This window comes from Xanthomonas sp. 1678, from assembly GCF_031455575.1.
GTDB lineage: Bacteria > Pseudomonadota > Gammaproteobacteria > Xanthomonadales > Xanthomonadaceae > Xanthomonas_A.
In genome coordinates, this window is sequence record NZ_JAVDSZ010000006.1 from 1 (window position 1) to 230686 (window position 230686).

Genomic DNA, 230686 nt, shown 5'->3' on the forward strand with positions numbered 1-230686 from the left:
AGTGGCCGACGCCGTGGCAGTTCCGAACTTCGCTCGTCGCGACTGAAGTCGCTCCCACAAGAGGCTCGCGGCCAGCGTGCTGGGTGCACTGTAGGGGGGGCTCAAGTCAGGGCAGTGGCCGACGCCGTGGCAGTTCCGAACTTCGCTCGTCGCGACTGAAGTCGCTCCCACAAGAGGCTCGCGGCCAGCGTGCTGGGTGCACTGTAGGAAGAGCTCAGCCCCGGCAGTGGTCGCAGCTGTCGTAGTTTCCGGCTTCGTTCGTCGCGGCTGAAGCCGCTCCTGCACGGGCTTGCGGCGAGCTTGCCGGGTGCACTGTAAAAGGGCTTAGCCCTGACAGTAGGCGAGGCCTTGGTAGTTTTCGGCTTCGCTCATCGCGGCTGAAGCCGCTCCTACAGGGGACTTGCGGCGAGCTTGTCGAGTGCACTGTGGGAGGGGCTTCAGCCCCGACGCGATACGGCTGGGCGGCGATCGGTCATTCGGGCCGCTCCGAGCCGCTGCATCTGCGCTGCCGGCAGCGGCCGCCAACTCCACAAAGCCCTAGTCGAGAAACACCTGTCGCACCGTGGCGCGTGCGGCATCCAGCGAGAAGTGGGTGGCGATGTTGCGCAGGCCATTGCCCGCCAGCGTGTTCCACAGCGCCTCGTCGGTGTACAACTGCGCCAGCGCGGCGACGAACTGCGGTGCGGTTTCGGCGATCAGCACGTCTTCGCCGTGGCGCAGGTGCATGCCTTCCACCGCGCACGGGGTGGCCACCACCGGCTGGCCGTGGGCCATGCTCAGGTTGACCTTGCCCTTGACCCCGGCGCCGAAGCGCAGCGGCGCCACCGCGATGCGGATGTCGTCCATGTACGGGACGATGTCCGGTACGTGGCCGAGCAGCTCCACCCCGGGCGTGGCCGCGCCGAGGCGGCGGATGTCCTCGGGCATGTCGGCGCCGATGCAGTGGAAGCGCAGTTCCGGCAGCAGCGCGCGCAGCGGCGGAAACACCTCCTGCAGGAACCAGCGCATCGCGTCGACGTTGGGCGCATGGCGGAAGCCGCCGACGAACACCAGGTCGCGGCGCTGCGCCCACGGCAGGCCCGGTCCGGCGACCTCGTGCAGGTTGGAGATCAGCGCGGTGCGCACCTGCGGCGCTTCGCGCTGCAACTGCGCGCGTTCGACCTCGCTGACCAGCACGGTGACATCGACCTGGGCCATCACCTCCAGTTCGCGCGCGCGGGTGCGTTCGGCCTCGCGCAGCAGGCGCGCGTCGCCGGCCAGCTCGGCGCCGCGGCGCTCGCGCAGGTAGTGCAGGTCGACGGTGTCGAACAGCCGCCGCGCCTGCGGCGCGAAGCGGCGCAGCAGCGGCAGGCAGGCGTGGGCGACGTGATGACGCACCAGCAGCACGGCGTGGAAGCGCGCGCCATGCTCCTGCAGGAATCCGCTCAGGCTCTTCAGGTACGGCGCGTACCACACCTCCACGCCGAGCCGCTGCAGCGCCTCGCTGTGGCGGCTGGCGTATTCGCGGCCGCTGGGCACCAGCACCACGTGCGCGCCTTCCTGCAGCAGCAGACGGATCAGGTTGAGCTGGCGCAGCGAGGCCGAGTCGCGGTCCGGTTGCGGCAGCGCCTCGTCGATGATCAGTACCTGGCGCTGGTGCCGGTGCAACAGCGCCGGTGTCGGCGTGGTACCCGGCGCCGGCTGCTGCGCCAGCACGCCGGCCCATTTGTCGGCGAACACGCCGCGGTTGCGCACCTGGTAGGCCTTGATCCCGCTGCCGGTATCGGTGCCGTTGCTGGTGCCTTCGTCGTGCACCACCTGGCTCGCCGGCTGCAGCAGGGTGCGCAGTCCAGCGTCGCGCACGGCGAAGGCGAGGTCGGTGTCTTCGTAGTAGGCCGGCATGTAGCGCGTGTCGAAGCCGCCCAGCGCCAGGAAGCGTGCGCGTTCGATCGCCAGCGCCGCGCCGGCGCCGTAGTCGATGTCGCGCAGGTAGGCGTAGCGCGGGTCGTCCGGCGATTCGAAGCGGCCGTAGCTCCAGGCGCTGCCGTCGGCGAAGACCACGCCGCCGGCTTCCTGCAGGCGCCCGTCCGGGTACAGCAGTTGCGCGGTGACCAGGCCGGCCTGCGGCACCTGCGCGAAGGTGTCCAGCAGGGCGTCCAGCCAGCCCGGCTGCGGCACCGTGTCGTTGTTGAGGAACACCAGGTACTTGCCGCGCGCGCGCGCCGCGCCGTCGTTGCAGGTGGCGATGAAGCCGCCGTTCTGGCTGCGCACGTGGTAGTGCAGGCCCTGGATCTGCGGTAGCCACTGCACGGTCTCGTCGCTGCTGCCGTCGTCGATCACCAGGATCTCGCAGGCCGCCGCCGGCGGGTGCGCGGCCAGCGCGCGCAGGCAGGCCAGGGTGTGCGCGATGTGGTTGTAGACCGGGATCACGATGCTCGCCAGCGGCGCGTCGCTGGCCGGCACCGCGAATGGCGCGAACGGCCGCGGCGCGACCGCGAACAGCGCGCGCCGCGGCGGCGGCAACGGCTGCGCATGCACACGCAGGCGCTGCCAGGTGCTGCGCCAGCCGCGCGTGCGCAGGCTGGCCAGGCCGCGCCGGAGCAGGCCGGTCAGGCGGTTCAGGGCGTAGCGCAGGTTCGCCCAGGACATCGACATCCGTTGCAACTCCAGCTTAAACAAAAGGGGACCCGCGCCGCGCTGCCTGCTGGCCTGCGCTAGACTCGCCGGAATTTACATTCTCGCATCCCCGTGCCACGACGCTACGACGACAACGACACCGACGATCAGGACACCGACGATCTCGACAGCGGCGCCTCGCCCTGGCGCCGGCGCCTGCTCACCTGGGGGCTGGCCGCGGCCGCGCTGGGCCTGGGCTTCCTGATCCCGTACACGGTCTATCTGAACAAGCAGGTGACGCAGCGCTTCGGCGAACTGCGCTGGCAGATTCCGACCCGGGTCTACGCACGGCCGCTGGCGCTGGCGCCGGACACGGCGATGGACGCGCAGACGCTGAAGACCGAACTGGACGCGGCCAGCTACCGCGAGGACGCCGGCGCGCAGCGCCCCGGCAGCTACCAGCAGGACGGCAACCGCTTCGTCATCGCCAGCCGCGGCTACGTCGACGTGGACGGCCGGGTCGCGCCCAAGCGGGTGGAAGTGAGCCTGTCCGGCGGCCGCGTGGCGGCGCTGCGCGATGCGCAGACGCGCAAGTCGCTGACCGCCGCACGGCTGGATCCGGCGCGCATCGCCACGTTGTACGGGCAGAAGCAGGAAGAGCGGCGGCTGGTGCGGGTGGACGAAGTGCCCGAGCTGCTGGTCACCGGATTGCAGGCGGTGGAAGACCGCGACTTCAACTACCACCACGGCATCGACCTCAGCGGCATGGTGCGCGCGGCATGGGTGATGGTGCGCTCCGGCGGCAAGAGCCGGCAGGGCGCCAGCACCCTGACCCAGCAGCTGGCGCGCAGCGGCCTGCTCGGCATCGGCAAGGAGCAGACGCTCACCCGCAAGTTCAACGAGATCCTGTACGCGCTGATCATGGAGGCGCGCTACGACAAGCGCACCATCCTGGAGGCCTATCTGAACCAGGTGTACCTGGGCCAGCGCGGCAGCCAGGCGATCCACGGCGTGGCCTCGGGCGCGGAATTCTGGTTCGGGCGCGAGCTGGACGCGCTGCCGCCGGAACAGGTGGCGCTGCTGATCGGCCTGGTCAAGGGACCGTCCTACTACGATCCGCGCCGCTATCCCGAGCGCGCGCTGGACCGGCGCAATTTCGTGCTCGGCAAGCTGCGCCAGAGCGAACTGATCGACGAGCCCACCTACCGCCAGGCGCTGGCCGCGCCGCTGGGCGTGCCGGCCAATCCGGGGCTGGTCGCGGCCAACCGCTTCCCGGCGTACGTGGACCTGGTGCGCCGCCAGCTGGCGCGCGACTACCCGGAAAGCGCGCTGCAGGGCGCCGGGCTGAGCGTGCTGACCGGCATGTCGCCGTCGGCGCAGGCCTATGCCGAAGGCGCGGTGACCCGCACCCTCAAATCGCTGGAGAGCAACAAGAAGCGGCCGCCGCTGCAGGCCGGCCTGGTGCTGACCGATACCCACAACGGCGACGTGCTGGCGGTGGTCGGCAGCCGCGACGTGTCGCAGCCCGGCTTCAACCGCGCGATCGAAGCGCAGCGCCAGGTCGGCTCGCTGCTCAAGCCGTTCGTGTACCTGCTGGCGCTGGCGCAGCCGGACCGCTATTCGCTGGCCAGTTGGGTCGACGATTCGCCGGTGACGGTGCAGCTCAGCCGCGGCAAGCGCTGGACCCCGGGCAATTCGGACAACCGCAGCCACGGCACGGTGCGCCTGGTCGATGCGCTGGCGCATTCGTACAACCAGGCCACGGTGCGGATCGGCATGCAGGTCGGGCCGGAGCGGGTGGCGCAGCTGGTCAAGGTGCTGGCCGGGCTCGAGGCCGAGGTCAATCCCTCGCTGATCCTGGGCGCGACCGACCAGAGCCCGTACGCGATGACCCAGCTGTACCAGTTCCTCGCTTCCGGCGGCGAGATCCAGCCGCTGCACGCGGTGCGCGGTGTGCTCGATCCGCAGGGCAAGCTGCTCAAGCGTTACGACAAGGCGCCGGCGCCGGCGCAGGAAGGCGATTCGGTCGCCGCCAACCTGGTCGGGCTGGCGCTGCAGCAGGTGGTCAGCAACGGCACTGCGCGGCAGCTGCTCGGCGACGGCCTGGGCAAGCTGTCCCCGGCCGGCAAGACCGGCACCAGCAACGATGGGGTGGACAGCTGGTACGCCGGCTACACCGGCGATCACCTGGCGGTGATCTGGATCGGCAATGACCAGAACAAGCAGACCGGCCTGTACGGCGCCACCGGCGCGATGCGGGTGTGGTCGGGCATCTTCGCGCGGCTGCCGAGCTCGCCGCTGAAGGTGCAGGGCAAGGGCATCGACTGGCAGTGGATGGACCCGGCCGGCAGCAACAGCACCGACCCCGGTTGCCCCGGCGCGCGCCAGTTCCCGTTCGTGGTCGGCTTCGCCCCGGCGTACGCGCCATGCGCGCCGCCGCAGGCGCTGCCCGAGGAGGGGCAACCGGCCGACGGCGAGAGCCAGGGCCAGGGCCAGGGCGGCGGCTGGCGCAGCTGGTTCGGCCTGGACAAGAAGAAGGAAACGCCGCCCGCCGACGCGGCGTCCACACCGCCAGCGCAATGATCCACGGATGCCTGCCATGACCCGATACGCCCCCGCCATCGCCGCCCTCAGCCTGCTGCTGGCCTCCTGCGTCAGCGCGCCGCCACCGCCGCCACCGCCGCCGGTGGACACCACCACGCCGGCACAGCGCGTCGCCGCGATCGAAGCCAGCGGCGGCGTCGACGACACCGAACTGAGCGTGCAGCCGCTGCGCGATCCGCAGGTCGAGGACCTGCGCGACGGCGCCAAGCGCAAACGCGCGGCCGGCGACCTGGCCGGCGCCGCGGCGGCACTGGACCAGGCCCTGCAACTGGTGCCGGAAGACCCGGCGCTGCTGCAGGACCGCGCCGAACTGGCCTTGCTGCTGAAGGACGACGCACAGGCCGAGGCCTTCGCCAAGCGCGCCATCGACCTGGGCTCGCAGACCGGCCCGCTGTGCCGCCGGCACTGGGCCACGATCGAGCAATCGCGCCTGGCCCGCGGGCAGAAGGAGAACGCGGCGTCCGCGCATGCGCAGATCGAACGTTGCACGGTGGCGGGGGTGAAGCGGTATTGATCCAGAGCCGGGATTTGGGATTCGGGATTGGGGATTCGGTAAAAGCCGCGGCTGACCAGTTGTTGCGGATGATCCGTATCGCTGTGGTGCCCTCCATCTTCGGCGCGCACGCGTAGTTAGCGAACCGACGCGCCGCTTTTGCGAATCCCCAATCCCGAATCCCCAATCCCGCCCCCCAATGTCCCTCAGCCACGCCAGCACCGAAGCGCTCAGCGAAGGCGGTGCGCTTGCCCGCCAGCTCGATGCGTTCGTGCCGCGCGCGGCGCAGTTGCGCTTGACCGCGGCCATCGCCGAGGCGTTCGAGCAGCGCGACGTGTTGCTGGCCGAGGCCGGGACCGGCACCGGCAAGACCTATGCCTACCTGGTGCCGGCGCTGCTGTCGGGATTGAAGACCATCGTCTCCACCGGCACCCGCGCGCTGCAGGACCAGCTCTACCACCGCGACCTGCCGCGGGTGCGCGCGGCGCTGGGTGTGGGCCTCAACAGCGCGCTGCTGAAGGGCCGCGCCAACTATCTGTGCAAGTACCGGCTGGAGCAGGCCAAGGGCGAGCCGCGCTTCACCGCGCGCGAGCAGATCGCGCAGTTCCAGCGCATCGTCGCCTGGGGCGGGCGCACCCGTTTCGGCGACATCGCCGAACTGGAGGCGCTGCCCGACGATTCGCCGTTGCTGCCGATGGTCACCTCGACGATGGACAACTGCCTCGGCACCGAATGCCCGTTCTGGAGCGAGTGCTTCGTGGTGCAGGCGCGGCAGCGCGCGCAGGCCGCCGACGTGGTGGTGGTCAACCACCATCTGCTGCTGGCCGACCTGGCGCTGAAGCAGGAGGGCTTCGGCGAGATCCTGCCCGGCGCGCAGGCCTTCGTCATCGACGAGGCGCACCAGCTGCCGGAACTGGCGGCGAACTTCTTCGGCGAGAGCTTCGGCATGCGCCCGCTGCAGGAACTGGCGCGCGACTGCCTGGCCGAGAGCCGCCACGTCGCCGGCGCGCTGGCCAGCCTGCAGGCGCCGGTGCAGGCGCTGGAACAGGCCTTGCGCGAACTGCGCGCCGCGATGGAAGGGCTGCCCACCCGCGGCACGCAATGGCGCTTGCTGGCCAAGCCGCAGGTGCGCGACGGCTTCGACGCGCTGCTGGCGGAACTGGCGCGGCTGCAGGAGAGCCTGGCGGTGCTGCGCGAGGCCTCGCCCGGCTTCGACGCCTGCGCCGCGCGCGCGCAGGAGATGCGCGCGCGGCTGGGCCACTGGCTCGGCGACGATGCGCCGATCCCGGATTTCGAGGCCGAGCCGGCGCCGCCGTCCAACGACGTGCTGTGGTACGAACTGAGCGCGCGCGGCTTCCGCTGCCAGCGCACGCCGCTGGACGTGTCCGGCCCGCTGCGCATGCATCGCGAGAAATCGCACGCGGCCTGGGTGTTCACCTCGGCGACACTGGCGGTGAAGGGCGATTTCGAGCACATCGCCACGCGCCTGGGGCTGAGCGATCCGATGACCTTGCTGCAGCCCAGTCCGTTCGACTGGGCGCGGCAGGCGCTGTGCTACCTGCCGGCGCTGCCGGACCCGAACGCGCGCGGCTTCGGCACCGCGCTGATCGCCGCGCTGCATCCGGTGTTGCAGGCTTCGCAGGGCCGTGCCTTCCTGCTCTTCGCCTCGCACCGCGCGCTGCGCGAGGCCGCCGAGGCGCTGCGCGACGTGCCGTGGCCGCTGTTCGTGCAGGGCGAGGCGCCGCGCGCGACCTTGCTGCAACGCTTCCGCGAGTCCGGCAACGGCGTGCTGCTCGGCTCGGCCAGCTTCCGCGAAGGCGTGGACGTGGTCGGCGACGCGCTGAGCGTGGTGGTGATCGACAAGCTGCCGTTCGCCGCCCCGGACGATCCGGTGTTCGAAGCGCGGCTGGACGCGATCCGCCGCGACGGCGGCAACCCGTTCCGCGACGAACAGCTGCCGCAGGCGGTGATCGCGCTGAAGCAGGGCGTGGGCCGGCTGATCCGCAGCGAGACCGACCGCGGCGTGCTGGTGCTGTGCGACCCGCGGCTGCTGTCCAAGTCCTACGGCCGTACCTTCCTGGAGTCGCTGCCGCCGTTCGCGCGGACCCGCGATGTGGAGGAGGTGCGGGCGTTTTTTGCCTCGGGACTCGGGACTGGGGACTCGGGACTCGAAGCGTCGGGACTCGGGACCGGGGACTCGGGACTCGAAGAAGCGGAGGCGCGCTGATGTTCGCTCGCCGCCACGGCCTTCGGTCTGGGAGCCTCCGGATGTGCGCTCGTCCAGGTGCCGATGAGGCGATGGATGCTAGGCTTTCCGCCTTTCCGGGTCCCCAGTCCCGAGTCCCCAGTCCCGGCCCCCAATGAACATCCTCGCCTTCGAAACCGCCACAGAAGCCCTCTCCGTCGCCGTGCATGTCGATGGCAAGGTCCTGGAGCGTTTCGAACTCGCGCCGCGCCGGCATGCCGAGCTGGCGCTGCCGTGGGCCGAGCAGTTGCTGGCCGAGGCCGGCATCGCCCGCAGCCAACTCGATGCGATCGCCTTCGGCCGCGGCCCCGGCGCGTTCACCGGCGTGCGCCTGGCGATCGCGCTGGCGCAGGGCATCGCGCTGGCGCTGGACCTGCCGGTGCTGCCGGTGTCCACCCTGCACGCGCTGGCCTTGCGCGCGCCGGCCGACGCACCGCACGTGCTGGCCGCGATCGATGCGCGCATGGGCGAAATCTACGCGGCGACCTTCGTGCGCGACGCCGACGGCCTGCACGCGCTGACGCCGGAGCAGGTGCTGGTGCCGGACGCGTTCGTGCTGCCCGATGCAGACGCGCACTGGCACGGCGTCGGCACCGGGCTGGCGGCGATCGACGGCACGTTGCAGCGGCGCCTGGGCGCGCAGTTGCGCAGCGTCGATGCGCAGGCGCTGCCGCATGCCGCCGACGTGCTGACCCTGGCGCTGGCCGCCTATGCGCGCAGCGAAGCGATCGCCCCGGAACGCGCCGAACCGGCCTACCTGCGCGACAACGTCGCGCTGACCCTGGCCGAGCAGCAGGCGCAGCGCGCCGCGCGATGACCACGGCCGAAGACGAGCGCGCGCGTTTCCGCGGCTGCCTGCTGGGCCTGGCCGTGGGCGATGCGCTGGGGACCACGCTGGAATTCAAGGCGCCGGGCAGCTTTGTGCCGATCGACGACATGATCGGCGGCGGTCCGTTCGATCTGCAGCCGGGGCAGTGGACCGACGACACCTCGATGGCGCTGTGCCTGGCGCACAGCCTGCTGTACCGCGAAGGCTTCGATGCCGCGGACCAGATGAACCGCTATTGCAACTGGTACCGCCATGGCTACCTCAGCAGCACCGGCGCCTGCTTCGACATCGGCAACACCGTGCGCCAGGCGCTGGAGCGCTACCTGGAAGGGGAAGGGGCCTTTAGCGGCAGCGACGATCCGCGCTCGGCCGGCAACGGCTCGCTGATGCGGCTGGCGCCGGTGGCGATGTACTACGCGCATCGCCCCGAAGTGCTGGCCGAACGCGCGGCGGACAGTTCGCGCACCACGCATGCCGCCGCCGAGGCGCTGGATGCCTGCCGGCTGTTTGCCTTGCAGTTGCGCACCGCGCTTGTTGGCGGCAATCGGACGCAGGTGCTGCACGCGCAGGATGTGGCGTTGGAGACGCCGGCGCTGCGCGCACTGGCGGTGCGCGACCACGCTACGGTGCCGGCGGCGCACATCCGCGGCACCGGCTATGTGGTCGACGCCCTGTCGGCGGCGCTGTGGTGTTTCGCGACGACCGACAGTTTCGCCGATGCGGTCTTGCGTGCAGCCAATCTCGGCGACGACGCCGATACCACCGCGGCGATCTGCGGCCAGCTTGCCGGCGCGTTCTACGGCATCGACGGCATCCCCGCCGCCTGGCGCGCGCGCGTGCAGGATGCGGCGGAGATCGTCGCGCTGGCCGATCGCCTGCACCAGGCCAGCGCAGCGGAATAGCAGCGGGCAGGGAAGGCCGGCCGTCCCTGGCCGGCCCTCCCGCACACCGCCAGCGCGGTCAGTAGTCGTAGCTGACGCTCAACCGCATCGAGCGCGGTGCCTGGCGCAGCAACGCCGCGCCGTACACGGGATCGCTGTTGCCCGGGTCCGTTTCCGAATACGGGTACTTCCACAGCGTGGCCTGGCCGTTGAAGGCGTTGAACACGTCCAGGTTGAAGGCCAGCTTGTGATCCGCGTACGCCGGCCGCCACGACACGCCTAGATCGAGCTGCTTCAGCCACGGCAGGCGGCCCTGGCTGCCCGGAGGGGCCGCTTCGCCCTGGTAGTAGTGGTAGGCGATGCCGTAGCCGGACGGATCGCTCTGGTCGGCGCCGTACGAGCCGAGCGCACTGAACGGCGTGCCGGACATCAGTTTGAGGTTGGCCGACACCAGCCATTCGGGCGTGAACTGGTAATAGCCGTAGAACTTGAACTGGTGGGTGTGGTCGTTGCTCTGCGGGCCGTTGGTGTGTTCCATCAGCTGCGCGTAGTCCCAGGCCTGGGTGGTGGAGACGGCGGTCTGGCCGATGCCCGACAGCAGCTGGCCCTCGGTGGTGCCGTAGCTGCGCGACCAGGTGTAGTCGACGCGGCCGTACCAGCGCTGGTCGAACGGGTGCTCCAGCGACAGGTTGAGCCCGTAGTAGTTGCGCTTGAACTTGGGAAAGCCGAGTTCGGCATTGCTCAGCGGCACGCTGACGTAGTTGCCCGAGGTGTCGACCAGGGTGAAGGTGTTGGACTTGCCCGGATTGATCAGCCAGCAGCTGACCGGGTTGCTGGCCAGGGTCACCGCATGCCCTTGCGCCGCCGCGGCGGCGAACACGGTGTCGCTGTCGCAGTAGTCGTCCACGCCGCTGCGCAGCACGCGGTAGGTGGCCTTGGCGCCGTACACCCAGCTATCGCCCCAGGCCTTGGTGAAGCCTAGGATGAACTCGTCCTGGAACGAGGGCTTGATGCCCTGCGTGGCCACGGTCTTCGGATCGGGCAGGATGCCGTAGTTGTTGTTGGAGGACACCGCGTCGGAGATCTGGGTCAGGTCGGTCGGATAGCCGTTGCCGTCGATGCCGCCGTAGGTGTAGTAGGTCGAGGTCGCCAGCGTCGCGCCGGCGGCATTGAACGCCGGGTTGAGCGGCAGCGCCAGGTAATAGCGGCCGGCGTTGCCGTACACCTTGAAGCGCGCGTCGCCGTCGACGTCCCAGCTGAAGCCCAGGCGCGGCGCCCACTGCCCGCTGGTCTGCTTGATGTAGGCGTCGCCGTCGCGGTTGTAGTTGGTGAACTGGTCCAGGCGCAGGCCGAGGCTGAGCAGGAAGCGCTCGCTCACCTGCCAGTTGTCCTCGATGTATTGCGCGCGCTGCGCCGCGCGGACCGAGGCCAGCGCGCTGTAGACGTACCTGCGCACGTAGTAGCCGTCTTCGCCGTTGGCGTAGCCGCCGGTGGCCGGCACGCCGAGGCCGGTGTTGATCGGTACGTTCGGATTGGACTGGCCGTAGATCCACTGGTAGCCATCGGCCGAGGCCACCGAGCCGCGGTTGAGCGCGCGCGCGTTCTGGTTGTCGATGCCGATGGTGATGCTGTGTTCGCCGATGACGTAGTTCAGGTCCAGGCGCAGGTTGTCGGTGCGGTTGCCGCGGTCCGGATCGACCAGCAGCGCGGTGGTCTGTGCGTTGGTGATCGGGGTGCCGCCGGTGTAGGCCGGGTTCTGGAACGCGGCGTCGTCGACGTAGGTCAGCGCGCCGCTGTAGTTGGGGTTGCCGACGTAGTCGTCGGTGCGCTGCTTGCCGTACTGGGCGCTGAAGGTCAGGCGGTCGGTGAGGTAGCCGGTGTACTTGGCGGTCCACAGGTCGCCGCCGGTCTTGGTGGTGTCGGCGCTGCCGCGGCGCGCGCCGATGTCGTAGCCGCTGTAGTCGTAGTAGCTGCCGCGGGTGATGTAGCGGCTGGAGGCGCCGGTGATCTCCAGCAACTGGTTGTCGCTGATGTTCCAGTCGAGCTTGGCGTACCAGCTCGGCCGCCGGTAGTCGTAGTCGTAGTAGCCGGTGTTGTTCTCCCGGGAACCGTAGAACCTGTCTCCGTCCTGCCGCTGCAGTTCGTAGGAACCGAAGAAGAACAGCTTGTCCTGGAGCAACGGGCCGCCCGCGTACACGCTCTGCGTGCTGAGCGTGGCGCTGCTCTTGCTGTCCGGCCGGTACAGGGTGCCGTCGCCGGGCGCGTAGACGTCCTTCTGCGAAGTGCGCAGGCCGTCGGGTTCCCAGGTCGCCTGGCCGCCGAAATGCCATTCGTTGCTGCCGCGCTTGCCGACCGCGTTGATCACGCCGCCATCGGAGCGGCCGTACTTGGCGCTGTAGCCGCCGGTGTAGACCTCCAACTGGTCGATGCTGCCGTAGGGCAGGGTCAGCCCGCCCAGTCCGCGTAGCGGGTCGGTGGTGTTGAAGCCGTTGATGTAATAGGCGTTCTCGGCGGCCGACGAGCCGCCGAAGCTGAGCAGCTGCGCGCCGGTCGGGCCGATGTAGGTGCCGCTGCCGCTGTTGCCGGACACGCCGGGCGCCAGCTGCGCGATCGCCTCGGCCGAGCGCCCCAGCGGCAGCCGCTGCAGCTGTTCGGCGTCGATCACGGTGCGCGAGTCGACGCTGCTGACGTCGATCGCCGCGGCGGCGCGGTCGGCGCTGACGTTGACCCCGGTCAGGCTGGTGACCGCGGCGAAGGAGACGTCGGTGACCGCGCCGACGGTCAGGCCCACGCCCTCGCGGCTGCCGAGCACGGCGTCGTCGGCGCCCTTGGCGACGATGGTGTAGGTGCCCAGCGGCAACTGGCCGATGCTGTAGCGGCCGCGCGCATCGACCGCGACTTCGCGGCTGAGGCCGCTGTCGCTGCGCACCTGCACGCGTTGCGCGTTGGCCGGCGCCTGACCGGCGACGGCGCCGGTGGTGGACTGGGCCAGGGCGGGCGGCGCAGCGAGGGCGGCGCCCAGCGCCAGCGCGAGCAGGGCGGGCCTGCGAAGAAGGGAATGCTTTTTCATGGAGGAGGCGGCTCGGGTGGTGGGGGCGGGGACGCACCACGCCGGCTTCCGATCCACTCATCCTTGGTGATGCGGTGTACGCGGTAACGTTCCCCGCCACCATTAACCTTAATGCGACGCCTATTCAGAAATGCCGCGTGGTTATGTCGGCGGCACCAATCGTTATCTCTGCGGTTGCTGCGGCGCCTGCCGACACACGGCGCGCCCTGCGTCTCCCTTCTCCCTGCGGGAGAAGGTGCCCCGCAGGGGCGGATGAGGGTACGGGCGAAGCCTGGGGAGTTTGGCGACGCCAGGCTGTCGGTGCCGACGTACCCTCACCCCAACCCCTCTCCCAGCGGGAGAGGGGCTCGATCTGTCCCTTCTCCCTGCGGGAGAAGGTGCCCCGAAGGGGCGGATGAGGGTATGGGCGAAGCCTTGGAAGTTCGGTTGCATCAGGTGATCGGTGCCGACGTACCCTCACCCCAACCCCTCTCCCGGTGGGAGAGGGGCTCGACTTGTCCTTCTCCCGTCGGGAGAAGGTGCCCCGAAGGGGCGGATGAGGGTACGGGGGAAGGCTGGGAAGTTCGGTTGCGTCAGGCGATCGGTGCCGACGTACCCTCACCCCAACCCCTCTCCTGGCGGGAGAGGGGCTCGATCTGTTCCTTCTCCCGTCGGGAGAAGGTGCCCCGAAGGGGCGGATGAGGGTACGGGCGAAGCCTGGAAATGTTCGGTGCCGCCAGGCGGTCCGTGGCGGCCGGACCCTCACCCCAACCCCTCTCCCGGTGGGAGAGGGGCTTGTCGCAGTCTCGGCGCGTGCGCGTCCGATGCGAAGCGCGCCGCTCAACGATCGTCGCGCAGTGTGCCGCCGGGCAGGAACACCCAGGTGCGGGTCACCTGCAGGATGTCGATGTTGTCTTCGGTGTGCGGCAGCGGCGGGAACGGTTGCGCCAGCTGCACCACCCGCAGCGCCGCGGCATCGAGCATCGGCACGCCGCTGGAGCGCAGCACGCGGCTGCTCTCGATGCTGCCGTCGCGACGGACCCCGACGCTGATCACCACCTGGCCGCCCAGCCGCTGACGGCGCGCCTCGTCGGGGTAGTTGAGGTTGCCGACCCGCTCGGCACGGTCGACCCAGGCGCGCAGGTAGTTGGCGTAGGCGTATTCGCGGGTGCTGGCGGACACGAACTTGCGGTTCGGGCGCTTGGCGTACTGCTCCGAGCGCAGGTGCACCTCGGCGGCCAGGCGCGCCATCTCCGCGTCGCGCTGCTCGCGTTGCGCGTCCACCGGCTGGGTCGGGGCGTCGGTGCGCGGCTGGGTCTGCGGCGCCGGCAGCGGCTGTTCGCCGCGCGCGCTGCTGACTACGCGCGGGGTCGGCTCCGGCGCCGCCGCCGCGGTCTGCGCGCGCAGCGCCTGCGGCGCCAGGCCGTCGTGCTGCTGCGGCACCACCCCGGGCTGGCTGTCGCGCGGGCGTTGGGGGGTGTCGTGGTCGCCGCCGCCCTGCTGGTTGGCCTGGGCCAGGAAGTCGGCCTGCTTGGGCGTCAGCGGGGTGCTGGTCTGGCTGAAGATCACGTCCAGGGTCGGTACCAGCGGCGCGTCGTCGTCGATCGCGAAGCCGACCCCCAGGATCAGCAGGCCGTGCACGATCAACGACAGCACCAGCGTGGCGCTGAGCCGTTCGCGCTCGCCGATGCGCGGCGCGGGCGTCGCGGCGGCCGCGCTCATCGCGCCGGGTAGGCCTCGATCGCGTCGAACAGCAGCCCGGCGATGTTCAGCCCGTACTGCGCGTCCAGTTCACGGACGCAGGTGGGGCTGGTGACGTTGACCTCGGTCAGGTAGTCGCCGATCACGTCAAGGCCGACGAAGCGCATGCCACGCCGCTGCATCTCCGGGCCGACCTGGCCGGCGATCCAGCGGTCGCGCTCGCTCAGCGGGCGACCTTCGCCGCGGCCGCCGGCGGCCAGGTTGCCGCGGAACTCGTCGCCCTGCGGGATCCGCGCCAGGCAGTAGTCCACCGGTACGCCGTCGACCAGCAGGATGCGCTTGTCGCCGGCGCTGATGTCGGGGATGAAGCGCTGCGCCAGGGCCAGCTTGCGGCCGCCGTCGGTCAGCGTCTCCAGGATCACGTTGAGATTGGGGTCGCCGGTGCCGCTGCGGAAGATCGAACGCCCGCCCATGCCGTCCAGCGGCTTCAGCACCGCCTGGCCGTGCTCGAGCACGAACGCCTTCAGCGCCGCCGCGTCGCGGCTGACCAGGGTCGGCGGGCAGCACTGCGGGAACAGCAGCGCGGCCAGCTTCTCGTTGAAGTCGCGCAGGCCCTGCGGGTCGTTGATGACCTGGGCGCCGGCGCGCTGGGCCACGCTCAGCACATGGGTGTCGTACAGGAATTCCGAGTCGAACGGCGGGTCCTTGCGCATCAGCACCACCTGGCCGGTGCCGAACGCCAGCTCGGCGAACGCACCCAGCTCGAACCAGCCGGCCTTGTCGTCGCGCACCTGCAGCGGCGCGGCCTGCGCCAGCGCGCGGCCCTCGCGCAGCGACAGCCCGCCGGGGCGCACGTAGTGCAGCCGGTGGCCGCGGCGCTGCGCTTCCAGCAACATCGCGAAGGTAGTGTCTTTGGCAATCTTGATGCTGGCGATGGGATCCATCACCACGATGACATCGAACGACATGGCGGCACCTGGGGGACTGAGCGGAGGATGGTAGCGGGTCGGCGCCGGGCGCGCGCAAGGTCACCGCCGCCGGGCCGCGCGGCACCCTGCGGCGGCAGCCAAACTGTGACATAGTTGGCTCCGGAAAGTGGTCCAACGCAGCGCCGTGGCGACGGCCTTGACAGTCTGAGCGGGTCTTGGGATACATGTCGTTTCGCAGCGACGTCGGATCCGATGAAGCGTCGCGCGCCTGGGGGGCAAGTGAATGAGTGAAAACACGACTGCGGGTGGGGAACTCGCAGGACTGAGAGTCATGGTGATCGATGACTCGAAGACGATCCGCCGTACCGCCGAAACGCTGTTGAAGCGCGAGGGGTGCGAGGTGGTCACCGCCACCGACGGGTTCGAGGCCTTGGCCAAGATCGCCGATCAGCAGCCGCAGATCATCTTCGTGGACATCATGATGCCGCGGCTGGACGGCTATCAGACCTGCGCGCTGATCAAGGGCAACCAGCTGTTCAAGGCGACGCCGGTGATCATGCTGTCCTCCAAGGACGGCCTGTTCGACAAGGCGCGCGGGCGCATCGTCGGCTCCGAGCAGTACCTCACCAAACCCTTCACACGCGAAGAACTGCTGGGCGCGATCCGTACGTACGTCAACGCCTGACCAGGGGGAAAGGCACCATGGCTCGAATCTTGTTGATCGAGGACTCACCGACCGACCGGGCGGTGTTTACGCAATGGCTGGAAAAGGCCGGGCACGAGGTGCTCGCCACCGACAACGCCGAGGACGGGCTGAAGATCGTCCGCGAGCAGGCGCCCAGCCTGGTGCTGATGGACGTGGTGCTGCCGGGGATGAGCGGCTTCCAGGCCACCCGCGCGCTGTCGCGCGACGAGGCCACCCGGCACATCCCGGTGCTGATCATCAGCACCAAGAGCATGGAGACCGACAAGGTCTGGGGCATGCGCCAGGGCGCCACCGACTACATCGTCAAGCCGCCGCGCGAAGACGACCTGATCGCCCGCATCAACCAATTGGTCGGCTGACGTGCGTTCGCCCTTCGACATCCTCGAGGCCTACGAGCGGCGCAGCCTGGCGCACGCGGTGCAGATGCCCGAGCGCGAGTTCGACGAGAACATCTGGCGCGGGGTCGGCTTCCGCGTCGGCAACCGCCATCTGGTGTCCGATTTCCGCGAGGTGGTGGAAATCGTGCGCATGCCGCCGATCACCCCGGTGCCGGGCGCGCAGCCGTGGCTGCTGGGCGTGGGCAACCTGCGCGGCAACCTGTTCCCGGTGGTCGATTTGAAGCAGTTCATGGAAGGCCAGCGCACCTCGCTGCTGGAAGGCCAGCGCGTGCTGATCATGCGCCAGAGTGGCGGCGACGTGGCGCTGACCATCGACGAACTGTTCGGCCAGCGCAGCTTCGCCGAGTCGCAGGCGGTGGAACCCGGCGAGCTGGCCCACGGCCGCTACGCGCACTTCGTCGACCGCGCGTTCCGCGGCGACAGCAACGACTGGGGCGTGTTCTCGCTGTCGCTGCTGTCGCGTACACCCGAATTCCGTCAAGCCGCCGCCTGAGCGCGCGGCCTGCCTTCGCATCGAAGATCGAGGTCGAATCATGAGTACTGCAGCGGACGCCCCCAAGGCCAACAAGCTTGGCAGCATGGGGACGAGTTTCTGGCTGGGCCTGCTGGCACTGTCGCTGATCGTGTTCGGCGCCAACACCGGCGTGGCCACCTGGCAGGGCAATCGCCTGGCCGGCGCCAGCACCGGCGCGGCCGACCTGCAGGTGCTGTCGCAGCAGCTGGCCAACCAGGGCCGCGACGCGGTGTCCGGCAACGCCGCCACCTATAAGCAGTTCAAGCAGACCAAGGCGCGGGTGGAGAGCACGGTCGCCGAACTCAATGCGCGCTATGCCAACGAGACCGGCATCGCCGGCCCGCTGGCCGAGCTCAACCGCACCTGGACCCCGCTGGGCAAGAACGCGCAGCAGGTGGTGGACAGCGAGCCGGCGGTGCTGGCGCTGGCCGGCAACGCCGAGCGCTTCGTCGGCGGCGTGCCGCAGCTGCAGGCGCAGCTCAACGAAGTGGTGCGCGCGATGACCGTCGGCGGCGCCCCCGCCGCGCAGATCTACAACACCCTGCAGCAGGTGGTGGTGGCCGGCACCATGGCCCGCCGCGTCACCGAGATGCGCGCGGGCGGCAGCGGCGCGGCCAGCGCTGGCGACGCGCTGGCGCGCGACTCGGTGGTGTTCGGGCAGATGCTCGAAGGCCTGCGCAACGGCAACGAGGAACTGGGCATCGCGCCGGTGCGCAACGCCGCCGCGCTGGGCGCGCTGGAGCAGTCGCAGGCGCAGTGGGCGGAAATGAAGAAGGACCTGGACGCGCTGCTGGCCAGCTCGCGCAGTTTGTTCGCCGCGCAGTCCTCGGCCGCGGCGCTGACCGCCGGCTCGGACAAGATGCTCGACGACAGCAAGAAGCTGTTCGACGCGTTCTCCGCGTTCGGCTCGGTGCGCGACACCCGCCTGTTCCCGAATTTCTGGCTGGGCGTGGTGTCCGGCCTGCTGGCGCTGCTGTCGATCATCGGCTTCGTCTGGACTTCGGTGCGCAGCCGCACCCGCGACCAGGAAATCCGCTACCAGACCCAGGTCGAATTCAACAGCCGCAACCAGCAGGCGATCATGCGCCTGCTCGACGAAATCAGTTCGCTCGGCGAAGGCGACCTGACCGTCAAGGCCTCGGTCACCGAGGACATGACCGGTGCCATCGCCGACGCGATCAACTACGCGGTCGACGAGCTGCGTCACCTGGTCACCACCATCAACGACACCTCGGCCAAGGTCGCCATCTCCACCGAGGAAACCCAGGCCACCGCGCTGCAGTTGGCCGAGGCCGCCGGCCACCAGGCCGAGCAGATCGGTTCGGCGTCCGAGCGCATCAACGAAATTGCCGCCAGCATCGAACAGGTCTCGCGCAACTCCAGCGAGTCGGCCGAGGTGGCGCAGCGCTCGGTGGTGATCGCCGCCGAGGGCGCCGGCGTGGTCCGCGAGACCATCCAGGGCATGGACCAGATCCGCGACCAGATCCAGGAAACCTCCAAGCGCATCAAGCGCCTGGGCGAATCGACCCAGGAGATCGGCTCGATCGTCGAACTGATCAACGACATTTCCGAACAGACCAACATCCTGGCGCTCAACGCCGCGGTGCAGGCCGCCTCGGCGGGCGAGGCCGGCCGCGGTTTCGCGCTGGTCGCCGACGAAGTGCAGCGCCTGGCCGAACGCACCTCCGGCGCCACGCGCCGGATCGAAGGCCTGGTGCAGACGATTCAGGCCGATACCAACGAAGCGGTCAGCTCGATGGAGCAGACCACCTCCGAAGTGGTGTCCGGCGCGCGCCTGGCCGAGGACGCCGGCACCGCGCTGACCGAGATCGAGCGCGTCTCCAACGCCTTGAACAACCTCATCAAGAACATCTCCATCGCCGCGCACCAGCAGTCCGCGGCGGCGACGGACATCACCCAGACGATGGACGTGATCCGTCGCATCACCGGCCAGACCTCGCAAGGCGCCGGCCAGACCGCCGACTCGATCGGGCGCCTGGCGGAACTGGCAGCGGACCTGCGGCGCTCGGTCGCCGACTTCAAGCTGCCAGCGTGAGCGGATCGGAACAGGGTGGAAGGAAGCGCACATGACGTACCGTGAAAAATCCCTGCACTCCGCTGCCGCGCCGACGCGGCGCGGCGCGTGGCCGTCCGCCGGGGCGCTGCGATGAGCGCGCTGCGCGACGCGATGAGCCATGCCGCCCTGGGCTGGGTCAAGCCGGAGCTGGACGAGACCCTGCGCCAGGTACGCGGTGAGATCGAATACTTCGTCGAAGATCCGGCCGACACCAGCCGCATGCGCTTCTGCGCCGGCTACCTGCACCAGGTGCAGGGCACCTTGCGCATGGTCGAGCTGTACGCGCCGGCGATGGTCGCCGAGGAACTGGAACTGCTGGCCATCGCGGTGCAGAACGGCCAGGTGCCCGATCGCGACGAAGCCTGCGCGACGCTGATGCGCGGCACCGTGCTGCTGCCCGATTACCTGGAGCGCCTGCAGGACGGCCATCGCGACATCCCGATCGTGCTGCTGCCGCTGCTCAACGAGATCCGCGCCTCGCGCGGCGAGCCGGGCCTGAGCGAAGGCGCGCTGTTCGCGCTGTCGCCGGACGCCAGCGCGGTCACCGAGGCCGAACTGGACCACGCCCGCGGCAGCCTCAGCGGCCGCAACCGCGAACTGCTCGACACCGTCGGCACCGCGATCAAGGAAGAACTGCTGCGGGTCAAGGATGCGCTCGACCTGCACCTGCGCACCGGCGGCGACGTCGCCGCGCTGCAGACCCAGGTGGACGAACTCGGCAACGTCGCCGACACCCTCGGGGTGATGGGCCTGGGCGTGGCCCGCGGCGTGGTGGTGCAGCAGCGCGATTCGCTGCGCAGCATCGTCGAAGGCGAGCGCGAGGCCGACGAAGGCGTGTTGCTGGATATCGCCGGCGCGCTGCTGTACGTGGACGCCTCGCTCGACGACCAGGTCGCCTATCTCGGCGCCAGCGCCGGCATCCACGACGATGCCAGCGCCGCCGAAGCGCGGCGCACGGTGGAGGTGCTGGCGCACGAAGCGATCGCCAATTTCGCTGCGGCGCGCGAGCATTTCGTCGCCTTCATCGAGACCAACTGGGAACACGAGCGCCTGGGCGACGTGCCGCGCCTGCTCGGCGAGGTCGCCGGTGCGCTGCGCATGCTGGAACTGCCGCAGCCGGCCGACTACCTGGAAGGCGTGCGCCGCTACGTCGCCGTCGAACTGATCGGCAAGCGCCGCGTGCCCAGCGGGCGCCAACTCGACACGCTGGCCGATGCGATGGCCAGCCTGGAGTACTACCTGGAAGCGCTGCGCGAGCGCCGCCCGGGCCGCGAGGAAATCCTCGACATCACCCGCACCAGCCTGGAAACGCTGCGCTACTGGCCGCTGCCGAGCGACGCGCCGACGCCGCAGGGCGTGGTGCCGATCGCAGCCGATGCGTCGGCGCTCGCGCCGATGCCCGAGTTGGGCCTTGCATCGACCGATGCCATTGCCGAAGCGCCGCGCGCGGTGTCCGCGCCGCCGCCGGTGCCGTCCTGGGATCTGGCGCCGGCCACGGACGCGCCGGTTGCCGCGAGCTTGCCGCCGCCGCTGCCCGGCGAGGTACCGCAAGCGCCGCAGTGGACTTTGGACGAAGCCGCCGATGTCGCAGGGAACGCCGCTGGCGCCGAGACCATCGGCGGCGTCGCCGACGAAGGCATGCCGTCCGACGCGGACGTGAGCGCTGCGGACAGCGACGGCAGTTCCATCGTCGCGCCGGCGTCGACCAGTTTCGATCCGGTCGCCGCCGAGCAGGACGAATGGTCGGCGGCCTCCGCGCCGCTGCATATCAGCGTCGACACGCTGGCGTTGGAAGGCGATGCGTTCCGTCCGGAGATCGCGGACGCATCGCCCGACCAGCCCGCCGCGCATGACGACGCCGCGGCCGACGCCACGACGCCGGCCGGCTACGGCTTCGACCCGGTGGCCGCCGAGTACGCCGAATCCGAACCCGCGGCCGACGACGCCAGCCTGGTCATCGTCGACACGCCCGCCCCTGCATTCAGCGGCAGCGCCGACGACGATGTGCTGGTGATCGAACTGGAGGATGCGCCGGCCTTCGCTGACGCACCGCTGGCCGCATCCGACGACGTCCACAGCATCGCCTGGAGCGACGCGCCGGCGACCCTGGCCGACGACGACAGCGCTGCTGCCGAACACGACACGCCCACCATCGACCTGTCGGCGCGCGATACCGTGTTCTCGACCGAGGCCGAGGCCGAGGCCGCCAGCGACACAACGCAGCACCCATACGCAGGCGAGGCGGAGCAGGCCGACGCCGAACCGAGCCCGTTCGTCGACCTGGCCTGGCCGGAGCCGACCCCGGAACCGGAAGCACCGGCGCCCGGCGTGCACAAGGCCAGCATCCAGCCGATCGAACTGGACGACGCGTCGGCGGCGTTCCTCGCCGAGCTCGACGCTGCCGCCGCGCAGTTCGACGTCGGCGCAGCGACCACGGCCGGCGCCGCCGGCGCATCCGCTACCGATGAACCCCCGCAATCGGCCACCGACGCGGTGCAGGCCGCTGCGCCCGCCACCATCGACGGCGGGTTCGTGGACGACGGCGGCGAGATCGATGCCGACATCCGCGAAGTGTTCCTCGAGGAATTCGACGAGGAACTGGTCAACCTCGGTAACCTGCTGCCGGCATGGCGCGCCTCGCCCGGCCACATGGAAAGCCTGCGCCCGATCCGCCGCGTGTTCCACACCCTGAAGGGCAGTGGCCGCCTGGTCGGCGCGCGCGTGCTCGGCGAGTTCAGTTGGAAGATCGAGAGCATGCTCAACCGCGTGCTCGACGGCACCCGCGCGGCCAGTCCGGCGGTAGTGACGATGGTCGAACTGGCCTACGAAGTCTTGCCGCAACTCAATGCCGCGCTGCGTGGGCATGGCGTCATCCATGCCGATCTGGACGCGATACAGGCGGTCGCCGAGCGCATCGCCGCCGGCGAGGACGCCTACTACTTCGCCGCTGCGCCGACGCCGGCCGCCGCCGCGCCGCGCGCCGGCACCCCCGCCTCGGTGGACAGCGTGCTGCGCGAGATCCTCGAGGCCGAGGTCGGCACCCACCTGGAGACGGTCCGCGACTGGCTGCAGCATGCGCCGCAGCCGGCCACCGAAGCGCTGCTGCGCGCAGTGCACACGATGAGCGGCGCGTTCGCGATGACCGACGTGCCGGAGATCACCGAAGTCACCGGCCCGGCGGAGAGCTACGTCAAGCGCCTGCTGGCCGCCGACATGCTGCCCAGCGCCGACGGCGTCCGCGCGCTCGACGATGCCGCGCACGCGATCGCCGGCACCATCGAGGAACTGCAGGCGCCGTCGCCGGTGATTCCGCCGTTCACCGAACTGGCGCAGCGCCTGCAGGCGCTGGTCGCCACGTTGCCTGAAGCGCAGTGGCCCGCAGCCGCGCACGACGAGGACGACGAAGACGCGGCACCGGCGCACGCCGACGCGGCGCTGGACCCGACCTTGCTGCAGGCGGTGGAACTCACCGCCGCCGACGACCTGTCGGCCTACCTGGGCGACGCCAGGCACCTCGATGCGGCTGGCACGGACGCGGAGCGTGCGCCTGTCGCTGACGCCGACGCCGATGCATCCGCGGCGCAGGCCGATGCGCCACTGGCATGGCAGCCGGCGTCCGACGATACCGACGTGCCCGCGCCGAGCGACGCCTCTGCCGAAGACCTTGCCTCGGCGAGGCCTGTTTCGGACGACGCCAATGCCTCGTTCGGCGAGCGAGACGACGCCACCGTCGCTGACGTTGCGCCGGCCGATGGCGACGCGGGGGAATCGAGCGCGATCTCCGAGCCGCCGGCCGACAGCGGCAGCGCGCCTACCGCGATCGACGCCGACGAACAAGCGCTGCTGGCCCAGGACGGAAAGCTCGACGAATTGACCGTCGACGCGCCGCTGGCCGACGAGCGCGTGCCGGCGGATAGCGAGCTGCCGCCGCCGGAAGGCGCGATCGAACCGCAGGAGCAGGACGCGACCGCCGACGACACCACGGTGCATGACGCATCGCTTCATGGCGAGCGCCCGGGCGAATCGGACCAGGACACGCACGACCAGGATCAGGACCAGGACGCACGTGCCGAGCACGAGCACGACCAGGAACGCGATCCGCAGGGCTATGCGTTCAGCGCCGAGTCCGCGCAGCCGTCCACGCATTGGCACGGCACCGAACCCGCCTCGGCGAACGACGATGCCGAACTGCCGGCGGCCGACGACGCTGCGGCGCATGCTGATGCCGATGCCGCGGCGCATGCCGAGAGCGACCTGGAGGCTGCAGCCGGATCGCTGTCGGACGGCGCTGCCGACGAGACCGATCGCCACGCCGCGCAGGCCGACGCCGATGCGCATCCGGCCGATGCGGGCGATCACGTGCAGGCCTCGGATGCCGACGCTGCGTCGCACGGGCAGGACGGCGCGGACGCTGCAGCCGAATCGCAGCTGGACGCCGCAGCCGGCGATGTCGGTAGCGACGCCGCACAAACCAATATCCAGAAGCATCCGGCCGACGCCGCTGCGACCGACGCGGGCGACCACGTGCTGGCGCCGCATGCAGACGACGCCACGCCTGCCGTGCCCGACGCCGCCGACACCGCGCTTGTCGCAACGGCCGATGCCGAAGCGACGCATCCCACCGACACACACGACGCGGCAACGCACGATGCCGTGCACGAAGGCGATGCCGGCCTCGACGCACCGTCGTATGCCGATGACGCGCACATCGACCAGACGCAGCCGACCGACCTGTCCGACGCCGAGCATCCGACGGACGTCGAGCCTGCAGACGCAGAAGCGCCGGAAGCCATCGAACACCCGACGGACGCCGATCGCGAACTTGCACTTGCAGACACCGCCGTCCATGCCGACGCCGCAACCAGCGACGAACACCACGCGCCCGCCGACGCAGCCGACGCAGCATCGTTCGCCGAAGCCGCCCACCACGACGCCGCGCCGGCCGACCTGGCCGCCGTCGACATGGGGCCGCTGGACTTCGCCGACCTGGATCGCGAACTCGTCGATATCTTCGTCGAGGAAGGCAAGGACCTGCTCGACCATTGCGATCGCCTGATCGCCGAACTGCGCGCGGCGCCGCAGGACCGCGACGCGCTCGCCGGCCTGCAGCGCGACCTGCACACGCTGAAGGGCGGCGCGCGCATGGCCGGGGTCAACCCGATCGGCGACCTCGGCCACGGCATCGAATCGCTGCTGGAGGCGGTGGCGGCCAACCGCACCGAACTCGATCGCAGCGACGTGCAACTGCTCGAGCGCGGCTTCGACCGCCTGCACCAGTTGCTCACCCTCACCGGCAACCACCGCGCGGTGGCGATGCCGATCGACCTGATCGGCCGTTTCGACGCGCGCACCCACGGCCGCAGCGTGCCGGCCGATGCCGGCGTCGACGTCCACGCCGACGATGCCGACGTCGCGGCGATGATCCAGGCCGCGGTCGATCCGGAATCGGTGCCCGCACCGGAGCCGGCGCCGTTGTCGGCACCGCTGCCGGTGGACGGCACGCTCGACGAGGAGTCGATGATCGCGCGGCCGATGCAGGAACAGGTGCGCGTGCGCGCCGACCTGCTCGATCGCCTGGTCAACCACGCCGGCGAAGTGGCGATCTACCGCTCGCGGCTGGAACAGCAGCTCGGCGCGTTCCGTGGCGCGATGTCCGAACTGGACCGCACCAACGCGCGTCTGCGCGACCAGCTGCGCCGCCTCGACCTGGAAACCGAAGCGCAGATCGTCGCCCGCTACCAGCGCGAGCAGGACCAGACCGAACAGAGCTTCGATCCGCTGGAACTGGACCGCTTCTCCACGCTGCAACAGCTCAGCCGCGCGCTGAACGAATCGGCGGCCGACCTGGGCGGCCTGCAAGGCGTGCTCGACGACCTGGCGCGGCAGTACGACGGCCTGCTGCAACAGCAGTCGCGGGTCAGCTCGGAACTGCAGGACGGGCTGATGCGCGCGCGCATGGTGCCGTTCGATGGACTGGTGCCGCGGCTGCGCCGCGTGGTGCGCCAGGCCGCCAGCGAGACCGGCAAGCAGGTGCACCTGACCCTGGAAGGCACCCACGGCGAACTCGACCGCAACGTGCTCGACCGCATGATCGCGCCGCTGGAGCACATGCTGCGCAACTCGGTCGCGCACGGCCTGGAAACGCCGGAGCAACGCCGCGCCGCCGGCAAGCCGGAGGAGGGCAGCATCGCCATCCGCCTGCGCCGCGAAGGTTCGGAAATCGTGCTGGAAGTGGCCGACGACGGCGCCGGCCTCAACCGCGACGCGATCCGCCACCGCGCCGAACAGCGCGGGCTGATCGCGATCGGCGCCGCGCTGTCCGAGGAAGAACTGGATTCGCTGATCTTCGCCCCCGGCTTCAGCACCTACGACCAGGTCAGCCAGCTGGCCGGCCGCGGCGTGGGCATGGACGTGGTGCGCAACGAAGTGCGCCAGCTCGGCGGCTCGGTGGACATCCACTCGGTGTGGGGCCAGGGCGTCACCTTCACCCTGCGCCTGCCGCAGACGCTGGCGGTCACCCAGGCGGTGTTCGTGCAGATCGGCGAGACCACCTTCGCCGTGCCGGTGGCCTCGGTCAGCGGCATCGGCCGCATCAGCCGCGAGCGTTTCGAGGCGGCCGACGGCGGCTACCACTACAGCGGCGAGGAATTCGCGCTGCACGACCTCGGCTCGCTGGTCGGCCAGGCCCCGGCACGCGCTGAAGGCCAGGTGCAGGTGCCGCTGCTGCTGGTACGCGCCGGCGACCTGCGCGCGGCGGTGGCGATCGACCAGGTGCTCGGCAACCGCGAAATCGTGGTCAAGCCGGTCGGCTTGCAGATCGCCTCGGTGCCCGGCATCTACGGCGCCACCATCACCGGCGATGGCCGCGTGGTAGTGATCCTGGACGTCGCCCCGCTGGTGCGCCGCTACTTGGCGCAGCCGGCAAGGCCGGTGGTGGAAGCGGCACCGACCGAACAGCGGCGCGTGCCGCTGGTGATGGTGGTCGACGACTCGCTGACCATGCGCAAGGTCACCGGCCGCGTGCTGGAACGCCACAACTTCGACGTGATCGCCGCGCGCGACGGCATCGAGGCGCTGGAGCGCCTCGAAGAGCGCGTTCCCGACCTGATGCTGCTGGATATCGAGATGCCGCGCATGGATGGCTACGAACTGGCGACCGCGATGCGCGCCGACCCCCGCTACAAAGCGGTGCCGATCGTGATGATCACCTCGCGCAGCGGCGACAAGCACCGCCAGCGCGCCTTCGAGATCGGCGTGCAGCGCTATCTCGGCAAGCCTTACCAAGAGTTGGATCTGATGCGCAACGTGTACGACCTGCTGGGGATTGCCCGTGTTCGCGAATGACGGCGAAGGCAACGGCACCCCGGTCGCGCTGCTGGCGCGCCCCGGCCAGGCGCGCGAGCGCCTGCGCGAGGCGCTGCACCAGGTCGGCGCGGCGATCGTGCTCGAGGACGACCCGGGCGCGATCGACGCGCAGACCCTGGCCGATGCCGCGCCCAGCGCCGTGCTGATCGCGCTGGAACCGGCGATCGAGGACGCGCTGGAACGGCTCGACGCGGCACTGGACCTGCCCGGCCTCACCGTGATCTTCGACGAGGCCGAACTGGCCGCGCGCCGCGAAGGCTGGGAAGCGCAGCGCTGGGCGCGGCACCTGGCGGCCAAGCTGCAAGGCCACCAGGACGTGCTGCCGCCGGGACGCGAGAACGACACCGGCCTGCAGCCCGAACCCGGCCTGCCGGCCACGCCGGCGCAATTGCACGAAGGCGCGCCGATCGGCTTCCACGTCGAGGAGGCGGCCAGCTTCGCCACCACCGTACCCGGCGACAGCTTCTACACTTGGCAACCGCCCGCCGATGCCGCGCCCGGATTCGAGGACCTGCAGTTCTCGCGCGATCAGATCGCCGCCGGCGACGCGGCCGCGCCCGTCACGACGCCAGAGCCGGAGAGCGCGGTTGCCGTAGCCGCCGCCGCGCCTGTCAGCACGCCGCCGCCGTTGCCGGCCAGCGCCTGGTCGCTGGTGGACGACGACGCACCGCTGGTCGTGCAGGCGCGCGCGCCGCTGAGCCAGATGCAGATTTCCACCGAAGGCCTGTCGCTGGTCGCGCTGGATTCGGAGGCGGACGCCGCCACCGATCCCGCCGCTGCCGCCTCCACGGCAGTGGCCATCGCGCAGGGCGCGGTGCTGGTGATGGCCGGCATCGGCGGCCCCGATGCCATCCGCCGTCTGCTCGCCGCATTGCCGTCGGACTTCCCGCAGCCGCTGCTGGTGCAACTGCGCCTGGACGGCGGCCGCTACGGCAATCTGGTCAAGCAGATCGCGCGCGTGTCCGCGCTGCCGGTACTGCTGGCCGAAGCCGGCGCGCCGGTCGCCGCCGGCAACGTCTACATCCTGCCCGACGACGTCGGCGTGCGCAGCGGCGAAGGCCCTGGCCTGCGCTTCGTCGCCCAGGACGCCGGCGCCTCGGTGGTCGGCGGCTTGCCGGCCGCGCACAGCGCCGTGCTGCTGCTCAGCGGCAGCGACCCGCACCAGGTCGACGACGTGCTGGCCCTGGCCGCGCAAGGCGCCTGGGTCGCCGGCCAGACCGGCGACGGCTGCTACGACCCGGCCGCCGGCGCGCAACTGACCGGCCGCGGCCATCCCGGCGGCGACCCCGTGCAGCTGGCGCAAGCCCTGTCCGCGCGATGGGGCGGCTGAGCCGCCGCCCGCGCGTTTTTCCCGGTTCCAGGACGACGTAACCCATGAGCAGCAGCTACGCCAGCAACGACGAAATCCGCGGTGTCCTGATCCAGGCCGGCAGCGAGCGCGTCCTGCTGCCCAACGCCACCGTCGCCGAAGTGATGTCGCGCATCCCGGTCGAACCGCTGCCCGACGCCCCGCACTGGCTGCTCGGCCAGATCGCCTGGTACGGCTGGAAAGTGCCGCTGTTCTCCTTCGCCCGCCTGACCGGCCTGGGGAGCGAGACCGTCGCCTCCAACAACAAGATCGTGGTGCTGAAGGCGCTGGGCGGCAATCCCGACCTGCCGTACTTCGCGCTACTGACCCAATCCTTCCCGCAACTGATCTCGGTCCCGCGCGACGGTTTGCTTGCCGATGCTTCCGAGGAAACCCTGCCTGCTGGCGTGCATATGCGCGTGCTGCTGGGCGAGCAGAGCGCGCTGCTGCCGGATATGGAGGCGATCGAAGGGATGATTGGGGAGCGGTTTTCGGCTGTTGGTTGAGGTTAAATTCATTTTAGCGTAACCAATTTAAATTTTCGATTGTTTATTCAACTAATTATTTATTTGATTGAGCTTCATCAGGGAGGATGGGATGGAATTTCTGGTTGACTTCGTCTTTAGTGCGCGTAAACGTCGACTGTCATTTTTGGTTAAGGCCCTTATTGGGTTGCTGGTTATGTTTTTAGTGGCGGCCCCGATTTCTGTATTGGCTGCGCCGGACAATCCGTGTGGTAGTCGGTCTGCCAATTGTACGAAGGCACAAGCTCTAGCTGACGCGCAAAGTGCGCTTGAATTTTATCAGAATCCTAATAATTATCCTCCTTCTATTGGAGCCTATCTGGTAGACGTCCCGGCAGTTCCTGGGGATGAGTATGGCAATTATTGTGTTCGTTGGACGAATCCTTCAGGTTGTTATTGGGTTGCATTCTATAGGCAGCGCGTATTTCCTCCCATGCCTGAAAATCCCTGTAGCGCCTATCCATACAGGAAAAATTGTACTCAGGGGATGGCGTTGGCAATAGCTAATGCCGCGCTCGATTATTACCAACAAAGGCAACCTGCGCAGGGTCCATATATTGCGGAGTATGAAAAAGGCGCTGATTATGGATCATATTGTGTGCGCTGGACGAATCCAAGTGGCTGTTATTTCCTGGTTTATTATTATTTTCCGATGATTGAATATGAAGTTGGTAAAAATCAGGGGCCGCCTAGTTGCCATACTCCGGAGGCGTCATGCGGTAATCCGATAAATGTCGCCACAGGAAATAAATATCAGGTTGAACAGGATTGGGGTGGCGGGGGTGGAGTCCCTGAGTTCTCTCGCTATTATAATAGTGGCGTAAATACGTCCGCTCTAAGTGAATTCGGCGGGCACTGGACGCACACATATTCTCGCCGAATTGAATTAATTCAGGCTGATGGTATCTATTCCGTGAAGGTTTACAGACCTGCTGGCGGTTTTGAGAGGTTTAATTCCTCAGGTGCTGGTTGGTCCGCTGGTGTTGGCGTAACTGCTACACTTGAAAGCGTGCAGGATTCGTCGGGCGCTGATGCGGGTTGGATATACACTTCCTTGAGTAACAGGGATGTTGAAAGGTATGATCAATTGGGGCGATTGAGGGAAATAACTAAAATAACGGGCGAAAATTTTAAGCTGGAATACCTTAGTAATTCTGAGGCTGAAGGTGTAAGGAGTCGTCAGTTGGTACGAGTGATCATGCCTACTGGGAGGTTCTTAAGTTTTGGCTATGACACCTCAAATAAGCTTGTTTCTGTTGAGGATTCATCAGGGGGTTTGGTTAGCTATAGCTACACCGGGTATGGTTTGCTTTCGAGCGCATCTCGTGCAGGTGGGACTCGAGGCTATGTCTATGGCGAGTCGCAATATACTGCGGGGGGCGGGTTCCCTTGGGCGCTGACTGGGATTATAGATGAAGCTGGTCAGCGGTTTGCGACTTATTCATATGATCAAAATGCCAAGGCAATATCCACAGTTCATGCGGGTGATGTCGAAAAATTTCAAGTTGCTTATGCGTCGCAAACGTCTCTGGAAGTAACTCTGCCTTCAGGTCTAATAGAGCGCAAGGCAATTACTTTGGTTAACGGGGTTGAGAAAGTTGCCGCGGTAAACAGGTATTGCAATGGGTGTCCATCTCAGGATCGGAATTTCAGTTATGATGCAAATGGTTTTATTGATAGGGTGATGGACGAGAATGGTGTGGTTGACGATTATGATTATGACGATCGGGGTGGTTTGATTTTTATACGGGAAGGTATCGCTGCGGATGGTGTCGCTCGCCGCACAGTTTCCTATTCACGGGATAGTGAATCAGGTCTTCCTTTGGTTGAAGAGATTGGCTCTGACTCTGGCGCGTTAAAAAGAACCTCTTGGACTTATAATGAGCGATCACAAATTATGGGTAAGGAATTTTCCGATCCCATTACTGGAGTCGCGCGAGCAATGGTAATGAGCTATTGCGAGCAAGTAGACATCAATGCCGGTCGTTGTCCTCTTTTGGGTTTGGTAACGTCCATTGATGGCGCACGTAGTGATGTGGCAGATCTGGTGTCTTTCACCTATTATCAATCCGACGAAGCGACCTGTGCGACAACGCCGACCGCCTGCCCGCACCGCAAGGGCGACCTCTGGAAAGTCACCAGCGCCTTGGGCCAGGTGACTGAGTACCTGGCCTACGACGGAGCCGGCCGCGTGCTGTCGGCGAAGGACGCCAACGGCCTCATCACCGACTACACCTATCATCCACGCGGCTGGCTCACCGCCAGCAAGGTCCGCGGTGCCGACGACACCAGCGAGAGCGACGACCGCATCACCCTTATCGATTACTGGCCGACCGGCTTGGTCAAGCAGGTGACGCAGCCGGACGGCGCGTTCACCACCTTCACCTACGACACGGCGCACCGCCTGACCGATATCGCTGACAACGCTGGAAACACCTTGCACTACACGTTGGACAACGCCGGCAACCGGGTCAAGGAAGACACCAAGGACGCAGCGGGCACGCTCAAGCGCACGCTGTCGCGGGTCTACAACCAGCTCGGCCAGTTGGCCACGCAGGCCACCGCCAGCGGTGACCCGACCGACTTCGGCTACGACGCCAACGGCAACACCAAGACGGTGACCGACGCACTCGGCCACGTTACCCAGAACGACTACGATCCGCTCAACCGGCTGGCGCGCACGCTGCAGGACGTGGGCGGCATCGCGGCCGAGACCAAGTTCGGCTACGACGCGCTTGACAACCTGACCAAGGTCACCGACCCCAAGGGGCTGGACACTACCTATGCCTACAACGGCCTGGGCGACCTGACCAAATTCACCAGCCCGGATACCGGCGTCACCACATACACCTACGACAGCGCCGGCAACCGCGCCACACAGATCGATGCGCGCAACATCAAGACGACCTACAGCTATGACGCGCTGAACCGGCTGACCAAGGTCGCCTATCCGACCAGCGGCCTCAACGTCACCTACTCCTACGACATCAGCCAGACCGTCTGCGCCAGCGGTGAGACCTATGCCACCGGTCGCCTGGCCCGCATGCAGGACGCCAGCGGCACCACCGACTACTGCTACGACCGCTTCGGCGACTTGGTGCGCAAGGTGCAGACCACCAACGGCAAGGTGTTCGTGTTGCGCTACGCCTACACCAAGGCCGGCCAGCTGAGCCGGCTGACCTATCCTGACGGCGCAGCGGTGGACTACGTGCGCAACGCCCAGGGCCAGACTACGGAGGTCGGTGTGACCCCGGCCGGCGGGACTCGGCATGTGCTGCTTGGCAACGCCACCTATTCTCCGTTCGGCCCGCTGGCCAGTTGGTCCTACGGCAACGGCCGCCCGATGCAGCGCGTGTTGGATCAAGACTACCGCCCGCTGGCAGTCAGCGACACGCGCAGCGACGGCCTGAGCAGCGGCTTCGCTTTCGACCCCGCGGGTAACCTCAGCGCCTTGACCGCCGCCGGCAACACCGCCCCGGTGGTCAGCCTGGACTACGACGCGCTGGGCCGATTGACCGCCTTCAAGGACGGCCCGACGGGCGCGGTGATCGACGGCTACAGCTACGACGCCACCGGCAACCGGCTCAGCGCCAAGGTCAACACCACCACGCAGAGCTACACCTATCCGACCACCAGCCATCGGCTGAGCGCCGTGGCCGGCACCGCCCGCACCTACGACGCGATCGGCAACACCCTCTCCATTGGCGGCACCGCGCAAGAGTTCGCCTACGACGCAACGGGCCGGATGAGCCAGGCCAAGCGCGCCGGCGCGGTCGTGATGAAGTACGGCTACAACGGCCGCGGCGAACAGGTGCGGCGGGTTAGCAAGACCAATACCTACACGCTGTACGACGAGAGCGGCCACTGGCTGGGCGACTACGACATCAACGGCGCGCCGCTACAGCAGGCGATCTGGCTGGACGACCTGCCGGTGGGCGTACTGGCCAAGAACAGCCTGCGTTACGTGCAATCGGACCACCTGGGTACCCCGCGCGCAGTGATCGATCCGGTCCGCGACGTCGCGATCTGGAAGTGGGATCTGAAGGGCGAAGCCTTCGGTAACACTCCGCCGAATCAGGACCCGGACGGCGACGGCACCACGTTCGTGTTCGACATGCGCTTCCCGGGGCAACGCTACGATTCGGCGACGGGGTTCAACCAGAACTACTTCCGTGACTACGAGCCGGGCACTGGGCGGTATGGGCAGAGTGACCCTATTGGGTTAAATGGGGGTTATTCAACTTATGCTTATGTCGGCGGAAGCTCGATGGGTCGCATCGATCCATTGGGGCTTCGTTCTCCAAATGAGCAAGAGGCCGCATTTATATCAAGCTTGTTTGGTGATTGTTTTGATTTTGCCTCAATAGATATCAGTGGGACTTCACGTGAACGCGCTTCGTCATTAAGTGGTGGGAGCGTTTCAATCCCCGCTTCGCTGTTTAATGGTGGTGACGTAAATAAGGGTTTGGATCTCTATAGCGTTAATGCCAGGTCCACATTGGCGCATGAAGTTTTTCATGTCTGGCAAAGGAGGCAAGGTGCGAGAGTTACTTCTTCGCTTGTTGTACCTCAAATTGCGAATTACTTTGGATTCGGCGACCCATATGTCTATGGTGCTTCAACAAGTGCAGGTGGTGCAGCCTTGTATTTTAATGATTTGTTTAACAGAGGGCGCTACGAGGGGCAAGCCCAGATGTGGGAGGATTCTTATCTGCGAGCAGATCAAGGCGGGCTTGCTAGTGAGATTCATGAGGCGTTGAAAGCGGTGGTTGCTGCAAAATCAAGTTGCGGGTGTAAATGATGAAGCTCCCTCGCTGTGCCTTTTTTTTACTGTTCTTTTCCATTTTTATTGTTGCATGCGTGGCTCCCGGCCAAGGTGGAAAATTTAGCGCTGGTAAGAAACGCGGTGACGCAATTGTCACTGCGTTGAATGCATACCATTTAAAGAATGGTCAATACCCAGTTTCGCTGAAACAATTGGGTGGCCAATTTGCAGCGATCGAAAATGGCGCTGGTGGCGATCAATTAACCTTCATCTATGCCTCTAATGCAGGAGGAGGTTATACTTTGGTTTTTAAGTATTTTGGCCCTGGTAGCAATCTGTGTGTTCACGAATCTGTGGATGCCTCTGGGGAATGGGAGTGTTCTGGGTCTCACTGACTAAATTAGGTGCTGTCGCGTGGCGTCGCGGCGCTGGATACAGTGGAGGCCGGGTGCGGGTGTCGGAGGCCGACCTCAATAATCCGACGGTAGGGCTGGGCGGCTCCCGATCGTGGTAAGGGCTTGAATAAAATTCGTCGTATTTGCGGGGGGCGGGCTGATGACTACTCTAATTAGTATAGTAGGGAAGTCATTTGATGAATTGATGGGTCTTTTTTTCTGCGAAGTCCTTGATGACGATGATTTCTACGACGTCGTCGCCGCTGAGCTGGCGAAAGACCACCGGCATGCGTTGGAGGCGATGTTGGGAAGTCTCTCCAATAAACGTCTACGTGCAGCTATCTGTGGCTTGGGAATGGCTTCTTCTAGTGAGAGTGAGTCGGCGATCAAGAACTTCCTTCATCATGATGAAGCGTTGGTTGTCGCCGCTGCTATTGATGGGCTGAGGCGGGTCGGTTCGGCGGAATGGCCGATCATTTCATCGCAACGGCACCATGCTTCCCCCTATGTCCGGGGCGCGGCTCTCAGATATGCAAAAGAAGCGCTCGGTAAGGACGCACTGCCGCTGTTGCTGACGGGCCTGGATGACGAGGATCCAATTGTTCGAGAAAACGCGATCGATGAACTGGACGGGCTTATCTCCGCTGATGACGCTTATCTGATAACGCCTTACTTGGACGATCCGGCTGCCCATGTAAGGCAGGCAGCTCAGACGCTGTTGGATTCCGTTCGCTAATTTCGGCGCCTGGCTACTTTGGGAATTGTCGTGTTCGCCTTTCTAGGGCATGGCAACACGTCCCATCTGAATTGGCATGCGTTTGCGACCGATGCCGCGCCAGCTTCAGCATAAATAAATGACAGGTGATTCGGCGAGACTGCCTGGCCGTACTGAGTCAATAGACTTCAGGGCGATTTTAATTAACATCAAGAAGATGCATGCGGTCAGTCTTGGGTGGTTAAGTGTTATTTTTATTATGACTTCAAGAGCTCATTTGCCAATGCAACATCGAAATTCTTGTTTCCGAATACGGCCTTGGTGCTGAGAACTTCATGGAATAGATCTGAGCTCAGGTCGAGTCCGTTTTTATGCGCCACATACAGCGAGGTTAGGAATGGGTAGGCGTAGTTGCTCGGCTCGACCAGGATGTCTTCGATCAGAGAGGTGGTGCCAAGAATGCAGTTCTCTGCCTTCGGGAGATAAAATTTCACTATGCGATCATTTATCTTCGTTGCTGTTGATGCTGCTTCCTGAAAAGGTGGGATTCTGATGATGCCGCCCAGCTCGTCGCCAAAACTTTTTGCTTCTTCAGAGAGGGAGGTTTTTGACATGCAAGAAGCGTTCGTCAGTCGACTTGGATAAGGCGGCGATTGGCTCTTGCAGAAGTTCAGCGCTTCGCATGCATGGATTTCCAGTCCTGCGTAATAGCCGTCCGCGTTGCGCAAGTGCTGGATATATATCTCGCCGAGCTTCTCTTTTGCGGCAACCAGGCTGAGCTTGTTCTTGCCTGCCTTCAGGTGTGGGCGCGAAGACGCGGTTTGTTCGAACCTTGCCAGCAGTTCCTTCTCCAATGCTTTGCGGATTTCCGTGCTCATGTGTCTGTAAATTGGAAGCTTGAAGGCATTGTGCTGCACTCTTCGCTAGTCGGCATCTCCATTTTTCGTTCTGCGCCTGAGGAGGCGGCTGTAGGTATTGGCCTCGGCATGCTCTTCTCCGCCTTGTGGACTTCATGACCTGCTCGTCTGTCACCGCGCTGCAGATCTTGCTGAGCAGCGGCTAGTAGGCGTGTGCTATCGCGGTGGCCGCTGGCGGGCCGTGTCGACGCGTTGGTCTTGGCCTCAGCTGGCGCCGTCGTCACAGCCCCCCATTCAATCCACTCCCACTCTGCCGCATGATGCAAGGCTAGCCGCGTGCGATCTTCTCGCTGCGCCCTTCCTTCCCGCGCCGGAGCCACCCAATGCACGAACGCCGCCACTTCCTGAAGACCGCCGCCTTCGGCGCCCTCGCCACCGGCCTGGCCGCCGCGTTGCCGCGCGCGTGGGCGAGCTCCAAGGGCAGCGTCGCGCCGCTGCCGCGTGGTGCGGCGCGGGTGATCTCGACCTGGGACTTCGGGATCGCGGCGAACCAGGCGGCGTGGCAGGTGCTGTCGCGCGGTGGCGCGGCGTTGGATGCGGTGGAGGCCGGGGTGAAGGTGCCGGAGGCCGATCCGAACAATCCCACCGTGGGGCTGGGCGGCTATCCCGACCGCGATGGGCGGGTCACGCTCGATGCCTGCATCATGGACCACACCGGCGGCTGCGGGTCGGTCGCGGCGCTGGAGGACATCGTGCATGCGATCTCGGTGGCGCGGCGGGTGATGGAGAAGACGCCGCACGTGATGCTGGTCGGCGACGGGGCGCTGCAGTTCGCGCTGGCGCAAGGCTTCGAGCGCACCAAGTTGCTGACGCCGTCTTCGGAGAAGGTGTGGAAGGAGTGGCTGAAGACCTCCAAGTACGCGCCGGAAGCGAACATCGAGAACCGCGCGTACCAGAAGGGCACGCTGCCTGGCGGCAAGGACAACCACGACACCATCGGCATGCTGGCGCTGGACGCGCACGGCAATCTGTCAGGGGCCTGCACCACCAGCGGCATGGCGTGGAAGATGCACGGGCGGGTCGGCGACAGTCCGATCATCGGCGCCGGGTTGTATGTCGACAACGAGGTCGGCGGTGCCACGTCCACCGGCGTCGGCGAAGAGGTGATCCGCAATGTCGGCAGTTTCGCGGTGGTGGAGATGATGCGCCAGGGCAAGAGCCCGGCCGAGGCCTGCCGCGAGGTGGTGATGCGCATTGTGCGGCGCAAGCCGCAGCTGACCCGCGATCTGCAGGTCGGGTTCCTGGCGATGAACAAGCGCGGCGAGGTCGGTGCGTTCGCGATCCAACCCGGTTTCAGCTACGCGGTCTGCGATGCGCAGCGGCAGGATCTGCTGCTGCCCGGACAGAGCCATTTCGCGGAGCCGGCCGCATGAGCGAGGTGGTGAAGATGGGGCTGGAGGTGGCCGCCGATTCGATCGGCTCTGCGCTGGCGGCGCAGGCTGGCGGGGCGATGCGGGTGGAATTGTGCGGCGGCCTGGACGGCGGCGGGCTGACGCCGTCGTTCGGCACGCTGGCGGTGTTGCGCGATCAATTGCGCATTCCGCTGTATGTGCTGATCCGTCCGCGGGTCGGCGATTTCGTGTTCGACGAAGCGGAAGTGGAGGCGATGCGCCGCGACGTGGAGCAGTGCGTGCGCCTGGGCTGCGACGGGGTGGTGCTGGGGGCGCTGGATCCGGCCGGCGAGGTCGACATGGCGACGATGCGGGTGTTGGTCGCGGCGGCGGGATCGCTCGGGGTCACGTTCCATCGCGCCATCGACGTCAGTGCCGATCCGCGGCGTGCGCTGGAGGATGCGATCGCGTTGGGTTGCGAGCGGGTGCTGACGTCCGGCGCGCGCGAGACGGCGGAGGAGGGCGCGGCCCTGATCGCGGAGTTGGTGCAGCAGGCGGGTGCGCGTTTGAGCGTGATGCCCGGGTCGGGGGTGTCCGATACCAATCTGGCGCGATTGAGGGCGCTGACCGGTGCGCGCGAATTCCATGGCTCGGCGCGCGGGCCGCTGGCATCGCGGGCGCTGGCGCCGCATCCGCATGTGCGCAGTCTGGGCGGCGATCGCATGCAGACCGATGTGGAGCGGGTGCGGCGGATGGCGGCGCTGTTGGCGGAGTAGGGCGCTGGTGGTTGGTGCGTGAATGATTCGCTTACAGCGATGGCATAGGCGAGGTGCTCGTGGTTGCGGCGATGATGCGGATTGATGCCAGCGTCCGCGACATTGCAGGAGGAGCTTCGGCCTTGGCAGGTCACCAGATCGATGTGGTGACAGGCTCCGTTCGTCGCGACTGAAGTCGCTCCCACAGGGGCTTGCGGTCGGGCTTCCTTGGGCACTGTGGGAGGGCGCCAGCCCCGCCGGTTGCCGAAGTTTGCTGCTTCGTGGTGGTGTGTGTCGCGGTTGAAACCGCTCCTACAAGGGGCGTGCGGTTAGTTGGCTGGGTGCACTGTGGGAGGGACTTCAGTCCCGACGCTTGCCGAAGTCCGCGATCGCGTTGTGGTCTGTGTCGCGGTTGAAACCGCTCCTACAAAGGGGCGTGCGGTTAGTCGGCTGGGTGCACTGTGGCAGGGACTTCAGTCCCGACGCTGCCGAGGTCCGCGATCGCGTTGTGGTCTGTGTCGCGGTTGAAACCGCCCCTACAAAGGGGCGCGCGGTTAGTCGGCTGGGTGCACTGTGGAAGGGACTTCAGTCCCGACTGCCGGAGTCCGCGATCGCGCTGTAGCCTGTGTCGCGGTTGAAACCGCTCCTACAGGGGAAAGCCCACGCTGCGTTCGCTGATAGCTGCGGTACCGGATCGCTATTCGCGCACGGCGCGAATGCCGCTTCACGCAGCCCCGAGCGCGGTGACGCCGCCGACATCGCCAGGGCGCCTCATGCCGGCGCGCGATCTCATCTCATTGCTTGCCATCAAGCTTCGCTGCAGCAGCAAGCAGCCGCTTCGGATCCAGCACCACGTGCTTGATGCGTGTCCGCTTCCAGGTGTAGCTGATGTGCACCAGGCCATCGCGGGTCTGGATCACCGCCGGATAGGAGAATTCGTCCTTGGCGCTGTCTTCCAGCGTCAGGACGCGGGTCCAGTGGGTGCCGTCGTCGGACAGGGCCACCGCCAGCGTGCCGCGGCCGTCCCACCAGTCCTTGCCCGCTTCGGTGGGGTTGTAGACCAGCAGCGAGCGGCCGTCGGCCAGCACCACGGCATCGGTGCCGGAGTTGGGGTTGGCCAGGTCGAGCAAGGTCATCGGTTCCCAGCTGCGGCCGTGGTCGCGCGACCAGGTGCTGAACACGTGGTTCTGTTGGCTGCGGCCGATCGCCTGCACGCGGCCGTCGGCATGCACCAGCACGCTGGGCTGGATCGCGCCGATCCGCGCCGGGTCGTTCAGTGCCGGGCCGCGGGTCCAGTGCGCGCCGTCGTCGTCGGACCACTCCACGTGCGCGACCCAGCCGGCGTCCTCGCTGCTGCTGGGGCTGAGGATGCGCCCCGTCGCCAGTTGCACCGGCTTGTTCTTGATCGGGCCGAGGATGCCGTCGGGCAGGCGCACGGGCGCGGACCAGTGCGCGCCGCCATCGGCGGAGGTGATCTGCATGCCCCACCAGCGCTTCGGGTCGGGGCCGATCTTGTAGAACAGCCGCAGCGGTCCGCGCGCCGGCTGGAACAGCACCGGGTTCCATGCCGGCAGCGGGGCGCCCTGCGGCTGCGCGCCGTCGGCCACACGCTGCGCCGGCTGCCAGCCCCGGGCGTCGCGGCGCGCGACCCAGATGCCGACGTCGTCGGCGCCTTCGTGGCGCCCGCCGAACCACGCGGCGAGCAGGCCGTCGCGGGTTTCCAGCAGGGTGGAGGCGTGGCATTGCGCGGTCGGCGCCTCGGCGTTGACGAATTCGCTGTAGACGATGGGCGAGGGCGGGGCCGACGACGGCGCGGCCGGCGCAGGGGCGGCCATCGCGCGGACGGCGAACAGCGACAGCAGCGGGAACAGCAAGGAACGCAGCATGGTGGTCCGGTCCTGGCCGGGTTTTGACGATACCTCTCTATTATCAATTAAATACCACATGCCGCGGTTGGCGCCAGCAACCGGCTGCCCGATGACCGGGGTGGAGGTGTTCCGCGACGGCGCCTGGGCACCGGTGGCGCAGGCGATCGGGCGCATGAAGATCGATCACTTCCCGGCAATCAGCGCCTCGCGCGTGAGCCTGCTCTTGTCCGGCGCGGATGCAGCGCAGATCCGCGAGTTCCAACTGTTCGACGTGGGCGCTGCCGCTACGCGCTGAACCGCCCATCCGCACCTACGCCGCCAACCAGCGCCGCGAGAGCCAGGGCCGGCTGACCCTGACCACCACCCACAGCCAGGCGCGCTTCGTGCTGCCGCCGGCGGTGGCGCAGATCAAGCAGGCCTATCCGTAGGTCAACGTGCACCTGCAGCAGGCGGCCGAGAGCGCGGCGCAGGGCCAAGGCCGCGACATGCACAGGCCGCGCCCGATCATCCGGGCGCGGGCTTTTCGTATGGCGATGGGCCTGGTTCGGAGGCTCGGGTGCGATGAGCGAGCTTGGCGCCGTTGTCGTGCAGCCGCCCACGATGGGTTGATCCTCGGTCGGCCGGCTACTGGAAGCGCATCACGCGAACAATTCCACGGCGGCATCGCTCCACGCATGGCCGTGCATACCCCACGGGCTGTCTTCCGCAGCCGGCGGGAACCCGGTCCGGCAGTAACCGCGCTTTGCCTCGAAATCGAATACCGCATGCGGATAGCCGTTGATCAGCAGCACCACCTTCCTGCTGTCCTGGGACCAGCCGATCTGCACTTCGGAAGGTTCTTCTTTGTCGGCGACGTCGGCCGCGTTGTAGATGTGCAGGGCGTCCTGGATGGGGTTGTCGTGCGCCGACGTGTCGAGCGCATAGAAATAGCCGGTATCGCCGTCGTCTTCGAAGACGGCAACGAAGGCGTCCTGGGGCGCTTGCGCCTCGACGACCAGGGCGGTGCCGACGATCAATTCGCTTTCGGCAGTGACGGTGATGGGCATGTTGGTTCGCGCTCGGGTGCTGGATAAAACGCGCCGCTGCTCGGCGCGGCCTGGTCGTCAGACGGTCGGTCCGCCACGACCAAGGCTGTCCTGATGTCGCTGCGTCGCGTCCTGCGCAAGCTGCTGCTCCTGCGCTCGGTTGAAGGCCAGCGATTGCTGCGACGTTTCCTGCAGCGGGGGCGCAGGTTCGTTGGTATTGACCGACACCCTGAATCCCGGCGTGGTCCCGGTCACCCACAGCGTGTCGCCCGCCATCCGCACGCCACCGATGGTGCTGGCGTCCGTCATGCCCTCCTGTTTGCTCAGCAGCATGGCGCGGGCCACGTGATCGTCCGAGACCTGTGGCGGCGTATCGCTGCGGAGTTTCGCGAAGAGCGCCTGATCGTGCGGGGGAAGTTGTCCCAGGGCCGGTGCCTGTTTGTCGGTGTGCTCGGCAGCGGCGGCCGTCGGCGAGCCGCCCGCCGGCAGGGAGGCATGCGGCTTGGGTTCCGCTGGCTTGGCCTCGCCCTTGATCGCCGGGCTCTGGCCGTCCAGCGCCGGTTGTTGCGCTTGCTTGATCTCTGCGGCGGTCGTGATGGCCTTGGGCACCATCTTGCTGTCGGACAGCAAGCCGTCGCGGCCATCGTCCATCATCGTCACGATCGCGCTGTTCGGGCCCGGACGGTCGGTCTTGGGATCGGGCTGCAGCATCAGGGAGTACGGCTTGCCGGCATCCAGGCCGTCGTGGGCGTGCGTGCGGGCGACGGCGGCCGTGGCGGCGTCGATCTCCGCGTCGGTTCGCGCGATACCGGCGGCGGCATAGGTGCCGGCCACCATGCCGCGCATCGTCGTGGCTTTCGGCAGCGTCGGATTGGCCTGCGCTTCGGCTGCCATGGCCGCGTACTCCTGCAACCCGGCCTGCTGGCTGCGGTGCACTTCGTTCAATTCGTCGCGGATGTTGCCCTGCGCCTGGTTGGTGCCGTAGATCATGCCCGGCGTCGCCCACTCGCCATTGGCGCCGCGGGTGTAGGTGTGGCCATCGGATGCCTGCAGGGAGTCCGTCTGCGCGCTGGCGTGCTTCACTGCGGCTGGCATGTCGCCGTGCTGGTGCCAGCCGAACTGGTTGTAGGCCACTTCGTAGCGGCCCGCGATCGCGGCCGGCGTGTTGGCCGCGTTCTGGGCGATGATCAGCTTCGAGGCCTGGTCCAGCTCGGCCGCGCGTTGCGGGGTGGCGATTTCGGCATGGGTGACCTTCATGCCGTGCTCGATGTATTGGTCCACGACCGTCCGCGACCAGGCGTGGGTCTGCGGGTCGCGGTTCCAGTTTCCTTCCCCGTCCAGGCTGCGGGCTTCGCCTTTGCCGGATGGGATGGAATACGGGTTCTGCGGCTGCGACAGATTCGCCAGCCCCAATTCGTAGGACGCGTTGGCGGATTTGTAGTTCAGTTGGTTGGCCAGCACGTCTCCGGCCACGTATCTGACCTTGCTGTAGGTGGCGCTTCCGCTGTCCGGCGATGCCGCGGTGGTCGTGGCCTTGATCTGCTGCGTCTCGGCCACCCGCGACCAGGTGCCTTTCGCATCGTTGGGATCGCGGCTCCATTCGTTGCCGTCCCGGTCCTTCTGGGTGAAGACGCTATCGATGTCCTTCTGCTGAGCCCATTTCTCGCCCAGGAACGCACCGCCGACGCCGCCAGCCACGCCGCCGATCGCCGACGTGACGAGCGCGCCCGGGCCGCTCGGCGAGCCGCCCGCCAGGCCATAGCCGGCACCGGCCAGGAAGCCGACGGCGATGCCGCCGCCGATACCGCCGACATTGCGGCCGATGAAATGGGTCTTGGCCGACTCCGCCCCTGTCGTATTGCCCTGCGCTTCCAGCTTCACCACTTGATGGCCGGTGGTGGAGAAGTCGTACGCCAGCGCGGCCACCGCGATCACGGTCCCGCCTTTCGCCAGCATGCCGGGACGCAGGCCCTTGGACGCCGCCACCGCTTCACCGGTGATGGCCGCTTCTCCCACCGACGCCGCAGGCGCACTGAATCCGGTGGGCGCACGGGTCAAGCCCGCGTTTGCCAGTTCGGCAGCGGGCGGGAACTTGGCGGCATCTGCGCCGAGGGTCGCGGCAACCTCCTGCGACAGCGAGACCTTGGTGACCTTCGCTCCCACATTGTCGGGCGCCACGAAAATGCCCTTGGACGCCGCCTCGATGAACTGCGCCTGCACCTTGGGCAGCACCGCATCGGCGCCGCCTTGGGCGTAGAGCGCTTTCAGTTCACTTACTGGCTGCCCGCCCAGGGTTCTGACGTTGGGGTTCTCCAGCACGGCAGGCAGTTCCACCTTGCCGAAAACCCGTTCTACGTTGGCGTTGGTGGCGACCACCTTGATGTCGCCGCGCAGCGAACCTGCGAACTCGTTGGAGGCTTCGCCCCAAAGGGAGCCTTCCAGTGAAGTGGCGCTTCGAGCAGCGGCCTTCGGGTTGCCATACAGGAAGTCTGCCACGGACTTCTCGACTTGATCGAGATCTTGTCCTTGCACCGTGAATATGCGCTCAGCTGCGTCGGCGATCGCCATTTCGACATCCTTGTTCCCAAGGAATCGTGCGCGCGCAGTATTGTTGATGATGGGCTCGCCGGTTTTACTCGCGAGTTCCTTGGCGATCACCTCGGATGACACGTCGCCGATTGGGCGACTGTAGAGAATGCCACCTTCGCCTATGGCTTTGGCAGGATACTGGCGCGCGATCGCTTGAATTTCTTCAAGAGAAGCTGCCTTCTTTATCTGCTCGATCTGTTTGGAGTAGTCGTCACTCATGGCGTACCCCGTCATCCATGACTAAGGCCCAGCCGTCCCTGAAGAAAACTTCACCCATGAAGTGGGCATTCGGATACTCGTTCAGCAGCGTGGGTCTATTCGAAAAATGTGTACCGGCAGTGATCAGTCGAACGATTAGTGTATGAACAGCGTGGATCTCCGCTGTAGTGAAGACACGGCATGCGCCTGGCATCGGCATTCCGATGTCACCGTCACGGCCATAGCCAAATGAGACGACTTCAATATTGTAGTCATTGTGGTTCGGCAGGAAGGCTCTTCTAATTTCGCCGAAGTATTCTTCGCCATCCACCTCGACGGCGAACGTCTCATGACGCTGTTCATCCATGATGCCGCGCACGCCGCCTGAAAATCTGGCGCGTCCCTCTGGGAACTGCAGCCAATCGAAAGTGGGGTGGTTGGACAAGTCCATGCTTAGTCTTCCATGTTGGGTCATCGGAAATTACAACCTTGCAAGCGGGCTTCCAGTTGCCAGGTCCGATCAGGCGATTCGCTTGGTGCCCGACCTGCGAGCTCCTACTCTACGACTCGATGATAGCTTCTGCCATCACAGCGGGGATTTCAAGAAAGACGCGATGGTTGCGAAGTGGTCTCATCACCCGTAACTAAAGCCCAGCCCTTCCTGAAGGTCACGTGGCCCATGAAGTGCGCATCCGGATATTCCCTCAGCAAAGAAGGCCTGCCCGAAAATTGAATGCCAGCAGCGATCAATTGGACTGTCAGGGACTGAATGGTGCTTGCTTGTGCTGCCGTGAAGACCCGACATGTCCTTCCCTGCATCGGCATTCCGATGTCGCCGTCGCGGCCATAGCCAAATGAGACGACCTCGATGTTGTAGTCATTGCCATTCGGCAGGAATGCATTCTGGATCTCGCCGAAGTATTCTTCGCCATCCACTTCGACGGCAAACGTCTCATGGCCCTGCTCATCCATGATGCCGCGTACGCCGCCTGAAAACCTGGCGCGCCCCTCCGGGAATTGCAGCCAATCGAAGGTGGGGTGGTCATGTAAGTCCATGCTCATCGCTCCCTGTCGGACGATCGGAAATTCTGACGTCATGCACCCATTGAAGGCAAGTAGCCTATCGGGGAAGGCCCATTGCTCAAAGCCAGACAGCTGCTCAAACGATCCTCGTCCATTCAGTTCCATCGAAAGACATAAGATCGGACTCGCCATTCGACCACATCACGTCACTGGTGGCGCTCAACTGGTAACAGGACGCTGGACGATCATCGCCGAAGTTCACAGGCTCTAATTGCGATTGTTTCAGCCGATAGACATCCGACATGGTAGAGGCGTAAAGGGTGTCGATAAACCATTCAAGATCCAAGATATCATCGGAGACTGCTATTTGATCGATGACGCTCCACATATCCTTGCGCCCTTGCAGCAGCACCCCGCGGTGGCCCGCTATGTACACCGTTCCATCAGGCGCGCACTTGATCGATGTGAGCGTCACCGCCGTTGGCGATTCGCAAGGGTGCCAGTCATGTCCGTCGAATCGCCATATCGCGCCATCCCGGCCGACTGCATAGATTTCTGTATTTGAAAAGCCATGAATCGCCTGCGCATCGAACGTTTCCGGTAGGCCATCATCGATCCGTATCCAGCGTTTGGGGCCGTCAAAGCGGTAAACCATGCCCCTCAGGCCAACCGCAAAGGCTTGTCCGTCGATCGCCGCCACGCTGCGAATACCGCCCGTTCTTGGCGCTTTGGGTGCAGGTGTGCTGTCGTCGAATATGTCGCCGGCAGTGGTGCCGCTTGCCATGATGGCTGAGTAATAGCCGGCGCCAGATACGGCAATGAGTCCTAGCTCAGGCTGAGAAACAATGGCTAACGAATGGGCGTCATAGTTGGCCTCGCCTCTGGTAAAAGTACCGTCCTTGTATCTGAACGTAATAGCATGTGGAATCTCATCGGCTTCTTTTTTAGGGTCTGCGGCATAGATATAACCAAGGCCGGGTAGACGTACTACTGCAGTGCGCATGATGAGGCCATTCAACGGTGTTTCAGGCATGTGGAGCTTCCTCGAAAATAGATCTTATAGGGCGGTGGTTCACGCTGTTGTCGCTTGCGCTGCACCGGCACGGGCGTACAGTCGCCTGCTGCGAGCCGATCTTCCCGCGGGGGCCAAGATCGCGGCCCTAGGCTCAGGCGGAGCCCTTGACCGAAGTCACGCATATCCAGGGACGTGCGGTGGGCGGTGGGCGCGCCGATCTTGATGGCGCTGCCACAGTGGAAAGCGGGCCTTCGACCTTGGCGTGGTCCAGCCTTGAGCTTGCTCGCATCGTCCATCGGCAGCGGAAGAGTTTTGTATGCCGGTCAGCGGCTTGCCGTCGAGCAGCGAGGGATCGAGCAGCTTAGCGCACCGTCGGTCATAAGCGTAGTTGAGTACACTTCAAGGCAAACGCGCCAATAGATCCGAAGCCCTAGCGATGCGCACCACTACTTACCAGCACCCCCAGAGGCCGACATTTCTTCAGGGCTGCTTCTATTGGAAAGGGCATGGGTACCACTATTCCAACTCCGCACCTGAAGGGATGGTGTCGCCAGACGGATGCTTGAGCGACAATCCCTGGATCGCGCTTGCGTCGATCATGGAGTGTGCGACGCATGGTGATTACAGTCACGTATCCCAGCTGAGAAAGTGGATAGTGGACAAGGACAACGATCCGACCCTGGTGTCGGCCTGCCTGGGTTTGATCGCCGATTCAGGGCTTGATGCGGACCTGGAGTTCCTCGCCGAACTCATGATCGACGGGCCCCGCTATCTGCGCATCGAGGCCAGCCTGGCGGCGCAATGGTCAGGGGTGCTCTGGTTGATCCCCTTCATGGTCGAAGCCTGGTGTTCGCTTGATCGGCGCGCCGACCGGGACGCCATCGAGGCGAACATATCCAACCTGCTCGATGTCCGTGAAGGCGAGCCAGCGTTCTTCGATACGGGCTTGGGCAAGGCCGACTACAGGCGGGCTGTCGAGGCGCGACTTGCCGCGTTGAGCGATACCCATGGCAGCGACCGAGTTGCAGTCCTGGCGGGCGAGCCCGTCGATATGGAGAAGCAGGTTTGGTTGATGAGAAAGGCGCTTGTTCCCAAAGCCACCGACGAGTGGATCGATTGGAGTGATTTCCTGCTCTGGCGGCGCAAGTTCGAGGTGTATTCGGGCGTCGATTGTTCGGGATTCTACGGGGAAAACGCCGAGTTCCTGCCGCGCAATGCCGCCACCATCCTGGACAAGTACATGTCCTCGCCCATGCGTTTCGATGTAGGGAAGCGCTACTTCTTTGGGAACCTGGTGCAATAGCAGGCAGCAAGCGCGCTCTGGATGCCTACTAGCGCTAGGTGCCCTGCGGTGGGCACACCTGTGCAAGTGAAGTTTGTGGCCGGGTCGCTGAGCCGCGGCGAGCGCGTGTTCTGTCGCCCTGCGGATGCGCTGTGTGCGGGATGGCAGCCGGCAAAGTGCTGAGTCCTTTGGACGTGGTAGCAGAAGCAGCAGCACAATGGCGAGTTCGTGTGTCGGCTGTTTGCCTGCCCAAGCCGGCGATCGGCAACCCTATGCCCAACGCTCAAACGAGTGCTCTAATGCCGCAGCCGCCACCGGCTTTACCGTACTGGAGCAAACACCTTGAACGCCCATCGATTTTTTGTCGCCGCGTTGTCCGCTTGCCTGACCACGTTGCCCGCGCTCGCCGCCGCCGCGACGCAGGCGCCCGTCGCGCCGGCGACTGTGATGATGCTTGGCTCGTTCCACTTCGAGAATCCGGGCCGGGACATGGTGAAGTTCAAGGTCTCCGACGTGATGTCGAAAGACAACCAGGCCTACCTTGCGGGCCTTGCCGCACGGATCGCGGCGTTTCGCCCCACCGACGTACTGGTGGAGTGCGAGCCGTCCGAGCAGGCGAACTACGACGCCGCGTTTGCCCGCTACCGCGACGGTCAGTCGACCCTGCCAGCTAACGAAGTCCACCAGATCGGCTTCCGCGTCGCCAAAGCCTCGGGGATTGCGGGAGTGACGTGCTTCGACGAGGGCCAGGTCGGCTGGGACGCCGATCCGATGTTCGATTACATCAAGGCGAACGACCCGGCCATGCAGGCGACGATGGATGCCACGTTCAAGGATCTTTCCGCGCGCGCCGATCGCGAGCAATCGACGTTGCCGCTGCACGAGCTGCTGCGCCTGACGAACGATCCCGCGCGCGACCGCGAAAACAAGAATCTCTACATCCGCACCAATGCCGTGGATGCCGGTGGCAGCTTTGCCGGTGCCGACGCTGCGGCCAGTTGGTGGCACCGCAACTTCCGCATGTATGCCAACGTGCAGAAGGCCGCCCAACCCGGCCACCGCGTGCTGGTGATTGCTGGATCCGGCCACACCGCGATCCTCAAGGACCTGCTGGCGATCGACATGCAGCGCACTGCCGAGGACGTGAGCGGGTATCTGGCGCCGTAAGTCGACCTGGCGTTAAGGGCAATGGTGGGGCTCGACAGTGGGGCCAGAGGAATATGTGCTTGAAACTGATATTTCCTCTGGCCGTTGTTGGCGATCCTCATCGGTGTGGTAACCGTGAAGATCGCGCCATGCGCGCGTTTTGCAGACCAACGCCGCTGCACGATGTTGATTGCCAAGAACTAAAGCTGGGGAAACCTCAAAATCTGCGCCCTGTTTTCCCAATTTAATCCCCCGACGCCAACCACCGACCTCCAGCCATGACCAAAGTTCTGATCCTCAGTGTAAGCGCCGGCAATGGCCACGTGCGCGCAGCGCAGGCGCTCGCTGCCGCCGCACACTCTCTCGCTCCCTCGTGCACGGCTGTACATATCGACGCCATGGCCAATGTGTCAGGGGCGTTCCGCAGTGTCTACGCCGATTGGTACATCCAGCTCGTGAATCGCGCGCCCGAACTCTGGTCGTATCTGCATCAGCGCAGCGACGTCACGCCGCACCACGCGGCGTCGCAGCGCTTGCGCCGCGGCATCGAGCGACTGAGCACCGGCGCGCTGCTGCGCGAGATTCGAAACGCGAAGCCCGATGCCGTGATCTGCACCCATTTCCTGCCGGCCGAGTTGCTGATGCGCGAACGCAGGAACGGTCGCCTCGACTACCCCGTCTGGTTGCAGATCACCGACTACGACCTGCACAACATGTGGCTCGTTCCCGAGATGACCGGCTACCTGGCGGCGAACGAAGAGGTCGCGTTCCGGCTTCGCGCACGCGGCATTCCGGCCGACCGTGTGCACGTCACAGGAATTCCGGTGATGCCGGCATTCTCGAAGCCCGACGCCCCTGCGCTGGAGCGCGACGCTTGCGCGGCCGCCCTGGGGCTGGAGCCATCGCATGCCACGCTTTTGATGGCGTCAGGCGGCGCTGGCGTTGGCGATCTTGCGAGCATGGTCGAACGTGCATTGGGCATGGCAAGCGATTTCCAGGTAATCGCCGTGGCGGGCCGCAATGCCGAAACGCACGCCAGACTGGCGGCGCTGGCGCTTCGCCATCCGGGCCGGATGATTGCGGTGGGCTTCACCGACGAGATGCACAAGCTCATGGCCGCTGCCGATCTGGTCGTCACCAAGCCCGGCGGCCTCACCGTGTCCGAATGCCTGGCGCTGGGCAAGCCGATGCTGCTGATCTCGCCGATCCCTGGCCAAGAAGAACACAACGCAGGCTTCCTGATGGAAGAAGGCGCGGCATGGCTGGCCTACGATGACATTGGCCTCGACTACAAGATCGAACGGTTGATGGCCGATCGGCCGAAATTGCGAACCATGGCCGCGTGCAGCCTTGCGCTCGGCAAGCCCCAGGCCGCAGCGACGGTGCTTCAACGTGTGCTGCAGAGCGTGCCCGCATGATGCGGGCTGCAGATAGAGCGCCCATCCGCCGCACACTGGTCTACCTGGCCTCCGAGGGGGCTGCCATCCCAAGAGAGTTCATCGACACTGGTTGTATCTCAGCCTAGCCGTTGAACCGCCGTATGCCCTCTAGCGCCTGAGTTAAGCCGGCCTGCGAAGCGGGTTCGGCTTGACTGAATTGTTAGGCAGCAGCAGCCCGAAAGCGCCGAGCTGCCCGCTCGAATGCAAACGCCAAACCTGGTTGAAGGTATGGCTTGCTCTCCGCAAACAGCCAAGATGCCAGCAGGTCAGGGGCAAAATCCGGCTCGCCACGTGATGTCAGAGAGAATAGCTGCCTGTGAACGCGATGTTGTATCTCATTGAGGTCGCGGAGCAACCTGGGGTTGGTGACGCCAGGGCCTTGGAACTCGTATGAGGAACGTCCAAGGATGGTGAGTTCGTGACCCAATAGCGTAAGGAATTGGGCTTGCTCTGCAGGCGAGAGGTTCGAAAGAAGCTTTTCACAGGCTTGCTGGGTCATTGCCGATTCTGCCTAACTACTGTTCGACGAAAAAATGTGTGTAAAACGGGCGTGTAATACTTCAACGAATTGTCAGGCACCAAATCCACCCACGAGAGGAGCGGGGAATGGGCCACGGTAGTCGGTGCCCGCAACGGGCTCAGCACGCCACCCGACGAAACCGCTAAGTGCCACGTGCTGAAGTTGAGCGACACATCCTAGGATGGTGCCAGGCTCGTCTGTGTCGTACAGAAACACCAGCATTCGGTCATGGGCATCGATGGCAGCCAGCTTGTCCCGATCCAGTGCGTAGTAGCTCCTGTCTCCGTTGCCCGCCCAGCCACAGGCATTGAAGTCGCACCAGACGAATGGCATTTGCTGGGTTGGTAACTGACCTTCCATTTAGGGCCTACTATTTGACGATAAAATGGTGTGAATCCAGCGGGTCGGGTTCACTTAGGAAATCCACCTGACCCCGTTTCTGCAGTAGCGATGCCAGATCATGCAATCTTAGAGATTGCAGAGCGCATCGTGTGTAGCCTGGCGCCGCCTCTCTAAAAGCCGCGGCATATGCTGGGAGGGTATGTGGCCACACACAACGGGTGCCTCGGCGGGCGGCGGGCGATTCAATCCTTGCCGGCTGCCGTGACCACCAATTGGCCATCGCGCACTGTGATGCGCAGCGTGCTGCCGATGGTGAAGCCCAGTTCCTCCATCCAGCGGCCGCCCAGGCGCAGCGCCGGCGTGCGCTTGCCGTTGACGGAGTGGCCGCAGCCGACGGTGCACTGCTGCGGCGGGCGTGGGCGGCGGGGTGCGCGCGATGCGCGGGCACGATCGGCGGCCTCGGCGGCGGCGACCTGTTCGGGCGTCAGCATGGGGATGAGCGCCGATTCGGCGATCGTCCACTGTGGGCAGTGGCGATGCTTGTGCGACTTGCGCTTGCGGGGAGCGGCGGGGCGGGATGACGGTTGGCGCATGGCACAGCCTCCTTGGCAGACAGGAACCCGCGCCGAACGGCGACGGGATGTCGGGAGGTTAGAAACCGCAGAGAGCCGGCGGGCTTATTTCCCCGAAGGGTGTTGTATTCACCGCCCTCCCGACGCAGACAGCGCGTCGGAGTGTGCCTGCGAACAGGCACAAAAAACCCACCGGTTTGACGGAGGTGGGTGCCGCTACGTGAGGAGTTTCTACGCTCCTTGGAGGAATGGTGCTATTGGATTTTGGGGATGTCAACTGGTTTGGGCTGTAAAGCGAAGATTGGCTTTCAAGTAGCCTGACTCCGTTGTACTACTCCGAATCCCTGTCTCGTCTATTTTTCTAGGCCAATCCACTTAGAGGTGCCGGCGACGTCATCGATGATCTTAGACAGTAGATCGATTTTCGGGGCGAGAATGAAGCCGCGGCATCCGTAATAATACGACACATGTTTTTTGCCTTTTTTCCCCGTTACTGTGATGTCTACTGTTGGATTGTCCGTCCACACAGATTTGCAGCCGTCTTCTTTGTATATATATTGGCCTTTCCAAGTTGAAAATTGAAGTCGATCGATCGAGCTAACAAGGTAGTCGTAATCGGATTTGGCGACGAAACTTTTGGACTTGCCTGGAATTAGGACGTGCTGATCGCCATTGAATTCAACAGTGCCATCCGCTTTGATGGTAACTGTGTAGACAGGGCATGTTCCATAACAGGCTGAGCGATGCATGGTGACTGATGTAACTTCTTCTTGAGTCACTGGCGCAGAATTTTGATATGTAGGAGGCTGTGCTGTTGTCTTGGAACAGGCGGCAAGTAGTGAGAAGGCTGCAATTAAAGTGAATATTGTGCTTGAGAGCTTCATAAGTCTGATCGCTGAAGTAAGCAGGCCCGCGAAGCGGTTCGGCTTAAACAAATTTAGGCCTCACTCCGCGATATGCGATGAAAGAACCTCCTGTACGGTGGACGATACTACGCCTTGACGTGAAATCGTGTCCAGAAGGCTGCGGGATAGCGTGTAATCGCCCTGAAAAAACAAAAACGGGGGTCAGAGTGCACTTCTCTGCCAAGTTCACGAGGCTGCCAGATGGGATGGTTTGTTTGGATGCGCAATGCTGTTCCTGACCGCAGAGCGAACGATCTCACATGCCACGCCACCCCCGGCTGGATCTCCCAGTTGTTGCCCAGCGTCCTGGAGGAAAGTAAATCCTGTGCCTTGCTTTCACTTGATGAGTTGGAACGCGCATTTGGTTCCATCTGCATCAAGTGCATGTAGGAGCGCAGAGTTTGCCGACGCTGCATACTCGCTTGTTTGTTTAGCTGTTGGCGGAGTGGAGTGTTGATGGGTGTCGTAGATCGGATGCACCGGAATTGTGAAATTTCCGCACTTCACTGTCGTGCCGAAGTAACTGCCGTAGATTTTCCCGATGCCCCAGATGGTGTGAACCGTCCAGCCGTTGTACCAAGACAGGAATTCTCTATGCTCCTGAGCAGAGGCAGGCATGGATGAGATTAATAAGAGAGCCGCTAGCAGCAGAGCTTTCATGAGTCCTAACATTTGACTTGAGGGCGTGCCGAAGAAAGCTGGGGTCAGAGCGAAGAAAGCGGGTCAGAGTGCACTTTCCCTACACAGGCTCTCGATGTTACCCGATGGGGCGGCTCGTTTGGATGCGCGACGCTGATCCCGCCTCAGAGCGAAGGATCGCACATGCCACGCCGTCCCCGACTGGATCTACCCGGTGTCGCTCAGCATGTCGTGCAGCGGGGTAATGACCGGCAGCCATGTTTCTTTACCGACATCGACCGTATACGCTACCTGCAAGATCTGCACGAGCTATCGTTCAAGCTTGGGATCGCCGTACATGCTTATGTGTTGATGACCAACCATGTGCACTTGCTGCTCACCAGTCAGCAGACCGGTGCGGCGTCAACGCTGATGCAGTCGCTTGGACGCCGCTATGTGCGCTATATCAACACTCAATACCGTCGCACCGGCACCCTCTGGGAAGGCCGCTACAAATCGTGCCCCGTACAGGAGGAGATCTACTTGCTCCGCTGCTACCGCTACATTGAACTCAACCCGGTACGGGCTGGAATGGTTGCCGATCCGGCGGACTATCGTTGGTCGAGCCATTCCTGCAACGGACTCGGTCAAGCCAATGCGCTGGTGCAACCGCATGGGGGCTATCTAGCCATTGCCCCGGTCGCCGACCGCGTACACCACTATCGTCGCTTCGTTCTGGATGCCATCGACCCGGACGAGACAGCTGGCATCCGTCTCAATCTGCAGCGCCAACACGCGCTGGGCAACGACCGCTTCTGTGCGGCCATCGAGCGCCAGCTTGGCCGTCGTGTCGGGCCCGCTGCGCGAATGGGTAGGCCGCCGAAGGCCCGGGTGACAGGAGAGGAAAGTGCACTCTGACCCCTGTTTTCGTTTTCCGTTGAGTTGGATGCTTCATGCGGGCCTGATGCTTGCGAAGCGCTGTGTCTTGGCTCGGATCGTGTAACGAGTTGGGTTCACTTAGGAAGTCAACCTGACCCCGCTTCTGGCATAGCACTGACTTCACCCCATATTGCTGTTCCGGAGCCTCGTAGCGATTTCATCCGTTTCGGCCACCGAGATCTCCCTCACCTTCCCCCACTCTGTGCCCCCCTCATCAAGCGTTCCAGCAACGTGGAAATGAAGGTGGCTAATGGCTTGGTTCGCGTCCTTCCCGTTGTTCTGCCAAACCGCGATACCAGGCCTCTCATATGCTTTGTCAATAAGACGAGCTGCATCCCGAACAGCGGTCATCAACGCGAGGCTCTCACTGTCTCGCAGCTCCAATAGCGTTGGTCGATGGGCAATCGGAATGACCAGCAGATGTGGGACGCCTCTTTGTTCGCGCGTCACCAGCGTTGCGGTGAAGTCATCTCGCCCCAAGATCGTGTAGGGACGATCTCCCCTGAGATATGCACAGAAGGCACACGCGCCGTCGTCAGGAAGCTCAATGCTGGTCTCGCCCATTACGAGTTCCTCAGAGAAGACAAGAAGGCTTGCAACTCCAATCGGTCCAGTTGTTTAAATTCCTCATCAGGAACGACTATAGTAAGCTCATCGGATACTTTTTCCTTTCTTGAACAAAACATATAGGAAAGAATGATGAGCCTAATTGAGTCCTGTGCTGGAAGCACGCCTGAAATTCTCGAGAGCCCTCCACCCCAGGGCGAAATAGATACAGGCTGACCATTTCCCTTCGTTGTAACCTCAGCCCACAAGTCGAATAGGCTCTTTGTCAGTGTTTCGATCTGCGAACTCGCTTTATTGTCCTTGTCCATATCAGCGTATGCTGACAGATAGATTTTCTTCCCGCCCTGCCTGACCGTTAAAGTGGTCCCTATTTCATATTTCTCTTTCTTCCCTTCCTTTTCAATATGGGAGACTGGAACCTTAGCCACCAGAGCCTCACCGATCTGTTTATCCAGCTCTTTCCATGAGCCTTCATAAAGCTTGTCGATGGCTTGACCCAAAAGGCTTTTGCGCTCAATGATATGTGGAGTTTCAGTATCGAACGTGTTGCAGACGCCGATGACTATACTTCCACTTTGGCTGAAAATATCACCCTTGATTATTTTTATCTTGGTTTTTGGGGAGGAGTATTCAGCCTGGATTGGATTTGGCCAATTCAAATACAGGCCGACTGCTAGTGATAAAAGGAGTGTGGCTACAAACGATATGCCGTCAAGTAGCTCAGCCCGTGCGGGAAAGAATAGCACCATTATTCTAATGGCAGCAACAATTGTGCCCAATACAGCGAACGACTTTATAATATAGTTCTTCCAGAAGCGTCGCGTCTTCATGTCTTGGCGCAGCTCTCCCATTATTAATTACCCCTACAGGCCAAGATTTGTATAAATTGCTGACTCATAGTAGTGCGGGCCTTGACCTTTTTTAGATGGGTAGAAATCGACGTAATTATCCAAAGCAAATTTTATGATTTTCATCTGGAACGACACCGACATGGTGTAATAGTTGGCGTCCAAGAGCGGCTTGGGAATGAATTGAGTGGCGATATTTCGAGATTGGTTCAAATTTGCAACCACAACCGGGAGATCGAACTCTTTTATGACTTCAATCTCGTGTGCGAGGAATGATTTACCGTCGCCACCCTTTGTTTTTGCGTGATCGCTACCAAGCAACACAACCTGCTTCGCATTTTTCAGGCGCTCTCTCAGGTTTCGCTTGATGGTCTCTGGTTTACTTGTGTCCCTAGCCTCAAAAAGATCGTGCGCGTCATAGAAATTGAAGTCAATCTTATCATTGTCTCTCCATGCCTCCATCAAACGATAGGACCTGATGTCTTCACTTGCGAAGGCGATATAAGTTTTATTTCGATAGCTCATTTCAAAATCCATTTTTCAGAAGGGGGTACTTTCTGTTCGGTATTTGCTCATAGAGGGCATCAAGCGGATTGTCCCGAGGAGGGGCACTGTTTTTAATTGACCAGACAAGCAGTTGCATCTCGCTTATTCGCGACAGATGCGCCACATCCAATTCATGGATCAATGGAATTGATCCGTCCGACTCATTTGACACCGAGTCCATGGCTGCGAACTCTACGATCCTCCGGGAAGTGGGCAATTGCCTCTTCTGGATCGTCTTTGAAATGGCTATCTCTGCATAAATCCAGGGCGATGAAGTCTTAGCTTCGTTGATCGTCTTCCCCGGCGTAATAGATGCAGGTGTATTTAAGAAGAACAAGCATTCACAGCGGTCAATCATTTCTGTGATTGCCATCGCCAACATCATGTGCACATGGCTCGTCGAAAGGTTTCTCTTCTCGTAATCATAGCTCGTGCCATTTTTGTGTATACAATATTTATCATCGATTTTTTTTAGCAGCGCATCTGCGCTACTCCACACCGTCGAGTCAATAAATGAATTTAGGCCGAAATTTTCCTCGAGCCAGCCTGCCAGCCGAAGTGCTTTGGCCTCGTCATTGTGAGAGTGAGATATAAAGACGTCAGCTTTGATGGCGGGGAACCAAGCCTTGCTGAGTGCTTTTGCGTCCAAAATTCCGTCTTCCGTGAGGTAAGCATCCAGAGTGCTTCTCACGACTGAGCTTTGGTGATCGTGGATCGCGCGCCCACGCATGCTACTCGAAGACCCAAAGGACTCGGAAAGACCTTCAATCTGAAAACCTCTATGCATCGTTCCCCCTGTGGAACTTGGTTGCGCCGTTGCAACAGCTTGCTTTTCCAAATCTTAGCTGAACGATCTTCGAGCAGTGATGGATTCCCTACCCTAGGGTCTCTCATCAATTGCTCAGATAGGCGATGCTTATCGCCCTTCCTGCATCTCCCTGCAATGGCACGTCGCTACGCCCCGCGAGACGATCAATGGGATCGCATCCGCGATCTACTTCCCGACTGAGCCTTTGCTGGAACGAAGTAATTTTGGCTTGAACAGTTTTTTAGGTGTTGTTTGAAGTGGCAATAGCTATTTTGATTGCATAATCTGCAGCTGCTGGACTCGCGACTTTTCAGTATCTGCCTCGCTTTTCGCTTTGTTGGCCTGCGCCACTGCAATCTCTGTTACCTGTTTGAAAACATCTTGGAACAATGCTTTGACATCCGATGGGGGTATGGCCCCATTTATGTTTGCTTCGCAAATTCGAAACAGTGCCTCTCTTGCAAGAAGCACTACATTATCTCGGCCTGCAAGTGCCATCGCCGTTGCTTTGAGCGCTGCTTCAACGCCAGTTGCAGAAGTCTCTCCGGGAAACTTAAAGTCGCCCTTTAGGGTGTTAATAAAAGACATTCCCACGTCCGGCCCGGGTTCCGCGCAGGTTTTTATCTTGGAATCTTCGGGAACAATTATCGCGCCTCTTCGTGAGGCATCGTAACTCATCCAGTAACTCTGGCCTGCCTTAAGCTCTTTTCTGGATGATGGTGCGTGAAAGTTTGCGCAGCCCGAAACGAGAATGGTGATCACAACGGTGGCTAGCTTTACAAGCTTCATGCTTTCTCTCCCAGGTTATTAACTTGGTTCCATGCAAGATCTGACTACTATTTGTGAAAAATAATTTGTAAAGCAGGTGTGTAGCGCGCCGATATCACTACCTTTCGGAACAGCGCGCATCCCAAGTTCGATCTTCGCCAGCGCGCTGTCGCATAATCCCTGCGCCTAACCCCGTGTCCATTCCCCAGTGCATCCCCGCACAAGGCCGACGCTATCACTTGTTGACGGCCGTCACAAGTTAAAGGCCGCTCGGCGTAACCGCCGGCGGCCTTAATTCGTAGACAAGTTGTTTGATGCCGCGCCATCCAGATTTACCGGACGGCGCGTTCTCCGGATAACTCAATTACCCGGCGCACTCCAAACCTGCCCCTTAACCCCACGCACACTCGCCTCCGCCGCGCTATCCAGATCAAACACGATCACGCTGTTTTCGCCCTTGCGCTGCATCGGCGCCGGGAAATACAACGCCCGCTGCGGCCCGATGTTCCAATGCCGGCCTAGATTATGGCCGTTGGCCCAGGCGAAGCCTTTGCCGAAGGCCTGCATGTCCAGGAAGGTGTCGGTGGGCGTGCCGATCTTGACGGTGCCGCGGTGGAAGGCGGGGCCGTCGACCTTGGCGGTGGTCCAGCCGGTGAGCTTGCTCGGGGCGTCCATCGGCAGCGGGAAGGTCTGCCAGCCGGTCAGCGGCTTGCCGTCGAGCAGGACGGGGTCGATCAGGCCGGCGCGGCCGTCGGCCAAGTGGGCGCCGTAGTTGATGCGGCCGCCGTTTTCCACCAGGACGTCGATGGTGTGGGTGCTGGCGGGGATGTCCACGTCCACGGCGACCTGCTGCAGGCGACGCTCGGCGCTGCCGGCCAACTGACGATCCACGTAGACGCGGGCGTAGTCGCGCACGTCGCCCAGGTACAGGCTGCCCTTGCGCGGGCCGGTGACGGTGGTGCGGTAGAGGATGTAGCCGTAGGCCTGGCCGAAGCGCTCCATCGGTTGCGGGCTGTCGGTGGTGGCGGCTGGCGCGGGCAGGTTGTCCCACAGCGAGGCCGATTCGCGCAGCGGGGTGGCCGGCAGTTCGGCGAAGCGGATCGGTTTGGGCAGGGCGGGCGGTTGTACGCCGGTGACGCGCGTGATGGCGTCGCGGAACAGGGCGAACTTGGGGGTGGGGCGGCCGGCTTCGTCCAGCACGGCATCGTAGTCGTAGCTGGTGGTCTGCGGGGCGTAGTGGTCGCTGGCGTTCTTCTGGAAGTTGGCGCCGTTCATGAAGCCGAAGCTGGTGCCGCCGACGAACATGTAGAGGTTGGCGGAATGGCCCTGGCGCAGGATCCATTCGAATTCGCTGGCCTGTTTGGCGCCGTCGGTGGCGGCGTGCTTGGCGCCCCATTGGTCGAACCAGCCGGCCCAGTATTCGCCCACCATCTGCGGTTGGCCGGGACGGAACTTGGCCAGGGTGTCGAAGGCGCTCTTGGCTTCGCCCGGGGCGAAGTTCACGACGGCGAGGGTGTCGGGCAGGGTGCCGTTGGCGAGCACGTCGGCGCCGTCGGAGGTGAACAGCAGGGCCTGGTCGAAGCCGGCCTTGACGAACATGGCGCGGTTGGCCTGCATGTAGGCGTGGTCGTCGTTGTAGGAGCCGTATTCGTTCTCCACCTGCACGGCGATGATGGGGCCGCCGTTGCGGTTGAGCTGCGGCTTGACCTGGGCGGCGACGGCGTCGAGGTAGGCCTGGCTGGCGGCGAGGAAGCGCGGGTCCTGGCTGCGCACGCGCATGCCCGGTTCGGCGAACAGCCAGGCGGGGTAGCCGCCGGCTTCCCATTCGGCGCACACATACGGACCGGGGCGCAGGATCACGTTGAGGCCCTGCGCGGCGGCTTCGTCGATGAAGGCGGCGACGTCGTTGTTGCCGGTGAAGTCGAACTGGCCTTGGCGCGGTTCGACCAGGTTCCAGAACACGTAGGTCTCCACGGTGTTCAGGCCCATGGCGCGCGCTTTCTGCAGGCGGTCCTTCCAGTAGGCGCGCGGGATGCGCTGGAAGTGGATGGCGCCGGAGATGATCTGGTAGGGCTTGCCGTCGCGGGTGAAGTGTTCGCCTTGGGTGGAGAAGGCGGGCCAGGAGGTTGATGCGTGCGTCGGCTGTGCGGATGCCGGTAGGGTGAGCAGGAGCGACAGGGCAAGGGCGGACAGGGAGTGACGCAGCATGTGGGGGTCTCTGGCGGGGGCGTTGGGTTTTTGTAGGAGCGGCTCTGGGTGGCCTCGGGCCATTAGCCGCGACAGAGAGTGCTACCGGAGAGTCTCGGTCGCGGCTGAAGCCGCTCCTACAGGGGCGAGGAGGGTGCGCTTCAAACGAACGACGGCGGCAGGTCTTCCTTGGCGGCGCCGAAGGCGGGATTCGGCTTCGGGCCCATCTCCAGTTCCAGGGTGCCGCCGGCGGCGAGGTCGGCGTGGCGCAGCCAGCTGCGGGTGTACGGCTTGCCGTTCCAGCGGGCGCGCTGGATGTAGACGTTGGCGGCGCTGTTGCCGTGGGCGACGACGCTGAGGGTGCGGCCGTTGCCGACGTCGACGTCGGCGCGCTTGAACAGCGGGCTGCCGAGCACGTAGGTGGCGCTGACCGGGTCCACGGCGTAGAAGCCCAGGGCGCTGAGCACGAACCAGGCGCTCATCTGCCCGCAGTCCTCGTTGCCGGACAGGCCGTTGCGCGCGTCGTGGTATTGCTCGCGCAGCAGCCGCCGCACCATCGCCTGGGTCTTGTACGGTTGCCCGGCGTAGGCGAACAGGTAAGCGACGTGGTGGCTAGGCTCGTTGCCGTGCGCGTACTGGCCGACCAGGCCGTCGATGTCCGGCGGTGCGTCGGCCGGCAGTTCGGAGCTGGTGGAGAACAGTTCGTCGAGCTTGGCGACGAAACCGTCGCGGCCGCCGAACAGCTCCATGTAGCCGTACAGGTCGTGCTGGTTGAGGAAGGTGGCCTGCCAGGCGTTGGACTCGGTGAAGTCGCGCCATTTGGCGATGTGGCCCATCGCGCGCGGATCGAACGGGGCGGCCCAGTCGCCGTTGCTCAGCCGTGGCTGCACGAAGCCGCTTTTGCGATTGAACACGTTGCGGTAGTTGCGCGAGCGTTCGCGCAAGGCGCTTGCGTCCTTGGCGGCGCCGGCGGCCTGCGCCAGGTGCGCCACCGCCCAGTCGTCGTAGGCGTATTCGAGGGTGCGGCTGACCGCTTCGTCCACCGTGTCGCTGGGGATGTAGCCGAGTTTGCGGTACTCGCCCAGGCCGTGCGTGGTGTCGTCCATCGCGCGCTTGCGGTAGGCCGGCCAGGCGGCGGCGTAGTCGATGCCGGTGAAGCCCTTGGCGTGCGCTTCGGCCAGCACCACGGCGGAGTGGTAGCCGATCATGCAGCCGGTCTCCACGCCCTGCAGCGGCCAGATGCCGACGCCGTCCGGGCATTCGTTGGCGCCGCGCACCAGGCACTGCACCAGGTCGGGCACGCGTTCGGGTTGCACCAGGGTCAACAAGGGATGCAGCGCGCGGTAGGTGTCCCACAGCGAGTAGGTGCTGTAGTTGTGGTAGCCGGCGGGCGCCTGGTGCACCTGCAGGTCCATGCCGCGGTAGCGGCCGTCGGTGTCGCTGAACAGGGTCGGCGCGAGCAGGCTGTGGTACAGGCCGGTGTAGAAGATGCGGCGTTGCGTGTCGTCGTCGGTGTCGATGCGTACGCGCGCCAGTTCCTTCTCCCACGCGGCCACCGCGGCGGCATGCACGCGCGCGAAATCGAAGTCGGGCAGTTCGGCGTCGAGATTGGCCAGGGCGTTCTCGGCGCTGACCGCGGAAATGCCGACCTTGACCAGCAGCGGCGCGTCGGCCGCATCGGGATAGTGCAGCGCCACCTTCAGGTGGGTACCGTCGGCCTGGCGCGCGCCGGCGGCCAGCGGCTGGTCTTCGGAGTAGAGCTGCGCGTTGGCGAACGGACGCGACAGGCGCATCGCGAAGTAAATATAGCGGCCCTTCGCCCATTGGTACACGCGGCGCCCGCCGGTGAGGGTGCTGGCGTCGACGATGCGCAGTTGCGCGTCGCTGACCCGGGTGGCGATCTCGGGCTTGTCCTGCATGCCGTGGCACAGGTCCAGCAGCAGGTGCGCCGGCTTGCCCGTGGGGAAGTGGTAGCGGTGCAGGCCGGCGCGCGCGGTGGCGGTCAGCTCGGCGTGCACGCCGCTGTCCTTCAGACGCACGCGGTAGTAGCCGGGCGAGGCGGCTTCGTCGGCATGGTCGTAGCGCGAGCGGTAGCCGGCGTCGGGATCTTCCAGCGTGCCTGGCACCAGTTTCACGTCGCCGGTGGCGGGCACCACCAGGAAATCGAGCATGTCGCCGATGCCGGTGCCGGACAGGTGGGTGTGCGAGAAGCCCATGATCGAGCCGTCGGACTCGTGGTAGCCGGAGCACGAATCCCACACCGCGTTGTAGGTGTCCGGGCTCAACTGCACCATGCCGAACGGCAGCGTGGCGCCGGGAAAGGTGTGGCCGTGGCCGCCGGTGCCGATGAACACGTCGACGTGGCGGGTGAGCGCGGCCTTGGCGCGCGCGTCGGCGGGCAGCGCGTAGCTGCCGGCGCGCGCCTGCGCCAGCCGGGCGATACCGCTGCTGCCGAACAGGGCCAGGGCGATGGCGCCCTGCAGGAAACCGCGTCGTGTGGCCATGGTGCTGTCCTCGGGGTGTGCAGCGGAGAGGGATGGTTTTCTGTAGGAGCGGCTTCAGCCGCGACCGGGCGTTACCGGTGAGTTTCGGTCGCGGCTGAAGCCGCTCCTACAGGGGGCGGTGGTGGTCAGGCTTTCAGCAGATGCGGTTTGCGCTGATGCAGGTCGATGATCAGTTCGCCGAACAAGGTGTTGGCCCAGGCGAACCAGTCGCGGGTGAATTTGCTCGGGTCGTCCTTGTCGAAGGCTTCGTGCATGAAGCCGGTGCCGGCGTCGGTGGTTTTCAGCCAGGCCAGGCACTGGCGGATCTGCGCGTCGTCGTCGCTGGCCAGCGCGTACTGCATGATCGCCATCGGCCAGATCGTGCCCATGCCGCTGTGCGGACTGCCTACGCCGGTGGCGGCGCGGCCCTGGTAGAAATACGGATTGCGCTCGCTCCACGCCAGTTGGCGGGTGCGCAGGAACAGCGGATCGCGGCGATCGCAGCAGCCCAGGTAGGCCAGGCTCAGCAGGCCCGGCGCGTTGGCGTCGTCGATGAACAGCTGGTTGCCGTAGCCGTCCACTTCGTAGGCCCAGAATGCTTGGCCGTCGGTATCGCGCATCTGCCCGAACTTGCGCGTGGCGGTCTCCACTTCGTCGGCCAGCGCGCGGCACTCGGCGGCGAAGGAGGTATCGCGGTGCAGCGTCTCGCTCATCGTCGCCAGCTGGCGCAGCGAGGCCACCGCGAACAGATTGGCCGGCACGAACAGCGGATACACGCAGGCATCGTCGGACGGGCGGAACATCGAATGGATCATGCCGTTGGGCTTGGTCGGCTGGCCGTAGCCTTCCAGCACCAGGGTCTCGGTGGCCAGCGGCGAGGGGCGTTGGAAGCTGTAGGGGCCGCGGTCGTGCAGGCGCTGCTGTTCGCGGAAGGTCCTGACCACCACGTGCATCGCCGCGCGCCAGTCGTCGTCGAACGGCGCGGTGTCGCCGCTGGCGCGCCAGTACTCGTGCGCGAGCCGGATCGGATAGCACAGCGAATCGATTTCCCACTTGCGCTCGCCGACGCCGGGCTTCATCTCGGTGATGTCGGCCACCGACCACTTCAGGCGCTGGCTGGTGCCGTCGGGCAGGAAGGCATTGGCGTAGGGGTCGAGCTGGATGCAGGCGGCCTGGCGCTGGATCAGGCCATGGAACATGCGCCGCAGCGCCGGATCGCGCTTGGCGAGCGGGATGTACGGATGCACCTGTGCGGAGGAATCGCGCAGCCACAGCGCCTCGATGTCGCCGGTGATGACGAAGGTATCCGGCTTGCCGTTGCGGGTGCCGGTGCGCACGGTGGTGTCGAGGGTGTTCGGGTAGCAGTTCTCGAACAGCCAGGCCAGGCGCGGATCGCCGATGTCGGCCTTGATCGTGCGCAGGTGCTTTTCCACCGCGGCGCTGACGAAGTGGCGTTTCGCCGGCGGCGGGCGCTTGCTGGGCAGCGTGGCCGCCGCCGCGCTGGACGCGGCGGCGAAGCCGGGCACGGCGGTGGCGAGCAGGCCGGCGCCGGCGGTGGTGCCGAGCAACTGGAGGACATCGCGGCGGGAGGGCATGTGGAGCTCCTGGTCTGTCGTTGTACGTGGCGGCGCGAGGCGGTCTGTGCGTTGCTTTGCTTTCTGTAGGAGCGGCTTCAGCCGCGACCGGGTGTTACCGGGAAGGCCTGGTCGCGGCTGAAGCCGCTCCTACAGAAAAGCGAGCGACGGCGCATGTCCCTTGATCAGCGCGGCAGTGGCACGCTGCCTTGGATCGAGAACGCAGCCTCGCCGCCGGGGGCGTCGGTGCCGGGCTGGCCGCCGCCGACGAACACGCGGTAGTCGCCCGGCTGCACCGCGCGTTGGCCGGCACGGTCGACGTCGCTCAGCTGCCGCGGGTCGAGCGTGAACTGCACCTCGCGCGTTTCGCCCGGCTGCAGGTGCACGCGCTGGAAGCCGACCAGTGAGCGCAGCGGCGATTGCGGGCGTTGCGGATATTGCAGGTACACCTGCACGACCTCGTCGCCGGCGCGCGTGCCGCTGTTGCGAACCTGCGCGCTTACCTGCAGGTTCGCGCCGGCCTGCAACGCCGTGGTGGACAGTTGCGGCGCGGTGTAGGCGAAGCTGGTGTAGCTCAGCCCGCTGCCGAACGCGAACAGCGGTTCGCCCTTGAAGTAGCGGTAGGTGCGGCCCTTCATGTCGTAGCTGACGTACGCCGGCAGGTCCTTGGTGGAGCGGTAGAAGGTCACCGGCAGGCGGCCGCCGGGGTTGACGTCGCCGGCCAGCACCTGCGCGATCGCGGTGCCGCCGGACTGCCCCGGGTACCACGCCGCGACGATCGCGTCGGCGTGCTGCTTGGCCCAGTTCAGCGCCACCGCGCTGCCGCTCATCAGCACCACCACGAGCGGCTTGCCGCTGGCCTTGGCGCGTTCCAGCAGCGCCTGCTGCGCCGCGGGCAGGGCGAGGTCGTTGCGGTCGCCGCCGTCGAACCCGGGCACGTCGATGCGCAGTTCCTCGCCTTCCACGTCCGGCGACAGGCCGACGAAGGCGACCACCGCATCGGCCTGCGCCACCGCGCGTTCGGCCTCGGCCAGTTGCGGCGCGGCCGGCGCCAGCCATTCCAGGCGCAGGCCCTGGTCCTGGCCGCGGTGCTCCAGTTCCAGGCGGATGCGGCGCGGACGCGTGTCGTCGAAATGCAGCACGGTCTCGACGTTGCGGCCGTCGGCGTTGTGCATGCCGGGCGGCAGGTGCTTGTCTTCGGCGTTGCCGGCGACGACCAGCTTGTCGTCGATGTACAGCCGCACCGGATCGTGGCCGGTGCAGTCGAAGCAGCGTGCCACGCGCACCGCCAGGGTGTAGTCGCCCGGCCCGGGCGGCAGCAGTTCGCCGCTCCAGCGCACCGAGTAGCGGTCCTTGTCCACGCCCTTGGCCGGCGCCACGTGGTCCCAGTTGAAACTGACCACGCGGTCCTGGCGCTGCGTGCGCGGAGTGCCGGCCAGATCGACGTTGTCGAAATACTCGCCACGCAGGCCGGGCTTGCCGTCGCTGCGCAAGGCGGTCTCGGGGATCATGCCGGGCACGCCGGCGGCGAGCGGCGCGCCTTGCGCGTAGCTCACGTTCGCGGCGCCGAAGCGCTCGCGCAGGCCCAGCAGCGGCGTCACCGGCGCGGCCGAGGTGCCCTGGTAGTTGGCTTCCAGCGCGGCCAGCGCGTCGGCGTTGGGGCCGAGCACCGCCAGCCGCACGCCCGGCTTCAGCGGCAGCGTGGCGTTGCGGTTCTGCAGCAGCACGATCGACTGCTGCGCGGCCTGCAGCGCCAGCGCGCGGTGCGCGGCGTTGTCCACGTCCTTGGCGCCGAGCCGCGCGTACGGGTCCTTGCGCTGCGGCTGCAGTTCGCCGAGCCGGTAGCGCGCGGCGAACAGGCGCACCAGCGACTGGTCGAGCAAGGCTTCGTCGGCGTCGCCGCGTTCGATCGCCGTACCCAGTTCGCTGTAGGCATGGCCGCAGTTGAGGTCGTGGCCGGCCTTGAGCGCGGCGGCGGACGAGCCGGCGTTGTCGGCGCGGAAATAGTGGAACTGGGTCATGTCGTCGACCGCGTCGCAGTCGGAGACGACGAAGCCCTTGAAGCCCCAGTCGCCGCGCAGGCGGCCGTTGAGCAGCCAGTCGGCGGCGCAGGCCGGGGTGCCGTGCAGCGAGTTGTAGGCGCACATCACCGAGCCGGCGCGGCCGTCGACGATGGCGGCGCGGAACGCGGGGGTGTAGGTCGCTTCCAGGTCGCGCGGCGATACGTCCACGTCGAAGCCATGGCGGCCGGGTTCCGGGCCGCTGTGCACGGCCAGGTGCTTGGGCGTGGCGATGGTGCGCGGGTGGCTGAGGTCGTCGCCTTGCAGGCCGTGGATGAAGCCCACCGCCAGTTGCCCGGTGAGGTAGGGATCCTCGCCGTAGGTCTCCATGCCGCGGCCCCAGCGCGGGTCGCGGAAGATGTTGATGTTCGGCGACCAGATGGTCAGCCCGGCGTAGCGCGGGTGGTCCTTGCCGGGGCGGCCGGCGAGGTTGAACTTGGCGCGCGCCTCGGTCGAGGTGACGGTGCCGACCTGCTCGAGCAGGGCGGTGTTCCAGGTCGCGGCCAGGCCGATCGCCTGCGGGAACACGGTGGCGTAGCCGTTGCGGGCGATGCCGTGCAGGCCCTCGCTCCACCATTCGTAGGCCGGTATGTCCAGGCGCGGAATCGCCGGCGCATCGTTCATCGCCTGTGCGACTTTTTCCTCGCGGGTCATCTTCGCCACCAGCGCGGCGGCGCGGTCCTCGGCGTCGTCGGCATGGGCGAGCGGCGCAGCGGCCAACCCAAGCAGACACAGCCCCTGCGAAATCCCCTGTAGGAGCGGCTTCAGCCGCGACCACCCACTATCCGCATCGCGCCGCACGCAACCGCTCGCATTCCCACGGATTTCATTGCGCAGCGACGCAGGCCGGCCGATCTTCGCAACCCGCATCACTTCGCCTCCGCCGGTTCGGCCGGCGCGCCGGCCAGCGTGGCGGCCAGGTCGCGGACCTGCAGTGCCGCACGCAACTGCTCCAGCGATGCGCTGCTGCGCACGTGCACGGTCAACGGTTCGCCCGGCAGCAGGTCGAAGGCGTTGTCGGACAGCATGGCGTCCAGGTCGCCGAACGCCAGCCACACCTCGCGCGCCAGCGTGGCGCTGGTCAGGGTCAGCGCATAGCCGTCGCCGTCGGCGCGCAGCTCGCTGCGGATGTCGGGGCTGGGCAGCTGCAGGCGCTTGGCCGCGTCGAAGAACACCAGGTTGCGCGACAGCACGCGCGCGCCATCGAGCAGTTCGAACACCGCGAAACTGCGCTTGGGATCGGCGCGGCGCAGCAGCTGCGCATCGCTGAAGCTGCCCACGCGCACGCTGGACAGCGGCGCCAGGGTCACCGGCTTCTCGCTCTTGCTCAGCACCTTGCCGGACACGTCCATCACCCGCATGCGCCAGCGCGCGGCCAGCGGCACGGTGCGGTCGGACACCAGTGAAACCTCGGTCTGGCCCTTGTCGTTGCGCAGCGCGGCAATCAGTTCCGGCGCGTAGAAGCGCTTGGCGTGGTAGTGCAGCGCCTTCCAGCGGCCGAAGTAGTCCAGGCTCGACCACGAGGCGCCCGGCCATACGTCGTTGAGCTGCCAGTACAGCGAACCCATCGACTGCGGCCGCGACGCGCGCAGGTGCTCGGCGGCCAGGGCGATGCCTTCGGCCTGCATCAGCTGGCTCAGGTAGACGAAGCTCTCGAAGTCCTTGGGTTCGCCGAACTCGCGGCGGATGTACAGCAGCAGGCGCTGGTTGCCGTTGCCCTTGTCGAACTTCTGGTGTGCGCGCATCACCGGCGATTCCGGCTGCAGGTCGCCGGGTTCGGCGAAGGCGCGGATGGTGCGCATTTCCGGGAACGACTGCAGGCCGTATTCGGACATGAAGCGCGGGGTCACGTTAAGGTATTCGGTGACCGGCAGCGCCGGGCCGCCCCACACCCTCCAGTAGTGCATGTCGCCGTCGTCGGGCTGGTCGGCGCCGCCGTCGAAGTCGGTGCCGGGCGAGGTCGCCCAGTACGGCGTGTCGCTGTCGTACTTGCTCACCGCCTCGCGCAGCACGGTGCCGAACAGCGTGGTCATGCCGCGTTCGATGCGGCTGCGTTCTTCCGGATCGATCGACTGCTTGAACTTGACCCGGTCGCCCCAGTTTTCCCAGCCGGTCTGCACTTCGTTGTTGCCGCACCAGATCACGATGCTGGGGTGGTCGCCCAGACGCTTGACCTGCGCCTCGGCCTCGGCGCGGGTGTTCTCGCGGAACGCCACGTCGTAGGGCGGGATCGCGCCGCCGAACATGAAGTCCTGCCAGATCATGATGCCCAGGCGATCGGCGTCTTCGTAGAAGCTGTCCGGCTGGTAGTGGCCGCCGCCCCACATGCGCAGCATGTTCATGTTGGCGTCGCGGGTGGACTGCAGGATGCCGCGCATGCGCGCCGCATCGACGCGGCTGGGGAAGCTGTCGAACGGAATCAGGTTGGCGCCCTTGGCGAACACCGGGATGCCGTTGACCACGATCGCCAGGCCCTTGCCCCACTTGTCCTTCTCGCGGCGCAGCTCGACGCTGCGCAGGCCGGTGACGCGCTGGGCGGCGTAGCTGTCGCCGGCGGCGTCGCGGATGCGCGCCTTGAACGTGTACAGGTCCTGCTTGCCGTAGCCGGCGGGAAACCAGCGCTGCGGCTTGGCGATGCGCACCGGCACGGTGAGCGTATTGCTGCCGGGGTCGAGCACCGCTTTCTGGCTCAGCTGCGCCACGCGCTGGCCGTCGGGGCCGAGCACGTCCAGATCCAGCTGCACTTCGCCGCTGCGGCCGGCCTGCACGTCGAGCTGCGCCAGCAGCTGCGCGGTGTCGGCATCGACGCGCTGCTGGGCGATGTGCAGGCCGTCCACGCGCAACGCGTCCCACGCTTCCACGCGCACGTCCTGCCAGATGCCGGCGGTGACGATGCGCGGGCCCCAGTCCCAGCCGAAGGTGTACGGCGCCTTGCGCACGTAGGTGGAGCTGTGCCGCGCCAGCGGCTCGTCGCCGAACGCCGAGTCGTAGGCGCCGGGCAGCGCGTACGGCTGCTTGGCCAGCCACGGCTGGATCTTCTTGATCGGCGAGAACAGCCGCACCTCCAGCACGTTGTCGCCGCGCTTGAGCAGCGGCTTGGCGTCCACGCGCCACTGCCGGAACATGTTGTCGGCGGTCAGCAGCTTCTTGCCGTTGAGGTAGACCTCGGCGTAGGTGTCCAGGCCGTCGAACACCAACTCCACGTGCTCGCGCGCGAGCAGCGCGGCATCGGCCTTGAAGCGCGTCTGGTACTGCCAATCGCTCAAGCCCGCCCACTGGATCTTGGCCTCGTTGTCGCGATAGAACGGATCGGGCACCACGCCGGCGGCGATCAGGTCGGTCTGCACCGTGCCCGGCACCTGCGCCGGCAGCCACTTCGCCGCCTTCGGAAATTCCTTGGCGCGCGCCTCGCCGGGCGCCAGCCGCACCTGCCAGCCTTGCTGCAAGGACAGCGAGGACGGCGGCGCGGCCTGGCCCAGCAGCGGCAGCCCCAGCGCCAGCAACAGCCCGAGCCGGGCGGGGAAGCGCGAGCGCGGCGCGGAACGGGGACGGCGGTGGGGCTGGGTCATGCGGAGGTCTCCAGGGTCAGCGCGTGGCGGCGGGGGGCGCCTGCGCGGTGGTTTCGATCAGGTGGACGGCACCGATGGCGTAGTACGGGCCGTCGATGCGTGCGGTGGAGCGCAGGCACAGGTCGTGCGTGCCGCTGTGTTTCGGCAGCGGCGCTTCCAGCGAGAACTGCTCGCCGAGCGCCTTGCCGCCCGGCAGCGGGATCCGTGCCAGCAGCTTGCCCTTGCAGTCGCCCAGGCGCACTTCCAGTTCGCCGTGCGCGGTCTTGGCCGGGTAGCGCTTGACCTTGACCTGGTCATGCGCCAGCCCGTAGTTGCGCGCCAGCCGCGCCGCATCGATGCGGATGCTGCCGATGCCCTCCAGGCGTGCGTCGGCATAGCGCCAGCAGCTGCTGAACAGGTCGATGTTGAACACCGGCGCGTCCTTGCCCGGCAGGTCCGGCAGCAGCGGCACGCGCAGGCCCAGGCTGCCGTCGGCGCAGGAACTCAGGCCCTGGGTGTCGCGGCTGAGCAGGCCGGGGCGGTCGAGGATGCGGGTGCGCGGGGCAGCCAGCAGGCTGCCGTCGTCGGCGAAGGTGGCCACGCGCACGGTGGCCGGCAGCGCGACCTCGAACGGCGCCGTATAGCGCGGCGAATCGGCCTTGGGCTCACTGCCGTCGGTGGTGTAGCGGAAGCTGCCGAACTTGGCCTGGTTGCCGAGCGCGATGCTGGCCTTGCCGCTGTCCAGCGCGGCGTTGTCGCCGCCCTGGATGGCGATGTCCGGCGCGAACGCGCCGTCGCCGTAGTCGATGCCGAGCGCGCGGTAGCGGTTGAGCTGCGCCGGCAGGCGCTGCAGGAAGCCGTCCCAGCTGCGCACCGCCATCGGCGACCACGCCGCCTCGGCCAGCGCGCCCAGGCGCGGGAACAGCGCATGGTCGATGTGCCAGGCCGAGGGGATGTATTCGGCCCACAGCGCGGCCTGCGCGCCGAGCACGTGCTTGGCTTCCTCGGCGCTGAGCGCGGCCGGCACCGGATCGAACTCGTAGACCTTCTGCAGCGGCAGCACCGCCAGGCGGCCGTTCGGCTCGTCGCTGCGCGCGCTCTGCAGGTTGTCCAGGTACAGCCAGCCGGCCGGCACCAGCACCACGTCGTGGCCCTGCTTGGCCGCGGTCACCGCGCCGTCGACGCCGCGCCAGGACATCACCGACGCGCTCGCCGGCAAGCCGCCTTCCAGGATCTCGTCCCAGCCGATCAGGCGCCGGTCGTGCTTGGTCAGGTAATCGGACAGCTGCTGGTTGAACCAGCCCTGCATCGCGTGCGCATCCTTGACCCCGAGCTTGCGCATCTGCGCGCGCACCGCCGGCGACCGCTCCCACTGGTCCTTGACCGCCTCGTCGCCGCCGATGTGGATGTATTGCGAGGGGAACAGCGCCAGCACTTCGTCGAGCACGCCCTGGATGAAGGTCATGCTCTTTTCGTCGGTGTCGAACAGGTAGGGATTGACGCCCCAGTCGACCGACACCTTCGGCCGCTGCTTGGTCACGCCGACCAGTTCCGGATACGCCGCCACCGCCGCCTGCGCATGCCCGGGCATGTCCAGTTCCGGCACGATGGTGATGTGCCGCGCGGCGGCGTAGGCCACCAGGTCGCGGATCTGGTCCTGGGTGTAGAAGCCGCCGTAGCGTTCGGGCACGCCCTGCGTGCCGGCGCCGGGCGGGGTGCGCCAGGCGCCGATCTCGGTGAGCTTGGGATAGCGCTTGATCTCGATGCGCCAGCCCTGGTCGTCGGTCAGGTGCAGGTGCAGCACGTTGAGCTTGTGCTCGGCCATCGCGTCGATGACGTGCTTGACCGTGTCCGGGCCGTGGAAGTGGCGGGCCACGTCGAGCAGCAGGCCGCGCCAGCCGAAGCGCGGCCAGTCGCGGATCTTGACCTCCGGCACCTCCACCTCGCCCTTGCCGGCGTCGGGCGTGAGCAGCTGCCAGGCGCTCATCGCGCCGTAGAACAGGCCGCGCTCGTCGCGCGCCTGGATCAGCATGGTGTTGCCGTCCACGTCCAGCGCATAGCCTTCCGGCGCATCCACCCCGGTGTTGGGGTTCATCTGCAGGCGGATGCTGCCGTTGGGCGGAATGGTCTCGGCGCGCACTTCCAGCGCCAGGCCGCGGGTGCTTTCCAGCAGCGCGGCCAGCTGCCGGGCCACGCGCATCGCCGCTTCGTCGTCGGTGGGCACCGACAGCGTGCTGCCGGTGCCGATGGTCAGCGTGGCGTCGCCGCGCTTGACCTGCGCCGGCGCCGGGATCAGCGGCAGCGGCGCGCTGTTGGCCGGCTTCGGCGCTGCGGGGGCCGGCGCCGCGGCCGGCTTGGCCGTGTCCGCGGTGGCGGGGGCCTCGCGGCCGCAGCCGCTCAGGACGGCAGTGAGTGCGAACAGGGCAAGCCCCAGCCACGTGGTGCGAAAGGCCGCCGCGGCGCCTGCCGGGGCGGTCGTCGGGCGGTGTGGCGTGCGCGGGGGTGCACTTGCTGCAGTCATTCGGTCTATCTCGTGCTGGGGGCCTCTATCGTAGTGGATCAGCGTGCGGCGGTCGGCAGCTCGTCCCACACCTTCGGGTCTTCGGCGCCGAGCACCCAGCAGCTGAAGCCTTCCAGGCCGTACTGCTTGACCATGTCATAGCGCGCCTTGAAGCTGCGCGCGTCCGGGCGGAACACCCACTCGCGCATGTCGTCGCGGTAGAAATAGAACCACGACTCCTGCTCCATCGGATCCCACTGCACGGTGGCGTTCTGCTCGATCGCCAGCGGGAAGGATTCGTCGGCGTCGATGTAGGTCGCCGAGATGTTCGACGCTTCGGTGCCGTCTTCCTTCACCGGGTTGCCGGTGTACCAGCGGTAGCCGTAGGTGGCGATGCCCAGCGACAGCTTCTCCTTCGGCACCTGGGTCAGCGCGTAGTCCAGGTGCTTCTTCATCCACACCATGCCGTCGACCGGGCCGGGCGTGGTCCAGCGGGTGTGCTGGTCGTAGGTCATGATGCTGACGAGATCCACCGCCTGGCCCAGCGCCTTCAGGTCGTAGGCGCCGCGCCAATATTCCCACATCCACTTGGAGAACTGGCCGCCCTCGCCATAACCCGGCGCGTTCGGTACCACCGCCACCGACATCTTGAAGCCGGCCTTGTGCAGCGCATCGGCGGTCTGCTTGACCATCAGCGTATAGGCGTCGCGGTCGGTCCAGGCGATGTTCTCGAAATCGAACTGGAAGCCGTAGTAGCCGTGCTTTTTGCCGTGGATCAGCAGCGAGGCGATCATGCGCTTCTTCGCATCTTCATCGTGCATCAGCTTGTGGAAGCCGTCGCGGCCGGTGGTCATCGACAGGATCGGCATCACCCGCAGCTTTTTCTGCTTGGCGATGTCGTAGATGTACGCGTTGGGGGTGCCGTTGACCAGGCCGTTCTGGTCCACGCCGTACCATGTCGGCACCACCACGTCGATCTTGTCGACGTTGGCCAGGAACGAATTGGTCGATTTCTGCGTGCTCATCAGATAGAACAGCGCGGTCGGGTTCTTGGCCATGGCCGGGGTGCAGACCATGGCCAGGGCAAGCAGCAGCCCTGCGAATCGCTTCATCATCGGGGGGATATCCGTCAGCGGGTGGAAGTGGGGGAGGGCAGGTCGATGCGGAACACGTAGGCGTGTTCGCCGGCCGGCTTGGCCGGCAGGGTCAGGTGCAGGCCGTCGGCGCGCTGTACGAACGGCACCTTCTTGCCGGTGGCCAGCAGGGTCACGCCGCGCACGCCGTCGGCGGGGGTGAGCGAGCGGATCACTGCCTTGCCGCCGGCCGGCCAGCCCAACTCGATCGCGTACAGCGCGCCGTGGCCGGTGGTGAAGCGGAAGTCCTCGGCGGTGTAGGGCTTGGTCTTGGTGTCCTGGAAAGTGCCGCCGACCACTTCGGTCGGGCCTTCGCCGTAGGTGCGCCACGGCTGGCTGTCGTAGATCGCCTCGCCGTTGGTCTTCAGCCACTTGCCGATCGACAGCAGGATGTCGCGCTCGGTGTCGGGAATCGAGCCGTCGGCGCGCGGGCCGATGTTGAGCATCAGGTTGCCGTTCTTGCTGACCACGTCCACCAGCATGTGCACGATGAAGGTCGGGGTCTTGTAGGTGTCGTTCTCGACATAGCCCCACGAGGCGTTGCTGACCGAGGTGTCGGTCTGCCAGTGGGTCGGGTGGATGCCGGTGAGCTGGCCGCGCTCGATGTCCAGCGTGCCGGCGCCTTCCGGGAACGCGCCCAGCTTGTAGTTCACCACCACCCCGTCGCCGTGCGCGGCGCCGTGGTTGTAGTAGTACGCCAGCATGGTCGGCAAGGTGCTGCGGAAGGTCGGGTGGGCGATCCACCAGTCGAAATAGATCAGTTCCGGGTCGTAGCGGTCGACCAGTTCGGTGGTGCGCGCCAGCCAGTCGTCCAGCCATGCCTGCGACACCGGCGTCCAGTCGTTGGCGACGTCGGCGTCGTCCTTGCCGCGCAGGCGGATCTGCGCCGGGCCGTACAGGCCGGCGTAGCGCGGGTCGTTGACGTCGGATTCGAACGTGCGGCCGCCGTCGAAGAACCAGTTGTGCTCGGCACGGTGCGAGGACAGGCCGAAATGCAGGCCTTCGGCGCGGATCGCCTTGGACAGTTCGCCGATCACGTCGCGCTTGGGGCCCATCTTGGTCGCGGTCCACTCCGACAGCTGCGAGTCGTACATCGCGAAGCCGTCGTGATGCTCGGCCACCGGCACCACGTAGCGGGCGCCGGCGTCGCGGAACAGCCTGGCCCAGCCCTGCGGGTCGAATTTGGGCGCGGTGAACAGCGGGATCAGGTCCTTGTAGCCGAAGGTGGACTGCGGACCGTATTTCTCGCGGTGGTGCGCGTAGTCCTTGCTGTCCTTGGCGTCGGGTTGGTACATGTTGCGCGAGTACCACTCGTTGCCGAACGCCGGCACCGAGAACACGCCCCAGTGGATGAAGATGCCGAACTTGGCGTTGTCGTACCAGCCGGGCGAACGGTAGTTCTTCAGCGACGTCCAGTCCGGGCGGAACGGCCCCTTGCGCGCGCCGGCAGCGGCTTCGCGGACCAGGCGCGCGCGCTCGGGCGCGTACTTGGCGGTGGCCTGCAGCCACTGTTGGTCGATCTGTTCGGGACTGAGCGTGGTGGCGGTGGGCGCGGTCGGCGACGGCGCATCCGCAGCGCAGGCGGGCACGGCCGCCAGCGCGAGAATCAGGGAGAGGGTACTGGCCAGAGTCTTGCGTACAGCTCCGGCGTGGCGGGATCGGTCCGCGCGCGGGCGGGTCTCGGACGTCATGGAACTGCACTCCTGGGTCGAAGTCGGTACCGGCGCATGGACGCCGGCTCCGGGGATTGCAGGAGAGCGAATCTGCCGCGTCCGGATCATTGGACGCGTTACGCGCGGCTGCGCTCCTGCATGTAGCGGCGTAGCGTTACATCGGACAAAAAAAGGGCGCGCCACCGTGGAGGGTCGGTGGCGCGCCAGTCCTACATCAGAACTTGAAGTTCAGCTGCGCCTGGTAGCCGCGGCCGTTCTTGTACATGCCGATCGGCGCGTACTTGACCTCGTTGTACCAGTAGTACGTGGAGTCGAGCAGGTTGGTGGCGCTGACGCTGACGCTCATCCAGTCGTTGATCTCGTACGAGGCGGTCAGGTCCAGCTGCTTGTACTCGTCGGTGAACACGTTCGAGTCCAGGCGGCCGATCTGGGTGAAGTACTTGGAGCGGTAGCTGTAGTTCACCCGCACCATCCACGGACCGTTTTCCCAGTAGGGGATCACGTTGTAGGTGTTGCGCGACAGGTACGGCAGGTTCAGGCCGTCCTGCGAGCTGGACTCGGCGTAGGTGTAGTTCGCCTGCAGGCCGAAGCCGTAGCCGAACGCCTGCTGGTAGTTCAGCGACGCACCCTTGACCTTGGCGCCGGTGGCGTTGACCGGGCGGGTCACGCTGTACGGCTGGTTGACGATGCCGTTGGTCGGGTCGCTGAGGATCTCGGTGGTCGTGGTGCTGACGATGTAGGAACCGATGTCGCGGTAGAACAGTTCCGCCGACAGCATGCTGGACGGAGCGAAGTACCACTCGGCGGCCAGATCGTAGTTGGTCGACTCGTACGGCTTCAGGTCCGGGTTGCCGCCGCTGGCGGTCAGGTCGCCGCTGGTGCTGTTGAGCGAGAACGAACCGGCCAGGTCGCCGTAACGCGGACGCGCGATCACCTTCGCGGCCGAGAAGCGCAGCACCTTGGTGTCGTCCAGGTCGTAGGCGATGTTGAAGCTCGGCAGCGGCTTCTTGTATTCGTTGCTGACCTGCTGGAACGCGTACGTCGTGCCGCCATCATTGGTCTGGTAATACTGCGACTTGTCCTTGGTGTCGGCATAGCGCAGGCCCACGTTGCCGCGGAACTTGCCGGCCTCGAAGTTCATCTGCGCGTACAGGTCGCTGGTGATTTCCTTGACGTCGTAGATCTGGCCGAACTTGGGCGTCAGCGCCGCCTGCGGCAGCCCCTTCAGATAGTCCAGCACCGAGTTGAGGTTGGCGGTCGGCCAGGTGACCAGGTCGCCGCTGGCGCCCAGGCCGTCGTACAGGCCGCCCGGCGTGGTGCCCGGGTTGAAGCCGGTCAGCAGCACATCCTGATTGGCGAAGATCGCATTGCCGCGCGAGTTCTGGCCGTTGTTGTGGTTGATGTACTTGTAGCCCACCAGCACCTTGTTGAACGGGCCCCATTCCAGATCGCGGGCCGCATCGAACTGGAAGTACTTCTCCTTGTCCTCGGTGGTGGTGTACTCGACGCCGCCGGCCTGCTGGCCGGACGCCAGGCCCCAGTTGGAGGCGCTGTTGTTGTCGTAGGTGACGCCGGTGTGCGAGCCGTCGTAGTTGAAGTTGTAGCCGCCATCCTGCAGCAGGAACTTCATCAGGTATTCCGGATTCTTGCCGCCGGTCGCCTTGGTGGTGCCGACCTGGGTGGTGAACACCCAGTTGTCGCCGTACCAGTCGTGACGCAGGTTCAGGCTCTGCGTGGTGACCTCGCTCTCGCGATAGTTGGTGTCGAGCTGGGCGTAGGGCTGGCCGGCGGCGCCGTCGGTGACGGTGCCGGAGGTGATGTAGCCGTTCTGGACGTTGGCGCTGGTGACCTTCTGCAGATCGCTGTTGCACGCCGGACAGACGTAGCGCGATTCGCTGAAGTTGTTGTACTTGCCCTTGATGTAGATGCCGGTCAGGTTGAACTCGTTCTGCTCGTTCGGCTTCCACTGCAGCGCGCCCTGCAGGCCGTTGCGCTCGCGGGTCTGCTGGAAGTAGGCGCTGTTGATGCCGGCCGGAATCTTGGCAGTAGCAACGTTACCTCCGTCGCCCGAAATGGCAGCAGTGGGGGGGATACCGGCGCCGGTGGTGTAGCCGAAGAACTCGATGCCGGCGCGCGCGATGTCCTGCTTGTCGTGGGTGGCGGAGATCAACGCGCCGAAGGTCTCGTCGTCGTTCTTCCAGCTCCACAGCGCCGAGCCGCGCGGATTGCCTTCTTCCGAACGGTCATTGTAGTTGTAGCCGACCGAGCCGCGGATGGTGTTCTTCGGCAGGTCCAGCGGCTTGCGGGTGTGCACGATCACGGTGCCGCCGATCGAGCCTTCGTCGATGCGCGCCTCGGGGGTCTTGTAGACCTCCATCAGGCCGATGATTTCCGGCGACAGCAGGGTGTAGTTGAAGGTGCGGCCGCTGGTGTCGGACGGGTTGCCGCCCCAGTCGCCGGAGGCGATGGTCTGGCCGTTGAGCAGCACGCGGTTCAGCGCCGGGTCGGTGCCGTTGATGCTGACCTTCTCGCCTTCGCCGAACTGGCGGTCCACGCTGATGCCGGGCAGGTGCGCCAGCGACTCGGCGGCATTGGTGTCCGGGAACTTGCCGATGTCCTCGGCGCTGATCGCGTCGACGATGGAGTTGGCCGAGCGCTTGACCGCCTGGCTCTTCTCCAGCGAGGCGCGGTAGCCGGTGACGGTGATCGTGTCCAGCTCCTGGACGTTCTTCGATTCCGCGCCGGAAGCGGGTGCTTCCTGCGCCATTGCGTTACCGGACAGGTACAGCGCGGCCATGATGCTGATGGCTAACGTGGTGGTGCGGCTATTCATTGGCTAAACCTCTGGGTTAGTACATGGGCATGAGGTGCCAACCGATGTTCCGGCGTGCTGGCCGCTGCCCGGCCTGTTGACTGCGCGGCACCTTGCGGTGGCTGCGCGTATCGCGTTTCGGTGCGCGTCGTCCGGTCGTTGACGCGGAAGTAGCCGGCCGGCGGCACCGCGGCGCCGGTCCTTCCTTTGTGTCCTGTTGCAAAACCAAATACAGCAAACAGTGCATGTCCCGATATTTCGTGCTCGCCGGGACGGCCTGGCGGGCAGTGGCGCAAGCGATCCGCTTTCCATTGCGGGCGCGCGCCGTAGGACGGCTTCGGTACGCGCTTGCCATGACGCTGGAACTGCAGTCGGTGCTGGTTCCAGGCCCTGAACATGCCATGTCGCGAAGCTGTAAAAATTTGTGTGATCCGAGTCTGTAATAGCGCTGACAGCGTTGTCAACACATGCTTCACATAATTTTGACAAATCTCGGTGCGATTGCGGCCAAGCGTGGCGCGATAGTTTGGAAGTGGGCACTGCCGCTGAACGTAGGTATTTGTCTACGAAGGAAATTATGCCGCGGGCAGAATTGCGGGGTTCATTTGCTGACGCATCTGCAATGACGCGCTAATTGTGGTCGTCAGCACACTTTCCATGTAAATTTGTGCATTGCGGCGAACTTTTTGCGACAACTGTTTACTGGTGCACAGCCCTGAATGGCATGGTTGTGACCCATTCGAACAGGACGACGAAGACGCCACGATGCCGTGGTGAAGGAATGAGGAAGAGCGAGACTGGACGAATTCATCTTGACAACGTTGTCAAGGTGGTCTGAAACTCGATCGGTCAACAGGCCCATCGGCGTGCGCCCAGTCGGGCGCAACGGGAGAATACGTGTCTGCAAGCAGTTCACCAGTGGTAGCGGCCGCGTCGCGCGCCGAACCTTTCATTGCCGCCGACGTCGGCGGCACGCATGTCCGCATCGGCCTGGTGGCGCGCGGGGATGCGACCGATGCCGCGCCGGTCAAGGTGCTGGACTATCGCAAGTACCGCTGTGCCGACTACCCGGGGCTGACCGAGATCATCGGCGAGTTCCTGTCCGGCGTGAGCGGCCCGGCGCCGACCCGTGGCGTGATCGCCAGCGCCGGTTACGCGCTGGAGGACGGCAGGGTGATCACCACCAATTTGCCGTGGAGCCTGTCGCCGCCGGAGATCCGCGAGCGGCTGGGCCTGCAGGCGCTGCACCTGGTCAACGATTTCGAGGCGGTGGCGTACGCGGCCTCGTCGATGGATGCCAGCGAAGTGCTGCACCTGACCGGCCCGCGCAAGGCGCAGCGCGGACCGGCGCTGGTGATCGGGCCGGGCACCGGGCTTGGCGCGGCGGTGTGGATTCCGGCCAACGGCGGCGCCGTCGTGCTGGCCACCGAGGCCGGCCATGCCGCCTTGCCGGTCGGCAGCGAACTGGAAATGGCCATGGCGCAGCGGCTGCTGCGCACGCGCAGCTACGTGCCGGTCGAACACCTGCTGTCCGGCCCTGGCCTGCTCAATCTCTATAAGGTGTTGTGCGAGTTGCGCGATGCCGCGCCGGCGCACGCCACGCCCAGCGAGGTCACCGCGGCGGCGTTGGCCGGGCACGATCCGCTGGCGGGCGAGGCGCTGTCGGCGTTCTGCGGCCTGCTCGGCAGCGTGGTCGGCGACATGGCGCTGCTGTACGGCATCCAGAGCGGAATCTACCTGGCCGGCGGCTTCCTGCCGCAGATCGGCGAGTTCCTGGCCGCCAGCGACTTCGTCGCGCGCTACTTGAACAAGGGCGCGATGCGTCCGGCGCTGGAACAGATCCCGGTGAAGCTGGTCGAGCATGGCCAGCTCGGGGTGATCGGCGCGGCGAACTGGTTCCTGCAGCAGCAGCGATAGCGCGTTCGCGACGCGGACGTTTGCGCGGGCGGCGCAGTGGCGTCGGGCGCGACAGCGGTGTCGGCAAGGCCCGTCGCGACTGAAGTCGCTCCCACAGGTCGCCGTGTCGGATGCAGCGGGGGACTGGGTGGTCCCTCGCGACAGGCTCCATCTCCGTCGCGACAGGCTTTGCCTATGTAGCGGCGTCTATCCGACCGCAACCACTTTTGCAGCGACGCCTTGCACGCCGGTGGCGACGCGGTCGCGCCTGCGATGCGGCGGCCTGCGCGGCCGCCGCCGTTGCCGCGGCTACAGGGTGAAGTGCACGCTGAGCATGTAGCCGCGCCCGTTCTTGTACAGATAGTAGGGCTGGCTCTCCTGGCCGACGTAGCTGTAGTAGGTCTCGTCGAGCAGGTTGCTGCCTTCCAGCTGCAGCTTGACCTTGTCGGTGATCGCATACGACACCGACGCATCGAGCTGGGTGAAGGCGTCGGTCATCTGGTTCGCGCCCAGGCGCCCGATCTGGGTGAAGTAGGCCGAGCGCCAGCCCAGGGTCAGCCGCGCCTCCCACGGCCCCTTCTCGAAGTAGGGGCTGAGGTTGTAGCTGTTCTTGGAGTTGTAGGGCAGGTTGTAGTCGCCCTGGGTGTCGGCCTTGGAGTAGGTGTAGTTCGCCGCCACGCCGAAGCCGCCGCCCAATTCCTGCTGGTAGCTCAGCGACACGCCCTTGACCTTGGCCGCGCCGGAGTTCTGCGGCAGGGTCACCTCGTAGATGTCCTCGCGGTCGTAGGTGTTGTTGTGCAGCGGCCGCTGCACCAGGGTCTGCAGGATGTAGTTGGAGATGTCGCGGTAGAACAGTTCGCCGGCCAACACGCTGTTGGGCGCGAAATACCATTCCAGCGATGCGCCGTAGTTGGTGGAGCGGTACGGATCCAGCGCCGGATTGCCGCTGCTGGCGGTGAGCTTGTTGTCGTCGGCGTTGACGTAGGGCGTAAGGTCCGCATAGCGCGGCCGCGCGATCACCTTAGCCGCGGCCACGCGCAGGATCAGCGCGTCGGACAGGTCGTAGGCGAAGTTCAGCGACGGCAGCCACTCGCCGTAGGACTTGTTGTAGCGCACCGGCGCATAGGCGCTGCCGTCGTACTGGTAGCCGCCGATCGCGTCGCGGGTGTTGACGTAGCGCACGCCGATATTGCCGCGGTAGTTGTAGCCGGAGAAATCCGCCTGCAGGTAGGCGGCGCGGTTGCGCTCGACCACGTCGAAGGTGCTGCCGTAGCTCGGCGCGAGCGTATCGCTGCCGGGCAGGCCGCTGACGTAGTCGATCAGCGCGCCCGGGCTCTGCCGCGGCCAATGGCGCATGTCGTCGCTGACCGACAGGCCGTCCAGGTAGCCGCCGGGCGTGTCGCCGCCGTAGACCGCGCCCAACGTCGTGTTCGGATCGGCCGGGAAGCTGTCGTAGTACATGTCCTGCGCGGTGCTGTGGCGGGTGGCCTTGACCCCGAGCCGCAGCTTGGTGATCGGCCCCCAGGCCACGTCGTGGTCGAAGTCCAGCTGCGCGTAGCGCTCCTTGTCCAGGTTCGGATAGCGGTTCACGGTGGCGCCGATCACCGACATCGTGTCCAGCGCCGACGGCGGCACCGCATAGTCCACGCCGACCCTGCGATGGTCGATGGCGTAGTCGTAGCCGCCGTTACCGCGGAAGGTGAGGCCATAGATGCGGTCGGCGCCGCCGGCCGAGCGGGTCGCGCCGACCTGGCCGGAGACGTTCCAGCCGTCGCCGTGCCAGTCGCCGCGCAAGGTGTTGCTGCTGGTCTTGACCGTGGTGTTGCGCACGTACGAATCGAGGATGGTTTCGGCGTTGCCGCCGTAGGCGCCGGAGGTGGCGACGCCGTCGACCACGTCCAGCGCGGTGGCGTTGGCCGGGACGAAGTTGGCGTAGCGGCTCTGGTTGACGTTGTCGAACGTCTCCTCGACGTACAGGCCGGTGTAGGTCAGTTCGAACGCGTCGTTGGGCTTCCACTGCAGCGAGCCGGTGACGCCGTCGCGCTTGCGCGTCTGCGTGAACAGCGCACTGTTGATCGCGGTGGGGTAGACGCCCTGCTTGCCGGCGGCGACCGCGTCGGGAAACCCGGCGCCCTGGATGTCGCTGTAGCCGAAAATTTCCACGCCGTCGCGGCGCAGCGAGCGCTCCGAATGCATCACCGAGCCGAGCACGCCGAGCGTGCCGGCATCGTTCTTCCAGTTGTACAGCAGCGAGGCGTTGGGCTTGCCGTCCTCGGAGCGGTCGTTGTAGCCGTAGCTGACGCTGCCGGTCAGCAGGTTCTTGTCCAGCTCCAGCGGCTTGCGCGTGTGCAGGATCACGGTGCCGCCGAGGCTGCCTTCGTCGATGCTGGGCTGCGGGCTCTTGTACACCTCGGCGCTGCCGATCACTTCCGGCGCCAGCAGCGAATAGTTGAACGAGCGGCTGTCCGGATTGTTCGGATCGCCGCCCCAACTGGTGGAGGCGATGCTCTGGCCGTTGAGCAGGACCCGGTTCAAGGCCGGGTCGGTGCCCAGGATCGAGACCTTCTCGCCTTCGCCGAACTGGCGGTCGACGCTGACCCCGGGCAGGTGCGACAGCGATTCGGCGACGTTGGCGGCGGGAAACTTGCCCACGTCTTCGGCCGAGATCGCATCGACGATCGCATCGGCGTTGCGCTTGATGTTGAGCGATTTCTGCAGGCTGGCGCGGTAGCCGGTGACCTTGACCGCGTCCAGTTCCTGCACCGCTGGCGAGGCCTGGGCGCTGTCCGTGGCGGCCGCACCGTCGGTCGTGGGCGGCGCTGCGGCGTCGCGCGGTTGTTCGGGAAGTTGCTGGGCGAAGGCGCTGGCGGGCGTTGCCAGGACGCCGGCGACGGCGAAGGCCAGGGGAGCGAGGCGGATGCGATTCACGTGGGCGGTCTCCGAAAGTGGCACAGGGCACGAAAGGCCCGCCGGCGTGGCGGCGGGCAAGCGACGCCATCGGCCCGGATGCGGCGCGATGAGCGAATCGAAAAGGGCGGCAATGCGCGCATGCCGCCGAGCGGCGGATGCGGGGTGTGGGGTGCGGCGGCGCTGCGTGTCGGCAAGCGCACGCGATGCATGGGCGCGCTGGTTGCGGAGATCGCGCGTCGCGCTGCATGCGGACGTCGTCGGGTTAGGCGACCGCACGCCGACGATGCTGCGTCGCGTGGTTTTGATCGATCCAAACCGGAGGTATCCGTGTTGGCTCAGGAGCGCCGACTGTGTCGCGCTTGTCCTTCGTTGTCAACGAGTGTGCGGCTGGCGATTCCCTTCAAAAACCGCTGTTTTTCAGGGCAATGCGCCGGCACGAGGCGCTCTGCGGCGCCGTCGGGGCGGTCTCTTCCGTAGCCGATGTCTACGCGATTGTGTGCATCAGTTCACAGGTCGCCGCCATGCGCCTGCAATGCCGCGATCGCGGCCAGGCCCGCGGTCTCGGTGCGCAGGATGCGCGGCCCCAGGCGCAGGCCGGCGAAGCCGGCGGCCTGCAGGGTGGCGCGGTCGCGCGGCGACCAGCCGCCTTCCGGGCCGATCGCGATCGTCGCGGCATCGCCGGCGATCTGCAGCGTGCGCAGCCGGTGCTCGCCCTGCGGGTCGAGCGTGAGCTTGAGTTGTGTGGCGGCGACGGCGCGCGCGGCATCGGCCAGCGCCAGCGGCGCGGCCAGGTCGGGCACGCGCGCGCGGCCGGACTGCTCGCAGGCCGCGATCACGACGCTGCGCCAGTGCGCCACGCGCTTGTCCACGCGCGCGGCATCCAGCTTCACTTCGGTGCGCTCGGCCCACACCGGCACGATCGCGGCCACGCCCAGTTCGGTCGCCTTCTGCAGGATCAGGTCCATCTTCTCGCCGCGCGCCACGCCCTGCAGCAGGGTGATCGCCAGCGGCGATTCGTTGTCCGCCGGCCGCGCCGCGCCGATCCGCGCGCTGGCGCCGCGCTTGCCGACCTGCAGCAGTTCGGCGTCGTAGTCGCAGCCGTCGCCGTTGAACAGCACGCAGCGGTCGCCCTCGCGCAGCCGCAGCACGCGCAGCAGGTGCCCGGCGACGTCCTCGGGCAGCATCAGATCGTCACCTTCGCGCAGCGGCACATCGACATGGCAACGGGTCAGGCGCATGCGACGGCCTCGTCGATCGCGGCCAGGGTGGTCTCGGCCAGCAGCGCCAACTGCTCGTTGTCCACGCAGTACGGCGGCATCCAGTACAGCACGTCGCCCAGCGGGCGCAGCACCACGCCGCGCTGCAGGGCGGCGCGATACGCGCACAGGCCGACCCGCGCACCGGCCGCGAACGGCGTGCGCTTGTCGCCGTCGCGGCTCAGTTCGAATGCGACCACCATCCCGGCCTGGCGCACGTCGGCCACGTGCGGGTGGTCGTTGAACGGCGCCGACAGCGCGCGCATGGTCTCGGCGGTGCCGCGATTGCGCACGATCACGTCGTCCTGCTGGAAGATCCGCAGGCAGGCCAGCGCGGCGGCGCAGGCCAGCGGATTGCCGGTGTAGCTGTGCGAGTGCAGGAAGGCGCGCTCGCGGCTGTCGTCGAGGAAGGCGTCATATAAGTGTTGCGTGGCCAGCACCGCCGACAACGGCAGGAAGCCGCCGGTCAGGCCCTTGGACAGGCACAGCAGGTCCGGCATCACCCCGGCCTGCTCGCAGGCGAACAGGGTGCCGGTGCGGCCGAAGCCGGTGGCGATCTCGTCGGCGATCAGGAACGCGCCGTTGGCGTCGCACAGTTCGCGCGCGCGGCGCAGGTAGGCCGGGTCGTGCATGCGCATGCCGCCGGCGCACTGCAGGCGCGGCTCCAGGATCACCGCGCAGATCTCGCCCGGATGGCGGTCGAACAGGTCGGCCAGCGCATCGGCGGCGGCATCGGCGCGCTCGCGCGCGGTCTGCCCGGGCGCGGCCAGGTAGGCGTCGGGCGAGGGCGCGAACAGCGCCTCGGCCAGCAGCGGCGCATACACCCGCCGGTACAGCGGGATGTCGCCGACCGCCAACGCGCCGATGGTCTCGCCGTGGTAGCCGTTCTCCAGCGCGACGAAGCGGGTGCGCCGGGTCTCGCCGCGGTTGTGGAAATAGTGGAAGGCCATCTTCAGCGCCACTTCGACCCCGGCCGAGCCGTTGTCGGCGTAGAACACCTTGGCCAGCGGCGCGCGCCCGTCCTGGCGCGGCGCCAGCGCCAGCAGCTGCTCGGCCAGTTCCACCGCCGGGGCGTGACTGAAGCCGGCCAGCATCACCTGTTCCAGCTGCGTGGCCTGCGCGGCGATGGCCGCGGCGATGCGCGGCTCGCTGTGGCCGAACAGATTGGTCCACCAACTGCTCACCGCGTCCAGGTAGCGGTTGCCCTCGTGATCGATCAGCCAGGCGCCTTCGCCGCGCGCGATCGGCAGCAGCGGCAGGGTGTCCGGGTGCTCGCGCATCTGCGTGCAGGGATGCCACAGCACCGCCAGGTCGCGTTGCCGCCAGGTTGCGGCAGTCTGTGATGCGGTCAGGTCTGTTAGCATTTCGCGCTCATGAACAGGTTCTTCGCTCCGTGCATTCTATCGGCCGACGCCGCGCCGCGCCGCGGGGCGGCAGCGTGAGCCGTCCGTTGCCGATCATCCACGCGCTGCGCGAGCGCAGCGAGTCCGCCGCCGAGCGCAAGGTCGAGGAGCTGGACCTGGAGTTCAGCAACGGCGAACGGCGCGTGTTCCACCGGCTCAAATCCCCCGGCCACGGCGCGGTGGTGGTGGTGCCGATGCTGGACGCGCAGACCGTGCTGCTGGTGCGCGAGTACGCCGCCGGCGTGCACCGCTACGAGCTGGGCCTGGTCAAGGGCCGCATCGATGCCGGCGAGACGCCGCTGCAGGCGGCCGACCGCGAACTCAAGGAAGAGGCCGGCTACGGCGCCCGGCAGCTGCAGGTGCTGCGCGCGATGACCCTGGCGCCGACCTACATGAGCCACCAGTCGTGGCTGGTGCTGGCGCAAGACCTCTATCCCGAAAAACTGGCCGGCGACGAGCCGGAGGAACTTGAAGTGGTGCCCTGGAAACTGGCTGAACTGGATCAACTGATGTTGCGTGAGGATTTTTCCGAAGGGCGTTCGCTGGCGGCGCTGTTCATCGCCCGCGAGTGGCTGGGTCGCGCCGGATGATCCGCATCACCGCAGACCTGCGCGAAACCGTCATTGCCATCGCCATCGACGCCGCCGCGGCGATCATGGCCGTCTACGCCACCGGCTTCGAGGTCGAGCACAAGGCCGACGCCAGCCCGCTGACCCAGGCCGACCTGGCCGCGCACCGGATCATCGTCGAAGGCCTGGAGCGGCTGACCCCGGACCTGCCGGTGCTGTCCGAGGAGTCGGCGCACATTCCGTGGGACGTGCGCGAGCACTGGACCAGCTACTGGCTGGTGGACCCGCTCGACGGCACCCGCGAATTCGTCAAGCGCAACGGCGAGTTCAGCGTCAACATCGCGCTGATCCACCAGGGCGCACCGGTGTTCGGCGTGGTCCAGGCGCCGGTCGACGGCCGCGTCTGGCACGCGGTGCGCGGCGAGCAGGCGTACCGCCGCGAAGGCTTCCGCGACACCGCCCTGGCCACGCGGCGCCCGGCCAGCGCGCCGCTGCGGGTGGCCGCCAGCCGCTCGCACCGCGATCCGCGCACCGATGCGTTGCTGCTGCGCATGGGCGAGATCGAGACGGTCGCGCAGGGCTCGTCGCTGAAGTTCTGCCGCATCGCCGACGGCGAGCTGGACGTGTACCCGCGCTTCGGCCCGACCTCCGAATGGGACACCGCGGCCGGCCAGTGCGTGCTGCAGTCCGCCGGCGGCGCGCTGCTCGCCGCCGCCACCGGCAAGCCGTTCCGCTACAACCGCCGCGAATCGCTGCTCAACGGCGACTTCATGGCGCTGGGCGATCCGGCGCTGCCGTGGCGCAACTGGCTGGGCTGAGCGGGCGCTGCCGCCGCAGGCGGTCGCGGTACGGACGTCGCCGCTGCGGCTGGCGCGCGGCGACGCGCGCCAGCGGCCGGCAAACGCCATGACGAAGATGCGCGGACAACGGCGCCGGGCCTCGCGTGCGGCGAACGCCGCGCGCCGCCAGGTGCCGTGCCGCGTGGCGCCCGCCGCGCCGGCCGCTCTGCCAAACTAACCGCCTGGCGGCGCCGTGGCCGTCGCATTGGAACGACCCTGTGACCGCAGCCCGCTACGACCTTCCCGCCCTGCTCGAGATCATGGCGCGCCTGCGCGACCGCGAGCACGGCTGCCCCTGGGACCTGGAGCAGGATTTTGCCAGCATCGCCGCGTACACGATCGAAGAAGCGTACGAGGTGGCCGACGCGATTGACCGCAACGACCTGGGCGAACTGAAGGACGAACTCGGCGACCTGCTGCTGCAGGTGGTGTTCCATGCGCAGATGGCGCGCGAGCAGGGCGCCTTCGGCTTCGACGACGTGGTCGCGGCGATCTGCGACAAGATGGTGCGCCGGCATCCGCACGTGTTCGGCGACAGCCAGGTCGCCGACGCCGAGCAGCAGACGCTGAACTGGGAACAGATCAAGCGCGACGAGCGCGCCGCGGCCGGCAAGACCGACGGTTCGGCGCTGGCCGGGATCGCGCGCGGCCTGCCGGAATGGCAGCGTGCGGTGAAGCTGCAGGCGCGCGCGGCGCGGGTCGGCTTCGACTGGCCTGGCCCCGACCCGGTGCTGGACAAGCTGCAGGAAGAACTGGAAGAGGTACGCGTGGAGTTCGCGCGCGGCGCGGTGCAGGACAACCAGGCGCGGCTGCAGGACGAGATCGGCGACCTGCTGTTCGTCTGCGCCAATCTGGCGCGCCACGCGCAGGTCGATGTCGGTGCTGCGCTGCGCCATGCCAACCAGAAGTTCGAACGCCGCTTCCGCGCGATGGAACGGCTGGCGCAGCACGACGGCGGCGCGCTGGACGGGCTGTCGCTGGAGCAGCAGGAAGCGTACTGGCAACGCGCCAAGCGCCAGGAACGCGACGCGGCGCAGTGAAAACGCTGCTGCTGTTCGTGCTGACCGCGCTGGCCGAGATCGTCGGCTGCTATCTGCCGTACCTGTGGCTGCGCGAGCAGCGCAGCGCGTGGCTGTTGCTGCCGGCGGCCGCCAGCCTGGCAGCGTTCGTCTGGCTGCTGAGCGTGCATCCGCAAGCCAGCGGTCGCGTCTATGCCGCCTACGGCGGCGTCTACATCGCGGTGGCGCTGCTGTGGCTGTGGGCGGTGGAATCGATCCGGCCCACGCGCTGGGACCTGCTCGGCGCCGGCCTGTGCCTGCTCGGCATGGCGGTGATCATGTTCGCGCCGCGGCAGGGCTGACGCACGCGCGGCGCGCGGGATCGGCGCCTGCCGTGCGCCGCGATCTTCAGCGCGATGGCGGTGGGCTGTGGCGAGGCGGCGCTCCATATTCGCAGGCGCGCTCGACGCTGCTGCGTGCGTGACCGCACGGGGGGGGGGGCGCTGCCGGCGGTGGCCGGCTACGCCGGGCGCCGATACTCTCTTCTTTAATGTAGGCGCCAGCGCGGCGTATGCTGGCTGCCTGCGTTGCCTCGGGAGGGCCACCGCATGCGGCGTTTCGCCAGCTTCCGCGAGTTCTATCCGTTCTATTTGAGCGAGCACCGGCATCCGCTGTCGCGCCGCCTGCATTTCGTCGGCAGCGCCGCGGTGCTGCTGGCGGTGCTCTTGGCGATCTGCACCGGGCGGCCGCGTTGGCTGTGGGCCGCGCCGCTGTGCGGCTACGGCTGCGCCTGGATCGGGCATGTCTTCTTCGAGAAGAACCGCCCGGCCACCTTCCGCCACCCGCTGTACTCGTTCGCCGGCGACTGGGTCATGTTCAAGGACATGCTGCTCGGGCGCATCCGCTGGTAGCCGGTGCGTCCTGGGCGCTCGCTATACTCGCCGGATAGACCCTTTCGGTTACATGGAGCAAATCGATGCCGTCCACCTATTTCCTCGCGCTGGTGATCCTGGTCGCGGGCGTGATCGTGCTGTTCAAGACCGTGCGCATGGTGCCGCAGGGTTTCCAGTGGACGGTGGAGCGCTTCGGCCGCTACACCCATACCTTGTCGCCGGGCCTGCACTTCCTGATCCCGGTGGTCTACGGCGTGGGCCGCAAGGTCAACATGATGGAGCAGGTGCTGGACGTGCCCAGCCAGGACGTGATCACCAAGGACAACGCGGTGGTCCGCGTGGACGGGGTGGTGTTCTTCCAGGTGCTGGACGCGGCCAAGGCCGCCTATGAAGTGTCGAACCTGGAGATCGCCACCATCGCGCTGGTGCAGACCAACATCCGCACCGTGATCGGCTCGATGGACCTGGACGAATCGCTGAGCCAGCGCGAGACCATCAACGCGCAGCTGCTCAGCGTGGTCGACCATGCGACCAACCCGTGGGGGATCAAGGTCACCCGCATCGAGATCCGCGACATCCAGCCGCCGCGCGACCTGATCGATTCGATGGCGCGGCAGATGAAGGCCGAGCGCGAGAAGCGCGCGCAGATCCTCGAAGCGGAGGGTTCGCGGCAGTCGGAGATCCTGCGCGCCGAGGGCGAGAAGCAGGCGGCGGTGCTGGAGGCCGAAGGTCGCAAGGAGGCTGCGTTCCGCGACGCCGAGGCGCGCGAGCGCCTGGCCGAGGCCGAAGCGCGCGCCACCACGATGGTGTCCAAGGCGATCGCCGAGGGCGACGTGCAGGCGATCAACTACTTCATCGCGCAGAAGTACGTGGAGGCGTTCAAGGAACTGGCCACCGCGCCGAACCAGAAGTTCGTGCTGATGCCGATGGAGTCCAGCGGCATCATCGGCTCGATCGCCGGCATCGGCGAACTGGCGCGCGAGGCGCTGAGCAAGCAGCAGTCCGCGCCGCCGGCGATGCCGCGCGGCATGCCGCCACGCAGCGGAGCCTGAGCCATGCGCGCGGAGGTGGTGGCGTGGGGCGCGCTGACCTTGCTGCTGTTCGCGGCCGAGGCGCTGGCGCCGGGCGCGTTCATGCTGTGGATGGGCTTCGCCGCCGCGGCGGTATTCGTCGCCGTGCTGGTCCTGCCGGATGTCTCGCTGCTGCTGCAGATCGGCGCGTTCGTGGTGCTCAGCTTCGTCTCGATCCAGGTGTACCGCACCTGGTTCCGCGGCCGCGACCGGGCCAGCGACCGGCCGTTGCTCAACCGCCGCGCCGAGCAGCTGATCGGCCGCGTGGTGACCCTGGATCAGCCGATCCAGGCCGGCCGCGGCCGCGCCAAGGTCGACGACGCGTTCTGGGTGGTCGGCGGCCCCGACCTGCCGGCCGGCAGCGCGGTACGCATCGTCGGGGTGGATGGGATGACGTTGTTGGTGCAGGCGGAGTGAGACTCGGGACTCGGGACTCGGGACTCGGGACTCGGGACTCGGGACTCGGGATTTTCGCAAGTTCGCAGCTTTTGCGCTGTTCTGTAGAAGGGGCTTCAGCACCGACGCGTTACCGGTAAGGCGTCGGGGCTGAAGCCCCTCCTACAGAAAGCGGTTTGCGCCGGAGCCGCAAGGAAGGGTCGCTTTTCTAAAAAAGCGGCCCTTTTCGCATCAGATCGCTTGACAGCGATTTACCCTCGGACAGCATCCTGCCGTCCCGAGTCCCGAGTCCCGAGTCCCGAGTCCCGAGTCCCGAGTCCCGAGTCCCGAGTCCCGAGTCCCATTCCTTATCCCCCGCACGGCCGGCGATAATGGGCGACTTTACTCACGGACCCGCGCCATGACCCAGAAGACCATCCTCAACGACAGCCATCGCGCCCTCGGCGCCAAGATGGTCGACTTCGGCGGCTGGGACATGCCGATCCACTACGGCTCGCAGATCGACGAACACCACCAGGTGCGCAGCGACGCGGGCATGTTCGACGTCAGCCACATGACCGTGGTCGACCTGCACGGCAGCCAGGTGCGCGGCTTCCTGCGCCACCTGCTGGCCAACTCGGTGGACAAGCTGAAGCAGCCGGGCAAGGCGTTGTACACCTGCATGCTCAACCCGCAGGGCGGGGTGATCGACGACCTGATCGTCTATTACATGTCCGACACGTTCTTCCGCCTGGTGGTCAACGCCGCCACCCGGGTCAAGGACCTGGCCTGGATCGGCGAGCAGGCGCAGGCGTTCGGCGTGGAGGTGCGCGAGCGCGAGGACTTCGCGATGATCGCGGTGCAGGGTCCCAACGCGCGCGCCAAGGTGATCGGCCTGCTGCGCGAGGACGATCGCGCCGCGGTGCAGAAGCTGGGCCGCTTCGCCGCGTTCGAGGCGACCTCGGCCGACGGCGTGGCGCTGTTCGTCGCGCGCACCGGCTACACCGGCGAGGACGGCTTCGAGATCGTGCTGCCGCAGCAGCAGGCCGTGGCGTTCTGGGACGCGCTGCTGCAGGCGGGGGTCAAGCCGGCCGGCCTGGGCGCGCGCGACACGCTGCGCCTGGAGGCCGGCATGAACCTGTATGGGCAGGACATGGACGAGACCGTGTCGCCGTACGAAGCGGCGCTGGCCTGGACCGTGACGCTGGACGAGGGCCGTGTGTTCATCGGCCGCGACGTGCTCGAAGCGCACAAGGCCAACGGTGCGCCGCGGCAGATGATCGGCCTGGTGATGGACGACAAGGGCGTGTTGCGCCACGCCCAGAAGGTGCTCACCGCGCAGGGCGAGGGCGAGATCCTGTCCGGCACGTTCTCGCCGACGCTGGGCAAGGCGATCGCGTTCGCGCGCGTGCCGGCCGGTGCGCCGGGCGAGGTGCGGGTGGACATCCGCGGCAAGGAGGTGCCGGTGCGCGTGGTCAAGTTCCCGTTCGTGCGCGAAGGCCAGGTCCAGCCCGGCATTCTCGGCTGAGCCGCCGGTCGCCGCGATGCGCCCGCGACGTCGTTGCGGGGCATCCGGTTCGCTACACTAGCCACCCATCCCCGACATCGTCTTTTCCGGAGCAGCCCCATGAGCGAGATCCCTGGCGACCTCAAATTCCTCAAGTCCCATGAATGGGCGCGCGTCGAAGGCAACGGTCGCGTCACCATCGGCATTTCCGACCATGCCCAGGGCCTGCTCGGCGACCTGGTCTACGTCGAGCTGCCCAACGTCGGCGACGACGTCGTCGCCGGCAACGGCGTGGCCGTGGTCGAGTCGGTCAAGGCCGCGTCGGACGTGTACAGCCCGCTCACCGGCAAGGTGGTCGAGGTCAACGCCGCGCTCAGCGACAAGCCGGAGACGATCAACGAGGACGCCTACGGCGAAGGCTGGATCTTCGTGCTGGAGATCGCCGACCAGGAGCAGTTGAACGAGCTGTTGACCCCCGACGACTACGCCGAACTGCTCGAGGAAGACGGCCACTGAGCCGAGCCGCCTCGTCGCGACAGCCGAACCGGCCGCCTTGTGCGGCCGGTTTTCGTTTGGGGCGTCGGAGCAGGGTGGTGGCGTATCACGGAGCGTGATGCTCTCGGCAGCCGGCGGATCGGCGCGGTCGCGAACGACGCATGCGGCGCACCGTGGGAGATCGACCTGGCGCAGGCGACGGCAGCGCGCCGCGCACTTCGCCCTTGCCACCGGTCGAGGCGATGCCGCGGGACGGACGCTGCGACGCGAGCGGATGTCGCGTCGGATTTTTGGCGGTGATGCGCGTCGCAGCGCATCGCACTCGGGCGGCGCGTGCAGCGCATCTCCCGACGGCGACGGCGATCAAGTCCGCTGCAGTGCGAGCGCGGACGGCAGAGATGCCGCGTTCGTCTGATCGGAACGTGTTCGCCGCGGCCACGCGCATGCGACATGCAGCAGTGCCGGCGCTGCGACCGCGCGCTCGGCAGCGGACGCGATGGCGCGATGGAACACGACGCGCCGGCCGCGTGCGCGTGACGCGATGGTGAGGAACGCAGCGCGGCGAGCGGACGTCGCAGCGGCATCGCGCGCCGCCGCGCTGCGCTGCGTGGCGACGCACGCAACGCGCCGACAAGCGCCGAACAGCGCGAAAAAGTTTGCGCAGTTTTGCGCATTTGCTCTTGTGCGATGCCGGAACGGCGCATGCCGCGAAAAGTTTTTTTCAGCTTGCGGACAGGCTCGCGCGCTCGCGCTTCGCTGCCGCCCACGCTCGGCATGGCCGCGCGGCAAACTGCCGCTCGCGTTGGCCTGTTGCAAAAAAGCACGGGAATTACCGCTGTTTTTGTTTGCGTCGAAGATTCGTCGCGGGTTTGGCGGCTGCGGTTGTCGAGGTCGGAGGGCTGCCGATCGCGGCGATCGGCATGGTCGCGGCACGCGACGCCTGAAAAAAAATTGCGTAGAACTGTTGACAGTAAAAAAAAGCGTGATTAGGTTTCGCCCAGCAGACGTTGCTGCGAAAGCGAGTGAATCGGATCGACATCAAACCGCGAAGCACAACTTGGACATCCGCCAGGAACCCGATGATGGTGGATCAGGTGTCGCTTCCCTCCGAGAAACGCAACGTCTCCCCTGGCACGGCACCCGTATCGAGTTTCGGTACGGGTGTTTCTGTATCCGACCCGGCCCGCACGACGCGCCGGCGGATCCTGCAGGCGGACCATCGCCGCGGGTTTGCTTTAACTGGGCGTTTTCAATCCATAGTTCACTGACGAGGAGCCATCCCATGGCCACGAAAAAAGCTGCGAAAAAGAAGCCGGCCGCTAAGAAAGCGGTCAAGAAGACTGCCGCCAAGAAGCCGGCAGCGAAGAAGATCTCGGTAAAGAAGGCGGTCAAGAAGGCTGCCAAGAAAGTCGCCAAGAAGGTCGCCAAGGTGAAGAAGGCCGTCAAGAAGGCCACCACCAAGAAGACCACCGCCAAGAAGGCGGTAAAGAAGACCGCGAAGAAGGCAGCGACCAAGAAGACCGCCGCCAAGAAGACCGCGAAGAAGGCTACCGCCAAGAAGGCGGTAAAGAAGACCGCGAAGAAGGCCACGGCGAAGAAGGCGGTCAAGAAGTCGGCTGCCAAGAAGCCGGCCGCGAAGAAGGCTGTCGCCAAGAAGGCCGTCGCGAAGAAGAAGCCGGCTGCCCGCAAGAAGAAGACCGCTCCGGTCGCACTGCCGGCAACGCCCGCGCCGCTGATCTGATCTGATCCATCCCGATAGCCGTACCTAAGCTCTCTCCCCGGTGCCCAGCGGGGAGGGAGCTTTTTTATGGGCGACCGGTTGCCGTCGCCGCGGCGAGTGTTTGCCGGGACGCCGATGCGCCGCTGACGTGCCATCCGCCTACCTGCCACCGACGCGTTGCCTGCACCGTGGCCAGTCCCGAGCCGACGCTGTTGGCCGCCGTCGCGTTCCGTCGCCGCCTGATGCGTGCCCGAACTGCACCGAATTCGGACTTCGTTCCCCGGCAGTGACAATGCCGCGCGTCCGCCAAGCGGCTGCTTCGCTGTCGCAGGCGAGGTTTGCCGGCTCGTTCGGCTTCTCCTTCGTTTGCGCAATGGCATTCCGACAGTGCTGCCATGCCGACGCTGGCAGCCTTGGCATTTTCGGACCATCCGCGCCATGCTCCATACGCCGCTTGCCGCGCTTGCCGCGCTCGATGCGCTCGATGCGCGGAGCGTGCGAGCGTGGAAAAGCCGGCGCTGGCGTGCGGGCAACACCATCGCGGGAGTGTCGACCTGTTGCCTTGCCTGGCTGCTGATCTCCATTCGTGGCGACCTGGGTCGGAATCGAACCGGCGTCCCCGGATTGCAGTCGCTGCATAATCATTCTGCCACCTTCGCCCACCGGGACCAGCACCCATATTCGGGGGACGGTGGCGCGAAGCTCCGGATGAGGGGCGTGCATAGGGTTATGCAGCGAGGCGATGTGCATCGCCAGGCGCACTCGCTGACGGGAGGCTTCACCCCGACCCTCACAGCAACCTCTTGCCGCGAGGCTTCGCCCGGACCCTCACCCCAACCCCTCTCCCGGCGGGAGAGGGGCTTTATTCGCTTGATGGATGTGTGTGCGAGTGTCCGCAGCTGATCCGGTGGCCGGTCGTTGTAGTGACAGACGACGGCCGAAGCCGGAAGTGACTTTTCGGTCGATGGCTTCAAGCAGCGTTTCGGCGTGGGCCGAGCCGGTGCCGTTACCGCACGCCGCTCCCCTGTAGGAGCGGCTTCAGCCGCGGCCATATCGCCTGGATTCCATCAACGTCGGATCAGGCGCAGTTGCTGGCTTGTGCAGCGCCACCTGATCTTGTCGCGTTGAAGCTGCAGCTCCCGCGAAGGCAGCGCGCAGACAGCAGAAAGGCGGCTCGCGCCGCCTTCCACCGAATCCATCAGGAGACCGCCTGCGTCAGTGCGGCGAGGCGACCGACTTGGACGCGGACGCGCCCTTCTTGTCCTTCGGATCCGGGCGCTCGGCCATCATGTTGTCGCTGCCGAAGTCGGTATCCACGTCCAGCCAGCGCTGCGTCGGCAGGCCGATCGCGCGGTCGAGGATGGTCGGCAGCAGGCCGGAAGGCAGGCCACTCTCGCCGTTCCACAGGATCGCCACGCCCAGGTCGCGTTCGGGCACCAGCGCGACCAGGCCGCGATAGCCCTGCACCGCGCCGGCATGGAACACCACCTGGTGGCCCGAGTAATCGAACACGCGCCAGCCCAGCGCGTAGCTGGCCGAGTTGACCCGCTCGCGGCGCCAGCCCGAGCGCATCTCGCCGGGGGTGAGGATCAGCGGCGCGTGCAGCGTCGCCAGCAGCGGCGCAGGCAGCACGTCCGGACGATGCCCGGTCTGCGCGATCAGCCACTGCGCCATGTCGCTGATGCTGGCGTTGACGCCGGCGGCCGGGGCCAGCCGGTAGTAGGTGGGCTTGGGCATCAGCGACACCCAGCCGTTGCGGCTGCGCACGTGCGGGCGCGCCCAGCGCGGGCTGGCCTGGATGCCGGCCAGGCCCATGCTGGCGTCGTTCATGCCCAGCGGCTTGAAGATGCGGCGCTCCACCGACTGCTCGTAGAAGCTGCCGGAGGCGGCGAACACCACGTCGCCGATCAGGCTGAAGGCGACGTTCTGGTAGGCGTAGCACTCGCCCGGCGCGCACTTGAGCGGGGCGTAGGCGAGCTTGTGGCTGAGCGTGTAGTAGTCGGCGTTGGATTCGACGTCGCGATCGTAGGCGTTGTAGGTCAGGCCGACGCGATGGCTGAGTAGGTCGGCCACGTTCAACTGGCGGGTGGCGACCGGATCGCTGAGCTGGAAGCCGGGCACGTAGTCGGTGACCTTGCTGTCCCAGCGCAGGGTGCCGTCGTTGACCAGCAGGCCGGCCATGGTGCCGGCGAAGGCCTTGGACAGCGACGCCAGGCGGAACACGGTGTGCGCATCGACCGGCTCGGGGCGGTTGACGTCGGTGACGCCGTAGCCGCGCGCGCTGACCACCTGGCCGTTGTGCACGATCGCCACCGCCAGGCCGGGCACGCGCTCGCCGTAGGTGAGCTGCTCGGCCATCGCTTCCAGGCTGGCGACATCGAAGTCCGTGGCCAGCGGCATCACCTTGCTGTCCGGCAGCGAGGCGCGGTACGGCAGCGGCTGGGTCGGCGAGGTGTAGCGCGTGGCTTCGGTGTAGATCGGCGGCGGCAGCGGCTGCGACGGCGCCGGCGTTTGCGCGGTGGAGGACATCGCAAAGGGCAGCAATGCCCCGAGCAACCCGGTTGCCACCGGTCGAAGGAGCCGGTGCCTGCTGTTCTGTTTCATCGCGCGTGTGGCCTGTGAGGTACTGCCGAAACCGATTCTAGCGCCGCTTTTCGCCATTGCACAAACCGGGAGAAGATGAATGGGCATCGTCTTGATCCTGCTGGTGATTTTGCCGGGCCGACACGGCCGGCAGTGCGCCGTCCGCAGCGGCTGCCGCGACGGCGTAACGTATGCCTGGAAACGCATGCAACCGATGTGCCGAAGCCGCCGCGACCCCCGCGGGACTGGCTGAACCGTTGCCCACAGTGACGTCGCCACGCGGCTGCGGGATCATGCCGCATGCCCGATCCCGACCTTCCCCCGATCCCCGCCGCGCGTACGGCGCCCGCCGCCGCGACCTGGCTGGGCCTGGCCTTCGTGCTGGTCTGGTGTACCGGCTACATCGCCGGCAAGCAGGTAGTGGCGCATGCCGCGCCGTTCACCGCGCTGCTGTGGCGCTTCGGCCTGACCGCGGTGTGCTTCGCGCTGGCCGCCGGCCGCGCGCGCCTGCGGGCGCTGCCGCGGCAGGAATTGGCACGCAGCGCGGTGGCCGGGGTGTTGATGCTGGCCTTGCAGTTCGGCGGGGTGTACGCGGCGTTCGCGCTGGGCACCGGCTCGGGCGTGGCCGCGCTGGTGATCGGGGCGATGCCGTTGCTGGTGGCCTGGGCCAGCCCGTGGTGGGGCGGCCAGCGGCTGCGCGCCGCGCAGTGGCTGGGCATGGCGCTGGGTTTCGCCGGCGTCGCCACCGTCGCCGCCGACCGCATCGATGGCGCCACCCCGTGGGGCGGCTGGCTGGCGTTGCTGGTGGGCCTGTTCGGAATCGCGGCCGGCACCCTATACCAGAAGCGGCATGCCGCGCAGCTCGACCTGCGCGTCGGGCTGGCGGTGCAGAACGCGGCCGCGACGCTGGTGCTGCTGCCGCTGGCGGCGTGGGAAGGCTTCCGCTTCCAGGCCAGCGACGGCTTCGTCGCGGCGATGGCATGGCTGGTGCTGGTCAATTCGATCGGCGGCTTCGCGCTGCTGTTCCTGCTGCTGCGGCGCGGTGCGGCCACGCAGGTGGCGAGCCTGTTCTTCCTGATGCCGCCGGTGACCGCGGTGTTCGGCCATGTGCTGCTCGGCGAGCACCTGACCGCGCTGAAGCTGTGCGGCTTCGCGCTGGCGGCGCTGGGCGTGTGGCTGGCCGGGCGCGCGCGCTGAAACGCGGCCGGCGGCCGCGCGCGCCGGCGCGGCGGCTCAGTCGCGCAGCGCGCTGCGGCCGCGGATCAGGTCCGCGGCGCGTTCGGCGATCATCATCGTCGGGCCGTTGGTGTTGCCGCTGACCAGGCGCGGCATCACCGACGCGTCGACCACGCGCACGCCTTCCAGCCCGCGCAGGCGCAGCTGCGGATCGACCACCGCCTGCGCATCGTTGCCCATCCGGCAGGTGCCGATCGGGTGGTAGATGGTCTCGGCCTTGGCGCGGATGTAGGCGATCAGGCCGGCCTCGTCCAGGTCCTCGCGCGCCGGCAGCAGCGGCGCGCCGCGCCAGGGAGCGAACGCCGGCTGCTGCAGGATGCGCCGCGCCAGCCGCGCGCATTCCACCAGCATGCGCAGGTCGAAGCCGTCGGGATCGCTGAGGTAGTTCGCCTGCAGCCGTGCCGGCGTGCGCGGGTCGGCGTCGTTGAGCGACAGGCGGCCGCGGCTGCGCGGCTGCAGGTGGCAGGCATGCAGGGTGAAGCCGTCGCCGGGCAGGCGGTTGCGGCCGTGGTCGTCGAGCATCGCCGGCACGAAATGCAGCTGGATGTCGGCGCGCGCGTCCGGCGCCAGCGGCGAGCGGATGAAGCCGCCGGCCTCGGCGATGTTACTGCTGCCGGCGCCGCGGTGGCCGCGCAGGAAATAGTCGAAGGCGATCTTCAGCTGGTTGCGGCGGTCGTAGCTGATGCCCGGGCGGGTGCGGTACAGCGTGCACACGTCCAGGTGGTCCTGCAGGTTGGCGCCGACCTGCGGCTGGTCCAGGCGCACCGCGATGCCGTGGCGCCGCAGCTCGTCGGCCGGGCCGATGCCCGACAGCATCAGCAGCTGCGGCGAGTTCACCGCGCCGGCGCTGAGCAGTACCTCGCGCGCGGCGCGCGCATGCACCTCGCTGCCGCGCTGCGCGTAGGCCACGCCGACCACGCGCTCGCCCTCGACCAGCAGGCGCAACACCAGCGCATCGGTGATCACCTGCAGGTTGTCGCGCGCCTGCGCCGGCGCCAGGTAGGCGACCGCCGCCGAGCAGCGCGCGCCGTCCTTCTGGGTGACCTGGTACAGGCCCACGCCCTGTTGCTGCGGTCCGTTGAAATCGGGGTTGTGGGCGAAGCCGGCCTGCTGCCCGGCGGCGATGAACACGTCCGAGAGCGGGTTGTGGTAGCGCAGATCGGACACGTGCAGCGGCCCGTCGCCGCCGTGCAGCGTATCGCCGCCGCGGCTGTTGCGTTCGCTGCGCCGGAAATAGGGCAGCACGCCGCGCCAGTCCCAGCCCTCGGCACCGTCGGCGGCCCAGTCGTCGTAGTCGGCCGCCACGCCGCGCACGTAGCACATTGCGTTGATCGAACTGGAGCCGCCCAGCACCTTGCCGCGCGGCCACCACAGGCGCCGGTCGTTCAAGGCCGGCTCCGGCGCGGTGAGATAGTTCCAGTTGATGCGGCGATTGCCGGCCAGCCGCGCCAGGCCCGCCGGCATGTGGATGAAGGGATTGCGGTCGCGCGGACCGGCCTCGATCAGCAGTACCTTGCAATCGGGATCCTCGCTGAGCCGGTTGGCCAGCACGCAGCCCGCCGAGCCTGCGCCGATGATGATGTAGTCGTACACCCGCGGTTCCCCTGTTTCGTGGCGTCGACGCTAGACGCCGCGGATAGAGCATATGCTCGGCGCGCCGCAGCGTGCATGCGGCGCCGGGCCTGCGCGCGGGCGGCGGCGCTGGCGATGTTGCAGTGCATCGGCTACCGTGCGCGCAACCACACGGCGAACGGCGAGCCGATGCAAGCGGAAAACAAGCGCGTCCAGACCGGCGAGCTGCGCGCGGTGCTGCTGTCCTTCGTCTATTTCTTCTGCGTGCTGTCGGCGTACTACGTGATCCGGCCGGTACGCGAACAGCTGTCCGCGGCGGTCGGCTCGACCCAGCTGCCCTGGTTCTTCATGGCCACCTTCGTCGCCACGCTGCTGCTGACCCCGCTGTTCGCGTGGATGGCGGCGCGCTGGCCGCGGCGGATCGTGGTGCCGGCGGTGTACGTGTTCTTCGCGCTGTGCCTGCTCGGCTTCGTGCCGCTGTTCAGCGGCCATGGCGGGCTCAGCCCGCGCGCGCTGGGCATCGTGTTCTTCGTCTGGGTCAGCGTGTTCAACCTGTTCGTGGTGTCGGTGTTCTGGAGCTTCATGGCCGACATCTGGAGCAACGAGCAGGCGCGGCGGCTGTTCCCGCTGATCGGACTGGGCGGCACCGCCGGCGCGGTGGCCGGCCCGCTGCTGACCCGCGGGCTGGTCGGGGTGATCGGCGTGGCGCCATTGCTGGTGGTGTCGGCGGCGCTGCTCGGGGTGGCGCTGGTGTGCGTGATCCTGCTCGGACGCTGGGCGCGGGTGCATGGCGCGCGCCGCCACGACGCCGGCCACGAGGCGGCGGTCGGCGGCGGCATGTTCGACGGCCTCAAGCAGATCCTGGCCAATCCGTTCATGCGCGGCATGGCGCTGCTGATGCTGCTGGGCGATTGCATCGGCACGGTCGGCTACGCGCTGATGACCGATTATTCCGGCGCCACCTTCCACAACGCGGTCGAGCGCACCCAGTTCGCCGCCAACATCGACATGCTGACCAACGCGCTGCAGATCGTCGTGCAGATCACCCTGACCCGCTGGCTGCTGGTGAAGAAGGGCGCCGGCGCGGTGATCGCGCTATGGGCGCTGATCAGCGTGGGCACGCTGGTCGCGACCGCGTTGTCGCCCGATCCCTATGCCCTTGCGGTGTGGATCGTGCCCTGGGTGGTGCTGCCGCTGGTGATCACCCGTTCGCTGGCCTACGGCATGGTCGGCCCGGCGCGCGAATCGCTGTACACGCGCGTGCCGCGGCAACTGCGCTACCAGGGCAAGAACGCGGTGGACACCGCGGTCTGGCGTGCCGGCGACGTGGCGGTCGCCTCGGCGATGAACGGCCTGCGCGCGCTGGGCATGGGCGTACCCGGTTTCGCCGCGCTGGCCGCGATTGCGGCCACGCTCTCGGGCGTCATCGGCTGGCGCCTGGCGCGTGCCGTCGAAAGCGCGGCGCCCACCCCGGCAGAGACGCCGCCGCCAGCACGCTGATCCGCGCCGACGTGCGTTGCTGGGCCGCGATGCCCGCCGCAGCGCCAGCGGCTATGCTGTGCGTCTTCTCTTTCGCCGACGGACGCGCGCATGACCCTGCTGGCCTCGATCCTGGTGTGCCTGGTGGCGCTGCTGCACCTGTATTTCCTGGTGCTGGAGATGTTCCTGTGGACGCGCCCGCTGGGCATGAAAGTGTTCCGCAACACGCCGGAAAAGGCGCAGCTGACCAAGGTGCTGGCGGCCAACCAGGGCCTGTACAACGGCTTTCTCGCTGCGGGCCTGGGCTGGGGCGTGGCGGCGCAGCGGGTGGACGTGATGCTGTTCTTCCTCGGCTGCGTGGTCGTGGCCGGCGTGTACGGCGCGTGGAGCGTCAGCCGCCGGATCCTCTACGTGCAGGCGCTGCCGGCGGCGCTGGCGATCGCGGCGCTGTTGCTCGCGTACTGAGCGCCGCGCAGCTGCCTAGCCCTTCGCCGGCGCGCGCGGCGACACCCACATGGCGATGCTGGCGAAGAACACGACCTGATCGCGTGCGTCGCGGATCTCCACGCTGACCGGCAGCTCGTAGCCGCTGTTGGCGGCCACGATCGCCACGTCCGGCGTCGCCACCGCGTGCATCGTGCCGCGGGCCTTGCTGCGGTATTCCACGCGCATGCCTTTCGGGATCCAGCGCATCGACGGCGGCAGGCTGGCATCGACCATGACACCGCCGGCCAGTTCGGCCAGGTTGCACAGCGCGATCGCATGCACCGTGCCCAGGTGGTTGCTGACCCGCCGCCGATGCGCGAAGCGCGCCTCGCAGCGGCCCGGCTGCAGCACGGTGATGCGCGGGGCGATGCTGGCGAAATAGGGTGCCTTGAAGCACACCGCGCGCGAGAACAGCCATTGCCCAGCCGGCCAGCGTTGCATGCGTTGATAGAGCGACAGCAGTTGGCTCATGGTGTGCGTCTCCAAATGACGACGGCGGACCGAAGTCCGCCGTCGTGGTGAGCGTGTCGCCCGCGTGGAGCATGCCGGTATGGATCAGGCCGCTTCGCGCGAATGGTCGTCGCCGGCCGTGGCGCCGTGGTAGTAGCTGGCCGAGCGCAGTTCGTCGGCGTCGAAGTCGTCCACGCTGATCGTGTCCATGGTGATCTCGCGCAGTTCCTCCAGCTGGCGGCGCTCGTCGGCCGACAGCACGCCTTCGCGCACCGCCTCGTCCAGCTGCGAGGCGAAGTCCAGCGCCTCGATGCCCTTGCTCTTGAGCGCTTTCAGGAACTTGCGCTCGACCGGCTCGGCCAGCACCGCCTTGGTCAGATAGCTGGCGATGCGCCCGCCCGGGTTGTTCTCGCACGGGGTCAGGAACACGCCCTGGCCCAACCGGTCGCGGGCTTCGTTCGGGGTCATCAGCAGCGCGGCGACGCGGTGGCCCAGGCGGTCGCCCGGCGCTTCGGCGCGGCGGCCCCACGGGAAGATCAGCGCCCACATCAGCCAGCCCACCGGGCGGATCGGGAAGTTGCGCAGCGCAGCCGACAGCGCCAGCTCGATCTTATGCACGCTGTCGTGGAACGCCCACGCCAGCAGCGGCTGGTCGGTCGCCGGCGCGCCGTCGTCGTGGTAACGCTTGAGCATCGCGCTGGTCATGTAGATGTGGCTCAGCACGTCGCCCAGGCGGCCGGACAGCGATTCCTTGAACTTCAGCTTGCCGCCGAGCATCAGCATCGACACGTCGGCCATCAGTGCCAGGTTCGCCGAGTAGCGGTCCAGCTTGCGGAAGAAGCGGCGGGTATAGGCGTCGCCCGGGGCGGCGCCGATGCGCGCGGCGGTCAGGCCGAACCACAGCGAGCGCACCGCGTTGGAGATGGCAAAGCCGATGTGACCGAACAGGTTGCGGTCGAACTCGTCGACGCCGGCCTTGTGGTCCGGATTGCCGGCGGCCTTCATCTCCTTCATCACCCACGGATGGCACAGGATCGCGCCCTGGCCGAAGATCAGCAGGCTGCGGGTCATGATGTTGGCGCCTTCCACGGTGATCGCGATCGGTGCCGCCTGCCAGCTGCGGCCGGCGAAGTTACGCGGCCCCAGGATGATGCCCTTGCCGCCGACCACGTCCATCACGTCGCTGATGACTTCGCGGCTCATCGAGGTGCAGTGGTACTTGGCGATCGCCGACGGCACCGACGGCACGTCGCCGCGATCCACCGCCGCGGCGGTGGCCTGCGACAGCGCGCTGATCGCGTACGCCTTGCCGCCGATCCGCGCCAGCGCCTCTTCCACACCCTCGAAGCGGCCGACCGACAGGCCGAACTGCTTGCGGATGCGCGCGTAGGCGCCGGTGACGATGGCGCCGTACTTGGCGCCGCCGCTGGCGGTGGAGGGCAGGGTGATCGAGCGGCCCACGGCCAGGCACTCGTTGAGCATGTTCCAGCCCTTGCCGACCATGTCCACGCCGCCGATCAGCTGGCTGAGCGGGATGAACACCTCGCGGCCATGGATCGGGCCGTTCTGGAACGGCGAGTTCAGCGGGAAGTGGCGGCGGCCGATCTCGACCCCCGGGGTCTCGCGCGGCAGCAGCGCCAGGGTGATGCCGATGTCCTTGGTGTCGCCGATCAGGCCGTCCGGGTCGTACATGCGGAACGCCAGGCCGACCAGCGTCGCCACCGGCGCCAGGGTGATGTAGCGCTTGTCGAAGGTCAGCTTGACGCCGAGCACGTTGGCGCCATTCCACTCGCCCTTGCAGACGATGCCGTAGTCGGGAATCGAGGTCGCGTCGGAACCGGCGAACGGGCCGGTCAGGCCGAAGCATGGCACTTCCTGGCCCACCGCCAGGCGCGGCAGGTAGTAGTCCTTCTGCTCCTTGGAACCGTAGTGCAGCAGCAGCTCGCCCGGGCCCAGCGAGTTCGGCACGCCGACCGTGGAGCTGACCACGCTCGACACCGAAGCGATCTTCTGGATCACCTTGTGGTGGGCCAGCGCGGAGAAGCCCAGGCCGCCGTATTCCTTGGGAATGATCATGCCGAAGAACTTGTGCTTCTTGACGAAGCTCCACAGTTCCGGCGGCAGGTCGGCATGGACGTGGGTGATTTCCCAGTCGTTGGTCATGCGGCACAGCTCTTCCACCGGGCCGTCGAGGAACGCCTGCTCCTCAGCGGTCAGCTGCGGCTTGGGATAGTCGAGCAGCTTCTGCCAGTCCGGGTCGCCGGTGAACAGCTCGCCCTCGAACCCAACCGAGCCGGTTTCCAGCGCGATGCGCTCGGTCTGCGACAGCGGCGGCAGCACCTTGCGGAACACCTTCAGCATCGGCGCTGTGAGCAGCGGCTTGCGCACGAACGGCAACAGCAGCGGCACCGCGACCAGCGCCAGCAGCGCCGCGGCGACGATGGTGGCGGTGTGGTTGGCGCCGAGCAGCCAGCACGCGACCAGCAGCGTGGCGCTCAGCGCGGCCCAGACGGCGAGCCGCATGCGGTGATAGGCGGCGAAAGCGCCTGCCAACAACAACACGAGGAAGGGTGCGACGATGCTCATGGGCTTGCTCCGGGGACATGCTCGGTGACGGCGGACGGTGCGGCTGCGCTAGCCGATGGCAGTGCGTCCAGATAATGCAACACAGTGGCGGTAAATGCGGCGTTGTCGTCGCCGGCCAGCATATGCGTGGCCTCGGGCAGGTGCGCATGTTGCGCATGCGGCACCAACGACAGGAAGTCTTCGATGGTCTGCGGCGTGACCAGGTCGCTGCGCCCGCCGCTGACCAGCAGCAGCGGGCACTGCACCTTGCTGGCGGCCTGCGCGATCGCATCCTGGTGCTGGTCGCTGTCGCGCGCCAGTTCCTCGACCAGGCGCGGATCCCAGTGCCAGTACCAGCGGCCGTCGGCGTGCCGGCGCAGGACGCTGCGCAGCGCCTCCGGCGACTTGCGCGCGCGCTGCGGCAGATAGGCGGCGATCGCGTCGCCGGCCTCGTCCAGGGTGGCGAAGCCGTGCGGATGCGCGCTCATGAAGGCGAGGATGCGCTCGACCCCGGCCGGCTGCCAGCGCGGAGTGATGTCGACCAGCACCATCGCGCGGAACAGGCCCGGCCAGCGTGCCTCGGCCATCAGCCCGAACAGCCCGCCCATCGAGGCGGCGACCAGCACCGGCGCCGGCGCCATCTCGCCGGCGACCACGATCAGGTCGTCGGTGAACTGTTCGCCGCGGTAGGCCAGGGTGGCGGGATTGCGGGTGGAGTCGCCATGGCCGCGCGCGTCGTAGGCGACGCTGCGATAGCCATGCGCCTGCAACGCCGCGGCGCTGGTCATCCAGGCGTGCCGGGTCTGACCGAAACCGTGCGCGAACAGCACGCTACCGGCGTCGCCGGAGTCCATCACGGTTGCCGCCAGGCGCATGTCGTCCGCGCCGGTAAGCACGGCGGAGGCGGCAGTGGGCGCGGTGGAGGGAGAGGAAACCATACCGGCTAGTATGGAGTAGTGCGCGGCGATGTCAATACGATGCAGTATGGAGGCCAAAAGCCAACGCTGCCGGGCATTTGCGCTCGATTCATGGAGCACACATACTGCAACCGACTTCCCCGTATGGTTAAATCGCCGGATGAACAATGCTTCCGCGCCAAGCACCGACGATGCCGCCGCTCCGAGCGGCGGCCGCAACAACCGACTCAGCGCCGAAGACTGGGCGCAGGCCGCACTGGACCTGATCGCCGAGCAAGGCGTCAACGCGGTGGCGGTGGAGCCGCTGGCGCGCCGGCTCGGCGTGACCAAAGGCAGCTTCTACTGGCATTTCCCCTCGCGCGATGCGCTGCTGCAGGCGGCGCTGGAGCGTTGGGAACTGGTCGAGCAGCAACAGGTGTTCGGCAGCCTGGAAGAGGTGCCGGATCCGCGCACCCGCCTGCGCGCGCTGTTCCAGCTGGTCGCGCACGAGGTCAAGCCGCACATCATCTATAGCGAATTGCTGAAGGCGCTGGACCATCCGGCGGTGCGTCCGGTCATCGACCGGGTCTCGCAGCGGCGCATGGAGTACCTGATCGCCTCGTTCCGCCAGGCCGGACTCAGCCGCACCGATGCCCAGCACCGCGCCCGGCTGGCGTATGCCGCCTATGTCGGCTTCCTGCAGTTGTCGCTGCAGCTGCACCAGCCCAAACAGGCGCGCGAGGAGTTCGAGGCCTACGTCGAACACGTCATCGTGACCCTGATCCCGGGCTGATGTTTCAGGAACTGACGCGCGCTAGCGTGCACGAGGAGGTGCGCCGCCATCTCGCCCAAGGCGACTATCGGCGTGCCGATGCGCTGTGCGAACAGGTCCTGGCCAAGGCGGCGGACGATGTGACGCTGCGGCGCATGCACGCGGCGCTGTTGACGGAGAGCGGCCAGCTTGCGCGCGCGGCGCAGGCATGGACCCTGGTGGCCGCCGCCGAGCCGACCCTGGAGGCGTGGAGCCGGCTGGGCATGTGCCTGGCCCATCTGGGCGAGCATGCGCAGGCGCTGCCGGCGTTCGAGCAGGCCTTGCAGCTGGCGCCGGACGCGTTCCTGGTGCGGCTGTGCTACGCCGAGAGCCTGGATGCGGCGGGGCGTGGCGACGACGCCTTGCCGATGTACTTCGCCGCGGTGCATGCCGCGCAGGCCAAGGGCCGCTGGCTCGACCAGCGCAGCACCGCGCCGGAGCTGCAGCCGCGGGTGCTCGCGGCGATGGCGCGGATCGATCGGGGCCGGCACGCCCTGTTCGCGGCCGCGGTGCAGCCGCTGATCGAGCGCTTCGGCGAAGCGGCGCTGCGCCGGGTGACGGCGGCGCTGCGCATCTATCTGGGGGTGCAGCCGCGCCCGGCTGACGATGGCCAACGCCCGACCTTTCTGTATGTGCCCGACCTGGATCCTTCGCCGTATCTGGGTGCCGAGCGCTTCCCCTGGTACGCGCGGCTGCAGGGCGCCACCGAGGGCATCTGCAACGAAGTGCGGCAGGTCCTGGCCTCGCGCCAGGCGGTGCAGCCGTTCCTGGATTTCAGCAATGGCGCCACGCCGCAGGACTATCTCAGCGCCAAGCAGGGCGATGGCGCCTGGGACGCGTACTTCTTCTATCGGCATGGCGTGGCGCACGCCGAGAACCTGCAGCGTTGCCCGATCACCGCGGCGGCGCTGGCGCACGTCCCGTTGACCCGAATCGACCTGCACGCGCCGGAGGTGCTGTTCTCGATCCTGGCGCCCGGCACCACGATCAAGCCGCACTATGGCGTCAGTAACTCGCGGGTGGTCACGCATCTGCCGTTGATCGTGCCGCCGGACTGCGCGCTGGAGGTGGCCGGCATCGCCCACGCCTGGCAGATCGGGCAACCGGTCACCTTCAACGACAGCTGCCTGCACCAGGCCTGGAACCACAGCGATCAGGTGCGGGTGGTGATGATCCTGGATACCTGGCACCCGGACCTGGAAGAGGCCGAGACGCTGGCGCTGCGGCAGTTGATCGAGTCGATCGGCGCGTTCAACCTGCGCGCGGGCCTGTAGCCAAGCGGCCGCGTTCGCACGGCCGGGCCGGCGCGCGGCACGCTGCTCAGCGCTTGAACATCAGGTAGGTGGACAGGATGTACTTGGCGTTGGAGACCGGCGGATTGCCGACGTGCTGGTACATCCAGTACGGCGGGAACATCAGCAGCCTGCCGGCGCGCGGCGCGGTTTCCACGTCCAGGTCGCAGAAGCGCGTGGTGCCGCCCTCGGCCACGTCGTTGAGATACCACAGGAACACCAGGTAGCGCTCGGATACCTCGTCGATCGAATCGAAGTGCGGCTGGAACCGGTCGCCGCCGCCGACCTCGTATTTCTTCAGGATCAGCCGGTCGATGGTCGGGCGGTAGGGAATCGACAGGGTCAGCCCGAGATCCTGGTTGTAGCGCGCCAGGTAGTGCTCGATCTTGTCCAGGAAGAACCCCAGGAACGCCGGGTCGGCGAGCTTGCCGACATCCAGTTCGGTCCAGTTGCTGTCGCCGAGCACCGCGCGGCTGTTGCTGCCGTTGCGCTGGTGATGCGCACGCGAAGCCTCGAAGCCATCGATCAGCTGGCGGCAGAACGCCTCAGGCAGTGCGTCGTCGTAGCTGCGGATGTAGTCGCTGAGCGCTTTCATGGCGCAGGCATCTCCAGGTCGTAGTCCCAATGCGCGGCCACCGGCTGCAGGATCGGCAACGCGCTGGCCAGCCACGGCGCGTACGCATGCCAGCGATCCACCGCGCGCCGGTTCACCGGCTCCACCACCTGCGAATAGCTGGGCGTGCTGATATAGCCCTTGCGCGCGGCGTGCTGGCTGAAGCCGGCCAGGAATTCGGGTTGCGCGATACCGAGGAAGCCGCCGATGCGCTGCACCTGGGCCGGGAAATCGGCCACCGTCTCCTCGTACTTGAGGACCAGCAGGTCCGGCTGCAGCAAGGCCTGGTGGTGGATCCAGAACCGCATCGCGTTGACGTAGCTCTTGGCCAGGCGCTCCAGGCTGGAACACAGCACCATGAACGCCGGGGAGCGGAAGTTCTGCATGTAGCAGCTCAGCAGCACGTCGCAGGGATGGCGCAGGGCGAGGATGATCCTGGCGTTCGGGAACAGGCGCATGATCATCGGCAGGCGCAGCATGTTGAGCGGATTCTTGTCGACCAGCTGCTGGCCCGGCGCCAGCGCGATGACCTTGGCGATCTCCGACCAGTACACCTGGCGCATCGCCTCGACCTGCGCCTCATCCAGCTCGCCAAGATCGTAGGGATAGCGCTTGCCCTGCGCCTCCATCCATTCGATGCAACGCTGCAGAATCGCGCGTTCGTCCATCGACGCGTAGCCCGGGTGCGCATCGAGCATCTGCTCGAGCATGGTGGTGCCCGAGCGCGGGAAGCCGACGATGAATACCGGCGAGGCGTCGCTCCCGGGCGCAGCGTCGCGCGCCTGTGCATAGCGCGCCTGCGCCTCGTCCAGCCACAGGCTCGAAACCTTCAGCGGTTCTTCGTTGGAGTGCGCGATTTCCGGCACGGTATCGGCGGCGAGTTTGAAATGGATGGCATGCGCCTTCTCCAGCATCGCCATCGCGGCGGCGGGATGGCGTTGCTTGTCTTCGATACCGGCCAGTGCGAAGTAGGCGTTGGCCTGGGCCTGGATCTGCGGCTGCAGCGCGAGCAGGGTCTCGGCGGCGCTGCGTGCGGACGCGTAGTCCTTGCGCCGCAGTAACAGCGAAGTTTGCAGCTGCAGCACGTCGACGCGTGTCTGCCGGTCGTGTTGCTGCGGCATCGATGCCGCTTGCGCAAGCAAGGCTTCGGCCTGCTCGACGCGATTGGTACGTTCGTAGAGCTGCGCCAGGCGGATGAGGTTGGACAGCGACGGGCTTTGCCCCGGCCGGTTCTGCGACAGCAGCGCCTCGGCTTCGTCGGTGCGGCCGACCTGGATCAATGCGGTCGCCAGTTCCTCGCGTAGGTTGTCCGGAAGCTGCGGCCAGACCGCTGGTGGTGGCAGCAACGTCGCCGCACGCTGCGCGTCGCCGCACTCGAAGCAGGCGATGGAGGCATAGATGCGCGCTTCGGCCTGGGAGGGGTCCAGGTCCACGGCATCCAGGAAGCGGTGGCGGGCATGGGCGATGTCGCCCTTGTCCAGCAGCAGCAGGCCGTAATCGACCAGGAAGTGGTAGGTGCGTGGCGCCAGCGACAGCGCTCGCTGATAGGCGTGCTCGGCCGGGGCATGCTCGCCGAGCGTGCGCAGGGTCAGGCCGAGGTTGGCCCAGTGTGCGGACTCGTGCGGTTGCAGTCCGGTCAGGCGTTGGTAGATGGCGGCGGCGCCAGCGGTGTCGCCGGCATGCTGCAGCGACATCGCCAGCAAGGTGTTCCAGGACGGGTCGCCTGGCGCGCCCGCCAGCGCCTGTCGGCACAGGTCGGCTGCGGCTGCGGCCTGACCTTGTTCGATCAGTTGGATGGCGTAGTGCAGTTGCGGTGAATTCATTTGAGTCTGCCAATGAAAAGGGCCGCGCGAATCGTTCGCGCGGCCCCGTCTTCAAACAAAGAGCGTCGTTGCCGTGCTCAGAAGTTCATGCTGTAGCGAGCCCACAGGTAGCGGCCCACGGTGTCGAAGCTGTTGACGTCCGTGTTCGCGTTGAGCACGTTGTTCTGATACAGCATGGGCGGCTGCTTGTCGAACACGTTGTCCAGGCCGACTTCGATCTTCGAATTGAACCACGGCAGCGCGTAGCTGGCGCTGACGCTGTGCATGAAGTAGGAACCGTACTCGGAGACCACCGTCGGGAAGCCGGCATCGGAGCTGAAGTTCTGCGACGGATCGGCGCTGCCCACGTCAAACGGACCGATGTACCGCACGCGCCAGCTGGCGGCCAGGTCGCCCTTCTGCCAGTTGACGAACAGGCGGCCACGGACCCGCGAGTACAGGCCGTAGGTCTTGTTGTAGGTGCCGGCAACGTGGGTCACGACGCCATCCGGATCGGCCGGATTGGTCTTGTTGTCGTAGCGCGCGATGTAGGTGCCGTCCAGGCCGAAGGTGTAGCTGCCCCACGCGGTATCCGGCAGGCGGTAGCGCAGCGCCAGATCCCAGCCCTTGGTGTCGAGGCGGCCCAGGTTGACGATCGGTTCGCGGATGAAGTTGACCTGGCCATCCGAGTAGCGGTTGATGAAGCCGCAGAACGGGCTGCTTTCGTCTTCGTAGCAGATATTGGCCACGGTCTGCGCATCGGCACGGTTGATCGTGTCGTTGAGGTACAGGCGCCAGTAGTCCAGGCTGGCCGAGAAGCCCGGCAGCCATTCCGGGTCGTATACCACGCCCCAGTCGAACGACTTGCCCTGTTCCGGCTTCAGCTCGAAACCAGCCGCGACCGAGCCCGACCACACGCCCGTGGTCTGCGACAGGCCACTCGGCGTGATGCCGGTGACGGGAATGGCAGTCGCGCCTGAGCCCGCGCCGCACGCGGCTTCGTGATCACGCGGACCACCGGGAGCGCCGTAACCGATACACGGGTCGGTGAAGTTCGGCGCATCGCCGGTCGCACCGCTGTACAGGTTGTCGATGGTCGGCGCACGGAATACCTCGGCGACCGTGCCGCGCAGCAGCAGGTTCTCGATCGGGCGCCATTCCAGCTGGATCTTGCTGTTGGTGGTGTCGCCGAAGGTGTTGTAGTCGGAATAGCGCGAACCCAGGGTGACCGCCAGCAGGTGCGCGAACGGGACTTCCGACAGCAGCGGGACGTACAGTTCGCCGTAGAGTTCCTTGACGTTGTACTTGCCGCTCAGCGGGGTGCCGCAGGCTTCCTGCGAGATGAAGCAGTTGCCGTCCGGGTCGGCGATGGCGATGTAGTCGACCGAGTTCTTCTGGTACTCCTCGCGCCAGGAGAGGCCCACAGCCAGCTGCGCGGCACCGGCCGGCAGCGTGAACAGCTCGCCGTTGGCATTGGCTTCGAAGCTGCGCATCTGGTACGTGGTGGAGTAGGTCGGACGCGCTTCGTAGTCTTCCAGGGTGGAGATCGTCTGCGGGTCGTTGATGTTGAAGATGTTGAGCGGGGTGCAACCGGAGATCACGTTGCCGGCGCTGCCGCACTTGACCACGCCGTCGGTGTCCTGGAACGACGGGCCCAGCGCGTCGCGCAGGCCGGCGTAGTACACGTAGCCGTAGCTGGTGTTCTCGCGGGTGTAGTGGCCGTAGTTCATCGCCGCGTCCCACTTCCAGGACGTGTCGCCGACGAAGCCTTCCAGGCCGGCGACGACCTGGTCGGTGACGGTGCTGTAGTACGAGCGGCGCTGGCCCAGCGAGGTGAAGCGGGTCAGGAACTGGTTGTACTGGTTGCCGGCGACGTCCGCGCCGAAATCCACGCCGAACGGGTTGTAGAAATTGTCGGCGGAGATGACCACCTTGTCGCCGCGGGCATCGAACGGCAGCGCGGCGATGGCGAAGTTCGAGCTGGTCTTGTTGTGGTAGACCTGGGCGAACGCGTTGATGCTGTCGGTGATCTGGTAGTTGGCCAGGAAGAACGCGTTGGTGCGTTCCTGCGGCGTCATGATCAGGTTGGTGGCCTGATAGTTGAAGGAGTCGCGCGCGCCGGAGTAGCAGCGGTAGTCTGCCTGCGAGGCGCCGCTGGCGCCCGGGGTCAGGGTGACCGTGCCGCAGCCGTATTGCGTGGCCAGGTTGGCCGGCATGGTGATGCGGCCGCCCGGCGTACGGCTGGACCCGAGGATGGTCACGTAGCCGCTGTACAGGTAGGTCGCGTCCTTGGAGTACTTGCGGTCGGCCGAGGAAATGCCGTCGAACTTGTTGTAGTTCAGGCCCGCCATGATGTTGCCGCGATCGCCGACCTGACCGAAGGTCACCGAGCCGCCGTTGCGCGCGCCATCGCTCAGGTGGGTCGCCTGGCCGTAGTCGACGCTGACCGCCAGACCTTCGAAATCCTTGCGCAGGATGAAGTTGACCACGCCGGCGACGGCGTCGGAGCCGTACACCGCCGAGGCGCCGCTGGTCAGCACTTCGATGCGCTCCACCGCGGTGGCGGGGATCGAGTTGACGTCGTTGTTGGCGACGCGGCGGCCGTTGACCAGCAGCAGCGTGCGCTCATCGCCCAGGCCGCGCAGGTCGACCGAGGACTTGCCGTCGCCGCCGCCGTTGTTGACCGCCGGGGTGGACGGCGCGCCGGACATCGCCGGCAGCTCCTGCACCAGGTCGCCCAGGGTCAGCTTGCCGGTCTGCTCGATCGCCGCGCGATCGATCACCACTACCGGGCTGGCGGTCTCGGTCTCGACGCGGGCAACGCGCGAACCGGTGACCTGGATCGTATCCAGGGTCTTGGAGGGGTCGCTGGAAGTGCTGTCCTGGGCAACCGCCGCGCCCGTGCTGAGCAGGGCGGTGGTGCCAGCGGCGAGCGCGAACGTGATGGCGTCGCGCAGGCGGTGGGTCTTGCAATTCATTGGCTCTCTCTCCGAATGAGGTGTGGTGGCAACTGAAGGTTGTCCGGCGGTGGTGTCGAAAGGCGACGCCAAAATCCGCAGGGTGAACCGATAGTAACTGCCTCTTCCCGGAAATTAAAGAGTTGTTAATAATATCCGTAAAAGTGTGATGCAAGTCACATTAATTGGCTTGTTCAGGACAAAAAAAAGCCCCTCTAAGGGGCTTTTTTTGCGGAAATTCTTTTTCGAAACAGGATGTTGGCTTTTACAAGTCCTGTTCGTAGCGCACGTATGGGATGGTGCCTTCCTCGGTGCTGATGTTGTTCGGGGCGAACGGGTTCTTGCCGCGGGTGATGACGTTTTCGGCGCCGACGGTCAGCTGGCCGCTCCACGGAGTGCGCCAGGTCAGGCCCACGCCGAGGCCGGACCACTTGCCGGGCTGGCCCGGCGCATCGACCACGCGGCCGATGACGTTGGCGCTGAAGGAACCGTAGCCGCCGCCGATGCTCAGGCTCTTGCTGTCCCACTGGTTGACCAGGGCTTCGGAGGCATCGGCGATCGGCACCAGGCGCGCACGCGCATAGGTGCCGCCGATCGAGACGAAGCCTTCGCGGCCGATGTTCTGCTGCGCGAACACGGTCAGATCGTTCTGCTCCATGCGCAGCGCAGGGGTCTTGGTGGCCCCCGCCAGCCACGCCGGCATGTTCTCGCGGCCGGTGCCGGCCGAGAGCGAGAGGCGCCCGCCGGGACGATTGAAGGTGGTGGTCGCGGCGACGTGGTGGCCGCCGGCATCGCCGTCGTCGTCGCCCAGGCTGGCAAGCATGCAATGGCTGGCCAAGCCGCTGATGCTGCTGCCGCTGGCGCTGTTGCACAGCAGGCCCAGCGAGTCGCCGGAGGACAGGCCGAAGGCGGCGTCGAGCGAATTGCGGCCGAAGTGCCAGCGCGCGCCGGCCGCCTGCTCGCCAGTCGGTTCCAGGTACAGCAAGGCCTCGACCTTGCCGCTGCCCTTGTTCCAGATCGGCAGGACGGTGCGGTCCCGGTCGCTGGCGGGCTTGCTTTGCGCATGCGCGCCCGTGGCCGCCGCAAGGGCGATCAGCAAGGCAAGTGGCAGGCGCAGTAAGGCTCGCATCGCGGTGTGGGACTCTCGCGCAGGAACTAAAGTTCCCGCCGGGCAGGGTGGATGATGCTAGTGGGTTTATGTTTCTTTAACAAGCCAGACTCCCCGGTCCTAAAGCTCGTTCCCGGCTATTGCAAGCGCTCTGGTGGCGCCGGTTCAGCCGGGGTTACAGCGAACAATACGCCGAATTCCGTCAAGGGGAAGTCATAGTGCCGGCCGCAGAACTCGCAGCGGATCTCGACCTGGCCGGTCGCCTCGGCGGCGGCGCGGGCTTCTTCCTCGCCCAGCGAGCGCAACATGGCCGCCACCCGCTCGCGCGAGCAGGAGCAGCCGAAGCGCAGCGGCTTGGTGCCAAGCAGCTGTGCCGCCTCCTCGTGGAACAGCCGGTGCAGCAGGGTTTCGGCCGGCAGCGCCAGTAGCTCGGATTCGTCTACGGTTTCGAACAAAGCGCCGGCGCGATTCCAGCCGTCCTCGTCGCCAGCGTCGCCGGGCAGTTTCTGCAGCAGCAGCCCGGCCGCCTGCTGGCCGTCGGCAGCCAGGATCAGGCGGGTCGGCAGTTGCTCGGACTGGCGGAAATAGTCCTCGAAGGCTTCGCCCAGTTCGGCTGCCGACAGCGCCACCAGGCTCTGGTAGCGCTGCGGTTCGCGCGGGTCCAGGCCGGGGTTCTCGATGGTGATCGCCAGCAGCGCGCCGTCGCCGAGCGCGCGCAGGTCGCGCGGCGCGTCGCTGCCCTCGCTGAGCTGGACGATGCCGCGCAGCGTACCGGCCGCGGTGCATTCGGCGAACAGGGTGCGCAGCGCGCCCTGGCTGCGCAGCTGCACCGACAGGCGGCCGTCGACCTTGGTATGGCCGGTGAACAGCGCCGCGGCCACGCACGCCTCGCCCAGCAGCTCGGTCGCCGCGGCGGGATAGCTGGCCGGCGCGAGGATCTCGCGCCAGGCCGACTCCAGGCGCACGTGCACGCCGCGCACGCCGGCGCCGGGCAGCAGGAAGCGGGTCAGGTGATCGTGATCGGAAGAACTCATCGCGGCCTCGCTGCGCATGGGAAGATGGCGACCGCAGGATAGTGGGTCATCTCGGTGGACAAAGTCGAAGAACGCATAGCAATGGGGGCGGCGCGGGGCGTTGCAAGTGGCGCGGCCGCGCCGCGGCGGCGACGCTGGCTGCGTTGGCTGTTGATGGCGCCGTTGGTGTTCGTGCTGGCCAGCGTCTCGCAGGTGCTGGCGTTGCGCTTCGTCGACCCGCCGTTCTCGGCGATGATGCTCGAGCGCCAGCTCGGCGCCTGGGGCGAGGGCGACTGGTCGTTCCGCGTCGCCTACGACTGGCGCGATACCGCGCAGATCGCTTCGAGCCTGCCGATCTCGCTGGTGGCCGCCGAGGACCAGCGTTTCCCCAGCCACCATGGCTTCGATCTGGAGGCGATCGAGAAGGCGCGCGACCACAACGCGCGCGGCGGCCGCCTGCGCGGCGCCAGCACGATCAGCCAGCAGGTGGCCAAGAACGTGTTCCTGTGGCAGGGCCGCAGTTGGCTGCGCAAGGGGCTGGAGGCCTGGTACACGGTGCTGATCGAGGTGTTGTGGCCGAAGCGGCGGATCCTGGAGGTCTATGCCAACGTCGCCGAGTTCGGCGACGGGGTCTACGGCGCGCAGGCTGCGGCGCGCAGCTTCTGGGGCAAGGATGCGGCGCAGCTGAGTCCTGGGCAGAGCGCGCTGCTGGCGGCGGTGTTGCCGTCGCCGCAACGCTACAACGCCGCGCGTCCGGGTCCCTACGTGCAGCGCCGCGCCAACTGGATCCAGCGGCAGGCGCGGCAGCTGGGCGGGCCTGCCTATCTGCAGGCGCCGTAGCCGCTGGTGAACGCGCGGGCCGCTCCGTACCATCGGTGCATGGAATCCGAACGCCTTACCGTCGTCGTCACCGCCTTCAACGAGGCGCAGACCCTGCCGCTGCTGCATCCGCGCGTCCTCGCCGCGCTCGATGGCCTGGACGGCATGGAAGGGCGGGTGCTGTACGTGGACGATGGCAGCCGCGATGCGACCTGGGAGGTGATCCTGGCGCTGGCCGCGACCGATCCGCGGGTCGGGGCGCTGCGCCTGTCGCGCAATTTCGGCAAGGAGCTGGCGCTGACCGCGGGGCTGGATTTCGTCGAGCATGGCGCGGCGATGCTGCTGGATGCCGATGGCCAGGATCCGCCGGAGCTGATCGGGGAATTCGTCGCGCACTGGCGCGCCGGCTACGACGACATCTACGGCACCCGCATCGCGCGCGATGGCGAGAGCTGGCTCAAGCGCAGCACCGCGTCGCTGTTCTACCGGGTGATCGGACGCCTGTCGAAGACGCCGATCCCGGCCGACACTGGCGATTTCCGCCTGTTGTCGCCGCGCGCGCTGGCGGCGTTGGGGCAGTTGCGCGAGCGACACCGGTTCATGAAGGGTCTGTTCGGCTGGGTCGGTTTCCGCCAGCTGGCGCTGCCGTACCGGCGTGCGCCGCGCCTGGCCGGGCGCAGCAAGTTCGGCCTGTGGCGGTTATGGAATTTCGCGCTGGAAGGCATCACCAGCTTTTCCACCGCGCCGCTGCGGGCGGCGACCTACCTGGGCCTGGCGACGGCGGTGGGCGCATTCCTGTTCGCGGCCTGGATCGTGATCAAGGCGGCGCTGTGGGGCGACCCGGTCGCCGGCTGGCCGACGATGATGACGGCGATCCTGTTCCTGGGCGGCGCGCAGCTGATCGCGCTGGGCCTGATCGGCGAATACCTGGGCCGGCTGTACGAGGAATCCAAGCAGCGTCCGCTGTATCTGATCGACACCTGGCGTGCACCTGGTGGAGGAGTATCCTCGGCCGTGCGATCCAGCGAACCGGGAGGCAGCAGCGATGCGTACGGTACGACAGTTGTTGGGCGACAAGGGCGGTGAGATCCACGCGGTGTCGCCGGATGCGGCGGTGGTCGATGCGCTGCGGCTGATGGCCGAGAAGGGCATCGGCGCGGTGCTGGTGATGCAGGACGGGCGCCTGGCCGGGATCCTGTCCGAGCGCGACTACGCGCGCAAGGTGGTGCTGCAGGACCGCTCCTCGGCGACCACGCCGGTGCGCGACATCATGAGCGCGAAGGTGTACACGGTGGACCCGTCGCAGAGCGTGCAGCAGTGCATGGAGCTGATGACCGGCCAGCGTATTCGCCATCTGCCGGTGGTGCAGGCCGGCGCGGTGGTCGGCGTGATCTCGATCGGCGACCTGGTCAAGGCGGTGATCGAGGAGCAGCAGCAGGAACTGGATCAGCTGCAGCGCTATATCACGAGCTAGCCGAGATTCGGGATTTGGGATTCGGAAAAGTCAAAAGCACATTGGCGCGCTTCTGCTTTTGCGAATCCCCAATCCCCAATCCCGGCTACTTCGCGTAACTGCCTCCGCAGTCGCTGTCCTTGCCCGGGCCGGTTTCCAGCGTCGCCAGCAGGGCGGCCGGCGGGGCGATGCTGCCCAGCGCGAGGGCGATCGCGCCGCGCATACCCAGTGCCTTGAAGTCGGGGCGGAAGGTCGGATCCTTGAAGCTGCCGCCGACGCGCAACGGCGAGCGCAGCGACAGGATGCTGCGATCCTTCGGGCGCGCCTTCAGCAGCAGGTCCAGTTTCTCCTCGCCCAGGTCGACGGTGCCGCTGCCCACGATCAGCGTGTCGGTGCTGTCGAAGGCCAATGCGCGCGAGTCCATCACGCCGTCCCTGACCGCGAAATCGCCGAACGCGCAGCGCACCGGAATCTCGCGATCCTTGGTGACCAGGAATTTCAGCGACTCGGCGATGTCCAGTCCGGCCAGTTCCATGATCAGGTTGCTGATGTGGCCCTTACCCATGCCGACGGCGACGGTGCCGTCGGCGCTGCCGAGCATCTGCGCGATCGAGTTGCCGGTGCCGGCCAGCGCGATCTCGCCGCCGATCGCGCCGGAGGCCTCCTTGGCCAATTGCCCGTCCGGGAACAGCTTGCCCAACTGCATGCCGCGCACCGAGATCTGCGCGCGGGTGGCGATGGTCGGCTTGCGCGCATCCATGCGGATGTCCGAGCGGATGTTGCCGCCGGCCACGCCGAAGTCGAGCGGTTGCAGCAGCAGGACGCCGTCGTTGAGTTTCAGGTGCGCGTCCATGTCGTCCAGCGGCAGTTTCTGCGCATTGATCCGCTGCGCCTTCCAGCGCACATCGGCATCCATGGCGCGCAGCTTGCCGAGGTTGTACGGGGTGGAGGGCAACACCTTGGCCTCGGCCGCGAGTTCGGCGGCCTGCGCCTTCTGCTGCGCGTTGGCGGTTTCGCCGGCGCCGGTGCGCGGCGGCGCGCCGACGAAGCCGGCCAGGTCGTCGAAGTCCAGGCGCCGCGAGCGCAGGTCCGCGCGCAGGAACGGACGTTCGCCGGCGGTGTCGATCTGCACGCTGCCCGCCAGGTCGCTGTCGCCGGCGCGGCCGTTGAAGTCGTCGTAGTGCCAGATTTCGCCGTTGCGCTTGAGCCGGCCGTCCAACTGGTACGGCGGCGTGGACGGCATGGCGATGCCGAGCAGCGGGTACAGATGCGCCATGTCCGCGCCGGCCAGGTTCAGCTGCAGGTCGAACACGCGCAGCTGGAATGGATTGGTCAGGGTGCCGCGCATGTGCGCGCGGGTGCTGCCGGCGTTGCCGCGCAGGTCGACCTTGAACGGGTGATCGCTTTCGCTCAGTTCCAGCGGCGAGGCGGTGCTGCCCTTGAGCGTGAACGGATTGCCGCGCCAGCGGCCGTCGCCGGCGACCGCGATCGGCGGTGCGGCATCGCCGCGGCTGCGCTGCGAGGTCAGGCTGTCGACGCTGACGTCGATGTCGGTGCGGCCGGGGACGTCCTGGAATTTGAGCCGCCCCTGCTGCACCAGCAGGCGCCCGAGTACGACCTGCGAGCCGCCGTCGTTGCTGCCGAAACTCCAGTTGCCGGGACGCCCGTCCGGCCCTGTTTCCAGCAGCAGGTTCGGCTGGGTCAGGCGGATCTCGGGGATGCGCACCTTGCCGCGCAGCAGCGGCCAGATCGCCAGGTCGATCTCCGCGCGTTGCGCGCTGGCCATCTGCGGCTGCTTCGACCACTCGGCATTGGCGAAGCGCAGGCCATCGCCGCGGATCGTGGTGGTGCCGCCGAGGTCGACGTCGAGGTTGCCGTCGATGTGGAATTCGCGGCCGGTCTTGGCCTGCACCGCGCGCTCGACCGGGCCCTTGAACCAGTTCCAGTCGAAGATCAGGATGATGATCAGCAGCGCCAGCACCAGCGTGCCCAGCACGAACGGCCAGCGCCGCAGGCGGCCATCGGGGCGGCGCCAGGGCCAGGAGCGGGGCCGGTCTCGTGTTGCAGGAGTGGGTTCGCGATCCATCCGGCCATACTAGGCGGCGGACGTGCAGGTGACGCGAAAGTGCGCGGCGCTAGAGCACCTGCGCGGTGACCGCGACGAAGTGGCAGACGCTGCCGGCGAGCACGAACAGGTGCCAGATCGCGTGGAAGTAGCGCACCGTGTCGCGTTGGTAGAAGTAGGTGCCGAGCGTGTAGAACAGGCCGCCGGCCAGCAGCCAGCACAGGGTCGGGACATCCACCGAGTGCAGCAGCGGCTCGATCGCGACCACGATCAGCCAGCCCATGGCTAGGTACAGGATGGTCGACAGCAGCCGGAAGCGGCCGGTGAAGAACAGCTTGAACACCACCCCGGCCAGGGCGATGGTCCAGATCGCCGCGAACAGGCCCCAGCCCCAGGGGCCGCGCAGGCCGACCAGGGTGAACGGGGTATAGGTGCCGGCGATCAGTACGTAGATCGCGCAGTGGTCCAGCACCTGCAGCCGCGCCTTGGCGCCGGGATGCGGGATGGCGTGATACAGCGTGGAGGCGGTGTACAGCAGCAGCAACGCGACGCCGAACACGATCGCACCGGCCAGTTGCCAGCCGTCGCCGTAGATCGCGGCGAGGGTGATCAGCACCGAGCTGCCGGCCAGTGCGGCGACCGCGCCCAGACCGTGGGTCAGGGCGCTGGCGAGTTCGTCGCGCCAGTCCGTAGAAGGCGGCGCGTCGGCGTGCATGAGCGAAGACGGCTGGTCGGCTTCCATGGCCGCAAACGGTACCGCACTTGCGAGCGATTCGCATCCGTTGCGGCGCAGCAATTGGCGCGCGGTTCACGCCCGCGCGCCGTGCAGCGTCGGCCCGGCGCGATCAGTCCAGCGCGACGCTGTGCGCATGCTCGCGGGTCGCGGCGAAGCGCACGTCCGGCGCGCGTTCCTGCGCCAGTTGCAGGTTGACCCGGGTCGGTGCCAGGTAGACCAGTTCGCCGGCGCCGTCGATGCCCAGGTTCATCGCGTTCTTCTCGCGGAACTCCTCCAGCTTCTTGGCGTTGTCGCAATGCACCCAGCGCGCGGTCACCACGCCGACCGGTTCGAAGCTGGCGTCCACGCCGTATTCGTCCTTGAGCCGGTAGGCGACCACTTCGAACTGCAACACGCCGACCGCGCCCAGGATCAGGTCGTTGCTCATCAGCGGGCGGAAGAACTGGGTGGCGCCTTCCTCGGACAGCTGCGCCAGGCCCTTCTGCAGCTGCTTGAGCTTGAGCGGGTCGCGCAGCCGCGCGCGGCGGAACAGTTCCGGGGCGAAGTTGGGGATGCCGGTGAACGACAGCGCCTCGCCTTCGGTGAAGGTGTCGCCGATGGAGATGGTGCCGTGGTTGTGGATGCCGATGACGTCGCCCGGATAGGCCTCGGCGGCGATCTCGCGGTCGCTGGCCATGAAGGTCAACGCGTTGGCCAGCTTGGTGTCCTTGCCGGTGCGCACGTGCAGGGTCTTCATGCCGGCGCTGAAGCGGCCCGAGCAGATGCGCATGAACGCGACCCGGTCGCGGTGCTGCGGGTCCATGTTGGCCTGGATCTTGAACACGAAGCCGGTCAGCTTTTCCTCGGTCGGCTGCACCGGGCGGCCGGTGGTGGCGTGCGGCTGCGGCGGCGGCGCATGCTCGGCGAAGAAGTCCAGCAGCGGCTGCACGCCGAAGTTGTTGACGCCGGAGCCGAAGAACACCGGGGTCTGCTTGCCGGCGCGGTACGCGTCCAGGTCGAACGCGTGGCTGGCGCCCTGCACCAGTTCCAGCTCGTCGCGCAGTTCGGCCAGCATCTGCTCGCCGATGCGTTCGGCCAGGCCGGGCGCATCCAGCGACGGGAAGATGGTCGAGTCCTGGCGGGTGAAGTTGCGACCCTGCTCGTACAGGTGCACTTCGCCGCTGATCAGGTGCACCACGCCCTTCAGGCGCTGGCCCATGCCGATCGGCCAGGTCACCGGCGCGCACTGGATGCCGAGTACGGTCTCCACTTCGTCCAGCAGGTCGATCGGGTCCTTGCCCTCGCGGTCGAGCTTGTTGATGAAGGTCATGATCGGCGTGTCACGCAGCCGGCACACTTCCATCAGCTTGATGGTGCGTTCTTCCACGCCCTTGGCCACGTCGATCACCATCAGCGCCGAGTCCACCGCGGTGAGCACGCGGTAGGTGTCCTCGCCGAAGTCGGCGTGGCCGGGGGTGTCGAGCAGGTTGATGATCTTGCCTTCGTACGGGAACTGCATCACCGACGAGGTCACCGAGATGCCGCGCTCCTTCTCCAGCGCCATCCAGTCGGAGGTCGCATGGCGCGCGGCCTTGCGGCCTTTGACCGAGCCGGCCATCTGGATCGCGCCGCCGAACAGCAGCAGCTTTTCGGTCAGCGTGGTCTTGCCGGCGTCGGGGTGGGAAATGATGGCGAAGGTGCGGCGGCGCGCAGCTTCATGGGCAACATCGGACATGGCAACGGCGCCCACTGGGCGATCACGGCTACAGGGAAGGGCGGAATTATAGCGCCGCGGCGCCGGCCACGGGTTGCGCGGCTTCCTCGCTGCGCGGCAGCTTGAGTTCGCCGAGGGCCCCGGCCATGCGGAACGGGATCGACTCCAGGCGCATGCCGCGGTTGGCCTGCACGGCGAAGTGCAGGTGCGGCGCGGTGCTCAGGCCGGTGTTGCCGGACAGCGCCAGCCGCTCGCCGGCGGCGACGCGCTGGCCCGCATGCACCGCCACGCCCTGCGGCGCCAGGTGCGCGTACAGCGCCATGCTGCCGTCGGCGTGCACGATGCGCACGAAGTTGGCGCGGCCGCCGAAGGTTTCGCGGTCCAGCCCGGCCTCGGCGAAGCCGGTTTCCACCTGCATCACCGTGCCGGCACGCGCGGCCAGCACCGGAGTGCCTTCGGCCAGGGCGAAATCCAGCGCGTAGTAGTTCTGCGCGTCGTGGTGGCTGAAGCGGCCGCCCACGCCCTGGTCCACCCGCACCGGGACGCCGTCGAACGGCAGCCGGTACAGGGCGTCCTGCGGCTTGGCGGCCGGATCGCCGGGGACGGCCTCCAGGAGCAGGTCGAACTGGCTGGCGTAGCGCGGGTCGCTGGCGTACAGCCGCGACAGCAGCGCGCTGCCGCGGGCCGGCAGCACCGTGCGCAGTGGCAGCGCCGGGACCGCGGCGACGTTGTCCACGTGGCGGTAGCGCAGGTGCACCTGCACCGGGCCGTCCAGACGGTTGTCGGCCCAGGCCTGCTGGCGCGGGGCCTGGCCGTCAAGGCGCAGCCGCGCCAGGGCGGTCTGGGCGGCCGAAGGACGCGTCGGCGGAGGTGGTCCGGATGCCGCTTCGCGCTGCGGATCGGCGACGTGGTCGCCGTAATGGGCGACGCCGTCGGCATCCTTCCAGGCATATAGGGTCGCCGCCGCACCCAGTCCAGGCACCGCGGCCAGCAGCGACCAGGCGATGCACAGCCGCCAACGCCGCGCGGCGCGGAGGCGCTGCGGGAACGCGGAAGCTTCTCGGGCGGTGGCGGTGGCCTGGCACTGGCCGGGCATCGGGGCTCCTGGCGCCGGCGTGGGGGAGCGCCGTGGCAGCGCGGAGTATGCGGCAGCCGCGGCTGCGGCCTCTTATATCTCTCCATCCGAATAAAGAGATTTGACATTGCCGAAAAACGCTGGCATCGTGGCTCCACCATCGAGACCGGCGGAGGGACAGGCCCTTTGATGCCGGGGCAGCCAGCGGACGCGCAAGCGACCGTGTAGGTGCCAAATCCTGCGGGGACCACCGCGTCCGCCGAAAGATGGTTCGATTCGTGCCTTCCGCACGTCGAACGCGAGCTCCGCGAAGCTCGATGGCCGTTCCTCCCCGGATATCGCCATGAGCCTCGTGAATACGCCCAACCGCCCCCTTGCCGTGAATGCGCCGTTCGACCGCCCTGCCGCTGCCGTCGCGCCGGCCGCCGATGGCGTGCTCGCGCTGCGCGGCGAAGTCGCGGTGGCCCTGCCGCTGCGTCATGCCGGCGTGCAGTTGCTGCGCCTGCGCTACGAATTGAGCGGCCCGGTGGACGCGCCGGTGGTGTTCGTCGCCGGCGGCATCTCCGCGCACCGCCATCTGGCCGCCAATGCCAGCTTTCCCGAGAAGGGTTGGGCCGAGGGCCTGGTCGCTGCCGGCCGTGCGCTGGACCCGAGCCAGCGGCGGCTGCTGGCGTTCGACTTCGTCGGTGCCGACGGCAGCCTGGACGCGCCGATCGACAGCGCCGACCAGGCCGATGCGATCGCCGCGCTGCTCGACGCGCTGGGGATCGACCGCTTGCACGGTTTCGTCGGCTATTCCTACGGCGCGCTGGTCGGCCTGCAGCTGGCGGTGCGGCATCCGCAGCGTCTGGACAAGCTGGTCGCGGTCAGCGGCGCGCACCGCGCGCATCCGTATGCTGCGGCGTGGCGCGCGCTGCAGCGCCGTGCGGTGGCGCTGGGCCAGCTGCAGTGCGCCGAGAGCCACGGGCTGTCGTTGGCGCGGCAGTTCGCGATGCTCAGCTACCGCACCCCGGAAGAGTTCGGCGAGCGCTTCGATGCGCCGCCGGAAGTGATCAATGGCCGTGTCCGCGTCGCCGCCGAGGACTACCTGGATGCCGCCGGCGCGCAATACGTGGCGCGCACCCAGGTCAATGCCTACCTGCGCCTGTCCGAATCCATCGATCTGCATCGCATCGACCCGGCCGCGGTCGCCGTGCCGACCGTGGTGGTCGCGGTCGAAGGCGACCGCCTGGTGCCGCTGGCCGACCTAGTCACCCTGGTCGAAGGGCTGGGCCCGCGCGGCAGCCTGCGCGTGCTGCGCTCGCCGTACGGCCACGACGCCTTCCTGAAAGAAACCGACCGCATCGACGCGATCCTCGTCACCGCCCTTCGCCCCACCGGAGCTACCGCATGAGCACTGCCCACGACAACGATCTGCCCTGTAGCGCCGCCACCGCCGCGGTGCGCGCCGGCATCGACCGCGATACCGCCTACGGCGCGGTGACCCCGCCGATCGTGCTGTCGTCGAACTTCAGCTTCGACGGCTTCGGCAACAAGCGCCAGTACGACTACACGCGCAGCGGCAACCCGACCCGCGACCTGCTCGGCGAAGCGCTGGCGGAACTGGAAGGCGGCGCCGGCGGCGTCATCACCGCCACCGGGATGGGCGCGATCAACCTGGTGCTCAACGCGCTGCTGCAGCCGGGCGACAAGCTGGTGGTGCCGCACGATGCGTACGGCGGCAGCTGGCGGCTGTTCAACGCGCTGGCCAAGAAGGGCCATTTCGACCTGATCACCGCCGACCTGACCGATCCGCGCTCGCTGGCCGAGGCGCTGGCGCAGGCGCCGAAGCTGGTGCTGATCGAGACCCCGTCCAACCCGCTGCTGCGCATCACCGACCTGCGTTTCGTCATCGATGCCGCGCACAAGGCCGGCGCGCTGGCGGTGGTCGACAACACCTTCCTGTCGCCGGCGCTGCAGAAGCCGATCGCGTTCGGCGCCGACATCGTCATCCACTCCACCACCAAGTATGTCAACGGCCACAGCGACGTGGTCGGCGGCGCGGTGATCGCCGCCGATGCCGAGCTGCACCAGCAGCTGGTGTGGTGGGCGAACGCGCTGGGCCTGACCGGTTCGCCGTTCGACGCGTTCCTGACCCTGCGCGGCCTGCGCACGCTGGATGCGCGCCTGCGCGTGCACCAGGAGAACGCGCAGGCGGTGGTGGCGCTGCTGGACGGGCACGCGGCGGTCAGCCAGGTCTACTACCCGGGCCTGGCCACGCATCCGGGCCACGCGGTCGCGGCGCGGCAGCAGCAGGGCTTCGGCGCGATGATCAGCTTCGAGCTGGCTGGCGGCGAAGCCGAGGTGCGCGCTTTCGTCGATGGCCTGCGCTATTTCACCCTGGCCGAATCGCTGGGCGGGGTCGAGAGCCTGGTGGCGCATCCGGCGTCGATGACGCATGCGGCGATGACCGCCGAGGCGCGCGCCAATGCCGGCATCGGCGACGGTTTGCTGCGCCTATCGGTCGGCATCGAATCCAGCGCGGACCTGGTCGCCGACCTGCAGGCCGGTCTGCTGCGCGCGCAGCAGGCCAGCGAGGCGGTGGCGCGCAAACGGGTGGACGCGTGAGCCGCCTCGCCGACGACGCGCTTGCGCCGCGGTTGCGCGCCGAGTCGGCGCCGCATGCGCCGCAGCTGGCCTTGCTCGGCACCGGCACCGTGGGCCGCGCCTTCGTCGCGCGCTATCAGGCCTTGCAGCAGCGGCGCGCGGGCCTGCCGGCCTTCGCCTGGCTGGCCAATTCGCGCACGCGCCAGGCGTGCCTGCCCAGTGCCAGCGCGCACGCGCTGGACGCGGCCAACGCCGCGCCGCGCGGCACGCGAGCGCACGACCTCGCGGCGGACGAGCTGCGCCGGGGCGACGTGCTGGTCGACGCCACCGCCAGCGACGCGGTCGCGCAGTGGCATGCGCAGTGGCTGGCGCGCGGCGTGCACGTGGTCACCGCGAACAAGCTCGGACGTGGCGCGGCGCTGGAGCGCGCGCAGCAGATCGAGGCGGCGCGGCACGCGGGCGCCACCCACTACGGCGACAGCGCCACGGTCGGCGCCGGCCTGCCGTTGCTGAGCAGCCTGCGCGCGCTGGTCGCCGGCGGCGACCATATCCATGCGGTGGAGGGCGTGCTGTCGGGGTCGCTGGCGTGGCTGTTCCATCGCTACGACGGCACACAGGCGTTTTCGGACTGCGTGCGCGAAGCGGCGGCGGCCGGCTATACCGAGCCGGATCCGCGCGAGGACCTGTCCGGCGAGGACGTGCGCCGCAAGCTGCTGATCCTGGCGCGCGCCGCCGGGCTGCCGCTGCGCGCCGAGCAGGTGCAGGTGGAGTCGCTGCTGTCGCCGGCGCTGGCCGCGGCTGCGCCGGGCGAACTGGACGCGGCGCTGTCGACGCTGGATGCGCCGCTGGCCGCGCGCCTGGCGCAGGCCAGCGCGAACGGCGCCTGCCTGCGCTTCGTCGGCCGTTTCGATGCGCACGGCGCGTCGGTGGCGTTGCGCGCATTGCCGCTGGGCCATCCGCTGGCCAGCGGTGCCGGCACCGACAACCGCGTCGCGCTGCACAGCGACCGCTACCTGCAGCAGCCGTTGTTGATCCAGGGCCCGGGTGCCGGCGCCGAGGTGACCGCGGCCGCATTGCTCGACGACGTGTTGCGCATCGCCGCCGACTGAGCGATTGCGTGCACCGCGACGGCGTCCGGCCCCGTGTCGGGACGCGCAAAGAGAAACGCCGGCTTGCGCCGGCGTTTCGTTTGCTGGATGGCGTCGCTGCGCCGCTTATTGCAGGCCGTTGCTGACCGCCTTGACCAGTTCCGCCTGCGGCGCGTCGCCGCTGAACTCCCAGAAGAAGGCGCCGCCCAGGCCCTGCGCCTTCACGTAGCCCATCTTCTGGGTGATCACGCCGGGCGTGTCGTAGCTCCAGAAGGTGCTGCCGTTGTATTTCCAGTGCGCGCCGGCGGCACTGTCGGTATGCGAGGTGCCGGCCGCGTTCTTCAGGACCTTGTAGTCCTCGATGCCGGCCTCGTAGGTGCCGGGCGCCGGGCTGCCGCTCTGGTAGAGGCCGTTGTTGACGTTGGGCACGTTGCTCCAGCCGCGCCCGTAGAAGCCGATGCCGAGGTTGAGCTTGGCCGCGGGCACGCCGGCATCCAGGAACGCCTGCATCGCGTCGTTGCTGTTGTAGTAGCGCTGGTCGCCGGTGGACGGATCGGCCGGCGAATCGAACAGCGCCGAGTGGTGGTTGGTGGTCGGCTCGAACGCGCCATGGAAGTCGTAGGTCATGACGTTGATGTAGTCCAGCGACGGGTGGTACTGCGCCGGATCGGTCGCGCGGATCTTGTCCACGCCGGCGCCGACCGCCACGGTCAGCAGCAGGCCGGAGCGGACCTCGTTGAGCTGGCGCCGGAACTCGGCCAGCAGCGCGGTGAAGTTCTGCCGATCCTCGGCGCTGCCGCAGCTGAGGCCGCAGGCGTTGGGATATTCCCAGTCGATGTCGATGCCGTCGAACACGCCGGCCGCGGCCGCCGCGCCGCCCGCGCCGTCGGTGACCGGCAGGTTGCCGCGGATGTAGGCGTCGATGCACGACGCCACGAAGGCCTGGCGGTTCTCCGGACGTGCGGCGCTGGCGAAACCGCGCGACCAGGTCCAGCCGCCGAGCGAGATCAGCACCTTCAGGCCCGGATGCTTGGCCTTTAGCTTCTTCAGCTGGTTCCAGTTGCCGCGCAGCGGTTGGTCCCAGGTATCGGCCACGCCATCGACGCTCTGCGCGGCCGCGAACGCCTTGGTGTAGTCGGCGAACGCGTCGCCGCCGGCGCCGGTGTTGGGATCGGACGGCTGCACCACGCCCACTTCGCAGCGGTTGTTGCGCACGTTGCCGAAGGCGTAGTTGATGTGGGTCATGTAATTGGCCGAGCCGCTCTTCTCGATGTCGGCGACCTGGTAGTTGCGGCCGTAGATGCCCCACTGCACGAAGTAGCCGATGACGCGCTTGCCGCCGCCATTGCCGGCCGGCCGGGTGCGCACGCTCAGCGCCGCGCTGTTGGCCGAGGCGTTGCCGGCGTTGTCGCGTGCGGCGACCTGGTAGCTGTAGCTGGTGTCGGCGGCCAGCGCCGAGTCGGTGTAGGCGGTGCCGGTGGGCGAGCCGACCAGCGTGCCGTTGCGGTACACGCGGTAGCCGGCGATGCCGCTGCCGCCGGCGTTGTCGCTGGCCGCGTTCCACGACAGGGTGACGCTGCTGCTGGTCTGCGTGGCCGAGGCCAGGCCGGTCGGCACACTCGGTGCGGTGGTATCGGTGGGCGGGGTGCCGGTGACGGTGATGCCGCGGGCCGCGGAGGTGGCGGTCGCACCCTGGTTGTCGGTCGCCACGGCGGTGAGTTGGTGGCTGCCGGCGCTGGCGTTGTTCCAGGTGACGCTGTACGGCGAACTGGTGTCGCTGCCCAGCGAGGTGCCGCCGCGGAAGAACTCGACCTTGGCGATGCTGCCATCGGCATCCGCGGCAGTCGCCGACACGGTGATCGTGGCGCCGCTGGCGAAGCTGGCGCCGCTGGCCGGCGCGCTCAGGGCCACGCTCGGCGGTTGGTTGGCGGTGGTGCTGCAGGTGCCCAGTTCCTGGTACCAGCCGCAGCTGGTGCAATAGGTGGGCGCGGCGTTCCATATCTGCGTGGTGGCCTGGTACAGCTTGCCCTGGAACACCAGCTTGTCGCCGCTCTGGTAGATCTTGGCCGCGTCCCAGGCGGCGATGCCGCTGCACGACACGGACTGCGCGCGTGCCTGGGAAGCGAATCCGACGAGGGCGGTACAGCACAACAGCCACGGTAGAGCGAATTTCACGTTCATGGTGAAACCTCCTGTCCTGTGCGATGTGGTTCCTGCGTTTCCGGGGCAGCCGGACCTTTCCCCCTGTACGCGCTGCTTTCCAGCACGCCTGGGCGCGACCGGGGTCGTGCGGACGTGCTGGAGAACGGACCGTCGGATGCGGTGATAACGTTGTCAATTCCCCGCGCTGAACAATCGGGGTGGCTATCTCAGTAATGGATGACAACGTTGGTTCCGCGGGCTCCCGCAGGCAGTCGCTGGCGCCTGCCATGCTGCAGGGCGCAAGCGCTGTGCGCCGCTGGGTCGGACGACGCAGCGGCGCATGGCATGGAATGGGAGGATCCGTGCAGCGGCCCGGCGGGCCGCACGGGTCAGGGCGACAGCGCGTCCAGCAATGCGGCGTTGAAGCGCTGCGGGTCCTGCACCTGCGGCGAGTGGCCCAGTTCGGCGAATTCGACCAGCCTGGCGCCGGGAATCGCCGCCGCCGCGCGTTTGCCGAGGGCGGGGTAGTCGCCGAGCTGCGCCTTCACCGCCTCCGGCGCCAGCGCCTTGCCGATCGCGGTGGTGTCCTTCTGGCCGATCAGCAGTGTGGTGGCGACCTTCAGTTGCGGCAGTTCGTAGACCACCGGCTGGTTGAACACCATGTCGTAGGTCAGCGCCTGGTTCCAGGCCACCGCCTGCTTGCCGGGGCCGGCATACATGCCGGCCTGCATGCGCGCCCAGCGTTCGAATTCGGGTTTCCACTGGCCCGCGTAGTAGGTGCGCAGCTGGTAGTTCTTGATGCTGTCGAAGTCGGTCTTCAGTTCGCTTCGGTACCACGCGTCCACGCTTTGCCAGGGCACGCCGAGCGCCTTCCAGTCTTCCAGCCCGATCGGATTGACCAGGGCCAGATGGTCGGTGGCCTGCGGATACATCAGCGCATAGCGGATCGCCAGCATGCCGCCCATCGAGTGCCCGACCACCGCCGCGCGGGCGATGCCGAGGTGTTCCAGCAGTGCGTGCGTGTTGGCCGCCAACTGCGCGAACGAGAACTGGTAGGCCGCCGGCTTGCTCGACTTGCAGAAGCCGATCTGGTCCGGCGCGATCACCCGGTAGCCGTGCGCGCTCAGCGCCGCGATGGTGTCTTCCCAGGTCGCGGCGCAGAAGTTCTTGCCGTGCAGCAGGACCGCGGTGCGGCCATTGGGCGTGCCGGTCGGCGCCACGTCCAGATAGGCCATCTGCAGGGACTGACCTTGCGAGACGAGGGCGTAGTGCGCGACCTTCGAGGGATAGTCGAAGCCTTCCAACTGCGGGCCATAGCGCGCCGGGGTGGCGGCATGGCATGGCAGCAACAGGGAGGCGGCGGCGAGCGCGGCAAGGAACGAAAGGGGTCGGCGCATGCGGTGGGAGAACCTGCGGGGGACGCGGCGACTCTAGCCCACGCCGCGCACGCGGGGCGTCAACGCGGCTCAGCAGTTGCCGTGCACCAGGCTCAGGCAGGCGTGGTGCTGCATGCGCTCGGCCGGCTCCTGCAACGCCGCGAGCACCTGCTCGGCCTGCGTGCCCAGCGCCGGCCGGTACGCGGCCCAGCCGTTGCGGCCCTTGGCCTTGGCCTGGTACAGCGCGCGGTCGGCGAGGATCAGCAACTGTTCCCAGCCCAGGCGGCTGTCGGGATCGTGCACGAACGGGAATTCGGCCAGGCCGATCGAGCAGGTGACCTGGCCCTGGCGGCCGTGATCGAGGGTGAAGCGGTGCGCGGCGATCGCCCGGCACAGGCGCTCGGCGGCCACGGTCAGGTTCTCGCGCGGCGCCGAGCGCAGCACCAGCAGGAATTCCTCGCCGCCCCAGCGCACCACGTAGTCGCTTTCGCGGGTCAGCTTGACCAGCAGCTGCGCCATCTGCTGCAGCACCGCGTCGCCGGTGTGGTGGCCGCCGCTGTCGTTGATCGCCTTGAAATGGTCGATGTCGATCAGCGCGAACAGCATGCCCGAGGACAGCATGTCCTGGTCGTTGGCGGCCATGCGCCGGTACAGCGCGATGTCGCTGGGAATGTGCAGCGACAGGTAGCGGCGGTTGCGCAGCTGGGTCAGGTCGTCGGTGAAGCTGGCTTCCTGCAGGCGCTGGTTGGCCGCCTGCAGCGCTTCGGTGCGCTTGTGCACCTGCCGTTCCAGCCGCTCGCGCTGGCGCTGGTTGACCAGGCGCGCCATGCGGATGCCGAGCAGCAGCAGCGCCAGCAGGCCCAGCCCCAGCAGCAGCTTGTAGTACAGCGTCTCCTGGAAACGCAGCCGGATGCGCAGCGGCAGCCGCACCGGGGTCTGCGCCCAGACGCCGGCGTTGTTGCTGCCGGTGACTTCGAACACGTAGTCGCCGCCGGGCAGGTTGGTATAGGTCGCCACGCGCTGGCGGAGGTCGTCGAGGGTGCGCCAGCGGGTGTCGTAGCCGAGCAGGCGGTAGCGCAGTTCCACGTTCTCCGGGGCCTGGAACGAGGCGGCGGTGAATTCGAAATCCAGGTCGCGCGCCTGCGCCGGCAGCGGCGCCTCGCGCAGCGCCTGCGGCGCCAGCCAGCGGCCCTGCGCGCGGACGCGTTCCACCACCGGCTGCGGCGCCACCGGGTTCTTGACGATGCCGGCGGTGTCCATGCTCACCACGCCGTCGCGGCTGGGCAGCCACAGCGTGCCGTTATCGATGAAGCCCTTGCCGTTGCCGGCGCCGTTGCAGCACAGGCCCTGCACGCCGCCATGGCGCTCGCCGCGCTCGTTGAGCAGCAGCTCGGCCTGCAACGGCGTGGCCGGCACCTCGATGCGCTTGAGCAGGCTCGCCAACGGCATCCGGTAGACGCCGCGCAGGCCCGCCACCCACAGGCTGCCGTGGCCGTCGTCGGCGATGAAGAACGCGGCGTTGTCGGGCAGCCCGTCGCGTTCGTCGAACATGGTCCAGCGCTTGCCGTCGAACACCCACAGCTGTTCCGACAGCGTGCCGACCACCCACTGCCCGCCGGGCAATTCGTGCACGGCGGTGACGTCGGCGTCGGCCAGCGCCGAGCCGGCGTCGGCCAGCGACACCAGGCGCTCGCCGCGCAATTCGTACAGGCCGGCCTGGGTGCCGACCAGCAGGCGGCCGTCGCCGGTCTCGTGGACCAGGCGGATGCGCGGGTCGCGCAGGCCGTCGCTGGTGCCGTAGCGATGCAGGCGGCTGCCGTCGCTGCGGAACAGGCCGTCGCTGCTGGCGAACCACAGGCGCTGCGCGCGGTCGCGGACGATGCCGCTGATCTGCAGTTCGCGCAGCGGCGCCAGCAGCGGCGGCAGCGTGGCGCGCCCGTCGCGGTACAGCACGGCGCCGCGGCGGGTGCCGATCCACAGCTGGCCGGGTTCGGCCAGCAAGGTGTAGGGGACATCGGCGGGCAGCTGTTCGCGGCTCAGGACCTGCTGGTAGCGGCCATCGCGCAGCCGCGCCAGGCCGCTGCCGGTGCCGACCCACAGCGACCCGTCGGGATCGCGCGCGAGGGTCCACACCAGCGGGTCGGCCAGGCCTTCGTAACTGCTGTAGCGGCGCGTCCAGCCGTTCCACAGGCGGGTCGCGCCCTTCCAGCGGCTGCCCAGCCACAGGTTGCGCTCGCGATCTTCGAAGATCGCGCTGGCGCCGGCGTCCTGGTTGCCTTCGGCGTACTGCTCGACGATGCCGCCGTCGCGCACGCGCAGCAGGTAGCCGGGCAGGCCCACCCACAGGTTGCCGTCGCTGTCCTGGAACAGCGCTTCCACCGCGCGCCGGGTCAGCGCCGGGTCGCCGGGCAGGCGCTGCCAGCGGCCATCGCGGCGGAACAGCAGGCCGTCGCGGCTGCCCGCCCACAGCCGTCCCTGCGCGTCCAGCAACTGCCGTACCGGCGCCTCGCGCGCGTCCACCGGCAGCGGCAGCGGCGCGTCGTCGTCATCGGCGGCGAAACGCAGCACGGCGCCGCGCGTGCCGACCCACAGCTCGCGGCCGCGTGGCAGCAGGGCATAGGCACCGTCGGCGATGCGATGGCGCAGGCGCAGGCGGTCGCCGACCACGGCGTAGACGCCGTCCTGCGCCGCGACCAGCACCGTGCCCTGCTCGTCGACCGCGATCGCTTCGATGTTCAATAGCGGCGACTGCGGATCCTGCGGCAGCAGGTTGCTGAAGCGCCCGTCGCGGTAGCGCGCCAACCCGCGGTAGGTCCCGATCCACAGGTCGCCACTGGGATCCACGTGCAAGGCCTTGATCATCGGGCCGGGCAGGTGCGCCGGCGCCTTTTCGCCGAAGGTGGTCATGCGCACGCCGTCGAAGCGTGCCAGCCCGCTCATCGTGCCGATCCACAGGTAGCCCTGCCGGTCCTGCGCGAAGGCCTGCACACTCAGCTGCGGCAGCCCCTGTTCCAGGCCCCAGCGTTGGCTTTCGTAGTGGTTGAACTGCTTGTCCGGCTGCAGGGCGGCCGCCGTCGGCACGAGCGAGCACCACGCTCCCAGGAGCATGGCCAGCTGCAGCGCACGGGTGCAGCGGGAAGCGGGGTGGGACTGCAAGAGCATTCCAGTGCCGAATCGGCGGGTCGTCACAGTCGCTATCGGCGCTGGTGCGCGGATCTTTATCCGCACTGCAGCAAACGCCTGCGCCGTGGCGATCGCGACCGCCGCGGCGAGGCGATTCATCCGCGCAGGCCTGGCGCGGGGGACGCGGTCGCGCGCGCTAGGGCGCGCGCCGATGCCGTGGACTGGGCGCCGCCGGCGCCGGCTTGCCGCGTTCGCAGGCACGCCCCGCGCGCCCCGCTGGTGCATGCAGGCCGCGCCGCGGGCATCAGCTCAGCACTCGATCACGTTCACCGCGAGCCCGCCGCGGCTGGTTTCCTTGTACTTGTCCTGCATGTCGCGGCCGGTGTCGCGCATGGTGCGGATCACCTTGTCCAGCGACACCTTGTGCTTGCCGTCGCCGCGCATGGCCATGCGGCTGGCGTTGATCGCCTTCACCGCGCCCATCGCGTTACGCTCGATGCACGGGATCTGCACCAGCCCGCCGATCGGATCGCAGGTGAGGCCGAGATTGTGTTCCATGCCGATCTCGGCGGCGTTCTCGATCTGCCCCGGCTTGCCGCCGAGCGCGGCGACCAGGCCGCCGGCGGCCATCGAGCAGGCCACGCCGACCTCGCCCTGGCAACCGACCTCGGCGCCGGAGATGGAGGCGTTTTCCTTGTACAGGATGCCGATCGCCGCGGCGGTCAGCAGGAAGTCGAAGATGCGCTGCTCGTCGCTGCCCGGGCAGAAGCGGTCGAAGTAGTGCAGCACCGCCGGGATGATCCCGGCCGCGCCGTTGGTCGGTGCGGTGACCACGCGTCCGCCGGCGGCGTTCTCCTCGTTGACCGCCAGCGCGTACAGGTTGACCCAGTCCAGCGTGGTCAGCGGATCGCGCATCGCCGCCTCCGGCTTGGACGACAGTTCGCGGTACAGCGCCGGCGCGCGCCGCGACACGTGCAGGCCGCCGGGCAGGGTGCCTTCCTCGCGGATGCCGCGCGCCACACAGGCCTGCATCGCGTTCCACAGCTCGCGCAGGCCGGCGCGGATCTCGTCCTCGCTGCGCCAGCATTTCTCGTTCTCGAACATCAGCGCGGCGATGCTCAGGCCGCTGCGCGCGGCCTGCGCCAGCAGTTCGTCGCCGCTCTTGAACGGGTAGGGCAGCGGGGTCTCGTCGGCGACGATGCGGTCGTCGGCGGCGTCGTCCTGGTTGACCACGAAGCCGCCGCCGACCGAGTAGTAGTCGCGCGTGGCGATCACCTGCTCGTCGGCGGCGTAGGCGGTGAAGCGCATGCCGTTGGTGTGGTACGGCAGCTTCTGGCGCTTGTTCAGCGCCAAGTCGCGCTTCTCGTCGAAGGCGATGGCGTGCTGGCCCATCAGGTTGATGCGCTTGCTGCTGCGGATGCGTTCCAGCGTACTCGGAATGATGTCCGGATCGATCAGGTTCGGGCGCTGGCCTTCCAGGCCCAGCAGCACCGCTTTGTCGGTGCCGTGGCCGCGCCCGGTCAGCGCCAGCGAGCCGAACACCTCGGCACGGATCCGCACCACCTCGTGCAGCCGGCCCGGATCCAGCAGCCAGCGGTGCACGAAGCGCTCGGCCGCGCGCATCGGCCCCACGGTATGCGAGGAGCTCGGCCCGATGCCGATCTTGAACAGGTCGAAGGTGCTGACAGCCATGCGTGCCGGAGAGGTGGAAGGCTAAAGACCGTCTATTCTATGCCCCTGGCCTGCTGCGGACGCCCGCAGCGCAGCATCGGAGCCGCCGCGCTGTCCCTGACCCTGTACCAGCGCGACGATTGCCACCTGTGCGACCTGGCACTGACGGTCCTGGCGCAGGCGCGCGCCGGCGACCTGGAAAGCGTGTTTATCGACGGCGACGCGGCGCTGGAAGCGCGCTACGGCGAGCGGGTGCCGGTGCTGCGCGATGCGGCGGGGCGCGAACTGCAGTGGCCGTTCGATCTCGCGCAGCTCACGGCCTGGCTGGCGGCCGGGCAACAATAACGGCAGGTCGCGACGCCTGGCGCGGCATCGCACAACAGGTCATTCCGAGCATGGCGACAAACGCAGAGGCGGCGAAATGAGGCTTTCCTACTGTGCCGGCCTGGCGGCGCTCGCGCTGCTGTGGAGCGTCGCCGCGGCGCACGACCATGCGCCGCGCCGATTCGACCTGCAGACCGCGAGCATCGCCGAGATCAACCGCGCGATCGACAGTGGCGCGTTGAGTTCGGAGCGACTGGTCGCGCTGTCGCTGGCGCGGATCCAGGCCTACGATCCGCAACTGCATGCGGTCATCAGCCTCAACCCGCACGCGCTGGAGCAGGCCCGCGCGCTGGATGCCGAGCGCCGCGCCAGCGGACGCCGCTCGCCACTGCACGGCATTCCGGTACTGCTCAAGGACAACATCAACACCGGCGATCTCCCCACCACGCTCGGCTTCTACGGCCTGCGCGGCGCGGTGCCGTATGCGGACGCGGCGGTGGTCGCGCGGCTGCGCGAGGCGGGCGCCATCATCCTGGCGAAGGTCAACCTGAGCGAGCTGGCCTCGGGGCCGGCGCTGAGTTCGCTGGGCGGGCAGACGCGCAATCCGCACAACCTCGCCTACAGCCCGGCCGGCTCGTCCAGCGGCACCGCCGTCGGCGTCGCGGCCGGCTACGCGCCGGTGGGGATCGCGACCGACACCACCGGCTCGGCACGCTGGCCTGCCGCGACCAACGGCGTGGTCGGGCTGCGTCCGACCACCGGCGCGATCGGCTATGCGGGCATCCAGCCGAATGCGCCCACGCTCGATGCGGTCGGTCCCATCGCGCGCTCCGTCGCCGATGCCGCGCTGGTCCTGAGCGTGCTGCAGGAGGCGGATCGGCGGCCGGCGGTGGCGCGCGATGCGAGTGGTCGCGATCCCGCCGATGCCATGTTCGGGTTGCGCGCCGATGCGCTGCGCGGTGCGCGCATCGGCTTTCCGCGGCGCGACTTTTCCGGCGACGACCCCCAGGTGGACGCGGCGATGGAGGCCGCGCTCGATGCGTTGCGGGCGAGCGGCGCGTCGGTGGTGGAGATCGAACTGCCGCCGTGGCTGCTGCGCCTGAGCGGCGAACTGCAGGCGATCATCGTGCGCACCGAAGCCGCCCCCAGCCTGGATGCGTATCTGCCGGCGTCGTTCCCGCCGCGGTATCCGCAACGCCATGCGGATATCCTGGCGTTGAGCGAGGCGCTCAACGCGTCGACCCCGGCTGGCGCCTTCCCGAATCCGGGGCGCCGCGACGGCTACCGCGAGGAAGCCGCGGCGCTGCCGCCGACCGACGCGTCCTATCTGGCCGCCCGCGAGCAGGGCCGCCAGTTCGTCAAGGCGTCGATGCAGGCGCTGCTGACCCGCGACCGCCTCGACGCGATCGTCTATCCGACCCAGACCATGCGCATCAACCGCATCGGAGAATCCGCGCAGCGCAATGCGCGCGGCTTGTTCGGCAACTTCGGCCCGGGCCTGGCGAGCGTGGCGGGCTGGCCCGAGCTGACCGTGCCGGCGGGGTTCAGCGCCGACGGCCTGCCGGTGGGGGTGTCGTTCCTGGGTCCGGAATTCAGCGAGCAGCGGCTGCTGGGATACGGCTTTGCCTTCGAGCAACGCACGCATGCGCTGCGCCAGCCGGCGGCGACGCCGCCGCTGGCGGGCGAGCGTTTCGACTACTGAGGCGGCGCGCGGCAAGCGGCGAGCGCGCTTGGCCGACGAAGCCGGCCGGCTGTCGCCACGGGAAACGCGTTGTGTTTATTCGGATGCCAGGCCGGCTGGAAGCGCGGTGCCGTGCGATTGCTCGTTTGCTAGCGGCGTGGCCGCCTGCCACACGAAACAGCAGATGCGCGTGCCGTCCGCGTCCGTGCGGGTCGGCGCCGGCTGCATGCCGGCCTTGCGCAGCACGCGCAGCGAGGCCAGGTTCTGCGGATACGCGGTGGCGATCGCGTGCCGCAGGCCCAGTTCCTCGCGCGCATAGGCCAGCATCGCACGCGCCGCTTCGGTCGCCAGCCCGCGCCCCCAATGCTCGCGCCTGAACGCGTATTTCAGTTCGGCCTCGACCTGGCCGGCCGGATGCACCAGCCCGCAGAAGCCGATGGTCTGGCCGCTGGCCCGCTCCACCAGCGCGGACATGCCGTAGCCGCGCGTGCGGTAGTTGCGCTCGGATACCGCCACCCACTCCACGCATTGCGCGCGATCCAGCGGTTCGCCGTCGCCGACCCAACGCATGGCCTCGGCATCGCCGTAGACCGCGACCAGGGCATCGACGTCGGACAGGCGCAGGTGTCGGCCGATCAGGCGCGCGGTCTTGAATATCTCTGTTTCCATGCCGCAAGTGTGGCATGGGCGGTGCAGCGTGCTGTCGGCCGGTCTCGGCATGCGGGCGCGCAGCACACGCGGCCTGGCATCGCTGGCAAGACGGTCGGCAATGCCCCTCGCCGCGCCGGTGCGGGCACAAAAAAAGCGACGGACCCGACGAGGGAATCCGCCGCCCAGTGGCCGCGTGCCGCTGCGGCCGGTGGCGACTCACTTCGCCTTGAACACGACCTTGGTGCTGATCGCGGTTTCGTTGGGGATGGTCTTGGTGTCGGCCCAGTCGCCGCCGCCGACGCCGAAATCCAGGCGCTTGACGGTGGCCTTGCCGGCCAGCACCGGCTGCGCGCCCGGGGTCCAGGTGAAGGTCAGGGTCACCGGCTTGGTCACGCCGCGCAGCTCAAGGGTGCCGTCGGCGGCGTACTGGTTGTTGCCCAGCGCGCGGAACTTGTCGGCGCGGTAGTGCGCGGTGGCGAACTTGGCGACATTGAAGAAGTCGGCGCCCTGCAAGGTCGAGTCGCGGTCGGCATTGCCGCTCTTGGCGCCGGCCAGCGGGATCGCCACGTCGAGCTTACTGGCGGCCAGGTTGGCCGGGTCGAAGCTGAGCTTGGTGTCGAAGCCGGGGAACTGGCCGGTGAACACTTCGCCGTCGTACTTGCTGGCGAACACCAGGCTCGAGCCCGGCGCCTGCACGTAGTCGGCGGCGAATGCGGGGGCGGCGAGCATCGCCACCAGGCTGGCGGCGACGGCGGCGGGGGAGGCGAAACGGGACGACATGCTGGAACTCCTCAGGATTTGGGGCTCAGCCAACCGCGCGGCAACATCCGCGCCAGGGTGGCATCGCGTTGGAACAGGTGGTGGTAGAAGGCGGCGCCGGCATGCGCCAGCACCACCGCGATCAGGATCCAGAAGCCCCATTCGTGCACCGCGTGCGACAGGTCGCGCAGGCGCTCGTCGGGGGCGCTGAGCTTGGGCACGGCGACCAGGCCGAACCAGCGGAACGGGCGCAGGCCGCTGGTCGAGTCGTACAGCCAGCCGGACAGCGGCATGGCGAAGATCAGCACGTACAGCAGCGCGTGGGTGGCGCTGGCGATGCGTTCCTGCCAGCTCGGCGTGCCCGGCACCGGCTTGGGCGCGCCGGCGTACAGGCGCCAGCCCAGCCGCGCGATCACCAGCGCCAGCACGGTCAGCCCGAGCGACTTGTGCGCGGTGTAGACCCAGAAATACTTGGGCGTCTTCGGCAATTCGCCCATGGTCAGGCCGACCACGCCGAGCAGCAGGATCAGGGCGGCGATCAACCAATGCAGGGTCTGGCTGACGCCGCCCCAACGCTCGGCGGTGTTCTTGGCGGTCATGGCGTGGCGTCCTGGTTGGCGCTGGGCGGGGTGTCGGGATCGGTGGCGGGCGTGGTCGCTGGCGCCGGCTCGGCGTCGGCGCCGCCGTTGCGGGTGGCCTCGGCCTCGATACGCAGTTCGACCGCGGCGCCGATCACCGACGGCCAGGCGTCGATGCCGAAGTCGGCGCGCTGCAGCGTGGCGGTGGCGGAAAACCCCACGGTGCGGCGGAACGGCGGCAGCGGATGCCGCTTGAGCGCGTTGAGGGTCACCTCCAGCGCGATCTCGCGGCTGACGCCGTGCAGGGTCAGCGTGCCGAACACCTTCGCATGGGTGGCGTCGATCGGCTCGATCCGGGTGGAGACGAAGTGCGCCTCGGGATAGCGCTCGCCGTCGACCAGGTTGCGCGCCAGCGCGGCGCGGTTCCATTTTTCGTCGCCCAGGTCGAGCCGTTGCAGCGGCACCCGCGCATCCAGCCGCGCGCTGCGCCAGTCGTCCGGATCGAACAGCAGGGTGCCGGTGCTGCCGGACACGGTGCCCAGCGCCTTGGAGAATCCGGCGTGCTCGATCGCGAACAGCACGCGGGTGTGCACCGGGTCCAGGGCGTACTGCGCCGGGGCCGCCAGCGCGGCGGTCGGGCAGATCAGCAGCAGGGCGGTGAGACAGCGCTGGAGCATGGGTGGGCCAGGCGAGGGAGTAGGCCGGATTCTAGGCGCAGTCCGCACCGCCTGCGCCTGTGCTGCGCGCAATGGTTCGTTGCAGGGCGCGCCGGGTGTGATTTTTCGGGTGCCGCGGGGTATAAGAACGCTGCCGCGCAAGGGCGGCACGGAGCGGCCGCGCTGTGCGCGGCCGGCCCCGGCAGTGCGCCGGTGTTCATCCGCCGCCGATCGTTCACTGCCGCTGGAGCCGATGTCGATGCAAATCCCCCGTCCTCGACGCCAGCGGCGCGCCTGGACGCTCGCCTGGCTGCTGGTGCTGGCCTGCTGCTGCGCCAGCGCGCTGGCGGCCGTGCCGGAGCTGCCGCGGTTCCGCGTGCTGGGCGCCGAACATGGGTTGCCGTCCAGCGAGATCTCGCGGCTGGGCCTGGATCGCGACGGCTACCTGTGGGTCGCCAGCGGCGACGGCCTGGCCCGCTACGACGGCCGCGAGTTCCGCGTCTGGCGGCACGACCCGGCCGATCCGCAGTCCCTGCGCTGCAACTACGTGCAGGAACTGCATGTCGATGCGCGCAACCGGGTCTGGGTCGCCTGCGAAGGCGGCGGCCTGAGCGTGCTCGATGCCGGGCGCCGCGGCTTCCGCCATTTCAACATGGCCACGCAACCGGCGCTGCGCAGCGACGACGTGTTCGCGATCGCCAGCCGCGGCGACGAGGTGGTGTTCGGCACCTATGCCGGCGGCCTGTATCGGCTGCCCGCGGACGGGCGCGTGCAGCGCATCCAGGCCGGCGACAGCGAGATCGACGCGATGCTCGACAGCGCGGTGGTGGGTCTGGCGTTCGATGCGAGCGGGGTGCTGTGGGTCGGCACCATCAAGGGCCTGGTGCGCTACGACGGCACGCGCGCCAGCGCCTATCGGCTCCCCGACGCCACCGACGCGCGGCAGAAGGTGGCGGCGGTGATCGCATTGTCCGACGGCCTGTGGGTCAGCGCCAACGGCAATCTGTACCGGCTCGGCGCCGACGGGCGCTGGCAGCGCGCGGACTGGACCGGCGCGTTGCAGCGCGGGGTGCTGTCCATGGCCGAGGACGGCAGCGGCGGCTACTGGCTCGGCAACGGCCAGGGCCTGTGGCACAAGCCGGCAGATGGGCCGTTGCGCCACATCGGCGCGGGCGAAGCGGCGGTGTCCAGCAGCAACGTGGTGGTGGGCATGTTGCGCGACAAGGAAGGCGGACTGTGGGTGTCGTTGCCGACCCGCGGCCTGGGCTACCTGCGCCCGGATTGGCGGCGGCTGGCGGTACTGGGGCAGGCGCACGGACTGGCGCCGGATCTGTATTCCGGGCTGGCGCCATCCCGCGACGGCGGCGTGTGGCTGGCCGGCAACGGCGGCAACGTCTACAAGCTGCAGCCGTCCAGCGGCGTGCTCAGCGCGCCGGTGTGGACGACCCGCCTGCCCAGCCTGCGCCTGCTGTCGATCCTGGAGGACGGCACCGGCGAGCTGTGGCTCGGCAGCAGCGCCATGCTGCTGCGCGGGTCGGCCGGCGGCGGCGCGCTGACCGGCTGGGGCCGCAGTTCGGCGGCCGACGCCACCCCCGAGATCGGCATCAACACCTGGATGCGCCAGCGTGCCGACGGCAGCCTGTGGGTGGCCGCCCCCGGCTTCGGCGTGCAGGTGCGCGCGCTCGCCGACGGCCGCGTGCTGGACAACATCGCCGGCCCGCAGCGCGGCCTGGCCGCGGCGGCCGATATCGCCGCGTTCGATCTGGCCCCGGACGGCACGCCGTGGCTGGCCGCCGAGCGCCTGCACTACTGGGATGCCGCGACCGGGCAGTTCCGCGCGCCGCCGGAGTTCGCCGGCGAACGGGTGCAGGCGTTCGCCTTCGCCGATGCGCAGACCCTGTGGGTGCACCGGCTGTCCGGACTGGAACTGTGGCGGCGCGAGGGCGGGCATTGGCGGCAGGCGCACCGTTACGCGGCGGCCGAGGGCGTGCCGGCGACCGAGTCGCAGGGCCTGGTCGTCGATCAACAGGGCCGCGCCTGGCTGGGCATGCGCCGCGGCCTGTTCCGGGTCGACCCGCGGCATACGCCGGCGGTCCGCGCGTTCGGCGCGCGCGATGGATTGAGCAGCCAGGAGGTGGTCGCGCGCGGGCTGACGATGGCCGCCGACGGGGTGCTGGTGGCGGCTACCGCCGACGGCAGCGTGGCGCTGCTGGACACGCGCCTGCCGGATCCGCCGGCGGTGCCGCTGGCGCTGAGCCTGGAGAGCGTGCAGGTGCGCCGCGGCGAGCGGCTGCTGGTGCTGCCGGTAGCGGGCGGCTTCGCCCTGCAGCCGGACGACCGCGACCTGCGGGTGGTGGCGCGGCTGCTGTCGTTCGTCGACCCCGAGGGAATCGGTTACCGCTTCCGCCTGCCCGGCTACGACCGCACCTGGGTCGCGGTCGGCGCCAGCGGCGAGCGCACGCTGCCGCAGCTGCCGGCCGGCGAACACGTGCTCGAGGTGCAGGCGCGCACCCGCAACGGCGCCTGGTCGCCGACGCTGCGGCTGCCGTTCCGGGTCTATCCGCCGTGGTGGCGCAGCGTCTGGGGCATCGCCGGGCTGCTCGCCGCCGCCGCGCTGCTGCTGCTGGTCTCGCTGCGCGCCTACCGCCGCCGCCTGCGCCGCCAGCACGCCTGGCAACTGGCCTTGCACAAGCAGGAAGTGGCCGAGCAGGCGTCGCTGGCCAAGACCCGCTTCCTGGCCACCCTCGGGCACGAGGTGCGCACGCCGATGACCGGCGTGCTGGGCATGAGCGAACTGCTGCTGGCCACGCCGCTGGACCCCAAACAACGCGGCTACACCGAATCGATCCGCCGCGCCGGCACGCATCTGCTGCACCTGGTCAACGACGCGCTGGACCTGGCGCGGATCGAGGCCGGGCGCCTGCAGCTGGACCTGCAGCCGTTCGCGCTGCAGGCGCTGATCGCCGACGTGGTCAACCTGATGGCGCCGCTGGCGCAGGCGCGCGGGTTGCGCTTCGAATGCCACGACACGCTGCCGGGGGCGGTGACCGTCAACGGCGATGCGGTGCGGGTGCGGCAGATCCTGCTCAACCTGGTCGGCAACGCGATCAAGTTCACCGCCAGCGGCTCGGTGACGCTGCACGTGTCGCCGCTGCGCAGCGGGCACGGGCTGTGCGTGGAGGTCGCCGACACCGGCCCGGGCATCAGCGCCGAGCAGCAGGCGCGGCTGTTCCAGCGCTTCGAGCAGGGCGAAGGCCCGCGCACCGCCGCGCGCTACGGCGGCAGCGGGCTGGGCCTGGCGATCAGCCAGGAACTGGCGACGGCGATGGGCGGACGCATCCAGGTCGACAGCCGGCTCGGGCATGGCGCGCGCTTCCGGGTGACGCTGCCGTTGCGCTGGCGGCCGCAGCCGGCCGAGGCCGCGGTGCCGCTGCCGTTGCCGGTGGTGGCGCAGGCGCAGGCGCCGTTGCGCATCCTGCTGGTCGAGGACGAACCCACCGTGGCCCAGGTGATGGCCGAACTGCTGCAAGGTCGCGGCCACCACGTGGTGTGCGCCGCGCACGGCCTGGAGGCGCTGACCGAACTGACCCAGGCCAGCTTCGATCTGGGCCTGCTGGACCTGGACCTGCCGGCGCTCGATGGCCTGGCGCTGGCGCGGCAGCTGCGCGCGTTCGGCTACGAATTCCCGTTGATCGCGGTCACCGCGCGGTCCGACGGCGAGGCCGAGGCCGCGGCCAAGGCGGCCGGTTTCGCCTGCTTCGTGCGTAAACCGGTCACCGGCGACATGCTGGCCGAGGCGATCAGGGCAGCGATGGAGGTTGAAGCCGGGACTCGGGGCTCGGGACCCGGGACCCGGACGATGTAGGGCCAGCACCGGATGGCGCAACGCATTGGCGAACAGTGCATGCGACGCTCTCCGAGTCCCGAGTCCCGAGTCCCGAGTCCCGCTCCATCTGTTGCCAGCGGCGGCGCTTATCGCCGACGATGGCGAAGGGCATGGGCGACAACGCAGCCCACGCACAGGGAGACGACGATGCGGTCGAGAAGGATCTTGGGGTGGCTGCTGTTGCTGTGGTCGGCGGCGGCCGCCGCGGCGGTGCCGCCGACGCCGCAGCCGCGCCAGCTGACCGTGGCCGACGGCTTGCCGTCCAACAGCATCAACGGCTTCGCCGAAGACAGGCTCGGCTACCTGTGGCTGGCCAGCAGCGACGGCCTGGCGCGGTTCGACGGCCGCGGCTACCGCATCTGGCGGGTCGAGGACGGGCTGCGCGACAACAAGATCTGGACCGTGCACGTCGACGCGCAGAACCGGGTCTGGTTCGGCACCCAGAATGCCGGCATGGGCATGCTCTCGGCGGACCGGCGCACGTTCCGCTACTACGACCGCAGCAACTATCCGCAGATCGGCGGCGGCACGGTGTGGGCGATCGCCTCCACGCCCGACGGCAGCATCTGGTTCGGCACCGCCAACGGCGGCCTGGACCGGCTGCGCGCGGACGGCACGCTGAGCCGCTACATGCCGATGCCGGGCGACGAGCGCAGCCTGCCGTCGCCGGCGGTGATCTCCCTGGCGACCACGCCTGACGGCACGCTGTGGGTGGGCACCCGCGGCGGCGTGGCGCGCTGGACCGGGCACGACTTCGAACGGCTGCCGGCCTCGGCGCTGCCGCGGCCCGAGGTGCTGGGCCTGACCCCCGAGCGCGACGGCACGCTGTGGGTGGCCAGCCAGGGCGGTGCGCGCCTGCTGCGCGCCGACGGCAGCGTGGTGGCGCCGTACTGGAGCAACATGCCCAGCGAGAGCGTGCTGGGCATGCTGGTCCACGACCGCCACGGCAATCGCTGGTTCGACACGCTCGACGGCCTGGGCCGCGAGAGCGACGCCGGGCAGATCCACAACGTGCCGCTGTACAGCAACTCCGCGCACGGCCTGGTCAAGCCCAATTGGTCGCTGGCGTTCGAGGACCGCGAAGGCGATCTGTGGTTCGCCAGCTTCAACGCCGGCCTGTGGTACCTGCCGGCCAACTGGCGGCAGTTCTCGGTGCTGTCGCATCGGGTGGACGATCCGGACTCGATGGGCAATCCCTACGTCATCGCGACCGCCGCCTCGCGCGATGGCGGGGTGTGGCTGGCGGGCACGCGCGGCATGCTGGACAAGCTGGATCCTGCCACGGGGACGGTGCGCCACCACATCACCGCGCTGTTCGGGCGCGACTGGTCGCGGGCGCTGGTCGAGGACGGCCAGGGCCGGGTCTGGGCGGCGGCGTCGACGGGGGTGTTGCGTTACGACCCGGCCAGCGGCGAGGTGCGGCGCTGGGGCAAACAGGACGGCGCCGACGCGCCGATGCCCGGCGAGGTCGACCGGATGATGCTCAGCGGCGACGGCCGCGTGTGGTTGTTCGGCGAGATCGGTGGCGCCCAGGTCCGCGACCTGGACGGACACGTGCTGCGCAACATCGCCCCGGGCGCCGACGGGCTGCCGGCGGAGCTGACCGTGGACGATGCCCGGCCCGGCCCGCTGGGCCAGCCCTGGCTGCTCGGCCAGCACGGCGTGCTGGCCTGGGATGCGACCAGCGAGCGTTTCGCGCCGGTGCCGGGCGCGCCGGCGCGGGCGCTGAGCGCCTTCACCATCACCGACGGCAATGTGGTCTGGCTGGCCAGCCTCGGGCGCCTGGAACGCTATCTGTGGGACGGCGCGCGGCTGAGCCTGCTCGACCGCATCGACGCCGAACAGGAGTTCCCGTCGCTGGCGCCGAACGGTGTGGTGGTCGATGCCAGCGGCGTGGCCTGGTTGAGCAGCGTGCGCGGGCTGATCCGGGTCGATCCGGCGAGCAAGGCGATCCGCTCCTACAGCGTGCACGACGGCCTGCCCAACCAGGAATTCCGCCCGCAGACCCTGACCCAGGCGCGCAGCGGGCAGATCCTCGGCGGCACCCCGGATGGGGTGGTGCTGTTCGAGCCGACCCAGGTGGTGCCGTCGCGGCGGCAGCCGCCACTGGTGATCGAGCGCATCGGCGTGCGCCGCGGCGAGCGCGCGCTGGATTTGCTGCATGCCGGCAGCATCGCGCTGCAGGAAGGCGACCGCGACCTGCACGTCGTGGCCCGCCTGCTGTCGTTCTCCGACACCGACGCCAATACCTACCGGTTCCGGCTCAGCGGCTACGACCCGGACTGGGTCGATGTCGGCGCCAGCGGCGAGCGCCTGTTCTCGCGCCTGCCGTCCGGCCACTACACCCTGGAGATGCAGGCGCGCACCGCCGACAAGGTGTGGTCGAAGGTCACCACGCTGCGCTTCCGCGTGCTGCCGCCGTGGTGGCGCAGCCCCTGGGGCATGGCCGGGCTGGCGGTGCTGGCGCTGCTGGCGCTGTGGCTGGCGTCGTACCTGTACCGGCGGCGCCTGCGCCGGCGCAACGCCTGGCAACTGGCGCTGCACAAGCAGGAACTGGCCGAGCAGGCATCGCTGGCCAAGACCCGCTTCCTGGCCACGCTCGGGCACGAGGTGCGCACGCCGATGACCGGCGTGCTGGGCATGAGCGAACTGCTGCTGGCCACGCCGCTGGATCCCAAGCAGCGCGGCTACACCGAATCGATCCGTGGCGCCGGCGCGCACCTGCTGCGCCTGGTCAACGACGCGCTGGACCTGGCGCGGATCGAGGCCGGGCGCCTGGAACTGGACCAGCAACCGTTCGACCTGGGACGGCTGATCGCCGAACTGGAGGCGATGATGGCGCCGATGGCGCACAGCCGCGGGCTGGCGTTCGCGCTGGACAACGCGATGCCGGCCGAGGTCACCGCCAGCGGCGATGCGACCCGGGTGCGGCAGATCCTGCTGAACCTGCTCAACAACGCGATCAAGTTCACCGACCACGGCAGCGTGACCTTGCGCGTGGCGCCGCTGCACGACGACCAGGGCGTGCGCTTCGAGGTCGCCGACACCGGCCCGGGCATCAATGCCGAACAGCAGGCGCGGCTGTTCCAGCGCTTCGAGCAGGCCGACGGCCCGCGCACCGCCGCGCGCTACGGCGGCAGCGGCCTGGGCCTGGCGATCTGCCAGGAACTGGCGGTGGCGATGGGCGGGCGCGTCGAACTGCACAGCAAGCTCGGCGTCGGCACCCGCTTCATCGTCGACCTGCCGCTGCCGTGGATCCCGGAACCGCTGCAGGCCGGCACCCGCGGCGGGGGCGACACCCAGGCCGCGACCCGGCCGCTGCGCATCCTGCTGGTCGAGGACGACCCCACCGTCGCCGAGGTCGTCAGCGGCCTGCTGAGCGCGCGCGGCCACCACATCACCCACGCCGCGCACGCGCTGGCGGCACTGACCGAAGTGGCCGGCGGCAGCTTCGACGTGGCCTTGCTGGACCTGGACCTGCCCGGCCTGGACGGCCTGGCGCTGGCGCGGCAACTGCGCGTGTTCGGCTACGAGATGCCGCTGATCGCGGTCACCGCCCGCGCCGACGCCGACGCCGAACCGCAGGCGCGCGCGGCCAGTTTCGACGGCTTCCTGCGCAAGCCGGTCACCGGCGACATGCTGGCCGAGGCGATCGAGGCGGCGGTGAAGCCGGGACCGGGGACCGGGGACCAGGGACCCGGAACGGCGGCGGAACCAGGCGAGGGCCGGGGATCCGGAGAAGCTTGATGCTCCGTCTGATCGCTTCGTTGGCCGCGTAAGACCTGCCGCCACAGGATTTCCCCCCGGGTCCCTGGTCCCCGGTCCCCGGTCCCGGCTACTCAGCCACCTCTTCCACCTGCTTGGGATGCGGCCGGGTATCGGGCAGTTGCCAGAAGATCAGCGTCGAGGTCAGGGTGATCGCGCCGACGCAGACGAAGGTCGCGTGCAGCGCCGCGGTGGCGCCGTGGGTGTCGCCGAGGTGGGTGTTGAAGGCCGCCAGCAGGCTGCCCGCGGCCGCGGCGCCGAAGCCGGTGGCCAGCATCATCACCATCGACAGCAGGCCGTTGCCGGCACTGGCCTGGTCGCTGTCCAGGTCGCGCAGCGTCACCGTGTTCATGACGGTGAACTGCAGCGAGTTGACCGCGCCGAACAGCGCCAGCTGCAGCAACCGCCAGCCCAGCGCCTGGCCGGCGTCGAACAGCACGAAGCTGGCCATCGCCACGCCGACCAGCACGGTGTTGGTCATCAGCACCCGCCGGTAGCCGTAGCGCTCCACCAGCTTCACCGCCGCGCGCTTGGCGGCCATGCCGGCCAGCGCCACCGGCACCATCATCAACCCCGCGCGCATCGGGCTCATGCCCAGGCCCACCTGCAGCAGCAGCGGGATCAGGAACGGCATGCTGCCGCTGCCCACGCGCGCGAACAGGTTGCCGAGGATGCCGATGCGGAAGCTCACCACCTTGAACAGGTGCAGCGGGAACAGCGGCGCGGTGGCGCTGGCCGCGTGCAGCCAGTAGCCGATCAGCGCGGCCAGGCCGGCGATCGCCAGCAGCATCACGAACGCATGGCGCAGGCCCAACTCGGAGATGCCGTCCAGCGCCAGCGACAGCGCGACCATGCCGAAGGCCAGCATCGCGTAGCCGATCAGGTCGAAGCGGGTGCGCTGCTCGCCGTGGAAATCCGGCATCACCTTCAGCGCCGCGACGAAGCCGATCGCGCCGATCGGCAGGTTGATCAGGAACACCCAGTGCCACGACGCCACCTGCACCAGCCAGCCGCCGAGCGTCGGCCCGATCAATGGCCCGATCAGCGCCGGGATCGCGATGAAGCTCATCGCGCTCAGGAACTGCTCGCGCGACACCGAACGCATCACCGCCAGCCGCCCGACCGGCAGCAGCATCGCCCCGCCGATGCCCTGCAGCACGCGCGCCGCGACCAGATAGGGCAGGCGCGGCGCGGCGGCGCACAGCAGCGAGCCGAGGGTGAACAGCACGATCGCGGCCAGGAACGTACGGCGCGTGCCGTAGCGGTCGGCGATCCAGCCCGAGGCGGGGATGAACATCGCCACCGCCAGCGCGTAGCTGAACACCACCGATTGCATCTGCAGCGGGCTCTCGCCCAGGCTGCGCGCCATCGCCGGCAGCGCGGTGTTGACGATGGTCGCGTCCAGCATCTGCATGAAGATGGCCAGCGACACCAGCCACAGCAGCGGGCGGAAGCTGCGGTAGTTCGGAACGGAGATCGGATCGGGGGAGGGCGCGGACATCGGTACGCACGGCAACGCGGGGGGTGCATAGGATCGCGCAGATCGCGTGGCGGCGTCGTGCAGCAGCGGGCGGTTGTGGCGCGAGGTGAACAGTGCAGCGCTGCTGCGATGGTGGATCGAGGCGCGTCGCGCGGCGTGCTGTCTTCGGGCTGTACGGGGCTTCGTGCTGAAGCTGTCCGAAGCCGTCAGGTCCGCAGCTTCGTTCGTCGCGGCTGAAGCCGCTCCTGCAGGGAGCTTGCGGCAAGCTGGCCGGGTGCACTGTAGGAGGGGCTTCAGCCCCGACCGATGCCTGCAGTCGTTGGGTCCGCAGCTTCGTTCGTCGCGGCTGAAGCCGCTCCTGCAGGGCACACGCAGCAAGCCGGCCGGGTGCACTGTGGGAGGGACTTCAGTCCCGACTGCAAAATGGCGGACGCTACGCCTGCGCGCGGCGGCTGTGCCGCTGCACCGCGGCGACCAGCGCGCCTACGTGCTCGGGCTGCATGTCCGGCGACAGGCCATGGCCGAGGTTGAACACATGGCCGTCCGCCGAGCCGTTGCCGTCGGCGTAGCTGTGCAGCACGCGCTGCACCTCGCGTTCGATCGCCGCCGGAGAGCCGTACAGCGTGGCCGGGTCGAGGTTGCCCTGCAGCGCCACGCGGCCGCCGGTGCGGCGCGCGGCCTCGGCCAGGTCCACGGTCCAGTCCACGCCCAGGCCTTCGGCGCCGGAGGCAGCCAACTCTTCCAGGTACGGCGCGTTGCCCTTGCCGAACAGGATCAGCGGGGTGCGCTGCTCGCCGTCGCCGCGCGGCAGTTCGCGGGCGATGCGCTGCAGGTAGGGCAGCGAGAATTCGCGGTACATCGCCGGGCTGAGCACGCCGCCCCAGGTGTCGAACACCTGCAGCGCCTGCGCGCCGGCCGCGCGCTGCGCGGCCAGGTAGGCGATCACCGCATCGGTGTTGACCGACAGCAACTGGTGCAGCGCCGCCGGCTCGTTCAGGGCCATGGCCTTGATCCGCGCGTAGTTGTCGCTGCCGCCGCCCTCGACCATGTAGCAGGCCAGCGTCCATGGGCTGCCGGAGAAGCCGATCAGCGGCACGCTGCCGTCCAGTTCGCGGCGGATCACCCGCACCGCGTCCATCACGTAGCGCAGTTCGGTCTCCATGTCCGGCACGCCGAGCCGGGCGATCGCCGCCGCATCGCGCACCGGGTGCTTGAACTTGGGGCCTTCGCCTTCGACGAAATACAGCTCCAGGCCCATCGCATCGGGGATGGTGAGGATGTCGGAGAACAGGATCGCCGCGTCCAGCGGGAACCGCGCCAGCGGCTGCAGGGTCACCTCGCAGGCCAGGTCCGGGGTCTTGGCCATGGCCAGGAAGCTGCCGGCGCGGGCGCGGGTGGCGCGGTACTCGGGCAGGTAGCGCCCGGCCTGGCGCATCAGCCACACGGGGGTCTGGTCCACGGGCTCGCGGCGCAGCGCGCGCAGCAGGCGGTCGTTCTTGAGCATGGGGGTTTCCTTAGCGCGGGGCGTCGGCGCCGCGGGTGAACATGACCTGGAAGCCGCGCTTGATTTGCGCATCGCGGGCTTTCTCGAAGGCGGCGTGGGCCTCGTCCTGCAGCAGGTATTGCTCGCGCTTGAGCTGCGCGCGGCCGCCGATCTGGCCGCTCTCGCGCAACAGCTCCCAGCTGCCGAATAGGTCCGGTTGCAGGGTCAGCTGGATGTAGCGGGGCGGCTCGTTGCCGCCGGGGCGTTGCTGTAGGAAGACGCGCATGCCGCCGATTGTACCGATAGCCGGTCGCCGCGGCGTCGGCGCCGGCCGCGCGTTGGGGGACGGGTAGGGAAGCGGGGAGGACGTCCGTGCCGCGGGCGTCGGGCGGCCGCGGCAGCCGGCCGGCGCGATGCGTGCATGTGCCGGCGCGCTCAACCAATGGACGATGCGCGACATCCCGGGGCGAGCGCGTCTTGGTGCAGGCCTGCGCCCCGGGCGCCGTGAGGGCACGCGCGCATGCTGGCTGGATGCTCTGGGAGGGACTTCGGTCCCGGCGCTGTCCGGCGGCGTAAGGCCCACGCTTCGCTCGTCGCGACTGAAGTCGCTCCCACAGGGAGGTGCGGCGAGCCGGCCGCGAGGGCCGATGGATGCCTCGGCGCGGCAGGCTGCGCTACGCCGCGGCCCGCACCGCGGCGTCCAGCACCGCCAGCACCGCCGCCTCGTCCACGTCCGGGACCACCTCGGCATGGCCGATGCCGCGCCACAGCACCAGCCGCAGGCGCCCGGCAATGTTCTTCTTGTCCAGCCGCATCCGTTCCAGCAGCGCCTGCGGCGCCAGTCCGGCCGGCAGCGAGGTGGGCAGCTCGAAGTCGGCCAGCAGCGCGCGCAGCCGCGCGCTGTCCTGCGCCGTGGCCATGCCCAGCTGCGCCGACAGTTCCGCCGCCAGCACCATGCCGACCGCCACCGCTTCGCCGTGGTTGAGGTTGTCGTTGCCGGGCGCGCCATAGCCCTGTTCGGTCTCGATCGCGTGGCCGAAGGTGTGGCCGAGGTTGAGCAGGGCGCGCTCGCCCTTCTCCAGCGGGTCGCGGGCCACGATCTCGGCCTTGTGCTCGCAGCTGCGCGCGATCGCCTGCGCCAGCGCGGCCGGCTCGGCGTCCAGCAGCGCGCGGCGCTCGGCGTGCAGCCATTCGAAGAACAGCGGATCGCGGATCGCGCCGTACTTGATCACCTCGGCCAGGCCGGCGCGCAGTTCGCGCGGCGGCAGGCTGCGCAGCGCGGCGGTATCGGCCAGCACCGCGCGCGGCGGGTGGAACGCGCCGACCAGGTTCTTGCCCTGCGCGATGTCCACCGCGGTCTTGCCGCCGACCGAGGAATCGACCATCGCCAGCAGCGTAGTCGGCAGCTGCACGCAGTCCACCCCGCGCATCCAGCAGGCGGCGGCGAAGCCGGCCAGGTCGCCGACCACGCCGCCGCCCAGCGCCAGCACGCAGGCGTCGCGGGTGGCGCCAAGTTCGGCCAGCGCGGCGATCGCCGCGCCGAAGCTGTCCAGGGTCTTGGAGGCCTCGCCGGCCGGGATCACCAGCGCGCCGATCTTCAGCTCCGGGCGCGCCGCCAGCAGCGCGCCGCGCACCTGCGCGGCATACAGTGGGGCGACGTTGCTGTCGCTGAGCAGCAGCACATGGCGGCCGCGCACGTGTGCGGCCAGGCGGCTGCCGTCGTCGAGCAGGCCGGGGCCGATGTGGATGGTGTAGGCCGGGTCGCCATCGACCTGGACCGAGCGCAGGGAAACAGTCATGCAGTGGGTTCCGGAAGCTTCCACGACGCGGCCAGGCGCACGACCAGCTGCGCGGTGGCTTCGGCGGGATTGAGGTGGTCGGTGTCCAGGATCAGGTCGGCGACTTCGCGGTACAGCGGCTCGCGCACCGCGTGCAGCTCGTGCAGCACCCGTTCGCGGTCGCCGCGCTGCAGCAGCGGCCGGCTGCGGTCGCGCTGCAGGCGCTGCAGCTGCGAGGCCACGCTGACCCGCAGGTACACCACGAACCCGTGTTCGCGCATCTCGCGGCGGCTGTCGGCGTCGAGCACCGCGCCGCCGCCGGTGGAGATGAGATGGCCGGGCGTGCTCAGCACGCTTTCCAGCACCGCGCGCTCGTGTTCGCGGAAGCCGGCTTCGCCGGCATGCTCGAACAGCGAGGCGATGCTGGCGCCGGTGCGTTCGACGATGGCCTGGTCGCTGTCGACGAAGACGAGGCTGAAGCGCTCGGCCAGGCGCCGGCCGATGACGCTCTTGCCGGCTCCCATCGGGCCGACCAGCACGAGATTGGGGGCGGGATTCATCCGCCGATGCTAGCAGAGACGCCATCGGCGCAGGCCGGCCGCGGCGGCACGTGCGTCGCGCCGTGCATGGCGCGACAATGGCGCATCGTCCGCCGAGTGCCTTGTCGCCATGCCCGATCTCTACGCCGAAGCCCTGTCCACGTTCGCCGACCTGTTCGCCGAGGCGCGCGGCAGCGACGAGGCCGAATACAACGCGATGGTCGTCGCCTCGGCCACGCTGGAGGCGCGGCCGTCCTCGCGGGTGGTGCTGCTGAAGTCCTACGACGCGCGCGGCTTCGTGTTCTACACCCACCTGGACAGCCAGAAGGGCCGCGAGTTGCAGGCCAATCCGCAGGCTTCGCTGTTGTTCCTGTGGCGGCGCATGCGCGAGGACGGCGTGCAGGTGCGCATCGACGGCGAGGTGCAACTGGTCGCCGCCGCCGAGGCCGATGCGTACTTCGCCTCGCGTCCGCGCATGAGCCAGATCGGCGCGTGGGCCTCGGCGCAGTCGCGGACCCTGCAGTCGCGCGAGGAATTCGAGGAACGCGTGGCCAAGGCCGAAGCCAGCTTCGAGGGCCGCGAGGTGCCGCGCCCGGACGGCTGGAGCGGCTTCCGCGTGGTGCCGCGCAGTTTCGAGTTCTGGTACGGCGGCAAGTTCCGCCTGCATGAGCGCTGGCGCTACGATGCCGACGCCGCCGGCTACTGGTCCAAGCGGATGCTGTTCCCGTGAGCGATGCCTTTTCGGTACGCGCCGCCGGTGCCGCCGACCTGCGCGTGTGGGCGGCGCTGCGGATGGCGTTGTGGCCGGACGAGAGCGACGCGTTCGGCGGCGTGGCCGAAGCCTTGCAGCGCGAAGATGCGGCCAACTTCCTGGCCTTCGACGGCGACGGCCAGGCGATCGGCTTCGCCGACGCCACCCTGCGCCAGGACTACGTCAACGGCACCGACAGTTCCCCGGTGGGCTTTCTGGAAGGCTGGTACGTGGCGCCGCAATGGCGCGGCCGCGGCGTCGGCCGCGCGCTGTTGCGCGAAGTGCTGGACTGGACCCGTGCGCAGGGTTGCAGCGAACTGGCCTCCGATGCGCTGATCGACGACGCCGCGGCGCAGGCCGCGCACCGCGCCTGCGGTTTCGAGGAAACCGAGCGCGTGGTGTATTTCCGCATGCCGGTGGTGGACTGAGATGGGCCCGCGGCGCATCGTCTGCCTGACCGAGGAACCCACCGAGACGCTGTACGCGCTCGGCGAGCAGGACCGCATCGTCGGCATCAGCGGCTTCACCGTGCGTCCGCCGCAGGCGCGGCGCGACAAGCCCAAGGTCAGCGCCTTCACCAGCGCCAAGATCGGCGAGATCCTGAAGCTGCAGCCGGACCTGGCGATCGGCTTTTCCGACATCCAGGCCGAGATCGCCGCCGAACTGATCCGCAACGGGGTGGAGGTGTGGATCGCCAACCACCGCAGCGTCGACGGCATCCTCGACTACATCCGCCGGCTCGGCGCGCTGGTCGGCGCCGGCGCGCGTGCGCAGGCCTACGCCGACGACCTTGAGCGCGGGCTGGCCGCGATCGCCGCGCAGGCCGACGCGCTGCCGCGGCGGCCGAAGGTGTACTTCGAGGAATGGGACGAGCCGATCATCACCGGCATCCGCTGGGTCGCCGAACTGGTGCGGATCGCCGGCGGCGACGACGTGTTCCCGGAACTGTCGGCCGAGCCGCTGGCCAAGGCGCGGATCCTGGCCAACGGCGACGAGGTGGTGCGGCGCGCGCCGGACATCATCCTCGGCTCGTGGTGCGGCAAGCGCTTCCGCCCCGAGCGCGTGGCCGCGCGGCCGGGGTGGGCGGCGATCCCGGCGGTGCGCGACGGCCAGCTGTTCGAGATCAAGTCGCCGCTGATCCTGCAGCCCGGCCCGGCGGCATTGACCGACGGCGTGCGCGCGATCGCGGCCATCGTGCAGGCCTGGGCGCAGCGCCAGTAACCGCCGGCGCTAGCGCGGCGCTGCCGCCTGGGTGCGGCCGACGATGCCCAGCCCGAGCAGCGCCAGCAGCGCGGCCACCGCGAAGGTGGACAGGTAGGCCGCCGTCACCGAGTGCGCCAGCAGCGCGGCGAACAGCGAGCCGCCGATCGCCAACGTGGTCGCCACCGCGATCGCCTCGCTCAATTGCAGCGCCGAACTGTTGGCGCCCTGCTGCGCCGGCGGCGACAGGGTCAGGGTCAGCACCGACAGGGTCGGGTAGATCAGGCCCATGCCCAGGCCGGTGGCGGTCCAGCCGCCGATCGCCACGGCGGCGGGCACCGCCGGCAGCAGCGCCAGCGCGGTGACCGCCACGCCCAGCGTCATCAGTGCGCTGCCCACGCGCAGCCGGCGCAGCCGCGTGCCGTCGCGGCCGTGATGGCCCTGGTACCAGGAGCCGGCGAACCAGCCCAGCGCGCCCACGCTCAGCGCCACGCCGGCCCAGGTCGGCGACAGGCCGCGTTCGCGCGACAGCAGCAGCGGCAGGAACGCTTCGCAGCCGAAGAAGGCCGAGGCGGCGATACCGCGCAGCGCGATCACGCTGGGCAGTCCGCGCGCGGCGCGCAAGGTGCCGCGCGGCAGCAGCCGCCACGCGCAGGTCAGCAGCAGCGCCAAGGCTGGCAGCACCGTGGCCGCCGCCGCGACGCCCTGTTGCTGGCCGCCCAGGTACAGCAGGCAGACGCCGGCTGCGGCGCCGATCGACCACAGCAGCGGCGCCGAGCCGGAGCGCGCCGTCGTCGTCGGCGGCGACAGACGGCGCAGCGCCGGCAGCAACAGCGCCGCCGACGGCAGCGCCAGCAGCGGCACCGCCAGGAATACCCAGCGCCAGCCGACATGCTCGACGATCAGGCCGCTGATGCTCGGCCCGATCAGCGACGGCACCACCCAGCCGGCGGAAAACGCGGCGAAGATGCGCGGCCGGATCGCCTGCGGATACATGCGTGCGACCAGCACGTACAGCGCCACCGAGATCGCACCGGCGCCCAGGCCCTGCACCAGCCGCCCGGCCAGCAGCATCGGCATGGACCCTGCGAAGCCGGCCAGCAGCAGTCCGCAGACGAAGCACAGCAGGCCCGTCCACAACGGCGTCGCCGGACCGCGCAGGTCGCTCCAGCGCCCGGCCACGGTCATGCCGATCACGCTGGTGGCCAGGGTGCCGCCGAACGCCAGCGCGTACAGCCGCAGCCCGTCCAGTTCGCGCGCCACGGTCGGCATCGCGGTCGCCACCGCCAGCGCCTCGAACGCGATCAACGACACCAGCGCGACCATGCCCAGCGTGGTGGCGCGGTAGCGCGGCGAAAGGACCGAATCGGAAGTGGCGGGAGCGGTGCTGACGGATGCCATCGCCGGCAGTGTGCCGTCGCGGCGGTCGCCTGCGGGTGAAGCGTGCTGGTTCATCGGTGCGACCTCAAGACGGAATGCTCGCCTGCCGGCGCGGTGTTGCGCGGCAGGCGATGGGCGCGCAGCATGCAACCTCAACCTAACTCGAGGTCAACCGATGCACCAGGAACTGAGCGTGGGCCAGGTCGCCGAACGCAGCGGGGTGGCGGTGTCCGCGCTGCATTTCTACGAAAAGAAGGGCCTGATCCACAGCCTGCGCACCGCCGGCAACCAGCGCCGCTATGCGCGCGACGTGCTGCGCCGGCTGGCGGTGATCCGCGTCGCGCAGCGCGTGGGTGTGCCGCTGGAGAGCATCAAGGCCGCGTTCGCGCAGCTTCCCGATGCGCGCACGCCCACGCGTGCGGAGTGGGCGCGGATGTCGGCGGCATGGCGGCAGGAACTGGACGCGCGCATCCTGCAGCTGACCCAGTTGCGCCACCAGCTCACCGACTGCATCGGCTGCGGCTGCCTGTCGCTGCGCCGCTGCCGCCTGAGTAATCCCGCCGACGCGCTGGGCGCGCAAGGCGAAGGCGCGCAGCGCTGGACAGCGCCCTGAGCATCAGGAAAAAGCGCAGGACATTGTAGGAGCGGCTTCAGCCGCGACAGGCGTTACCGGTAATGCCGGTCGCGGCTGAAGCCGCTCCTACAGGGGCGACGGCAACTAGGAAACGCGGCGCGCTAGAACGTGCGGGCGAAGCGCACCGTGCCCGCGCCGTCGGCGCCGCGCACATCCACCTGGAAATTCAGCTGGTCGTGCTCGCTGATGCGCACCGTGCCGACATAGTCGGTATAGGCGTCGGTGACCGCTTCGCGCAAGGCGATGGGTTGCCGGCGTCCGCTGAGGTCGGTCGCGACCGCGCTGACCTGGCCGCTGGCCGGCAGTTCTTCGCCGCCCTGCACGCGGCGCAGCGCGATCATCACCAGCGCGGTGTCGGCGTCGCGTTCGATGCCGTAGCGCCGCGCCACCGTCTCGCTCATCGCCAGTGTCGGCAGCGCGTTGTAGTGCACGCGCAGCGCGCCGAAGTCGGTTTGCGCCGGCGCGGGCGCCATCGGTGCGGCCGGACGTGGCGTTTCCTGCGCCGAGCAGGCGGCCAGGGCGAGGCAGAGCAGCAGAGCGGCAGGCAGGCGGCGCATCGGTGGCTCCAAGATCAGTCGTTGGCGGCGGACAGTGCGCGGCCGCGCGCGGCGGCGGCGGCGATGGCGGCGGCGGTCAGCGCTTCGAAGCCGCCGGCCTGGAACGTCTCTATCGCGGCCTGGGTGGTGCCGTTGGGCGAGGTCACCCGCCGCCGCAATTCGCTCGGCGCCTCGCCGGATTCGGTGAGCATGCGCGCCGCGCCGAGCACGGTCTGCAGCACCAGCGTGCGCGCCGCCTCGGCCGGCAGGCCCTGGGCGATGCCGGCCGCTTCCATCGCTTCGGCGAGCAGGAACACATAGGCCGGGCCGCTGCCGGAGACCGCGGTGACCGCATCGATCAGCGCCTCGTCCTCGACCCACACCGTGACCCCGGCGGCGGCCAGCAGCTGTTCGGCCTGGCGCCGCTGCGCGGTGCCGGTCTGCGCGTTGGCGAACAGGCCGGTGACTCCGGCGCCGAGCAGCGCCGGCGTGTTCGGCATCGCCCGCACCAGCGCGTGTCCGCCGCCCAGCCAGCGGTCCAGCTGGCCGGCGGTGATGCCGGCGGCGATGGACAGCAGCAGCGGCCGCTGCTGCTGCGCCAGGGTGGCCAGGTCGTCGCACACGCTGCGCAGCACCTGCGGCTTGACCGCGAACACCCACACCGTCGCGCCGTCGGCCGCTTCCGCCGCGGCGGCGACGGCGTGCACGCCGTAGTCGGCGGCCAGCGCCTCGCGCAGCGCCTGCACCGGCTCGGCGACGCGGATCGCCGCGGGCGCGAGGCCCTGGCCGACCAGCCCGGCGATCAGGCTGCGCGCCATGTTGCCGCCGCCGATGAAGGCGATGGTGGGGCCGGGACTCGGGACTCGGGACTCGGGGCTCGGTGGGGTCATGGCGGCTGGCGGTTACGGGGGATGGGAAGCGAAAGATAGCAACTGCACGAGCTGTGGATGCCCGACGCCCGCTTTTATCGAGTCCCGAGTCCCGAGTCCCGAGTCCCGACGCCTCGCGCCCCGAACAACGCCGTCCCCACCCGCACCATCGTCGCGCCTTCGGCGATGGCCAGTGCGAAGTCGCCGCTCATGCCCATCGACAGCGTGTCGGCATCCGGGTGCCGCGTATTCAGGCCGTCGAGCAGGGCGCGCATGCGCTGGAACGCGGTGCGCCGCAACGCCTCTTCGGGGAATGGGGCCGGGATCGCCATCAGCCCGCGCAGGCGCAGCGTCGGCTGCGCGGCGATGGCCTCCGCCAGCGCGTCCACGTCGCCGGGTACGCAGCCGTGCTTGCTGGTCTCGTCGTCGATGTTGACCTGGATCAGCACGTTCAGCGGCGGCCGCTGCGCCGGACGATGCCGGGCCAACGCGTCCACCAGCTTGCGCCGGTCCACCGTCTGCACCCAGTCGAACAGCGCGGCCGCCTGCTCGGCCTTGTTCGACTGCAGGTGGCCGATCAGGTGCCATTCCAGTTCCAGCGGCCTCAGCTCGGCGATCTTGCCCGCCGCTTCCTGCACGTAGTTCTCGCCGAAGGCGCGTTGCCCCTGCGCGGCCAGGGCCGCGATCGCCGCGGCCGGCTGGGTCTTGGACACCGCCAGCAGGCGGGCGTGGGGACGCTGCGCGGACGCCGCGGCGCGGTCCATGTCCTGGCGGATCTGCTGCAGGGGAGAGAGGGGCACGGGCGGCGCTTCTGGCAACGGGGAAGGGCGCTATACTGCCGCCCGGGGAATCATCCTTCCAGTCGCAGCCCAAGGGGAAAAGCAGCGTATGGATATCGCTGAACTATTGGCGTTCTCGGTCAAGAACAAAGCGTCCGACCTGCACCTGTCCGCCGGCCTGCCGCCGATGATCCGGGTCGATGGCGACGTGCGCCGCATCAACATCCCGGCGCTGGACCACAAGCAGGTGCACGCGCTGGTGTACGACATCATGTCGGACAAGCAGCGCCGCGACTACGAAGAGTTCCTGGAAGTCGACTTCTCGTTCGAGATTCCCAGCCTGGCGCGCTTCCGCGTCAACGCGTTCAACCAGAACCGTGGCGCCGGCGCGGTGTTCCGCACCATTCCCTCGGAAGTGCTGACCCTGGAAGACCTGGGCTGCCCGCCGATCTTCCGCCAGCTGATCGACCAGCCGCAGGGCCTGATCCTGGTCACCGGACCGACCGGCTCGGGCAAGTCGACCACGCTCGCCGGCATGATCGACTACATCAACAAGAACGAATACGGCCACATCCTCACCGTCGAGGATCCGATCGAATTCGTGCACACCTCGCAGAAGTGCCTGATCAACCAGCGCGAAGTGCACCGCGACACGCACGGCTTCAACGAAGCGCTGCGCTCGGCGCTGCGCGAGGACCCGGACATCATCCTGGTCGGCGAGTTGCGCGACCTGGAAACCATCCGCCTGGCGCTGACCGCCGCGGAAACCGGCCACCTGGTGTTCGGCACCCTGCACACCAGTTCGGCGGCCAAGACCATCGATCGCATCATCGACGTGTTCCCGGCCGGCGAAAAGCCGATGGTGCGCTCGATGCTGTCCGAATCGCTGCGCGCGGTGATCTCGCAGGCGCTGCTGAAGAAGGTCGGCGGCGGCCGCACCGCGGCGTGGGAAATCATGGTCGGCACCCCGGCGATCCGCAACCTGATCCGCGAGGACAAGGTGGCGCAGATGTATTCGGCGATCCAGACCGGCCAGCAGACCGGCATGCAGACCCTGGACCAGCACCTGCAGGACCTGGTCAAGCGCAGCCTGATCACCCGCAATCAGGCCCGCGAGTACGCCAAGGACAAGCGGGTCTTCGAGTGAAGCGGGGACCGGGGACCAGGGACCGGGGACCCGGAAGCAACAGCGACGCGACGTGATTTTCCACTGAGTGGATCGTGGAAGACTCGGGTGGCGGGAAGGGGGCAGCCGCGGCTGTCCCCGGTCCCCGGTCCCCGGTCCCCGGTCCCGGAGCCTCAAACCATGAGCACCATCGACTTCACCTCGTTCCTGAAACTGATGGCGCACCAGAAGGCGTCGGATCTGTTCATCACCTCGGGCATGCCGCCGGCGATCAAGGTGCACGGCAAGATCACCCCGATCACGCAGACGCCGCTGACCTCGCAGCAGAGCCGCGACCTGGTGCTGAACGTGATGACCCCGGCGCAGCGCGAGGAGTTCGAGAAGACCCACGAGTGCAACTTCGCCATCGGCGTGGCCGGGGTGGGGCGCTTCCGCGTCAGCTGCTTCTACCAGCGCAACCAGGTCGGCATGGTGCTGCGCCGGATCGAGACGCGCATCCCCACCGTCGACGAGCTGAACCTGCCGCCGGTGATCAAGACCCTGGCGATGACCAAGCGCGGCATCATCATCTTCGTCGGCGCCACCGGCACCGGCAAGTCGACCTCGCTGGCGGCGATGATCGGCTACCGCAACCAGAATTCCACCGGCCACATCATCACCATCGAAGACCCGATCGAGTTCGTGCACAAGCACGAGGGCTGCATCATCACCCAGCGCGAGGTCGGCATCGATACCGACAGCTGGGAGAACGCGCTGAAGAACACCCTGCGCCAGGCGCCGGACGTGATCATGATCGGCGAGGTGCGCACCCGCGAAGGCATGGACCACGCGATCTCCTTCGCCGAAACCGGCCACCTGGTGCTGTGCACCCTGCACGCCAACAACGCCAACCAGGCGATGGACCGCATCATCAACTTCTTCCCCGAGGACCGCCGCGGCCAGTTGCTGATGGACCTGTCGCTGAACCTGCGCGGCGTGGTCGCCCAGCAGCTGATCCCGACCCCGGACGGCAAGGGCCGCCGCGTGGCGATGGAGATCATGCTCGGCACGCCGCTGGTGCAGGACTACATCCGCGAGGGCGAGATCCACAAGCTCAAGGACGTGATGAAGGAATCCACCAACCTGGGCATGAAGACCTTCGACCAGAGCCTGTTCGAGCTGTACCAGGCCGGCGAGATCAGCTACGAGGACGCGCTGCGCCACGCCGACTCGCAGAACGAAGTGCGCCTGCGCATCAAGCTGGCCCAGGGCGGCGATGCCAAGACCCTGGCGCAGGGCATGGACGGAGTGGAGATCGCCGAGGTGCGCTGAGCCGGCCTGGCCGGCGATCGCCGGGGCAGGCGCAGGGCACGATGACACGGAATCGACGTGATCCCGGTTATATCCAGTTCGTCAACCGGTGTCGTGTTTTCAGCCACATGCTCGCAGGGTCCATCGAGGACTCTTCAAGCGAAGGGAGGGAGTCTGCGTGAACGACGCGCCTGAAGTGCTCTGGTCCACGCAGCCGCATGCCGGCTATTACATCAATTCGGTGGCGGTGTCCGACGATGGCGATGTCATCGCCGCCGGCACCTTCTTCCACGACTATGGCGGCGGGTCGCAGAGTGCCGGGCTGGACGCCGTGCCCGTCGACCAGCGCAAGATCTTCGAACGCTTGGCGCCTGCTGCCACGCGCAGCGACGTGCGCGACAACCAGGACGGGTGCTTCGGCACCTACGTCTGGGATCGTGCCGGCAAGCCGTTGCTGGCGAAAGAATTCGACGGCTGGCAGGGCGTGTACTGGGTCGATGTCGCGGCGGACGGGGGCACCGTGGCGAGCTGCGGCTGGAAGAGCCAGGATCCGTATGCGGGCTTCATCGGGGCCTGGACGGTCCCGGGCGGCGAGGAGCTGCTGTCGTTTCCGCTTCCAGGCCGCGGCAACATGGTCTCGCTGGATGGCTGCGGGCGGACCTTGCTGGCCGGTGCCGAGCAGGGCTATCTGTTCTGCCGCGATGGCGACGCGGCCTTCGCCGCGCCTGCGTGCATTGTGCTGAGCGCCGCGGGCGACACCGTGGTCGCCACCGGCATCGCCGCCGACGGCGCCACCGGGCTGGTGGCCAGCTATCACGGCGAGATCATCCTGTTCTCGATCACGTCCGGACACCCGGCGGCGCTGGCACGCTGGCAGTTGCCCAACGGCGCCTACACGCATGGCGCGGTGCTGTCCGCCGATGGGCGCAGGGCCTATGCCGGCGCCAGCGACGGCACGCTGTACGCCTTCGACGTGGCCGCGTTCCAGGGTATGCCCGCGCCGGTCTGGAGCGTGCCGATGCCCGGTGGCGCCAAGACCATCTACGGGCTGGCCTGCGATCGCGTCGGAGACAAGGTCGCGATCGCCGGCAATCTCGCGCAGGGCGGCGTCGTCGCAGTGTTCGCCGATGCCGGTAGCGCGGCACAGCTGCAGTGGACGTCACCCAGCCAGCACTCGCCCAACTGCCTGGCGTTCGACCCCGGCGGGCGCTGGCTGGGGCTGGCCGATGGCCACCCCGACGGCACGCCCGGCGGGTTCACCCTGTGGGATGCGAGCGATGGCACGCTGCAATGGAACTGGGCCGCGGGCAACATGAGCTGGCCGATCCGTCTGTGCGCCGATGCGTCGGTGGTGGTGGGCGGCAGCGACGACAGCACGGTCACGGCGTTCGTCGGCCCTGGCGCGGCTTCCGCCCGGGACCAGCCGGAGGCGGATGGGTGACAGGCGGGGACGCCGAGGCGCCGATCCGCACGCGCGCCGCGGCGCCGCGCCGCCCTGGCGCGCTGCTGGTGCTGTCGGCGGCGCTGGTGGCGGCGTGGCTGGCGGGCTTCGAGTTGGCGCGGGTCCTGGGATATCAGGCGCATGCCAGCCTGTGGTTCCCGCCGGTGGCGGTGACGTTGGCCGCCTTCATGGTGCTTGGCTGGCGCGGTGCGCCGGCGATCGCCATCGCGTGCGTGCTGGCCACGCTGCTCAGCTTCTATCGCACGACCGGCCACACGGTCGTCCCCGATCGGGCAGTCCTGCAGTACGCGCTGCTGTTCACCGCGCAACAGTTCTGCATCTGGGGCGGCCTGGCCTGGCTGCTGCGCCGGGTCGGTCAGGGAATGTCCTCGACCAGCCTGCCGCGCGCGGTCACCTACTTCATCCTGGGCGGCGGAGTGGCCTCGCTGCTGTCTGCCTGCCTGGGCGGCGCGGGTCTGGTCGTCACCGGCGCCATCGACCTGCCGACCATGTTCGCCCAGTCGATCCCGTGGGCGATCGGCGACTACGCCGGTCTGCTGGCGCTCGGCCCGCTGGCGATCCTCGCGCTGCTGCGTCTGGCCGAGTCCCTGCAGATCGCGCCGCGGCCTGGCATCCCGCGCTTGTCGGGGATGATCGCGCCGAGCGGAAGCGCCTCGGGCTATCTGGTCAAGCTAGGGCTCCTACTCGGCGTCACCCTGGCGGTGATGTGGCTCGCGGCCGCGTTGCCGCGGCAGCCGGCTGTGGTCTTCGCGTTGTTCGTGGTGGTGGTGATCCAGTTGTGGATCGTGCATACCCACGGAATGCTGCAGGCGCTGGTGGCGATCGCCGCCTTCAGCCTGCTGATCGCACTGGCCACGCCGCTGCTGCGGCTCGAGGCGCAGGCGCTCGCGCTGCAGTTCGCCATGATCAGCCTGGCGGCGAACAGCTACTTCGGTTTGGCCGTCCCCGGGCTCTACGCCGACAACACGCGGCTGCGCCATGCGCTGGTGCGCGATCCCGTGACCGGGGCGCTGTCGCGGACGGGATTCCTGGAGCAGGTACTCAACGATCTGCAACTGGCCGCGCAGGAGCCACGTCCGTTGGCGGTGATCGTTGCCGACATGGACAACCTCAAGGCCATCAACGACCAGTTCGGACACGCCGCCGGCGATGCGGCCTTGCGTGCTTTCGTCAAGCGGTGCCGGAGCTGTCTGCGGCCGGGCCAGTTGCTTGGGCGCCGCGGGGGCGACGAGTTCGCGCTGTATCTGCCGCTGACCACGCCGGAGAAGGCGCGCGGGCTCACCGATGCGCTGCGCGGGGCGCTTGCCAAGCCCGGCGAGGACGACGGGTTCGCGACCGCGCTGTCGGCCAGCTTCGGCATGGCCCTGTGCAACCGACGGGATCTGGACGCGGAAGCGCTGGAGGAACTTCTCGAACGCGCCGATGCGGAGATGTACGCGGACAAGCGGCAGCGCCGCGCCTTCGCTCGCTGACCGCGGTCGACGCGGCGCGATTCGACAAACGCATCGGCCGAGTGCCACGCATGCAAATAGACAACCCCTACGCCGTCCCCGCCGCCGCGCTGCCTGATGCCGCGCCCGCTAGGGCCCCTGCCACTGCTTCCCTGTCCACGCTGTTCGCGCCGTCGGCGGCCAAGCTGGCGCTACTGTGCGCCACCACCTTCGGCTGGTATGCGCTGTACTGGTTCTACCGCAACTGGCAGGCGATCCGCCTGATCTCCGGGCGCCGGCGCATCTCGCCGGTGTGGCGTTCGGTGTTCTCGCTGATCTGGATCTTCGCCTGTTTCCGCGCGTTGGATCGGTTGACCGGCCCGCATCGCTTCGGCGCGCTGGGCTGGTGCTTGCCGGCCCTGGCCTATGTCGTCGTGAGCCTGCTGGCGGTGTCGCCGTCCCCACTGGCATTGCTGGCCTTGTGCGCGTGGCTGCCGCTGCTGGTGGTCAACCGGCGATTGGCCCTTCTCAAGCGGGCTCGCGGCTTGCCTGCAAGCGCGCAGGAACGCTTCACCGCGTGGACCTGGGCGTGGCTGGCGATCGCCGGGCCGCCGGCCTTGCTGGTGCTGTCGAGCGTGGTGGTGAGCACGGTGATGGTGCTGGTGCGCTCCGCCTAGCGCTTCGTCCCAGCCGCCGGCAGTCGCATCACATGTCGCGTGCGGCCATGCCGGCACGGCGCGTTCGGGCGGTTTCACCTGCAACCACCACCCCGCTTGGTGTCTAATACCGCACCCCCCGTCGTGCCCATTCCCGTGAGCCTCCCCGATTCCGATCTGCGTCCGGACCTGGACCCTTTGCCCGACGACGGCACCGTCGTCACCTCCGGGCCGCTGACGCCGCCGGCGGATTCGGCCGGCACTGCGCTCGATGCGCAGGCGCTGCGCCACAGCGTGGCCGAAGACGTCCAGGGCATGCTGCTGGCGACGCTGGTGGCCTCGCTGGGCCTGGCGGTGTTCGCCCAGGGCGGGCTGATGATCGGCGGCATGGCTGGGGTGGCGTTCCTGCTGCACTACGCGCTGGGCTGGAACTTCGGGCTGATGTTCGTGCTGGTGAACCTGCCGTTCTATTGGCTGTCGGTGCGGCGCATGGGCTGGGAGTTCACTTGAAGACCTTCGTCGCGGTCGCCGCGTGCGGGGCGCTGACCGATCTGCTGCCGCGCTGGGCGCAGTATTCGGCGATGACGCCGCTGTACTCGGCGCTGGTGGGCGGCGCGCTGGTCGGGCTGGCGATCCTGTTCTTCATCCGCCATCGCGCCAGTCTCGGCGGCGTGGGCATCCTGGCGGTCTACCTGCAGCGCAGTCGCGGCTGGAGCGCGGGCAAGGTGCAGATGAGTTTCGACGCTGCGCTGATGCTCATCGCGTTCTTCGTGCTGGCGCCGCAGCAGGTGCTGTACTCGGCGATCGGCGCGGTGGTGCTGAGCCTGGTGCTGATGTTCAACCACCGTTCCGGGCGCTACATGGGCGTGTGAGCGTCTCGCCGCTGCGCTTGCTGCGCGGCGCGCGCGGCACGATGTGGATCGCGTCGTATCGAACGGCGAAGGCGAATGCCGATGCCGTGGCGAAGCGCGCAACGATGTCGTGCCGCTTCCCTGCACGCTGCAGCCGTGTTCGCGAAAGCGCGCGTCGGACGCATTGCATTGACGCGCATTCCATTCCGCGCGGCCACACGACCGATTCGGCTACCGTCACTGCGCCGCCGTGCCCCGCGCGAAGTGCTCAGCCCGGATGCAACTGTCTACGGGATATCCGGTGTGTCTACGAAATGGCCTTGTGGGCACGCGCGACGGCGGCGCATGCTGGCTGCGCAGGCGAGGGAAATACGCGCGATGACATGACGCGATGCACGGGAGTCATCGTGCCTGCGATGGGGGAACCGATCTAGATATTTCAGCGCTTGCCGGTTCGGCATCGCGAGCTGCCGCATGGCCGCGCGCCGTCATGGAAGTGGCGTTTTCAGCTGTCTTTCGAGCACCGAAGGAGAATGCGATGAAGCGTGCGATAGGGTTCGCGGCGGTTGCCTGCATCCTGGTCATGGCGTGTTCGGCCGTGAACCATTCTCCCACCGGTCCAGACCAGGGGCCTGCGCCTGTGGCGCGTCCGTCGGCGACGGCGACCCGACCCATGCCGGCCGCATGCCTGCCGCAAGCCGACTGGTTTCCGCACGCGAACACGCCGCCACCGGATTCGGCCGGATTCGCGTCCAGCAGCAACTGCGAGTTCCATCAGTGGTCGTGGAACGCGTTCCTGTGGCTGACCCAGGACGTGGGCGGGCAGCCGCGCTTCCTGACCATGCCCACCGACGGCATCGGCGGTGTCGCCGACGGCGTGCTGGATCCGCTGATCGGCCGCTCGCAGCAGGCGCGCACCGTGGAGCTGATCGATCAGGCGGGGCCGGACGGTGTGCTGGTGGATCGCAAGGGACGCGCGATCTATTACTCGATCCACTCCAACGACGTCTTCGGCCAGTTCATCGCCAGCAACAACCTGGAAGATCCGCAGGCGCTGCGTGGATTCGATCCGCAAAAGGCCTTTCCGGTGGACAGCATGACGCTGAAGGCGGCGTGGAAGGTGGTGCAGCCGGGCGAGGACGTGTCGACGTTCTATACGCGCCAAGCGCAGATCGCGAAGCTGGCCATGCGCAAAGGCAAGATCGTCGCCACCACCGACAGCGAAACCCAGACCGTGGCGCTGGTCGGCTTCCATATCGGCGGCACGGTCAACGGCCATCCGGAAATGATCTGGGCGACCTTCGAACACCAGGCCAATGCGCCGGACCTGCCACAGCCGATGGAGAAGATGCAGCCGAACGACATCGTCTCCGGCAAGGACTGGACGTTCTATCAGGCCGGCACGCCGTTCAAGCAGTGCAATCTCAACGCAGCCGGTTCCGGTGCGCTGACCTTGAATGCGCAGACGCAGACGCTGAGCCCGGTCACCCAGGTGTGCCGCATGGTGCCGTACGGCGGGGAGAAGCCGTGTCCGCCCGGGGCGACGGACTGCAATATCCCCAACATCATGTCGATGAACGCCTCGGCGCAGAGCCAGTTGAACGATGTGTGGAAGAACTACTTCGAGGTCGGTGCGATCTGGTTCAACCAGCTGGACGCGCTGCAGCCCAACTGCACCTTCCAGCCCGGCTCGTCCCTGGAGTGCGTACCGACTGGAGGCACATCGCCGCTGCTCACCGGCTCGATGCGGCTGTCCAATTCCACCATCGAGACCTTTACCCAGGTGCAGAGCACGCAGGACAACTGTTTCGCCTGCCACAACACCACCCAGGTGATTTCGCCCGATCCGCGCGCGCAGTCGTTGCCGGGGCTGAACGTCAATCTCAGCCACGTGGTGATCAACGACTACTTCCAGGCGCAGTTGCCGCAAAAGGCGCCGCCGGCGCCGCGGCCGGCCTCGCAGCGCTGAGGCGCGCCACTTCATCCGGATCAGGAGCAGATCACCATGTCCAGCAACGTGTTTCGAGTGCATCCGACGATCGGCATCGGCCGCGTCGGCGATAGCCAGGAATTCTATCTGGCGCCGGTCACCGCGGCCGGCGCGCGCGGCGCCGACGGCCTGATGGGCGGGTTGCCGGTGCAGCCCGGTACCCAGTCCACGCCGATCACCGCCGACCAGTTCCGCGATGCCGACGGAAACGTCAAGCGCCAGGCCGCGCGTTTCCACATCTACGCCTATCCCAGCGGCAGTTCCGGCACCTACCCCAACGGCGGCGGCACGCGCGTGGACGTGGGCAGCACGATCGACGGCAGGACGGTCAAGGACATCGTCTGGACCGTGCATCTGGCCAACAAGAAGCTCAACAACTATTCGACCGTCAGCAAAGGCAATCTGTTCATCGGCATCGAGGCGTATCCGCCTTCGCCGCAGAGCCCGCTGCAGCTGCGCAATCCGGAGTATGCAGGCAACAGCGATCCCCACGATCCGACCCGCCTGCGCCAGCTGGTCATCGATCCCGGCCCGCGCGCGATCAGCGCCGCCAGCGGAACCGGCAGCGTCATCGACTTCGACGCCCAGACCCAGGCCGCCTACGCCGATGCGTCCGGGACCATCACCGCGGTGGACTACCCGAAGAGTTTCCCCGCCGATTTCCATCAGCTGCACGAACCGCTCGGTCCGATCGAGTCGCTGGGCGACCTGCGCGTGGAGCAGGACGGCGCGCTGGTCGTCGCCGGCGGCTTCGCCAGGACGGTGGCGGTGATCGGCCAGGACGGCAGCTGGCCGCCGTTGAACGACGCAACCGAAAACGGCCTGTGGTTCGACGACGCGGCCGACGGCCCGGTCAACGCGGTGCTGCTCTTCGACGACGGCTCCACCGCCAGCGTGCAGGGCGCGTGGTACGTCACCGGCGATCCGGGCTACGCGCCGCAGACCCGCAACGTGGTCTCGACCTGGGACGACGTCTACGACGTGTGGGTGCGCGAGCTGGCGCTGGTGCCGTCGCTGTACGCGGGCGGCGGGTTCGTCGCGAACTACCAGCCGTCCTTCGGCGACGACATCCAGCCGATCTTCCATGCGGCGATGTTGCAGCGCTGGAACACCAACCTGCCGTCCGCCGCGATCCGCGGCCACGACATGATCGGTGCGATCACCCCCAGCGACGATCCCACGGTCAAGATTCCCAACCTGAAGACGCTGATCCGCGATCCGGCCTCCGCGGCCGACATCAAGACCGGCTCGCCGATGATGCCGCTGTCGCTCGGCGATGCGGCCAAGAGTTTTCTGACTGTCAGCCCGACCCAGTACTTCCTGCTCGGCCAGTGGCACAACAAGACCTACGCGCAAGGCGCCGGGCCGGCGCTGGGACCGGGCGAGACGCTGGATCGCATCACCCTGGAGAACTGCCTGGGCGGCCGCTACAGCCCGGGCATCGAGGTGTCGTTCCCGATCCGCGACGTCAACCTCTACGTGCAGGACTGGCAGGCACAGGATTGCGGGCCGTTCCGCGTGCGCCAGGCACCGCTGGACTACAGCAAGGCGACGCCTGGCGCGCCGTTCCTGAGCTTCGGCTACGTGCCGCTGCAGACCCAGCCGGTGGAGCCGGGCGACGTATCCAAGTTCATGTCGGTCCCCTGGCACACCGACTACAACTCCTGCGCCACGCATCTGCCCGATCCCAATCCGGGCGCGAACAACACCTTGTTCTGGTCGTGGCCGGCCGAGCGGCCGTTCGCGGTGTATCCGGTCTCGCTGTGCACCTTCGATCCGGGGGATCTGACCTGGAGCGTGGGTCAGCAGGTGTATTCGGTCCGCGGCAACGGCACCGACAGCGACTATCCGGCGCAAGTGGGGCGCTTCCAGCAGTACCAGGATTTCGTCGACAACTGGGCCAAGGTCGGCTTCGTGATCAGCGGCGCGCATATTCCGGCCGCCGACGGCAAGCCGGCCTATCCCGCGGAGATCTTCCTGGAAGTGCAGAGCCGCTTCGATGTCGGCAGCGACTACGTGGCGCCATGGCCGATGGCGGACATCCCCAAGTACACGCCGCCCAAGCGCTGATCCTGGGCATGGCGGCGCGTACGCCGGCCAGCGGCACGGCGAGCAGCGACCGCCACGCGGTTGTAATCGTCGGCGGCGGCACCGCCGGCTGCGCCACCGCGCTCGCGCTGGCCGCGCACGGGGTCGAGGACACGGTAGTCGTCGATCTGGGGCGTGCGCCCGGCTGGCGGCTGGGCGAGGCGATTGCGCCCAATGGCGCCGCCGTGCTGCAGCGCCTGGGCGTGTGGGACACCTTCCTGGCACAGGCGCCGTTGTCCTCGGCCGGCAGTTGCGCCAGCTGGGGCAAGCCCGAGCTTGGCTACAACGATTTCATCGTCGCCGGCCAAGGCAAGGGCTGGCATGTGGACCGCAGCGCCTTCGACGCGATGCTCGCCGCGGCAGTGCCCGCGCGTGGCGGCAGCGTGCTGCGTGGTCTGCGCCTTTGCGGGACAAGCCGCACCGAGCAGGGCGGCTACCTGCTGGAATTGCGCGATGGCGATGGCCGCCATCGGCAGCTGCAGGCCGGGTTCCTGGTCGACGCCAGCGGCATCGCCGCGGCCGCGGTGCGGCGGCTGGGCGTGGCCCGCAACGAGGTCGATTGCCTGGCGTTCGTCGCCGCCGTGTTCGCGCTGCAGCGTCCCGACGCGATCCCGTCGCAGGCCTTGCTGGAAGCCTGCCAGGACGGCTGGTGGTATGCGGCCAAGCTGCCGGGAGAGCGGATGGTGGTGGCGCTGGCAGTGGATCCCGCGCGGCAACGCCATTACCGCGATGCCGCGGTGTGGCTGGCCGCGGCCAAGGACACGCAGCACGTTGCGCGCTGGCTGCAGCAGGGCGAGGCGACCTTGCCGGACAACGGCGGTTTGTTGGCGGCCTTGGCGCCGGCGGCGATCCTGAGCCGCGTGGTCGGCGAACGCTGGCTGGCGGTGGGCGATGCCGCCAGTGCCTATGATCCGCTCGCCGCGCAGGGCATCGTCAAGGCCTTGCAGGACGGCGAGGCGGCGGGTCAGGCGCTTGCGCAACATCTGCACGGCGCGGGGCCGGAGGCGATGGCAAGCTACCAGGAGCGCGTGTTCGCCCGGTTCACCGAGCACCTGCGTCTGCGCCACGCGCTGTATGCGCGCGAACGGCGCTGGCCGCAGGCGCCGTTCTGGCAGGCGCGCTGGTCGCGGTGACGGTGCGCCTTTTCCTTGAATGCCCGGCCGAAGCACGGCCAATGCCCGGCGCGACCGCGTAGCGAATCGCTCAATCCTCTTCGGCCGCGTCCAGCGGTTGTGCGCGATCCGGGCACGGCGTTGGCACACCTAGCCGCTGCGCCAGGCGCCGCGCGTCGAACGGCGCGTGCACCTTCATGTCGTTGTCGAAATAGCAGTACACGTCGCGGCGCGTGCGCCGTGCGGCGGCCGGCCCGGCGCGTTGCGCATCGGCCGGCTCGCCGCCGCGGTGCCAGGCGTCGATGCGTGCGGCCCAGGCGTCCAGCGCCTTGTCGCTGTAGCCGCTGGCGTACAGCTGCGCGTCGCCGTGCAGGCGCAGATACAGGAAATCGGCGGTCACGTCTTCCAGGTATGGCCACTTGCCGGCGGTGTCGGCCTGCACCACGGCCACGCGGTGCTTGCGCAGCAGCGCCATCGCCTTGGGCGTGGCGAAGCTGGGATGGCGCACTTCCAGCGCATGGCGCAGGCGCCGGTTGCGGTCGATGGTCAGCAGGCTGCGTTCGTGCATGCGCTTGGCGTCGCGCTTGCCGGCCAGCGCCAGCGCGGCCTCGCTGGTGCGCGGCAGCAGCGACAGGAAATCGTCGAGCAGCGCGTGGTCGAAGGCCAGCGACGGCGGCAGCTGCCACAGCAACGGCCCCAGCTTCGGTCCCAGGCCGAGCAGGCCGGAGGCGAAGAAGTTGGCCAGCGGCTGCTCGCAGTCGCGCAGCCGTTTCAGGTGGGTGACGAAACGCGGGCCCTTGACCGCGAACACGAAGTCGCGCGGCGTCGCGTCATGCCAGGCGGTGTAGCTCTTCGGCGTCTGCAGCGAGTAGAACGAGCCGTTGAGTTCGACCGAGCGGAAACAGCGCGCGGCGTACTCCAGCTCGCGACGCTGCACCAGGTCGGACGGATAGAACACGCCGCGCCAGCGTGGATAGCGCCATCCGGAAATTCCGATACGCAGGCTCATGCACCGACCATGCCGGCGCCGGCGTGCAAGCGCCGTGCAGGTCGCGGCAAGGCGGTGTCGAGCGCGCTGGCCGCGCGCAGCGGCGTGTCAGCCGGTGGCGTTCACTGCGCGGCCGGCGCGGCCGCGATCACCGCGACGCTGGCGCGCTCGCGCCTGGACAGCAGCGGCAGGGTCGCCGCCTGGCGGCCCGGCGCGGCGTACAGCCACAGCGCGCAGCAGTCTTCGTAGGAGGTCAGGTAGCTGCTGCGGAACGCGACGATGCTGGCGCTGTAGCACTCCGCACCCTGCCGCAGGCGCAGGTCGGCGACGTAGTCGAAGGTGTAGTGGCCGGCGTCGTGCCACGGCCATTGCGCGCGTTCTTCGGCGTCGTCGACCTCGGCCGGAACCGGGCAGCGTGCGTTCGCATCCGGGCTGCGCTGCCGGCCCTGCGCGTCGAAGCCGAGCTGCTGCAGTTGCCGGTCCGCGACCGCGCGCAACTGCGGGTGCTGCGCCAGCCAGCGGGCGCTGTCCTGGTTCTCGGGCGTGGCCTGCGCCGGGTCCTGCGGCGGCGGCGCCAGCGTATGCCGGTAGCGGTAGCGCACCTGCAGCACGCGCGCGCTGGCGCGTTCGCCCGGCAGCGCCGACAACGGGCGCGACAGGCTCAGCGTGTCCTGCAGGTAGTCGCCGTCGCGATAGGCCGCATAGCTGCGGCCGTCGATGCGCAGCCAGTACAGCGCCTGGTCGCCGCCGCGGCCGTTGATGCTGAACACGCCGGCCGCCGGGCCGGCGTCGGATGCGTTGCCGGGGATGGCGGCGAAGCCGTGCGCGGCGTCGCGCCGCAGCACTGCGATCTCGGTGAACAGGCCGGTGCCGCCGACGTAGGCCGTGTCCAGCAGATCGCGCTGGCCGTCCTCGTCCAGGTCGACCAGCGTGTAGCGGTGGTAGCCGTTCTCGGAATCGTCGTTCTGCACGTTGCCCGCCGGTCCCCAGTACCTGCGCAAGGCCTGCCACTCGGCATCGGCGACGCCGGGCGGTTGCGCGGGCGCTGGCGCCGGTTCGCCGTCGTCGCCGGTCGTGACGATATCGAAGCTCAGGGCGGTGCGGTCGGCATGGCGCTGCAGCACCGTGTCGATCGGGGTGGGATCGGTGGCCGGCACGGCCTCGATCTCCAGGCGCAGTCGCTCCAGGACCTGCGGCAACGTCGTCGTGGCGTCGGCGGCTTGCGCGTGCGCTGCGGTGCAGGCGGCCAAGGCGAACAGCGCGACCGTCGCCACCCGCCATGGCTGGCGCATCCGCAGCGGCGCGGTGTCGACGGCATGCGTCCGCATCCGCGCCGTGCGCTGGCTCATGCCTTGCGCATCCACGCCGGATCGAGCCGCGCGATGCGCGCGAACGCCGGGCAATCCTCGCGGTGCGCGCCGCGCAGGTAGCCCAGGCTCATCAGGAATTCGCCGGTGATCTCGCCGCCGGTGAAGCGGAAGGTGCGCTTGAACAGCTTGATCCAGTCGGCCTTGTCGCGCGGATGGTGCGCGTCCAACCATGCGGCGAAACCGCCGTGCGATGCGCGCAGGCCCTGGATCACCTGCGCGTTGTGGATCGCGGCCTGCACCTTGAGCCGGTTGCGGACGATGCCGGGATCGGCGAGCAGGCGCAACACGTCGGCCTCGCCGTAGGCGGCGACCGTGTCCACGTCGAACTCGGCGTAGGCGGCGCGGAATCCGGCGCGCTTCTTCAGCATCAGCTCCCAGCTCAACCCGGCCTGGTTGATCTCCAGGATCAGGCGCTCGAACAGCTCGGCTTCGGCGCGTTGCGGCACGCCGTACTCGTCGTCGTGGTAGGGGCCGTGCAAGGCGTGGCCCGGGGCGATGTCGCAATAGGTGGTCATGCTGTGCCGGCTCCGTCAATCGTCCTGGTCTTGGTTTTCGGGGGAAACCTCGGCGCGCTGCGTATCCGGCAGTTTCAGGTCCGGCCAGCGTCGCGGCGCCAGTTCCAGCTTGCCGGCGCGCAGCGTCTCCAGCAGCGCATCCTGGCGCTTGGCGTCGCGGGCGAAGAAATGCACCCGCCCCGCGTCCTGCCAGCGGTCCTGGCTGCGCGCGTGGAGGCGGCACTCCATGCCGTAGGTCTCGTTCTCGTTGCACAGCAGCGTGTCGTCGCTGCCGTCGCTGTCCAGGTCGCGCAGCAACAGCACGCAGCGGCTGTCGCGCTGCCGGCAGTCGCCGTCGTGCAACTGGCCGGCGAGCAGTGCCTGCCACCAGTCGGCGCCGGGATCGGCGCTGCCGGCGGCGAGCGGAATGTGCTGGCGCAGCTGGACGGGGTCGGCGATGCGCGCGTGCTCGCGCGCGTCGCTGCGTTCGTCGCCCCAGCGTTGCGTGCGTTGCAGGGTGCGCTGCAGGCGCTCGCTTTGTACCGGGTCGTTGGCGAAGGCCGGCGCGTCGCGCAGCGCTTGCATGGCGCGGTAGCCGCGGCGACCGCTGTCGAAGCGCAGGTAGGACAGGTCCATCTCCGCGGCCGTGGTGCGGCCGTCGGCCAGGCGCTGCAGTTGGTTGCCGACGACGATGCGGTACGGATCCAGCAACGGCGACGCGCTGGCCAGCGCCAGGCCGATCACCACCCAGGACATGATCCGGTTGACCGGCGCCAGCGGCCGCAGCCAGTGTCCGCCCGGACGCAGCACCGCCCACGCGTAGCCGAACGCATAGCCGCAGGTGACCACCGCCACCAGCGCGCCACTGAACCGCTCCGCGCTCCAGCCGTACTGATCGATGCGCAGCCACAGCGCGTACAGCGCCAGCACCGCGTACAGCGGCAGGCTCAGCAGGCCGGCGTCGATCAGGCGCCGCAGCCATTGCGGATAGGGCGGGGTGGCCGCCCCGTCCTGGTACACCGCGTTGACGAACACCACCAGCGCCGCCACCAGTGCGATCAGGATGGTCGCCGCGGCGCGGGTTTCCCACAGCGGCTGCAGCCCGGTGAACGGCAGGCTCAGCGCGAACAGCACCGCCACGAACGCCAGCAGCGGCAACAGCCCGGTGCAGATCGCGAACAGGATCTGCCGCATCACCTGCACCGCGCGCTGCTGGGTGCGGCCGATCAGCAGGCCGAGGCCGAACATGGTGCCGGTGGCGAGGTAGATGAAGGCGGTTTCGCGGAACAGATCGCGGAAGAAGTTCAGTTTCACCAGCGCGAACAGCGCGCCCCACAGGCTCAGCACCAGCCAGCAGATGCCGACGAACAGCCCGGCCAGCGCCAGGGTCAGCGCGTTCTGCCAGGCGTGTTCGAACAGCTCGCGGTACGGCGCCTGCCATTGGCCATGCTGCAGCCGACACTGCAGCCACGGCAGCAGCACGAACATGGCCAGCGCGATCGTCACGCCGAACGGGCCCAGTACCTGCGTGCTGCGCAGCCCGGGCGCGCCGGTGGCGCTCCAGGCCGCCCAGCCGGACAGCGCCGCCACCAGCAGCGCCACCGCGATCACGTGCTGCCACAGGCGCAGCTCGTTCAGGTGCCGCACCGACAGCAGGGTCATCGACGGCACCGTCAGCACCAGGGTGTACCAGCACACCCGGCCGCCCAGCGTCCCGAACGGCCACAGGCCGGTCTCTGCGCCGCGTTGCGCCAGGTACATCAGCGCGCCCTGCAGCAGCGCCACCAGGACGATGAAGGCGCGGGTCTGGCGCGGCAGGTCGGGCGAAGTGTCCATACGATTCAGCATCCTTGGCGGCGCAGTGACGCGCGATCGGGCGATTATGGCAGCCCGATCCGGCCCGGCGCAGCGCGCGCCCGGGAGGGACGATAGAATGGGGCCATGTCCGCTTTGCCTACCCCCCTGGCCAACCAGCTGCTGATCGCGCTGCCGGCGCTGTCCGATCCCAATTTCGCACGCGGCGTGGCGCTGATCTGCCAGCACGACGAGAACGGCGCGATGGGCGTGCTGGTCAACCGCGCCTCCGAATACACGCTTGGCGAAGTGCTGTCGCAGATGGGCATCGATACCATCGACGAGCGCCTGCGCGAGCAGGTGGTACTCAGCGGCGGGCCGGTGCATCCGGAGCGCGGCTTCGTGATCCACGACGGCGAGCGCGCCTGGGATTCGAGCCTGGCCTTCGGCGACGGCCTGTTCCTGACCACCTCGCGCGACGTGCTCGAGGCGATGGCCCGCGGCGACGGCCCGCGCAATGCGGTGGTCGCGCTGGGCTGCGCCGGCTGGGGCGCCGGCCAGCTCGAATACGAACTGGGCGAGAACAGCTGGCTGACCGCGCCGGCCGATGCCGAACTGCTGTTCGAGCTGCCGCTGGAGCGGCGCTGGCAGACTGCCGCCGGCCGCATCGGCGTGGACCTGTTCCGCCTCACCGACTACAGCGGGCATGCCTGAGCCCGGCACGCCCGCCGCGGACAGCGCCGCCGCCGGCACGATCCGCCGCGACGGCACCGTGCTCGGCTTCGACGTCGGCAACCGCCGCATCGGCGTGGCCGTCGGCAGCAGTTTCGGCAGCGGCGCGCGCGCCCTGGCCGTGGTCGACGTGCATGCGCAGGGGCCGGACTGGCCGGCGCTGGATCGCCTGCATGCCGAATGGCGCCCGCACGGCCTGGTGGTCGGCGATCCGCTGACCCTCGAGGGCGCCGACCAACCCAACCGCAAGCGCGCGCACGCCTTCGCCCGCGAACTCGGCGCCCGCTACAAGTTGCCGGTGGTGCTGGTCGACGAGCGGTCCAGCTCGGTGGAGGCCGCCAAGCGCTTCGCCGTGGACCGCGCCGAAGGCCGCAAGCGCCGCCGCGACGCCGCCGCGCTGGACGCGGTCGCTGCCGCGGTGATCATCGAGCGCTGGCTGGCCGCGCCCGACGACGCCACGCCCATTTCCTGATTCCCTGCCCGGACCCGCCATGACTGACCCGCAACTCGATTCCAACGGGCGCCTGCGCCACCTGCTGACCCTGGAAGGCCTGCCGCGCGCGACCCTGCTGCAACTGCTGGACCGCGCCGGGCAGATCCGCGACGCGGCGGTGGGCCGGGTCGGCAAGCGCAACGTGCTGGCCGGCACCGCGGTGTGCACGCTGTTCTTCGAACCGTCCACGCGCACCCGCAGCTCGTTCCAGCTGGCCGCGCAACGGCTCGGCGCGGACGTGCTGAACTTCGACGCCTCGACCTCGTCCACGCGCAAGGGCGAGACCGCACGCGACACGCTGAAGAACTTGGAAGCGATGGGCGTGCGCGGCTTCGTCGTGCGCCATCCCGAGGATGGTGCGGTCGAGCGCTTGGCCGAGGCCGCAGGCGAGGGCACCGCGCTGATCAACGCCGGCGACGGCCGCAGCGCGCATCCCACTCAGGGCCTGCTCGACATGCTGACCCTGCGCCATGCCAAGGGCGGCGATTTTTCCAAGCTCAAGCTGGTCATCGTCGGCGACGTCAAGCACTCGCGCGTGGCGCGCTCGGACCTGCACGCGCTGCGCACGCTCGGCGCCGGCGAGGTGCGCGTGTGCGGCCCGCAGGCGCTGCTGCCCGACGACGGCACCCTGGACGGCTGCGTGGTCGGCGACGACTTCGACGCCATGCTCGACGGCGTGGACGCGGTGATGATGCTGCGCCTGCAGCGCGAGCGCATGGAGGAAGGTCTGGTGTCCTCGCTGGAGGGCTATCACGCGCAGTACGGCCTCACCGCCGAACGCCTGCGCCGCGCCGCGCCGGGCGCGGTGGTGCTGCACCCGGGGCCGATCAACCGCGGCGTGGAGATCACCGACGAGGTGGCCGACGGTCCGCAGTCGTGCGTGCTGCGCCAGGTCGCCAACGGCGTGGCGGTGCGCATGGCGGTGCTGGAGACGTTGCTGGGGTGATCGCCGTCGTGTGATCGCGACGGATCTTGTGGGAACCCCGGCGCTGCGGGTGGCGATCGGCACATCCGCGCCACCCCGATTCGGCCTACCATCGGGGGCGATCCTCCCCACGGACGCCCCCATGATCCATGCCCTGCGCCGCGCCGGTTTCGCCGCGGCTTGCGCCTCGCTTCTCGTCCTCGCCCAGGCCAACGCCGCCGCGCCGGTCGCCGCCGCGCCCGCTGCCGCCAGCGGCTACGACCCGCTCGCCCTGTTCGCGCCGCTGCAGCTGCCGCAGCCGGCCAGCGCCTATCGCAGCGGCGGCGGCGTGCCCGGGCCGCTGTACTGGCAGAACCGCGCCGACTACGACCTGCACGCCAGCATCGATCCGGCCACGCGCATGCTCAGCGGCCAGGAAACCATCACCTACCGCAACCGCAGCCCGGACACGCTGGACGTGCTGTGGCTGCAGCTGGACCAGAACCTCTACCGCGCCGACGCGCGCGCCCGCGGCGTGCGCCCGGCGCGCGAGGAGCGTGCGCCGTCGCCGGCTACCGACGGCTACCGCATCGCCAGGGTGGAGGTGGAGCAGGGCGGCAAGCGCGTGCCGGCCACGTTCCTGATCGACGACACGCGCATGCGCGTGGACCTGCCACAGCCGCTGGCTGGCGCCGGCGCGGCGCTGAAGCTGCATATCGACTACGCCTACACGGTGCCCGGCACCTGGGGCGGACGCACCGCGATCACCCCGACCGGCGATGGCGACATCTACGAGATCGCGCAGTGGTATCCGCGCATGGCGGTGTACGACGACCAGCGCGGCTGGGACACCCAGCCCTACCTTGGTGCGGAGTTCTACCTGGAATACGGCGACTTCGACTACGCGGTGACGGTGCCGTGGAACTATCTGGTCGCCGGTTCCGGCGAACTGACGAACTCGGCGCAGGTGCTCACCGCCACGCAGCGCCAGCGCCTGGCGCAGGCCGCGGCCAGCGACCGCACCGTGGCGATCCGCAGCGCCGCCGAGATCGGCGATGCGGCCAGCCGGCCGACCGCCAGCGGCACCCAGACCTGGCGCTTCCACATGGCGCATACCCGCGACGTGGCCTTCGCCGCCTCGCCGGCGTTCGTCTGGGACGCCGCGCGCATCGACCTGCCCGAAGGCAAGCACGCGCTGGCGATGTCGGTGTATCCGCGCGAAGGCGTCGGCGCCGACAAATGGGACCGCTCCACCGAGTTCGTCAAGGCCTCGATCGAGCACTTCTCGCGGTGGTATCCGTATCCGTGGCCGGTGGCGGTGAACCTCGGCGGTCACGGCGCCGGCATGGAGTATCCGGGCATCGTCTTCGACGACATGCACGACGGCGGCAAGGAGCTGTTCTGGATCACCGCGCACGAACTGGGCCACGGCTGGTTTCCGATGATCGTCGGCTCCAACGAGCGCCGCGACGCGTTCATGGACGAAGGCTTCAACACCTTCATCGACGTCTACGCCTCCGATGCGATCAACCATGGCGAATTCGCGCCCAAGCGCGACAGCGAGTACGCGCCCAAGGGCGGCAACCCGGTCGACGAGATCCTGCCGCTGCTGGCCGACGCGCAGGCGCCGACCCTGCTGGATCGCGCCGACGCCACCAGCGAGACCTACCGGCACTCGCTGACCTACTTCAAGGGCGCGCTGGGCCTGGTGCTGCTGCGCGAACAGATCCTCGGCCCGGCGCGCTTCGACCCGGCGTTCCGCAAGTACATCGCCACCTGGGCGTACAAGCATCCGACCCCGTCGGATTTCTTCCGGCTGATGGAAAGCGAATCCGGCGAAGACCTGGCGTGGTGGTGGCGCGGCTGGTATCTCAACAATTGGCAGCTGGACATGGGCGTGCGCGCGGCCAGCTATGTCGGGCACGATCCGGCCAAGGGCCTGCTGGTGACCTTGCAGAGCAGGCAGAAGCTGGTGATGCCGGCGACGCTGCGCATCGACTTCGCCGACGGCAGCCACCTCGACCAGCGCGTGCCGGTGGAAACCTGGATCCAGCAGACCCAGCCGCAGATCCGCGTGCCGAGCACGCAGAAGGTGCTGCACGTGACCCTGGATCCGGATCATCGCCTGCCCGATGCCGACCGCGGCGACAACGAGATCGACGCGGTGAGTTGAGGCCGTGGGCTGCGCGGCGCGTGGCGGCTGCGTGCCGCTTGCGCAGTGCCGCCGGCGCGGCGATAGTGCCGCTCCGCACGCGTCCGCGTGCGTCCGCGTGCGTTCGCACGCAGGGAGAAGGTTCTTGCCAGCAAGTGTCGATGCCGCCGTGGCGATCGCTTCATGTAGCGCTGTAGTACCGAGCATGGCGTCGCGCGTTGCATGGGTCATCCGCGCGCGCCGGATCGATGCGATGGCGTCGCCGCCACGCGCACGCCTGTTGCGGCGATGGCGCTGCGCCGCATCGCGTCTGGCCGCGCTGCTGTGTCTGCTGGCCGCCGCGCCGCTGGCCGGCGCCTGGCATCCGCAGTACCCGCCCTGGGCCGGCACGCCGCCGCGCGCGGCATGCGAGGTGCAGGCGCTGGAGCCGGCCGATGGCGGCGAGGTGCGCTGGGGTGGGATGTCGACCTACCGCCATGCGGGCATCCGCCTGCAGCTCGATTTCACCGATATGCCGATGCTGCAGCTGTTCGATGCGCACGATCGCGCCCTGGTCGCGCCGGTCGCCTTGAGCGGCGGGCAGATGGGGTTCCATGGCGTGGAAACGATGGACCTCAACCGCGACCGGCGACCGGATTTCGTCGTCACTCTCGGCAGCGGCGGGGTCGGCCTGGCCGGCGGCAACGCCTGGCGCCGGGTGCTGCTGTCCGACGGCAATGGCTATCGGTCGATCGACGTGGAGACCCACGAACCCACTGCCGACGATTACCGGCTGCTGCCGCACCGTGCCGGTTGCGGACTGCTGCAATTGGTGCCGGTCTGGGCCGATGCGTCGCTGAGCCGCGACCGCAAGCCGCACCTGTTCTGGGTGTATCGCCTGTTGCGCTTCGAACACGGGCGTGCCGCGTACGCCGATTCAGATCTGCCCGGATTGCCCAAGTGGATCCTCTACACCGCACGCCCGCACAACAGTCGCGCCACCACGCTGCTCGGTCCCGTGCAGAAGCGCGCGGCGTGGGCGGCGCGCGAGCACGGCAGGATCGCGCCGGCGCCGGCCGGCCCGTAGCGTTCCCAATCGTCCGGGCGGTCGTTGGCGACGGCGGCCGGCCGACATCGCGTGCGCCGGTGCATGCTGCACGCGCAACATCGGCTGCATGGGGGGCAGGCGTGGCAATGACGCGCGATTGTCTCCACCGCGTAGCGAGCGCGCTCGGCAGGTGGCGCCGAGCGGCGTGCGGACGACGCTGCGCCGCGGTTCTTCGTCGTGTTCGGCACATGTGCAGTGTCGCGCGCGATCGCGCGGCGCACGCCTGTCTGCGGCTGTCGTTGTCTGTCCCCGTCTGTCCGTTCGTGTCCGCTTCGCCTGTCTCGCTCGCCGATCGTAGGAGCGGATCTAGCTTCCCGATTTGAGGGGATTGCGCCTGCGCCGGCTCGCGCCAAGACTGCGCCCGGCCCCCACGCCCCGTGCCATCGCCCATCGCGTTCCGCGCAGGGCGCCAGGCGCTTTTCGCTGCAAGATGGGAGAGTCCGATGAACACCCAGTCCCTCACAGGCATGCTCGCGCTTGCCTCGCTGTTGTGCGTATCGCCCGCTATCGCCGGCCCGATCGGCTACGGCGCCGCCACCACCGGCGGCGGCAACGCTGTGCCGATCAACGTCGCCACGATGGAGGCGATGCAGGCCGCGATCAACAACTATTCCGGCAGCGGCGGCCTGGTGCTGAACTACACCGGCCAGTTCGACTTCGCCAGCATCGGCAACGTGTGCGCGCAGTGGCAGCTGCCGGCCAGGACCGTGCAGATCAAGAACAAGAGCAATATCACCATCCGCGGCGCCAACGGCTCGTCGGCGAACTTCGGCCTGTGGGTGGTGGGCAATGCGCACAACATCATCATCCGCAACATGACCATCGGCCTGCTGCGCGGCGGCGAGGACGCCGACTCGATCTCGCTGGAAGGCAATTCCACTGGCGAGCCGTCCAACATCTGGGTCGACCACAACACCTTGTTCGCCTCGCTGACCAAGTGCGCCGGCGCCGGCGACGCCTCCTTCGACGGCGGCATCGACATGAAGAAGGGCGTCCACCACGTCACCGTGTCGTACAACTACGTGCACGACTACCAGAAGGTCGCGCTCAACGGCTACAGCGACAACGACACCAAGAATGCCGCGGCGCGTACCACCTACCACCACAACCGCTTCGAGAACGTGGAATCGCGGCTGCCGCTGCAACGCCGCGGCCTGAGCCACATCTACAACAACTACTTCAACAACGTGCTCACCTCCGGCATCAACGTGCGCATGGGCGGGGTGGCGTTGATCGAGGCCAACTACTTCGAGAACGCCAAGAACCCGGTCACCTCGCGCGACAGCACCGCGATCGGCTACTGGGACCTGGTCAACAACCATGTCGGCAGCGGCATCACCTGGACCGTGCCCGAGAGCACCAGCAAGCCCTACGCCAACGCCACCACCTGGATCTCGTCGAAGGTGTTCCCCGAGCCGCTGGGCTACCTGTACACCGCGATTCCGGCCGCGCAGGTCAAGGCCAAAGTCATCGCTACGGCCGGCGCCGGCACCAACCTGGCCGAGTAACGCGAACCTCCCTGGCGCCCCGGACAACCGGGGCGCCTGCGTCCGCGGCGCGGGCCTGCCCGCCGCCATTCGGGATGCGCCTCCCGGGCCGCGGCCTCCGCGCTTGAGTCGGGTGCGCGGATCTCCCAGAATGCGTCATCGACGGCGGAAGGAGCCACGTCCCATGTCCGACGCCAGTTCCCTCGCGCTGCGCGCGCGCTGCCGCGCCGTAGGCCCTGCAGGCTTGCGAATGCCGATGCGCCGATTGCGCCGCGCCGCGTTGCTGATCCTTTCTCTCGTCTCGACCGCAGGATGCACCATGGCCGATCCTTCGCTTTCCAAAGAGCAATTCGCGCAGCAGGTCACCACGTTGTTGGGTGGCCGGGATGCCGTGGAGGTGCCGGCTTCGGCGCTCACCACATTCGCATGGCAGCGCCTGTGCTTCGAGCGCGACGACGCGCTGCTGCTGAAGTTCACCGTGGACGGCGACGAGCGCGTGCTGTCGCTGCCCTACGAGGAGTTCTTCGTCGACGAGGGCCACGTGCAGGATTCGCTGGAGGATGCCTGCCTCGGCCCGGGCGACAGGATCGTGGTCAGGAAGAAATATCCCGGATACACCGGCCCGGTGGAATTCCAGAAGAGTCGTCAGGGAGGCTAGTCATGGTCGACATCACCGACCCGAAAGGCGCCAAGCGGGAGATCGAGCAGGAGGCTTATCGGTACTACGAGCAGTTGAGCGGCACGCCGCTGGCCAGGCGGCCCGACGGCAGCTTCGCCGCGCAAGGCCACAACGACGAGCTCGATGCGTTCCGCCATGCCTATACCAGCGGCCGCGTCACCCAGGTCGCCGGCGGCATGCAGTGGGTCGCGCGCCATTTCGGCAACGACGCGGAGATCGGCGCGGCGCATCCCAACGATCCGTACGAACACCGCATGGACCTGTGGAACAACGAGGCCGGCCGCCGCCTGGGCGATGCCGCCGCCGACGCGCCCGACCTGGCCCAGCGCACCTACGCGGCGCTGCGCAACGGCGAACTGGCCACCGGCCTGTCCGATCCGCGCCTGCGCCAGCTGTATCCGGACGATCCGCGCCTGCAACTGGCGCAGGGCGACCCGCAGCGCGACCTGGTCACCGGCGGCGACGTGGACCGCATCAACCGCGACGTCTCGCGGCTGCAGGATCAGGCCCAGGACCGATTTCCGCCCGGCCATCAGGACCGCGCGTATTTCGACGCCTTGCGCGCGCAACTGCCGGCCGAGGTGTCCGACACCAAGGTCGCGCAGGCGATGCTGGCGGCCAAGTCCGAAGGCATCGAGCGGGTCGACCAGCTCGGCACGGCGACGCTGCACAACGATCAGATCTTCGTCAGCGGCAAGACCCCCGGTTTCCGTGCCCAGATCGACGCCAACGCGCCGGCGCCGGACATGCGCGAGACCGTCTACCAGACCGACCAGCACAACCTGGTGCGCGCGTACGACGAGCAGCACCGCACGCAGCCGCAAGCCCAGCAGCCGCAGTACGCGGCGCCGGGCGGACCGTAGCGCGATGCGTCGGCGCCATGCGCCGACGTGCGGGCATGGCGCCCTACTGGTGCGACCGATCGTGCAGTGGTTTGCCGCGCCCCTGCGCCTGGTGTAAGCCGCATTGCCTTTCGCCAGGGCGGGTGCGCCTGGCGGAGCGCCTCGATGCGCAAGCGGACATCGCTTGGGGACACTGAGCGCTGCTGCCGCGCCAGCGTGAGGCGAATGTCGCGCGCGGCACCGGAGCGCGGCGATTTTGGCTATATTTGCCGCGGGGACGCCGGCAGGGGGCCGGTGTCGCAGATCAAGGGACGATCGTGGACATCCAGCAACGCCGTTTTTCGAACCGTATCGGCTATGTCTTCGGCGACGACGAAGTGCACTATTCGGTACAGGACAGCTCCGGCAGCCGCAGCTTCTCGGTGGGCTACGGCGACATCGGCCGCGACCGCCAGACCCTGACCGAGCGCAATCAGTGGCTGCGCAATGCCGGCATGCTGTGGGGTGTGCTGGGGCTGGTGCTGACCGTGATGGCTTCGCTGAAATCGCATGCGTTCACGCCCTCGTTCTGGCTGTGGGTCGGCATGATCTGCTATGCCGCCTATCACTTGATCGTGACCCACTACCTGATCATTCCGACCGAGAAGGGCAACCTGCTGGTCATCAAGAATGCCGACGGCGAGCGGATCGTCGCGCAGCTCGAACAGCGCCGCGCCAGCTACTTGCGGCGCGAGTACGACGTCATGCTCGCCGAAGAGCATCCCGAACAGCGCCGCAACCGTTTCAAATGGCTGCACCGCGAGGGCGTATTGAGCAGCGAGGAACTGGAGCAGCGCCTGCAGCAGGTGGATGCTCGCGATCCGGCGCTGCTGGTGGTGCAACAGGTCTTGTCGGGCAACCAACTGCACTGAGCCAGTAGCGGTTGCCGCCGCCCGCGCCGCGACGCGGAGGCATGCAAAGCGGATGGCGTCCGCCGCGCCAGTGGCGCTGGCGTGCGCTTTTTTACGTCCGGAATGCATGCGGCCATGGATCGGCCGCACGGTGTTTTCGCATCCCGACGCCTGGGCCTGCAACGAAAACGCCGCGGCCGTTGCCGGTCGCGGCGCGGATGCTGGACGCGCGCGTTACTGCGGTGCGGCCGGCGCCTTGGTGCGCGGGATCACGTACGAAGTGATGTATTCGCCGTTGGAACCGTAGACCACGACGATGGTGTTGTTGGCGTCCTGGTAGACCACGGTGGCGCTGCACGGGCAGCTCGCGGCGGCGGTGACCATGCCGAGCGGGCGGTCCTTCTCGTCGTTGACGGCGATCAGCTGCTCTTCGGCGGCCGAGCCGATCGGCAGGCGCGATTCGGCGCCCGGGGTGACCGCGATCACCGTGATCACGTCGTCCTTCGACGAGTTGATCTGCGCGAACTTCAGCCCGGACTTCTCGAACGTGTAGACCTTGAACAGCGGCGACAGGCTGACGTTCTTCTTGCCGGCCGGGACGCGGTCGCCCAGGCCCTGGACGACGTCGTTGGCTTCGAGCTTCTGCCCGGCGGCGTGGGTCTGCGCCGCCGCGAACGCGGCGGCCAGGACGGCCAGGGTCAACAGGGGTTTGAACATGGGTGTCTCTCCTTGTCTTGATGCAGCGGACCGGTGCGCCAGAGGCCGGGCGGCAGCCGTGGTCCTTTCCGGCCAGGCCGCTCGGTGCAGGCCGTCTCCCGGCCTGCCATCACGCGTGCGGGCGGAGCCTCGCGGTGCGACCGGTGCAGCGCCATCCGCGGCGCGGACTCCGGTCGTCGAGGCGGGCTCCCAATCCGACGCATGTTCAGTATTTCTGACGTTAGTATCGCTGTCAATACCGAAAATCAATGACATGCGCGATGTGCGAGGAAATTCGCTGGTTTTGTATTTCCGAACTTGGCGTGTCACCCGTGCCCCGAGCGCGCGCTTGCTCGTGCATAGGCCGCGCAGGGAAGGGGGTGGGACAGGCAGGGGCAGGGCAGGGAGGGGCAGGGAAGGGAAGAGCGATCAAGCGGGCACGCGTCCACGTCCGGGTGGCAACGTGCGCTCTTCGCGCGACAAGCGGCCTCGCGGTCGGCCGTGGCCGATCACCAGTTGCCGGACGGGCGATCGCCACACGCTCGCCGCCGATGCCTAACCGCCAAGGCAATGGCCCATCCCGATCGCCTCGACAGACGCAAGCGAGCACGCCGCCATCGCGACGCGGTATCGTGTCGGGATTCCTGCCGATCGACCAACCCGATGCCGCATCCGTCCATGCCTCCCGGTCCCGCTGCCACGTCCGCCACGCCCGCGCTGAGCCATGCGCTGAAACCGCGGCAACTGATCATGATGGGCCTGGGCAGCGCGATCGGCGCCGGGCTGTTCCTGGGCTCGGGCGTGGGTGTGCACGCGGCCGGGCCGGCGGTGCTGATTTCCTACCTGGTCGCCGGCGCGCTGGTGATCATCGTGATGAACGCGCTGGGCGAGATGGCCGCGGCCAAGCCGGCCAGCGGCGCGTTCTCGGTGTATGCCGCCGATGCGATGGGCGCCACCGCGGGGGCGACGGTGGGCTGGCTGTGGTGGCTGCAACTGGTGATCGTGATCGCCGCCGAGGCGGTGGGTGCGGCCGGCCTGCTGGCCACGGTCTGGCCGGCATTGCCGGTGCCGCTGGTCGCGGTGGTGTTCATGGCCGCGTTCACCGCGATCAACCTGCTGGGCGTGCGCAATTTCGGCGAATTCGAATTCTGGTTCGCGATCCTCAAGGTGGTGGCGATCATCGCCTTCATCCTGATCGGCGTGGCGCTGCTGGCCGGCTGGTTGCCGAACGTGGCCTCGCCGGGCTGGTCCAACGTCACCGGCAACGGCGGCTTCGCGCCCAAGGGCGCCGCCGGCATCGGCGCGGCGTTGCTGGTGGTGGTGTTCGCCTTCGGCGGCACCGAGATCGTGGCGGTGGCGGCGGCCGAGACCGCCGACCCGGAGCGCAGCATCGCGCGCGCGATCCGCACCGTGGCCTGGCGCATCCTGGTGTTCTACATCGGCTCGCTGAGCGTGATCATCGCGGTGGTGCCGTGGCAGAGCGAGGCGCTGAGCTCGCCGTTCGCCGCGGTGCTGCAGGCGGCCAGGATCCCCGGCGCGGCCACCGGCATCACCCTGATCGCGGTGATCGCGCTGCTGTCGGCGCTCAACGCCAATCTGTACGGCGCCTCGCGGATGATCTTCTCGCTGGCGCAGCGTGGCGAGGCGCCGCGCGCACTGGCGTTCACCAGCCGCCACCAGGTACCGCTGCTGGCGGTGCTGGCGAGCGTGCTGTTCGGCTTCGTCGCCGCGGTGCTGGAGCTGCTGTATCCGAACCGGGTGCTGCCGGTGCTGTTGAACATCGTCGGCGCGACCTGCTTGCTGGTGTGGACGATCTCGCTGCTGTCGCAGCTGATTCTGCGCGCGCGCGCGGACCGTGCCGGCACCCGCCTGCCGTTCCGCATGCGCGGCTATCCGGTGCTGACCGTGCTGGCGCTGGCGATCCTGGCGCTGATCTTCGGCCTGCTGGTGGCCTCGGCCGACACCCGCGCGCAGTTCCTGTCGATGGCCGCGCTGACCGCTGCGATCGCGCTGGTCAGCGGCGTGGCGCGGCGGCTGCGCGGGTAGGGCAGGGCGCTGCGCTTCCTGTTGGAGCGGCTTCAGCCGCGACCTGAAGCGGACATTGCGATGTAGGCAGAAGAGAGCGCTGCATTTTTGGAGGAACGCAAAGCGTCGTGCTTGCGTTCGTCGCGGCTGAAGCCGCTCCTACAGAACAGCCGCGGGCCGCTCAGCCCAGCAGCAGGCGTGCGCCCAGCGCGCACAGCAGGGCAGGCGGCATCACCAGCGCGCCGACCTTCAGGAAGCGCCAGAAGCCCACGTCCTCGCCCTCGCGGCGGATCGCGGTCAGCCACAGGATGGTGGCCAGCGAGCCGGTGATCGACAGGTTCGGGCCCAGGTCCACGCCGATCAGCAGCGCATCGACCACCAGTTGCGGCGGATGTGCTTGGGCGATGGTGGTGCTGGCGATCAGCCCGGCCGGCAGGTTGTTCATCAGGTTGGAGGCGAACGCCAAGAGCGTGCCGGCCGCGCCGGCGGTGGCCAGCGGCGACTGCGCGCTCGCGCCGGCCAAGGCCTGCGCGAGCGCGCCGATGACCCCTGTACGTTGCAGCGCCTCGACCAGCACGAACAGCCCGGCCACCAGCGGCAGCACCGCCCACGACACCGCCTTGGCCAGCGGCAGCGGCGATTGCCGGCCGCCCAGGCACACCGCGGCCAGCGTGGCCAGGCCGGCCAGGCAGGTGGGCAGGCCCAGCTCCAGGCCCAGTGCGGAGACGCCGACCAGCAACGCCGCGGTGGCGAGGATGCCGGCCAGCGCGAAGGCGCCGCCACGGCTGAGCGGCGCGGTGTCCACGCGTTCGGCGCAGCGCCCGCGCAGGTCCTTGCGCTCGGCCCAGTACAGCATGCCGAAGGTGACCCCGATCGCCAGCAGCGACGGCAGCGCGAAGGCGGCCATCCATGCGCCCAGCGTCGGCATGGTGCCGCCGTACAGCACCAGGTTGGCGGGGTTGGAGATCGGCAGCACGAAGCTGGCGGCGTTGGCGATCAGCGCGCAGGCGAACAGCAGCGGCAGCGGCTTGGCCCCGGCCTTGCGCGCGGCGGCGTACACCGCCGGGGTCAGCACCACCGCGGTGGCGTCGTTGGACAGGAACGCGGTGACCACGATGCCGACCCCGAACACCAGCGCGAACAGGCGCCGCGGCGAGCCCTTGGCCAGGTTCACCGCATGCGTCGCCACCCAGTCGAACAGGCCTTCGGCGCGCGCGGTTTCCGACAGCAGCATCATCCCGATCAGGAACAGGTAGACGTCGTAGCCCTTCAGGACCGCATGCCAGGCTTCGGCGCCGGGCATCAGGCCGAGCACCATCAGCAGCAACGCCCCGCCCACCGCCCACAGCGCCTCGGGCAGCTTGAACGGCCGCGCGATCACCCCGGCCGTGGCCAGCGCGCAGATACTCCAGGTGGCGAGGTTCGCCGCGTGCCCGCTCAGCATGCGCGTGCGGCCGTGGCAGCGGGGCAGGGTGCGCGCACGCTGCGCCGCTGGCATCTGACGCGGACAGGATTGCGGTCCGCGGTGTACGCGTGGGAAAGGACGGACATGGGGGCGATTCGGCGCGTGCAACCGCGGGGAGAACGGGCCGGCAAGGATAGCAAGCCGGTCGCCGCCGGCTTGGCGTCCGGGGCATTGCGCGGCGTTTGCGCGCGGCGGCGTTCAGCAGCGAGGCAGCAGCGAAGCGGCGACCGGGGAGTCGGAAAAGCGTACGTCAGGGCTGCGGGTGCGTCGGCATACGTTGCATGCGGCAATCTCCCGCAACCGCTCCTGCCGACTCCAGGAAAAGCCGGTGCCACTGTTGTGCACGCGCTGCGAGTGCATGTTGCGCGCGCCATCGCCTGGCGTACCCCGCCTACCCCGGAAAAGTGAGTACCAGTGCTGTGGTTAGGCTACGAGTGCGCATTGCAATGCAATGATCGACCCGGCCACGCTTCTGCCAATCCCCAATCCCCAATCCCCAATCCCCAATCCCCAATCCCCAATCCCCAATCCCCGCCACTAAGACACATACCTGTCGATCCAGCGCTGCAGGACATCGCTCAGGCTCGGCTTGGCCGGCAGCGACAGCGCCGCGCTGCGCGCGAAGCCGGCCGCGGCCTGTGCGAAGTCCTGTTTCGCGCGCCGCGTCGCCTGCTGCGCCGCCGCCTGCTGCTGGCGCAACTGCACGATGTGCAGCGACGGCCGTCCGGGCGGCGCGAACTTCTGGTCGCGGCGCAATGCGTCGGCGGACAGCGTGGTGGCGTGTGCGGCCTGCGCCAGCGCCTGCCTGGCCTTGAGCACCTGCAGCAGCCATTGCCCGGTCTCGCTGAGCTGCCAGGGTGCGGCGGGGTCGGAGGTGGCGATCAGCAACGGCGGAATCGCGGCACCGGCAAGCTCGGCGACGCTCGGGTCCAGGCGCTGCAGCCGTTCGAGGACGTCGGCCTGCGCGAAAGCGGTGTCGGTTGCCATGGGCGGCCCGGGAAGAAACGAGCGCGGACTGTACGCGGTTTTGCCGTGCGGGTGGCTGCCGCACCGCCGAGGATGCGCAGCAACTGGCTTCTGCTGTCCTGCCTTCGCCTGGCTCGGTGCTGGCAGCGGCAGCGGCAGGTGCAGTTTCGGCCCGGACGCTGCCTCTGTGCTGTGGCTTTCTGTCGCGGCTGAAGCCGCTCCTACAGGAGTAAAGGACCGGAAGCCGTGCCGGTCCGTGCGCCGGCTCAGCTGCCGCCAGTCGCGGTTTCCGGCGCCGCGTCGGCGGTGTCGGCGCCGCGCTTCTGCGCGAACAGCCATTGCCACATCTTCGGGTCGCGGTAGGTGGCGTCCCAGGCGTTGTGGTTGCCGTCCGGATATTCGGTGTAGTGCACGTCGGCCTCCAGGTTCTTGAACGCGCGATAGATCTTGCGGTCGTCGTGCGGCAGCACCACGTCGTCCTGCGCACCGTGAAAGATCCATACCGGAATCCGCTGCAGGCGTTCGGCCAGTGCGGTGTAGGGATCGGGAAGTTCCGCCACCGGGGTGACCACCAGATATTCGCGGTCCTCGTGCGGGGACAGGATCGCGCCGCAGATCGGTACCAGCGCGGCGAAGCGCTGCGGCTGCTGCAGCGCGATTTCCCAGGTGCCGTAACCGCCCATCGACATGCCGGTCAGGTAGGTACGTTGCGGATCGGCGCCGAATTCGGCGCTGGCCGCGTCCAGCGCCTGCAGCGCCATGGTCGCGTTGACCCCGTTCCACTCCTGGTCCTCCGGAACCTGCGGCATCACCACCAGCGCCGGGAAGTCGCCCAGGTGGCGGCGCAGGTACGGGCCCACGCCCGCATCGGCCTGCTGCTTGCCGTCGCTGCCGCGCTCGCCGGACCCGTGCAGGAACAGCACCACCGGCACCGGGCCCTGGCGATGCGGTGGCGCCGGCACGAACACCTGGTAGCGGTACAGGCGCCCGTCCACGGTCAGCTGGCGGGATACGAAGTGGCCGCTGGCCGGGTCGCTGGGCAGGCTGCTGCAACCGACCATCGACAGGCACAGCAGGATCAGCAACGAACGCATGGACATGGGCGGCCCTCGGCGGTGTGAACCCCCAGTATCGGCGTCCCGGCCCTTGCGCGACAGAGCGCCGTGCCGCCAGCGCCGGGCCCGGACATGCGCCAGTCAGGCGCGGGCCGCTGGGCCTTCCTCTTTTCGCACGCGCGCCGGCGCCGTCTTCGCGCAGTCGGCAAGCGCAAGCGAACGCATCGGCACCCGTGTGCGAGCGGCGGATGCAGCGGACTTCTCGGCCATGCAGAGGCAGAGGCCGCGCTTGGCCTACAGCAGCACCAGCGTCGCCAGGCCGAGGAAGCTGAGGAAGCCCATCACGTCGGTCAGCGTGGTCAGGATCACCCCGCCGGCCAGCGCCGGATCGAAGCCCAGGCGCTTGAGCGTCAGCGGCACCAGCACGCCGCCGAGCGCGGCGGTGAGCAGGTTGATGGTCAGCGCCGAGCCGATCACCAGCGACAGCAGCGGCTGGCCGAACCAGGCCCACACGATCAGGCCCAGGCCGATGCCCAGCGCCACGCCGTTGATCAGCGCCACCGCCAGCTCCTTGCGCAGCAGCACGGTGACGTTGGAGGCGCCGATCTGGCCCAGCGCCAGGCCGCGCACCATCAGCGCCAGCACCTGGGTGCCGGCGTTGCCGCCCATGCCGGCGACGATCGGCATCAGCGCGGCCAGCGCCACCAGCTTGGAAATGGTGCCCTCGAACTGGCTGACCACGCTGGAGGCGATGAACGCGGTGCCGAGGTTGATGGTCAGCCACAGCAGGCGGCGCCGGAACGCGCGCCGCACCGGGCTGAACATGTCCTCGTCCTCGTCCAGGCCGGCGGCGCTCATCGCCTGGTGCTCGGCCTGGTCGCGGATGATGTCGACCACGTCGTCGATGGTGATGCGGCCGAGCAGGATATTGTTGTCGTCCACCACCGGCGCGGAGATCCAGTCGTGGTCGGAGAATTGCCGCGCGACCTCGTCGGCGCCTTCGCCCACGTCGATGGCCGGCTGTTCGTCGTCGATCAGCCGGTTGATCGGGGTGGAATCCTCGTGCGTGACCAGCGCGGCCAGCGACACCCGGCCCAGGTACTGGTGGCGGCGGCTGACCACGAACAGGTGATCGGTGTGGTCCGGCAGTTCGCCGCGCAGGCGCAGGTAGCGCAGCACCACGTCGACGTTGACGTCGGCGCGCACGGTGACCACGTCCGGGTTCATCAGGCGCCCGGCGCTGTCCTCGGGATAGGACAGCACCTGCTCCAGGCGCTCGCGGTTCTCGCGGTCCATCGACTTGAGCACTTCGTCGATGACCGTGTCGGGCAGGTCCTCGACCAGGTTGGCCAGGTCGTCGATGTCGAGGTCTTCGACCGCGGCGATGATCTCGTCCGGGTCCATGTCCGCGAGCAGGCTCTCGCGCACTTCCTCGCCGACGTGCAGCAGCACCTCGCCGTCGTCTTCCGGATCGACCAGGCCCCACACCACCACGCGCTTGCCCAGCGGCAGCGACTCCAGCAGGTTGCCGATCTCGGCCGGCGCCAGCGTATTGACCAGCCGCCGCACCGGGCCCAGGCGCCCGCTGTCCAGCGCATCGGACAGCAAACGCAGCTGCCGCGCGGTCTTGTCGTGGCGGACGGCATCGGCCATGCGCTGCTCCTGAAAGTGGAAGGCCGCGCGCCGAAGGACGCGGTCGGTCAGATGTTCATCGCAACATTATCGCTTGCATGTTGCGGGAAGCACAGCGGTGGGGGACCAGGGACCGGGGACCCGGGGGATGATCGCGCGCGCATGCATTCTCTGTACTGCGGCAAGAGGCCATGCCTCCATGCAAAGCGTCGCCGAAGCGAGGCAATCGGTCGTCGCATCGCATCCGACGAATCCGCTTTGTTTTTGCTGTTGCTTTTCCGGGTCCCTGGTCCCCGGTCCCCGGTCCCGACTCAACCAGCCAACCAGCGCTCGATTCCCTTCCGATCCCGCGCCTGCAGCAGCTTGGCGCCGCGCAGGCGCAGCGCCTGCAGGTCGGTGTCGCGGATCACCCGGCGCACTTCCAGCATCGTCGCCGGGTGCAGGCTGAACTCGCGCAGGCCCAGCGCCAGCAGGATCGGCGTCAGCGCCGGGTCGCCGGCGATCTCGCCGCACACCGCCACCGGCTTGGCGTGGGCCTGGCCGGTGGCGATCACCTGCGCGATCAAGCGCAGCACCGCCGGGTGCAGCGGCGAGTACAGCTCGCCCAGCGCCTCGTTGTTGCGGTCGGCGGCGAGCAGGTACTGCACCAGGTCGTTGGTGCCGATGGACAGGAAGTCGATGGCGTCGATGAAGGTGTCCAGCGCGATCGCCGCGGCCGGCACCTCGATCATCGCGCCGACCTGCACCTGCTCGGCGATGGCATGGCCCTCGCGGCGCAACTGCGCGGCGATGCGCTTGAGATGCCGGCGCATCGCCATGATCTCCTCGCGCGCGCTGATCATCGGCAGCAGCACGCGCACCGGGCCGTAGCCGGAGGCGCGCAGCAGCGCGCGCAGCTGCGTGTCCGAGACCTTGGGCTTGGCCAGCGACAGGCGCACGCCGCGCAGGCCCAGCGCCGGGTTCTGTTCGTTGCTCATGGTCAGGCCGGTGCGGTCGGCCTTGTCTGCGCCCAGGTCCAGGGTGCGGATGGTCACCGGCCGCCCGCTCATGCCCAGCACCGCGTCGCGGTAGGTGCGGAACTGTTCTTCCTCGTCGGGTAACGCGTCGCGCTGCAGGAACAGGAATTCGGTGCGGTACAGGCCCAGGCCGTCGGCGCCGAGCGCATGCGCGCGGGCCACGTCTTCGCGCGACTCGGCGTTGGCCAGCAGCACGATGTCCACGCCGTCGCGGGTGCGGCTGGGCTTGGAGCGCAGCTTGCCGAGCCCGCGCTGCAGCTTGGCCTGGTCGCGCACGCGGTTGCGGTAGTCGTGCAGGTCCTCGGGCGTGGGCTCGACGATCACCGCGCCCTGCACGCCGTCGACGATCAGCACGTCGCCGTCGTTGATCTTCTGCAGCGCATCGGCGACGCCGACCACCAGCGGCAGGTGCAGGCTGCGCGCCAGGATCGCGCTGTGCGACAGCGCGCTGCCGGCGCTGGTGACGATGCCGACCACGCCCTGCGCCTGCAGCTGCGCCAGTTCCGACGGCGCCACGTTCTCGCACACCAGGATCTCGCCGGCCAGGCCGGCGCTGTCGGGCTGGCGCTTCTGCAGGAACGCGTGGATGCGCCCGATCACATGGTCCAGATCGTCCATGCGGCTTTTCAGGTAGGCGTCTTCCATGTCGTCGAACACGGTCGCCAGGCGGTCGCGCTGCAGGCGCAGCGCGTAGTCGGCGCTGTAGCGGCCGGTGCGGATCAGTTCGTCCAGGCCGTGCAGCAGTTCCGGGTCGTCGAGCAGCAGCGCGTGCAGGTCGAGGAACTCGCCGACCTCCTTGGCCAGCGCGCCGTGCAGGCGCTGGCGCAGGCCGTGCATCTCCTCGCGCGCGGCGTTCACCGCCAGGTGCAGGCGTTCCAGTTCTTCCGGCACCTGCGCCGCGCCGATGCGCTGTTCGGCCACGTCCAGCGCATGCGGCAGGCGCACGCGCGCGCGGCCCAGCGCGTTGCCGCGCGAGGCGCCATGGCCGGCGATGCGCAGGCTCACCGCGCGCACCCGCGTCGGCGCGACGGCGTCGTGGCGCGCGGCGGCCGGCGCCGCATGCTCAGCTGTCCTCGTCGAAGCGCCGCTCGAACAGGCCGACCACGGCCTCCAGCGCGTCGGCTTCGTCGGCGCCGTCCACCCGCACCGTCACCGGCGTGCCCTGCGCGGCGGCCAACAGCATCACGCCCATGATGCTCTTGGCGTTGACCTCGCGGCCCTTGGCCGCCAGCGTGGCGTTGCAGCGGAACGAGGACAGCGTCTGCACCAGCTTGGCGGTCGCGCGCGCATGCAGGCCCAGGCGGTTGGATACGATGAGTTCGCGTTCAAGCATCGTCGATCACCACTCCGTTGCGCGAGCCGGCCGCCGCGGTCGCGGGCAACTGGTCCAACCCCTGCTCGGGGTAGTTCATGATCCGCAGCAGCATCGGCAGGCTCAGCGCCGAGACGCGCCGTACCGGCGTGCCCAGGCGCGCGAGTTTCGTCGCCAGGTTGCTCGGGCTGGCGCCGTACAGGTCGGTGACGACCAGCACGCCGTCGCCGTTGTCGACCCGCCGCAACGCCGCCGACGCATGCGGCAGCAACGCGTCCAGATCGGCATCCAGCGGCACTTCGAACGCTTCGGTCTTCAGCGGCAATTGCCGCAACAATCCGGTCGCCACGCTCAACAACGACGCGCCGACACCGGGATGAGTGATCAGGAGAATGCCACAGGCCATGGGCGAACGTTAACAGGTCGGGGAGGGGGCAGGGAATGGCTCGGGACTCGGGACCGGGGACTCGGGACCCGATCGCGAGTGCGGGCGTTGTCTGCGGACCGGCGCCATCAACGAAGCCGCTGTTCAATGCGCCACGGGAGGGATCAACGAACCGGTGTCGCCGCGCTTTTCCGAGTCCCCAGTCCCAAGTCCCGAGTCCCGGCCCCACTCAATCCTGCTCCCGATGAAACGTCGCCACTTCCGGCCAGCCCTGTTCGCGCGCGTGGCGGGCCAGGCGTTCGGCCAGGTAGACCGAGCGGTGCTTGCCGCCGGTGCAGCCGAAGGCGATGGTGACGTAGCTGCGGGTGTCGTTGCGCAGTCGCGGCAGCCAGGTGTCGAGGAAGCCGATGATCTGCGCGGTGTACTGCTGCACGTCCGGCTGCGCATCCAGGTAGTCGCGCACGCCGCTGTCGCGGCCGGTCAGCGGGCGCAGTTCCGGATCCCAGTGCGGATTGGGCAGCACCCGCGCGTCGAACACGAAGTCGGCTTCGGCCGGGACGCCGCGCCTGTAGGCGAAGGATTCGAACAGCAGCGACAGGCTGTTCTCGTGGGTCAGCGCGAATTCGGTGGTCACCCGCCGGCGCAGCTGGTGCACGTTGAGCGTGCTGGTGTCGATCACCGCGTCGGCCTCGCGCCGCAGCGGTTCGGTCAACGCGCGCTCGCGCTCGATCGCCTCGGGCAGCGACAGGCCCAGGTGCGACAGCGGATGCCGGCGGCGGGTGTCGGCATAGCGCTTGATCAGCGCTTCGTCGGTGGCGTCGAAGAACAGCAGCCGCGCGTCCAGGCCGAACTGCGCCACCGCCTCGCGCCAGCGCGACAGCTGCGCCAGGTCGCTGTGGCGGCTGCGCACGTCGATGCCCACCGCCAGCTTGCCGGGGCCGACGTCGTCGCGCACCAGGCTCTTGACGAAGGCCGGCAGCAGTTCCACCGGCAGGTTGTCGACGCAGTAGTAGTCCAGGTCCTCGAAGGTCTTCAGCGCCACCGATTTGCCGGAGCCGGACAGGCCGCTGACGATCACCAGGGTGGAGGTGTTCGCCACCGCGTTCATGGGCTGCGCCGTTCGAGCAGGTTGCTGTGGCGGGCGATGAACATCGCCGCCGGGTCGATGCCCTTGGTGCGCAGGATGTGCAGGCGCGTGGCCGCCTCGGTCAGCACCGCCAGGTTGCGCCCGGGCATCACCGGCAGGGTGATCAGCGGCACGTCCAGGTCGAGTACGTGGCGGGTGCCGGAATCGCCGGTCAGGCGCTCGTAGCCATGCGGGGTCGGTTCGGTCATGGGCCGGGTCAGGTGCACGATCAGGCGAAGATACTTGTTCTTCTTTACAGCGGTGTCGCCGAACATGTCGCGCACGTTGAGCACGCCCAGGCCGCGCACTTCCAGCAGGTCCTGCAGCAGTTCCGGGCAGGTGCCGTCGAGCACGTCGGGCGCGATCTGGGTGAATTCGGGGGCGTCGTCGGCGACCAGCCGATGGCCGCGGCTGAGCAGTTCCAGCGCCAGCTCGCTCTTGCCGGAGCCGGCCTCGCCGGTGATCAGCACGCCGATCGAGTAGATCTCCATGAACACCCCGTGCAGGATCACCCGCGGCGCCAGCGTGCGCGCCAGGTGATAGGAGAGGTGGTTGAGCAGTTCGTGGCCGCGCTTGGGCGAAACCCACAGCGGCGTATCGGATTCGTCGGCGGCCGCGCGCAGGTCTTCCGGGCACGACTGGTTCTTGGTGATGACCAGCGCCAGCGGCCGCACCTGCACGATCTTCTCGATGGTCTCCCAGCGCTGGCGCGAATCCAGCGAATCCAGCCAGGCCAGTTCCTCGGTGCCGAGGATCTGCACCTTGTTCGGGTAGATCGTATTGAGATAGCCGGCCAGCGACGGGCGCCGCGACACCGCGTTGCCGGCTTCCAGCTCGCGGTGTTCGCCCTTCTGCCCGGCCAGCCAGCGCAGGCCGAGCCGGTCGCGTTGCTGGTCGAACAGTTCGCGCGCGGTGATGCTGGTGTTCATGCTCATGCGGCGCTGGCCTGGGGCGTGCCGCCGAGCAGGTCGTGCAGCGCGGCGGCGTCGGGGGCGCGGCGCAGCGCCTCGCGGAAGCCCTCGTCGGAGAACTGTTCGGCCAGTTCCGACAGCAGCATCAGGTGTTGGTGGGTGTAGTGCGCCGGCACGGCCATCGCGAAGATCAGGTCGACCTGCGCGCCTTGGCCGTCGAAGTCGATCGGCTGGTCCAGCCGCAGCAAGGCGCCGCGCGGGGCGTCCAGGTGCGGGGCGCGGCCGTGCGGGATGGCGATGCCATGGCCGATGGCGGTGCTGCCGAGCTGCTCGCGCTCGCGCAGGCTGGCGAACAGTTCGTCGAAACCGGCCTGCGGACAGGCCAGCAGGCCGGCGGCGGTGCGCAGCAGGGTGTCGCGATCGGCGGCCGGCAGCACCTGGGTGCGGACGGCCGCTAACAGCTCGGTCAGAGGCATGGATCGGTCAACGGCATGGCGGAAGCGGCGTGTGCGGGATCACACGATATTGTCGCGCACCTCGGCGGCATGGTGGTCCTGTTTCTTTTCCTTGTGCTTGATGATCAGCCGGTCGAGCTTGTCGGCGAGCAGGTCGATCGCCGCGTACATGGTCTGCGCGCTGGCATCGGCGTGCAGGGTGCGGCCGGGAACGTTGACGGTGGCCTCGACGTGGTGGTCGGGCTTGCGCAGCGCCAGCTGGGCGCGGACCTCGATGGTTTCCTCGTAATGCCGCTTCAGCCGCTGCAGCTTGGTCTCCACGTATTCGCGCAAGGCGGGGGTGACTTCGATCTGCTGGCCGTAGGTCTCGATACGCATCGGATACTCCTTGGTTCGGGATTCACCTATGAACCATTGCCGCTGCCGCCGACGCTCAACCGCTCAACCGATGCGGACGCGTTCGTGGGAAGCGGAAATGTTCATGGCCTCACGATACTTCGCAACCGTGCGCCGCGCCACCGGCACGCCGGCGCTTTTCAGCAGGTCGGCCAGCTTGGCGTCAGAAAGCGGCTTGCGCGGGTTCTCGGCCTCGATCAGGCGCCGGATCATCGCCTGAATGGCGGTGCTGGAGGCCTCGCCGCCGCTGTCGGTGTCGATGCCGGAGGCGAAGAAGGCGCGTAGCGGGATGGTGCCACGCGGGGTACGCACGTACTTGCGGGCGATGGCGCGGGAGATGGTGCTCTCGTGCAGGCCCAGTTCGCCGGCGATCTCGCGCAGGGTCAGCGGGCGCAGCGCCTGCTCGCCGAATTCGAGGAAACCGGCCTGCTGGCGCAGCAGGCAGCGGGTCACCTTGAGCAGGGTCTCGCCGCGCGCCTCCAGGCTCTTCAGCAGCCAGCGCGCCTCCTGCAACTGGCCGCGCAGGTAGCCGGCGTCGCTTTCGCCGCACTGGCGGATCAGCTGTTCGTAGCCGCGGTGGATGGTGACCTTGGGCCGCGCGTGGCCGGCCAGCGCCGCATGCCAGACGCCGCGCTGGCGCCAGATCACGCAGTCCGGCACCACGTAGGTGTCGGCGGCGAGTTCGCCGACCTGCTTGCCCGGGCGCGGGTCCAGCGAGCGCAGCAGATTGACCGCGGTCTCCACCGCCGAGACCGGACGCTTGAGTTCGTGGGCGATGCCGGCGATGCCGCTGCGCGGCAGCTTCTCCAGCGGGCCGTTGGCGATCGTGCGCGCCAGCTCCAGCCCGGGCGTGTCCGCGGGCAGCACGTCCAGCTGCAGGTTCAGGCATTCGCCCAGGGTGCGCGCGGCGATGCCGACCGGGTCGAAGCGCTGGATCTGGTGCAGCACGGTGAGGATTTCCTCTTCCGCGGCGACGATGTCCGGCAGCAGCGTCTCGGCGATGGCGGCCAGCGGTTCGCGCAGGTAGCCGTCGTCGTCGAGCGCGTCGATCAGCGCCGCGCCGATGCTGCGGTCGCGCGGCGACAGGTGCGACAGGTGCAACTGCCACAGCAGGTGGTCGATCAGCGTGTCGGGTTCGGCGACGCGCTCGGCGGCGCTGCCCATGTCGTCGTCGTCGTCGAAGGAGCCGCCGCTGCCGCTGCTCCAGGCCGGTTCGGCGTCGGACCAGTCGTCGCTGTCGTGCTGCGGGACGTTGTCCAGCGTATCGCCGGCCGGCGGCACGACCTCGGCCTCGCCTTCGGCGCTGCCGGCTCCGGCGCCGGCGACATCGAGCGTGGGCGCGGCGTCTTCGGCCCATTCCAGCAGCGGATTGCTCTCCACCGCCTCGGCGATCTCCACTTCCAGTTCGGCGCTGGACATCTGCAACAGCTTGATCGCCTGACGCAACTGCGGCGTCATGACCAGATGCTGTCCCAGCGATGTCTGCAACCGTGCTTTCATGCCTGTACCGAACGGGAAAGGGCGTTGCGGGACGCCCGCGCGGTCACAGCCTGAAGGTTTCCCCGAGGTAGACGCGGCGTACGTCGCTATTGGCCAGCAACGCTTCCGGCGCTCCCTGCGCCAACACGCTGCCCTCGTTGAGGATATACGCCCGGTCGCAGATTCCCAAGGTTTCGCGCACGTTGTGGTCGGTGATGAGCACGCCGATGCCGCGCTGCTTGAGGTGGGTGACGATGCGCTGGATCTCGCCGACCGAGATCGGGTCGACGCCGGCGAAGGGCTCGTCGAGCAGCATCAGCCGCGGCTTGGCGGCCAGCGCGCGGGCGATCTCGCAGCGGCGGCGCTCGCCGCCGGACAGGCTGGCGCCGAGCTGCTCGGCGACGTGGCCGATCTGCAGTTCGTCCAGCAGCGAGGCCAGTTCGCGTTCCTGGCCGGCCGCGTCCAGGTCCTCGCGCAGCTCCAGCACCAGGCGGATGTTGTCGGCCACGCTGAGCTTGCGGAACACCGACGGTTCCTGCGGCAGATAGCCGACGCCGAGCTTGGCGCGCTTGTACATCGGCAGCGCGGTGATGTCGTTGCCGTCGAGCACGATGCGCCCGGCATCTGCTTCGACCAGGCCGACGATCATGTAGAAACAGGTGGTCTTGCCGGCGCCGTTGGGGCCGAGCAGGCCGACCACTTCGCCCGCTTCCAGGGTCAGCGCGAACTCGCGCACGACCTCGCGCTGCTTGTAGCGCTTGCGCAGGCCTTCGGCGAGCAGCATCACTGGCCCCCTTGCTTGGGCGGGGTGGCGGGCTTGGCCGGCGTCGTCGCCGCCGGCTTGGCGGCAGGCTTGGTCGCCGGCTTGGCGCCGGCGGCCGGCGCGGCGGCCGGTGCCGGGTTCTTCGGCTGGATCACGGTGTGCACGCGGCTGCCGTCGCCGCCGCCCTGCATGTCGCCGGTCTTGGTGTTGTAGACCATGCGCTGGCCGGCGTTGGTGCCCTTGGGCGAGGTCATGCGGTAGTTGCCGGTCAGCACCACGGTATCGGTGCCGACCTTGTAGTCGATGTTGTCGGCCACGGCGTCCATCGGCGAGCCATCGTCCAGTTCCTGCTTCAGCGTGGCCTGCTTGCCGGTCAGCACGACACGGTCGATATCGCCTGCCTTGCGGAACACGTCGGCGGTACTGGCATGGATCTGCAGCGTGCCCTGGACGATCACGACATTGCCCGAGTAACGGATCTTGCCGTCGTCGTCGAGCATGTTGCCGCTCTGGTCGTTGGATTCGATCGTCATCGGCTGATTGCGGTCGGTCGACTTGGCCATCGCCACGGCGGGCAGCAGCAGGGCGAGCAGCGCGAGCTTAGCGGGCAGCGTTGGGTTCATAGCGGGTCTTGACCTGGGAAAGGAGCTTGTACTGCCGGGACTTCAAGTCGACCTCGAAGCCGACGCCTGACTGCATCATACCGGGCCGGGTCATGGTGACCGGATCGGCGGTGCGCGCGGTGCTGGTCTTCGGGAACACGTCCAGGCTCTGGGTGCGGAAGGTGGTGGGCGGGATGCTGGGAACCTTGGGGCTGTCGCCGGCGACGTCGCCGCGCAGGCGCAGTTCGTCGCCGTTGGCGCTGACCCAGCCGGTCTTGCCGCGCATCTCCCAGTGCTGGCCGTTGGCGTCGGGCAGCAGGAACAGCGGGGTCTCGATCGCCATGGTCTGGTCGGCGCGGCTGCGTTCCATCTGCGGCGCGCGCAGGGTCATCGATTCCTTGCCCTGCTTGTCCAGGGTGACGATCTGGAAATCGTGCGCGATATAGTCCGAGCGCGCCTCCGAATCCGCGGTCGGCACCCGCTTGCTGCGCTGCTGCCAGGCCGACCAGCCGCTGACCAGCGCCGCGACCAGCAGCAGGCCGCCGAGCCAGGTGCGCCAGCTCATGCGCCGTGCTCCTGCAGCAGGGAGGGGACGTGGCCTTGCGCCGCCAGCAGCACGTCGCACAGTTCGCGTGCGGCGCCTTCGCCGCCGCGGGCGCGGGTCAGCCAGTGCACGTGCTCGGCGGTCCATGGGTGCGCGTTGGCCGGGGCCACCGCCAGGCCGACCACGCGCAGCGGCGCAAGATCCGGCAGGTCGTCGCCCATGAAGCACACCTGGTCCAGGCTCAGCCCGCGCTCGCCGCACAGCGCCTGCACCCCGGCGCGCTTGTCCTTGACCCCGATCTGCACCAGCAGGCCCAGTTCCTGGCCGCGCTTCTCCGCGGCCAGGCTGGGCCGCGCGGTGATCAAGGCGACCTCGATGCCGTGCCGGCGCAACTGCACCAGGCCCTGGCCGTCGAGCACGTTGAACGCCTTGCTCTCGTTGCCGTCGCGGTCGTAGTACAGGCGGCCGTCGGTCAGCGTGCCGTCCACGTCGAAGCACGCCAGGCGGATTTTCGCGGCGCGTTCGATCAGGTCGGCGGGAAGGTCGGCCAGCGGGGAGTAGGGCATCGTTCGCTATATCGGGGCGGGGAGGCCGGCTTTCCAGCGGCCAGGGCCAGCGGCGCAGGGCGCCGGCAGGCGGTGAACAAGTTCAGACTGTTAAACCACTCTGGCGCGCAACAGGTCGTGAATGTTGAGCGCGCCGACCGCGCGGCCCTGGCCATCGACCACGATCAGGCCGTTGATCTTGTGGGTTTCCATCAGCCGCGCGGCCTCGGCGGCGAGCTGGTCGGCGCCGATGGTGCGCGGCTGCCGGGTCATCACGTCGGCGATGCGGGTCTGGCGCACGTCCAGCGGGCTGTCCAGGGTGCGGCGCAGGTCGCCGTCGGTGAACAGGCCGAGCAGGCGGCCGTCGCCGTCGACCACCGCGGTCATGCCCAGGCGCTTGCGGCTCATCTCCACCAGCGCCTCGCTGAGGCTGGCGTCCGCGCCCACGCTCGGCAGCTCGTCGCCGCCGTGCATCACGTCGGTGATGTGCAGCAGCAGGCGCCGGCCGAGGCTGCCGGCCGGGTGCGAGCGGGCGAAGTCGTCGGCGGTGAAGCCGCGCGCGTCCAGCAGCGCCACCGCCAGCGCATCGCCCAGCGCCAGCGAGGCGGTGGTGCTGGAGGTCGGCGCCAGGTCCAGCGGGCAGGCCTCGGCCGGGACGCTGACGTCCAGGTGCAGGTCGGCCTCGCGCGCCAGGGTGGACTGCGCGCGGCCGGTCATCGCGATCACCGCGTTGCCCTGGCGCTTGAGCACCGGCAGCAGCATCAGGATCTCGTCGGATTCGCCGGAATAGGACAGCGCCAGGACCACGTCGGCATCGGTGATCATGCCCAGGTCGCCGTGCCCGGCCTCGCCCGGGTGCACGTAGAACGCCGGGGTGCCGGTGGAGGCGAGGGTCGCGGCGATCTTGCGCGCCACGTGCCCGGACTTGCCCATGCCGGTGGCGACCACGCGCCCGCGCGAGGCCAGGATCAGCCGGCAGGCGGCGGCGAACTCGGCGCCGATGCGCGCGCCCACCGCGCCCAGCGCGGCCTGCTCGATCTCGACCACGCGGCGGCCGCTGGCAACCAGGCTGGCGTCGTCGATCGCAGCGGGGGACAGGGGCGATACAGCCATGCGGATGCCGGTCGGAGGGTAGAATGGCCGATCATTTTATATAGGAAAGCCCGTTGGACGCCGAAACCATCCGTAAACTGATCGAGGCCGGCCTGCCTGGCGCGCGCGTGCAGGTGCAGGGCGACGATGGCGTGCATTTCGAGGCCACCGTGGTCAGCGAGGCCTTCGCCGGCAAGCTGCCGCTGGCCCGCCACCGCATGGTCTACGCGACGCTGGGCGAGCTGATGGGCGGGGCGATCCACGCGCTGGCGCTGACCACACTGACTCCCGACCAGGCCGGCTGAGCCGCGCTTTCGTTCCTTTCTCTTCGAATTCCGATCCCCCGAGACCCATGGCCAAAATCGTAGTGACCGGCGGCAATGCGCTGCACGGTGAAGTGAACATTTCCGGCGCCAAGAACGCGGTGCTGCCGATCCTGTGCGCGACGTTGCTGGCCGATGCGCCGGTGGAGATCACCAACGTGCCGCAGCTGCACGACGTGATCACCACGGTGAAGCTGCTCGGCGAACTGGGCGCCGAAGTCACCATCGACGAAGGCACCCTGGCGCGCGGCAGCGCGATCACCGTCGATCCGCGCAAGGTCGACCAGCACGTCGCGCCGTACGAGCTGGTGCGCACCATGCGCGCCTCGATCCTGGTGCTGGGGCCGCTGCTGGCCAAGTTCGGCGCGGCCGAAGTGTCGCTGCCCGGCGGCTGCGCGATCGGCTCGCGGCCGGTGGACCAGCACATCAAGGGCCTGCAGGCGCTGGGCGCGGAGATCAGCGTCGAGAACGGCTACATCAAGGCCACCAGCAACGGCCGGCTGAAGGGCGGCCGCTACGTGTTCGACATGGTCAGCGTCACCGGCACCGAGAATGTGCTGATGGCTGCAGCCCTGGCCGACGGCACCACGGTGCTGGAGAACGCGGCGATGGAGCCGGAAGTCACCGACCTGGCAGACTGCCTGATCGCGCTCGGCGCCAAGATCGAAGGCGCCGGCACCTCGCGCATCGTGGTGCAGGGCGTGGAGCGCCTGTCCGGCGGCCGCCACGCGGTGCTGCCGGACCGCATCGAGACCGGCACCTTCCTGGTCGCCGCGGCGATGACCGGCGGCAGCGTCACCGTGCGCCGCGCGCGCGCCGACACGCTGGACGCAGTGCTCGACAAGCTGGCCGAGGCCGGCGCCACGATCGAGACCGGACCGGACTGGATCCGCCTGGACATGCACGGCAAGCGCCCGCGCGCGGTCAGTCTGACCACCGCGCCGTACCCGGCGTTCCCGACCGACATGCAGGCGCAGTTCATGGCGCTCAACTGCGTGGCCGACGGCGTCGGCGTGATCAACGAGACGATCTTCGAGAACCGTTTCATGCACGTCAACGAACTGCTGCGCCTGGGCGCGGACATCCAGGTCGAGGGCCACACCGCGATCGTGCGCGGCAACGAGCGGCTCAGCGGCGCACCGGTGATGGCCACCGACCTGCGCGCCTCGGCCTCGCTGATCCTGGCCGGGCTGGTCGCCGACGGCGACACCACCATCGATCGCATCTACCACCTGGACCGTGGCTACGAGAACATCGAGGAGAAGCTGGGGGCGCTGGGCGCGTCCATCCGGCGCATCGCATGATCCTCAAGGGCCGCTTCACCCGCCGGCGCAAGGTGCTGCTGGCGGTGGTGATCCTGGTGCTGGCCTGGGTCGGCTACGCCTGGTATGCGGGCATCGCCATCACCCAGGGCATCGAACAGAGCGACATGGACTGGAACGCCGACGGCCAGGTCAGCCGCGGCGAGATCGCGCAGGCGTTCTACGCGGTGGGCGTGAACCGCACCCAGGACGGCCCGCGCCAGTGCAGCACCTTCTACTGGCGCGACAGCGGCGCGCAGATCCGCGTGGATTGCCGCACGACGTTCGCGCCTGCCGCCGACGCCGCCAAGCCGGCCGCCGACGCGAAGAAATAGCCGGCCGGCGTGCAGCGCCCGTGATGGCAGGGTCGTCGGCGTTCGCGCGATACCTGCCGCGACGCGCGTAGTGGGCGACACCGCAAATGGCCGCGGCGAAGCGTGCCGTCGCCGAGCGGACAAGAAAAAGGCGGGCCTATCGGCCCGCCTTTTTCGGCAGCGTCTGCGCCAAGCGCGGCCGCCGCCTGCGCTACGGCGTGATCAGTGCAGCGTCTTGATGGTCAGGTCCAGCGCGTCCTGGCCGTTCTCGCGCTGCAGGATGCGCACCGGCACCGGCATGTCCGGCACGATCCAGGCGATGATTTCCTTGGAGCCGTCGCTGCGGCTGACCTTGGTCGCCTGCTCGGTCTTGCCGTTGACGGTGATGGCCTCCTTGCCGGCCACCTTGTAGGTCATCGGCTTGGCGCGGCCCTCGTCGACCATGCGATAGCTGGGGGTCTTGCCGGCGTTGACGTCGCGCGCGATCGCCAGGTTGATCAGCAGCGCGTCCATGTCGCCGGGCTGCAGCTTGACCGGGCCGCGACGGTCGGCCTTGACGTCGCCGGACCAGGTCGCCTGGGCCTTGCTCCAGTCGTAGTTGGCGGTCACCGCCTTCTTCTTGATCAGGAACAGCGAGCGGTCGTCGCTGCTGAGCGGGCGCAACTGGCCGGCTTTTTCCTCGAACACGGTGCTCTGGCTCAGGTCGGCGACCTGGTTCTTGATCGACAGGCTGTAGCGCCAGCGGTTGCCGCCTTCGCTGGCCAGGGTCATCAGGCCGTTGGCCTGCATGCCCATGTAGCTGGCCTGGTAATCCGCCTTGAACGGCTCCAGCGCCAGCGCGGGCAGGCTGGCCATGGCCAGCAGGGCGGCGGCGAGGGCGGACAGGGGACGGGCGATGCGTGTCATGGTCAGACTCCTTGATATTCGGTCAGGCGCAGGTCGATGCGGTCTTCGCCGTCTTCGCGCTGCAGGATGCGCACCGGCGTCGGCACACCGTTGGCGATCCACAGGATGGTCTCATTCTTGCCGCCGTTGGTGCGCGACACGCGCAGCGCGTCGTAGCTGAGGTCGCCGACCTGCACCGTCTCGGTCTGCTCGGCGGCGTGATAGACGTGTTCGCGCACCCGGCCGACGTCGACGAAGCGGTAGGTCATGGTCTTGCCCGGTTGCGCGTCGCGCATGATCGACAGGTTGATCAGCAGCGCGCTCTGGTCGCCGGGCTGCAGCGGGATCGGCTGCTGGCGGTCCTTCTTCAGATCGCCGTCCCAGCGCGCCACGCCCTGCGCCCAGTCGTAGATGCCGGTGACCTTCTTGCCGAAGAACACCGCCTTCTTCACCGTGCTCTGGCTCTGCGGCACGTAGCGCCCGTCCTGGGTGCGGAACACCGTGCTCTGCTCGAGATTCAGACCAAGGATGCTGGCGAAGCCGCTGCGGCCCTGCACGCCCAGGTCCACGCGCCATTCGTCGCCGCCGCTGTGGCTGACCTGCATGCGCGCATCGCCCGCTTCCTTGCCTTTGTACAGGGCCTGGTAGGTGGCCACGAACGGCTGCAGCGGCGGCGGCGTCCAGGCCTCGGCCTGCAGGGCCGGTGCGGCCGGAGCGGGCACGGCGGGCGTGCTCGGCGCTGGCGGCGGAGTGGAGGGCGCAGGCGTCGGCGACTGCGCCAGCACGCCGATGGCCGGCGCCAGCAGGCCGAGGCTGGCCACGGCGAGAACAGCGAACTGACGCGGAAGGGGCTTCATGGGATCGGCTGCGAGGGAGGGAATTGGGCGCGAATGCGTGGCAGCGGAAACGGAGCCGCGGCGTATTCAGGGAATCAGCATGTCCTGGCAATCTAGGCGCAGCGGACTAAACCGGCACTGACCGTCGAGCCAGACCCTGTCGTCCCGTTCAGCCAGGCGCCCGGCCGCGGCCAGTCGCAGCACCGCGCACAGCAGCTGGTGCTCGCGCGGCAGCAGGCGTTGCGCCAGGTCCTGCGGGCGGTCGCCGGCCTGCACCGGCACCCGCACCTGCGCGATCACCGCGCCGGCGTCCAGCGCCGGCACCACGAAGTGCACGCTGGCGCCGTGTTCGGCGTCGCCGGCGGCGATCGCCTGCGCATGCGTGTGCAGGCCGCGGTACTTGGGCAGCAGCGACGGGTGGATGTTGAGCAGGCGGCCGGCGAAGCGCTGCACGAAACCGTCGCCGAGGATGCGCATGTAGCCGGCGCAGACGATCCAGTCCGGCTGCACCGCGGCCACCGCGTCGCCCAGCGCCTGGTCGAAGGCGGCGCGGTCGGGGAAGCCGTTGGGCGCGGCCGCCCAGCGCTGCGCCGGCGCCACCTTGGCCAGCGCCGGCGCCTGCGCGCGGTCGCTGAACACGCCGGCCACCTGCGCGTCCAGCGTGCCGGCGGCGATCGCATCGAGCAGCGCCTGCAGGTTGGAGCCGCGGCCGGAGACCAGCACCGCCAGGCGGATCGTCATCGGCTAGCTCTTCCGGAACAGGGCGATGGCGGCCGGGCGCTGCAGCACCAGCAGGGTCCATACGCCCAGTCCCGTGCCCAGCGGGAACCCCAGGCAGGTCACCACCGCGGTGGCGTTGCACAGCAGCAGCCGGCGGCGCTGGCGCAGCGCGCGCGCGGTCAGCACCTTCAGGGTCAGCGAGACCAGCCCGAACGCCAGCAGCATCGACAACAGCACGATCGCGACCACGCCGGCCTGGGCCTGGTCGGGGCTCTGGCCGACGGCGTTGAGTTCGGCCTCGCGATGCACGCCGTAGGCCAGGAAGCCTCCCACCAGCAGCAGCATCAGGCATTGCAGCCCCGCCATCACGGCGTACAGCGTCGCCAGGGTGCTCAGCTCGGACTCGGCACGCAGGGTCTCGGCGTGGGCGATGTCGGCAACGGGAAGGGGTGGGGGCAGGGCCATCGTCGGTCTTCTAGTGCGGGGAAGGGGACAGGCGCTTGGGGCGCCGCCACGGCCAGGCGCTGGCGCAGCCTAGGGTCGCCAGCAGCATGTCCATGTGCGCGTCCCACGGGTCGCCCTGCTGGCCGTTGTAGGACTCGGCCTGCTCCGGCGACAGCAGCACCGCGATCAGCCATTCGAGCCATTCGTAGAGCAGGCTGGCGCACATGATGGCCATCGTCGCCAGCACGAACGCCTGGCGCGCCGACAGCGCCGGCCAGCGTTGCCGCGCGTGCTCGCGCAGCGCCGGCGCGAAGCACAGCCCGAACAGCAGGTGGATCAGCCGGTCGGTGTGGTTGCGCTGCCAGCCGAACGCCGCATTCGGCGACCAGCCGCTCAGCGCGCGCAGCCACTGGTCGTAGGGCACGTTGGAATACAGCCAGTGCGCGGCGACGTTGTGCACGCTGATGAAGCCGCAGATCGCGGCGAAATGCGCGCTGCGCAGCGGCCAGCGGCGGTCGTGCCAGACCAGCCAGACGATACCCAGCACCGCCAGCGAGCTGTGCATCGCCTGTTCCGCAGGCCACAACGGGTGCACCCAGCTGGCGGCGAACACCGCCAGGGTCAGCGCCAGCCAGGCGCGCTTGGCCGCCGCCATGCGGCTCAGCCGATGTGCACGCGTTCGCCGGCGCCGGCCGCCACCACCGCGCCGATCTGCCAGTGCGCCAGGCCCAGCGTGTCCAGGCTGCGTTCCAGCGCGGCGACCTGGTCGGGCGCGGCCACCAGCACGAAGCCGATGCCGCAGTTGAAGGTACGCCACATCTCGCTGTCGGCGACCGCGCCTTCGCGCTGCAGCCACTCGAACACCGGCGGCAGGGTCCAGGCGCTGGCGCGGATGTCCAGGCCCAGGCCGTCGGGGATGACCCGGATGATGTTCTCGGTCAGGCCGCCGCCGGTGATGTGCGCCATCGCATGGATGCCGTTGGCGTGCTCGCCGCGCAGCAACGACAGGATCGGCTTGACGTACAGCGCGGTCGGCGCCATCAGTGCATCGGCCAGGGTGGTGCCGCCGACCTGCAGCTCGGCCGGGCGCCCGGCGCGGTCGTAGATGCGGCGGATCAGCGAATAGCCGTTGGAGTGCGGGCCGGAGGAGGCGATGCCGATCAGCACGTCGCCCTGGCGCACCTTGGCGCCGTCGAGCAGCTGCGACTTCTCCACCGCGCCGACGGTGAAGCCGGCCAGGTCGTACTCGCCCGGCGGGTACATGTCGGGCATTTCCGCGGTCTCGCCGCCGATCAGCGCGCAGCCGGCCAGTTCGCAGCCGCGGGCGATGCCGCCGACCACCGCCACGGTGGTCTCCACGTCGAGCTTGCCGGTGGCGAAGTAGTCCAGGAAGAACAGCGGCTCGGCGCCCTGCACCAGCACGTCGTTGACGCACATGCCGACCAGGTCGATGCCGATGCTGTCGTGCCGGCCCAGCTGTTGCGCCAGCTTCAGCTTGGTGCCGACGCCGTCGGTACCGGACACCAGCACCGGTTCGCGGTACTTGCCGGACAGGTCGAACAGCGCGCCGAAACCGCCGAGCCCGCCCATCACCTCGGGGCGGAAACTGCGCTTGACCAAGGGTTTGATGCGTTCGACGACGGCATTGCCGGCATCGATGTCGACGCCGGCGTCGCGGTAGGTCAACGGGGCGGCGGCGGGGGGCTGGGAAGTGGTCACGGGCGGCGGCGTCGGCGGAAAGACGGCGATTTTAACAGGCCGCATTGGCGCTACGACCGCATTCGGGCAACAATTCGCCCCGGATACGCCGAGCAATGGAACCTTCGATGCGCCGCAGCCTTGCCTTACTCCTGTCTTTCGCGTTGTGCCTGCCCGCTGCGGCCGCCCTGGCCCAGGCCGGTCTGCGCACCGAAGGCGACGTTGCCGGTGCGCAAGGTCCCTACGATGCCGAGGTGCCGGTCAACAGCCAGAGCGAGGGCGACCGCAACGGCGCCCTGGCGCGCGCGCTGGGCGCGGTGCTCGGCAAGATCTCCGGCGACCGCGCCGTGATATCGCGGCCGGGGGTGACCCAGGCGCTGCGCAACGCCAAGAACTTCGTCGACAGCTACGACTACCGGCAGGACCAGGGCACCTCGCCGAGCGGCGCGCCGACCTTCCGCACCACCCTGATCGCGCGCTTCCGGCAGAGCGACGTCGACGGCCTGGCCGCCGCGCTCGGCCTGCCGCTGTGGCCGCAGCCGCGGCCCAAGCCGGTGCTGTGGCTGGCGATCGACGACGGCAGCGGCCCGCGCCTGGTCGGCGTGCAGCAGTCCAATGCCGCGCGCAGCGTGCTGGACCGCGCGATCGAGCGCGGCTACAGGCTCGGCCTGCCCACCGGCAGCGCCGCCGAGCAGGCGCTGGTCGGCGCGATCTGGCGCCAGGACACCGCCGCGGTGGCCAACGCCTCGTCGCGCTACAGCCCGCCGATGCAGCTGGTTGGCAAGCTGTACCGCGGCAAGGGCGGCGGCTGGACCGCGGACTGGGTGTTCATCGACAGCGGCAAGGTGCTGTCCAAATGGACGGTCAGCGATGCCGACGCGCGCCGCGCGATCGCCGCCGGCGCCGACGGCGCCGCCGATGCGCTGGTCAAGCGCTACGCCAAGGCCGCCAGCACCGGCCCGGCCGGGGTCTATCGGGTGGCGATCAGCGGCATCCGCAGCGCCGACGACTACCTGCGCGTGTCTTCGGCGCTGCAGAACACCTCGGTGGTGCGGCGGATCGTGCCGATCCAGGCCAGCGGCGACCGCCTGGAGCTGGACCTGGACCTGCTCAGCGGCGTGTCCGGGCTCAACCGCATGCTCGGCGCCGACAGCCCGCTGCAGCCGCTGACCACGCCGACCGAGGGCGGCCCGATCATCCTCAATACCGAGCGCACGGAGTACCGGCTCAAATGACGCTGTCCCCGGAAGCGGAAATCGCCCTGTTCCTGCGCCGCCTGAAATGGGCCGCGGTGATCCTGGGCGCGCTGTGGGTGGTGGCGCTGCTGGCGCCGATCCTGACCCCGTTCGTGCTGGCGCTGCTGCTGGGCTGGCTCGGCGATCCGCTGGTCGACCGCCTGGAGCGCGCCGGCCGCTCGCGCAACATGGCGGTGACGCTGGTGTTCGTGCTGATGCTGCTGTTGCTGGTGCTGGCGCTGCTGATCCTGGTGCCGATGCTGGAGCGGCAGATCGTCACCTTCATCGACGTGCTGCCGCAGGTGCGCGACTGGTTCACCGGCACCGCGATTCCGTGGGCCGAGCAGAAGACCGGATTGCAGCTGATGGCCTGGCTGGACCCGGAGCGGCTGATCGAATGGATCCGCGGCCACTGGCAGCAGGCCGGCGGCGTCGCCGCGACGTTCTTCGGCTACCTGTCGCGCTCGGGCTTCGCGATGGTCACCTGGGTGGTGAACCTGGTGCTGCTGCCGATCCTGACCTTCTACTTCCTGCGCGACTGGGACATCCTGGTCGAACGCGTGGCCGCGACCATCCCGCGCAACCACGTCGCCACGGTCGGCCGCCTGGCGCGGCAGTCCAACGACGTGCTGGGCGCGTTCATCCGCGGCCAGTTCCTGGTGATGCTGGCGCTGGGCGTGATCTACGCCGGCGGTCTGAGCCTGATCGGGCTCAATCTGGGCCTGCTGATCGGCATCATCGCCGGCCTGATCAGCTTCATCCCGTACCTGGGCGCGACCACCGGCATCCTGCTGGCGATCCTGGCGGCGCTGGTGCAGGCCCAGGGCTTCGACCTGCAACTGCTGATCCTGGTCGGGGTGGTGTTCACCGTCGGCCAGTTGCTGGAGAGCTACGTGCTGACCCCGCGCATCGTCGGCGACAAGATCGGCCTGCACCCGGTGGCGGTGATCTTCGCGGTGATGGCCGGCGGCCAGCTGTTCGGCTTCCTCGGCATGCTGCTGGCGCTGCCGGTGGCGGCGGTGGCCAACGTGCTGCTGCACTACCTGCACGAGCAGTACCGGCAGAGCGACCTGTACGCCGGCGACAAGCCGGCGATCCTGCTCGAGAACGGCGCCGAGCGCACGACGCTGATCGAACTGCCGCCGCGTAGCCCCGACCAGCCGTGAGCGTGCCGCAGCTGCCGTTGGCGTTGCGCTCTCCGCCGGAGCAGCGCCTGGACCGCTATGTCGGCGCACCGGCAGGGCTGCTGGCGCAGCTGCAGGCCGTCGCCGACGGCCGCGATGCCGACTGGCTCTACCTGTCCGGCCCGGCCGGCACCGGCAAGACCCATCTGGCGCTGGCGCTGTGCGCGGCCGCCGAGCAGGCCGGGCGCCGCGCCGCCTACCTGCCGCTGCAGGCCGCCGCAGGCCGCCTGCGCGATGCGCTGGAAGCGCTGGAAGGGCGCGACCTGGTCGCGCTGGACGGAGTGGAGGCGATCGCCGGGCAGCGCGAGGACGAAGTGGCGCTGTTCGATTTCCACAACCGCGCGCGCAGCGCCGGGGTGACCCTGCTGTACACCGCGCAGGCGATGCCCGATGGCCTGGCGCTGTGCCTGCCCGACCTGCGCTCGCGGCTGGCGCAATGCACCCGCATCGCGCTGTCGCCGCTGGACGACGCCGGCCGCGCCGCGGTGCTGCGCGAGCGCGCGCAACGCCGCGGCCTGGTGCTGGAGGATGCGGCGCTCGACTGGCTGCTGACCCACGCCGGCCGCGACCTGGCCGGCCTGGTCGCGCTGCTGGAGCGGCTGGACCGCGAATCGCTGGCGGCGCAGCGGCGGGTGACGGTGCCGTTCTTGCGGCGGGTGTTGGAGGGGCCGGGACTCGGGACTCGGGACTCGGGACTCGGCAAAGGCTGAGCGCATCGGCGAGTGCATGCTGCGGCTGACGGCATGCTGTATTTCAAACGGAATTCGGTCGTCCGTGGTGTGCGCTGAGCGTAGGCAGGCCAGGGACTCAGCTTTTGCCGAGTCCCGAGTCCCGAGTCCCGAGTCCCGCCTCACGCAACTCGCTATCCAGCGCCGCCAACCGCTGCGGCGTCCCCACATCGGTCCAGCGGCCGCGATGCCGAAGTCCGTCGATCAGGCCTGCGTCCATCTGCGCGCGCAGCAGCGGTGCCAGCGCGAAGCGCGGCGGATTGCCGGCGGCGGCTACGGCGTCGTCGCCCAGCGTCGCCTGCCAGTCGCGCAGCAGCTCGGGACGATAGATGCCGATGCCGGCGTAGGTCAGGGTGGAGGGGCCAGCGCAGCGCAGCTTGCCGCCGGCATCCAGGGCGAAATCGCCATGCGCGGCGTAGGCCGGCGGATCGACCATCACCAGCTGCGCCAGCCCGGCCGGCTCCGGCGATAGCCGCGCGAAATCGAAATCGGTCCAGATGTCGCCGTTGACCAGCAGGAACGGCGCCGGCCCGAGCAGCGGCAACGCGTGCAGCATGCCGCCGCCGGTCTCCAGCGGCGTGGCGCCTTCGTAGGAATAGGCGATGCGTAGGCCGAACGCGCTGCCGTCGCCCAGCGCCTGCGGGAACTGCTCGGCCAGCCACGAGGTATTGATCACCACCTCGCGCACGCCCAGCGCCGCGAGCTTGCGCAGGTGCCACACGATCAACGGCGTGCCGCCCACCGCCAGCAGCGGTTTGGGCGTGCGTTCGGTCAGCGGCCGCATGCGCTCGCCGAAGCCGGCGGCGAAGATCAGCGCCTTCATGCGCCGGCCGCCGCGCGTTGCGCCAGCGCCGGCTTGATCCGCGTCTGCAGCAGCTGCGCCAGCGGTTGCAGCTGCGGATGTCGCGGCAGCACCTCGTCGAGATAGGCGACGAAGCGCGGCACGTTGTCCAGGTACCAGGCCTTGCCGTCGCGGTAGTTCAGCCGCGCGAAGATGCCCAGGTTCTTCATGTGCCGCTGCACCCCCATCCAGTCCGCGTCGCGCAGGAACTGCGCCAGCGGCGGCACCGCGATTCCTGCCTGCAAGGCGCGCGCGTGATAGCGTTCCAGCCACGCATCGACCCGCGCCAGCGGCCAGCTCACCGTGGTGTCCTTGAACAGGCTGACCGGATCGTAGGCGACCGGGCCGAGCACGCAGTCCTGGAAGTCCAGCACCGCCGGACCGTCGGCCACCGGCATCAGGTTGCGCGGCATGAAGTCGCGATGCACCAGCACCCGCGGCTGCGCCAGCGCGTTGTCCATCAGCCGGCGCTGCACCAGTTCCAGCGCGTCCAGGTCGGCGCAGTCCAGCTGCAGGCCCAGATGCCGGCGCAGGAACCACTCTTCGAACAGGCCCGCATCGCGCTGCAGCAGCGCCTCGCCGAACACGCCCAGTTCCGGCGGCGGGGCGATCGCCTGCAGCCGCAGCAGCTGCCCGAGCGCTGCGTCGAAATGCGCATCGGCCGAGGCGGCATCCAGGCTCTGCGCCAGGGTCGGCCCGCCGAGGTCTTCCAGCAGCAGGAAGCCGGCGTCCACGTCCTGCGCCAGCACCGCCGGCACGCGCACACCGCCGTGGTGCAGCAACGCGTGCATGCGCAGCCACGGCCGCACGTCCTCCAGGCCGGGCGGCGAATCCATCAGCACGCGGCTGGGGCCTATGCCATGGCTGCGCCAGTAGCTGCGCCAGCCGGCGTCGATGGACGCGCGCTGGAGCGTCGCCTGCGCGTCGTCCAGCGTGGAGCGCGCCCACGCCAGACGCTGCGCGGCGCGCAGCTCGGGGGCCTCGGGAAGATCGGGACTGGAACTCATCGGCGCGCCGCGGCGGAAGTTAGCCGCACAGCGTAAACGCGCGGCGCCGGCATGGCGAGCCGCGCGCCGGGACCTCAGCGCTTGCCGAGGAACAGCCGCAGCAGCGCGAGCAGGGCGATGGCGCCGAGCAGCGCGCCGAGGAAGCCGGCCGGCTCGCCACGGCTGTACCAGCCCATGTAGTGGCCGAACCAGCCGGCCACCAGCGCGCCGGCGATGCCGAGCAGCACGGTGAACAGGCAACCGGAACGGCCGCCGCTCGGACCCAGGAAGCGCGCCAGCAGGCCGACTACGAAGCCGACCAGGATGACGTACAGCCAGCTGTCGCTGCCGAACAGGTTGTGCATGGAGGCGTACCGAAACGGGGAAGTGACGCCGATCGTGCCAGATTCCGCCGCAACGCGACGTCCACGCAGGCACGGCCGGCGACGGCCTTAAGCGGCCGTGCAGGCGTGGCTTGCATACCCGCCGCGCCAGGCGCGGATCCGTTGCGCAGCGGCAAGGTCGCGGCCGCCGTCGCCGGCGGCCGCCACGCACTCAGCAGCAGCCGTGCTCGCCGTGCTGCTCGCCACCGGCCACCGCGGCGCTGCCGGTGGTCTCGCCGCGCACGCTGGCGGCATGATGCTCGGCGATCACCCGCGACACGCAGGCGGTGACCCGCTTGCCCATCGGGATGTGCAGGAACTCGTTCGGGCCGTGCGCATTGGAATGCGGGCCGAGCACGCCGGTGATCATGAACTGCGCGCCGGGGAACTTCTCGCCGAGCATGCCCATGAACGGGATCGAGCCGCCTTCGCCCATGTACATCGCCGGCTTGCCGAACGCCGCCTGCGAGGCGGCTTCGATCGCGTCGGTCAGCCACGGCGACTGCGCCGGCGCGTTCCAGCCCGAGGACGACTTCTCCAGCGCCAGCGACACCTCCGCGCCGTACGGCGGATCGCGCAGCAGCACCTCCTTCAGCAGCTCGCCGGCGCGCTTGCCGTCCAGCGTCGGCGGCAGGCGCAGCGACAGCTTCACCGCGGTCTGCGGGCGCAGCACGTTGCCGGCCGATGCCAGCGGCGGCAGGCCGTCGGCGCCGGTTACCGACAGGGCAGGGCGCCAGGTGCGGTTGAGCACCAGCTCGGTCAGATCCTCGTTCATCGGGGTCATTCCCGGCAGGAACGGGAACTTGCTGTAGACCTCGTCGCCGAGCACGTCGGCGACCTTGCGCGCCTGCGCCAGGCGCTCCGCGGGAATCTCCGCATACAGGCCGTCGACCGTGATCTTGCCGGTGGTCTCGTCCTCCAGCCGCGACAGCAGCTCGCGCAGCACGCGGAAGCTGGACGGCACCACGCCGGAGGCATCGCCCGAATGCACGCCTTCGCTGAGCACCTTGACGCTGAAGTTGCCGCCGGCCAGGCCGCGCAGCGAGGTCGTGCACCACAACTGCTCGTAGTTGCCGCAGCCCGAATCCAGGCACACCACCAGCGACGGCTTGCCGATGCGCTCGGCCAGGTGGTCGACGTAGGCCGGCAGGTCGTAGCTGCCCGACTCCTCGCAGGCCTCGATCAGGATCACGCAGCGCGCGTGCGGGATGCCCTGGTCCTGCAGCGCCAGGATCGCGGCCAGCGAGCCGAACAATGCGTAGCCGTCGTCGGCGCCGCCGCGGCCGTACAGGCGGTCGCCCTTGAGCACCGGCGTCCACGGGCCCAGGTCCTCGTCCCAGCCGGTCATCTCCGGCTGCTTGTCCAGATGCCCGTACAGCAGCACCGTGTCGGCGCCGGTCTCCGCGCCGGTGGCCGGCACTTCCAGGTAGATCAGCGGCGTGCGCCCTTCCAACTGCACCACCTCGACCTGCAGGCCAGGGATCGCCTGCGCCCGCGCCCAGCGCTCCATCAGCGCCACCGCATCGGCCATGTAGCCGTGCGCGACCCAATCGGCGTCGAACATCGGCGACTTGTTGGGAATGCGGATGTAATCGACCAGTTGCGGGACGATGTCGTCGTCCCACTTCGCGCTCAGGAAACGGTCGATCTTGGCATTGTCCATCGTGGAACTCCGGGATTTGTCGCAAAAGAGATGGCCGCCATTCTACGCCGCGGCCCCCGTGTAGGGTTTTTCCTACACGTTGACGCGCCGTTTACCTGCTGTTTGGAAAGGGCGTTGGCGATAGGCTGTATCCATGTGGCGAGGGATGCTTTCGACACCGGCAGGAGAGGCCGGTGAAGTCCCCATCCAAGTCACAAGGAGTGTTGCCATGCAGTCTTTTATCGTGGTCCTGAAGTCTCTGGTCCTGGCGTTGCTGCTGACCGGTTCCGCGCTCGCCGCGGACAAGGTCAACATCAACTCCGCTAGTGCAGCGGAAATCGACCGGGTGTTGCTGAACGTGGGTGCCTCCAAGGCACAGGCGATCGTCGACTACCGACAGGCACACGGACCCTTCAAAAGCGCCGAGGACCTGGCGCTGGTGAAGGGAATCGGACTCAAGACGGTCGAACGGAACCACGACCGGATCGAAGTGGGAGCCACGAAGGCGACCACGCCGACGACAGCCAGGACGGCTGCCGCCAAGCCGGTGGAAAGGCGTTAAACGGATTTAAGCGTAAGGGATTTACGGCAGTAAAGGGATTTAAGGGAAAGATACGGCTGGCGCAGGATGCGCGGTCGCGACCTCGCTGAGCAGGACGCGCAGGGGGGAGGCAGGAAGCCGACACGGACGTACATCGTCGCCCGGTGTTGCACACTGACGTGCAGCCGGGCGACGTTTTTTTTGGGCGATGGTTTTCGCTACCGCAGGCGCTGGTGGCGCACGGTGGGGGTGGCAAGGACGATCGCCGGTGGGCCGGTCCGGCGCTAGCCAAGGTCATGTGCACCCCGCTGGCGGCGATCCGGCAGCCGGGCAGGCCCGACCCGAAGATAGCCAGCGCAGTCCGGCTCCCGGTCACCGCGTCATACGCTGCCGCGTCGGATGCGCAGGTAGGCGCAGCGTTGGGCGCGCCGCGCTTATTCCCTCGGGCACGTTTCGCGTGATCTACTCCTGCCGCGTCGCGGATGCACCTTTGGAGTTCGGTCTCCCCTTTTTGGCTGCAGGCCGCACTCGATACGACTGAGCGATGCGGTTGTTCCGCCGCCCAGCCAGCGGAGACGGCGTGGTGCCCATGCCGCCGCGCCCGGCCCTGCCGCGATCGGGCAGAATGCGCCGATGGACTGGAGCACGATTCCTTCGCGGGTCATTCCCGCCAACGACTACCGCCGCGAGCGCTGGCGCAACGGACTGGGCTGGACCCGGGAGATCCTGCGCCTGCCGCAGCCCGGCAGCGACGATTGGCTGCTGCGCCTGTCGATCGCCGAGATCGAACAGGATGCGGCCTTTTCCAGCTTTCCCGGCATCGACCGCGAACTGGTGCTGCTGCATGGCGCCGGACTGCGCTTGCGCTTCGACGACGGCGCCGTGCATCTGCTGGAGCCGCCGTACGCGCGGCTGCGCTTCGCCGGCGAACGGCCGCTGCGCGGCGAACTGCTTGATGGCCCCACCCACGACTTCAACCTGATGTGGCGCCGCGACCGCCTGCGCACGCAACTGCTGCACCGGCCGCTGGTCGGGCCGATGCTGTTCTTCGCCGAGCCGGAAATCGGTTGGGTCGTTCATCTTCTGGCAGGCCAGGCGCAGTTCGATGCGGACTGCGGATTGCCGCCGCTGGCCGCCGGCGACAGCGCCTGGTTGGCGGCCAGCGCCAGGCAGCGCTTCGCTTTGAGCGGTGGCGGCGAGCTGCTGGCGATCCGTATCGAGCCGCTGCCGGCGCCCGCCGACTGAGCTTCCGGCGCCACGCGCGTGGCTCTTGCGGGGTTGCCGCCGAGCGCGTCCAATGCGCGAACGCGGCTATCCCGGAGCCGTGGACCGGAACGCACAGGTGGCCTCGGACAACAGCAGGTGGTTGGCAAACGTATTGGTGGTGGACGACGACGCGGCCTTGCGCGACCGGATTCGCGATTATCTGGCCCGTTTCAACTTGCAGGCGCACGACGCCGAAAACGGCGTGCAGCTGTATGCGCAGCTGGCGGCCGAGCGCTACGACGCGGTGCTGCTCAATGCCGGCCTCGGTGGCGGCGAAGGACTGAACCTGTGCCGGCAACTGCGCGATCGCGGCGGCATCGCGATCGTGATGATGGCCGACCAGGCCGAGCCGGTGGATCGCGTGATCGGCCTGGACCTGGGCGCGGACGACTACCTGAGCCGGCCCCTGGACCTGCGCGAATTGGTCGCGCGGCTCAACGCCGTGTTGCGGCGCACCCGTGCCGTGCCGGTGCCGCCGCCAGCGCAGGATGGCGCATGGCAGGTCGACGCCTACCGGCACCAGGCGGTGGCGCCGGACGGCCGCGCGATCCCGCTGTCGCCCAGCGAACTGCGGCTGATGGCGGTGTTCCTCGAGCAGCCCGGCAACGTGCTCAGCCGCGAGGACCTGCGTACGGCGATCGGCGAAGGCGACGGCAGCGTTCCGCAGGGCGGACGCGGCATCGATCTGCAGGTGTCGCGACTGCGGCAGAAGCTGGGCGACGACCCGCTGGTGCCGCAGTGGATCCGCACCGTGCGCGGCAAGGGCTATCTGTTCGAGCCGCACCGGCTGGGCATGCCCGCCGCGCGCTGATCCGGCGCCGCGTAGCGAGCGGGGGAAGAACGTCCCGTCTCGCGCCAATGGTGCGAACGTCGCCGATGTCGGATTTTGCAGCGCCATTCGCTGTAGCGAACGGCGTGCCGCGTCGCGTTGTGCATGCGATTACCGGCCGCTGGCAGGCGCTGCGTGGTCCGCGCCGTGGCAACGCGCGCTCAGTACACGTCGCGCCGGTAGCGGCCTTCCAGCAGCAGGGTTTCCTTGCCCAGCCGCCCCAGCGCCTCTTCGAGCACCGCGTCCACGTCCGGGGCCATGCCGCGCAGGCTGCCGCAGACGTAGATCGCCGCGCCTTGCGCCACCCACTCGCGCAGGTCCGGCGCGGCCGCGCGCAGGGCGTCCTGCACGTAGCGGTGCGCACCGGCGTCGCGCGAGAACACCGCATCCAGCCGTTGCAGTGCGCCGTGCGCCAGCCAGGTGCGCAGTTCCTCGCCGTAGTGGTCGTCGTGGGCGGCGTGGCGTTCGCCGTACAGCAGCCAGGTGCGGGTGGCGCCGGCGTCGATGCGCGCGCGCAGGTGCGCGCGCAGCCCGGCGATGCCGGTGCCGTTGCCGATCAGGATCAGCGGTCGCGCCGGATCGGCGGGCGGATGGAAGTTCGGGTTCGGGCGCAGCCGCAGGGCGATCTCGGCACCGATCGGCGCTTCGTCGCACAGCCAGCCGCTGCCAAGGCCGGGCGTGCCGTCGGCGCGCAGCGCGCGGCGCAGCAGCAGGCGCAGCGCGCCGTCGCTGGGCATCGAGGCGATCGAGTATTCGCGGTGCGGCAGCGGCTGCAGCTGCGCGGCCAGCGCCGCCAGCGCGATGCCGGCGGCCTGCGCCGGCTCCGGCAGGTGGCTGCGTGCCAGCAGCGCGGCCAGCGTCGTCGGCGCCTGGCCGGGACGCTGCAGGAGCGCCGTGCCGTCCAGGCCGCTGGCCTGCAGCCAGGCCTGCACCGCGGCGTCGCCATGGCACGGCCCGACTTCGGCCAAGTCGCCGGCCTGCCACGCGGGCAGGGCGTCGTCGGCGGGCAGCAGCGCCAGTTCGAACACCGCGCCGCCGACGCTGCCGGGATTGCACAGGCGCCGCTGCTGCAGCTGCCAGCGCTGGTAGGCCGGTGGCGTCCAGTCGGGCTGTTCGCTGCCGCCGGCGAGCTGTCCCAGCAATTGCTGCCAGTGGCGCAGCGCGGCGTCGTCGGCGTTGTCCACGTCGATGCGGTCGAACAGCGGATGCGCGCCGTGCTGGCGCAGCCAGGCGTCGAGTCGGCGGCCAAACGCGCAGAAGTGGTCGTAGCGGCGATCGCCCAGCGCCAGCACCGCGTAGCGCAGCTGCGGCAGCGCCTGCGGTTGCGCCATCGCCTTGCGCAGGAACGGCAGCGCGTGATCGGGCGGATCGCCTTCGCCGCTGGTGCTGACCACGAACAAGGCCTGGGTCGCGCCGGCCAGCTCGGCCGCGTCGACCTTCTGCAAGGGCAGCACGCGCACCGCCTGGCCCGCCGCGCGCAAGGCTTCGGCACTGCGCAACGCGAGTTGCTGGGCGAAGCCGGTCTGGCTGGCCCAGGCCAGCAGCAGCGGCGCGTCGGCCTGCTTGCCGCTGCCGCGCACGCCGCGACGGCCGCGCCACCACAGCCACAGGCAGGCCGCCGCGTACGTCGCCGTCGCTAGCGCTGCGTACAAAATGCGCTGCTGCGATGGCGCGCTGGTCCACCATGGCTGCGGGTGCAGCCGCAGCAGCGCATAGCCGATCGCGCCCAGCAGGGCGAAGGTCGCCGCGTGACCGAAGACGTTCCAGTTGCGTTGCGACCGCGGCCGCGTCATGCGTCGAGCAGCGCGGCGAAGGCGCTGCTGAGCCGCTCCTGCACGCGTGCGCCGTCGCGCAGCAGGAAGCGTGCCGCCAGCCCTTCGCGCTCGGCGCAGGCCAGGCCGGTGTCGGCGCCGAGCACGCTCAGCGCGGTGGCCCAGGCATCGGCGCGCATCGCATCGGCGGCGACCACGCTGACCGCCGCCAGCGACGCCGCGATCGGCACGCCGCTGCGCGGATCCAGGGTATGGCTGTAGCGCTGGCCGTCCTGTTCGAAGCGGTGCCAGCGATCGCCGGAGGTGGCGACCGCGCGGCCGTCCAGCGCCAGCACCCGTGGCGGCGTCGCGGCCTGCGCGTCCTCGTCCGGCGCCGACTCGACCAGCACCCGCCACGCTTGTCCGTCGGGCTTGCGGCCATAGCCGTAGAGTTCGCCGCCGACCTCGACCAGCGCGCTGGCCACGCCCTGCGCCTGCAGTTCGCGCACCGCCAGGTCCACGCCGTAGCCTTTGGCGATCGCCGACAAATCCAGGCGCAGGCCGCCGGGCTGGCGCAGCGTGCCGTCGGCCTCATCCAGCAGAAGCTGCCGCCAGTCGCCGGCAGCGCGCGCCTGGCGCAACGCCTGCGCATCGGGCACGCGGCGGCCGCCGGCGTCGGCGCCGAAGCCCCACAGGCCCAGCACCGCGCCGATGGTGGGATCGAACGCGCCGTCGCTGCGCCGGGCGATGTCCAGCGCGCAGCGCAGCACCTCGGCGAATGCAGCCGGCAGCGCGTGCACGCTGCCGGCCGCGGCGCGGTTGTAGCGGCTGATGTCCGAGTCCGCCTCCCAAGTGCTCATCTGCGCGACCACCCGGTCCAGTTGCGCCTGGATCGCCGCATGCAGCGGATGCAGGTCGCGGCGGCGGCGCAGCACCAGCTTCGCGCTCCAGGTGGTGCCCATGCTCTGCCCGCCGAGCGTGGCGATCTCGGTGTCGGCGTCGGCCTGGAGTGCGGACGGCATGCTCATGCCGTCGGCGCTCGCCACGCGCAGCGCGCGCGCACGGCGCCCTGCGCTGGACGGCCAAGGCTCACTGCGGCATCACTTCCAGCGTCGCCACGTAGCTGAGCCGGCGCTGCTTGGCCTGCGGCAGCGAGGTCTTGGTGTCCTCGCTGGTGGTCTGCAGCCAGTACATGCCCGCTTCCGGCCAGGTCACGCTGAAGCCGCCCTGCGCGTCGGTGGTGAGCTTCAGTTCGTCCTGCGCGTTGCGGTAGCGGGTACCGCCGCGCACGATCTCCACCGCCAGCCCCGCGGCCGGCTTGCCGTCGATCTGCAGCTTGAAGCTGGCCTTCTCGCCGGCGAACAGGTCGTTAGGATGGGTCACCGGCACCAGTTCCAGGCCCTTGCCGCTGGGCTTGAGCGCGGTCTGGTTGGGCGCGCCGTTGGTGACGAAGGTCTCCACCCGGCCCAGCGACTGCGACACCTGCAGGTCCTTGGCGTCCTTCGGCACTTCGCTGGCGAAGCTGGCGGCGTTGCCGCGCCAGCGCTTGCGCTGGCCTTTCTCGTTCCAGTTGGCGAACAGGCCGTCGTTGACCAGGGCCAGGCGATAGGTGCCGGTCTGCACCAGTTCCAGGTCGAACACGCTGCGGTACTTGCCGGTGGCCGGGTTCTGCGGCTGCACCGTGCTGCCGTCGGGTGCGGTGATGGCCAGGGTGTCCAGGCGCAGCGGCACGTGGTTGAAATAGAACAGGTCGTTGGAGACCGCCGCATCGACGGTGATCCACGGCCGCTCGCCGGCGAGTACGGTCTGCGAGGGTTGCAGCCAGGCCTTGTGGGCGAGGGCGGAGAACGGCAGGACCGCGGCGATGGCCAGCGCCAGCACGAGAGAACGCTTCATGGACTTGCTCCTTGCGAGGACAAAGGGGATCACGGCTTGACGCTCAGGCGCACCGCGCCCAGTTCGCTGCTGCCTTGCGCGCTGCCGGTCGTGGCGGCCTTGGCCGGCCAGGCGAACGGGATCTTCAGCAGCTCGCGGCCGCCGACCTCGCGCGCGGCCTCGACCACCAGCGTGTACTGGCCCGGCGCCAGGCCCTTGAGCTGCTGCGCGTCGGTGAAGGCCAGCGCGTGCTTGCCGGCCGGGCGGGTCGGGCCGCTGACGCCGTCTACCGGCATCTGCAGGGTGCGGCCGCTGCGCCGCCACCACTGGCGCAGGTCCGGCAGCCACTTGGTGCCGTGGCCTTCGGCGGTGTCCTTGGACTGGTACCAGACCGCCAGGTTGCGCGCGACCTGCTGGTCGGCGCCTTCCACCCAGATCGCGACATAGGGGCGGTGGTATTCAGCGACGTTGAGCTTGGGAATCTCCACGTCCAGTTCCAGCGTGGCCGCATACGCGGGCATCGACAGCAGGCCGCTCAGGGCGATGGTCAGGGTGACGCGCATGCGGGGCTCCAGGGTGGTGAGAGGAACGGTTCGGGAAGATCGGCGAAACAACTCAGTGGATCAGCAGCAGGGCGATCAGCAGCGGGATCAGCAGGCCCAGCCCGACCAGCGGCCAGGTCATGCGCCGCTGCCGCGCATGCAGCTGCAGCAGGAACAGCCCGGTGATGCAGAACACCAGGCAGGCCACCGCGAACAGGTCGATGAACCAGCCCCACGCGGGGCCGGTATTGCGGCCCTTGTGCAGGTCGTTGAAGTAGGAGATCCAGCCGCGGTCGGTGCGTTCGTACTCGACCGCGCCGCTGCCGCGATCGATGCTCAGCCAAGCGTCGCTGCCGGGACCGGGCAGCGCCAGGTACACCTCGTCGGCCGACCATTCGGCCGGGCGCCGGCCCAGGCTCAACCCCAGTTCGCGCTCCAGCCAGACCGACACCGGCCGCGGCAGCGGCGCATCGCCATCGGCCTGGCCGCCTAGCCGCTGCAGCAGCGTTGCCGGCAATTGCGCGGTGCGGTTGAGCACCTGCGGCTTGGCCTCGATGCGCGCGGCGTGGTTGAGGGTCAGCCCGCTGGCGGCGAACAGCAGCATGCCGATCAGGCACAGCGCCGAGCTGATCCAGTGCCACTGGTGCAGCGTGCGCAGCCAGAAGCCGCGGCGTTGCTGCGCCGTGGCCAGGTCGGGAGAGGAGGAGTCGGACAACGCGGCAGTCGGGTGGAGTGGGCGGAATGCATTCTAGATGAGAATTTGTCGCAATTACGTGTGCGGCCGCTGCCGCCTGCGCGTCCGGGAATGGTCCGCGCCAGACATCAACGCATCGGCACCGCATGCGTTGACCGTCCGCGTCAGGTCTCGGACCAGTCGCGCAGCAGGTTGTGGTAGACGTTGCTCAGCCGCAGCAGCGACGCGCTGTCGGCGTCGGCCGCGGTCAGCGCCTGGATCGAGGTGTCCAGTTCCAGCAGCAACTGCCGCCGGCTGGCGTCGCGCACCAGGCTCTGTACCCAGAAGAACGAGGCCAGGCGCGCGCCGCGGGTGACCGGCAGCACGCGATGCAGGCTGCTGGACGGATACAGGATCAGGTCGCCGGCCGGCAGTTTCACCTCATGCTCGCCGTAGGTGTCGCTGATGACCAGTTCGCCGCCGTCGTACTCCTCCGGCGCGGACAGGAACAGGGTGCAGGACAGATCGGTGCGCAGGGTCAGCGCCGGCTGCGTGGCGGTGGCGGCCAGGGTCATCACCGAGCCGTCGACGTGGAAGCCGTACTCGCCGCCGCCCTCGTAGCGGTTGAAGCGCGGCGGGACCGTGCGCAGCGGCAGCGCCGCGGCGAAATACAGCGGGCTGCGCGCCAGCGCGTTGAGCACCGCCTGGCCGAGTTCGTGCTTGAGCGGCGAGGCGTCGGGCAGTTGCCGGTTGCGCTTGACCTGCGCGCCCTGGGCGCCGACCGTCTCGCGGCCGTCGGTCCAGTCGGCGCCGTCGAGCGCCTGGCGGAAGCGCGCGAGCTCGTCGGCGCCGAGGATGTCGGGGATGTGCAGCAGCATGGGTCGCTCCGGCAACGTCCGCCCTCCGTGCGGAAGGCGGACGTTGCCCGTCGGTGGGCGCAGCCGCGGTCAGAACTTGATGTTGGCCGTCAGCATCGCCGAGCGCGGCGCGCCGGGCGTGTAGCGGAAGCCGCTCTTGTTGATGGCCGCGACGTAGTCCTTGTCGAACACGTTGTACACGTTCAGGCGCAGATCGAAGTGGTCGTTGATCGGATAGGTCACGACCGCGTCCCATACGGTATACGACTTGACGAACGCCGGCGTGCCGACCGCGCCGTCGGTGCCGCGCTTCATCTCGCCGGAGTAGCGGGCGCCGCCGCCGACGGTCAGGCCGAACGGCAGGGTGTAGGTGGTCCACGCGGTGAACGCGCTGTCCGGCGTATAGGCCAGGTCGGTGCTGCCGTCCTGCGACACCTTGGCGCCTTCCAGCACCTGCGCGTCGAGCTTGGTGTAGCCGGTGGAGATCGCCCAGTTGTCGCTGATCTTGCCGACCGCCGACAGCTCCACGCCCTTCACCCGCTTCTCGCCGGTCTGGTAATAGAGCCCGTCGCTGCCCTGTGCGATTTCGTTGCTGACGTCGGTCTGGAACAGCGCCATGGTCACGAACAGGCCGTCGTCCAGGAAGTTCCACTTGGTGCCGATTTCGGCGGTCTTGGCCTTCTGCGGATCGAAGCGCGGGTTGTTGGCGTTGTTGGCCGAGGCGCTCAGCTCCAGCGCGCTGCCGCCGGGAGGCTGCTGCGAGATCGCATAGTTGGCGTACAGGCTGACGTTCTCGGCCGCCTTGTAGACCGCGCCGAGCTTCCAGCTGAACAGCGTATCGGAGATGTCCGCGTCCACGCCGACCGCGGTGGTGCAGGGCACCGCGGTGGAGGTGGCGGTGGTGCAGGTCAGGCTGTCGAAGTCGGTCTTGTAGCGGTCCGCGCGCACCCCGGCGGTGACCAGGAAGCTGTCGCCGAACTTCAGCGTGTCGAAGGCGTAGGCCGAGAACGTGGTGGTAGTGCCCTTGCTGTGCGCGCCGTTGCGCGCGGTGACCAGCGGCGTGGTGTTCCAGTCCGGGGCGTACAGGTTGGCCGGGTTGGCGGCCAGCCAGGCGGCGCGGTCGACGATGTTGTGGCCCCAGCTCTGCAGTTCCTCGCGCGTGGCTTCCACGCCGGTGCTGAGGTTGTGCTGCACCGCGCCGGTGGCGAAGTCCACGCGCAGGTTCAGCTGGTCGGTGACGATGGTGTACTGCTGGTCCTTGAAGGTGGGCAGGCTGCGCGTCACCGTCCAGGTCGAGGTGTCGGCCGGGTTCGGCGTGCGCAGGTTGGCGGTGTTGGGCATGAACGCGAACAGCAGGTAGTCCTGCTCGTTGCGGCCCCAGCGCGCGGTATTGGTCAGCTTGACCGTGTCGGAGAAGTCGTGCTCGAAGCGGAAGGTCGCCATCTTCGCGGTCACGTCGTCATGGTCGTAGCGGGTGCCGTAGAAGTTCTCGCTGTCCACGCGCGGGGCGGTGGACAGCCACGGACGCGCGGGGTCTGGCGAGGAGTAGCCGGGCAGGCCGATGGTCGCCACGCCGCCGTCGGGCACGTTGTCCTGCTTCACGTACAGCAGGTCGAGGAAATAGCGGGTGTCGCTGCCCAGGCCGAACGCCAGCGAGGTGGCCAGGCCCCAGCGCTTGTTGTTGACCTGGTCGCGGCCGATCGCGTCGCTGTCCTGGCCCACCACGTTCACCCGCAGCGCGCTGCTGGCGCCCAGGGTCTGGTTCCAGTCCGCGGTCACGCGGCGCTGGTCGTCGGTGCCGCCGGACAGCGCGCCGCTGACCGAGTCGGTCAGGTTCGCCTCCTTGGTCACCAGATTGATCGCGCCGGTCGGCGCGCTGCGGCCGTTGTCGGTGCCGGCCGGGCCCTTGGCGACTTCGATCTGCTCGATGTTGAACACGTCGCGCGAGATCGAGCCCAGGTCGCGCACGCCGTCGACGAAGATGCTGCTGGAGCTGTCGAAGCCGCGCATGTAGATCGCATCGCCGGTGGTGGTGTTGCCGTTCTCGCCGACGTAGAAGGTGCCCACGCCGGGGCTGTTGCGCAGCGCCTCGGTGAGCGTGGTGGCGCCCTGCTCGTTGAACAGGTCCTTGCTGATCACGTTGATCGTCTGCGGGGTGTCGATCAGCGGCTGGGTGAACTTGGGCGAGGCCGGCGCTTCCACCAGGTAGCGCTTGGCGCGCTGCGCCTCGACGTCGACCTTGCCGAGGGTGGTCGGCTGGTCGGCCGCGGCATCGGCGGCGAGCGCGTGGGAGGACAGCAGGCTCAGCCCGCCCAGCAGCGCGGCGGCGGTGAGGGTCTGCGCGGACACCTGGCGAGAAACGGCGTGCTTGCGGCTCTTGATCGGAGAGGTCATGGACGGTTCGGCTATGCAGGAAGAAAGGGTGGTCCGCAGCGCACGCAGCCGTGCCCGGAGGGCAGGTCGTACGCAAGGTCGGGGTGACCAGATGGCGGGTCGCCGCTGGTCACTTTGACGTGGACATTCCGCCTATTTCCGCGCAAATGCGAATTGTTTGCAATACCTTTCGTGTATTGCGCCGCATGGCGAGGGGAAGCGGTCGCTTCCGATACCGGCCGCACCATGGCCTTTTCTGTCTCTAACTTTATGAAAGGAAAGAGATTCCGTCGTTTGGCCAGGCGCCTGGTCAGTCGCGGTCGTCGCGGGTCCAGATCCCGCCGTGCTCGGACTTCACCGGGAACTTGGGCACCGGGCTGTAGGCCGGTGCGCACAACGGGCGGCCGTCGCGGATGTCGAAGCGGGCGCCGTGCAGCACGCATTCGATGCTGCCGGCGGCGGCATCGAAGCTGCCGGGGGACAGTTCGTAGTCCTCATGGCTGCAGCGGTCTTCCAGCGCATAGAACGTGCCGTCGAAATTGAACACCACGATCGGCGTGGCGGTGACCTCGTCCCACACCGTGGCCATCTCGCCCGGCAGCAGCGCCCCGTCGGCGCAGACGAAGGTCCAGGTCTCGCTCATGCGGCGTCGCCCAGCGGCTTCTCCAGCAGCTCGAAGCGCAGGTCGTCGCGCTTGGGCGCGCCGAAGCGCGCGTCGCCGTAAGGAAAGGGCTTCTTGATCCCGGTGCGGCGGTAGCCGCGGCGCTCGTAGAACGCGATCAGTTCCTCGCGCGCGTCGATCACCGTCATCTGCATGACCGGCAGGCGCCATTCCTGCCAGGCGATGCGCTCGGCCTCGGCCAGCACGGTCTTGCCCAGGCCGCCGCCCTGCGCCTGCGGTTGCACCGAGAACATGCCGAAATAGCCGGCGCCGTTGTCGTCGGCGATGTGCGCGCAGGCGATCAGCGCGCCGTCGCGCTCGGCCAGCAGCACCAGGCTGCGCGGACGCAGGATGTCGGCGCGCAGCACCTCGTGGTCGATGCGGTTGCCGTCGAGCAGATCGGCCTCGGTGGTCCAGCCGACGCGGCTGCTGTCGCCGCGGTAGGCCGACGTGACCAGGGCGGCGATGGCGTCGATGTCGGCGACGGTGGCGGTGCGGAAGGTGAGGGTGTGCATGGGGGGATTTTAGCCTGGCGGCCGGGATTCGGGAGTGGGATTGGGGATTCGCCAAGGCGGCGCTTTTACGAATCCCTAATCCCGAATGCCCAATCCCCGCTCATCAGCCCAACAACTTCCGCACCTTCAGCAATGCCTCCACGAAGCGCTCGATCTCCGCATGCGTGTTGTAGAACGCCAGCGACGCGCGGCAGGTGGCGGCGACGCCGTAGAACTGCAGCAGCGGATGCGCGCAGTGCTGGCCCGAGCGTATCGCCACGCCTTCCAGGTCCAGCAGCGTGGCCAGGTCGTGGGCGTGCGCGCCCTCGACCAGGAACGACACCACTGCGGCCTTGCCGGGGGCGGTGCCGAAGATGCGCAACCCGTCGATCTTGTGCAGTTCCTCGGTGAAATGCGCCAGCAGTTCGGCCTCGCGCGCTTCCACGTGCTGCAGGCCCAGCGCGGTCAGGTAGTCCACCGCTGCGCCCAGGCCGACGAAGCCGGCGATGTTCGGCGTGCCGGCCTCGAACTTGTGCGGCGGATCGTTGAACACGGTGCCGTCGAAGCTGACTTCCTTGATCATCTCGCCGCCGCCGATGAACGGCGGCATCGCCTGCAGATGCTCGCGCCGTGCCCACAGCGCGCCGGTGCCGGTGGGTCCGCACATCTTGTGCCCGGTGATGGCGTAGAAATCGCAACCGATCGCGGCCACGTCCAGGGCGCGGTGCGGTGCGGCCTGCGAGCCGTCGATGACGCTGACGATGCCGCGCTTGCGCGCCTCGCGGCAGATCTCGCGCACCGGGTTGACCGTGCCCAGCACGTTGGAGACGTGGGTCAGCGCCAGCAGCTTCACGTCCGGGGTCATCGCCTTGCGCAGCGCGTCCAGGTCCAGCGCGCCGTCGGCGGTGATCTCGGCGACCTTGACGGTGGCGCCGGTGCGCTGCGCGACCAGCTGCCACGGCACGATGTTGGCGTGATGCTCCATCCGCGACACCAGGATGCTGTCGCCGGCCTTCAGCCGCGGCAGCGCCCACGAATAGGCCACCAGATTGATCGCGAAGGTGGTGCCGCTGCACAGCACCAGCTCGTCGGCGCGCACGTTGAGGAAGCGCGCCAGCTTGCTGCGCGCGCCTTCGTAGGCGTCGGTGGCCTCGGTGCCGAGCGCGTGCACCGCGCGGCTGACGTTGGCGTTGTAGCGGCGGTAGAACTCGTCCAGCGCGGCGATCACCTGCAGCGGCTTCTGCCCGGTGTTGGCGTTGTCGAAATAGATCAGCGGCTTGCCGTGCACCTGCCGCATCAGCAGCGGGAAGTCGCTGCGGATCTTGTCCCAGTCCGGCGCCGGCGCCGCGTCGAGCGTGGCCGCGCTGCTCATGCCACGCCTGCGGCGACCAGCGCCTGGTCCAGGCGCGCGACCAGGAACTCGGCCAGCGGCGCATCCAGCACGCGTAGCGGTTCGTGGCAGAACGCGGCGGTCAGCAGCTGTTGCGCACGCTCGCGCGGCAGCCCGCGCGAGCGCAGGTAGAACAGCGCGTTTGCGTCGAGCTGGCCGACGGTGGCACCGTGCGCGGCCTTGACCTCGTCGGCGTCGATCACCAGCACCGGCTGGGTGTCGATCTCGGCGTCGGCGGACAGCAGCAGATTCTTGTTGGACAGGTTGGCATCGCTGCCGTCGGCGCCCTGGCGGATGTGGATGCCGCCATGGAACACGACGCGACTGCGCGCCGCGGCCACGCCGCGCCACAGCAGTTCGCAGGCGGTGTCGCGGGCGATGTGCTCGATACCCAGGCGGGTGTCGATCTGGCGGCGGCCGTTGCCCAGCAGCACGCCGTTGGCGACCAGCCGCGCGTTGTCGCCTTCCAGGCGCACGTTGAGCTCGTGCCGCGACAGCGCGCCGCCCAGTTCCAGATCGATGCGCCGGTACTGCGCGTCGCGCGCCAGCACCGCATCGGTGCGCAGCAGCGCGGTCACGCCGGATGCGTCCGCCTGCACCCGCGCGTGGGTCAGCTGCGCGCCGGCGGCCAGGTGCACGTGCGCCAGGGTGTTGCTCAGGTGCGCGGCCTCGCCCAGGTGCAGGTGATGCTCGACCAGCGACAGCGCCGCATCCTGGCGCAATTCGATCAGGTGGCGATGGTGCCAGGCATGGTCGCCGGCGCCGGCGGTGGACACGAACACCAGGTGCAGCGGCACCGCGACCCGCACGCCGGCGTCCACGCGCAGCACGCTGCCTTCGTCGGCCAGTGCGGCGTTGAGCTGCGCGAACACCTCGTCGCTGCGCTCGAAGCGGCGGCCGAGGAAGCGCATCGCATCGTCGCCGCTGCGCAGGATCGAGGACAGGCGCTGCAGCTCGACGCCGTCCGGCAGCCCGCCCAGATCGGACAGCGCATCGCTGGCGCGGCCGTTGACGAATGCCAGCCGCGGCGCGGGAATGCCGGCGACGATGGACGCGTCCACCATCGGGGCCGCGCTCGGTGCCGGGCTGAAGCTGCGCCGCTCCAGCGCGCGCAGCGAGGTGTACTTCCACGCCTCGCTGCGCGGGCCGGGCAGGCCTTCGCGCAGCGCCTGTTCCAACGGCGCACGGCGTGCGCCGTCGCCGTGGAAGGCGGCCGCCAGGGAGTCGAGCAGGGCGCTCATCGGACCGTCGCCTCCGGCGCCACACGGTCCTTCAACCATGCGTAGCCGTGCGCTTCCAGTTCCAGCGCCAGTTCCGGGCCGCCGCTCTGCACGATGCGGCCGTCGGCCAGCACGTGCACCACGTCCGGCTTGATGTAGTCGAGCAGGCGCTGGTAATGGGTGATGACCAGGAACGCGCGCTCGGGCGAACGCAGCGCGTTGACGCCCTCGGCGACGGTCTTCAGCGCGTCGATGTCCAGGCCGCTGTCGGTTTCGTCGAGGATCGCCAGCTTCGGCTCAAGCACCGCCAGCTGGAAGATCTCGTTGCGCTTCTTCTCGCCGCCGGAGAAGCCTTCGTTGACGCCGCGGTGCAGCAGTTCGTCCTTCAGGTGCAGCACGGCGAGCTTCTGCCGCACCAGCTTCAGGAACTGCATCGAATCCAGTTCGGCCTCGCCGCGCGCCTTGCGCTGCGCGTTGAGCGCGGCGCGCAGGAAATAGGTGTTGTTGACGCCGGGAATCTCCACCGGGTACTGGAAGGCCAGGAACAGGCCGGCCGCGGCGCGTTCCTCCGGTTCCAGCTCGAGCAGGTCGCGGTCTTCGAAGCGCACGCTGCCTTGGGTCACCTCGTAGCCGTCGCGGCCGGCGAGGATATTGCCCAGCGTGGACTTGCCAGCGCCGTTCGGGCCCATGATGGCGTGCACCTGGCCGGGTTGCACCTGCAGCGACAGCCCTTTGAGGATGTCCTTGCCGGCGACGGAAGCGTGGAGGTTTTCGATAGTGAGCATTGGAGATTGGTCCGTCAGAATTCTTGTCTAGCCCCTCTCCCACCGGGAGAGGGGTTGGGGTGAGGGTCGGGGCGAAGCCTCATGGAATTCAGGCGCGCGAGGCTTCGCCCGTACCCTCATCCGGCGCTTCGCGCCACCTTCTCCCGATGGGAGAAGGGTAAGGCGTCAGCCGACGCTGCCTTCCAGCGACACTTCCAGCAGCTTCTTGGCTTCCACCGCGAACTCCATCGGCAGTTCGCGGAACACCTGCTTGCAGAAGCCGTCGACGATCATCGACACCGCGTTTTCCTGGTCGATGCCGCGGGCGCGGCAGTAGAACAGCTGGTCGTCGCTGATCTTGGAGGTGGTGGCCTCGTGCTCGACCGTGGCGGTGGGATGCTTGACCTCGATGTACGGGAAGGTGTGCGCGCCGCACTGCTTGCCGATCAGCAGCGAATCGCACTGGGTGTAGTTGCGCGCGCCCTCGGCGCTGCGCTCCATCTTGACCAGCCCGCGATAGGTGTTCTGGCCGCGGCCGGCGCTGATGCCCTTGCTGACGATCTTGCTCTTGGTGCGCTTGCCGATATGGATCATCTTGGTGCCGGTGTCGGCCTGCTGGCGGTGATGGGTCAGCGCCACCGAGTGGAACTCGCCAACCGAGTCGTCGCCGAGCAGCACGCACGAGGGGTACTTCCAGGTGATCGCCGAACCGGTCTCGACCTGGGTCCAGGTGATCTTGCTGCGCGCGCCGCGGCATTCGCCGCGCTTGGTCACGAAGTTGTAGATGCCGCCGACGCCGTTCTCGTCGCCCGGGTACCAGTTCTGCACGGTCGAATACTTGATCTCCGCGTCTTCCAGCACCACCAGCTCGACCACCGCCGCATGCAGCTGGTTCTCGTCGCGCATCGGCGCGGTGCAGCCTTCCAGGTAGGACACGTAGGCCTTGTCCTCGCACACGATCAGGGTGCGCTCGAACTGGCCGGTGTGGCCGGCATTGATGCGGAAGTAGGTGCTCAGTTCCATCGGGCAGCGCACGCCCTTGGGAATGAACACGAAGCTGCCGTCGGAGAACAC

Annotated in this window: 184 protein-coding genes, 4 pseudogenes and 1 riboswitch (1 of these 189 cut by a window edge); of the genes and pseudogenes, 80 read left to right on the plus strand and 108 right to left on the minus strand. The window is 68.4% G+C overall.

Annotation, left to right across the window (positions count from 1 at the left end):
- Positions 1 to 537: 537 nt before the first annotated feature.
- On the minus strand, positions 538 to 2634 hold the full coding sequence (locus tag J2Y70_RS12190; protein WP_309917758.1) for a glycosyltransferase: 2097 nt from the start codon (positions 2632 to 2634) through the stop codon (positions 538 to 540).
- A gap of 93 nt (positions 2635 to 2727) precedes the next feature.
- Here J2Y70_RS12190 and mrcB point away from each other — a divergent pair, with 93 nt between their 5' ends.
- The 5 genes from mrcB to J2Y70_RS12215 all read left to right on the plus strand — a co-directional run bounded on the left by mrcB (position 2728) and on the right by J2Y70_RS12215 (position 9668).
- Positions 2728 to 5178 carry a penicillin-binding protein 1B gene (gene mrcB, locus J2Y70_RS12195; RefSeq protein ID WP_309917760.1) on the plus strand — a complete coding sequence of 817 codons (2451 nt, stop codon included), beginning with the start codon at positions 2728 to 2730 and terminating at the stop codon, positions 5176 to 5178.
- Between the two features lie 16 nt (positions 5179 to 5194).
- Entirely contained in the window at positions 5195 to 5713 is a 519-nt protein-coding gene (locus tag J2Y70_RS12200; protein WP_263395370.1) for a tetratricopeptide repeat protein, read from the plus strand.
- A gap of 178 nt (positions 5714 to 5891) precedes the next feature.
- The gene (locus J2Y70_RS12205) at positions 5892 to 7919 is read left to right on the plus strand and encodes an ATP-dependent DNA helicase (RefSeq protein ID WP_309917764.1); all 2028 of its coding nucleotides are present in this window, start codon (positions 5892 to 5894) and stop codon (positions 7917 to 7919) included.
- Between the two features lie 133 nt (positions 7920 to 8052).
- A complete protein-coding gene (gene tsaB, locus J2Y70_RS12210) occupies positions 8053 to 8754 on the plus strand; it encodes a tRNA (adenosine(37)-N6)-threonylcarbamoyltransferase complex dimerization subunit type 1 TsaB (protein WP_309917767.1) in 702 nt (233 codons plus the stop codon).
- Positions 8751 to 9668 (plus strand): ADP-ribosylglycohydrolase family protein, encoded by a 918-nt coding sequence (locus J2Y70_RS12215; RefSeq protein WP_309917770.1) that lies wholly within the window; start codon positions 8751 to 8753, stop codon positions 9666 to 9668. Before tsaB ends, J2Y70_RS12215 begins: the two co-directional genes overlap by 4 nt.
- Positions 9669 to 9726: 58 nt before the next feature.
- On the opposite strand, the gene J2Y70_RS12220 is transcribed toward J2Y70_RS12215, so the two are convergent.
- From J2Y70_RS12220 to gshB, 3 genes are all read right to left on the minus strand, one after another.
- A complete protein-coding gene (locus J2Y70_RS12220; protein WP_309917773.1) occupies positions 9727 to 12717 on the minus strand; it encodes a TonB-dependent receptor in 2991 nt (996 codons plus the stop codon).
- An 819-nt stretch (positions 12718 to 13536) separates the two neighbouring features.
- On the minus strand, positions 13537 to 14418 hold the full coding sequence (locus tag J2Y70_RS12225) for an energy transducer TonB (RefSeq protein ID WP_263395365.1): 882 nt from the start codon (positions 14416 to 14418) through the stop codon (positions 13537 to 13539).
- Complete coding sequence (gshB, locus tag J2Y70_RS12230) at positions 14415 to 15365, minus strand: glutathione synthase (protein ID WP_263395364.1); 951 nt, start codon at positions 15363 to 15365, stop codon at positions 14415 to 14417. The genes J2Y70_RS12225 and gshB overlap by 4 nt, the downstream gene beginning before the upstream one ends.
- 244 nt (positions 15366 to 15609) lie before the next feature.
- On the opposite strand from gshB, the gene pilG reads away from it, so the two are divergent.
- From pilG to J2Y70_RS12280, 10 genes are all read left to right on the plus strand, one after another.
- Positions 15610 to 16011, plus strand: coding sequence for a twitching motility response regulator PilG (pilG, locus tag J2Y70_RS12235; protein WP_003472648.1), 402 nt, complete (start codon positions 15610 to 15612; stop codon positions 16009 to 16011).
- Between the two features lie 17 nt (positions 16012 to 16028).
- Positions 16029 to 16391 carry a PleD family two-component system response regulator gene (locus tag J2Y70_RS12240; protein WP_263395363.1) on the plus strand — a complete coding sequence of 121 codons (363 nt, stop codon included), beginning with the start codon at positions 16029 to 16031 and terminating at the stop codon, positions 16389 to 16391.
- Between the two features lies 1 nt (position 16392).
- Entirely contained in the window at positions 16393 to 16923 is a 531-nt protein-coding gene (locus tag J2Y70_RS12245; RefSeq protein ID WP_309917779.1) for a chemotaxis protein CheW, read from the plus strand.
- A 40-nt stretch (positions 16924 to 16963) separates the two neighbouring features.
- Complete coding sequence (locus J2Y70_RS12250) at positions 16964 to 19000, plus strand: methyl-accepting chemotaxis protein (protein WP_309917782.1); 2037 nt, start codon at positions 16964 to 16966, stop codon at positions 18998 to 19000.
- A 111-nt stretch (positions 19001 to 19111) separates the two neighbouring features.
- Positions 19112 to 26365, plus strand: a complete 7254-nt coding sequence (locus J2Y70_RS12255; RefSeq protein ID WP_309917785.1) for an Hpt domain-containing protein — start codon at positions 19112 to 19114, stop codon at positions 26363 to 26365.
- Complete coding sequence (locus tag J2Y70_RS12260) at positions 26352 to 27716, plus strand: chemotaxis protein CheB (RefSeq protein ID WP_309917788.1); 1365 nt, start codon at positions 26352 to 26354, stop codon at positions 27714 to 27716. Before J2Y70_RS12255 ends, J2Y70_RS12260 begins: the two co-directional genes overlap by 14 nt.
- Before the next feature lie 44 nt (positions 27717 to 27760).
- Positions 27761 to 28240, plus strand: a complete 480-nt coding sequence (locus tag J2Y70_RS12265; RefSeq protein WP_309917790.1) for a chemotaxis protein CheW — start codon at positions 27761 to 27763, stop codon at positions 28238 to 28240.
- A 91-nt stretch (positions 28241 to 28331) separates the two neighbouring features.
- Positions 28332 to 33059, plus strand: a complete 4728-nt coding sequence (locus J2Y70_RS12270; RefSeq protein ID WP_309917793.1) for an RHS repeat-associated core domain-containing protein — start codon at positions 28332 to 28334, stop codon at positions 33057 to 33059.
- The gene (locus tag J2Y70_RS12275) at positions 33059 to 33418 is read left to right on the plus strand and encodes a hypothetical protein (protein WP_309917796.1); all 360 of its coding nucleotides are present in this window, start codon (positions 33059 to 33061) and stop codon (positions 33416 to 33418) included. Before J2Y70_RS12270 ends, J2Y70_RS12275 begins: the two co-directional genes overlap by 1 nt.
- A 205-nt stretch (positions 33419 to 33623) precedes the next feature.
- Complete coding sequence (locus tag J2Y70_RS12280) at positions 33624 to 34154, plus strand: HEAT repeat domain-containing protein (protein WP_309917799.1); 531 nt, start codon at positions 33624 to 33626, stop codon at positions 34152 to 34154.
- Between the two features lie 236 nt (positions 34155 to 34390).
- On the opposite strand, the gene J2Y70_RS12285 is transcribed toward J2Y70_RS12280, so the two are convergent.
- Entirely contained in the window at positions 34391 to 35011 is a 621-nt protein-coding gene (locus J2Y70_RS12285) for a hypothetical protein (RefSeq protein ID WP_309917802.1), read from the minus strand.
- 362 nt (positions 35012 to 35373) lie between these two features.
- Here J2Y70_RS12285 and J2Y70_RS12290 point away from each other — a divergent pair, with 362 nt between their 5' ends.
- Together J2Y70_RS12290 and J2Y70_RS12295 are read left to right on the plus strand one after the other, a co-directional pair.
- Positions 35374 to 36423: a N(4)-(beta-N-acetylglucosaminyl)-L-asparaginase gene (locus J2Y70_RS12290; protein ID WP_309917805.1), complete on the plus strand. Its 1050-nt coding sequence runs from the start codon at positions 35374 to 35376 to the stop codon at positions 36421 to 36423.
- A gap of 14 nt (positions 36424 to 36437) precedes the next feature.
- Positions 36438 to 37157: a copper homeostasis protein CutC gene (locus tag J2Y70_RS12295; protein ID WP_309918315.1), complete on the plus strand. Its 720-nt coding sequence runs from the start codon at positions 36438 to 36440 to the stop codon at positions 37155 to 37157.
- 773 nt (positions 37158 to 37930) lie between these two features.
- On the opposite strand, the gene J2Y70_RS12300 is transcribed toward J2Y70_RS12295, so the two are convergent.
- The gene (locus tag J2Y70_RS12300) at positions 37931 to 39022 is read right to left on the minus strand and encodes a sialidase family protein (RefSeq protein ID WP_309917808.1); all 1092 of its coding nucleotides are present in this window, start codon (positions 39020 to 39022) and stop codon (positions 37931 to 37933) included.
- Between J2Y70_RS12300 and J2Y70_RS12305 the strand changes: the two genes are divergently transcribed.
- Positions 39021 to 39299: a hypothetical protein gene (locus J2Y70_RS12305; protein ID WP_309917811.1), complete on the plus strand. Its 279-nt coding sequence runs from the start codon at positions 39021 to 39023 to the stop codon at positions 39297 to 39299. The two genes, J2Y70_RS12300 and J2Y70_RS12305, sit on opposite strands and share 2 nt — an antisense overlap.
- 7 nt (positions 39300 to 39306) lie before the next feature.
- Positions 39307 to 39429 (plus strand): annotated as a pseudogene (locus tag J2Y70_RS12310) (CysB family transcriptional regulator); the annotation flags it as partial.
- 213 nt (positions 39430 to 39642) lie between these two features.
- On the opposite strand, the gene J2Y70_RS12315 reads toward J2Y70_RS12310, so the two are convergent.
- From J2Y70_RS12315 to J2Y70_RS12335, 5 genes are all read right to left on the minus strand, one after another.
- Positions 39643 to 40050 (minus strand): DUF2251 domain-containing protein, encoded by a 408-nt coding sequence (locus J2Y70_RS12315; protein WP_309917814.1) that lies wholly within the window; start codon positions 40048 to 40050, stop codon positions 39643 to 39645.
- 57 nt (positions 40051 to 40107) lie between these two features.
- Complete coding sequence (locus J2Y70_RS12320) at positions 40108 to 42837, minus strand: hypothetical protein (RefSeq protein ID WP_309917817.1); 2730 nt, start codon at positions 42835 to 42837, stop codon at positions 40108 to 40110.
- Positions 42830 to 43267 (minus strand): hypothetical protein, encoded by a 438-nt coding sequence (locus J2Y70_RS12325; protein WP_309917819.1) that lies wholly within the window; start codon positions 43265 to 43267, stop codon positions 42830 to 42832. Before J2Y70_RS12325 ends, J2Y70_RS12320 begins: the two co-directional genes overlap by 8 nt.
- Before the next feature lie 149 nt (positions 43268 to 43416).
- Positions 43417 to 43872 (minus strand): hypothetical protein, encoded by a 456-nt coding sequence (locus J2Y70_RS12330; RefSeq protein WP_309917822.1) that lies wholly within the window; start codon positions 43870 to 43872, stop codon positions 43417 to 43419.
- A gap of 103 nt (positions 43873 to 43975) precedes the next feature.
- Positions 43976 to 44872, minus strand: a complete 897-nt coding sequence (locus J2Y70_RS12335) for a hypothetical protein (RefSeq protein WP_309917824.1) — start codon at positions 44870 to 44872, stop codon at positions 43976 to 43978.
- A gap of 544 nt (positions 44873 to 45416) precedes the next feature.
- Here J2Y70_RS12335 and J2Y70_RS12340 point away from each other — a divergent pair.
- From J2Y70_RS12340 to J2Y70_RS12350, 3 genes are all read left to right on the plus strand, one after another.
- A complete protein-coding gene (locus J2Y70_RS12340; protein WP_309917827.1) occupies positions 45417 to 46157 on the plus strand; it encodes a hypothetical protein in 741 nt (246 codons plus the stop codon).
- Between the two features lie 321 nt (positions 46158 to 46478).
- Entirely contained in the window at positions 46479 to 47303 is an 825-nt protein-coding gene (locus tag J2Y70_RS12345) for a DUF5694 domain-containing protein (RefSeq protein ID WP_309917830.1), read from the plus strand.
- 257 nt (positions 47304 to 47560) lie between these two features.
- Positions 47561 to 48700 (plus strand): glycosyltransferase, encoded by a 1140-nt coding sequence (locus J2Y70_RS12350; protein WP_263395343.1) that lies wholly within the window; start codon positions 47561 to 47563, stop codon positions 48698 to 48700.
- Between the two features lie 1125 nt (positions 48701 to 49825).
- Here the strand turns inward: J2Y70_RS12350 and J2Y70_RS12355 are convergent.
- The 3 genes from J2Y70_RS12355 to J2Y70_RS12365 form a co-directional block, all read right to left on the minus strand.
- Positions 49826 to 50074 (minus strand): SymE family type I addiction module toxin, encoded by a 249-nt coding sequence (locus tag J2Y70_RS12355; RefSeq protein WP_309917834.1) that lies wholly within the window; start codon positions 50072 to 50074, stop codon positions 49826 to 49828.
- Between the two features lie 434 nt (positions 50075 to 50508).
- The gene (locus tag J2Y70_RS12360; protein WP_309917837.1) at positions 50509 to 51039 is read right to left on the minus strand and encodes a DUF6438 domain-containing protein; all 531 of its coding nucleotides are present in this window, start codon (positions 51037 to 51039) and stop codon (positions 50509 to 50511) included.
- Between the two features lie 357 nt (positions 51040 to 51396).
- Positions 51397 to 51720 (minus strand): hypothetical protein, encoded by a 324-nt coding sequence (locus tag J2Y70_RS12365; protein ID WP_309917840.1) that lies wholly within the window; start codon positions 51718 to 51720, stop codon positions 51397 to 51399.
- Between the two features lie 162 nt (positions 51721 to 51882).
- Between J2Y70_RS12365 and J2Y70_RS12370 the strand changes: the two genes are divergently transcribed.
- Positions 51883 to 52596, plus strand: coding sequence for a transposase (locus J2Y70_RS12370; RefSeq protein WP_309917843.1), 714 nt, complete (start codon positions 51883 to 51885; stop codon positions 52594 to 52596).
- A gap of 141 nt (positions 52597 to 52737) precedes the next feature.
- On the opposite strand, the gene J2Y70_RS12375 is transcribed toward J2Y70_RS12370, so the two are convergent.
- From J2Y70_RS12375 to J2Y70_RS12440, 14 genes are all read right to left on the minus strand, one after another.
- Positions 52738 to 53181 (minus strand): HIT family protein, encoded by a 444-nt coding sequence (locus J2Y70_RS12375; RefSeq protein WP_309917846.1) that lies wholly within the window; start codon positions 53179 to 53181, stop codon positions 52738 to 52740.
- Positions 53181 to 54014, minus strand: a complete 834-nt coding sequence (locus tag J2Y70_RS12380; RefSeq protein WP_309917849.1) for a macro domain-containing protein — start codon at positions 54012 to 54014, stop codon at positions 53181 to 53183. The genes J2Y70_RS12375 and J2Y70_RS12380 overlap by 1 nt, the downstream gene beginning before the upstream one ends.
- A gap of 33 nt (positions 54015 to 54047) precedes the next feature.
- Positions 54048 to 54557, minus strand: a complete 510-nt coding sequence (locus J2Y70_RS12385; RefSeq protein ID WP_309917851.1) for a TIR domain-containing protein — start codon at positions 54555 to 54557, stop codon at positions 54048 to 54050.
- Position 54558: 1 nt separating this feature from the next.
- Positions 54559 to 55269: a hypothetical protein gene (locus J2Y70_RS12390; protein ID WP_309917854.1), complete on the minus strand. Its 711-nt coding sequence runs from the start codon at positions 55267 to 55269 to the stop codon at positions 54559 to 54561.
- A gap of 384 nt (positions 55270 to 55653) precedes the next feature.
- Positions 55654 to 56175 (minus strand): hypothetical protein, encoded by a 522-nt coding sequence (locus J2Y70_RS12395; protein WP_309917857.1) that lies wholly within the window; start codon positions 56173 to 56175, stop codon positions 55654 to 55656.
- A 339-nt stretch (positions 56176 to 56514) separates the two neighbouring features.
- Positions 56515 to 58362: a beta-galactosidase gene (locus tag J2Y70_RS12400; RefSeq protein WP_309917860.1), complete on the minus strand. Its 1848-nt coding sequence runs from the start codon at positions 58360 to 58362 to the stop codon at positions 56515 to 56517.
- A 140-nt stretch (positions 58363 to 58502) separates the two neighbouring features.
- Positions 58503 to 60845 (minus strand): GH92 family glycosyl hydrolase, encoded by a 2343-nt coding sequence (locus tag J2Y70_RS12405; RefSeq protein ID WP_309917862.1) that lies wholly within the window; start codon positions 60843 to 60845, stop codon positions 58503 to 58505.
- A gap of 125 nt (positions 60846 to 60970) precedes the next feature.
- Positions 60971 to 62419, minus strand: coding sequence for a glycoside hydrolase family 125 protein (locus J2Y70_RS12410; RefSeq protein WP_309917865.1), 1449 nt, complete (start codon positions 62417 to 62419; stop codon positions 60971 to 60973).
- A gap of 164 nt (positions 62420 to 62583) precedes the next feature.
- Positions 62584 to 65178, minus strand: coding sequence for a glycoside hydrolase family 3 C-terminal domain-containing protein (locus J2Y70_RS12415; RefSeq protein WP_309917869.1), 2595 nt, complete (start codon positions 65176 to 65178; stop codon positions 62584 to 62586).
- Positions 65179 to 65327: 149 nt separating this feature from the next.
- On the minus strand, positions 65328 to 68027 hold the full coding sequence (locus J2Y70_RS12420; RefSeq protein ID WP_309917871.1) for a glycoside hydrolase family 2 protein: 2700 nt from the start codon (positions 68025 to 68027) through the stop codon (positions 65328 to 65330).
- 16 nt (positions 68028 to 68043) lie between these two features.
- Positions 68044 to 70527, minus strand: a complete 2484-nt coding sequence (locus J2Y70_RS12425) for a family 20 glycosylhydrolase (protein WP_309917874.1) — start codon at positions 70525 to 70527, stop codon at positions 68044 to 68046.
- Between the two features lie 38 nt (positions 70528 to 70565).
- The gene (locus tag J2Y70_RS12430; protein WP_309917877.1) at positions 70566 to 71621 is read right to left on the minus strand and encodes a glycosyl hydrolase family 18 protein; all 1056 of its coding nucleotides are present in this window, start codon (positions 71619 to 71621) and stop codon (positions 70566 to 70568) included.
- A 14-nt stretch (positions 71622 to 71635) separates the two neighbouring features.
- On the minus strand, positions 71636 to 73330 hold the full coding sequence (locus tag J2Y70_RS12435; RefSeq protein ID WP_309917880.1) for an alpha-L-fucosidase: 1695 nt from the start codon (positions 73328 to 73330) through the stop codon (positions 71636 to 71638).
- Positions 73331 to 73526: 196 nt separating this feature from the next.
- Complete coding sequence (locus J2Y70_RS12440; protein ID WP_309917882.1) at positions 73527 to 76145, minus strand: TonB-dependent receptor; 2619 nt, start codon at positions 76143 to 76145, stop codon at positions 73527 to 73529.
- A gap of 876 nt (positions 76146 to 77021) precedes the next feature.
- Between J2Y70_RS12440 and J2Y70_RS12445 the strand changes: the two genes are divergently transcribed.
- Complete coding sequence (locus J2Y70_RS12445) at positions 77022 to 78041, plus strand: glucokinase family protein (RefSeq protein WP_309917887.1); 1020 nt, start codon at positions 77022 to 77024, stop codon at positions 78039 to 78041.
- Positions 78042 to 78329: 288 nt separating this feature from the next.
- Here J2Y70_RS12445 and J2Y70_RS12450 read toward each other — a convergent pair whose 3' ends face one another.
- The 3 genes from J2Y70_RS12450 to bioA form a co-directional block, all read right to left on the minus strand.
- Positions 78330 to 80948: a TonB-dependent receptor gene (locus J2Y70_RS12450; protein ID WP_309917890.1), complete on the minus strand. Its 2619-nt coding sequence runs from the start codon at positions 80946 to 80948 to the stop codon at positions 78330 to 78332.
- A 488-nt stretch (positions 80949 to 81436) separates the two neighbouring features.
- Positions 81437 to 82168: a 16S rRNA (uracil(1498)-N(3))-methyltransferase gene (locus J2Y70_RS12455; RefSeq protein ID WP_309917893.1), complete on the minus strand. Its 732-nt coding sequence runs from the start codon at positions 82166 to 82168 to the stop codon at positions 81437 to 81439.
- Positions 82159 to 83550 carry an adenosylmethionine--8-amino-7-oxononanoate transaminase gene (gene bioA, locus J2Y70_RS12460; protein ID WP_309917895.1) on the minus strand — a complete coding sequence of 464 codons (1392 nt, stop codon included), beginning with the start codon at positions 83548 to 83550 and terminating at the stop codon, positions 82159 to 82161. Before bioA ends, J2Y70_RS12455 begins: the two co-directional genes overlap by 10 nt.
- A 74-nt stretch (positions 83551 to 83624) precedes the next feature.
- Between bioA and nudE the strand changes: the two genes are divergently transcribed.
- From nudE to gcvH, 9 genes are all read left to right on the plus strand, one after another.
- Positions 83625 to 84179 carry an ADP compounds hydrolase NudE gene (gene nudE, locus J2Y70_RS12465; RefSeq protein ID WP_263395321.1) on the plus strand — a complete coding sequence of 185 codons (555 nt, stop codon included), beginning with the start codon at positions 83625 to 83627 and terminating at the stop codon, positions 84177 to 84179.
- Positions 84176 to 84976 carry a 3'(2'),5'-bisphosphate nucleotidase CysQ gene (gene cysQ, locus J2Y70_RS12470; protein ID WP_309917900.1) on the plus strand — a complete coding sequence of 267 codons (801 nt, stop codon included), beginning with the start codon at positions 84176 to 84178 and terminating at the stop codon, positions 84974 to 84976. The genes nudE and cysQ overlap by 4 nt, the downstream gene beginning before the upstream one ends.
- Before the next feature lie 281 nt (positions 84977 to 85257).
- A complete protein-coding gene (mazG, locus tag J2Y70_RS12475) occupies positions 85258 to 86037 on the plus strand; it encodes a nucleoside triphosphate pyrophosphohydrolase (RefSeq protein ID WP_263398500.1) in 780 nt (259 codons plus the stop codon).
- Entirely contained in the window at positions 86034 to 86357 is a 324-nt protein-coding gene (locus J2Y70_RS12480; protein WP_263395319.1) for a YnfA family protein, read from the plus strand. Before mazG ends, J2Y70_RS12480 begins: the two co-directional genes overlap by 4 nt.
- A gap of 246 nt (positions 86358 to 86603) precedes the next feature.
- Positions 86604 to 86906, plus strand: coding sequence for a DUF962 domain-containing protein (locus J2Y70_RS12485; RefSeq protein ID WP_309917904.1), 303 nt, complete (start codon positions 86604 to 86606; stop codon positions 86904 to 86906).
- 65 nt (positions 86907 to 86971) lie between these two features.
- On the plus strand, positions 86972 to 87940 hold the full coding sequence (locus tag J2Y70_RS12490; RefSeq protein ID WP_309917907.1) for an SPFH domain-containing protein: 969 nt from the start codon (positions 86972 to 86974) through the stop codon (positions 87938 to 87940).
- A 3-nt stretch (positions 87941 to 87943) separates the two neighbouring features.
- Positions 87944 to 88375 (plus strand): NfeD family protein, encoded by a 432-nt coding sequence (locus J2Y70_RS12495; RefSeq protein WP_263395316.1) that lies wholly within the window; start codon positions 87944 to 87946, stop codon positions 88373 to 88375.
- A gap of 379 nt (positions 88376 to 88754) precedes the next feature.
- Complete coding sequence (gene gcvT, locus J2Y70_RS12500) at positions 88755 to 89861, plus strand: glycine cleavage system aminomethyltransferase GcvT (RefSeq protein ID WP_309917910.1); 1107 nt, start codon at positions 88755 to 88757, stop codon at positions 89859 to 89861.
- Between the two features lie 99 nt (positions 89862 to 89960).
- Complete coding sequence (gene gcvH, locus J2Y70_RS12505) at positions 89961 to 90356, plus strand: glycine cleavage system protein GcvH (protein ID WP_263395314.1); 396 nt, start codon at positions 89961 to 89963, stop codon at positions 90354 to 90356.
- A 1260-nt stretch (positions 90357 to 91616) separates the two neighbouring features.
- Here the strand turns inward: gcvH and J2Y70_RS12510 are convergent.
- Positions 91617 to 92024, minus strand: a pseudogene (locus J2Y70_RS12510) (hypothetical protein); the annotation flags it as partial.
- 1246 nt (positions 92025 to 93270) lie between these two features.
- On the minus strand, positions 93271 to 94659 hold the full coding sequence (locus tag J2Y70_RS12515; protein ID WP_263395312.1) for a serine hydrolase: 1389 nt from the start codon (positions 94657 to 94659) through the stop codon (positions 93271 to 93273).
- A gap of 279 nt (positions 94660 to 94938) precedes the next feature.
- On the opposite strand from J2Y70_RS12515, the gene J2Y70_RS12520 reads away from it, so the two are divergent.
- Positions 94939 to 95835, plus strand: coding sequence for a DMT family transporter (locus tag J2Y70_RS12520; RefSeq protein WP_309917919.1), 897 nt, complete (start codon positions 94939 to 94941; stop codon positions 95833 to 95835).
- A gap of 36 nt (positions 95836 to 95871) precedes the next feature.
- Here the strand turns inward: J2Y70_RS12520 and J2Y70_RS12525 are convergent, their stop codons facing one another.
- Positions 95872 to 97467 (minus strand): choline dehydrogenase, encoded by a 1596-nt coding sequence (locus J2Y70_RS12525; RefSeq protein WP_309917922.1) that lies wholly within the window; start codon positions 97465 to 97467, stop codon positions 95872 to 95874.
- 114 nt (positions 97468 to 97581) lie between these two features.
- Between J2Y70_RS12525 and J2Y70_RS12530 the strand changes: the two genes are divergently transcribed.
- Both J2Y70_RS12530 and J2Y70_RS12535 read left to right on the plus strand, forming a co-directional pair.
- The gene (locus J2Y70_RS12530) at positions 97582 to 98946 is read left to right on the plus strand and encodes an MFS transporter (RefSeq protein WP_309917924.1); all 1365 of its coding nucleotides are present in this window, start codon (positions 97582 to 97584) and stop codon (positions 98944 to 98946) included.
- A 90-nt stretch (positions 98947 to 99036) separates the two neighbouring features.
- The gene (locus tag J2Y70_RS12535) at positions 99037 to 99390 is read left to right on the plus strand and encodes a DUF1304 domain-containing protein (RefSeq protein WP_309917926.1); all 354 of its coding nucleotides are present in this window, start codon (positions 99037 to 99039) and stop codon (positions 99388 to 99390) included.
- A 15-nt stretch (positions 99391 to 99405) separates the two neighbouring features.
- Here the strand turns inward: J2Y70_RS12535 and J2Y70_RS12540 are convergent, their stop codons facing one another.
- From J2Y70_RS12540 to J2Y70_RS12550, 3 genes are all read right to left on the minus strand, one after another.
- Positions 99406 to 99882, minus strand: coding sequence for a hotdog fold domain-containing protein (locus tag J2Y70_RS12540; protein ID WP_309917931.1), 477 nt, complete (start codon positions 99880 to 99882; stop codon positions 99406 to 99408).
- Positions 99883 to 99966: 84 nt separating this feature from the next.
- The gene (locus tag J2Y70_RS12545; protein WP_309917933.1) at positions 99967 to 102447 is read right to left on the minus strand and encodes an acyl-CoA dehydrogenase; all 2481 of its coding nucleotides are present in this window, start codon (positions 102445 to 102447) and stop codon (positions 99967 to 99969) included.
- Positions 102444 to 103301 (minus strand): alpha/beta fold hydrolase, encoded by an 858-nt coding sequence (locus J2Y70_RS12550; protein WP_309917936.1) that lies wholly within the window; start codon positions 103299 to 103301, stop codon positions 102444 to 102446. The genes J2Y70_RS12545 and J2Y70_RS12550 overlap by 4 nt, the downstream gene beginning before the upstream one ends.
- 202 nt (positions 103302 to 103503) lie before the next feature.
- On the opposite strand from J2Y70_RS12550, the gene J2Y70_RS12555 reads away from it, so the two are divergent.
- On the plus strand, positions 103504 to 104115 hold the full coding sequence (locus J2Y70_RS12555) for a TetR/AcrR family transcriptional regulator (RefSeq protein ID WP_263395305.1): 612 nt from the start codon (positions 103504 to 103506) through the stop codon (positions 104113 to 104115).
- Positions 104115 to 105407 (plus strand): aspartyl/asparaginyl beta-hydroxylase domain-containing protein, encoded by a 1293-nt coding sequence (locus J2Y70_RS12560; RefSeq protein WP_309917938.1) that lies wholly within the window; start codon positions 104115 to 104117, stop codon positions 105405 to 105407. The genes J2Y70_RS12555 and J2Y70_RS12560 overlap by 1 nt, the downstream gene beginning before the upstream one ends.
- A gap of 46 nt (positions 105408 to 105453) precedes the next feature.
- On the opposite strand, the gene J2Y70_RS12565 is transcribed toward J2Y70_RS12560, so the two are convergent.
- The 5 genes from J2Y70_RS12565 to J2Y70_RS12585 all read right to left on the minus strand — a co-directional run bounded on the left by J2Y70_RS12565 (position 105454) and on the right by J2Y70_RS12585 (position 112957).
- A complete protein-coding gene (locus tag J2Y70_RS12565; RefSeq protein WP_263395303.1) occupies positions 105454 to 106020 on the minus strand; it encodes a 2OG-Fe(II) oxygenase in 567 nt (188 codons plus the stop codon).
- Entirely contained in the window at positions 106017 to 107861 is a 1845-nt protein-coding gene (locus J2Y70_RS12570) for a sulfotransferase (RefSeq protein ID WP_309917941.1), read from the minus strand. Before J2Y70_RS12570 ends, J2Y70_RS12565 begins: the two co-directional genes overlap by 4 nt.
- A gap of 77 nt (positions 107862 to 107938) precedes the next feature.
- Positions 107939 to 110818, minus strand: coding sequence for a TonB-dependent siderophore receptor (locus J2Y70_RS12575; protein ID WP_263395301.1), 2880 nt, complete (start codon positions 110816 to 110818; stop codon positions 107939 to 107941).
- Between the two features lie 244 nt (positions 110819 to 111062).
- Positions 111063 to 111926 (minus strand): hypothetical protein, encoded by an 864-nt coding sequence (locus tag J2Y70_RS12580; protein ID WP_263395300.1) that lies wholly within the window; start codon positions 111924 to 111926, stop codon positions 111063 to 111065.
- 116 nt (positions 111927 to 112042) lie between these two features.
- A complete protein-coding gene (locus tag J2Y70_RS12585) occupies positions 112043 to 112957 on the minus strand; it encodes an Hsp33 family molecular chaperone HslO (protein ID WP_309917949.1) in 915 nt (304 codons plus the stop codon).
- Between the two features lie 63 nt (positions 112958 to 113020).
- Between J2Y70_RS12585 and mtgA the strand changes: the two genes are divergently transcribed.
- Genes mtgA through J2Y70_RS12600 form a run of 3 tightly spaced genes read left to right on the plus strand, consistent with a single transcriptional unit; the run spans position 113021 to position 115211 of the window.
- Entirely contained in the window at positions 113021 to 113758 is a 738-nt protein-coding gene (mtgA, locus tag J2Y70_RS12590) for a monofunctional biosynthetic peptidoglycan transglycosylase (RefSeq protein WP_309917952.1), read from the plus strand.
- A gap of 39 nt (positions 113759 to 113797) precedes the next feature.
- Positions 113798 to 114823 (plus strand): glycosyltransferase family 2 protein, encoded by a 1026-nt coding sequence (locus tag J2Y70_RS12595; RefSeq protein WP_309917955.1) that lies wholly within the window; start codon positions 113798 to 113800, stop codon positions 114821 to 114823.
- Positions 114783 to 115211, plus strand: a complete 429-nt coding sequence (locus tag J2Y70_RS12600) for a CBS domain-containing protein (protein ID WP_184410723.1) — start codon at positions 114783 to 114785, stop codon at positions 115209 to 115211. The genes J2Y70_RS12595 and J2Y70_RS12600 overlap by 41 nt, the downstream gene beginning before the upstream one ends.
- An 85-nt stretch (positions 115212 to 115296) precedes the next feature.
- Here the strand turns inward: J2Y70_RS12600 and J2Y70_RS12605 are convergent, their stop codons facing one another.
- From J2Y70_RS12605 to J2Y70_RS12620, 4 genes are all read right to left on the minus strand, one after another.
- The gene (locus J2Y70_RS12605; RefSeq protein ID WP_309917958.1) at positions 115297 to 117276 is read right to left on the minus strand and encodes an AsmA family protein; all 1980 of its coding nucleotides are present in this window, start codon (positions 117274 to 117276) and stop codon (positions 115297 to 115299) included.
- Positions 117277 to 117325: 49 nt separating this feature from the next.
- The gene (locus J2Y70_RS12610; protein ID WP_309918318.1) at positions 117326 to 117970 is read right to left on the minus strand and encodes a hemolysin III family protein; all 645 of its coding nucleotides are present in this window, start codon (positions 117968 to 117970) and stop codon (positions 117326 to 117328) included.
- A 130-nt stretch (positions 117971 to 118100) separates the two neighbouring features.
- On the minus strand, positions 118101 to 119705 hold the full coding sequence (locus J2Y70_RS12615) for a peptide chain release factor 3 (RefSeq protein ID WP_309917961.1): 1605 nt from the start codon (positions 119703 to 119705) through the stop codon (positions 118101 to 118103).
- A gap of 46 nt (positions 119706 to 119751) precedes the next feature.
- A complete protein-coding gene (locus J2Y70_RS12620; protein WP_309917964.1) occupies positions 119752 to 120780 on the minus strand; it encodes a M23 family metallopeptidase in 1029 nt (342 codons plus the stop codon).
- Positions 120781 to 120913: 133 nt separating this feature from the next.
- Positions 120914 to 121032, plus strand: a riboswitch (SAM riboswitch).
- 70 nt (positions 121033 to 121102) lie between these two features.
- On the opposite strand from J2Y70_RS12620, the gene J2Y70_RS12625 reads away from it, so the two are divergent.
- From J2Y70_RS12625 to J2Y70_RS12635, 3 genes are read left to right on the plus strand one after another with little or no spacing between them, the layout of a single operon-like run.
- Positions 121103 to 122152, plus strand: a complete 1050-nt coding sequence (locus tag J2Y70_RS12625) for a homoserine O-succinyltransferase (protein WP_309917967.1) — start codon at positions 121103 to 121105, stop codon at positions 122150 to 122152.
- The gene (locus J2Y70_RS12630; RefSeq protein WP_309917970.1) at positions 122149 to 123366 is read left to right on the plus strand and encodes an O-succinylhomoserine (thiol)-lyase; all 1218 of its coding nucleotides are present in this window, start codon (positions 122149 to 122151) and stop codon (positions 123364 to 123366) included. The genes J2Y70_RS12625 and J2Y70_RS12630 overlap by 4 nt, the downstream gene beginning before the upstream one ends.
- Before the next feature lie 32 nt (positions 123367 to 123398).
- A complete protein-coding gene (locus tag J2Y70_RS12635; RefSeq protein ID WP_309918322.1) occupies positions 123399 to 124454 on the plus strand; it encodes a homoserine dehydrogenase in 1056 nt (351 codons plus the stop codon).
- Positions 124455 to 124559: 105 nt separating this feature from the next.
- Here the strand turns inward: J2Y70_RS12635 and J2Y70_RS12640 are convergent, their stop codons facing one another.
- The 4 genes from J2Y70_RS12640 to J2Y70_RS12655 form a co-directional block, all read right to left on the minus strand.
- Positions 124560 to 126614, minus strand: coding sequence for a glycosyl hydrolase family 18 protein (locus tag J2Y70_RS12640; RefSeq protein ID WP_309917973.1), 2055 nt, complete (start codon positions 126612 to 126614; stop codon positions 124560 to 124562).
- A 350-nt stretch (positions 126615 to 126964) separates the two neighbouring features.
- Positions 126965 to 127972 carry an alpha/beta hydrolase gene (locus J2Y70_RS12645; protein WP_309917975.1) on the minus strand — a complete coding sequence of 336 codons (1008 nt, stop codon included), beginning with the start codon at positions 127970 to 127972 and terminating at the stop codon, positions 126965 to 126967.
- 69 nt (positions 127973 to 128041) lie between these two features.
- The gene (locus tag J2Y70_RS12650; protein WP_309917979.1) at positions 128042 to 131032 is read right to left on the minus strand and encodes a diguanylate cyclase; all 2991 of its coding nucleotides are present in this window, start codon (positions 131030 to 131032) and stop codon (positions 128042 to 128044) included.
- A gap of 351 nt (positions 131033 to 131383) precedes the next feature.
- Complete coding sequence (locus tag J2Y70_RS12655) at positions 131384 to 132766, minus strand: L-serine ammonia-lyase (protein ID WP_309917982.1); 1383 nt, start codon at positions 132764 to 132766, stop codon at positions 131384 to 131386.
- Positions 132767 to 132856: 90 nt separating this feature from the next.
- Here J2Y70_RS12655 and J2Y70_RS12660 point away from each other — a divergent pair, with 90 nt between their 5' ends.
- Both J2Y70_RS12660 and J2Y70_RS12665 read left to right on the plus strand, forming a co-directional pair.
- Positions 132857 to 133090: a glutaredoxin family protein gene (locus tag J2Y70_RS12660; RefSeq protein ID WP_263398496.1), complete on the plus strand. Its 234-nt coding sequence runs from the start codon at positions 132857 to 132859 to the stop codon at positions 133088 to 133090.
- Positions 133091 to 133166: 76 nt separating this feature from the next.
- A complete protein-coding gene (locus J2Y70_RS12665; RefSeq protein ID WP_309917985.1) occupies positions 133167 to 134771 on the plus strand; it encodes an amidase family protein in 1605 nt (534 codons plus the stop codon).
- A 75-nt stretch (positions 134772 to 134846) separates the two neighbouring features.
- On the opposite strand, the gene J2Y70_RS12670 is transcribed toward J2Y70_RS12665, so the two are convergent.
- The 4 genes from J2Y70_RS12670 to J2Y70_RS12685 all read right to left on the minus strand — a co-directional run bounded on the left by J2Y70_RS12670 (position 134847) and on the right by J2Y70_RS12685 (position 137415).
- Entirely contained in the window at positions 134847 to 135419 is a 573-nt protein-coding gene (locus J2Y70_RS12670) for a GNAT family N-acetyltransferase (RefSeq protein ID WP_309917988.1), read from the minus strand.
- A gap of 198 nt (positions 135420 to 135617) precedes the next feature.
- Positions 135618 to 136181, minus strand: coding sequence for a YceI family protein (locus J2Y70_RS12675; RefSeq protein ID WP_309917991.1), 564 nt, complete (start codon positions 136179 to 136181; stop codon positions 135618 to 135620).
- 11 nt (positions 136182 to 136192) lie between these two features.
- Entirely contained in the window at positions 136193 to 136759 is a 567-nt protein-coding gene (locus J2Y70_RS12680; RefSeq protein WP_309917994.1) for a cytochrome b, read from the minus strand.
- Positions 136756 to 137415 carry a YceI family protein gene (locus J2Y70_RS12685; RefSeq protein WP_309917996.1) on the minus strand — a complete coding sequence of 220 codons (660 nt, stop codon included), beginning with the start codon at positions 137413 to 137415 and terminating at the stop codon, positions 136756 to 136758. The genes J2Y70_RS12680 and J2Y70_RS12685 overlap by 4 nt, the downstream gene beginning before the upstream one ends.
- A gap of 238 nt (positions 137416 to 137653) precedes the next feature.
- Here J2Y70_RS12685 and J2Y70_RS12690 point away from each other — a divergent pair, with 238 nt between their 5' ends.
- Positions 137654 to 141259: an ATP-binding protein gene (locus J2Y70_RS12690; RefSeq protein WP_309917999.1), complete on the plus strand. Its 3606-nt coding sequence runs from the start codon at positions 137654 to 137656 to the stop codon at positions 141257 to 141259.
- Between the two features lie 186 nt (positions 141260 to 141445).
- Positions 141446 to 145027, plus strand: coding sequence for an ATP-binding protein (locus J2Y70_RS12695; RefSeq protein WP_309918002.1), 3582 nt, complete (start codon positions 141446 to 141448; stop codon positions 145025 to 145027).
- Positions 145028 to 145115: 88 nt separating this feature from the next.
- On the opposite strand, the gene mdtD is transcribed toward J2Y70_RS12695, so the two are convergent.
- The 5 genes from mdtD to J2Y70_RS12720 form a co-directional block, all read right to left on the minus strand.
- On the minus strand, positions 145116 to 146546 hold the full coding sequence (gene mdtD / locus J2Y70_RS12700; RefSeq protein WP_263395281.1) for a multidrug transporter subunit MdtD: 1431 nt from the start codon (positions 146544 to 146546) through the stop codon (positions 145116 to 145118).
- A 412-nt stretch (positions 146547 to 146958) separates the two neighbouring features.
- A complete protein-coding gene (gene hemE, locus J2Y70_RS12705; protein ID WP_263395280.1) occupies positions 146959 to 148029 on the minus strand; it encodes a uroporphyrinogen decarboxylase in 1071 nt (356 codons plus the stop codon).
- A 10-nt stretch (positions 148030 to 148039) separates the two neighbouring features.
- Positions 148040 to 148294 (minus strand): WGR domain-containing protein, encoded by a 255-nt coding sequence (locus J2Y70_RS12710; RefSeq protein ID WP_179566308.1) that lies wholly within the window; start codon positions 148292 to 148294, stop codon positions 148040 to 148042.
- 388 nt (positions 148295 to 148682) lie between these two features.
- A complete protein-coding gene (gene aroB, locus J2Y70_RS12715) occupies positions 148683 to 149807 on the minus strand; it encodes a 3-dehydroquinate synthase (RefSeq protein WP_309918008.1) in 1125 nt (374 codons plus the stop codon).
- Complete coding sequence (locus J2Y70_RS12720; RefSeq protein WP_263395278.1) at positions 149804 to 150346, minus strand: shikimate kinase; 543 nt, start codon at positions 150344 to 150346, stop codon at positions 149804 to 149806. Before J2Y70_RS12720 ends, aroB begins: the two co-directional genes overlap by 4 nt.
- 109 nt (positions 150347 to 150455) lie before the next feature.
- On the opposite strand from J2Y70_RS12720, the gene pdxH reads away from it, so the two are divergent.
- From pdxH to J2Y70_RS12735, 3 genes are read left to right on the plus strand one after another with little or no spacing between them, the layout of a single operon-like run.
- Positions 150456 to 151055: a pyridoxamine 5'-phosphate oxidase gene (pdxH, locus tag J2Y70_RS12725; protein WP_263395277.1), complete on the plus strand. Its 600-nt coding sequence runs from the start codon at positions 150456 to 150458 to the stop codon at positions 151053 to 151055.
- Positions 151052 to 151504 (plus strand): aminoglycoside 6'-N-acetyltransferase, encoded by a 453-nt coding sequence (gene aac(6') / locus J2Y70_RS12730; RefSeq protein WP_309918013.1) that lies wholly within the window; start codon positions 151052 to 151054, stop codon positions 151502 to 151504. Before pdxH ends, aac(6') begins: the two co-directional genes overlap by 4 nt.
- Position 151505: 1 nt before the next feature.
- Positions 151506 to 152297 carry a cobalamin-binding protein gene (locus J2Y70_RS12735; protein WP_309918016.1) on the plus strand — a complete coding sequence of 264 codons (792 nt, stop codon included), beginning with the start codon at positions 151506 to 151508 and terminating at the stop codon, positions 152295 to 152297.
- A gap of 9 nt (positions 152298 to 152306) precedes the next feature.
- On the opposite strand, the gene J2Y70_RS12740 is transcribed toward J2Y70_RS12735, so the two are convergent.
- On the minus strand, positions 152307 to 153677 hold the full coding sequence (locus tag J2Y70_RS12740) for an MFS transporter (protein ID WP_309918325.1): 1371 nt from the start codon (positions 153675 to 153677) through the stop codon (positions 152307 to 152309).
- A gap of 154 nt (positions 153678 to 153831) precedes the next feature.
- Here J2Y70_RS12740 and soxR point away from each other — a divergent pair, with 154 nt between their 5' ends.
- Positions 153832 to 154269: a redox-sensitive transcriptional activator SoxR gene (gene soxR, locus J2Y70_RS12745; RefSeq protein ID WP_263395274.1), complete on the plus strand. Its 438-nt coding sequence runs from the start codon at positions 153832 to 153834 to the stop codon at positions 154267 to 154269.
- Between the two features lie 122 nt (positions 154270 to 154391).
- On the opposite strand, the gene J2Y70_RS12750 is transcribed toward soxR, so the two are convergent.
- From J2Y70_RS12750 to J2Y70_RS12760, 3 genes are all read right to left on the minus strand, one after another.
- Positions 154392 to 154847, minus strand: a complete 456-nt coding sequence (locus J2Y70_RS12750) for a DUF4426 domain-containing protein (RefSeq protein WP_309918018.1) — start codon at positions 154845 to 154847, stop codon at positions 154392 to 154394.
- A gap of 14 nt (positions 154848 to 154861) precedes the next feature.
- Entirely contained in the window at positions 154862 to 155716 is an 855-nt protein-coding gene (gene proC, locus J2Y70_RS12755; protein WP_309918021.1) for a pyrroline-5-carboxylate reductase, read from the minus strand.
- A gap of 74 nt (positions 155717 to 155790) precedes the next feature.
- On the minus strand, positions 155791 to 156495 hold the full coding sequence (locus J2Y70_RS12760) for a YggS family pyridoxal phosphate-dependent enzyme (RefSeq protein ID WP_309918023.1): 705 nt from the start codon (positions 156493 to 156495) through the stop codon (positions 155791 to 155793).
- Positions 156496 to 156583: 88 nt separating this feature from the next.
- Here J2Y70_RS12760 and J2Y70_RS12765 point away from each other — a divergent pair, with 88 nt between their 5' ends.
- The 9 genes and pseudogenes from J2Y70_RS12765 (at position 156584) to J2Y70_RS12805 (ending at position 168500) form a co-directional block, all read left to right on the plus strand.
- Positions 156584 to 157621: a type IV pilus twitching motility protein PilT gene (locus J2Y70_RS12765; RefSeq protein ID WP_185815705.1), complete on the plus strand. Its 1038-nt coding sequence runs from the start codon at positions 156584 to 156586 to the stop codon at positions 157619 to 157621.
- A gap of 159 nt (positions 157622 to 157780) precedes the next feature.
- Entirely contained in the window at positions 157781 to 158911 is a 1131-nt protein-coding gene (locus J2Y70_RS12770) for a PilT/PilU family type 4a pilus ATPase (protein WP_263112813.1), read from the plus strand.
- A 157-nt stretch (positions 158912 to 159068) separates the two neighbouring features.
- Positions 159069 to 160331: a PQQ-binding-like beta-propeller repeat protein gene (locus J2Y70_RS12775; RefSeq protein ID WP_309918030.1), complete on the plus strand. Its 1263-nt coding sequence runs from the start codon at positions 159069 to 159071 to the stop codon at positions 160329 to 160331.
- Positions 160332 to 160399: 68 nt separating this feature from the next.
- Entirely contained in the window at positions 160400 to 161824 is a 1425-nt protein-coding gene (locus tag J2Y70_RS12780; RefSeq protein ID WP_309918031.1) for a diguanylate cyclase, read from the plus strand.
- A 50-nt stretch (positions 161825 to 161874) separates the two neighbouring features.
- Entirely contained in the window at positions 161875 to 162459 is a 585-nt protein-coding gene (locus tag J2Y70_RS12785) for an MFS transporter permease (protein WP_309918034.1), read from the plus strand.
- 294 nt (positions 162460 to 162753) lie between these two features.
- Positions 162754 to 163310: pseudogene (locus J2Y70_RS12790) on the plus strand (YitT family protein).
- A gap of 652 nt (positions 163311 to 163962) precedes the next feature.
- Positions 163963 to 165258 (plus strand): hypothetical protein, encoded by a 1296-nt coding sequence (locus J2Y70_RS12795; protein ID WP_309918037.1) that lies wholly within the window; start codon positions 163963 to 163965, stop codon positions 165256 to 165258.
- Positions 165259 to 165294: 36 nt separating this feature from the next.
- A complete protein-coding gene (locus tag J2Y70_RS12800) occupies positions 165295 to 167349 on the plus strand; it encodes a LodA/GoxA family CTQ-dependent oxidase (protein WP_309918040.1) in 2055 nt (684 codons plus the stop codon).
- Between the two features lie 8 nt (positions 167350 to 167357).
- Positions 167358 to 168500: an FAD-dependent monooxygenase gene (locus tag J2Y70_RS12805; protein ID WP_309918043.1), complete on the plus strand. Its 1143-nt coding sequence runs from the start codon at positions 167358 to 167360 to the stop codon at positions 168498 to 168500.
- A gap of 70 nt (positions 168501 to 168570) precedes the next feature.
- On the opposite strand, the gene J2Y70_RS12810 is transcribed toward J2Y70_RS12805, so the two are convergent.
- The 4 genes from J2Y70_RS12810 to J2Y70_RS12825 form a co-directional block, all read right to left on the minus strand.
- Complete coding sequence (locus tag J2Y70_RS12810; RefSeq protein ID WP_309918045.1) at positions 168571 to 169488, minus strand: DUF72 domain-containing protein; 918 nt, start codon at positions 169486 to 169488, stop codon at positions 168571 to 168573.
- A gap of 101 nt (positions 169489 to 169589) precedes the next feature.
- Complete coding sequence (locus J2Y70_RS12815; RefSeq protein WP_309918049.1) at positions 169590 to 170816, minus strand: hypothetical protein; 1227 nt, start codon at positions 170814 to 170816, stop codon at positions 169590 to 169592.
- Positions 170813 to 171352, minus strand: a complete 540-nt coding sequence (locus tag J2Y70_RS12820; RefSeq protein WP_309918051.1) for a DNA-3-methyladenine glycosylase I — start codon at positions 171350 to 171352, stop codon at positions 170813 to 170815. The genes J2Y70_RS12815 and J2Y70_RS12820 overlap by 4 nt, the downstream gene beginning before the upstream one ends.
- Before the next feature lie 15 nt (positions 171353 to 171367).
- Entirely contained in the window at positions 171368 to 173167 is a 1800-nt protein-coding gene (locus J2Y70_RS12825) for a DUF4153 domain-containing protein (RefSeq protein ID WP_309918053.1), read from the minus strand.
- Positions 173168 to 173272: 105 nt separating this feature from the next.
- On the opposite strand from J2Y70_RS12825, the gene J2Y70_RS12830 reads away from it, so the two are divergent.
- From J2Y70_RS12830 to J2Y70_RS12870, 9 genes are all read left to right on the plus strand, one after another.
- Complete coding sequence (locus J2Y70_RS12830; protein ID WP_263395259.1) at positions 173273 to 173839, plus strand: YqgE/AlgH family protein; 567 nt, start codon at positions 173273 to 173275, stop codon at positions 173837 to 173839.
- Positions 173832 to 174329: a Holliday junction resolvase RuvX gene (gene ruvX, locus J2Y70_RS12835; protein ID WP_309918057.1), complete on the plus strand. Its 498-nt coding sequence runs from the start codon at positions 173832 to 173834 to the stop codon at positions 174327 to 174329. The genes J2Y70_RS12830 and ruvX overlap by 8 nt, the downstream gene beginning before the upstream one ends.
- A gap of 19 nt (positions 174330 to 174348) precedes the next feature.
- Positions 174349 to 175296 carry an aspartate carbamoyltransferase catalytic subunit gene (locus J2Y70_RS12840; RefSeq protein ID WP_185815715.1) on the plus strand — a complete coding sequence of 316 codons (948 nt, stop codon included), beginning with the start codon at positions 174349 to 174351 and terminating at the stop codon, positions 175294 to 175296.
- Between the two features lie 121 nt (positions 175297 to 175417).
- A complete protein-coding gene (locus tag J2Y70_RS12845; RefSeq protein ID WP_309918061.1) occupies positions 175418 to 177427 on the plus strand; it encodes a M1 family metallopeptidase in 2010 nt (669 codons plus the stop codon).
- A gap of 232 nt (positions 177428 to 177659) precedes the next feature.
- Complete coding sequence (locus J2Y70_RS12850; RefSeq protein WP_309918065.1) at positions 177660 to 178472, plus strand: hypothetical protein; 813 nt, start codon at positions 177660 to 177662, stop codon at positions 178470 to 178472.
- A gap of 464 nt (positions 178473 to 178936) precedes the next feature.
- Positions 178937 to 180001, plus strand: a complete 1065-nt coding sequence (locus tag J2Y70_RS12855) for a polysaccharide lyase family 1 protein (protein ID WP_309918068.1) — start codon at positions 178937 to 178939, stop codon at positions 179999 to 180001.
- Positions 180002 to 180164: 163 nt separating this feature from the next.
- Complete coding sequence (locus tag J2Y70_RS12860) at positions 180165 to 180638, plus strand: hypothetical protein (protein WP_309918071.1); 474 nt, start codon at positions 180165 to 180167, stop codon at positions 180636 to 180638.
- Positions 180639 to 180640: 2 nt separating this feature from the next.
- Positions 180641 to 181522 (plus strand): hypothetical protein, encoded by an 882-nt coding sequence (locus J2Y70_RS12865; protein WP_309918073.1) that lies wholly within the window; start codon positions 180641 to 180643, stop codon positions 181520 to 181522.
- 296 nt (positions 181523 to 181818) lie between these two features.
- Positions 181819 to 182412, plus strand: coding sequence for a hypothetical protein (locus J2Y70_RS12870; protein ID WP_309918075.1), 594 nt, complete (start codon positions 181819 to 181821; stop codon positions 182410 to 182412).
- Positions 182413 to 182625: 213 nt separating this feature from the next.
- On the opposite strand, the gene J2Y70_RS12875 is transcribed toward J2Y70_RS12870, so the two are convergent.
- The gene (locus J2Y70_RS12875; RefSeq protein ID WP_309918077.1) at positions 182626 to 183108 is read right to left on the minus strand and encodes a hypothetical protein; all 483 of its coding nucleotides are present in this window, start codon (positions 183106 to 183108) and stop codon (positions 182626 to 182628) included.
- A 642-nt stretch (positions 183109 to 183750) separates the two neighbouring features.
- On the opposite strand from J2Y70_RS12875, the gene J2Y70_RS12880 reads away from it, so the two are divergent.
- Positions 183751 to 185133, plus strand: coding sequence for an amino acid permease (locus tag J2Y70_RS12880; RefSeq protein ID WP_309918080.1), 1383 nt, complete (start codon positions 183751 to 183753; stop codon positions 185131 to 185133).
- Positions 185134 to 185293: 160 nt separating this feature from the next.
- Here the strand turns inward: J2Y70_RS12880 and J2Y70_RS12885 are convergent, their stop codons facing one another.
- The 17 genes and pseudogenes from J2Y70_RS12885 to J2Y70_RS12965 all read right to left on the minus strand — a co-directional run bounded on the left by J2Y70_RS12885 (position 185294) and on the right by J2Y70_RS12965 (position 200877).
- The gene (locus J2Y70_RS12885) at positions 185294 to 186556 is read right to left on the minus strand and encodes an arsenic transporter (RefSeq protein WP_309918083.1); all 1263 of its coding nucleotides are present in this window, start codon (positions 186554 to 186556) and stop codon (positions 185294 to 185296) included.
- 558 nt (positions 186557 to 187114) lie between these two features.
- Entirely contained in the window at positions 187115 to 187564 is a 450-nt protein-coding gene (locus J2Y70_RS12890) for a hypothetical protein (protein ID WP_309918086.1), read from the minus strand.
- Between the two features lie 245 nt (positions 187565 to 187809).
- Complete coding sequence (locus tag J2Y70_RS12895) at positions 187810 to 188643, minus strand: prolyl oligopeptidase family serine peptidase (RefSeq protein WP_309918089.1); 834 nt, start codon at positions 188641 to 188643, stop codon at positions 187810 to 187812.
- 249 nt (positions 188644 to 188892) lie between these two features.
- Complete coding sequence (mgtE, locus tag J2Y70_RS12900; protein WP_263395246.1) at positions 188893 to 190251, minus strand: magnesium transporter; 1359 nt, start codon at positions 190249 to 190251, stop codon at positions 188893 to 188895.
- A gap of 293 nt (positions 190252 to 190544) precedes the next feature.
- A pseudogene (gene ptsP / locus J2Y70_RS12905) lies at positions 190545 to 192251 on the minus strand (phosphoenolpyruvate--protein phosphotransferase); the annotation flags it as partial.
- A 58-nt stretch (positions 192252 to 192309) separates the two neighbouring features.
- Positions 192310 to 192579 carry an HPr family phosphocarrier protein gene (locus tag J2Y70_RS12910; RefSeq protein ID WP_009591660.1) on the minus strand — a complete coding sequence of 90 codons (270 nt, stop codon included), beginning with the start codon at positions 192577 to 192579 and terminating at the stop codon, positions 192310 to 192312.
- A complete protein-coding gene (locus J2Y70_RS12915) occupies positions 192572 to 192964 on the minus strand; it encodes a PTS sugar transporter subunit IIA (protein ID WP_263395244.1) in 393 nt (130 codons plus the stop codon). Before J2Y70_RS12915 ends, J2Y70_RS12910 begins: the two co-directional genes overlap by 8 nt.
- A 208-nt stretch (positions 192965 to 193172) precedes the next feature.
- Complete coding sequence (gene rapZ / locus J2Y70_RS12920; protein WP_263395243.1) at positions 193173 to 194051, minus strand: RNase adapter RapZ; 879 nt, start codon at positions 194049 to 194051, stop codon at positions 193173 to 193175.
- Entirely contained in the window at positions 194048 to 194998 is a 951-nt protein-coding gene (gene hprK, locus J2Y70_RS12925) for an HPr(Ser) kinase/phosphatase (protein WP_145703465.1), read from the minus strand. The genes rapZ and hprK overlap by 4 nt, the downstream gene beginning before the upstream one ends.
- A gap of 2 nt (positions 194999 to 195000) precedes the next feature.
- Entirely contained in the window at positions 195001 to 195456 is a 456-nt protein-coding gene (locus J2Y70_RS12930; protein ID WP_263395242.1) for a PTS sugar transporter subunit IIA, read from the minus strand.
- Between the two features lie 39 nt (positions 195457 to 195495).
- Positions 195496 to 195813: a ribosome-associated translation inhibitor RaiA gene (raiA, locus tag J2Y70_RS12935; RefSeq protein WP_003478125.1), complete on the minus strand. Its 318-nt coding sequence runs from the start codon at positions 195811 to 195813 to the stop codon at positions 195496 to 195498.
- A gap of 63 nt (positions 195814 to 195876) precedes the next feature.
- Entirely contained in the window at positions 195877 to 197331 is a 1455-nt protein-coding gene (locus tag J2Y70_RS12940; protein ID WP_309918099.1) for an RNA polymerase factor sigma-54, read from the minus strand.
- 43 nt (positions 197332 to 197374) lie between these two features.
- Positions 197375 to 198094, minus strand: coding sequence for an LPS export ABC transporter ATP-binding protein (lptB, locus tag J2Y70_RS12945; protein WP_263395240.1), 720 nt, complete (start codon positions 198092 to 198094; stop codon positions 197375 to 197377).
- Positions 198094 to 198696 carry a lipopolysaccharide transport periplasmic protein LptA gene (lptA, locus tag J2Y70_RS12950; protein ID WP_309918103.1) on the minus strand — a complete coding sequence of 201 codons (603 nt, stop codon included), beginning with the start codon at positions 198694 to 198696 and terminating at the stop codon, positions 198094 to 198096. The genes lptB and lptA overlap by 1 nt, the downstream gene beginning before the upstream one ends.
- On the minus strand, positions 198674 to 199240 hold the full coding sequence (gene lptC, locus J2Y70_RS12955; RefSeq protein WP_309918107.1) for an LPS export ABC transporter periplasmic protein LptC: 567 nt from the start codon (positions 199238 to 199240) through the stop codon (positions 198674 to 198676). The genes lptA and lptC overlap by 23 nt, the downstream gene beginning before the upstream one ends.
- The gene (locus tag J2Y70_RS12960; protein WP_309918111.1) at positions 199237 to 199785 is read right to left on the minus strand and encodes an HAD hydrolase family protein; all 549 of its coding nucleotides are present in this window, start codon (positions 199783 to 199785) and stop codon (positions 199237 to 199239) included. Before J2Y70_RS12960 ends, lptC begins: the two co-directional genes overlap by 4 nt.
- Before the next feature lie 90 nt (positions 199786 to 199875).
- Positions 199876 to 200877: a KpsF/GutQ family sugar-phosphate isomerase gene (locus tag J2Y70_RS12965; protein ID WP_309918114.1), complete on the minus strand. Its 1002-nt coding sequence runs from the start codon at positions 200875 to 200877 to the stop codon at positions 199876 to 199878.
- Between the two features lie 53 nt (positions 200878 to 200930).
- Here J2Y70_RS12965 and J2Y70_RS12970 point away from each other — a divergent pair, with 53 nt between their 5' ends.
- The 3 genes from J2Y70_RS12970 to J2Y70_RS12980 are packed head-to-tail and all read left to right on the plus strand — an operon-like array spanning position 200931 to position 202815.
- Positions 200931 to 201161: a BolA family protein gene (locus J2Y70_RS12970; RefSeq protein ID WP_185815732.1), complete on the plus strand. Its 231-nt coding sequence runs from the start codon at positions 200931 to 200933 to the stop codon at positions 201159 to 201161.
- A gap of 47 nt (positions 201162 to 201208) precedes the next feature.
- Positions 201209 to 202483: a UDP-N-acetylglucosamine 1-carboxyvinyltransferase gene (murA, locus tag J2Y70_RS12975; RefSeq protein WP_263395235.1), complete on the plus strand. Its 1275-nt coding sequence runs from the start codon at positions 201209 to 201211 to the stop codon at positions 202481 to 202483.
- Positions 202480 to 202815: an EF-hand domain-containing protein gene (locus J2Y70_RS12980; RefSeq protein ID WP_309918121.1), complete on the plus strand. Its 336-nt coding sequence runs from the start codon at positions 202480 to 202482 to the stop codon at positions 202813 to 202815. Before murA ends, J2Y70_RS12980 begins: the two co-directional genes overlap by 4 nt.
- A gap of 201 nt (positions 202816 to 203016) precedes the next feature.
- Here the strand turns inward: J2Y70_RS12980 and J2Y70_RS12985 are convergent, their stop codons facing one another.
- From J2Y70_RS12985 to purM, 6 genes are all read right to left on the minus strand, one after another.
- Positions 203017 to 203700 (minus strand): DUF3108 domain-containing protein, encoded by a 684-nt coding sequence (locus J2Y70_RS12985; protein WP_263395233.1) that lies wholly within the window; start codon positions 203698 to 203700, stop codon positions 203017 to 203019.
- A gap of 2 nt (positions 203701 to 203702) precedes the next feature.
- The gene (locus J2Y70_RS12990; protein WP_309918124.1) at positions 203703 to 204536 is read right to left on the minus strand and encodes a DUF3108 domain-containing protein; all 834 of its coding nucleotides are present in this window, start codon (positions 204534 to 204536) and stop codon (positions 203703 to 203705) included.
- Positions 204537 to 204602: 66 nt separating this feature from the next.
- Positions 204603 to 205256 (minus strand): phosphoribosylglycinamide formyltransferase, encoded by a 654-nt coding sequence (gene purN / locus J2Y70_RS12995; RefSeq protein WP_309918127.1) that lies wholly within the window; start codon positions 205254 to 205256, stop codon positions 204603 to 204605.
- A 3-nt stretch (positions 205257 to 205259) separates the two neighbouring features.
- Positions 205260 to 205700, minus strand: coding sequence for a hypothetical protein (locus J2Y70_RS13000; RefSeq protein ID WP_263395230.1), 441 nt, complete (start codon positions 205698 to 205700; stop codon positions 205260 to 205262).
- 10 nt (positions 205701 to 205710) lie between these two features.
- Positions 205711 to 206334, minus strand: coding sequence for a DUF2238 domain-containing protein (locus J2Y70_RS13005; protein ID WP_263395229.1), 624 nt, complete (start codon positions 206332 to 206334; stop codon positions 205711 to 205713).
- A 5-nt stretch (positions 206335 to 206339) separates the two neighbouring features.
- The gene (purM, locus tag J2Y70_RS13010; protein ID WP_309918329.1) at positions 206340 to 207365 is read right to left on the minus strand and encodes a phosphoribosylformylglycinamidine cyclo-ligase; all 1026 of its coding nucleotides are present in this window, start codon (positions 207363 to 207365) and stop codon (positions 206340 to 206342) included.
- A 128-nt stretch (positions 207366 to 207493) separates the two neighbouring features.
- Between purM and J2Y70_RS13015 the strand changes: the two genes are divergently transcribed.
- Genes J2Y70_RS13015 through hda form a run of 3 tightly spaced genes read left to right on the plus strand, consistent with a single transcriptional unit; the run spans position 207494 to position 210506 of the window.
- Complete coding sequence (locus J2Y70_RS13015; RefSeq protein WP_263395228.1) at positions 207494 to 208612, plus strand: DUF2066 domain-containing protein; 1119 nt, start codon at positions 207494 to 207496, stop codon at positions 208610 to 208612.
- A complete protein-coding gene (locus J2Y70_RS13020) occupies positions 208609 to 209778 on the plus strand; it encodes an AI-2E family transporter (RefSeq protein WP_309918136.1) in 1170 nt (389 codons plus the stop codon). The genes J2Y70_RS13015 and J2Y70_RS13020 overlap by 4 nt, the downstream gene beginning before the upstream one ends.
- Positions 209775 to 210506: a DnaA regulatory inactivator Hda gene (gene hda / locus J2Y70_RS13025; protein ID WP_309918139.1), complete on the plus strand. Its 732-nt coding sequence runs from the start codon at positions 209775 to 209777 to the stop codon at positions 210504 to 210506. Before J2Y70_RS13020 ends, hda begins: the two co-directional genes overlap by 4 nt.
- 97 nt (positions 210507 to 210603) lie before the next feature.
- Here the strand turns inward: hda and murU are convergent, their stop codons facing one another.
- From murU to J2Y70_RS13045, 4 genes are all read right to left on the minus strand, one after another.
- On the minus strand, positions 210604 to 211347 hold the full coding sequence (gene murU / locus J2Y70_RS13030) for an N-acetylmuramate alpha-1-phosphate uridylyltransferase MurU (RefSeq protein ID WP_309918142.1): 744 nt from the start codon (positions 211345 to 211347) through the stop codon (positions 210604 to 210606).
- Positions 211344 to 212372, minus strand: a complete 1029-nt coding sequence (locus J2Y70_RS13035) for a phosphotransferase (RefSeq protein ID WP_309918145.1) — start codon at positions 212370 to 212372, stop codon at positions 211344 to 211346. The genes murU and J2Y70_RS13035 overlap by 4 nt, the downstream gene beginning before the upstream one ends.
- Before the next feature lie 74 nt (positions 212373 to 212446).
- Positions 212447 to 212716 carry a GlsB/YeaQ/YmgE family stress response membrane protein gene (locus tag J2Y70_RS13040; RefSeq protein WP_039956005.1) on the minus strand — a complete coding sequence of 90 codons (270 nt, stop codon included), beginning with the start codon at positions 212714 to 212716 and terminating at the stop codon, positions 212447 to 212449.
- Between the two features lie 190 nt (positions 212717 to 212906).
- Positions 212907 to 214397, minus strand: coding sequence for a M20 family metallopeptidase (locus tag J2Y70_RS13045; protein WP_309918150.1), 1491 nt, complete (start codon positions 214395 to 214397; stop codon positions 212907 to 212909).
- A 133-nt stretch (positions 214398 to 214530) separates the two neighbouring features.
- On the opposite strand from J2Y70_RS13045, the gene J2Y70_RS13050 reads away from it, so the two are divergent.
- The 3 genes from J2Y70_RS13050 to J2Y70_RS13060 all read left to right on the plus strand — a co-directional run bounded on the left by J2Y70_RS13050 (position 214531) and on the right by J2Y70_RS13060 (position 216994).
- Complete coding sequence (locus J2Y70_RS13050; protein ID WP_263395222.1) at positions 214531 to 214938, plus strand: ComEA family DNA-binding protein; 408 nt, start codon at positions 214531 to 214533, stop codon at positions 214936 to 214938.
- Positions 214939 to 215550: 612 nt separating this feature from the next.
- Positions 215551 to 216162: a HutD family protein gene (locus J2Y70_RS13055; RefSeq protein ID WP_309918153.1), complete on the plus strand. Its 612-nt coding sequence runs from the start codon at positions 215551 to 215553 to the stop codon at positions 216160 to 216162.
- A gap of 121 nt (positions 216163 to 216283) precedes the next feature.
- Positions 216284 to 216994, plus strand: a complete 711-nt coding sequence (locus J2Y70_RS13060) for a response regulator transcription factor (RefSeq protein ID WP_309918155.1) — start codon at positions 216284 to 216286, stop codon at positions 216992 to 216994.
- Between the two features lie 179 nt (positions 216995 to 217173).
- On the opposite strand, the gene J2Y70_RS13065 is transcribed toward J2Y70_RS13060, so the two are convergent.
- The 13 genes from J2Y70_RS13065 to sufB form a co-directional block, all read right to left on the minus strand.
- Entirely contained in the window at positions 217174 to 218805 is a 1632-nt protein-coding gene (locus J2Y70_RS13065) for a sulfite reductase flavoprotein subunit alpha (RefSeq protein WP_309918158.1), read from the minus strand.
- The gene (locus tag J2Y70_RS13070) at positions 218802 to 219785 is read right to left on the minus strand and encodes an FAD:protein FMN transferase (protein WP_309918161.1); all 984 of its coding nucleotides are present in this window, start codon (positions 219783 to 219785) and stop codon (positions 218802 to 218804) included. Before J2Y70_RS13070 ends, J2Y70_RS13065 begins: the two co-directional genes overlap by 4 nt.
- A 67-nt stretch (positions 219786 to 219852) precedes the next feature.
- Positions 219853 to 220659 carry a DUF4198 domain-containing protein gene (locus J2Y70_RS13075; protein WP_309918164.1) on the minus strand — a complete coding sequence of 269 codons (807 nt, stop codon included), beginning with the start codon at positions 220657 to 220659 and terminating at the stop codon, positions 219853 to 219855.
- A gap of 29 nt (positions 220660 to 220688) precedes the next feature.
- Positions 220689 to 221201 (minus strand): DUF2271 domain-containing protein, encoded by a 513-nt coding sequence (locus J2Y70_RS13080; RefSeq protein WP_263395216.1) that lies wholly within the window; start codon positions 221199 to 221201, stop codon positions 220689 to 220691.
- A gap of 52 nt (positions 221202 to 221253) precedes the next feature.
- Positions 221254 to 221895, minus strand: coding sequence for a PepSY-associated TM helix domain-containing protein (locus J2Y70_RS13085; RefSeq protein ID WP_309918169.1), 642 nt, complete (start codon positions 221893 to 221895; stop codon positions 221254 to 221256).
- A 143-nt stretch (positions 221896 to 222038) separates the two neighbouring features.
- A complete protein-coding gene (locus tag J2Y70_RS13090; protein WP_309918172.1) occupies positions 222039 to 222731 on the minus strand; it encodes a Fe2+-dependent dioxygenase in 693 nt (230 codons plus the stop codon).
- Between the two features lie 69 nt (positions 222732 to 222800).
- Positions 222801 to 225104, minus strand: coding sequence for a catecholate siderophore receptor Fiu (locus J2Y70_RS13095; RefSeq protein WP_309918175.1), 2304 nt, complete (start codon positions 225102 to 225104; stop codon positions 222801 to 222803).
- A gap of 289 nt (positions 225105 to 225393) precedes the next feature.
- Positions 225394 to 225726, minus strand: a complete 333-nt coding sequence (locus tag J2Y70_RS13100; protein ID WP_263395212.1) for a non-heme iron oxygenase ferredoxin subunit — start codon at positions 225724 to 225726, stop codon at positions 225394 to 225396.
- Positions 225723 to 226259, minus strand: coding sequence for a GNAT family N-acetyltransferase (locus J2Y70_RS13105; protein ID WP_309918178.1), 537 nt, complete (start codon positions 226257 to 226259; stop codon positions 225723 to 225725). The genes J2Y70_RS13100 and J2Y70_RS13105 overlap by 4 nt, the downstream gene beginning before the upstream one ends.
- A 103-nt stretch (positions 226260 to 226362) precedes the next feature.
- On the minus strand, positions 226363 to 227610 hold the full coding sequence (locus J2Y70_RS13110; protein WP_309918181.1) for a cysteine desulfurase: 1248 nt from the start codon (positions 227608 to 227610) through the stop codon (positions 226363 to 226365).
- Positions 227607 to 228869: a Fe-S cluster assembly protein SufD gene (gene sufD / locus J2Y70_RS13115; protein WP_309918183.1), complete on the minus strand. Its 1263-nt coding sequence runs from the start codon at positions 228867 to 228869 to the stop codon at positions 227607 to 227609. The genes J2Y70_RS13110 and sufD overlap by 4 nt, the downstream gene beginning before the upstream one ends.
- A complete protein-coding gene (sufC, locus tag J2Y70_RS13120; protein WP_039005454.1) occupies positions 228866 to 229633 on the minus strand; it encodes a Fe-S cluster assembly ATPase SufC in 768 nt (255 codons plus the stop codon). Before sufC ends, sufD begins: the two co-directional genes overlap by 4 nt.
- Positions 229634 to 229798: 165 nt before the next feature.
- Positions 229799 to 230686, minus strand: the 3' portion of a protein-coding gene (gene sufB, locus J2Y70_RS13125; RefSeq protein WP_309918187.1) for a Fe-S cluster assembly protein SufB. The gene runs 555 nt beyond the window's last position; the window shows 888 of its 1443 coding nt (coding positions 556-1443); its start codon lies off the right edge, out of view; the stop codon is at positions 229799 to 229801.

Excerpts from the sequence above, each read along its gene's own strand:
- J2Y70_RS12190 (WP_309917758.1), bottom strand. The coding sequence starts at position 2,634 with ATGTCGATGTCCTGGGCGAACCTGCGCTACGCCCTGAACCGCCTGACC.
- J2Y70_RS12200 (WP_263395370.1), top strand. The coding sequence starts at position 5,195 with ATGACCCGATACGCCCCCGCCATCGCCGCCCTCAGCCTGCTGCTGGCC.
- J2Y70_RS12205 (WP_309917764.1), top strand. The coding sequence starts at position 5,892 with ATGTCCCTCAGCCACGCCAGCACCGAAGCGCTCAGCGAAGGCGGTGCG.
- tsaB (WP_309917767.1), top strand. The coding sequence starts at position 8,053 with ATGAACATCCTCGCCTTCGAAACCGCCACAGAAGCCCTCTCCGTCGCC.
- J2Y70_RS12215 (WP_309917770.1), top strand. The coding sequence starts at position 8,751 with ATGACCACGGCCGAAGACGAGCGCGCGCGTTTCCGCGGCTGCCTGCTG.
- J2Y70_RS12220 (WP_309917773.1), bottom strand. The coding sequence starts at position 12,717 with ATGAAAAAGCATTCCCTTCTTCGCAGGCCCGCCCTGCTCGCGCTGGCG.
- J2Y70_RS12225 (WP_263395365.1), bottom strand. The coding sequence starts at position 14,418 with ATGAGCGCGGCCGCCGCGACGCCCGCGCCGCGCATCGGCGAGCGCGAA.
- gshB (WP_263395364.1), bottom strand. The coding sequence starts at position 15,365 with ATGTCGTTCGATGTCATCGTGGTGATGGATCCCATCGCCAGCATCAAG.
- pilG (WP_003472648.1), top strand. The coding sequence starts at position 15,610 with ATGAGTGAAAACACGACTGCGGGTGGGGAACTCGCAGGACTGAGAGTC.
- J2Y70_RS12240 (WP_263395363.1), top strand. The coding sequence starts at position 16,029 with ATGGCTCGAATCTTGTTGATCGAGGACTCACCGACCGACCGGGCGGTG.
- J2Y70_RS12250 (WP_309917782.1), top strand. The coding sequence starts at position 16,964 with ATGAGTACTGCAGCGGACGCCCCCAAGGCCAACAAGCTTGGCAGCATG.
- J2Y70_RS12255 (WP_309917785.1), top strand. The coding sequence starts at position 19,112 with ATGAGCGCGCTGCGCGACGCGATGAGCCATGCCGCCCTGGGCTGGGTC.
- J2Y70_RS12265 (WP_309917790.1), top strand. The coding sequence starts at position 27,761 with ATGAGCAGCAGCTACGCCAGCAACGACGAAATCCGCGGTGTCCTGATC.
- J2Y70_RS12270 (WP_309917793.1), top strand. The coding sequence starts at position 28,332 with ATGGAATTTCTGGTTGACTTCGTCTTTAGTGCGCGTAAACGTCGACTG.
- J2Y70_RS12275 (WP_309917796.1), top strand. The coding sequence starts at position 33,059 with ATGAAGCTCCCTCGCTGTGCCTTTTTTTTACTGTTCTTTTCCATTTTT.
- J2Y70_RS12280 (WP_309917799.1), top strand. The coding sequence starts at position 33,624 with ATGGGTCTTTTTTTCTGCGAAGTCCTTGATGACGATGATTTCTACGAC.
- J2Y70_RS12285 (WP_309917802.1), bottom strand. The coding sequence starts at position 35,011 with ATGAGCACGGAAATCCGCAAAGCATTGGAGAAGGAACTGCTGGCAAGG.
- J2Y70_RS12290 (WP_309917805.1), top strand. The coding sequence starts at position 35,374 with ATGCACGAACGCCGCCACTTCCTGAAGACCGCCGCCTTCGGCGCCCTC.
- J2Y70_RS12295 (WP_309918315.1), top strand. The coding sequence starts at position 36,438 with ATGGGGCTGGAGGTGGCCGCCGATTCGATCGGCTCTGCGCTGGCGGCG.
- J2Y70_RS12305 (WP_309917811.1), top strand. The coding sequence starts at position 39,021 with ATGGTGGTCCGGTCCTGGCCGGGTTTTGACGATACCTCTCTATTATCA.
- J2Y70_RS12300 (WP_309917808.1), bottom strand. The coding sequence starts at position 39,022 with ATGCTGCGTTCCTTGCTGTTCCCGCTGCTGTCGCTGTTCGCCGTCCGC.
- J2Y70_RS12315 (WP_309917814.1), bottom strand. The coding sequence starts at position 40,050 with ATGCCCATCACCGTCACTGCCGAAAGCGAATTGATCGTCGGCACCGCC.
- J2Y70_RS12320 (WP_309917817.1), bottom strand. The coding sequence starts at position 42,837 with ATGAGTGACGACTACTCCAAACAGATCGAGCAGATAAAGAAGGCAGCT.
- J2Y70_RS12325 (WP_309917819.1), bottom strand. The coding sequence starts at position 43,267 with ATGGACTTGTCCAACCACCCCACTTTCGATTGGCTGCAGTTCCCAGAG.
- J2Y70_RS12330 (WP_309917822.1), bottom strand. The coding sequence starts at position 43,872 with ATGGACTTACATGACCACCCCACCTTCGATTGGCTGCAATTCCCGGAG.
- J2Y70_RS12335 (WP_309917824.1), bottom strand. The coding sequence starts at position 44,872 with ATGCCTGAAACACCGTTGAATGGCCTCATCATGCGCACTGCAGTAGTA.
- J2Y70_RS12350 (WP_263395343.1), top strand. The coding sequence starts at position 47,561 with ATGACCAAAGTTCTGATCCTCAGTGTAAGCGCCGGCAATGGCCACGTG.
- J2Y70_RS12355 (WP_309917834.1), bottom strand. The coding sequence starts at position 50,074 with ATGCTGACGCCCGAACAGGTCGCCGCCGCCGAGGCCGCCGATCGTGCC.
- J2Y70_RS12360 (WP_309917837.1), bottom strand. The coding sequence starts at position 51,039 with ATGAAGCTCTCAAGCACAATATTCACTTTAATTGCAGCCTTCTCACTA.
- J2Y70_RS12365 (WP_309917840.1), bottom strand. The coding sequence starts at position 51,720 with ATGAAAGCTCTGCTGCTAGCGGCTCTCTTATTAATCTCATCCATGCCT.
- J2Y70_RS12370 (WP_309917843.1), top strand. The coding sequence starts at position 51,883 with ATGCCACGCCGTCCCCGACTGGATCTACCCGGTGTCGCTCAGCATGTC.
- J2Y70_RS12375 (WP_309917846.1), bottom strand. The coding sequence starts at position 53,181 with ATGGGCGAGACCAGCATTGAGCTTCCTGACGACGGCGCGTGTGCCTTC.
- J2Y70_RS12380 (WP_309917849.1), bottom strand. The coding sequence starts at position 54,014 with ATGAAGACGCGACGCTTCTGGAAGAACTATATTATAAAGTCGTTCGCT.
- J2Y70_RS12385 (WP_309917851.1), bottom strand. The coding sequence starts at position 54,557 with ATGAGCTATCGAAATAAAACTTATATCGCCTTCGCAAGTGAAGACATC.
- J2Y70_RS12395 (WP_309917857.1), bottom strand. The coding sequence starts at position 56,175 with ATGAAGCTTGTAAAGCTAGCCACCGTTGTGATCACCATTCTCGTTTCG.
- J2Y70_RS12400 (WP_309917860.1), bottom strand. The coding sequence starts at position 58,362 with ATGCTGCGTCACTCCCTGTCCGCCCTTGCCCTGTCGCTCCTGCTCACC.
- J2Y70_RS12405 (WP_309917862.1), bottom strand. The coding sequence starts at position 60,845 with ATGGCCACACGACGCGGTTTCCTGCAGGGCGCCATCGCCCTGGCCCTG.
- J2Y70_RS12410 (WP_309917865.1), bottom strand. The coding sequence starts at position 62,419 with ATGCCCTCCCGCCGCGATGTCCTCCAGTTGCTCGGCACCACCGCCGGC.
- J2Y70_RS12420 (WP_309917871.1), bottom strand. The coding sequence starts at position 68,027 with ATGACCCAGCCCCACCGCCGTCCCCGTTCCGCGCCGCGCTCGCGCTTC.
- J2Y70_RS12425 (WP_309917874.1), bottom strand. The coding sequence starts at position 70,527 with ATGACTGCAGCAAGTGCACCCCCGCGCACGCCACACCGCCCGACGACC.
- J2Y70_RS12430 (WP_309917877.1), bottom strand. The coding sequence starts at position 71,621 with ATGATGAAGCGATTCGCAGGGCTGCTGCTTGCCCTGGCCATGGTCTGC.
- J2Y70_RS12435 (WP_309917880.1), bottom strand. The coding sequence starts at position 73,330 with ATGACGTCCGAGACCCGCCCGCGCGCGGACCGATCCCGCCACGCCGGA.
- J2Y70_RS12440 (WP_309917882.1), bottom strand. The coding sequence starts at position 76,145 with ATGAATAGCCGCACCACCACGTTAGCCATCAGCATCATGGCCGCGCTG.
- J2Y70_RS12455 (WP_309917893.1), bottom strand. The coding sequence starts at position 82,168 with ATGCGCCTGACCCGTTGCCATGTCGATGTGCCGCTGCGCGAAGGTGAC.
- bioA (WP_309917895.1), bottom strand. The coding sequence starts at position 83,550 with ATGCTAACAGACCTGACCGCATCACAGACTGCCGCAACCTGGCGGCAA.
- cysQ (WP_309917900.1), top strand. The coding sequence starts at position 84,176 with ATGATCCGCATCACCGCAGACCTGCGCGAAACCGTCATTGCCATCGCC.
- mazG (WP_263398500.1), top strand. The coding sequence starts at position 85,258 with ATGGCGCGCCTGCGCGACCGCGAGCACGGCTGCCCCTGGGACCTGGAG.
- J2Y70_RS12485 (WP_309917904.1), top strand. The coding sequence starts at position 86,604 with ATGCGGCGTTTCGCCAGCTTCCGCGAGTTCTATCCGTTCTATTTGAGC.
- J2Y70_RS12490 (WP_309917907.1), top strand. The coding sequence starts at position 86,972 with ATGCCGTCCACCTATTTCCTCGCGCTGGTGATCCTGGTCGCGGGCGTG.
- J2Y70_RS12495 (WP_263395316.1), top strand. The coding sequence starts at position 87,944 with ATGCGCGCGGAGGTGGTGGCGTGGGGCGCGCTGACCTTGCTGCTGTTC.
- gcvT (WP_309917910.1), top strand. The coding sequence starts at position 88,755 with ATGACCCAGAAGACCATCCTCAACGACAGCCATCGCGCCCTCGGCGCC.
- gcvH (WP_263395314.1), top strand. The coding sequence starts at position 89,961 with ATGAGCGAGATCCCTGGCGACCTCAAATTCCTCAAGTCCCATGAATGG.
- J2Y70_RS12515 (WP_263395312.1), bottom strand. The coding sequence starts at position 94,659 with ATGAAACAGAACAGCAGGCACCGGCTCCTTCGACCGGTGGCAACCGGG.
- J2Y70_RS12520 (WP_309917919.1), top strand. The coding sequence starts at position 94,939 with ATGCCCGATCCCGACCTTCCCCCGATCCCCGCCGCGCGTACGGCGCCC.
- J2Y70_RS12530 (WP_309917924.1), top strand. The coding sequence starts at position 97,582 with ATGTTGCAGTGCATCGGCTACCGTGCGCGCAACCACACGGCGAACGGC.
- J2Y70_RS12535 (WP_309917926.1), top strand. The coding sequence starts at position 99,037 with ATGACCCTGCTGGCCTCGATCCTGGTGTGCCTGGTGGCGCTGCTGCAC.
- J2Y70_RS12540 (WP_309917931.1), bottom strand. The coding sequence starts at position 99,882 with ATGAGCCAACTGCTGTCGCTCTATCAACGCATGCAACGCTGGCCGGCT.
- J2Y70_RS12545 (WP_309917933.1), bottom strand. The coding sequence starts at position 102,447 with ATGAGCATCGTCGCACCCTTCCTCGTGTTGTTGTTGGCAGGCGCTTTC.
- J2Y70_RS12550 (WP_309917936.1), bottom strand. The coding sequence starts at position 103,301 with ATGCGCCTGGCGGCAACCGTGATGGACTCCGGCGACGCCGGTAGCGTG.
- J2Y70_RS12555 (WP_263395305.1), top strand. The coding sequence starts at position 103,504 with ATGAACAATGCTTCCGCGCCAAGCACCGACGATGCCGCCGCTCCGAGC.
- J2Y70_RS12560 (WP_309917938.1), top strand. The coding sequence starts at position 104,115 with ATGTTTCAGGAACTGACGCGCGCTAGCGTGCACGAGGAGGTGCGCCGC.
- J2Y70_RS12565 (WP_263395303.1), bottom strand. The coding sequence starts at position 106,020 with ATGAAAGCGCTCAGCGACTACATCCGCAGCTACGACGACGCACTGCCT.
- J2Y70_RS12570 (WP_309917941.1), bottom strand. The coding sequence starts at position 107,861 with ATGAATTCACCGCAACTGCACTACGCCATCCAACTGATCGAACAAGGT.
- J2Y70_RS12575 (WP_263395301.1), bottom strand. The coding sequence starts at position 110,818 with ATGAATTGCAAGACCCACCGCCTGCGCGACGCCATCACGTTCGCGCTC.
- J2Y70_RS12580 (WP_263395300.1), bottom strand. The coding sequence starts at position 111,926 with ATGCGAGCCTTACTGCGCCTGCCACTTGCCTTGCTGATCGCCCTTGCG.
- J2Y70_RS12585 (WP_309917949.1), bottom strand. The coding sequence starts at position 112,957 with ATGCGCAGCGAGGCCGCGATGAGTTCTTCCGATCACGATCACCTGACC.
- mtgA (WP_309917952.1), top strand. The coding sequence starts at position 113,021 with ATGGGGGCGGCGCGGGGCGTTGCAAGTGGCGCGGCCGCGCCGCGGCGG.
- J2Y70_RS12595 (WP_309917955.1), top strand. The coding sequence starts at position 113,798 with ATGGAATCCGAACGCCTTACCGTCGTCGTCACCGCCTTCAACGAGGCG.
- J2Y70_RS12600 (WP_184410723.1), top strand. The coding sequence starts at position 114,783 with ATGCGTACGGTACGACAGTTGTTGGGCGACAAGGGCGGTGAGATCCAC.
- J2Y70_RS12605 (WP_309917958.1), bottom strand. The coding sequence starts at position 117,276 with ATGGATCGCGAACCCACTCCTGCAACACGAGACCGGCCCCGCTCCTGG.
- J2Y70_RS12610 (WP_309918318.1), bottom strand. The coding sequence starts at position 117,970 with ATGCACGCCGACGCGCCGCCTTCTACGGACTGGCGCGACGAACTCGCC.
- J2Y70_RS12615 (WP_309917961.1), bottom strand. The coding sequence starts at position 119,705 with ATGTCCGATGTTGCCCATGAAGCTGCGCGCCGCCGCACCTTCGCCATC.
- J2Y70_RS12620 (WP_309917964.1), bottom strand. The coding sequence starts at position 120,780 with ATGCCCGGCCAGTGCCAGGCCACCGCCACCGCCCGAGAAGCTTCCGCG.
- J2Y70_RS12625 (WP_309917967.1), top strand. The coding sequence starts at position 121,103 with ATGAGCCTCGTGAATACGCCCAACCGCCCCCTTGCCGTGAATGCGCCG.
- J2Y70_RS12630 (WP_309917970.1), top strand. The coding sequence starts at position 122,149 with ATGAGCACTGCCCACGACAACGATCTGCCCTGTAGCGCCGCCACCGCC.
- J2Y70_RS12640 (WP_309917973.1), bottom strand. The coding sequence starts at position 126,614 with ATGAACGTGAAATTCGCTCTACCGTGGCTGTTGTGCTGTACCGCCCTC.
- J2Y70_RS12645 (WP_309917975.1), bottom strand. The coding sequence starts at position 127,972 with ATGCGCCGACCCCTTTCGTTCCTTGCCGCGCTCGCCGCCGCCTCCCTG.
- J2Y70_RS12655 (WP_309917982.1), bottom strand. The coding sequence starts at position 132,766 with ATGGCTGTCAGCACCTTCGACCTGTTCAAGATCGGCATCGGGCCGAGC.
- J2Y70_RS12665 (WP_309917985.1), top strand. The coding sequence starts at position 133,167 with ATGAGGCTTTCCTACTGTGCCGGCCTGGCGGCGCTCGCGCTGCTGTGG.
- J2Y70_RS12670 (WP_309917988.1), bottom strand. The coding sequence starts at position 135,419 with ATGGAAACAGAGATATTCAAGACCGCGCGCCTGATCGGCCGACACCTG.
- J2Y70_RS12675 (WP_309917991.1), bottom strand. The coding sequence starts at position 136,181 with ATGTCGTCCCGTTTCGCCTCCCCCGCCGCCGTCGCCGCCAGCCTGGTG.
- J2Y70_RS12680 (WP_309917994.1), bottom strand. The coding sequence starts at position 136,759 with ATGACCGCCAAGAACACCGCCGAGCGTTGGGGCGGCGTCAGCCAGACC.
- J2Y70_RS12685 (WP_309917996.1), bottom strand. The coding sequence starts at position 137,415 with ATGCTCCAGCGCTGTCTCACCGCCCTGCTGCTGATCTGCCCGACCGCC.
- J2Y70_RS12690 (WP_309917999.1), top strand. The coding sequence starts at position 137,654 with ATGCAAATCCCCCGTCCTCGACGCCAGCGGCGCGCCTGGACGCTCGCC.
- mdtD (WP_263395281.1), bottom strand. The coding sequence starts at position 146,546 with ATGTCCGCGCCCTCCCCCGATCCGATCTCCGTTCCGAACTACCGCAGC.
- hemE (WP_263395280.1), bottom strand. The coding sequence starts at position 148,029 with ATGCTCAAGAACGACCGCCTGCTGCGCGCGCTGCGCCGCGAGCCCGTG.
- J2Y70_RS12710 (WP_179566308.1), bottom strand. The coding sequence starts at position 148,294 with ATGCGCGTCTTCCTACAGCAACGCCCCGGCGGCAACGAGCCGCCCCGC.
- aroB (WP_309918008.1), bottom strand. The coding sequence starts at position 149,807 with ATGACTGTTTCCCTGCGCTCGGTCCAGGTCGATGGCGACCCGGCCTAC.
- J2Y70_RS12720 (WP_263395278.1), bottom strand. The coding sequence starts at position 150,346 with ATGAATCCCGCCCCCAATCTCGTGCTGGTCGGCCCGATGGGAGCCGGC.
- pdxH (WP_263395277.1), top strand. The coding sequence starts at position 150,456 with ATGCCCGATCTCTACGCCGAAGCCCTGTCCACGTTCGCCGACCTGTTC.
- J2Y70_RS12735 (WP_309918016.1), top strand. The coding sequence starts at position 151,506 with ATGGGCCCGCGGCGCATCGTCTGCCTGACCGAGGAACCCACCGAGACG.
- J2Y70_RS12740 (WP_309918325.1), bottom strand. The coding sequence starts at position 153,677 with ATGGCATCCGTCAGCACCGCTCCCGCCACTTCCGATTCGGTCCTTTCG.
- soxR (WP_263395274.1), top strand. The coding sequence starts at position 153,832 with ATGCACCAGGAACTGAGCGTGGGCCAGGTCGCCGAACGCAGCGGGGTG.
- J2Y70_RS12750 (WP_309918018.1), bottom strand. The coding sequence starts at position 154,847 with ATGCGCCGCCTGCCTGCCGCTCTGCTGCTCTGCCTCGCCCTGGCCGCC.
- proC (WP_309918021.1), bottom strand. The coding sequence starts at position 155,716 with ATGACCCCACCGAGCCCCGAGTCCCGAGTCCCGAGTCCCGGCCCCACC.
- J2Y70_RS12765 (WP_185815705.1), top strand. The coding sequence starts at position 156,584 with ATGGATATCGCTGAACTATTGGCGTTCTCGGTCAAGAACAAAGCGTCC.
- J2Y70_RS12770 (WP_263112813.1), top strand. The coding sequence starts at position 157,781 with ATGAGCACCATCGACTTCACCTCGTTCCTGAAACTGATGGCGCACCAG.
- J2Y70_RS12785 (WP_309918034.1), top strand. The coding sequence starts at position 161,875 with ATGCAAATAGACAACCCCTACGCCGTCCCCGCCGCCGCGCTGCCTGAT.
- J2Y70_RS12795 (WP_309918037.1), top strand. The coding sequence starts at position 163,963 with ATGCCGGCCGCATGCCTGCCGCAAGCCGACTGGTTTCCGCACGCGAAC.
- J2Y70_RS12800 (WP_309918040.1), top strand. The coding sequence starts at position 165,295 with ATGTCCAGCAACGTGTTTCGAGTGCATCCGACGATCGGCATCGGCCGC.
- J2Y70_RS12805 (WP_309918043.1), top strand. The coding sequence starts at position 167,358 with ATGGCGGCGCGTACGCCGGCCAGCGGCACGGCGAGCAGCGACCGCCAC.
- J2Y70_RS12810 (WP_309918045.1), bottom strand. The coding sequence starts at position 169,488 with ATGAGCCTGCGTATCGGAATTTCCGGATGGCGCTATCCACGCTGGCGC.
- J2Y70_RS12815 (WP_309918049.1), bottom strand. The coding sequence starts at position 170,816 with ATGAGCCAGCGCACGGCGCGGATGCGGACGCATGCCGTCGACACCGCG.
- J2Y70_RS12820 (WP_309918051.1), bottom strand. The coding sequence starts at position 171,352 with ATGACCACCTATTGCGACATCGCCCCGGGCCACGCCTTGCACGGCCCC.
- J2Y70_RS12825 (WP_309918053.1), bottom strand. The coding sequence starts at position 173,167 with ATGGACACTTCGCCCGACCTGCCGCGCCAGACCCGCGCCTTCATCGTC.
- J2Y70_RS12830 (WP_263395259.1), top strand. The coding sequence starts at position 173,273 with ATGTCCGCTTTGCCTACCCCCCTGGCCAACCAGCTGCTGATCGCGCTG.
- ruvX (WP_309918057.1), top strand. The coding sequence starts at position 173,832 with ATGCCTGAGCCCGGCACGCCCGCCGCGGACAGCGCCGCCGCCGGCACG.
- J2Y70_RS12840 (WP_185815715.1), top strand. The coding sequence starts at position 174,349 with ATGACTGACCCGCAACTCGATTCCAACGGGCGCCTGCGCCACCTGCTG.
- J2Y70_RS12845 (WP_309918061.1), top strand. The coding sequence starts at position 175,418 with ATGATCCATGCCCTGCGCCGCGCCGGTTTCGCCGCGGCTTGCGCCTCG.
- J2Y70_RS12850 (WP_309918065.1), top strand. The coding sequence starts at position 177,660 with ATGGCGTCGCCGCCACGCGCACGCCTGTTGCGGCGATGGCGCTGCGCC.
- J2Y70_RS12855 (WP_309918068.1), top strand. The coding sequence starts at position 178,937 with ATGAACACCCAGTCCCTCACAGGCATGCTCGCGCTTGCCTCGCTGTTG.
- J2Y70_RS12860 (WP_309918071.1), top strand. The coding sequence starts at position 180,165 with ATGTCCGACGCCAGTTCCCTCGCGCTGCGCGCGCGCTGCCGCGCCGTA.
- J2Y70_RS12865 (WP_309918073.1), top strand. The coding sequence starts at position 180,641 with ATGGTCGACATCACCGACCCGAAAGGCGCCAAGCGGGAGATCGAGCAG.
- J2Y70_RS12875 (WP_309918077.1), bottom strand. The coding sequence starts at position 183,108 with ATGTTCAAACCCCTGTTGACCCTGGCCGTCCTGGCCGCCGCGTTCGCG.
- J2Y70_RS12880 (WP_309918080.1), top strand. The coding sequence starts at position 183,751 with ATGCCGCATCCGTCCATGCCTCCCGGTCCCGCTGCCACGTCCGCCACG.
- J2Y70_RS12885 (WP_309918083.1), bottom strand. The coding sequence starts at position 186,556 with ATGCTGAGCGGGCACGCGGCGAACCTCGCCACCTGGAGTATCTGCGCG.
- J2Y70_RS12890 (WP_309918086.1), bottom strand. The coding sequence starts at position 187,564 with ATGGCAACCGACACCGCTTTCGCGCAGGCCGACGTCCTCGAACGGCTG.
- J2Y70_RS12895 (WP_309918089.1), bottom strand. The coding sequence starts at position 188,643 with ATGTCCATGCGTTCGTTGCTGATCCTGCTGTGCCTGTCGATGGTCGGT.
- mgtE (WP_263395246.1), bottom strand. The coding sequence starts at position 190,251 with ATGGCCGATGCCGTCCGCCACGACAAGACCGCGCGGCAGCTGCGTTTG.
- J2Y70_RS12910 (WP_009591660.1), bottom strand. The coding sequence starts at position 192,579 with ATGCTTGAACGCGAACTCATCGTATCCAACCGCCTGGGCCTGCATGCG.
- J2Y70_RS12915 (WP_263395244.1), bottom strand. The coding sequence starts at position 192,964 with ATGGCCTGTGGCATTCTCCTGATCACTCATCCCGGTGTCGGCGCGTCG.
- rapZ (WP_263395243.1), bottom strand. The coding sequence starts at position 194,051 with ATGAACGCGGTGGCGAACACCTCCACCCTGGTGATCGTCAGCGGCCTG.
- hprK (WP_145703465.1), bottom strand. The coding sequence starts at position 194,998 with ATGAACACCAGCATCACCGCGCGCGAACTGTTCGACCAGCAACGCGAC.
- J2Y70_RS12930 (WP_263395242.1), bottom strand. The coding sequence starts at position 195,456 with ATGCCTCTGACCGAGCTGTTAGCGGCCGTCCGCACCCAGGTGCTGCCG.
- raiA (WP_003478125.1), bottom strand. The coding sequence starts at position 195,813 with ATGCGTATCGAGACCTACGGCCAGCAGATCGAAGTCACCCCCGCCTTG.
- J2Y70_RS12940 (WP_309918099.1), bottom strand. The coding sequence starts at position 197,331 with ATGAAAGCACGGTTGCAGACATCGCTGGGACAGCATCTGGTCATGACG.
- lptB (WP_263395240.1), bottom strand. The coding sequence starts at position 198,094 with ATGCTGCTCGCCGAAGGCCTGCGCAAGCGCTACAAGCAGCGCGAGGTC.
- lptA (WP_309918103.1), bottom strand. The coding sequence starts at position 198,696 with ATGAACCCAACGCTGCCCGCTAAGCTCGCGCTGCTCGCCCTGCTGCTG.
- lptC (WP_309918107.1), bottom strand. The coding sequence starts at position 199,240 with ATGAGCTGGCGCACCTGGCTCGGCGGCCTGCTGCTGGTCGCGGCGCTG.
- J2Y70_RS12960 (WP_309918111.1), bottom strand. The coding sequence starts at position 199,785 with ATGCCCTACTCCCCGCTGGCCGACCTTCCCGCCGACCTGATCGAACGC.
- J2Y70_RS12965 (WP_309918114.1), bottom strand. The coding sequence starts at position 200,877 with ATGGCTGTATCGCCCCTGTCCCCCGCTGCGATCGACGACGCCAGCCTG.
- murA (WP_263395235.1), top strand. The coding sequence starts at position 201,209 with ATGGCCAAAATCGTAGTGACCGGCGGCAATGCGCTGCACGGTGAAGTG.
- J2Y70_RS12980 (WP_309918121.1), top strand. The coding sequence starts at position 202,480 with ATGATCCTCAAGGGCCGCTTCACCCGCCGGCGCAAGGTGCTGCTGGCG.
- J2Y70_RS12985 (WP_263395233.1), bottom strand. The coding sequence starts at position 203,700 with ATGACACGCATCGCCCGTCCCCTGTCCGCCCTCGCCGCCGCCCTGCTG.
- J2Y70_RS12990 (WP_309918124.1), bottom strand. The coding sequence starts at position 204,536 with ATGAAGCCCCTTCCGCGTCAGTTCGCTGTTCTCGCCGTGGCCAGCCTC.
- purN (WP_309918127.1), bottom strand. The coding sequence starts at position 205,256 with ATGACGATCCGCCTGGCGGTGCTGGTCTCCGGCCGCGGCTCCAACCTG.
- J2Y70_RS13000 (WP_263395230.1), bottom strand. The coding sequence starts at position 205,700 with ATGGCCCTGCCCCCACCCCTTCCCGTTGCCGACATCGCCCACGCCGAG.
- J2Y70_RS13005 (WP_263395229.1), bottom strand. The coding sequence starts at position 206,334 with ATGGCGGCGGCCAAGCGCGCCTGGCTGGCGCTGACCCTGGCGGTGTTC.
- J2Y70_RS13015 (WP_263395228.1), top strand. The coding sequence starts at position 207,494 with ATGGAACCTTCGATGCGCCGCAGCCTTGCCTTACTCCTGTCTTTCGCG.
- J2Y70_RS13020 (WP_309918136.1), top strand. The coding sequence starts at position 208,609 with ATGACGCTGTCCCCGGAAGCGGAAATCGCCCTGTTCCTGCGCCGCCTG.
- murU (WP_309918142.1), bottom strand. The coding sequence starts at position 211,347 with ATGAAGGCGCTGATCTTCGCCGCCGGCTTCGGCGAGCGCATGCGGCCG.
- J2Y70_RS13035 (WP_309918145.1), bottom strand. The coding sequence starts at position 212,372 with ATGAGTTCCAGTCCCGATCTTCCCGAGGCCCCCGAGCTGCGCGCCGCG.
- J2Y70_RS13040 (WP_039956005.1), bottom strand. The coding sequence starts at position 212,716 with ATGCACAACCTGTTCGGCAGCGACAGCTGGCTGTACGTCATCCTGGTC.
- J2Y70_RS13045 (WP_309918150.1), bottom strand. The coding sequence starts at position 214,397 with ATGGACAATGCCAAGATCGACCGTTTCCTGAGCGCGAAGTGGGACGAC.
- J2Y70_RS13050 (WP_263395222.1), top strand. The coding sequence starts at position 214,531 with ATGTGGCGAGGGATGCTTTCGACACCGGCAGGAGAGGCCGGTGAAGTC.
- J2Y70_RS13055 (WP_309918153.1), top strand. The coding sequence starts at position 215,551 with ATGGACTGGAGCACGATTCCTTCGCGGGTCATTCCCGCCAACGACTAC.
- J2Y70_RS13065 (WP_309918158.1), bottom strand. The coding sequence starts at position 218,805 with ATGACGCGGCCGCGGTCGCAACGCAACTGGAACGTCTTCGGTCACGCG.
- J2Y70_RS13070 (WP_309918161.1), bottom strand. The coding sequence starts at position 219,785 with ATGCCGTCCGCACTCCAGGCCGACGCCGACACCGAGATCGCCACGCTC.
- J2Y70_RS13075 (WP_309918164.1), bottom strand. The coding sequence starts at position 220,659 with ATGAAGCGTTCTCTCGTGCTGGCGCTGGCCATCGCCGCGGTCCTGCCG.
- J2Y70_RS13080 (WP_263395216.1), bottom strand. The coding sequence starts at position 221,201 with ATGCGCGTCACCCTGACCATCGCCCTGAGCGGCCTGCTGTCGATGCCC.
- J2Y70_RS13090 (WP_309918172.1), bottom strand. The coding sequence starts at position 222,731 with ATGCTGCTGCACATCCCCGACATCCTCGGCGCCGACGAGCTCGCGCGC.
- J2Y70_RS13095 (WP_309918175.1), bottom strand. The coding sequence starts at position 225,104 with ATGACCTCTCCGATCAAGAGCCGCAAGCACGCCGTTTCTCGCCAGGTG.
- J2Y70_RS13100 (WP_263395212.1), bottom strand. The coding sequence starts at position 225,726 with ATGAGCGAGACCTGGACCTTCGTCTGCGCCGACGGGGCGCTGCTGCCG.
- J2Y70_RS13105 (WP_309918178.1), bottom strand. The coding sequence starts at position 226,259 with ATGCACACCCTCACCTTCCGCACCGCCACCGTCGCCGACATCGACGCC.
- J2Y70_RS13110 (WP_309918181.1), bottom strand. The coding sequence starts at position 227,610 with ATGAGCAGCGCGGCCACGCTCGACGCGGCGCCGGCGCCGGACTGGGAC.
- sufD (WP_309918183.1), bottom strand. The coding sequence starts at position 228,869 with ATGAGCGCCCTGCTCGACTCCCTGGCGGCCGCCTTCCACGGCGACGGC.
- sufC (WP_039005454.1), bottom strand. The coding sequence starts at position 229,633 with ATGCTCACTATCGAAAACCTCCACGCTTCCGTCGCCGGCAAGGACATC.